Here is a 230,686-nt window from a genome sequence, read left to right as displayed (position 1 = left end):
TCGATAGAAAAGTGCCTTCCAACATGCCTGTTACCTGGGTAAAACCGGTATTGGTCTGCGAAGTGAAGTTTTCGGAGTGGACAGGCGGCGGCAATCTGCGGCAGCCTGTTTTTATTGCCTTGCGGGAAGATAAACCCGCCAAAGAAGTAAAAAGAGAATTACCTAAACATATTGCCATGGCAGGAAAAAAAGCATCTTCCGGCGAAGTAGCCGTCAACGGAACTGCGGTGAAGGCGAAACCGGTAGCGAAGAAAGCGACCGCTGCAAAAACAGCCGCGAAGAAAACCGCTTCGAAAACGGCCGCCAAAACCGGTGCGAAGAAGGCCTCGCCCGGCAAGTCTGCGGCTAAAGCTACGTCGTCCAAAGCCCCCGCGAAGAAAGCGGCAAGCCCGAAGGCGCCGGCGAAAAAGGCGGCCGCCAAAGCCACGGCTAAAAAGGCATCCGCATCCGGGCCGGTAAAAAAGATGGCGGCCCCTCAGAAGGTTGCCGGCGAAAACGACCGGGAGCTGGTGCTCAACCGCCAGAAAGTGATACTTACCAACCAGCAGAAAATATACTGGCCGAAAGAGAAAATCACCAAAGGCCAGTTGATCGATTATTATCTCGAAGTAGCGGATTACCTGCTGCCGCACCTGAAAGACCGGCCGCTGTCGCTGAACCGGTTCCCCAACGGCATCGACGGGATGAGCTTTTACCAGAAAGATCTCGATGTGAAAACCATCCCTTCCTGGCTGAAAACCTTCCCGGTGCATTCACCGTCGTCCAACAAAATGGTCGATTACCTGGTGTGCAATAATGAAGCAACGCTGGCATATATGATCAACCTCGGCTGCATTGAAGTGAATCCCTGGTTGTCGCGTACCACCAAACCCGATTATCCCGACTACATCGTGATAGACCTCGACCCGGGCGAGATCGGCTTCAAACACGTGGTGACTACGGCGAATATGGTGCATACGGTGCTCGAGGATTACGGGATCAGGTCGTTCTGCAAAACCTCCGGTGCCACGGGGCTGCACATCTACATACCCACCGGCGGCCGTCACCCGTACGAAACCTGCCGCCTTTTCGCGGAATACATCGCCGGCCAGGTGCATGCGCAGCTGCCGGGCATCACCAGCGTTACGCGGGCCAAATCGGCGAGGCTGAATAAAATTTACGTCGACTTCCTGCAAAACAGTAAAGGGCAGACCATCGCCTCTGCTTATTCCGTACGCCCGAAACCGGGCGCCACGGTATCGACGCCACTGCATTGGGAAGAAGTGAATGAAAAGCTGAACGTAAAGAATTTTCATATAGGCAACACCGTAAGCCGCCTGAAAGCCGAAGGCGAGCTGTGGGCCGATATCATTAAAGTAAAAAACGATCTCTCATCCGTGGTAAAAAATGCAAAAAATGAATAAATATTTTGTAAAAGGCCTGATGATAGGCACGTTTCTTGGCTTTGTATTAACATCGCCACACCGCCACGAGTGGGCAAAGCGGCTGGAATGCAAGTGGAAGGAAATGCTCAGACGGGCGGCAAAGGGCGAAAAGACATGATTTTTATTTGTTCACTTAAACCGGCAGCATATGCAAGCATCACTTCATTCACCATTCAGGCTGGCTGTAATTTACGGGGTGTTGATTTCTCTGGTCAGCATCGCACTTACCATGGTGTTTTATATGACGCAATGGTCATCTGACCTGTGGACGGGTTATATTTCCAACGGCGTGCTGTTTGTAGGCATTCTGATTTTTGTCAATCACGTGAATAAAGCCATGGGCGGCAAAGCCTCACTGACCAGCCTGTTTACCATGGGACTGCTCGCCGCGGCCATCGCCATCATCATCGTAGCGTCGGCCACGATTATTTTTCACCTGGCTACGGAACCGCCGGCCGGCACCACCGGCAACCTGCCGTCAGACGGCGGCCGGATGAGCGAATACAGTACTTACAAACGGGAAGGTTTCTGGATTTTCCTGCTGGGCAATATATTTGTCACCAATGCCGTGCTGGGCGGGCTCGCCGCCGTGATAGGCGCGGTCACGGTTAAACGAAACCAGAAAACAACGGACGCAAGATAGGCGGTTTCCTCCTACCTTTGCTGTTATGTCCACAGGTCAAATACTCATAATCGACGACGAAGACCAGCTCCGGAAACTCCTGGGCCGCCTGCTCGGCAGGGAAGGATATTCCGTGCTGGAAGCAAAGGATGCCAAGGCAGCCTGGAAGCTGCTGGAGAAAGAAGAAATACAGGTGGTGCTCTCCGATGTGAAACTCCCCGATGCCAACGGTGTTGAGCTTACACAAGCGATCAAGGCCAAATATCCTGAAGTGGAGATCATCGTGCTGACCGCCTACGGGAATATCGCCGACGGCGTACAGGCGATCAAAAACGGGGCCTTCGATTACATTACCAAAGGAGACGATAATAACCGCATTCTCCCGCTCACGAGCAAGGCGATGGACAAAGCCATGCTCCAGTTCCGCATCCGTTCCCTCGAAAACAAGATCAGCGGCGGCCGGGATTTCGATAACATCATCGGGCAGTCGGCCGAGATCAGGGCGGCCATCGAGCTGGCGCAGAAAGTGGCGGGTACGGATGTGACCGTGTTGCTGCTGGGTGAAACGGGCTCGGGGAAAGAAGTGTTCGCACAGGCCATCCACCGCGCCAGTTCCCGGAAGCTGCAACCTTTTGTGGCGGTAAATTGCAGCGCGTTCGGCAAGGAGATACTCGAAAGCGAACTGTTCGGGCACAAAGCAGGCGCCTTCACCGGGGCCATCAAAGATAAAAAAGGTTTCCTCGAAGAAGCGCACAACGGCACTCTCTTCCTCGACGAGATCGGCGAGATGGCCATGGAGCTCCAGGCCAAACTGCTGCGTGTGCTCGAAACACAGGAGTTTTATAAAGTGGGCGATTCGAAACCCATCAAGGTGAACATCCGCATCATTGCCGCCACCAACCGCGTGCTCGATAAAGAAATCGAAAGCGGCCATTTCCGCGCCGACCTCTATTACCGCCTCTCGGCTTTCCAGATCAAACTACCTTCGCTGAACGAACGGCGGAAAGATATCCCCCTCCTTGCCGAATATTTCATCCGGCAGCTGGCGCCCAAAAACGGGCGGAAGGTCAGCGGCATGACGCCCGCCTTCGCAAAAGCTCTCCAGGAGCACAGCTGGCGCGGCAACATCCGCGAGCTGCGCAATGTGATCGAACGGGCCATCATCCTCACCAATACCGCTGAGCTGGATGCCGCTGCCCTGCCGGTGGAGTTTTTATGGAGCGCGCCCGCGGGAGAGCCTTCTTCCATGTCGCTCGCCGAGGTGGAAAAACACCACATTACCCGCGTGCTGCAATACGTGAAAGGCAATAAAACGAAAGCCGCCGAAGTATTGCAGATCGGGTTGACGACCCTCTACAACAAGATCAAGGAATACAATATCCCCGTTTAACACCCTCCCGTTTTTGCATATACCATGCAGAAATTGCATGGTATATGCCGATGCCTGAATATCTGTTCTGCCTGTAAATCAACCGGTTAACTCCTTTGGCACTCCAATCGCCTATACCCGGGCAAAAACACAGATATGTTACCGGATGCTAAAATCCCGCTTTTGATTGCCTGCCAGATCCCTGCTTTAAAGCACGGCATGCCCGAAACCGGCGCTGTCAACAGCACCATCGGCGCTTTTTCCGCACATACCCGCCAGCTTATCAGGCTGGGGAATTTACAGGAGGTGAAAAAATGTTTCGCCATGGCCGGCGTGCTGTACAAAAACGGCAGCAACGTATTGCAATGCGCCATCGAAAGCGTGTTCATTTTTGCCGTGTCTCCTTTCCTGGATACGCAGCAGATCAAGGAACTGCTGCCCGTATCGCTGAGGCGGATCCGTAACCGGCATTTACAGACAATTTCTTAAAACCAATTGATATGATGATCGCACTGCTTTTACTTGCCGGGCTCGTTTGTTTCTGGCTGTTCTTTAAATCCATCGACTTTTTCGAAAAAATCTGACCGTCATGATGAACTTCTTATTCGTACTGGCCATACTGGTTTTCATTTACATGATCTATGTATTGCTGAAACCTGAAAAATTCTGAATCCCTAAGCATTAATCCATGAATACGGAACTAACCGGCGTTATTGCCACCTACCTGCTCACACTGCTCATCGCCATCCCGCTGGGGCTATACATTGCCCGCGTGTTTAAAGGCGAGAAAACGTGGCTCGATTTCCTGGGCCCCGTGGAGCGTTTTATTTACCGCCTCTGCGGCATCAACCCGAAAGAGGAAATGAACTGGAAGCAGCACCTGAAAGCGTTGCTGGCCATCAACATGATCTGGTTCGTGTATGCATTTTTTATGCTCATCTTCCAGGACAAATTGCCGCTGAACCCCGACGGGAACGGCGGGCAGACGCCAGACCTCGCCTTCAACACGGCCATCAGCTTTCTGGTGAACTGTAACCTGCAGCACTACTCCGGCGAATCGGGCCTTACTTATTTTACGCAGCTGTTTGTGATCACGTTCCTGCAGTTCGTGAGTGCCGCTACCGGCATCGCGGCGCTGATCGTGGTGTTCAAAGCACTAAAAGATAAAACCACTACCAAACTGGGCAACTTCTGGGACATCCTGGTAAAAACCAACACCCGTTTGCTGTTGCCCATCTGCGTGGTGATCGCCATCATCCTGTCGTTCAACGGCACGCCGGCCAGTTATGCCGGCAAAGATACCGTGGTGACCATGCAGGGCGACACGGTGGGCGTGTCCCGCGGCCCCGCTGCGGGCATGATCGCCATCAAACACCTCGGCACCAACGGCGGCGGCTGGTTCGGGGCCAATTCCATCCATCCGCTGGAAAACCCGAGCTACCTCACCAACATGACGGAAGCCATCGCGCAGGTGGTCATCCCCATCGCAATGGTATTTGCGCTGGGATTCTTTATCAACCGGCGGAAATTTTCCTACATCATTTTCGGGGTAATGACCGCCGGCATGCTCATGCTGCTGATCCCGTCCATGATATCGGAAATGGGCGGCAACCCGGCCATCGCGAAAATGGGCGTTTCGCAGCTGACGGGCGCCATGGAAGGCAAGGAAGTTCGTTTCGGGCCCGCGGCTACCGGTTACTGGAGCACCATCACTACCATCATTTCAACGGGCTCGGTGAACGGCTTCCACGACAGTAACATGCCGCTGACGGGCATGATGGAACTGGTGGCCATGATGACGAACTGTTTTTATGGCGGTTGCGGCGTGGGTATCCTGAACTACTTCATCTTCATCATCATCGCGGTGTTCATTTCCGGCCTGATGGTGGGGCGTACGCCGGAATTCATGGGCCATAAGGTGGAAGCCCGCGAAATAAAGATCGCGGCGCTGGTGGCCCTGCTGCACCCCTTCCTGATATTGGCCGGCACTGCGCTGTCGTCTTACATGATCGCGCATCATCCCGGTGCGGCCTGGAGCGTACAGCCGGCCAGCTGGCTCAACAACCCCGGCCATCACGGCTTTTCGGAGATGTTGTACGAATACACTTCCGCCGCGGCTAACAACGGTTCCGGCTTTGAAGGGCTGGGCGACAATAATATTTTCTGGAACGTGACTACCGGGTTTGTGCTGATCCTGTCGCGCTACCTGCCCATCATCGGGCCTGTGGCCATTGCCGGCATCCTGGCGCAGAAAAAATACATTCCCGAATCCGCCGGCACCCTCAAAACGGATACCGCCACTTTCGGTGTGATGACCTTTGCCGTGATCATGATCATTGCGGCGCTGGCCTTTTTCCCGGCGCTGGCGCTGGGGCCCATTGCAGAATACTTTTCCCTGTATTAACGGAATCTGCGGGGTGAAACGCCCCGCGCAACAAAACAAAATAAGCGATGAAATCGAACGATAATAAACTTTTTCCCGCAGCCCTGGTCAGGGAGAGCCTCGCACAATCCTTTGTGAAACTCAATCCCCGGCTGCTCATCAAAAACCCCGTGATGTTCACGGTGGAAGTAGGCACCCTGGTGATGCTGGTGGTGACCCTCTTCACCCTGTTCACCGGCGACGCCTCACAGGGCAGTTTCGGTTATAACCTCACCATCTTTATCATCCTGCTGCTCACGGTGCTGTTCGGGAATTTTGCGGAAGCCATCGCTGAAGCGCGGGGCAAAGCGCAGGCCGAGAGCCTGCGTAAAACCCGCGAAGAAACGCCGGCTAAGAAAATACTGGCCGTGGGTGAAATATTTACGGACGAAGTAAAAGTGGTATCCTCCTCGCAGCTCAAAAAGGGCGACCTCTTTCTGTGCGAGCCGGGCGATATCATTGCCGCCGACGGCGAAATCGTGAAAGGCCTCGCCAGCATCGACGAATCCGCCATCACCGGCGAAAGCGCCCCCGTCATCCGTGAAGCGGGTGGCGACAAAAGCAGCGTGGTGGGCGGCACCAAAGTACTGAGCGACCGCATCGTGGTGAAAGTGACCTCGGGCGCCGGCGAGTCTTTTCTCGATAAAATGATTGCGCTGGTGGAAGGCGCATCGCGCCAGAAAACACCCAACGAAATTGCGCTGACCATTCTGCTGGCCAGTTTCACCCTCGTGTTCATCATTGTTTGTGTTACCCTGAAACCGTTTGCCGATTATGCGCAAACGCCCATCACCATCGCCGCGTTCATCTCCCTGTTCGTGTGCCTCATCCCCACCACTATCGGGGGGCTGTTGTCGGCCATCGGTATTGCGGGAATGGACCGGGCCCTGCGCGCCAACGTGATCACCAAATCGGGTAAAGCCGTGGAAACCGCCGGCGACGTGGATGTGCTGCTGCTCGATAAAACGGGTACCATCACCATCGGTAACCGCAAAGCCACGAATTTTTACGCCACTAACGGGCACTCGCAGGAAGAATTCATCCGCTTCAGCGTACTGAGCTCTTTGGCGGACGATACCCCCGAGGGCAAATCCATCGTGGAACTGGCGGGCAAGGAAAGAGTGAAGGGTTTGTCCGTAGCCGGTGCGCACTTCGTAAAGTTCACCGCCGAAACCCGCAGCAGCGGCATCGACCTGCCCGACGGCACGCGTATCCGCAAGGGCGCTTACGACGCCATCCGCGACCTCGCCGCCAAAGCCGGCAACAGTTTCCCGGAAGAAACGCTCGCCACGGTGCAGCAGATTTCTGGCAATGGCGGTACGCCATTGGTGGTGGCCGTAAACAACCGGATCACCGGTGTGATCGAGTTGCAGGACATCATCAAACCCGGCATCCAGGAACGGTTTGAGCGCCTCCGTAAAATGGGCGTCAAAACCGTGATGGTGACCGGCGACAACCCTCTCACCGCGAAATACATCGCCAACAAGGCAGGCGTGGATGATTTTATCGCGGAGGCGAGGCCGGAAGACAAGATGAGCTACATCCGCAAGGAACAGCAAAACGGCCGGCTGGTGGCCATGATGGGCGACGGTACCAACGATGCGCCCGCGCTGGCGCAGGCCGACGTGGGCGTGGCCATGAACAGCGGCACGCAGGCGGCGAAAGAAGCCGGGAACATGGTGGACCTCGATAACGATCCCACCAAACTGATCGAGATCGTGGAAATCGGCAAACAGCTGCTCATGACGCGCGGTACGCTCACCACCTTTTCGATTGCGAACGACGTGGCGAAATACTTCGCCATTGTGCCCGCGCTGTTCGTGGCTTCCATTCCCGCCTTGCAGGGCATCAACATCATGCACCTGCACAGCCCTGAAACGGCCATCCTCAGTGCGGTGATCTTCAACGCTATCATCATCCCGCTGCTGATACCGCTGGCCCTGAAAGGGGTAGCTTACCGGCCCATCGGGGCCAGTGCGCTGCTGCGCCGCAACCTGCTGGTGTACGGCGTGGGCGGGGTCATCATTCCCTTTATCGGCATCAAGCTGATCGATATGCTGGTTTCAATATTCTTTTAATTATCACCAAGGTTCAACGACCTTCGAAAAATATACTACAATGAAACAATATTTTTTCCCGGCCCTTAAACTCACCCTCGTATTGGTACTGCTGACCGCAGGGTTGTACCCGCTGTTGATTGCCGGCGTGGCTAAACTGGCCCCGGGTAAAGGCGATGGCGTGAAAGTGGAGCTTAACGGCAAAGTGGTGGGCTACGCCAATATCGGGCAGCAATTTTCGGACGACCGGTATTTCCAGGGCCGCCCGTCTGCCGTGGATTACAATGCCGCCGGTTCCGGGGGCTCCAATAAAGCGCCTTCCAACGAAGATTACCTGAAAGTGGTGCAGGAACGGATCGACACCTTCCTGGCACATAACCCCGGTGTGCAGAAAGCAGACATCCCCGCCGAACTGGTGACGGCCTCCGGCAGCGGCCTCGACCCGCACCTTTCGCCCGCAGGCGCACTGGTGCAGGTGCGCCGTATCGCGAAGCTGCGCGGCATTCCGGAACAGCGGCTGCAGGAACTGGTGAAGGACAACACCCAAGGCCCCCTGCTGGGCATGTTCGGGCCGGCCACCGTGAACGTATTGGCGCTGAATATCGCGCTGGACGAGCTGAAATAGTCACAGCCCTCCCTATACCATTTAACCTGATCTATCCTGGAAAGCCCTGAAAATTTAGTACCGGCGGCGCCCGGTTCCGGAGTGAAAGCCTCCACGGAACGGGCGCGCGCAGTACCTTTACATAACGCGATTAACTATATGACCGATACAATGAAAAAAACACTTTTGTTTGCCGCCGGCGCTTTGCTGTGCATGAACACCATGGCGCAGGAAGAAACACCGGCGCCGAAATTCAACTTTTCCGGGTACGTGGAAGCCTATTACGGTTTTGATTTCGATGAGCCTGCCAACCACAACCGCCCGGGGTTTATCTACAATCATTCCCGCCACAACGAGCTGAACGTGAACCTGGCTTTCCTCAAAGGCAACTACACCAGCGACCGTGTGCGCGCCAACCTGGCGCTGATGGCGGGCACCTATGCGCAGTACAATATGGCCGCCGAGCAGGAGCTGATCCGGCATATCTATGAAGCCAACGTAGGCGTGCGCATCGGTAAAAATCTGTGGGTGGATGCGGGCATCATGCCCTCGCACATCGGGTTTGAAAGCGCCATTTCGAAAGACTGCTTTACACTTACCCGCAGCCTGATGGCGGAGAACTCACCCTATTACGAGGCCGGCGCAAAAATCACCTGGTCGAACGAAAAGTGGACAGTGGCCGCCATGTATCTTAACGGCTGGCAACGCATCAAACGGCCGGACGCCAACCAGACGCCCGCCTTCGGCACACAGCTGACCTTTAAACCCAGCAGCAAAGTGACGCTGAACTGGAGCACCTTCATCGGCAACGACAAACCGGACTCCGTAAGGCAGATGCGTTATTTCAACGACGTGTACGGCATTTTCAATATCACGGACAAATTCAGCCTCATCGCAGGATTCGACTACGGCCTGGAACAGCAAACAAAAGGCGAAAGCGATATGAACAACTGGTACAGCCCCACGGTGATAGCCCGCTACGCCTTTACCGATAAAATCGCCGTCGCCGGCCGGTACGAATATTTCAACGACGAGAACGGTGTGATCGTTGCCACCGGCACACCCAACGGGTTCAGGACCAGCGGCTGCTCCCTGAACTTCGACGTGGCGCCTGTCAGCAATGTGCTGTTCAGAATAGAAGGCAAACTCTACAACAGCAAAGACGAGATATTTACCAAAAACAAGGAACTGAAGAACGGGAATGCGGCCGTTACCGCATCACTGGCAGTTTCATTTTAAATTTCATACGCAACCACCAGCGGGGCTGTTCCGGTTTTCAGGCCGGGCGGCCCCCTGGCGGTTCAACCGCTTGTACATGGTGCAGGGTTTTTCACATTCTTCCGGCAAAGCCGGCATGGGCGCATTCAAGATTTACATCGGGATGAGCGCCGGCGTGGGCAAGAGCTACCGCATGCTGCAGGAAGCCCACTCGCTGCTGCGCAAGGGCAAACATGTGCTGGTAGGGTACATCGAAACGCATGGCCGTCAGGAAACGGCCGCCCTGATAGACGGCCTGCCCATCGTGCCGCGGCGGCAGGCGTTTTACAAAGGCAAGATGCTGGAAGAGATGGACCTCAACGCCATTTTGCTGCTGGCGCCGGAATGGGTGGTGGTGGACGAACTGGCGCATACCAACATCCCCGGCTCCAAAAATGAGAAACGCTGGCAGGATGTGGTGGAGCTGCTGCAGGCCGGCATCAACGTGATTTCGGCGGTCAACATCCAGCACATGGAAAGCATCAACCAGCAGGTGAAAGCCATCACCGGCATCGAGGTGCAGGAGCGGGTGCCGGACAGTATGCTGCAGCTGGCGGACGAAGTGGTGAACATCGACCTGACGGCCGACGAACTGATCACCCGCCTCAAAGAAGGCAAGATCTACGACGAAAGCAAAGTAGAAACCGCCCTCCAGAATTTTTTCCAGGCGGAAAAGATACTCCAGCTGCGGGAACTGGCGCTGAAAGAAGTGGCCTCGCAAGTGGAGCGGAAAGTGGAAACGGAAATTCCCCGCAGCCAGCAGATGCGCCACGAGCGTTTCCTGGCCTGTATTTCGAGCAATGAGGAAATCTCGCGCAAGGTCATCCGCAAAACGGCGAGGCTGGCGGCGTATTATCATGGCGACTGGTACGTGCTCTACGTGCAAACGCCGCGCGAAAGCGTGGGGCGCATCAACCTGGCCAACCAGCGGCACCTCATCAATAACCTGAAATTGGCTACGGAGCTGGGGGCCGAAGTCATCCGGGTACAGGCGTCCGACATTGCGGAAGCCATCATGCAAACCGCACGCGAAAAAGACATCACCACGGTTTGTATCGGCAAGCCGCATATCAGCCTGTTTGGCATTATTTTGCGCACAAATACTTTTTCGCAGTTGCTGAAAACCTTATCTTCTCATGAAATTGACCTGATCATACTGTCATGACAAGGCTCCGGCTCAAATCAAAGATCACACTCGGGGTATTATTCCTCTTTTGCATGCTCCTGCTGGTAAGCGTGCTGGGCTATTATTACATCAGCCGTGTCAACAGCGAGGCGCGTTCCATTTTGCAGGATAACTACGAATCGCTGGAATACGCGAAGAACATGCTGAAGGCGCTCGATGAGCAGCCTGTCAACACCGGCGTGTTCCTGCAAAACCTGCAATTGCAGGAAAAAAACGTAACGGAGCCGGGTGAAGCCGCTGCTACCGCCAACCTGCGGAAACACGCCACCGATTCGATGCAGCTGCCGCAGCTCCGCGCAGACCTGTATGAGGTGATGGAACTGAACATGACGGCCATCGTACGGAAACACGAACGCACCAAAGCCATCGCCGACAAAGCGGTGTTGTACATCTCGATCATCAGCGGTCTCTGTTTTTTGCTGGGCATCACTTTCGTGTACAACTTCCCCGGTTACGTGGCCAACCCCATCCGCGAGCTCACCGAAGGCATCAAAGCCGTGGCCGGCAGAAACTACGGGCAGCGGTTGTATTTCAAGTCCGGCGACGAGTTCGGGGAACTGGCCACCGCATTCAACACCATGGCGCAAAAACTCGACGAATACGAGCACAGCAACCTCGCCCGCATCATGTTTGAAAAGAAACGGGCGGAAGCAGTGATCGGCAGCCTCAAGGATGCCACCATCGGCATCGATACCAAAGGCATCGTACTGTTCGCCAACGCGGAAGCGCTGCAATTGCTGAATATGGATGAGAGCAACGTGGCGGGCCGCCCAGCGGCGGAGATCGCCCGGCAAAACGACCTCATGCAGTACCTGCTGGGCAGCCAGGAAAACGGCCACGTGAAAATCGTCGTGAACGGAAGGGAGAGTTTTTTCACCCGCGAAACGGCCGACATCCACTACGAGCACGAAAAGATCGGCCATATCATTATCCTCAAAAATATCACTACCTACCGCGAAATAGACCTGGCGAAAACACAGTTCATCGCCACCATTTCCCACGAACTGAAAACGCCGCTGGCCGCCACCGACCTCAGCCTGACGCTGCTCGACGATGAGCGCTCCGGCGCCCTCAGCACCGAACAGAAGGAACTGATCGACAGCATCCGGCAGGACAACCGGCGCATGATACGCATGGTGAGCGAACTGCTCGATTTTTCCCGCGCCGAAAACGGCAACATCCAGCTGCAGATTCAACCCGTAAACCCCGCCGAGATCGTACAGTACGCACTCGATACCGTGCGCAAGGAAGCCGAAGCCCGGCGCATCCATATCCGCACGGACCTGGCGCCCGACGCCCCGAAAGTGGCGGCGGACGCGGAAAAGAGCGCCTGGGTGCTGGTGAACCTGCTCACCAACGCCATCCGGTATTCACCGCCCGATGCAGACGTGGAACTGGCCGTACAGCCTACCGGCACCAACAAACTCGCCTTCAGCGTCAAGGATGCCGGCAAAGGCATCGACCCCGCTTTCCGCAACAAGATATTTGAACGTTTCTTCCAGGTACCCGGCTCCGAAGATGCCAAGGGCAGCGGGCTGGGACTGGCGATCGCGAAGGAATTCATTGAAGCGCAGGGCGGCACCATCGGCGTGAACAGCACACCGGGAAAGGGCAGCCGCTTCTGGTTCGAGCTGCCGCTGCATACGGGTGCGTAAATTTTCTCTTCCCATTCGCCAGGAAAGGTTACGGCTTCCGGTTCGAAGTGCCGATGCATTCGTAGCATATGGGAGTGAACACTACGTGGGAATAGCCCCATCACAGGCGAGCGGTCAATTATTGCGGATTTCTTCCATCTCCCGCCGCAGGGCTACCTGCGCATCATTGTAGATTTTAACGGCCAGATGAATGTTGGGCACAATACTGTCGAGGTTGCTGCGGCTGCGCGCATGTTGCTCGATGTGCTGTATCATCTCGGAGAGGGGATGGATTTTGACGATCATGAGGCTGTTGCGCAGCAGGCTGGCGTGGCGGCTCGTTTCTTCCCATTCGCCGTGCCGCGCGCTGTTCAGCAGGTGTTTGAACATACCTTCCGTGCACTCCACGAAAATACCCAATACATCCAGCAGATAATCTTTATCGTCTTCCACGATGTTGCGGAGATAGACGAGATCGATCCTCGGCCTGCCCGATGGGTCGGGATGGGAGGCGGTGATGAAGCCGGTGAGGGAGGGTTCCCGTTCCCCCAGCACTTCCTGTATTTTACCGAACAGATCGTCCGGCCGGAAAGGTTTGGAGATGTATTCGTTCATCCCGCAGAGCAGGCAGCGCTCGCGGTCGCCGCGGAGCGCGGAGGCCGTCATGGCGATGATGGGGATGCCGGAGCCCATGCTGCGGATCTTACGGGTGGCGCTGAGACCGTCCATTTCCGGCATCTGGATGTCCATCAGCACACAGTCGAAATTGGTTTCGGCGAGTTTGCGCAGGGCCTCGAGGCCGTTTTCGGCGAGGGTGACGGTGGCGCCGGCCTGCTGCAGGGTGCGGATGGCCACTTTCTGGTTGATGAGGTTGTCTTCCGCCAGCAGAATGTTGCGGCCTTCCAGCGGCGGGCGTGCCGGCCCGGTGGCGGGTTGCTCCGGTACATGGAAACTGCGGCTGAAAGGAATGGCGAACCGCACAATGGTGCCGCCGCCGGGGTTATGATGAATATCGATTTTACCGTGCTGCAGGAGAATCAGCTGGCGGGTGAGTGCAAGGCCCAGCCCGGTGCCGCTGTGCTTGCGGTCGTTGCCGCCCTGCAGCTGCGAGAACCCTTCGCCGAGGTCGTGCAGCAGGTCTTCGGGAATACCTACACCGGTGTCCTGCACCTCGAAGTACAGCATGGTGTTTTTTTCGTTGGCGGCGGCCACGCGCACCGACAGGCGCACTTCCCCTGTCTCCGTGAATTTCACGGCATTGTCGAGCAGGTTGTCGAGTATCTGGTTGAGCCGCGTGGGGTCGCCCATTACGTGGTTTTTGACGCCGTCGGCAAGGTCGCAGTGCATCGCCAGCCCTTTGGCTTCGGCGCGCTCGCGATGTTTACCGATTACGCGGAGTATCACATGGCGGGGATCAAAATCCACCTTGGCAAGGTGGAGCTGACCCGTGCGGATGCGCGAGAAATCGAGCAGGTCGTCTACCAGCACCAGCAGGTTGTTGGCGGATTCGCGGATGTCACTGACATATTCTTTCAGCTGCGGGTTGCCTTCCATCTGCTGCATCAGGTTGGTGACGCCAATGATACCGTTCAGCGGGGTGCGCAGCTCGTGGCTCATGTTGGCCATGAACACTTCCTGCGCCCGTTTGGCGTTTTCCGTTTTCCGGCGCGATTCCACCAGTTTGTTTTCCACTTCGATGCGCTGGGTGATGTCCGTTGCGATGCCGCAAAGCCCGTACACCCGCAGCTGGTGATCGCGGAGCGGGAATTTATTGATGAAAAAATAATGCGTTTCGTTGTTGATCTCGATAGTGTCTTCGATTTCCTGGGGTTTTTCGTACATGATCACCGTACGGTCCGTCAGCGCATGGTTGCCGGGATGGAGGATATTGGGAAAGTCTTTATCCGAGCGGCCGATGATCTCTTTCTGGGAGATGCCGAACACCTCCTCGAACCGCCGGTTCACCAGCAGGTATTTGCCGTGCACGTCTTTGATGAAAATAATGGAAGTGGTGTTGTCGAGAATGGATTCGAGCCGGCGGTGCAGGATGTCCATTTCGTTTTTGGTTTCCGTGAGCCTTTCGTCGGCTTCCCTTTTATGATGGATATCCTTCACCACACATTGAAAACCCATGAACATCCCGTTTTTTTCCACGAGGGCCACGTGCTGTTCCACCCATTTCTTTTTCCCGTTTTTCATGCGGATGGGAAATTCCATGGTGGTTTCCGTGGGACCGGAAAACGACTGGTTCTCATAAAACTCCCGCAGCTCCCGCTGTACATACGAGTCTACGAGTATACCGTATTGTTTGCCGATCAGTTCCTGCGCCGTATAGCCGGTAAGCTCGAATGCTTTTTTATTGACGTAGGTGAAGAAGCCGCCACGGTTGGTGGTAAACAGGGTGGCGCTCGCATCGTCGATGAGCTGGCGGTATTTTTCCTCGCTGGTGCGCAATTGCTTTTCGGATGCCTGCACCTTGCGGAGGTTCGATGCGATGCGGTAGAGGCCCGCCAGCAATATGATGGCGGCCACGATGCTGCCGATGATGGAAGGCAGGAAGGGGCTGCGGTTGAACCATTGGGTGCCCAGCAGGTGGCTGAGGGCCGCGTGTTCCCGCTGCAGGTTGCGGTCGATGAGCTGCATCAGCCCGTCTGCCGGCGCGGGTGTTCTTTTCGTCTGGATCATGGCGCCCGCCATCACGGGATTGTCGCGGGCGGCGTCGATGAGGTAGTTGTAGAGCACGATCCGCTTTAACACGGCTGCTTTAAGAGAATCCATCTGCATCTCCGCCGCGGCGTCTCCCCGGGTCATGATCAGGAGGTTCTGCACCGGGGCCCGGAGCTGCGTTTCGAGCTGGTCTTCCCGCACGAGAAATCCCGTATCGCCCGTGATCACGTAACCCCTGACGGCCGATTCGAGTGTTTTGACCATATAAGCCACCTGCTCCAGCTGGCGGATTTTGTCGTTGGCAAGGCGCACGCGCTCATTGATCCGGATAACGTCGGCATCGGCGGTCCAGGCTTGCCAGGCAAACCAGGTGACGGAAACGATGGCAGCAACAAAAACAATGATAATGGGGCTGCTGTTTTTTTTCATGCAGGTTAATTGTTGTCAATCTCGCCATACGTATGGCTTTCGGTTCATTTAGGGGTTGCGTTGCGGCGGAGCTTCCGTATAACGGGATTGATTTTGGAGTGGCATTTTACCTATTATACAAGTTACGGAAAATACCGCAACCCGGATCCCGATAATTACCATGTATTATTTTTGCAATATTTTAACCCTTTGATTTATTTGCATTCCATTAAATTTGCCTGATATTCTTTTTGCCAAGCATTTAAACATATTATGAAAAAATTACTTTTTACACTGGGTTTTATCGCGGTTTCTGCAGGTGTTTATGCACAGGACATGACTGGTGCGGCTATTGGTAAGGCCAAAGAGAAGGCCTCTTTTTCCAGGGATTTCCTGGTGATCGGGTTTTCTTACGACGGCTGGGCTTCCGCGCCGGACAGCGTTAAAACGAAAGGATTATCCCGCGGCTTCAATATCGCCCTGATGTACGATATTCCCATTTCCAAATCCAACTTCAGCGTGGCTGCCGGTTTGGGTATCAGCTCCAGCAATATATTCCTGAACAAACAGGTGATCCCGATGAACAACGCGAACTCCAACGATGTGAAGTTCGTGTCGTCCGATCTGTATAAAAAATACAAGGTATCCACCAACTACCTCGAAATTCCCATCGAGCTGCGTTTCCGCCAGGTGGCAGACAATGCGAACAAAGGCTTCAAAGCCTCTATCGGCGCTAAAGTGGGCATGCTCGTGAATGCGCACACCAAGGGCAAAAACACCCTGGGCGGCGAAAAGAATATCATCAAGGAACAAAACAAACGTTTCTTCAACCCCTGGCGTTTTGCCGGCACCGCCCGCATCGGCTACGGCAACTTCGCCCTGTTCGGTACGGTGAACCTGAACCCGCTGTTCAAAGACAACACGGGCCAGTCAGAGATCAGGCCTTACTCTATCGGTCTTGCCATCAGCGGACTGTAACGGAATACATCATTACAAAAAAGCCGGCTCCCGTAAGGAAGCCGGCTTTTTTTATGCGGGTATGTCTGTTCAGTTCCCTTTAAACGCGGGTTTTCTTTTCTCCAGGAAAGCGTTGATGCCTTCCTGGTTGTCTGCCGTATTCCCTGCGATCTCCTGGCACCAGGCTTCGTAGTCGAGCACGGTATCCAGGTCGTCGGTCATGCCTTTGGTGAGCATTTTTTTCATCAGGGCGATGGCTTTGGTGGGCGCCTGCGCGTAAAATGCGGCTTCGGCGTCTACTGTGGCATCCAGCTCTTCCGCTTTCACTACCTTGTTCAGCAGCCCCATCTGCAGGGCTTCCGCCGCGGTGAGTTTGGTGGCTTTGGTGGCCAGCTCAAAGGCGCGGTGGTAGCCGATGGTGCGGGGCAGGAAATAAGACGAGCCGGAATCGAGCACCAGCGCGATGTTGATGAATATCTCGATCATGGTGGCGTTGTCTGCGGCAATGATCACATCGCAGGCCAGCGCCAGCGAGCAGCCCGCGCCGGCGGCCACGCCGTTGAGTTTGCAGATCACGGGTTTGGGCATGTTGCGGATGGCCCGGATGATGGGGTTGTACCGCTTGTGCAGCGAGTCGCCCAGGTTGCGTTTGCCTTCCTGTGCGGCCTTCAGGTCCTGCCCGCTGCTGAAAGCCTTGCCCGCGCCGGTGATCACCACCGCCCGTACGGCCGCGTTTTTTTCCGCCTGTTTCAGCGCGTCCTGCAGCTCGTAGCTGAGGGCGTCGTTGAAGGCATTGTACACATCGGGCCGGTTGAGCGTGATGGTGGCAATGTTGTTTTTAACGGTGAAAAGAAGCGAGGTGAACATGATACATGATTTATAAGGTTTCTTTCAGCCAGCCGAAGAACTCGCGCTGCCATACGATGGCGTTCTGCGCACCGAGCACCCAGTGGTTCTCTTCGGGGAAATATACCAGTTTGCTTTTGATGCCTTTCAGCTGTGCGGCCTGGAAAGCCTGCAGCCCCTGCTCAATGCCCACACGGAAATCGATGCCGCCCTGCACGATCATGATGGGCGTGTTCCACTTGTTCACGAAGTTGATGGGATTGAATTTTTCGTAGGTGCCGGCTTTGGACTCGTCCCAGTAAGCGCCGATGTCCCAGTTGGCGAACCACAGCTCTTCGGTGGTGCCGTACCAGCTGCGCAGGTCGAAGAGGCCGTCGTGCGCGATGAAGCTCTTGAAGCGGTTTTCATGCACGCCTGCCAGCATGAACACGGAATACCCGCCGTAGCTGGCGCCTACAGCGCCCAGGCGGCTTTTATCGACATAGGCTTCCTTGCTGATATCGTCGATGGCGGCGAGGTAGTCGCGGATGGGCTGGCCGCCCCAGTCGTTACTGATATCGGCGTTCCATTTCACGCCGTGGCCGGGCATGCCGCGCCGGTTGGGCGCCACCACGATGTACCCCTGCGCGGCCATCAGCTGGAAGTTCCAGCGGAAGCTGTAATACTGGCTCAGCGGCGATTGCGGCCCACCCTGGCAGTACAGCAGCGTGGGATATTTTTTGGAAGGGTCGAAGCCGGGAGGATAGATCACCCAGGAAAGCAGGTCTTTCCCGTCGGAGGTTTTGGTCCAGCGTTCTTCCACCTTGCTTTGCTGCAGCCCGTCGTAAATGTTGTTGTTCACGGTGGTGAGCTGCTGCAGCGCACCTGATTTCAGGTCAACGGTGTACAGCTCTGCGGCATGGTTCATATCCGCCCGGGCCACCACCAGCGTATTGCCCTGCTGGCCTACGAACGCGTTGACGTCGAACTGGCCTTTGGTGATCTGGCGGATGGAAGGTTTGTCGAGCGGGATCTCGAACAGTTGCTCGGTGCCTTTCACCACGGCGAGGAAAAAGATCTTTTTGCCGTCGGCGCTGAAGCGGGCGGCGGATACGGTGCCGTCCCAGTCTTTGGTGAGGTTGACGGTCTTTTTGGCGCCGGCCTGGTGCAGGATGATGTCGTTTTTATCCGCTTCAAACCCGTCACGCGCCATGCTCAGCCACAGCAGCTGTTTGCCGGTATTGTCGAAGGCGGGGGCGATATCGTAGCCCATCATACCTTCAGACAGGTTCTCGGTTTTGCCGGTGGCGATGTTATAGCTGTATACGTCGGTGTTGGTGCTGATGGCGTATGCTTTCCCGTGTTTTTTCTTGCACACGTACACGATCTGCGTGCCGTCGGGGCTCCAGATGAAGTCTTCCGCGCCGCCGAAGGGCATCTGCGGACAGTCGAACAGTTCGCCTTTCAGGATGTCCGTCGCCTCGCCCACCTTGCCGGTCTGCGGGTCGTAGGAGGCGTAAAACACATGGTTGTATTTACCGTCTTCCCAGGTATCCCAGTGGCGGTAGTTGAGGTTCGTGTACACCTGCGCGTTTGACTTGGGCAGGTCTTTATGCAGGTCGGCCCCGCTGATCTTTTCCAGTTTCACTTCGTTGGAAAAAAGGATGTGCGTGCCTTTGGGAGAAATACGGATGTTCTGCATGCCGCCTTCCACATTGGTTTTCTGTACGGCATTGCCGCCGTCTTTGTCCATTTCCCAGAGCTGTCCCTTGAAATTATAGGCGATACGGCCATTGGGCAGCACCTGTGCGCCGGATTCCGCGCCCGCGCCCTGGGTGAGCTGTTTGGCGGCCCCGCCTTTCAGGGGAACGGCGTAAAGGTTCCGCTCGCTTTTATTGTCCGCCAGGGTATAGCGGGAAACGCCATAGATGACGGTGCCATCGTTCAGTACGGTTTCGCCGCCCACGCGGCCCAGCTGCCACAGCAGCTCCGGGCTCATTTTCTGTTGTGCCATGCTTTGTTGAATGAATAAAATACCTGCTACCAGGAGTGTTTTACGCATTGGTGTAGATTTTGTTGTGATGAGCCATAAATGTAGGAAAATTTAACCTACCACCGGACCCGGCCCGAATTCATTAACTTTGCACAAATTCTGAAGATACATTGATAGAAAAACAACAAGTAGTAGACCGTGACGAACGGGCAGTGCTGGTAGGGCTCATCCACAAAGAGCAAACAGACGCGCAGGTGCAGGAATACCTCGACGAGCTGGCTTTCCTGGCGGAAACGGCGGGCGCTGAAGCGGTGAAACGCTTCACCCAACGGCTGGCCCATCCTGACAGGGCCACTTTCGTAGGCAAGGGCAAGCTGGAGGAAATCAGGCAGTACGTGGTGGGGAAAGACGTGAGCCTCGTGATATTCGACGATGAACTGAGCGGTTCGCAGATATCCAATATACAGAAGGAACTGAAGGTGAAGGTCATCGACCGGAGCGACCTGATCCTCGACATATTCGCCCGCCGCGCCCGCACGGCGCAGGCCAAGGTGCAGGTAGAGCTGGCGCAATACCAGTACATCCTCCCCCGCCTCCGCGGTATGTGGACGCACCTGGAAAGGCAGAAAGGCGGTATCGGGATGAGAGGCCCCGGTGAAACGGAAATCGAAACGGACCGCCGTATCGTGAAAGACAAGATCGCCCTGCTCCGCAAACGCCTCGGGGAAATCGACAAACAGGCCCTTACCCAGCGGAAAGACCGCGGCGAATACATCCGCGTGGCCCTGGTGGGTTACACCAACGTGGGCAAAAGCACCATTATGAACCTGCTGTCGAAAAGCGAGGTGTTCGCGGAAAATAAACTGTTCGCTACCCTCGATACCACTACCCGCAAAGTGGTGTTCGAACAAACGCCGTTCCTGCTGAGCGATACGGTAGGGTTCATCCGCAAACTGCCCCACCACCTCGTGGAGAGCTTCAAATCCACCCTCGACGAAGTGCGCGAAAGCGACATCCTCATGCACGTGGTGGATATTTCGCACCCGAAGTATGAAGACCAGATCGAAGTGGTAAACCGCACGCTGACCGAACTGAAGGCGATCGACAAACCCACCATCCTCATTTTTAACAAGATGGACCTGTACGAAAAACAGACCTTCGACGAATGGCTGACGGACGATGTGAAGCAGGACATCCTGCAGCAGCTCAAAGAAAGCTGGCAGCACCGCTCCAACGGCAACTGCGTATTCATTTCCGCTACCGAGCGCCGCAACATCGAAGAACTGCGTAAAACCATCCTGGATAAAGTAGCCCAGCTGTACAGGGAACGTTATCCCTACAAATCCGAATATTTCTTTTAAATGGCCAAGGAATACAACTGGTACCGCATCACCGACGAGCCCGTGGCGCACGAGAAAACCATTACCGTGCACGAAGTGAACGGTAAGAAAATCTGTTTCACGCGCCACGAAGGCCAGTTGTATGCCTTTGCCTATAAATGCCCGCATGCCGGCGGCATCATGGCCGACGGGCATATGGACGATAAAGGGAACGTAACCTGCCCCCTCCACCGTTACCGCTTTAACGTCAAGAACGGCTACAACAGCAGCGGCGAGGGTTTTTACCTCAAAACCTACCCGGTGGAACTGCGGGAAGAAGGCGTGTTCGTGGGCCTGGAAAAGAGCTGGCTCGGCTGGTAAAAAAAGAAGCCGGCCAAAGCATTGCTTCAACCGGCCCCGGGTTTCTCAACGGACTGCTTGTATAATGATGTGTTCGGTAACTATGCTTGTTTAAAACGCTCCCCTCCACCGTGTCGCTGTCATTCGCGACGATGTCCTACAATCTTATCTCCACCGTTTCATCCCCATTCGCCACCGTTGCTTTCAGCACGTGGCAGTTGATTTCCGGGTTGGCTTCCCCTTGCGGGTCGAAGCGGGAAATGGGCTGTATGAAGGCCGTGGTGCTTTGTTGCAGGCTCATCTCCCTGCCGTTCACCGTCATCTTTTCCTGGTCGAACCCGTGCAGCACCAGCTGGATGTGCCGGAATTTGGACGCGCGTTTCCCGGAAGGTTTGTCCAGCGTGAGCTGGCCGGGCTCGTAGCGGATGGTGCGTTTGTAGAAGCCGCCTTTCTCGTAATCATACGTTTCCCCGTCGTCTTCATAATACACGAATTCATTCTTCACCGAGCCTTTGTACACATGCAGGAACAGCGTATCCGAAGGTTTTTCGGTAGTGTTCTGGATGAGCGACTGCATCGGGATGATGCTGCTTTCTTTCACATACACGGGAAGCTGGTGGAAGCTGAGGCTGAGCATTTTTTCTTTCCCGCCTTCTTCGCGGCTGTCGTCGTACAGGTTGTACCAGCTGCCTTTCGGGAAATACATCGGCGCATAGTTTTCCCTGCTTTCAAACGGCGCTACCAGTATGGAAGGCCCGAAACAGAACTGGTTCTGGAAGCGGGGATCGTACACCTTCGGGTCGTGCGTGTCGGTCAGCGCCAGCGTGCGCATGATGGGCAGGCCGGATTGCGAGGCTTCGTAGAAATTCGCGTACAGGTATGGCAGCAGGCGGTACCGCAGGTTGATGTAGTTGCGGCAGATTTCGAGCACCTCTTCCCCGAAAGCCCAGGGCTCGGCGGATTTGGTGTTGATGCCGGTGTGGCTGCGGCAGTACGGGATGAAGGCCCCGATCTGCATCCAGCGGGCGTACAGGCTGGGCGTGGGATTGCCGGTGAAACCGCCGATGTCCATACCGGAGAATGGTACCCCGCTCAAACCAAGACTGTTCAGCAGCCGCACCCCCAGCAGCATGTGATCCTCTTCGGCGCGGTTGTCGCCCGTCCAGATGGCGGAGTACCGCTGCAGCCCCGCATAGCCGGCGCGGGTGAGGATGAAGGGGCGTTTGTCGGGTGCGATTTCCCGCGACCCTTCATAACTCGCGCGTATCATCTGCAAGCCGTACACGTTGTGCGCCTGGCTGTGGGTGACGGGGTTGCCCTCGAAATTGAAGAGCACGTTGTTCGGCATGGTCTGCCCCCAGGTGGCGATCTCGTTCATGTCGTTCCAGAGGCCGGATACGCCGGCGCGACTGTAAGCCGCGATTTCTTTTTTCCACCATTCTCTCCCGCGCGCACCCGTAAAATCGGGGAAGTGGCACCAGCCGGGCCACACCTGCCCCGTGTAGGGCTGCCCGTCGCTGTATTTGATGAAGATGTCAGACTGGAGGCCGTTCTCATAAGCATGGTATCCCTTTTCGACCTTTATCCCCGGGTCCACGATCACCGTGGTTTTGAAGCCCATCTTCCCCAGCTTCGCATTCATGCCGGCAGGGTCCGGGAACCGGGTTTTGTTCCAGGTAAATAATTTATAAGCGTCCATGTAATGGATGTCGAGCGTAATGCCGTCTGCCGGGATCTGTTTCTCGCGGAGCGTTTGCGCGATGCGGTACACTTCCGTGTCCGGGTAATAGCTGTACCGGTTCTGCTGGTACCCCAGGCTCCAGAGCGGCGGCAGGTGGATGCGGCCCGTGAGGCCGGTGTAGGAACGGATGATGCCGGCCACGTCGGTGTGGTAGATGAAATAATAATTCATCTCCCCGCCCGCCGCGCTAAAGGAAGAGAACCGGTTGTTGCTCGCGCCGAAATTAAAGTTGCTGCGCCAGGTGTTGTCGAAGAATATCCCGTAGTTCATGCCGTGGTGAACGCCGATGTAAAACGGGATGGTGGCGTAGATCGGGTCTTGCCCGGTGGTGTAGCCGTAGGCGTCGGTGTTCCAGTTCGTGTAGGCGTTGCCTTTACGGTCGAGGTTGCCGGTTTTTTCACCGAGGCCGATGAAACGTTCCCCTTCCTGCATGGTTTTGTAGGTGGTCACTTCCTCCCCGATCCACGAGGTGCCGAGGCCCGGTTCGTCCGTATTGATGACTTTCCCGCCGGGCGTGAGGAAACGCACGGTGAAGGGGTTTTTCGTGATGCGCACGGTGAGCGAATCCGTTTCCATGGTTACCGCGTCGTCGTTTTGCGAGATGCGGGGCTTGAAGGCAACGGGCTCCGCGATCACCGCGTACGAAAAGTCTTTGCCGGGCGGCTGTTTGTCGATCCGCACCCTGATCACCGCGGGGCTGTAAGCCGTAATGTATGCATAACCGAGTTGGGTGGTAAGTTTTACGTCCTGCGCGCCGATGGCCACCGCGGTGACTTTGCCGGGCGTGCGCACGGGTTGCGCTGTGGCGGCGAAACTACACGCCGTCAGCAGGAAGACGATCATTCTGAAAACCATAAGATTGCGCTTTTTTCTGACAAAAGGTATCCATCAGGGAGCATGGATGAGATGCTCCCCGATGGACGACTGCCTGGATAAGCAGGTCTTAATAACCAGGATTCTGTTTGAGATTGGGGTTAACAGCCAGATCGTTTACAGGTATCGGAAACAGCAGGTATGTCGGATCCGTTTTCGTTTTCAGCTGCCAGGGCTGTAAGAATTTACCGAAGCGGATGAGATCCTGCCGGCGGAAACCTTCCCAGTAAAATTCGCGGCCGCGTTCGTCGAGCAGCACATTCAGGTCTACCGTGGCCAGCGGCGTGGCTTTGCGTTTCACGCGCACTTCGTTCACGATGGCCAGTGCGCCCGCTCCGCCGCTGCGCAGCAGGGCTTCCGCTTTCATCAGCAGCACGTCCGCGTAGCGGAAAAACACCCAGTCGTTGCTCGCGTTGTTGGTGTTGGAACCGTTGAGGGTCACCATGTCCGGCGGGTATTTCACCACGCGGATGCCTTTCACTTCCAGGTCGTTGCCGGTTTCCTGCAGTTTGATGTCGCGGGTGAATATGAGCAGGTTGCCTTTACGGTCCTTGAGGGCAACACCGTCTTTGTTGAATTGCTGGCCGAGCAGGAAGCCCACTTTCAGGCCGGTTACATTGGTCACGCCGTTGTAGGAGCCGCCGCGGCGGGTGTCTACCGCTTCAAACTTGTCGTAGAAGTCGGATACGGTGGTGAAGCCGTTCCAGCCGCCCGGCGTTTGCGCATAGTGCAGGGTGGGCGCCCAGTGGCAGTATGCCGCGTTGCCGCCGCGCACGGTGCTGGCGCCGGGACCGTTTTCCTGGGTGAAGATCAGTTCACGGGAAATCGCGTCGTTGTTATAGGCGAAGTTGTCGAAGTAGTTGTCTGCAAGGGCGTACTGTCCGCCGGCGATGAGCTCGTTGGCCAGGGTGATCACCTTCTGCATGTCCGCCGCGTCGAAAGTGGGCGCGTCGCGTTTGATGAATGCGCCTTTGTTCAGGTAACATTTCATCAGCAGCACTTTCGCCGCATCCTTGTTGGCTACGAACGCCGCCACGGCGCCGCGGTCGGGCAGGTTGGGGATGATCTCGGTGAGCTCTTTGATCAGCAGCTCCATGCCTTCGGCCGGGCCGAGCACGGAGGGCGGCAGCAGCAGGTTGTCTTCCGGTTTACGGAAAGGCACCTGTCCCCATCCGTCGAGCACGGAGAAAATGGACATGGCCCGGAGGAAGCGCGCTTCGGCCGCCTGCCGTACGCTGGGATTGAAGTTGAGCACGTTGGTGGAATTGAACTGCAACAGCAGCAGGTTGCGGAAGCTGTTGGCGATCTGGATGTGCTCCGGCGTCCAGTCGTGCGTTTTCATGGCGCGCCATGCGCCGTTGTCGTCCCAGTCGCCGCCGCGGGTGGGGGCTACCGCTTCGTCCGAAGGCATGGTTTGCAGCGACCAGAAGTTCGACTGGTCCTGGTAAGGCAGCTGCAACGCGTCGTACGCCGATTTCAGGAGCGAGGGCACTTTGATCACGGAGTCCGCCTCTTCTTTGGTGATGGTGGACGCCAGTTTTTCGTCGAGTTTGGTGCAGGAAACAAGGCCGTACCCCGCCAGCAGCAAACAAGCTAATTTTTTATATAGAGTCATGATGGTAGTTTTTTAGTGTTTACAGGGAAAGCGTTAAGCCGAGAATGATGTTCCGTGCCGTCGGGTAGGGAGCATACTCGATACCGAAAGACGTTACGCCGTTGATGCTTTTGTCTGTATTCACTTCCGGGTCGAAGCCGCTGTATTTGGTGATCACGAAAAGGTTCTGGCCGGTGAGCGAGAGGTTCACGTTTTTGAAGACCTGGCCGATGTTGCCGAGGCTGTAGTTGAGCGACACGTTGCTCATCTTCATGAAGTTCGCTTTCTCGAGATAGCGGTCCGAGGTGGTAATGGGGTTGGAAGGACTTTCCCCGTTGCCGATGATCGCTTTGGCCAGGTTGCGGGAGCCCAGGTTGGTGATGGGCAGTACGGTGTTGGCCGTGTTGTTGTACACGTAGTGCCCGAAAGCGCCGTTCATGTTGATGGTCAGCCACCATTTTTTGAAGCCCAGTTCCGTGGTGAGGCCCAGCATCTGTTTCGGGTTCGGGTCGCCGGCGTAGTACATGGTATTGCCGCCGTTTTCGTAGATGCCCTGCCCGTCTTTATCGAAGCCCTGGAACCTTCTCACGTAAAACACGTTGAGCGGGTGCCCGTTGGCGAAGCGCTGTACGGAGGCGTCAGACACGCCCTGGCCGCTGATGGCGCCCGTGAGCACGTTGGGCCCGGTGTAGTTCTGCAGTTCGTTTTTGATGAAGGTGGCGTTCACGCCCAGCATCCAGGTGAATTTGCGGCCGCGGATGATCTCCCCTTTCAGCGCCAGTTCCACGCCTTTGTTGATCACTTCGCCAGGCAGGTTGATCCAGTAGGAAGAAGCCGGCGCCGGCAGGATGGTGGGGAAGTTGAACAGCAGGTCGGAGGTTTTTTTATGGAAGTAGTCCACGTTACCCGAGATGCGGTTGTCCAGCATGGAGAAGTCCACCCCCGCGTTCAGCTGGCTGGATTTTTCCCATTTCAGGTCCGGGTTGGCCACGTTGGCGAGGCTCGCGCTGCCGCTGGCCCCGAGCGCATATTGCTCCTGCGCCGCGCCTGCGGGGAATTCCTGGTTGCCCGTGATGCCCCAGCCTACACGAAGGGCCAGTTGCTGGAAGAGGGTGTTGCCTTTCATGAAGGCTTCGTTGTTGATGTTCCACTTCGCCGCGAAAGAGGGGAAGTAGCCGTATTTGTTGTTCGACCCGAATTTGCTCGACCCGTCCGCGCGGAGCGTGGCCGTGAGCAGATACCGGTCGTGCAGGTTCGCCGTTACCCTGCCGAACACGGATTGCAGTTCGGATTTCGGGTTTACGTAAGAGCTCATGAAGGTGTTCGCCTGGCTGGCGTTCTGGAGGATGCTCGTATAAGGCAGCGCGTCCGTGGAGAAGCCCAGCGCGCCGAGGTCCATTCCCTGGAAGTTAAAGTCCTGGTATTCGTACCCCACCACCGCGTTCAGGTTGAAGGCCGAAGTCAGCTGTTTGTTATAGCTCAGGGTGTGGGTGAACAGTTTCGTGGTCAGTTCCGCGTTACCGTAGTAGGCCTGTCCCAGGTCCTGCACCCCTTCCAGGTTGATGAAGGATTTGATCTGCGCCTTGCGGATGCCCGTCTGGCGGTTGATGGAGAACAGGAAGCGGTATTCCAGGTCGTCGGTGATCTTGAAATACGGGGAGATGTTGCCGAGGATGTAGGAGATGCTCGACTTATCGTCCCATGCTTCCGACATGGCCAGCGGGTTCACCGGCGAGTTTTTGGCCAGCAGGTGGAAAGACCCGTCTGCGTTGCGGATGGGCGTGGTCGGGTTCCATTGCAGCGCCTGTGCGATGAGGCTGCCCGTGAAACCCGCGTTGTTGGTGATGGGCGCCAGTTGTTCCACCGTTTGGGCCGCCATCACGTTGAAATCTACCCCCAGGCGTTTGCTTTCCAGGAATTTGAATTGCCCGGAGAGGTTGCCCGTATATTTTTTCATGCCCGATTTGCGCACGATGCCCTGCTGGTCCATAAGGCCGAAGGAGGCGCGGTAGCGGCCGTTTTCGTTGCCGCCGCTGATGGCCAGGCTGTAGTTCTGGGTAATGCCGGTGCGGAGGATCTCTTTCATCCCGTCGCTGTCGCCGCCGTCGTCGCCGCCGGCCGCGTTATATTGTTTCAGCGCCGCGCGGTATTCCGCCGCGTTGAGCACTTTCAGTTGTTTCATGATGCTGCTGGCGCCCACGGAGTACCCGAAGTCGAGTTTGGCGGGGCCCGTCTGGCCTTTCTTGGTGGAGATGATGATCACCCCGTTGGCGCCGCGGGAGCCGTAGATGGCCGTGGCCGAGGCGTCTTTCAGCACCTCCATGGAAGCGATGTCCGCCGCGTTCACGAAGTTCAGCGGGTTGGCGTCCGGCATCTGGCCCAGGTTATTGGCGTTGATGTTCGGCCGGGCCACCCGGCCGTCGAGCGGCACCCCGTCGATCACGTAGAGCGGCTGGTTGCCCGAGCGCACCGAAGAGTTACCGCGGATGCGCACCGTAGCCGCCGCACCCGGCGCGCCGTTATTGTTCACCACCATGAGGCCGGCCACCTTACCCTGGATCAACTGGTCCGGGGCGTTGGTGATGCCCCGGTTGAAGTCTTTCGCTTTCAGGGAAGCTACCGAGCCCGTGAGGTCCTTTTTCCGGGCGATGCCGTAGCCCACCACCACTACGTCCGTCAATGTGGTGTTTTCCGGTACCAGGCTCACCGATACGGTGGAGGTGGAGGCGATGTTGATTTCCTGTTGGGCGTAGCCGATCGATGACACCACAAGCACGGTGGCCCCTGTGGGCACGTTCAGCTTGAATGCGCCGTCCGCATCGGTCACGGTGCCCGAACTGGTGCCTTTGATGGAAATGGTCGCTCCCGGAATGGGACCGCCTTTCTCATCCGTGATTTTCCCCGTCACGGATTTTGTCTGGGCTAAAACTGTTGAAGCGAGCAGGAAAAGCAGCGGGCAGAACAGCAGCGCTTTGATTAGTCGCATTTTGGTCATAACGTAGTGATTTAGGTTTTGGATAAGTACGAGTACCTGTAAGTGGAATTGAATGAAAAATTTAGTTTTTGGTTGAGTATTCCAAAGTAAGCGGGTCTAAACAGGGCGGCCAACTATTATCAGCGAAGTATAGAAATTAAACGGGTTTTAAAGGTTTTTCAGAGAATGAATGCGTTAACAATCAATTCGTTACGAACGAATATAAATTTCCTTAATATAGCTATTTTCAGATCTTTATCTGCATGATTTTGTCTTCAAATTCGTCGTTCGGGACGATCGACTTGTTCCTGATTTTGGTTTTATAGGCGTATATGGTGTTCACGGAATATTCGAGGATGCGGGCTATTTTTTCGTTTTCGCTGATACCGATGCGGAAGAGGGCGTAGATCCGGAGGTCGGTATTCAGGAGCTCGTTGTCTTTCAGTTTGATCTGGTCTTCTTCTTTAAAGAAGGAGTTGAATTCGCTTACGAAGTTCGGGAATATTTTGAGGAAGATGCGGTCGAAGTTGCGGAAGAGCTCTTCCCGTTCCTGTTTGATATTAATATTATTGACGATGAAGCGGATCTCGGCCGATTTGTGGTCGTTCAGCTTCTGGTCTACCTGCGTTTTCAGTTTTTCGATCTTGTCGATGTACGCCGAGGCGATGTGGAAGCAGTACCCGATGTACTCCTCCTTTATCTTGTTGGATTCCAGCAGTTTATCATTGATTTCCTGTTGGCGGTGATGGGCCTGGGTGATGATATTCTGGGCCGTTTTGAGTTTTTTGACCTGTTTGAAGATGATGTAGGACAGCACGATGGAGGCGATCAGCAGGAAGGTGGCGATGGCCGAATAGACAAAAAGCCTGTTTTTCTGGCTTTCCACGGCGTTGAAGCGTTCCCCTTCGATGATGGGGAGGATGGCGCTTACCTGCACTTTCCGCTGGCGGGCCCCGTAAAAGGTGGCGTCCGCCACTGCCCGTTCGATGTACCGGGAGGCGTTTTTGATGTCGCCCGTCTGGAACAGGAGCGAGGCCAGGTTAAACGCCGCCGTTGTTTCCTTCACCGACCCTTTGATGTCCGCCATGGCCGAGGTGGCCAGCAGTTCGATCGCCTTGTCGTATTCCTTTTTGATGACATATATGTTACCCAGGTTCGCGTTGATCATCGCCTGTTCGTGGAACGAGAGGTTTGGGAGGGCGATGGTGCGGTTGAGGTAATGGAGGGCACTGTCGAGGTTGCCCTGTTTGAAGTACTTGTACCCCAGACAGCTCAGCCGCTGGAAGTGGTTTTCCGGGTAGAGGGCCACGGCCGAGTCGGTGAAGCGGGCCGCTTCTCCCAAGTAGATGCGGGAATAGTGCTGGTCGTTCACATAGTCCGCCAGGTCGTAATAATAGCGGCGCATGAGCACAAAAAACTCCGCCCGCATCGAATCCGGCAGCTGCGCCGTGCGGAGGGTGTCCATGATCTGCCCTGTTTCCCGGAACATGCCGGACGACAGGAGGATGAACCCCAGTTTTATGCGGGCGTACAGTTGCCGTTGCGGATCCTGGAGTTTTTCCGCGATTTTCTGCAGTTGTTGCGCGTAGGAAAATGCCGAGTCGTAATTGTAGGCTTTGTATGCTTCGCAGAGGGCGAGGCAGGCGCCGTATTTCTGTTCCGGCTGTGCCGCGTTGTGGTAGGATTCTTTCAGTTGGCGGAGGGCATTCTCTTTACCCGCGTCGAAATCGGCGGTTTTGGAGATGATGATGTCGAGTTCCCGGAGGAGGCTATCCGTGCGGCTATGCGCCCGCACTCCCGTGGAAGCGAGGAATAAAATAAGGCTGAACAGAATCCATTTCATAAATCTCTGGCTGGAGTAAAGATATCAGAAATAGGGCTGTTTAGAAAAAAAGTTGAATTAGATTTTGCAGGAATCAAAATTTTCAAACGACCCTTCTAGTTGTAAAGTGGGGTAATGTCCCACAAAAACTATAATATGCCTATTTTTTGCTATATTGAGTTGTAGATCAAGAGCTTAATGATAATTCCCAAAATAATGGCTATACCCAATAATTTAACCCATGATCATTTTCTTAAAGCAGTAGATCTGATTGATCGACAAGGTGTTCCTCCGGGTGCACAGTCCAAGGTTTATGACGCTGTGTGGCGTGGGAAGCGTTACCCACCGAAGCTACTAGTTTCTTACGCTAACCTCTTCGCAAACGGGATTGAATTGGACCGTGATAGCTTTCCCGGCGGAATGAAGACTCGATGCTTTAAACTGTTGTTAAACAGTGGATTCACTATTATAAAGAAAGAAGAAGCTATGTCCAGTTCAGAAGCTAATTCGATTTCCTCAATTGTATTTGAGTTCCTCGATAGGGTTCACAATGATCCAAAGAATCTCAAAAAAGCCAACTTTGAGGGCAAGATATTCGAGGGGCTTAAAATAGTAGCAGGTTTCGGACAAGGCAATACAGCAAAAATTCCGTGGATAGCGTTGTTGGCGGATGACCAAAAAGTATCAGAAGGAATTTACCCGGTCTATTTATATTTTATTGCGCAACAGCGCCTAGTACTCGCTTATGGAATAAGTGAAACTCGCGAACCTCCACATCCTTGGCCCTTTAAAAGAGAGACCGTACAGGCCTTTTTTAAGAGCAATGAAGGAGTTAGTCCAAAGCGATACGGGAGCTCCTACTATTTCAAGGACTACTCAATTAACAAGTCTAGGAAAAACTATGGACTCGAAAGTAAAATTCTCGAAGATGACATTGAAGAACTAGTGTTAGAATATAAAGAAGTTGTTGGTAAAATGAATAAAAGAACTGTAGAGCCCAATAAGGTTTCAAAGAGACAATCGATATCAGAACCTTTTGAATGTCAACAATTTGTTTCCTCGTTAAACAATACATATTTTAAGACGGAGCCAGGTCTAGTTCGGCGCTTTATTGCGGCTTTAGCAACAAAGCCATTTGTTATCCTAACTGGCTTATCGGGTTCAGGCAAAACCCGAATCGCCATTTCTTTTGCCAAATGGATAAGTAAAGATCATGGTCGGCAAGTCTGCGTCGTGCCAGTTGGTGCAGACTGGACCAATCGTGAGCCGCTCTTGGGGTTTCCCAATATGCAGAAGGAAAAAACATATGTGTCCCCAGAAAATGGTGTACTTGATTTGATTATTTCGGCTTCAGAAGACCCAACTATGCCTTATTTTCTCATTCTTGATGAGATGAACCTAAGCCATGTAGAGCGATATTTTGCAGACTTTCTAAGTTGCATGGAGTCTGGAGAAGAGATCTGTTTACATCCTGGTCCTGGAAGATGGAATGAAGGTAGAATTCCGAGTAAATTGAAGCTTCCTAATAATTTGTTTGTAATAGGAACAGTGAATATTGATGAAACAACTTATATGTTCAGTCCAAAGGTCTTAGATAGGGCTTCCGTTATTGAGTTTAAGGTTTCGACGGAAAGCATGATTGAGTTTTTGCGAAGTGATACCCTTGCAGATGTAAGGTCTCTTGAGGGGCAAGGGAACGCAATGGCACAAGAGTTTGTGAAGCTAGCCACGACGCAGACAGGGAACTTTTCACACAATGAGATAACAAATGAGTTAATCGGATTTTATAAAGCGTTGAAGGCTGTTGGAGCGGAATTTGGATTTAGGACGGCAGCTGAAATAAAGCGATTTATAACAGTTGCAAAGGAGATTGATCAATGGGAGAACGCCGATCTGATAGATTGCATTATTATGCAAAAATTGCTTCCAAGATTGCATGGCTCAAGACGGAAGCTAGAGCAGACAATGGAAATATTGGCAAAATTGTGCTTGAAGGATAGCGAAAAAAAAGTGCTAGACTACTTAAATCAAGAGGTGGCCCAAACTACAGACAGTGATCTTAATATTAGGTATCGGTTGTCATTAGAAAAAATCAAAAGGATGTACAAGAGCCTTGTAGACCAAGGCTTTACAAGTTATGCAGAAGCTTAGAGATATTGAGGTCTTTGTTCCAATTTCTAAAACGGAATCAGTTTGCGTCCAAATAGCAGCGCAGTCAAACGTTGATTGCCTTTGGAAGATCTCGACGGCAGAAGCAATTGAATTTGGAGAGGCTGAGATACAAGTAGTAGAGGGGCTTACCTATCAATATCGAGTTGCTGAAGGTTATGAACTGTTCGCCAGTGCAAAGGTTGTTCGCCCGTTTAAGTTCAATATATCTTTTGGTACAATCAGTCCTGGTAACTATGTTGGAACATTGTCCATAGATGTTCGGCAAGTGGGAAGTAGCGATGTATTGGGCCAATTGCATCTGGAAGTGCGATCTGTTAAAATTGACTATCGCTCAGATTATCGATTCATGCTTGAGGAAATAGCGGAGAAGTGTACAGAGTTGATTATGGCTCACAATGCGCCTATCCTTCAGCGATTTGAACCGAAACAAAATACGTCAAGTAAAGTCGCATATCAACGTTTTTGTTTTGTTAAGGGAATTATCGATTCCGAAGCGTTTAGCAACGCCGTAAATAAAATATTGGTGTTTCCAGCGACGAAATGGGGGGAAGAAGAAGCGGAAGTTGATGCACGAAAGTTAAGGCGTCTGAATAGCCGGCAACTTCGACAAATAGCAAACTCGCCTCGAGGAGCTGTACTTAAGATAAATGCGCTAAAAAAGGCAGAGTCATTAGATACACCAGAGAATCGCTTTATAAAATATGCGCTGGAGCAATTTGCAGACGTTTGCACTGTTTTTTATGACGCTATAGAAGATAATCCAAGACATGTGGCCGAAGTTCGCAGGGTAGAGGAGCGGATTCGGTTGTATTTATCGCATAACGTATTTAAAGATGTAGGAAGGTTACACAGTCTACCGCTACAGAGCCCTGTTCTTCAGCGAAAATCTGGATATAGGGAAATATTAAGGGCGTGGATTTTCTTTGATTTAGCAGCTCAACTTTCTTGGGAAGGAGGAGACGATGTGTATGAGGGAGGCAAAAAGGATGTGGCTGCGTTATATGAATATTGGCTGTTTTTTAAATTAGTCGATGTAATTGGAGAGAACTTCCTGTTAAAGGAGTCAAACCTATTAGGTTTGATCGAGCACACAAAGGATGGAATGGGGCTGAAACTTAAGCAGGGAAGGCTACTTGCGGTAGAAGGGGTATTTGAGGCACCAAGTCGAAAGCTGAATGTTCAATTTTGTTATAATAGAACCTTCTCTAAAGGGAGTACCTATCCCAATAAAGGTAGTTGGACAACAGCATTGAGACCTGATTATACGCTAAGCATTTGGCCCTTTGGTTTGAATAGCGATGAAGCTGAAAGACAAGAGTTAATTGTTCACCTCCACTTTGATGCAAAGTACAGGATTGCTCATTTAAAGCATTTTGACGATGAAGTTGTTGCCGATTCAGAAATGGGAATTGTCAATTCGACAAAATATCGCACGGTAGATCTTTTGAAAATGCATACCTATCGCGACGCAATTCGAAGGACGGCAGGTGCATATGTATTATATCCTGGAGAAGAATCAGATAATCTAAGAGGATTCCACGAAATCTTGCCCGGATTGGGAGCGTTTGCTATTCGTCCTACAAGGTCAAACACTGGTATTTTTACATTTAAACAGTTTTTGAGAGAGGTGGTAAAGCATTTTCTTAACAGAGCCTCTCAACGAGAGCGAATGTCTGCGTATGTTTTTAAAACCTATCAAGCTAGCGATGTTCCCAATATGAATATTGCCCTGCCAGAAGCACTTGGAAAGAACCGGGACCTTCTACTCGATGAAACTACTGTTTTGGTAGGATATTGTAAAAATGAACAGCATCTCGAATGGATACTTTCGGCAAGTTTATATAATACGAGATGGAATGCAGAGATGGAGTCAATTAATTTGAATTCGCGGCTTACCGGGGCGCGATATTTATTACTGCATAATAAAAAGAATTCTTTGCAAAGCCGATTACTCAAGCTGTCAGCCGCGGGCCCCCGGATTCTATCTAGAAAGGATTTGATATCCAGAGGGTATCCTGGTCGCCCGACACAGGCTTATTATTTGGTCTTTGAAATTGATCCTGCGTTAGAGCCTGAGTTTAAAAACTATCAATGGGATGTAACCCAACTAGAGGGATATAGAAAGGGAAGGGACTTTGCACTTCCTTTTGCAACTGACTTATTAGAGTTATTTGTAAGGGCAAAAATAGTGAATGAGGAATAGTTACAATGGTTTTAGCAAAAGCAGAGGTTCCTTGTTAAGCTTCGCATTGCGTATTTTTTTCATGTGAGATAAGGCGCAAAGCAACAACCACGTGTCCCAAGCCCAGGCATCCGTGATGACAATTTTGCGATTTAGGCTCCGCGAAGAATTTTTCAAAAAAAAAGCGACAATATTTTGCAAGATTAAAAAAATCCCTATTTTTGCAATCCCAATTCAAACCGGGAACATTCCTCCTTAGCTCAGTTGGTTAGAGCATCTGACTGTTAATCAGAGGGTCGTTGGTTCAAGTCCAACAGGGGGAGCTTGGTTATCAAACATTTAATAGGTCACGGAAGTGACCTATTTTATTTTTTGCCAACAATTTGCCAGCAGTAATAAAGATAGAAAGAGCGTGCTCAGTAAAGTTAAGATGAAATTACATCTCAGCAAGTTGATATAATTTTTACTATTTCATATTTGCGGACAAAAGGTCGGGGGCAGGCTAGTGCTTTACTTTAATAAGTCAAAATAGTAGTATTATAACAGCCCTAATTTACTACATGCTATAAAGTAAGGAATTTTAAGAAAGTTTTTATCGACATGTGAGTTGCTTTCAAACAACTTCAGTTTCTGAGCTAACAATTTGTGCTTCTGAAGTTTGGAATTTCGGAGTTCATCCAACATTTGAATTCGCCACCAGTTAGCCTCCTTACTACAAAACTTATCTACATATCTTTCTTCTATTCCAAACAAATCCATCCATGTACATACTTGTTCTTGATAGGCTTTATTTGTTATTTTTAATACGATCTCTGACTTCTTTAATTTATTAATATCCTTACAGGTAAATTGGGCATTAATCTCTAATTTGACAGCCTTTATTGCAAATGGATAAAATGCCTTTCTTTTCTTCCCGCTCTTATCTTGTATAGGGCTTTTGGCAAGTTTATACGAACTATTGCATGTCTTGCAAATAGGGGCTAGGTTGTTAGGATTGATAGAATTGAAAGGATATATATCTTTAGGTAGATAATGATCAAACGCATCCCTTTTAGATAGTCTTGAAGTCATTATATCGGCTATCCCACAAAACGGACAAACTTCTGATTCATTATGATCTAAAAAATCATTATAAAAAACTCCAATTTCTCCGCAAGCTTTTTTGAATGCAGAAGTTTTGGGCACTTCTGAATAAAAGTCTTTAAAGAATCTCTTCAACCTCTTTTCGAGTTCCGGACTTATTCTTTTTATTTCTGAGTAAACTAGCGGAGAAATACTCCCTTTACATAACTCTTCAATTGAGTTATTATTAATAAAACCTTTTCTTAGCTTCCTAAAACCGGACCGATCAGAAACAGAAATTTGCCTAAATATTCTGTATATTTCCTGAATCTGTTTTGCCAATATCTTTTTATTTCTTACGCCTTTAACAATTGGTATAAATTCGGGATGCAGTTTATTTAAGGAAAAATTCCCATTAGGTTTACACCAAACATCTAGTACTAAATGCTTGATGTATTCATGAGCCTTTGTAAATGTTCCATTAATCCCTTTATATGTGTATATCATTTCCTCCTTTTGACTTTGGTTGAATTTGTTTTCTTTGATGATGAACGCCTTAATTGATCAACAATCAATAATTTCTCAACGGAATCCCCCAGTTGGTTTGCTTCTTTTATAGCATCTTCTAATGAAATTTTATGAGCCTTAAAATCTTTAAGCACGTGCTTCAATCGAGTACTTGCAATCATAGAAATAGTCTCTTCCTTGTGAAATAGTCTATTTGTTATTAGATTTACAGATGCGCCGAACGTGTTAAATTCTGGCCTGGTTACCTTTACTTTACTATTTTCACGATTTGATCTTTCAAAAACTAGCACGTTGCTTTGCAAACAGTCCGAAACAATAAATGGTGAGTGAGAAGTTATTAGAATGTCAGACATAAAATTTGTTCCTTTTTGCTGTAAACATTCTTTTAAAGTACTTATAAAAAGTGAACGCCATTCTGGATTAAAATGAGTTTCCGGCTCATCCAAAAGAAATAATGAATTGGAGTTTTTAAAAAGCAGACAAACCCCCATTGAGTGCAAAAATTGATGTTCGCCATCAGACAAAGATTTATTGTATATCCTGCTAGTTTTGTCTGTTGTAATTTCTAAGTCTTTAACTCTCATTATTCGTCGATCGGAGGCTAAGACGGGTACTGTTTCGTTTACGTACAGACTCGAACTCTCATACAGTTCCTTTTTTAAATGATAACTTACTTCAAATAGATTTAGAGTCAATAATATCTGAAAGGATTGGAACAGCTTTATCGGATCATTCTCGAAGTTGGATGCAAAAGCCATTTTTGTTGCATCATCAATACAATAATCCAGAAACAACACATCTTCTTTGTTTTCCCAACAAGTCGAGCAATTTTTCAGTACGGTAATTAAATTATCAAGCCTTGAAGTAAGCTTAATTCTATTAGAAGACTCGGCCTCATCCCTTTCTCCATCTTCATTATCCGTATTCAAGAATTCAGATGCCTCTGTATATTCATTTAACCTAATGATGATCCTAAATTGACTAACGCCAACAATACCTAAAGATTTATATATTGGATTCAGAATATTTGTATCCTGCATTAAGTAATTGGTTAAAAAAACCGCTTGACTCAAGCTATTATCAAAATAGATTAACCTACCTTCTGGTTGAGTGTACGGAAGTTTCTTTTGCAAAGCCTGTTCATATTCATCGTAATGAATAAATCTCATTTTGAAAAAGGGCAAACTGAGTATCTCATTCTCCCCGGACGAGTATCCAATAACATAGTTAGGAAAAAAACCTTTAGCCTCTAATCTTGTCAATACCTCATCGCCGTTATGTTCAAAAAGTTTTCTATTCATCCATCTTATAACAGGGGAATTGCCCTTTTCCTTAGTTATCAAAATATGCGCATGAGGCGGTTTCCAACACGATGACTTGATATTCTGAACTGGATTAGGAAGGTCTGCCTTTTCCATCTGAAAAAGATATTCAATTTCAAAAGCGTCAATACTGGCTTTATCACTTGTAAAACCACCTGGATTTTCCTCTTCATCATAAACAAACGAGCTAGGAAGTGTATTCAGGTTCATACACTCAATATGATAAAAAATAGCAGCAATAGCTTCTAGGAGATTAGACTTTCCGCTCCCATTCCTACCAATTAGGCAATAAGGCATGAATTGGTACAGGGCATTTGCATTATAGCCGTTGGAGATAAACTTTATTTCAAAGTTATCGGGTAGACTCCGAAATTGCTCTAGTAGCTTAATTCTTAATAATTTCATTTGGAAACTTGTAAAAGAATACTTCTCTCTTTTTCATCAAATACTTGTTTTAGACTAACCTCCCCTACACCTTTGAGACAATCAAATATCACTCTTTTGAACTTTTCATAATCATGCTCATCGCTCGACGCCGCCTGTAGCAACTCAGCTAGTTCTTGATATTTGAATTTCCTCGTCTTGAAGTTTGATTGTATAATTTTTTTCAGAGAAAGAGCCTGGTTTTTGAATGGTTGATCAACTTTTCGTTTTACACCTATACCTTTCGCCGAGGCAGGACCAGTGTAAGGCTTAACCGCACTGATATCTACCATTTCTAAGTTTAAAGAGCCACTAAAAGAGAGCGTACAGGCTATCTCATATAGTGTTTTTAGATTAGATAAGCTACTAGCAATACGACCTTTGAGATTTTCCGCCAGAACAACTGTTTTATAGAATTCCGCCTGAAGCTCTGTTGGAGGAATCGGGACCATTATTTTTTCAAGATTCTCCCTGTTAAGCTTGACTTGATCAATTCCAGTTAAATATGGTTTAAGATCAATATAGTTAATAAAAAACTCCAAGTATCTTAGATTCACCTCGCCATTTGAGGACAGAACATGGGCATGATTATTTACCCAAAATTTCCCTTTTACATTAAAGGCATTATTTTTCCTTTTTAATAAGAGATTCTTTCCGTCCTCAGCCACTAATAGATATTCGCCATTAAAAATAAAATCATCAATAGTATCTATTACTCCTGTAGCGCCATAATAAGGGTATTTTCCGGGTCTCTTATCTCTTTCTGATTCTTTAATCGGTACCCTTTTGGAGTTTTCGTTTACTGAAACTTCCGAAAAAGGTTTTTTCGGCCATTGCCTGCTATTTGAATTCGGGTTTCCAAACAGTCTGTAGTATTGGGCCTTTAAGAAAGTTTCTAGGAGTTGAAGACAATTGTGCTTCTTTGATAAAAGTAGATCGATACTTGAAAGCAAACTGGAAATTCGTAATTGTTGGTCAACATTTGGAAGTGGAATACTAATTTCACCTAATTGATCCAAAGGAAGACTATGCCTCACCGCTCCTCGAGTCCTGTTTTTAACTTGAGTTAAACCAACTCGGCTCTTCAAAAAACGTAGTAAATAGTCTGGCTGTAATACGCTTTTACAGACAAAAACATTGTATAGTGGGCTTATTACGACCCTTGTCTCTGACCGAAGATAATCAATAGAACCAACGTTTATTCTTGATGGGTTATAGGCAAATTGGTTTTTTTCTACTATCTTATAATTACTTATGTTTTTGCTATATACTTCTTTGTCAAAATAATCTGTAGATTTAATGAAGCCATCAGAATTGGTAACTGAATACACCTCAGACACCAAACCCTTATTGTTTCTTATTGAGACTTCATTTATATACTCATTTAATTTGTGAATTGGAAACTTCGACTTCATTGAAAAATTGATTTTAACTCGTTCAGTCCATCCTGTATTTCTTTCTCTAATTCAGATAATTGTAATAGTATTTTTTGAGGATCTTCGGTTTCCAGTTCTTCAAAAAACTCTTCCCTATACCTTTTAAAACTAAAGTCATATTCATTGGCAACAATTTCTGAAGTAGGAACGATAAAGTGTCTTAGCCTCCTATTTGTACTTTTATCTTTGGACCTGTATTGTGTTATTATTTCATGCAAATCTCCATAATCGCGATCCCCGTTTCCCTTAAACAATTCAGACCGTTTGTCATCTAAAGTTCGGCCATCACTTATCATATCATAGAACCACACATTTTCACTTTCTCCACCCTTGGTGAAAACTAATATTGCGGTTGCTACGCCAGCATAAGGTTTAAATACCCCACTTGGCAAACTTATTATTGCACTAAGCTTACAATTATCTAGCAGTAGTTGACGAATTTTCCTAAATGCAGATCCACTACCAAAAAGCACTCCCTGAGGCACAATAACAGCGGCAGTTCCTCCTGGGCGCAACATCTTATATATTCTCTCAAGGAATAGTAATTCACTTTTAGTGGTATTTATCGAAAAAGTAGGATTCAAATCTCCTTTATCTATGTTTCCTGTAAAAGGAGGGTTTGCTAATACCATGTCGTAACACTCATCTTCGTTGTAATTCTTGCTTAGTGTATCATTGTAATCAATTTTTGGGACGGAAATACCATGCATCATTAAATTCATTAACCCAATCCGAATCATCGTGGGATCAATGTCAAAGCCAAAAAATGTATCTTCTTCCAATTCCTTTCTCGCCTGTTTGCTTACTAGCTTGTCTGCAATAGACCCTCGTAGAAATCCGTTTTCGTCCGGTTGGCAATACTGCGCACTCGTTTGACTGGTGATTATGTATTTATAAGCTCCAATCAAAAAACCTGCGGTTCCACAAGCAGGATCCGCTATCTTACTACCTAGCTTAGGTTGTACTAACTCTATTATCAATTCTATTATGTGAGTCGGTGTCCTAAATTGACCATTCTTACCTGATGTGTTAAGTTCCCGAAGAAGTTCTTCATAAAAGTCGCCTTGTGCATCAATAAATCGTTTTTCCTTTTCAAGTTCAATAAAGATCTCATCAATTTTTTTTACTGCCTCTGCTAAAAGTCGCGGACTGGGAATTAGGAAGGAAGCGCTTTGCATGTGCTTCGTGAAATGCGAATTTTGCCCATTCAGTTGTTTTATAAAAGGAAATACTTTTGTTTGAACGGTATCGAACATTTCATCCGAAGGTAATTTGGTAAAACTACTCCATCGTAAAGAAGTCTTCGGGACTGCTTTCCTTTTTTCGTTTTCACTTGGAATCGTAAATTTCCCATCAAAAATCGACTTATATTTTTCATTTAGAAATTCTGCTGTCTTCTCTCTCTGCTGATCTTTTTCATCTAATTGTTTTAAGAACAATAAATAGGTTATCTGTTCGATGGCATTTAGCGGATTACTTATACCTCCACTCCAAAATTTATCCCAGAGTTCTTTTACTTTATACTTAATTTCATCCGGAAGCATAATGTATATTATATATAATTTAAAAATTTGTTTTTTAACTACGCTTTATTTTTCCTGGCCCTTTTTCCCCTCTCGGCTATTTCAGTTAAGTTCTTTAGGAGGATGTTTTTTTCCGCATCATCAAATTCTCTAGTTGAAATAAAAAAATCCCTTAAATCGCGATTAATAATTAATGCAATTCTGAGGAAAGTCGATAACGGTGGTTGGATCGTATTGGTAGCCCATTTTGAAATGGTGGCAGGTTCATAGCCTAATATTTCCGCTAGCTTTTTATTTGATATTCTTTCTTCTTTCAATACGGCGGCCAGACGATTTATCACTAAAATTTCGGAATGCCTTTCTGGCTTAATTAATTTACTCATTATGTGAACAAATTGTTCTTGTGTCACACAATTTATTAACTTCTAAAATATTGGTTTTAAAGTCAAATAGCTCCTTATAATTATTTTATTGTTATTGTAAAACAATTAATGTACTTTGTAAAACAATATCTAAAAAAACAAATGTTTTAAAACTTTAAATATTCTAAAGCGCATTTGCTTTAATTCTCGCACTGAAAACTGCGACCTTTCATGATCACGGGAATAAGGTAAATCGCTCACGTTTTCTTTGGTATCTTGCTAAAGAAGCGTGGGCGTTCTTATTCGTGATCAGGGGTGTCGCAGCCCTTCAGTGCGGTAAGGACTAACCCACGCTTCTTTTTTGCGTTGGGCAGCGCCGGTCCTTACAGGCTTACATTACTCACTGACAAGCTGCCGACGCCATGAATCACTACATCACCACGAATACGCCGGAAAACCATTCATACTTCCTTCTGTATCAAAAAGGCGAAGAGGTAGCCTTTACTTATATATATGAGCACCTTTACAAACCGATTCTCTATTACGCAAATCGCATAACAGGCGATGAATTTGCCAATCACACCATCGTCCAGGAAGCCTTTCTCCGCGCGTGGCAGTTTCGAGGGCGAATGACTAGTATGTTGCACCTGTTCCGCTTCATCCGGCTGTGTACTCGCTGGGGCTGTTATGACTATTTCCGGCAACCAGCAAACCGGTTCTACAGGCAACTTATTTATCCTGAATACCTTGAGGATCACAAGGCCGCGGCATACGATCCCGATAATGAAGAAGAACTTGCAGGCTTTTCCAATACGGAACAGGAAAGAATTAACCTGGTGAAGGACGCCATCCCCTACCTGCCCGGTAACCGTCAAACCATCATGACGCTTTACTTCCGCTATGGACTCAGCCTAAAGGAAATCGCCAACCGTTTTGCCGCGCCTTACCAACAAATCAGCCAGGAGGTGCAGGAAAGCATCCACGCATTAAAAAAGATGATCCTGCGAATAAAGCTGCCGGAACCGACTTACCATATCGCCTCCGGCAGCTCACCACCCTCGCATTGGAGTAAGTACCTAAATGATCTCCAAATAAAAATCTGCCAGTTAAGAGTAGAGCAACAATACAATTTTGACAGGATTGCCCAGGAATTGAATATTCCCCTTTGGCAAGCCCTGAAAGAATACGTGTCTGCTCAAGAAATCCTCAAACCTGCAAAGCGATGAAGGAAAACAAAGTAGTGCTGACCCGGAAAATCCAACTATTGATACATTCGGAAGATCCCGCGGTGAAGCGCCAAACGCGGGAAACCTTCTGGCGATGGCAACGAATGGTCCACCGGGCAGCCAATTTCATCTACACCCACCAGTTCATCCAGGAACAGGTAAAGGACTTATTCTATTTCACGGACGAGGTGCGGGTAAGGTTGGCGGACATAAAGAAAGATAAGGACGGCATTCTCACGATGTCGCAGCTCGGAACTACCTACCAGTTACTCAGCCGGTATTTCAAAGGACAAATGCCCATGAGCATCCTGGGTTGTCTGAATAAAATACTGGTATTTAGCTTCGGCAAGGAAAGGGACAGGCTTTGGAAGGGGGAGCGGTCACTCAGGAGTTTTCGAAGGGATATTCCCATGCCGATAGCCCCGCAGGACCTCCGCCAAATAAAACTGGAAGACGGCGGTAGGTTTTATACCTGCCAGATATTTGGCCACACCTTCCGCCTGTATTTTGGAAAAAGGGTGGTGACAAGCGGGCGATCTGGGAAGCCGCCCTAAGAAGTGAGTATAAACTATGCACCAGCTCCATCCAGGTGGAAGAGCACAAGTTCTACCTGCTGGCAACGTTCGAGGTATCAAAAGAAGATCATGCCCTTCATCCGGAAGTAGTGGCGGAAGCCACTCTTTCGATGGAAATTCCGATCCGGGTAAAGATCGGGCGGCATAGTTATTCCATCGGCACCAAAGAAGATTTCTTGTACCGGCGGCTGGCAATTCAAAAAGCGGTTCATCGCTGCCAGCAGTCCGCCACGTTCAACCGGTCGAAGAACGGCTTAACCCGGAAACTGCAAAACCTGGAGCATTACCGGGGCGCGGAAAAGCGGTATGTGAACTATAAACTGCACGTTTACAGTCGCCGGTTGATCAATCTATGCCTGAAGCACCGGGTTGCCACCCTGCTGCTTACCGGGCAAGAAGGGAAGGAAGCCGTCGCCAAAAAGGAAGAATTTTTGCTGCGCAACTGGAGTTATTACAGCCTGAAGGACAAAATTGCCTACAAAGCCAACAAAGCGGGTATTGCCCTGGTGGTAGAATAATGCCCGTCGGAATATTATTACGAGGGTGCTTGTACACCCGTAGCGTGAGGCCTCGATGCACTCACGGAGCATCTCAATATAGATGCATACAACGCGTGGGTTCTCTTGTTTAGAGTAGGCAATAACTACTGTTTGGCCCTCTGGCGAAGCTGCTCGGCCTCCGCTTCTTTCCGGTTTGCTTCGTCGAGCATTTCCAGGCGGCGGTGCTTTTCCTCTTCCTTCGAAAGCACGCTATCCCGGAAAAATTCCGGCTGCGCTCTTTGCAAACTATCTGTGAAATGCAGCAGGTGGACCACCTGCTTGTTGTCGATAAGTTGCAGATAGCGGTATTTGATATCATTGTCACGGAAGTCGCCCAACCGGGAAGCGGTGAGATACCACCCGGTGCTTACGAGGCATAACATAAGAAATAAGCCAACCGTCGCCCAGGCAACCCTGGGGAAATGATGATGGTGATTTTGCACCTGCGGCCGGGAAAGGGCAGTGATTGTGTCCCGCAATGTACGGTCAAGGCGCTGGTGCAGATTTGACTGCTCGGGTAGATGGATTAATAATTGATTAATGGGACCGCCGGCTTGGGTGAGGTGATTGAGCGCGCCTTTCAATGCTGATATCTGGCCCAAAGTTTCCTGCAAGGCACTGATTTGTTGGTCGTGCTGTTCTAATTTATTTGTGTGACCTTCGCTGATCTCGGTCAGGGTAGTCAAAAGATTCTCATTCATGGTTTGAATTTTTGGCATTTAAAATACTGTTCTGATCTAGCGCAGTCTTTTACGCTTCTTCTTTTTACGAGCTTCGCGCAACAAGTCGGGGTTAACACCCTGCGGTACATACTCCGGCTTCATAAGATCAGATAGCAGGTTACCGGTTGATTGCAGCATTATATTCTCAAGTTCCTGGGCCAGTTGACCGGCCGGATTGGAAGCATTAGAAACACCATGCCCGGATAACGGTATTGGATTAGTCGCTCCCATAGCCTGGCTTGGATTTTGCCGCTGACCCTGTGAAAGCGTCTTTTCAAGGTTGCCCAATGAGAAGCTCCGGTCGACTTTGCTGCCCTTGAAGACATCCTTCTCCAGGCGAAAACTGATGCCTTGCCGCTCCTGGGTCTGACCTTTAAACTTGTACAGTACCTCAATACCATAAGTTTTGAGGCGGGCTTTCAGCTCTTCCAGATTCCGACATTTCGGGAGGCTTTCCATGATAGCCGTATAGATTTTGTAGCGATTGGCTTCGGACTGGTCGAGTGCTTCCTGGTGAGTGAGGGCAAGGTTTTTCCTTTCGGCTACGATGAGCCCGTGTTTCAGGGTAAGCTGTTGGGCTGCCTTTTTTCCTCTCAACCCGATATGATTGTCTTTGATACTTCGGGCTTCGTTGTTCACCATATTAGCGATGAGATGCACATGCAGGTGGGCTTTGTCGGTGTGCTTGGTAATGGCAAATTGAGTATTGGCGATGCCAATTTCCTGCAGGTACTCTCTTGCAATGGAAACGATCCTGGAGTCTTCTGGCTTTTCATGGGGATGAAAGCTCAGTACCGCGTGGAAACAAGCCTGCTTTTTAGTCGGTCGCTGCGCGGCTTGGCCGATGAAATCTTCCGCCATCAGTTTGTAATCATACCCGCGCACTCCTTCCGTCGCCAGCACTTCTGCACCTTGTTTGTTACACATATACCGGCAGGCATGGTAGAAACTATGTCCGTCGAAAACCTTACTTATCACCTCTCAATAGTTTTAATAGTTGATCCACTTTGTCCCTAAGCCCCTCAACATGAGCGGCAGTTTTTAAAATGCCCGCCTGCTTGAATTCCTTTACCAACTGATTCAAGTTGTTGGCCATTCCTACAAGTTTTCTGATGAAATCCCGCTCTTCCGGGGTAAGCCGGGCTTTGATTACAGTTACTTCTGCTGCCTGGCGGAGATAGGCGGAGAAGTTCAGCCCTGCCTTCTGGGCTTTATGCCGGAGGATAAAATACTGCTCCTTGTCGAAGCGCACCCGGACAATTGTTGCTTTCTTCTTCGCCGCCACCGGACGGCCTCCTGCCTTTTTCTTGGATGTTATCGTTGTCATCACACTTTGATTTAACTGTAAAACAGTTCATTTCTTCTCCCTATGCGACCAACGGGAGCAGAGGGCAAGCGGTTTTTGTCCTACAAAAACACCGCTTGCCTTAAACCGGACGCTTAAAATCGATCCTGCAAGCCACCGCAGTTTTGAGCAGTGGCAAAGCGGGAAAAAGCCGCGTTGCTCCCAATGATTCGACCGCCATCATTTGCTGGATTCCTGGTTGAAAACCTTCGGGCTATCCACGCCATATTTCCGGAGGTTGGCTTTCAAATTCATCCAAAGCTGGATGTTGAAGTCAGCCAATTCCATCAGATCTTCCCGGTCGAGCTTGTGGGGGTTGGTTACTTGACCGGCCTCCTTTCCTCCAGACTGACCTTCTGTGAAAGAATAAATATTAGGCGCGTACCCTTCCCCAATCTCCAGGCTTTTGGAAATGGCAAGGCTGCTGCCGTAAAGTTTCAGGAGCTTTCCGCTGGAGAGGGAGAGCGTTTTGCGTTTCAAATCTGCCATCTGCGTCGTTTTTATTATTAAAAAATGGATTGAATAGGTTTAAGAGATCATCATCTTAAAGAACTTATATGCGCTTACTCTTCTTGCTCTGAGAAATATCCGGTGGAGGGTGGTTGGCAACCCGCAAAACCCTTCCTGCCTGTCGGAGGATAAATTGTTCCTGCTTCAACTTTTGGAAATTTTGGATCAGCCAGTCGTTCAGATCATTATTACCAGCATAGAGGTGGCTCCCGTCCCGGAATTGCGGCCCGAACTTCAATGCCTGACCGGTGCATTGGATACCTGCTGCGTCCCGGTCCAGGTAGAGGGTGACCCCGGCATGTTGATCCATGATGGATCTGCTCTTCTGAAAGTAGGCGAGGGAATTTAGGACCAGGAAATTGCAGGTTGGGAGGGAGCGGTATTGTACCAGGGCGAGAAAGGACAGGAAATTGAAGAAGCCTTCGAACACCGCCAGCTCATGACAATCCTGATCCAGGAAGGAGGATGCCTTAGGGGCACTGCTGCCTTTGAAATGCGCATTGCGAAGCTCAAAGCCACCCAGGTCATTTTTAAACCCGATGGCAAAAAAGCGCCGACCGGACAACTCAAATCGTACCTCCTTGCAATAAGCGGCCGCTATCGAAAAGGGAATTTTGCGCTCGGCCAAATAGCGGGAAAGCTGGGGCGACGCCAGCGGGCCGGCGGACAAAACAACAATCCCTTTCTTATCACCAGCCTGGCTGGTCGGGGACTGAACGGCTGATGGAGCGGAAACCTGCATGGGAAGTTCGGGGCGATGAAAAGAAAGATATGGCTTCAGCCTGTCCAGAAACTCCCGAACATCACATCGGAAATAGGCAATTCCGAAATCAATAATGGTTCCTCCCTGGCCGATTCCATGATCGTACCATACGCCTTTCGCCCTGTCGACCTTAAAAGACGGGGTATGCTCTTCCCGCAATGGCGATCTGTACCAGAATTCCTGCCCACGGACCTTTTCCGGGTAAAATCCCAGGAATGCGAGGTAATCCACCTGGTCCAGCAGCTTGGCTTCCTGGATAGCTATCCTATTCATGACCGGACAGTTTTCCTTGGGATTTGCGTTTCTGCTTGAGGTATTCCAGCACTTCAGAGCGCAGGAAGTATACCCGGCCTCCCTGCTTATGAAAGGGTAAACCCTGTTTCATCCACTCATGGAGGGTTACCAGTGACACCCGGAAGATGCCCGCGATTTCCTTGCGGGTGAGTAAGGGCTCCTGCTGCGGATCAGCAGTCGCTCCCTCTTTTACCGGGAGATTCTCCAGGCATTCCTTCAGTGCCTCCCTGATCCACCGCCGGAAATCGTTCTCATTGGGAATAAATAAAGTGTCCATAAACTTTCTGTGTTATGGACGCAAGATGGGTTAAGCAGGAAGGGAAGTCAATGCCGGATTGGTCATGGATTTTTATCGATTGAAATTCAATAGGTTTGCGCCAGTTCGAAAAGGTCAGTATGGGAAAATTAAGGCTGGTTATTCCTTTATGCATAGAAGAATTCCTCCAAAGCCTGGATCAACTTTTGGACTTTGGGGTCGGTGTTCTTGAGCTTTGCGATACTTGCTTTTGCTTTTTTTTCGATCGTGTTTGATTTCTTATCTGCAAAGTCCCGGAAATGGTGCCGTAGAATCGCCGCCAGGTTAATATTACTGAAGCTGCTGAAGAGCGCCTCCGTCCTATTTTTAGGGTTATGAAGGTTCTGCAATAGATAAAGAAGTTGCACCAGCTTATCCTGGTGGTTTTGATTATTCAGGCCGATACTACCGGTCGGAAGTAGACTAGAGGCACTCTCCAATCGGGAAATCGCATCTTCAAATTTGTGTTCCAGTTTATCTGTCAGGTTATCCAGTCGCTGTTGCGCCTCGTCAACTTTTCCCGCCGCCTTACTATCGATCACCAGTTGGAGATCCCGCGAAATATCCTCCCTGGTCAGTTCCGCTTCTGCGCGGAATAGTCGTTTTTTCTCTGCCACCCAATCGGCGGCTGATTCCAGTTTTATTTTGCGCTCTTTACTTAGGCTTTTCTTTAACCTTTCTGTCAATTGCCTGTCGAGGTATAAAATAAAGGCGTTTTTCTCGGGAAAGGCGTCAAAGTGGAAGTCGAGGTATTTAAAGATATCTTCTCCAGAGTACTCGAAAAGCTTGTTGAATACCTCATTGTTGTACCGAACGGCGAAGGGTTCTTTGGGGAAGTAAAGGTGGTGGTCCCGCTGGTACGGGCCTATCTTATATTGGAAATAAGTTATAAACCCTCCCGGCTCTCCGGTGTAGGCAGACCTGGATCCGAAGTCGGCTAAAATATTACGAAATAGCATGTTCGAGGAAAGCCAATTTCTGAAATTTCCCATGACCCTATAATTTGTTCTACTGAAATTTAAGAAATAACAGTCAAAGGAAATCACAGTTTGGGCCAACTTACTTATGTGCTACGCTTAGTCAGTCCAGTAGCAATATATTCGGCATGGGTGCAAAGTAGTTTCTTTAGCCACTTCAGGCGATACCGTCAGAACTGGTTTGTTTTTCTTCCTATATCCGTACTCATAGTACGAATAAACCACCTAACTTAAACTTATCTAATAAATATCCTTGTGAAAAACCGAGCGTTGGGACTGATTCCTTTCTATAGAGAATTATAGTGCTGAGTTGCAATCGTCGATTAATCTTCAAGTCTTTTCCAGTTGCCGCAATCGACCTTGATACGATTGCAAATAATTACGCTTGGTGGTTTCATCCAGATAGGACGCCCTCGTTAATTCCTGCACCTTATCTGTTTGGGAAAGCATAAGTTGCCTGATTGTATCGAAAGAGGCCAGGGAAATGCCTGCCTGATCGGCTAGTACTGCGAACTGCTGCATAATTTTCCCCTGCGCCAATTTTTTGGGGAGTAAGCCATCATCTAAGGCGAAATCCTTGTCCTTAATGTGAATCCGGCTGTTAAGCAAGTCATACGCCGGACTCAGGCGGTAATCCCCCATTGGAGTTTCTAGGAGAGAAAAATTTTTGAAATGTGCATCACCATTTGAGAAGAAATAGTTGAACATGAGCAGTTTCAATAATTTGGGCGCTTCTACGGGATAAGCCGGGACGTATTTCTCCATGAGCTGAAATAACTCCAAATAGTTACCCAGATATTTATAATGTTCTCCATGTGTTTGAGGCGTGCGCCCGGCTAGAGATGCAAAATCTTCTTGCGCGAGTTTTCTATCATTTTCATCGACATCAAAACGTTTGGTTATGTACGCGGGTGCTCCATTACGGAAGAAGATCAGCGCATTCTCCGCCGTTTCGATATGATATACTTGCCGCGCAATCTGCATGGTAAGGTGTTCATTTGCGGGCATCTGGTCCGGTCGCCGGCCGGCTGCCGGAATTGGTTTCAGGATGTAACTACCTCGTTCGCCCTCGTTAATCAATCGAAGTTTGTTCTTCTCGAGCAGAACGGAGAATTTTTCTTGTACACCCGAGATAGATATGCGTTTTCTGTTTTCATCAAAGAGTTCGTCCATTGCCGCATTAGAGGCGGGTGAATCATAAGGAAGAAGATGACTTACCTTGCGGCCCTTGAAGACCCTGACAAGTGCCGTTCGACTATAGGTCTGATAACCAGGGGCCAGCGTACCGGGACAATATTGGATATCTGGTAAACTCATGTTTAATCGATTTTAGAAACGGTAACCGCGCCGATGGTATCTGTTTGCGCAATCGTCAGCAATAACCCGAAATAGTCAGTTTTGTCCAAGTGGTTAAGTTGGCAAACGACCTGTTTGTTTGACCCTTCCGGCAGCATGTTGTAGAAGAACGGGAATAGGTAATTAGAATGGTATGGGGAGGCGGTCTTCGGTAATGTAAGGCTGATCGCCGGCTTGCTACTATCTTCTACCCACGATGTGTTATACTGGAATGTGAACGTACCATCATCATGTTGCGTTAAGACGCCGGCTTGTTGCCCTTTGAAAAGAATGTTGGCTGCTCTCATGCGTTAATCCCCTTGTTTTTAATGACGACTGTTACTTCAAGACCCAGTGCGTCACCGAGCTTTTGGAGTGTTTGCAAGGTAGGATTGCCCTTGCCACTTTCAAATTGTTTCAAGGTTCTCAATGCTACGCCGGAAAGTTGGGCGAGCGTCTCCTGTGTCACATTTAGAGATTCTCTTCTGGCTTTCACGATGTTGAATATTTCCCTAGAGTGCATTATAATACCTTTTTCATAGTAAATTTAAGCATTCTGGCGTAAAAAATCATTATAAAGTGCAATAAAAAGCACTTTTCGACTAAAATATGTGTGAAGCGTACCCAAATACAATAAAAAGGGCGCCATAATGCCCTTTTTGTGAGTTATTTGCCCGTTAACTGGATAGTATCTATAGGCATTTGTTCACTTTTTGAGACTGTTCACTAAAAATGAACGGCCCCAAAAAGTGAACAACCAGGCCTTTCAGTCGCCCTTGAAATAGTTCATCTTTCCATACCTTCCTTAAAAGCCACCAAACGCTGCGAATACTCCTTCTTCACCGACTTCTCGAAACTATCCAGATAGCTCTCCGTTGTCTTCATGCTGGTATGTCCCAAAGATTCCTGGATAAACTCCGTACTTACGCCCGACCGCTTGAGGATCGTCGAGAACGTATGCCTGGCCACGTAGGTCGTCACTTTTTTCTCGATACCCAGCTTCTTCCGGATCTTCGCCATCCAGTCATTAATCGCCTGGACAAACAATTCGCACAACTCTACTTGCCGCAAAGGCGTAACATTATGCTCCATCCAGGGGAAAATGTAATTCTCCTGGCTCTTGTCTTTATTCCCCCAATAGTCAATAATCCGCTGCATGTCCTCCGAGATAAAGACCGTGATAGGGCGGGGATCAAGTCTTGTAGAGTTTACTGTCTTGGCCCGTTCAAAAACGAGATAATCACCGTCGATATTCTTGTATCTAAGATGCATGATATCAGTAGGATTGATTCCATTCGCCAGATAAGAAAACAACCAAAAGTCCTTCGCCTTCCGTTCGCGCTCATTTTCCGGCTGATAATAATATATCTTACTCACATCCTCCAGCGTCAACGCTTTTTTGATATTCCGGGAAGATGGCGGTTGATAAAGCCTCCGGCCAAAAGGATAACAGTTCTCCCGCTTAATGATTCCCTGGAAAATGGCCTCATTAAAGGTGGCACGCAGGCAACGGGTGTAGATACCGACGGTGGTCTTAGAATACCCATGCTCCAGCATCCAGGCCTCGAAACGCTTCAGATAGCTGACATTAATATCAACGAACCGAACATTACCGCTGAAGCGGGCGAGTATATTGTACGTAGTCTGGTAATGGACAGCCGTCCGGATACGGTGCTCGTTCAAAAGTTTGCTGATATAATATAGGAACACCGCCAAGATCGTGTCGGACTCGGGCTTAGGCAACCGGAAAATAGGGAAGCGGTTATCATACATCACCTGGTTGAAAGGGTGGTTATCGAGTTCAGCTACTTCTTTGATCGCCTTCCGCTGGTGAAAAGAAGGATTGTTTAGGATGAAAGCTTTCTCGAAACCTTCGAACGTGAATGGTTGCAATCCTGCCGCAGCTTCTTCGGCATTACGTTGCAATTGCTTGAGGATTTCTTGCATCTTTTTCAGGCACTCTGATTTTTGCCTAGCCGACAAAGCCTTGAATTCGTCCTCGCTCAAGTCGTAAACCGTTTGATAGCGGCGAGGTTTGCGATTAAAAATTGCCAGCAGCTTCACCGGAAACTTCCCCGTTTTTTTAGCCCGGCGGGTGTCCAGGCTAATCGAAATACTCAATGACATTTGACTAAATTTTACAAGTTCACAATGGCTCTCCTACCTCCAAAATTTGCCAACAATTTGCCAGCAAAAAGCCCTTAAAAGGACTTCAGACAGCTTTTGTTAAGTTAGTCAAAAAACATTAAATGATTGATAATTAAATAGTTAAGTTAATTCAAGTTCGGCCCGATTAGCCCTGATTAGGCCCATTAAAGCGCTGTTAATCAGAGGGTCGTTGGTTCAAGTCCAACAGGGGGAGCAGAAGGTTAGAAGCCTTGAAAAGGATCGCGACGAGCGGTCCTTTTTTGTTTTCGGGTGGCAATTGGGAATTGATAGCCGGAAGATTGGAAAGGAAGAGCTCCTTTAAAGTCGAAAATATTCCAAGCTCATAAAATTGCCATATATGGATAACAATTTTATGAGCTTGGAATATCGTCATTAATTCGTGAGTCACTGCCGATGAAAATCTACCCAAAAATCAATGCCTTCCACGTTTCTCACTTATAGAGATTTGTACAATTGTCGAAAGGGAAAATTTGAATTGTATACCGTTTAGCTGCACTCCCAATATGTTATCCTTCGATTTGGCGAAATGCAAGAAATCCATTAACCCATTCCAATTAGCGCCCTTTTCGTTCGGTTTGTCATCTAGAATCGTGATTTAGGTTCAATGAATAATAGATGCTTCAGCTCAATCCAATGTCTACATTCTCAACAATAAGCAAATGATTGTGGTGGAAGAAGGTTGAAGTCCGTCTTTAGGCATTTAGGATACTTGTATCTTTTTGCGCTCTTAATTTTAATTGCATACCCTAGCTCCTTGTCTGCAAAATACTGATCAAAAAACTGTCTGCTGATTCCAGAAAATTGCTGAGTTGTATTCCATAGATCATCCAATCGACAGTTGATAATTTCGTCGATTTCAAACTCTCCTATAACACGCTGAATTGGAGAAGACGCATATACAATAACTGTTTTTACATTCTGATTAATAACGGAAAAAAAATGGCCACCCATTTACCGGGTGGCCTGCCTGACGATAATTGTTTGGCGAGTGGGAACGTCATTCAACGCTCGGCAAACTCAATGAACCAATGCGCCTTTATAAAATCGGTTAATACATGATAAACGGTCGTTCCGTCACATGGTATATTCAAATCCGCTTTGCTTTTTGCGCTGTTCTTCCAGACCAGCATTATCTGTTCGCCGGGTTCATGAACACCAAACCCGCCGCGCAGCAGGTCATTGAATGCGTTGAAATTACGGCCGGTGGTCCAGGTGAGATCTTTTGTCAGCACATTTTCAACTTCGTCGTAGAACCCGGCCAGATCTGAAAAGTTATTGCCGTCCAGGGTTATTATTCTCTTATTCATACAGCATGACTATTTTTGTATAGTGGCTACAGTTTATTGTTGATTTTTCGGGTATCAAATCGGAATATTTCCGATTCGGGTATACAATATTTACAAATGAGACGCATGGATCTTTTGGGTTAAGTTAAAAAGGGCCGCCAATCACACCTGTGAATACTCCGTCGGCACCAAAAAGGTATTCCGTATAATGGAAATCGTATTGGCATACTGCGGATCCGCCACCATTTTTTTCCACGCCGGATCGGCCACGAAAGCACCCCATCCCTTTTTGCGTTCCTCCATACTGTCGCAGGTGAGCATGTAAGTGAGGCGCGGCTGCCGGTCGCCGGCAATCACTTCGCCGAAGAATACCGGGTTCAATTTGGCCCGTTGAAAAATAGGGTACTCCCCGTCGTTAAACATTTTGATCTTTCTTCTTACGGCATCCTCGCTATACCCTTCATACGTTCTTAATTCGAATATCCGGGACTTGCCGGGCGGCACGGTGATGGCAGGCCAGCCATCGAAGGCGATCATCAGGGAAGAAGCAAAGCGGCTGTAAACGGGCTTGTCTGCCGGGATGCTGTTATAGTCCGCGCTGTTTTTGATGTAATCCGCGTCCGCTTTTACTTTCATGTTTACGGACAGGTAGCTGTCGAGCGAAGCATAGGGCACCAGCAAATACACTTTAGCCGGTTCAGATGGGGCCCATTCCTTGAAAACGCCTACTGTTTTTACGCCGTGTTTATTCAATGCAGGAATGAGCGCCGTTTTGAAATAATTCTCCAGTTGCTTGTGATCGGAACCAAAGCGCATTTCATATTCGCGCCATTCATATACTTCTTTTTGTGCCGGGGACTTTTCGCCCGCTGTGGCGGGGTTGATACTGATGGCCAGGCCTGCGGTAGCCGCAAGTGAAGATTGGAGGAATTTCCTGCGTTGCATATGAATGATAAATTTTGAAAAGTGATGTAATCTGTGGCCTCCCTCCGGTGGGCTTATTGGAAGGAGGACTATGTATCATGAAAATCTGCAAAATGAATTTACTAAACAATACTGGTTTTTTGGTATTGGTGCTGGCCTCATTGCGCATCAATTTTACAACCAGCCTCCCGTATTTAACCGAAGTGGGTTATATTAGATTATCTAAACGCTGCCAGCATGAACCGGAATATTGCACGCTTATATGAAATCGCCAACGCTCCCCGGCGCACGGTGATAGGATTGATGTCCGGTACCTCCGTAGACGGGCTCGATGTGGCGCTCTGCCGGTTCTCCGGCACCGGTACGGATACGAAAGTGGAACTGCTGGCTTTTGAAACGGCCCCGTACGACGAGGACTACCGGAATGAGATCGCCAGCATCTTCTCCCGCAGGGATGCGGACCTTGAAAAAGTCTGCCTGCTCAACGGGTGGATCGCCCACAGGCATGCCGCGATCATCAATGCCTGCCTGAAGAAGTGGAATATTCCGGCTAGTGAGGTGGACCTGATCGCCAGCCATGGGCAGACGATTTTTCATGCTCCCCGGTCGCTGCACGGGCAGGAGAAATTCAGCAATGCCACGTTGCAGCTGGGAGACGGCGATCATATGGCGGTGGCAACGGGTATCATCACCCTGAGCGATTTCAGGCAGAAACACGTGGCGGCGGGCGGAGAAGGCGCGCCGCTGGCGGCGTATGGCGACTTCCTCATTTTTTCCCGGAAAGGAGAGAACCGTATCATGCTGAACATCGGCGGCATCGCCAATTTCACCTACCTGCCGGGTACGCTCAATGCGGATGAGGTATTCAGTACGGACACCGGCTCCGGCAACACGCTGATGGACGCGTATACCCGCCAACATTTCCCGGGTAAATATTTTGATGAAAACGCGGCCATTGCGGCCAAAGGCCAGGTGAACGGCGCGTTGCTTGCAGCATTAAAAGATCATCCCTTTTTTGCACAGCCCTTCCCCAAAACAACCGGCCCGGAGCTTTTCAACCTGGCTTACCTGCAGGCTGCCCGGGTTAAATCCGGCACCACCGCACTCAGCCGTGAAGACGTGATGGCCACCTTGAACCGCTTTTCCGCGGAAACGATCGCCGAAGCGATCAAAACGGTGACGGATGAAGGCCGCGGTTTCCACTTCTACGTCAGCGGGGGCGGTATGCACAATCCGCTGCTGATCAAAAACATCTCGGAACTGCTGCCAGACTGTACATTCAAAAGCACCGCGGAGCTGCACATCAACCCGGACGCCAAAGAAGCGGTGCTGTTCGCGGTGCTGGCCAATGAAGCCGTCTGTGGCGGCGCAACCAGCTTCGGCGAAGGCAGGAACGGCATTCCCAACGTATCGATGGGGAAAATCAGTTTCCCGTCCTGAGTCGGCAGGTGCAGGATTAACGGCCATCCGCCACCACGACGCTCACCGCATCACACAGCAGGTCATCCAGTGTCAACGGCGACTCCGGTCCGCCAGGCAGCGGCTTAAACCTGTATAAGCTTCAAAAAATAGGGCCGCCCATCCACAAGGCGGCCCCTCCACTTAACAATAATCCACCACTCAGTAACCTTTATTCTGTTTCAGATTGGGGTTATCCAGAATTTCCTGCGAGGGTATGGGGAAGAGCAGCTCTTTTTCCGATACCACCGGCCCGTACGAGAATTTATGGCCCACGTACGGTTCGAATTGTTTGGTGCCCACATTGAACGCCTTCCGCAACCGCACCATGTCGAACCAGGTGGTGTTTTCGTAACACAGCTCGAACCAGCGTTCACGCCACACGGCTTCGCGGAACTGCTCCTTGCTGAGGCCGCTCAGTTCGGGCAACTGTGCCCGGTCCCTGATCTGCTTGAGGGCGGCGTAGGCTTTCGCGCTGGGGCCGGTGGCCTCGTTGGCGGCTTCGGCGTAGGTGAGCAGCACGTCCGCATACCGGATGATGCTCCAGTTGAGGTCGCTGTTGGCGGTGGTGAGCTGGGCGGTTTCGTCGAAGTGTTTCCAGAGGTAATACCCGCCGAGCTCTACTTTTTTGTTCCGGTCGGATTCGGAGGTGTAAGACGTATAGAAAAACTGTTTCTCCTTCACCCGTAAATCCGCCGGGTCGAACGCTTTGATGAAATCGATGTTGGCGTAGATGCCGCCGGTTTCATCGGAGTACGCGGAGATGTTCTTGTTGTACGGCAGAATGGATACCTGCCAGCTCGACGCGATGATCTGCGTGCGGAACTGCATCATGAAGATATTCTCGCCCGTGTTTTTCTTCGCGGGATTGTGCAGGTCGGCGTACGTGGTGAACAGGGAGAACTGTTTCGAATCGATCACTTCTTCCGCTTTCTTGGCCGCCAGTTCATAGTACGGAGCGCCTTTCTGCAAAGGGTGCCCGGCCATGGTCAGGTACACCTGCGCCATGAGGGCTTTTACCGCGCCCATGCTGACCTTGCCGGAAACGTCCGCCCATTTGAGGCCGGCGGCTTCGGCTTCCTTCAGGTCCGCGTCGATGGCGGCGTATACTTCTTCCACCGTGGCCTGTACCGGTTTCAGCTCGGGGGAGTTGAGGTCTACGGGTTTCAGGATGAGGGGAATGTTGCCGAACATGCGCACCAGGCTGAAATAATACCAGGCCCGCAGGAAACGCGCCTCCCCGAGCAGTTTTTTACGTTCGGTTTCATCCATATTGATGCCGGGTATTTTCTCGATGGCGAGGTTGGCGTTGGCGATGCCGCGGTAATAGTTCACCCAGTACGAACGGCCGTAACCGTTATCGGGCGTGTTGATGAGATCTTTCACGAAGTAGCTGTTCACGGCCTGCCCGAGATCGGTGGCGGCCAGGCCGGTGGCGAACTCCGTCATCATCCACGCGCCGCCGCCGAAACCGCTGACGGTGGGCTCCCGCATGGAGGCGTAGATGGCGTTCACGCCGCTCCGGGCATGTTCGGCCGTTTTATAATACTGGTCTACGGTGAAGTTGCTGGGATCCTTTTCGTCGAGGAACTTGGAGCAGCCGGTGAGTAACATCGCGCCTGCGGCCCATCCCAGCAGCGTATTTTTTATGTTCGTTTTCATGATTCGTCCTTTTTTAGATTTTCACACAATTGGTTACAGTGCCACGTTCAGCCCCAGCATAAATACCCGCGGCTTGGGGTAATCGTAGAGGGCGTAACCCTGGTCGAAGGGAGAGCCGGAGTTGGACACTTCCGGGTCGTACCCGCTGTATTTGGTGGCCACGAAAAGGTTCTGCACGGAGGCGTACACCCGCAGCCGGCTCAGCTTCATGGCGGAAAGGGCGGAGGCGGGGAATACATACGCGAGCAGCACGTTGCGGCCGCGGATGAAAGAAGCGTCGGTCACCTTGTGGCTGTCGTTGTTGGTGGTGTAACCCGCGGGCACGGGGCGGAGCTGCGCGATGGGCGTGTTCTGGTTGGTTTCCGTCCACGCGTTCAGCACGGTTTTGTAGCTGTTGGCGATGCCCTGCCGGTCTTCCAGCGAGTGGATGCTCCGGTCCATCACGTCGTTGCCGTACATGTATTGCAGGTCTACGGTCAGCGACCAGTTCTTATACGTGAAAGTGTTCAGGAAAGTGCCGAACCCGTCGGGGATGCCTTTGCCGATGATGGTGCGGTCGTTGTCGTTGATCTGTTTGTCGTTGTTCAGGTCGAGGTACTTCACATCACCGGGGCGGGCTTTATACACGGCCGCCTGGTCTTTCTCCTGCGTGCTCCAGGTGCCGAGGTGCACCCTGCCGAAGAATGCGCCCACAGGTTCTCCCACGCGGATAACGGTGGCCCCGGAATAGATGTCGCTGCCGCCGGTGAGCGCCAGCACCCTGTTCTTATTCACGGAAATGTTGAACTGCGTGTTCCAGGAAAAATCGGCGGTTTTGATGTTGGTGGTATTGAGCGAAAATTCTATCCCCTTGTTCTCCATGCTCCCGATGTTGCGGGTGATGCTGGCGTACCCGCTGGTGGTGGGCAATGGCGCGGCCAGCAGCATGTCTACCGTCTTTTTGCGGTACACGTCGAACTCCATCGACACGCGGTTGTCGAACAGGCCGAGCTCGAAACCCGCGTCGAGCTGCAGCGTTTTTTCCCATTTCAGCTCGTCGTTCGCCATGCGGCTGATGCCGGTACCGGGATTGCGCACCCCGTCGAAGATCACATCGTAATTACCCATACCGGCCAGCGCCTGGTAAGCCAGGATCTCGGAGTTGCCGGTAGCGCCGTAGCTGGCGCGCAGTTTCAGGTTGGAAATGAAAGACGCGGGTTTCATGAACTCTTCCTGCGATACGCGCCAGGCAACCGCGGCGGACGGAAAGAACGCGTATTGGTTGTTGCTGCCGAATTTGGAAGAACCGTCCATACGGCCCGTGAAGGTGACCAGGTATTTGTCCATCAACCCGTAGTTGATCCGCGTGAAATACGAGTTCAGCCCGTAGGCGGTACCGCTGGACGAAGGCGTTTGCGGGTTGGCGCCGGCGCCCAGGTTGTAATATTTGAAATAGTCGTCGCTGAAGCCCTGGGAACTGGCCGCATTGCTGAACTGGTCCACATGCTGCCATGAGAGCCCCAGCAGGGCGTTCAGCGAGTGGATGCGGTTGAATTCCCTGTTATAGGTAAGATAGTTCTCGAACTGCCAGGAATTGAAGCGGTTGTTGGTGATCGTCGCCACCCCTTTCTGCGAGCGGGAGATATAGTTCAGGTCGCGCCCGCCGTAATAATCCGTGCGCTGGTTGATGACGTTGGCGCCGACGGTGGTCCGCAGCTCGAGGCCTTTGGCAAGCGTGATGTTGGAATAGAAATTACCCAACAGGGTTTGCGTGCGGAGGTAGTACAGCCGCTCTTCCAGCACCTGCACCGGGTTGCCGCCGCCTTCCATGCCGGGGTAGTCGTCGTTCCCGGCCCATGAGCCGTCTGGGAATTTAACGGGGATGATGGGCAGCGCTTCGAGCACCTGCCGCATCGTTACGATGCCGCCGCCGCCCAGCTGGTCGATCTGCTTTTCGTTCTGGTCGGTATAACCCAGCGTGCCGCCTACTTTCAGCCAGGGTTTGATCTGGCTGTCGAACACGAACCGCGCGGCATACCTTTTCTGCCACGAGCCCCTGATGAGGCCGTTCTCATTACGGTAGTTGAGGAACGCGCCGTAGCTGCCTTTGTCGTTCCCGTTGGTGAACGCCAGCTGGTGGTTCTGTGTGAACGCTTTCTGGGTGGACTCTTCCTGCCAGTCGGTATCGTACAGCGGATTGCCCTGCGCGTCGAACAGCAGCGGGTTGGTCCGTTTGGTTTTCGGGTCGGTGTATTTGCCGTTGGCCCAGCCTACCGGGTCGTATTTCTGCGCGTTCTGGTAGGCCGTTTCTTCCACCTGGAGGAATTCCTTCGAATTGAGCACGCCCAGTTTCTTCGGCAGCGTGCCCACGCCGAAATCCGCATCGTACGTTACCCTGCCGCCGCCGGAGGTGCCGCGTTTGGTGGTCACGAGGATGACGCCGTTCGCGCCGCGGGCGCCGTAGATGGCGGTGGAAGACGCATCTTTCAGCACTTCGATGGAGGCGATATCGTTGGGGTTGAGGTAGTCGATGGGGGAACTGCCGTTCTGGAGGCCGGAAACATTCAGGATCACCCCGTCGATCACATACAGCGGATCGTTCTGGATGTTGATGGAACTGTAACCACGGATGCGGATGTTGGCCCTGCCGCCCGGCCGCCCTGAGTTGGACGATACGTTCACCCCCGTCACGCGCCCGGACAGCTCCTGGTTGAGGGAGGAACTGGGCCGCTCCATGAGCGATTCGCTCCGTACCGTGCCCACCGCACCGGTGAGGTCGGATTTCTTGCGGGTACCGTAGCCCACGATCACCACATCGCTCAGGCTTGAGGCCTTTGTTTTCAGCACGATGCGGTATTCGGTGCGCTCGTCCACCGTTATTTCCGTGGATTCGTAGTTGACGCTGGTGAGCAGCAGCACCGCGCCGCGGGTGGCATTGAGCGTGAACTTGCCTTCCGCGTCGGTAGCGGTGCCGGTTTTGCCCGCTTTAACGGCGATCGTTACGCCGATGGCCGGTGCGCCCTGTTCGTCCACAACGGCGCCTTTAATGGTAACAGACTGTGCCCGCAGCAAACCCGGGAGCACCAGCAGGACGGCATACAGAATGCAACGCAACGCCCTGCGCAGGTTTTTTGATCGCATGGTGAAAAGATTTTTAGCGGCAAGGCCGCCAGAGTTAGGAAATGGCATACCGGTTCGCTCCGGCATGCAGCGTTAAGTGGAAAGCCCGAAAAAGATTTTGTACAAAACTTTTTAACCGGAATGAGACGGATTCATCCCGTGTGGATAAACAATAAATACACGTCTAACGTAAACGACTATATCACTGTGGAGCGACGGACCTCGAATTGATAATGGTAATAACCGGATGACGTGGATTTTCAGGTTTTTTCATAACGATGATTTTACGGTGAACAAGTATCAGCGTGAGTCAACAGCGAACGCGCAAACCGGCGCGCACACACAATCTTACAATACTAAAGGTAAGCACGTAATGCATTCGTTGTTACCTTGTTTTTCGCAATTCATGATATGATATTGTCTCATTTTTTTTCGGTGAAAATATGCAGGATAGTGCAGGACGGTCGTGTGTTCCGGATATCGTAACTTCCGTTTCACGGGTGTATTTTCCGTGTGTTTGCGAACATACGATCCGCAACAAAAAATGATCTTATCTTCCAGCTGAAACGGTGCTTTGAAACGGCGATTCCCGGGCAGAACAGCCGAACGCCCTCTTGCGCCAAAATCGATTTAAATCCGGCGGCTCCGGAAATCTCCAGACTCCCCGCGCCATAGACATTACGGATTTATCCCATAAATCACGTCCGAAACCCCTACAAGTCAGTTTTTTTTTATAATTTTCTGAAAATTGCAACCCAACATGTTAAAAAACTGGAAAAGTTTATTCCTGAAGCCTGATGAAAATGAAGCGAAGCCTGAGCCGGCATCAGAAGCGCCTTCCTTTCCCGTCGGTAACAGTACCCCTGCATTTAATCCCGCATCAGAAGCATTGACCGCCAAAGTGATTACAGACCCCGTAGTGAGCGAAGTATTGGAAGTGTATGAAAGCGGCCTGGATTCGATCAATATGCCAGGGTACGACTTTTACGAATTCTACAAAGCCGTGAGCACCATCGGCGTGGCAGGCGAACAGACCTACCAGATGGCTTTCCAGATGGCCAAAACGCTGGATAAGACCCTCACGCCGCAGAAACTCCTGCTGGATGCGGAATTCTACATCAGCAAGATCAACGAAGTACACAACCAGTACGTGAACCAGGGACAACAGAAACTGAGCGCACTGGAAGAACAGAAAAGCAGCGAAAAAACAAAACTGACCGCGGAAGTAGACAAAGCCAGCATGCGCATCACCCAGCTGCGCGCCGAACTGCAGCAGCTGGAAGCCGATATCAGCCATAAAAAAACACTGCTCTCCAAAATCGACGAAAGCCACTACCCCAAAGAAAAAGCCGTAAGGGAAAAGCTGAACGCCAACGACCTCGCCCGCAAGACCAGCATCGACAGGCTCAATACGATCAAAGAAGGGATCCAGCGGTTTATTAAATAACGCACACATTCAAATTCACACATATGTCGCAGGAATCTAACAAAGTGCTGGAGCTGCCTATTCTCAAGCATTTTGAAAAAAACGAAATCACCTTCAATCCGCAGAACTGGCGCAAAGGGGAAAAAGGGCTGGGCGCCGTGGTGGGCGTCGTGCTCATCGGCACCATCGCCTGGGGCCTCTATGCCTACATTCTGCCGATCGTATTCACCTGGATAGGGAACGTGCTGGGAGCTATCGCCGTGGCGGTGCTGGTGATCGGCTTCTTCATCCTCCTCCCGGTATTCATCAAAGGCATGAAACGCCTCGCACGGGCGCTGCATAAAATGCTGATCAAATACGATCCTTTCGGGGAACTGGAAGATCAGAAACAGAAAATGATCAACAACCGCGCTGAGTTCAAACAGGCCAAAGCGAAGATCAAGGCCATCAAATCCACGATGGAAGCGGAATCCATGAAAGCGGAAAAAGAGTCGAAAGACTACCAGGAAAAAGTGCTCACCCTGCAATCCCGGGCGGAAACGACCAAAAACAAAATGCAGGAGCTGGAAAGGAAACTGGGCGAAGCGGCCGCGAAAGACTCCGATGAATACGTGGAACTGCAGACCAACATCATGAAAACGCTGAGCGAAGCGCAAAGGGTGAGCCACCTGCTCAACCAGAGCACCGGCCTCGTCCGCAAATACGGCAGCCGCGCGCACGTGATCGGCAAGCTCGACCGCAAGCTGAACATGGTAGACACCGCCATGGAAATCAAGATCGCCGATTTTGAAGTGAGCATCGACATGCTGAAAAAGGAATACGCTTTCGCCGAAGCATCCAAACGCGCTACGGAACAGGCCAAATCCGCCATGCTGTTCACCAAGGGATGGGAACTGGAATACGCCCTCGACGTGGTGACCAATACCATCGCCCTCGACCTGGCTACCACCAAGGAAAACCTGCTCGACCTGGACACCCTCACCAGCCAGTACTCCACAGACAGCGACGAGCTGTATGCGAAACTGGATAAACTGGCCGACCAGATCAAAACGGATAACTACGCTGTGCCGGATGCAAAAAAATACAGCAATCCCAACTACAAACTGTCCCCGGAAGATAAAATCGAAAGCAAAGGCTTCGGTGACATTTTCAATTAACAACCTCACTATTTAAGTAACACACAACCCAAGCATAACTATGAAGTGGTCTAAATTAACCTTTTTGTCGAAAGCCCTCATCACCCTGGCAGTAGCCGGCGCTATCGGCGCGGGCGTTTATTTCCTGTCTCCGGGCCTGCGGGTCGACGAGTCGAAGAGCCTCAGCAAACTGGATGTAAGCGATAAAGACGTAAACAACGTTACCACCTCCGCGGAATTACCCCTGCCGGAGGAAACGGCTTCCAGCGACGTAGCGTCCAAACCGCTGGTGCGGATCGCGGCTTACGCCTGGAACGCCCAGTCGGGCATCATCGTGGCCAACGGCGGCGCCAAAACCACCAAAGGCTCACAGATGGAGAGAAACGGCGTGAACCTGGAGATCATCCGCCAGGACTGGCTCTCCGAGCTGCGCAACCTGCAGATGAAATTCATCGAGGAGTTCGACCGCGGCAACGCCAACCCCAAAGAAGGCGTGGCGGGCATCATGATCATGGGCGACGGCGTTCCCTTTTATGTGAGCTCCGTACAGCAGGCGCTGAACGATAAATACGGCGAAGGCAAATACCACGTGCAGGCCATGGGCGCCGTGGGCCTGAGCTATGGCGAAGACAAACTGATCGGGCCCCCGAGCTGGAAAATGAACCCGCCCTCCATGAAAGGCGCGCTCATTTCCGCGGTGATCGGCGACGGCGACTGGGTAACGGCGGTGAACTACGCTGCCGCGAACGGCCTCAAGATCAACCCCGATCCCACCACTTACGACGAAGACGCGGTGAACTTCCTCGCGTCCGCGAACGACGACTATATGGAGTCTGCCAAAGAACTGATCAAATCACAGACGGCAGGCTGGACCGTTCCGCTGAAAGAAGTGAAAAACGGCAAGCTCACCGGTAAAACCATCAACAAAAAAGTAGACGGCTGCGCCACCTGGACGCCCGGCGACAAAACCGTGTTCGACGCCCTCTCCGGTTTCACCGACATCGTGTCTACCAAGGAATTCAACAACCAGATGGCTACCACCGTGCTGTTTGTGAAAGAATGGGCCGACAAGAACAAGGAAACCGTGAGCAACATCTTCAAATCCGCGTTCATCGCCTCCAACCAGATGAAACAGTACGATACCTGGCGCAGAAGAGCTTCCGAGGCCGTGGCCAAGAGCTTCGGCATGGAAACTCCGCAATACTGGTACGATATGTTCAAAGGCCAGAAAGGCGAAAAGAACGGTATCTCCTATAACATGGGCGGTTCCAGGGTGTTCAACTTCGCGGACGCCAACCAGTATTACGGCGTAACCGACGGTGTGAACCGTTACAAGGCGGTGTACGACCAGGTATCCCGTTACCTGAAAGACCTCAACCCCGCCGGCTTCAACCAGAACGTAAAACGCATCGTGCCTTACGAGGAAGCGGTGAACCTGTCGTTCATCAAAGCCATCCAGAATATCGACGCCGGTGCGGCATACGCTACCGACTATTCGAAGAAAGCCACCCAGGTGGTAGCGTCCGGCGAATGGCGCATCAACTTCGACGTGGGCCGCGCGTCTATCCGTCCAGAAGGGAAAGACATCCTCGAGCAGATCTACAACCTGCTGGTGCAGGCGGAAGATTCCAAACTGGAACTCGTAGGCCATACCGATAACACCGGTAACCAGGAAGGCAACTATTCCCTGTCTACCGCCCGTGCCGAAGCCGTGAAAAGCTACCTGATCCAGAAAGGCATCCCTGCCGACCGTTTCCAGAAAGTGGACGGTAAGGGCCAGGACGAGCCGGTGGCCGACAACACCACTCCCGCCGGTAAAGCACAGAACAGGCGCGTGGTGATCGCTATCCTTAAATAACCCGTGGATGAATATTAAGAATTGGTTCCGGCCATTTGAAACGGTTACCCGCAGCCAGGCGATGATGATCACCGGCATTTGGATACTGCTCGTGGCCGTTTTCTGGATAATTTCTTCAAGCGGCACCAAACACCTGTTCCCGACGCCGGGCCAGGTATGGGAGGGTTTTGCCGCGCTGTATAAGGAAGGGCTGGTGGTGCACATCGCCAGCTCCCTGGCGCTTTGTTTCCAGGCCGCCGTGCTGTCCATCATCCTGTCGCTCATCATCGTGTACCTCTCGCCGTTGCCTGCCATCAGGCCGCTGGCGGTGGTACTCAGCAAGGTCAGGTACCTGCCCCTCACCGGCATCACCTTTTACCTGGCGATACTGGTGAGCAACGCGCGCACCATGCAGGTCAGCGTGCTGTTCATTTTCATGAGCCTGTATTTTATCACTTCCATGCTGGCGGTATTGAAAGATATCCCGGAAGAAGAAATAGATCACGCCCGTTCGCTGAAATGCACCCGCTGGGAAGTATTGCTCGAAGTGGTGATCAAAGGCCGGATGGACTACGTGCTGGACGCCCTGCGGCAGAACCTCGCCATCATCTGGATGATGCTTGTGACGGTGGAATCCATCCTGGTAGCCGCCGGTGGTTTGGGCGTGCTGATCAAGAACAGCGACAAGTTCATGAACCACGGGCGCATCGTGGCGCTGCAGCTGGTCATCCTCGCGGTGGGCCTGCTGCTCGACTGGGCCATCAACGCCACCCGTAAAGCATTATTCAGATACTCAACATTCTAAGGAAACACATGCCAGTTGCATACGAACAAAAAGACACCATCCTCCACGTGGAGAACCTCACCGTCGCTTACGGGGAAAAGGTGGTGCTCAAAGACGTGAACCTGATCGAGCGCGACGTGGTGCGGCCGGAAAAAAAGCAGGGCCAGATCATCGCCTTCGTAGGCCGTTCCGGCCGGGGCAAATCCACCCTGTTCAAGGCGCTCACCGGTTTGGCCAAACCCACTTCCGGCAGGGTGCTCATTCCCGATTACTCCCAGCCCCCCACCGACGGCCGCCAGCCGGCAAAGCTGGTGGAGGAAGGGGATGTGGGGTTCGTGAACCAGAAATACACGCTCTTCCGGCATAAAACCGTATACCAGGCATTGCATTTCGCGCTGCGGAAAAGTAACCTCTCCAGCCAGGAAAAAGACGAGAAGATCATGCATTACCTGGCCGACTGGGGACTGGAGAAAAACAAGGACCAGTTTCCCAACGAACTGTCCGGCGGCCAACGCCAGCGTACCGCCATCCTGGAGCAGCTCCTGAGCTCCGGTTATTACATGGTGCTCGACGAACCCTTCTCCGGCCTCGACGTGGGAAACATCGACAACGTGAAGAAGGCTTTCCAGCTGATCAACGAAAGTCATGAGCTGAACACGATCATGTTCAGCACGCATGATATCGAACTGGCGGTGGAACTGGCGGATTCGCTGTACGTGATCGGTTACCCGCCTGCCGAGGTCAACGCGGCCACTCATGCGGGCACCATCATCAAACATTTCGACCTGAAACAAATGGGATTGGCCTGGCACGATGGTTTCGACAACGACCATCTTGCCTGCGTGCACGATATCAAAAAACTGATGCTGCAATCGTAACGACCGTCCCGGCTAAAATTAATAAAGCTGAAATCCGTAAAGGGTCTCAGCTTTTTTTATGCCGGTGCGGTGTCTCAATGGGCGTATTTATTCGCCGTAATCGTCTCCTGGCCGGCTGGTGATGTTTTTGCATGCGGTCCGTTTGTTTTTAAAGCGGTCAATCAGCTGACAGCTGTTGCGGGAATTATTTCACCCGCAACATTTTCGCATTGATCGCCACTACAATGGTGCTGACGCTCATCAGGATGGCGCCCATGGCGGGGCTCAGCATGAATTTCGGGTAGAGGACGCCGGCGGCCAGGGGAATGGCGATCACGTTGTAGCCCACCGCCCAGATGAGGTTCTGCACCATTTTGCGGTAGGTGGCCCTGCCGAAGGAGATCATCCGCACCACGTCTTTCGGGTCGCTGTTCACAAGGATGATATCGGCGGTTTCGGCGGCAACGTCCGTGCCGGAGCCTACGGCGATGCCCACGTCGGCCTGCGCCAGTGCGGGGGCGTCGTTCACGCCATCGCCCGTCATGGCCACGATTTCCCCTTTGTCCTGGAACTCTTTCACCTTGTTCTGTTTTTCGTGCGGCAGTACGTTGGCCAGGTAGCCGTCCATGTTGAGTTTCTTCGCCACGGCCGCGGCTACTTTTTCATTGTCGCCGGTGAGCAGGAAAGATTTGATGTGCATCTCCTTCAGCTGCGCGATGGCTTCCGCCGCGGACTCGCGGATGCTGTCGGCCAGCGTGATGATGCCGGCCGGTTCGCCGTCGATCAGTACGAAGTTCACCGTATCGGTGGATTGGTCGATACCGTCGGGGATTGACGGGGAAGTGAGTTTTTCCTGTTTGAAATAATTCGGGCCGGCCGCCACCACCTGTTTGCCGTTCACGGTGCCTTTCACGCCGATGCCCTGCATGTACTGGAAGTCCGACGACTTCCACAGTTCGAGCTGTTGCTCCTTCAGCCGCCGCATCACGCCATGCGCGATGTGGTGTTCCGAATTCTGCTGGATGGCGGCGGCGTATTGCAGTATTTCCGCTTCGCTGAATTGTCCGTTCAGGGGGATGACCTTCTGCACTTCGTGGCTGCCTTTGGTGAGCGTGCCGGTTTTGTCGAAGATGATGGTGGTGAGCCGGCGCGCATTCTCGAATGCGGTGCGGTTACGGATGAGCAGGCCGTGCGTGGCGGACAGCGTGGTGGATACGGCTACCACCAGGGGAATGGCTACACCCAGTGCGTGCGGGCAGGAGGTGACCATCACCGTTACCATGCGCTCCAGTGCGTAAGAGAGTTCCTGCCCGGCCGTCAGCCAAACAATGAACGTGATCACACCCACACTGATGGAAATGATGGTGAGCCACTTCGCCACTTTATTGGCCAGGTTCTGTGTTTTCGATTTGGCGCCCTGCGCGGATTGCACCATGGTGATCACTTTGTTGAGGTAGCTGTTGCCGCCGGTGCCGGTTACGCGTATGCGCAATGCGCCGTCTCCATTCACCGCGCCGCCGATCACTTTGGCGTCTTTTTCCTTTTTCACCGGAGTGCTTTCACCTGTCAGCATACTCTCGTTCACGTAGGAACTGCCGTCGATGATGAGGCCGTCCGCCGGGATTTTTTCACCGGGTTTGACGAGTACCACCTGGTCCTGTTGCAGATCCTTCAGCGGGATGTCCATCACATGATCGCCATGCTCCACGTGCACCACGGCGGGCAGCAGTTCCACGAGCGACTCCAGCGCCTTCGAAGCCGCCATCTGCGATTTCATTTCGAGCCAGTGACCCAGCAGCATGATGTCGATCAGCGTGGCCAGCTCCCAGAAAAAATCCATGCCCTTCAGCCCGAATACCACGGCCACGCTGTATACGTAGGCGGTGGTGATGGCAACGGCCACCAGCGTCATCATGCCCGGGTTGCCGTGTTTCAGTTCGCGTACCAGGCCCACCAGGAACGGCCAGCCGCCGTATACAAAAATGAAGCTGCTGAGTGCGAGGAGCAGGTATTGATCGCCCGGAAAGTCGATGTGGAGGTTCAGCCACTCCTGTATCATGTGCGACAACAGCAATACCGGTACGGTTACCGCAAGGCAGATCCAGAAACGTTTCAGGAAGTCGCCCGTATGATGGCCCGCGTGTTCATCGTGCCCGCCGTGCTGGTCGTGTTCCTTGTGCGGCTGCTGATGCTGGGCGTGATCCGGCTGCTGGTGCGGCTGCGGCGCCGGTGTATGCTGCTGATGTTCGTGATGATGGTTGTGGTGGTTTTCCATTGCTTCCGGTTTATATGGTTATAACGTTCGTGGCTGTGCTTTGTTTGAGCGGCTATTTGCGCTCATAACGGCAGCAGCCCGGGAGCAGGTTGTAGGCCGATTCGGTCGCTTTCTGTTTTTCCGTGTCGTGGCCGGAAACGGCGATTTTCTTTTGAACTGCTTCAGCGGACGTTTTGGCCGAATCGTACGTGATGGTCATCACCTTCGTATCAACATTCCACAGCGCTTTGGTGACGCCATCGGTGAGGGCGGCCTTTTCGATTCTCTTTTTGCACATGTTGCAATTACCGGAAACGGTGAAAGAGTCGGTTTTTGCGGATTGCGCGAATACGTTCAGGGTAGCGGTGAGGCCGGCGAGTACGGCGATTACTTTTTTCATTGTCGGTGTGTTTTAATGTTCAACAAAAGTAGCGACAGGCCTTGGCGGAGGCATTATATAATTTTGCCTTTCTTTTATATTTAAACCCTCATTTGCTTATATTTGGATAGTTCCCCCCTCAAGTTAACCGACCAATGCCCATATGGGCCGATATCAATGAAAAACCAATCTGCAGAGCAATATGAAACAATTTAGCGACGCTGAAACGGACGCCATGTATGCAAATATGTTTGCACTTTTCAACCAGATCGAGCCCGTCTCGCCCACCCTGGAAAACGATATCCGGCAACAGACCGAGGTCGTGTTTTTCAGGAAAAAATCCATCATCCTGGAACTGGGCAAAATATGCCGGCATTGTTATTTCGGGATGAAGGGGCTGGTGCGCGGATATTATGTGTCGGACGAAGGGGAAGACATTACCTCGTGGTTCATGAAGGAGCGCGATGTGATCATTTCGGTGAAGAGTTTCTTCCGGCAGGTGCCCAGCCGCGAAGTGCTGGAGACGCTGGAAGACACCGTGTGCATATCGCTGGAATATGAGCGGCTGAAGGCGCTGTATAGAAAATATCCTGCCTTCAACAACATCGGCCGTGAGCTGACGGAGGAATATTACATACAGATGGAAACCCGCGCCATCTCACTGCGCATGGACGATGCCAAAGTGCGGTACGACAAGCTGCTGGAGATGCATCCGGATATTGTGAGCCGTGTGCCGTTGCAGTATATCGCTTCGTACCTCGGCATCGATGCGGCTACGCTGAGCCGCGTCCGGTCCGGAAAATATCCGTCGAAGAAGCAGCGGATTTTTTGACAAATGTCAAGAGATAATATTGGGGATACTGCTAGTTTTGTTGGTATCGCACCAATTTCTTAACCTCAACCATTGACATCATGAAAGAAATCAGCAGAAAACTCTATCTCCTGCGTGTGCTGCACAATCTGACCCAGCACTACATGGCGGAGCAGCTGAATGTATCGAGCTCCACGTATGTTTCGATGGAATCCGGCGCCACCAATATGCACTGTAACCGGCTGGATTCCATTCTTTCCATTTTTAACCTGTCGCCCGCCCAGTTCTTCGCTTTTTCCGAAGAAGATATCCTGAATGTGGTCAGGGGGCACAGCGTGGTGGTCCCGAACGCGGAACCAAGCATCTATCCACGTATTATTTCAAAGCTGGAAGCCCTGAATATGCTCCTGTTCCAGTTACTGGAAATGAAGTTCGACCTCCAGAAGTACGGCATCCGGCAGCTGGGCCCGCACCGGAAGTAAGCAGGGAGCAGCGGGCAGGCGCGCCGTAAAATTTTGCGTGGCGGGTCTTGTTTTACGTCGGACAATGCACGATATTGTACCGCACCGCTGTTGCAGCGGTATAGTGAACTAAACGTGCCAACGCCTGGCGGAGAACAATGCTTTATAGTCTGTTGAAAATATCGGTTCGGGTTGCTTTACAGTTTTATTGTAAGCGGATAGTGTTCCATTACAAAGAAAACCATGAGCCCTGCATCCTGGCCTGTACCCATCCCAATTCTTTCCTCGACGCAATGATCATGGGCGCGCTGATGCCGCGCAGCCTGCACTTCCTGGCACGCGGCGACGCGTTTAAGAAGCCATGGGTGGCGCGGATACTGCATGCCATGCATATGATCCCCATTTTCCGGCTCAGCGAGGGGAAAGAGAATCTCGTGAAGAATGAGGAAACATTTCACCATTCCATAGAGATACTCCGTAAAAACGGGTGTATCCTGATTTTCCCGGAAGGCATCTGTGTGAATGAATACAATGTACGTCCGCTGCGGAAGGGGACTTTCAGGATGGCGATCAACGCGTGGAAGAACGAGGGCCTCTCGTCGCTGCACATACAGCCGGTATCGATCATCTACGATTCTTTCGATGCGGTGCCCAAAAGCATTCATGTGTATTTCGGGGAGGTGATGCACGAGTCGCATCACAGCAAAACTTTCAATGACACCCTTCACCAGCGCCTCGAAACAGGCATGCAGGCGGGTTTGCAGGACATGCAGCCGGAAAAGCGGAACCGGTGGCTGCTGGCGATTCCCGCAGCCATCGGTTGGTTCACGCAAAGGTGGTTTTATGTATGCTGGCGGAACTTCGCCAGGAAGAAAACAAAAGGAACGGTGTTTTACGATTCGGTGCTGTTCACCTGTATGTACCTCACTTACCCGCTCCTCCTGCTGGCGGTAACCGGCATCGCCGCGGCGGTGTTCGGGGCCTGGGCGTGGTGGCTGTTGGCAATACTGCCTTTCACTGCCTGGTGTTATAAGGAGTATAAGTCGGTGTAGGGCGGTTGCTCGGAATGTAACCCTGCGGGGATTGTGAACCTAGCCAGTCTTACACCTGGTTTCGCTAATTCAGCAACCAGTGCCGCGTGCATCTTCTTTGTTTTCCAGGGAATATAAACCTGCCAGACTTACACCTGGTTTCGCTAATTCAGCAACCAGTGCCGCGTACATCTTCTTTGTTTTCCAGGGAATATAAACCTGCCAGACTTACACCTGGTTTCGCTAATTCAGCAACCAATGCCGCGTACATCTGCTTTGTTTTCCAGGGAAACTTGCCAGACTTACACCTGGTTTCGCTAATTCAGCAACCAATGCCGCGTACATCTGCTTTGGCTTTGCCAGGGAATGTGAAACCACCGGGACTTACACCAGGGTTCACTATTCCTGCGACAAATAAAGCACGACCTGATTTACAGGCTGATACGGCTGTAAGGCAGCCGCACCATCCGCCTACTTCACCTTACTGAGCGACAGCATCCGGATCATCCAGTCCGGCAGCGGTTTTTCCAGCGAACGTTTCTTCAGGTTCAGGTACAGCCCCCATTTTTTATAGAGCGGCACTTTGTGGGTTTCCACCAGTTCTATCAGCGTTCCGTCCGGGTCTTCCACGTAGCAGAAGCGGCCGGCGGCGCTTTCCATGGCGAAGGAATCCAGGCTGTCGATGGAGAAATGATAGCCCAGTTTGGAGGCGTGCTCTTTGAGCGCGCACATATCGATCACGTCGAAGCAGAGGTGGATGAATCCACAATCGCCCCAATAACGGTTCTGGTAGATTTTTACGGGCTCGCGGGCGAGGCTCTGCACCAGCTCTATTTCCACGGAGCCCAGCAGTTTATGGAATGCGCCGATGCGGCCGGGGTGTTTGCGGAGCAGCACTTTGCGGTATTTCGCGTCGGCCACGTCGTACACCATCTCGTCGATGCCGAGAATATCGCGGTAGAAGCCCACCGCTTTTTCCATGTCGCGTACGCCGATCACGGCGCCGGTTACGCCGCCGCAGGCATTGCTGTTTTTGTGGAACCAGTGGTTGCCGGTTACGATTTCAAAAGTATTTTCATGCGCGTCCGTCACATAAAAGTGCGGCTGGCCGGCGGGGTCTTTGGTGAGCTCGCCCACTTTCACGGCATTGCAGCCTTTGAGATGCTGGTGCGCGGCTTCGATGTTGCGGCATTTGATTTTTGCGGCGTAAATGCCCAGGTCGCCGTATTGCGGTACCTGTGCCGGCGCTACGGGCTGGCGGTCCTGGAACTGCCAGATCTCGAATCCGCCGCCGCCTTGCATATTGAGGGAGAGCACGGCCCGCCTGCGATGTACGGTGCCGCCGGTATAGGGGGTCATCAGCGTAGCTTCGGAGGTATCGTCAAATATCAGCACGTCCATGCCGAAATGCTCCTTGTATCCTAACATGGACTCGCGGACATTTCGCACACCAATACCAATTTGCTGAATTCCGGTAATGTAAGTCATAACAGTTGTTTTAGGCATTTATTGATTGGCTCCCACTTTGCGGGCTATATAATAATACAGAGGCGGCACCAGTTTGTGAAATAACCACAGCAGCCGCTCGCTTCGTGCTACGATCACGCGTTGTTTCCCATTCCGCATCCCCGCCACGATTTTCCTGACGCAGACATCCACGGGAATCCCGTTGGCCTGCCCCTTGTCCATTTTGTTATGCGCTTCGCCGCTGGCGGTCAGCGCATGCAGGGAAATGGGGGTGTTGATGCGGCCGGGGCTCACGATCATCGCTGAAAACCCCGGGATGGTATGCTCCACCTGCAGCGTTTCGAAATACCCCTGCAGGGCATGTTTCGCTGCCGCATAGGAGGTTCGCAGGGGGAAACCCATCAGTCCCGCCATACTGCTCATCACTACCACCATCCCCGTATTCCGTTCCCGGAAATGGGGAAGCAGGCTTTTGGTGAGTGTAACGGGCGCGAAGAAATTGATTTCCATCAGCCGCCGGTCTACCGCCGGCTGGGTGTCTTCCGCCATGGAACGTTGCGTTATCCCGGCATTGTTAATCAAAATATCGATGTGCCCGTATGCTTTCAGTGCGGCGGCGGACAGCTGTTGCAGGTCGTCCTTTTCGAGGTCTGCCGGCAAAAGCACCGATTCCCCGCCGGCTTTCTGCTGTACGGTGGTGAGCGCTTCCCTGTTGCGGGCAGTCAGTATCAGCCGGGCGTTTTCCTTCGCCAGCTGCAAAGCCAGTTCTTCCCCCAAACCGGAGGAAGCTCCCGTAATCCATATCACTTTATTCGTAAAAAATCCCATGCTGTTAGTCTTTTAGTGGCGTGCCACACCCGGTTTCCCGTTCTTTCCGTTGAATGCCGGTTTGCATGTTCCCGAAACGCGCAAAACGGCCGTTTATTTCAGCGGTTTTCCCGTGCCGGATAATTTTCCCGCCGTGGGCCGACGGCGCCTGCCGTATGGCCGGTAGCGGAAACTACCGGTTTTCCGGGATGATGAGTATCACAGCGGGTAATTCCGTCTGAAGGCCCGGTGCAGCCCTCTGCATTGCTGCAAAACAGGTTTCCTGGGTACTTCTTTGTTACAGCGGCGTCATCCGGAGCAAGGCGTACATCTGCCGCACAGGCGCCGGGAGGTAACGTTTCCGTATGTACGAAGCGCCGTCGATCGGTACAGGGAGCCGGGTTGCGTACCCGGAAGTCCTTTTCCATGGCCGGTTTTCGTGGACGTTGATGTTGCCGGATTATTTTTCTGCCGGCGGAGCCTGGCGGAAAGGATAAAATGCGGATTCATGCAACGATGGAATAATATCAATGAACTGCATGCGTACGTGGTGTTCACTGGTGATGAAGATAAGAAAATTAAAATCTTTTCTTACTTTGAATCCGTATTAACTTTTCTCCCCGATAAAAATGATGAAACGATTAACGATTGTCCTGGCAGGATGCCTGCTGGCCGCGGGTCAGGTTTTTGCCCAGGTAAACAGTGAACAGCTCCAAAAATGGCGCGACCGTAAATATGCGATGTTCATTCACTTCGGTGTGTATTCCCAGCTGGGCGGCGTATGGGAAGGGAAACCCGTGAACCGCGGTCTCTCCGAACAGATCAGGGCACACGCAGCCGGCCTGTATAGCGATACGTACGAAAATGTGGCGGCGGGATTTAACCCGGACAAATGGAACCCGGACAGCATCGCGCTGCTGGCAAAAAACGCCGGCATGGGCTCGGTGGTGATCACCTCCAAGCACCACGACGGTTTTGCACTCTATGACTGCGCTTTTACGCAGTTCGACATCATGGACGCCACGCCTTACAAAAGGGATATTCTCAAAGAACTGTCCGAAGCGTGCAAGCGGCACGGCGTGGCGTTCGGGTTGTATTTCTCTTTGATCGACTGGCATTTCCCGCCGGCGATGCCGATTTCGGGACATAACTCCGATTCCATTCCGCCCGCGCATCATGATTACAACAAAAAACAGATCACCGAACTGTTAACAAAATACGGCCCGGTTACGGAACTGTGGTTCGATATGGGCTCCATGACGCTGCAACAGAGTAAGGAAATGCGGGAACTGGTGCACCGCCTGCAGCCCGATTGTATGATCGGCAGCCGCATCGGGAATAACATGGGCGACTTCACCGTAATGGGAGATAACCAGGAGCCGGACTATATCATCGGCGTGCCCTGGCAAAGCCCGGCGTCGTTTTTCCACGAAACCTGGGGCTACCGCTCCTGGCAGCAGCGGGGCGACATGCGGGCCAAGATCAATGAAAAACTCACCAGCCTCATCCGTGTAGCCAGCCGCGGCGGCAACTTTTTGCTTAACATCGGCCCGCGGGGCGACGGTACCGTGGTGGAGTTCGAACGGGACGTGCTGCTGGCCATCGGCCAATGGCTGAAAAAGAACGGCGAGGCGATCTACGGCACATCGCCGGATCCCTTCCACGTGCCTTTCAGCTGGGGCAGCATCACCAGCCGGAAGAACAAACTGTATCTCCATTTGCTGAGGCAGCCGGACCAAAATGAGATCGTTCTGCCCGGCCTCACCGGCAAAATCACGAAAGCCTACCTGCTCGATGACAAAACACCGCTGAAAACAGGCGCTTCCAAAAACGGGGGCATCGTGCAGGTGCCCGCCAACCTGGCACCTTTCAAAGTGGTTGTGCTGGAAATGCCGGGCGGATTCACCGTTCCGCCGGTCAATATCGTAGCGGAAGGAACCATCCTGCAGAACAACAACGCTTTCCGCTATTTCAGCAATTCCACCGTGGATTATAACACCAGCTTCACCAGCACCATCAAAAACGCCTGGACGCTGCAGTCTTCCAAAACCGGCAGCAGCGTGCCGGTGCTGCAATACACCGAAGAAGAAAAAGGCAAAACGATCGACCTCCAGCTGGGGAACGAGCGTAAGACGGTAGCCCTTGACGGCGGAACGGCGGAGCAATTACAGCCGAAGGGGCTGCAGTTCGGTGCGTTCTATATGCAGGGGCCCATGTTCTCTGGTATCGGCGGCAGCAACGGCAGCCTCGCGAACCTAGACGTGACCCAACCCTGGCCCAACGGCAAAGGCCGTGCATGGAAGGAGCAAACCAATTATAAAAACGGGCAGACGTATTGGCTGCCGGCCGGGATGATGACGGGCTACTACATTCTGCAGGAGATCAGCTCGCCGGCAAAACAGCAGGTACTGGTGAAAATCACCGCCGGCGACGCGGTGCGGGTGACGCTGAACGGGAAAGAACGCTACATTCAAAGTAATCCGCTCAAGCAAGACAGCATGGAACACATCCTGCTGCTGGACCTGGAGCAGGGGAAGAACCAGCTGGTGGTGAAGCTGTTTAACAACTTCAAAAAACAGACGCCGCTGAATATTGATTTTAACATTCCGCAGGTGATCTACAGGAAAACCCTGCCGGCGGTACCGCTGAAAAAAGACGGGCTGCTCCCGGTGAGCTGGCAGCGCCATCAGCCCGCTACGCCGCACGACGATATGGGCTTGCCGAACCTGCAATTGCAGTTGCGGTAAAAAGAGAAGGAGTTGACAGTACGTCAACTCCTTTTTTATTTCGGGGTAACAAAGATCTGTTTCAGTCCGTCGATCAGCCCGTTGTTGCCGGTTACACTGATAGTGCTGATTTTTTCAGCGATCTTCTCCACATATTCCATCTCTTTCAGTTTGAACAGCATCGGGTTGTCGTCCATCAGGCGCGCCGTGTTCATCAGGCTGCGGGTGCTGGCCGTTTCTTCGCGGCGCATGATGATGTTGGCCTGTGCTTTCTTTTCCGCCATCAATACCTGGTTCATGATATCTTTCATATCACCCGGCAGGATGATGTCGCGGATACCGAAGCCCAGTACCTCCACGCCCAATGCGGTCGCGTCGACCGCCAGCGCGACGGCGTCTTTCTTATCCAGCAACTCGTCGAAGCTGAAGGCGGCTACGTACTCTCGCAAAGCCAGCTGGATCAGGATGTACAACTGGCGCTCGTAGTCTTTGTTATGCAACAGCGCTTTTCCCACGTCGGTCACCCGGTATTGTGCCCAGGCGTTGATGCGCAGGGCGGCTTTATCGCGGGTCAGGATTTCCTGGCCGTTGATCTCTACCTGGAGCTGGCGCGTATCTACTTTCCCTACGTGGATGGCGGTGCTGTTTTTCCACCAGGCATGCGCTCCGCTGGCCAGTTCGCGGCGGAACTGCCCGTCTACGAACAGCAGCGCTTTTTCGTAGCTTTCCACGATGTAGTTGCGGACATAAGGCGCCACCAGTTTGTGGTGCAGCACGGTTTTATCGATACTTTCCGCGATTTCCGCTTCGCTGATATTGACGTGCACGAACTCGTACCGGATAACGCTTTTCCAGTAGGCATAGCGGCCGGCGGTCAGTACTTTTTTCAGCAGACCGTTTTCGTATTGCAGTGCAATCTCCGTGTCTTTTACCTCGACAACGATCAATGCATCGGCCAGTTTGGCGTCGTGCAGGTATACGTTCAGATCCTGCGGCGGGGTAAACGGCTGCAGGGTGTCATAACGCACCATTTTTTCGGTCAGGTACAGCAGCCAGTGGCGGCCCGGTTCCAGCATACGCTGGTACACTCCGTTCCTGTACACCAGGGCTGCTTCGTGTTTGTGGATGGTTACTCTTTTCATCATGATACATCAGGTTTAAAAAATCAGACCGGTGACACTTTCCAATGCGATGAGCACGGAAGCGGATGGCAGGGATGCAGCGCTCATGCAGTTGTGCAACTCAAAAAACAAGTGCATGATGTGCAGGCCCGTTCAGGTCCGCCTGCGGGGCACTTACCGGATTTTTGCGGCAAGGTTCCCCGGCCTGACAGTGGTCGCCATTTAATTGAGGAAGCAGCGTACTTCCCTCTTAGGAGTTTCAGTCCTTTGAACCGCCTGTTGCTCTACCAAATGAGCTACCGGTGTTACCCGGAGAGGAATCGAACCTCTTACCCACAGATTATTTGTTGGCGGGACAGCCAGTACATCAGCAACAGCATACAGCCGGCAACCGCCGCTGCACTGCGAGGCTATTCGGAAACCCTCGCCTGGTTTGCATAATGCATGTTTGCCCCGTCTTCCCGCGAAGGAAGCTCTTTGATGGGAAACTTCCGTTCCCAACAGCGGATGGACATATCCGCCGAAACGACGGCCGGGTGAGAGTCGAACTCACACTCCCCGCATCCGTAATGCGGAGCTTTGTCCGGTTAAGCTACCGGCCGTTATCGCAGGGTGTCTGGGGGAATCGAACCCTCATCTTCCGGTCCACAACCGGACGTTCTGCCATTAAACCACAGACACCATTTTGTGCTGTTCATACAGGCACACGGCGGTCCGTACGGGAATCGAACCCGTAGCGCCGGATCGACAATCCGGGATGTTACCGTTACACCAACGAACCAAAAAAGAAAACCCGGTTACGCAGCGCAACCGGGTTTTGTATACATACATGAGTGGTTATGTATGCATGCAAAAAGGTTGCACGATCGGACGATCTGTATGGATATATGGATGCTGTTTTTCTGTCATTCCTGAAAATAAAAAGGCCCCGCAGTTGGTGCGGAGCCTCAGTTATATCGAATCAGTTTGTTTGAACCTATTCTGTTGCATAACCTGCGCCGCATACGCCGCAATAGCCTGTAAACCGGCTATCCTGTTTAGTGTTGCGAATATGTAGTGCTATGTTTTGCATGTTGTTTTTTTGTTTGACGATGCAAAGATGAAACTAATTTTCGAATAACAAAAACATCGCAACGCGCGTTGCGGCGCAAATTAAAAACGAACATGCAACTATATAATACAGTACGCGTCTTTAGGACGAAGTGCATTGATCATTTGACGTAAATTTTCTACTTTAGAAATATGACAGCCCCAATTTTGTTCCGGTATTTCGTTATTGCCGGGCTTATCAACACAGCTTTGTTCACCTTTCTATTGCTGACGCATAAACGGAACAGCACGGCCACCCTGCTATTGATGGCGCTGATGCTGCTGGTTTCGTTCCAGGCACTGCTGAACGGTTTCGATACCCGGGCATTTTTTATGGCGAACCCGCACCTCAGTCGTGTGTCGTGGTTGCAGCTCAGTCTTTTCGGTCCGCTCATTTACCTGATGGTGAAAAAACTCACTGTCCCGCCACAGCGCTTGCAATGGAACGATGCCATTCACGCCGCCCCTTTCCTCGCGTATTGCATCATCCTCTGGCCCTGGCTGTCGCAGCCCGCTGCGGAAAAAAGACGGCTGCTCAGTGACTTTGAGGCGCTCAGCCGCCACGACTTCGGATGGCTGAACCAGGTGAGCCTGCTGATGCTGTTCTTTTACCTGCTGTTGTCTCTGCGGCAGTTCCGGCAATACCGGAGCGCGCTGGAGAATACCTTTTCCGAAATCAGTCGGCGGCGGCAGCAATGGTTGCAACAGTTTTTATATGCCATCCTGGCGGTGCTGGTTATTTCCGGGTTGGGGTTTTACGGCAGGAAATGGGATATCCCTTTCATCAGCTGGTTCTATCATTACAACTACGTGATCGTAGTGGGAATGGTGTACTGGCTGGCTTATAAATGCCTCACCCAACCCGATATTTTCATGCCCGGAAGTGACGGGGCCATGGTGCGGTACCGCAAATCCGGCCTCGCCGCTACCGCCGCCCCGTCTATGTACGGCCAGTTGCTGCTCCATATGGAAACGGCAAAACCCTATCTCGATCCCGACCTGACGATCTATACCCTGGCCGAAGCGCTGAACATGCAGCGGCATCATTTGTCGCAGTTGATCAATGAACGGTCGGGCAGCAGTTTTTATGACTTTATCAACGGCTACCGGGTGGAGGCGGTGAAAAGCAGGCTGAAGGATCCGGCTTCGGGCCATCTCACTATCCTGGGCATCGCATTCGAATGCGGGTTCAATTCCAAGGCGACTTTTAATACCACTTTCCGGAAATTCACCGGGCTCACGCCTTCAGCTTACCGGAAAGCGGATGGATAAGAGGCGCTCTTTCGAAAAGGACGGGCGCCGGATTTCTACGAATGATAAAAATGGTCCCGCCTTGCCGGTTCGGAAGCGGTATTCTTCAAAAAATGAAGGTGGTGCTCGAAAGCATGAAAAGGGGTTTCGCCTTACCGGCACGGAAACGCTATTCCGTTGCTGCGAAGAATGAAAATGAGATTCCCCCTTGTTGGCCCGGAAGCGATTTTCTTCAAAAAGCGCAAGCGTTGCCACAGCGAATGACGAATAAACCGGTGAAAAAGAGGTTCAACCTTGTCGGCCCGGTCGACAAGACGTGTTATCCCGGCTAGTTTCGCCTGAAAATCATCAAATATGAAAGGAATTATTTTAGGGGCCGCGTGTTTGCTGGCCGGGTTTGCTGCGAAGGCCCAACGGGTGTTTACCCCGCAGGAATTACAGGCAGACTTTACCGTCATCCGGCAGGCGCTCGAAGAAGCGCACCCCGGGTTGTACCGCTACTGCACACGTGAGCAAATGCGGGAACATTTCGGGAAGGTGGATCAGTCTCTGAACAAGGGCATGACGGAACTGGCCTTTTTTCGCCGGGTGAATCCCCTCCTGGCGGCCGTCCGCGATGGGCATACCAAGTTTCATCGCAATGGGAAGCCGGACGATTATTACGCCTTTTTCGAGGATGGTTATTTTCCCCTTCAGCTGCACTTCAGCAACGGAAAGGCATATGTGCTTCGTTCCCTGTCAACAAAGGGGCTGCCTCCCGGCACCGAAGTGAAAAGTATCAACGGGCGGAAAATGGGAGACATTACGGCGCATCTTTTCAACAACATCCTGGCGGACGGTGACGTGAAAAGCGCGCGATACGAGGCGCTGAACCAGTTTTTCCCCGGCTATTATGCTGCATTTATCGGTCCTGCGAAGGAATTTAAAATCCGGTATAAAGAAGTGGCCGGTAAAAACGGGACCACTACACTGCCGGCTGTGAAAGCCGACGCAGCGAGGGCGAATCAAAAGGACGAACCCCGGTACCGGTTGTCGTTTCCCAAACCGAATACCGCCCTGCTGCGCATCGCCGGTTTTTCTAACGCGACGGAGGGCCCCGCATATGCAGATTTTCTGGCCGCTGTATTCAGGGAGTTGAAGGAGCAACGAATCCCGCACCTTATCATCGACCTGCGGAACAATGAGGGCGGCAGAGACGCTTTCGGTATTGCGCTATACGCTTACCTGGCGAAGGCGCCTTTCAGATACTACAACCGCCTCACAGTCGCGGGCATTGGCCCTTACTCCTTCGCACAGCATGCTTCCTTTCCACGGGAGATGGAATATTTGAAGCAGTTTGTGCAGAAAGTGGGTGATGAATACCTGTTCACCCGCAAAGAAGGGCTGGAAGAACGCGCCCCGCACCCCGACGCTTTTACCGGCAACGTGTACATCCTGCAAAATGGCCGGAGTTACTCCGTGAGCGCGGAGTTTGCGGCCATTGCGAAAGACAACCGGCGCGCCATTTTTGCCGGCGATGAAAGCGGTGGCGCATTCCAGGGCAATACGAGCGGAGCATTCGCCCTGGTGCGCCTGCCCAATACCGGCCTTGAGCTGGCAGTACCACTGCTGGGATACTACATGCAATTGCAGCAGCCGCATCCGGCCAGTAAGGGAATTCCTGCCGACTGGCCCGTGAGCACCGGCGTAATGGATATTATCCGGGGCCGGGATGCGGTACTGGAAGAAACGCTCAAACGCATCCCATGAAACCGCTACGGAAAAAGGACATCACCTGGCTTGTGGCGGGCGTATTATTGCTGGAATGTATGTTATTACTATTGTTACGATACTGCGGGAGTTAATCGACCGGGGGAGTGATGGCAACTCACTCCCCTTAACCACAAAAAGAATCCGCTTGCCCGTAATAAAGCAACGCCTTATGACGTTTTACCGTAACGAGAAGCATGAGAACACTGATTTTACTGTTTGCGGCCGCCCTGATGGGGGCCTGTTCTTCCCGGTCCGACAACAATGCGCCGGGATCCGTGCCTGCGGGCACCTGGCGGGTGACGCACTTTTCCGAGCGCGGCAGCGATGAAACAGGCGACTTTTCCGGGTACGTTTTCACCTTTGCCGCCAATGGCAGCGCAACGGCGGTCAAAGCCACCACCAGCAAGACGGGGAGCTGGTCGATGAGCAGCAATAACACCCGGTTTAACATCGATTTCGGGGCGAAGACGGACGCAAACAAGCCACTGGGTGAGCTTACAGACGATTGGGTGATTATTTCGATCACGAATAACGAGATCAAATTAACCGACGATAATACCAGCAGCGCGGAGTTCCTGACGTTCGGCAAAAACTGACCAAATACAGACAATTCTCTATCAGTAACAACAATACGGATAACGAATTTTCGCTATCTTTGTGGACCTTTTTACCATATCGAAATAAACCAATTGTTAAAGAAAACGAAATTGACGCGGATGATTTTACGTATTAACAAAAAAGCATACATAGTTCCCTTCCTTGTCCTAACATCCCTCTTCAGCCTGAAAGTATCTTCCATCGGCAAAAAGAGTACAGGAGTAATAGCAGCAGCACCGGCGCCCGCAGAGGCCTCGGAAGCAGCCATGTTATATGAACAGCTGTCGCTCGATTCATTGGGACTATCTCCCGAAGCATACCAGTATGCCCTGAAGGGACACGAACATTTACTGAAAGCAGGGAAACTGCGGAATGAGGATATCCTCTCCATCGTGGATTTCAGCCTGCCGTCCACCAAAAAACGGCTGTTTGTCATTGACCTGGCTTCCGGTCAACTGCTCTTCAATTCCCTGGTTTCCCATGGCCGTAACTCCGGCAAGGAAATGGCGACCCGGTTCTCCAATGCGCCGGAAAGCTTCCAGTCAAGCCTCGGTTTTTACGTGACCGGCCAGACCTACAGAGGCGAACATGGTTATTCCCTGCGCCTTGAAGGGGAAGAAAAGGGCATCAACAACAACGCCATGTCGAGAGGCATCGTGATGCACGCAGCGGATTATGTGAATGAGGGCCTGGCCCGCCTGCAGGGATATATCGGCCGCAGCCTCGGTTGCCCCGCTGTGCCGGTAGCACTGCATAAAAAGATTATCCAGAAGATCCAGAACGGTTCCTGCCTGTTTATGTACAGCCCGGACAAACGATATATTTCCAGGTCGAAAATGATCCAGGGAGCGGCTTGAATGCCGGTAATCGTGGAGAACATTGAAAAAGCAGCCCATCGGCTGCTTTTTTGCATTACATGACGTGCTGCGCAGCGGACTGAAGGTGGTTTCCCTGAAGGCAGTAGAACATCAGCGTGGTCGATACCCTTCTGTTAGCGACCTTTCACCCTGCTTGGCTCCAGCCTTTACAAGGCTTATTCCCGGGTCAAGTAGGTTTGAACAACCATGCTTCCCCTGTTTGCATAACGGTTCATCACCAACAGATTGTCTACTTTTACCGGAACAATTCTGCAATTATGAAACGCTGCCTGTTACTGGTCATCCTGCTACCCTTACTCATCGCCGCCAAAAGAGAAACGACGGAGCACATCCGCATCAACCAGCTGGGTTACCTGCCGGGCGGTGTGAAGGCCGCGGTGTGGGGTAATTTGTCCGACGGCATGATCAACTCCTTTGAACTGATCGATTCCGCGAGTAACAAAGTGGTGTTCAAATCTTCCGCCGGTAAACCCTTTGGGGCATACGGGCCGTTCCGGCAGAGTTTCCGGCTCGATTTTTCCAGGTTCACCCAACCGGGCACTTATTTCCTGAAAGCCGGTACCGCGGTATCGCCCATGTTCCGCATAGCGGGAGACGTGTATACCGGCGCCGCCGATTTCTGCCTGCGTTACCTGCGCCAGCAGCGCTGCGGCTTTAATCCCTTCCTGAAAGATTCCTGCCATACGTTCGACGGGTACACGCTTTACGGCCCCATGCCAGACAGCACCCGCATCGACGCGTTCGGCGGCTGGCACGATGCCAGCGACTATCTGCAGTATTCCACCACCTCCGCCAATACGGCCTGGCACCTGCTGGCCGCCTACCGCGATTTCCCGGCGGTGTTTACGGATAAACACAACGCCAGCGGCCTGCCGGGCAGCAACAACACGGCCGACGTGCTGGACGAAGCACGCTGGGGGCTCGACTGGCTCATGCGTATGCATCCGAAAAGCGACTGGCTGTTCAACCAGATCGCGGACGACCGCGACCACCGCGGGATGCGCATTCCCGCCCTCGATTCTTTTTACGGCCGTGGCTTTGAAAGGCCCGTCTACTTCTGTTCCGGCCAGCCGCAGGTGCAGGGCGTGAAGTATAAAAAGATGAACAAAAGCACGGGTGTGGCGTCTACAGCGGGAAAGTTCGCCAGCGCGTTCGCACTGGGCCACTCGCTGTTGAAAAAAGACGATCCCGCTTATGCGGCGGAACTGCTGAAGCGCGCCAACTCCGCTTTTGCGCTGGGCGTGCAGAAGCCCGGCGTGCAGCAAACGGCCTCTGTATTGTCGCCCTACATCTATGCGGAAGATAACTGGACGGACGACATGGAGCTCGCGGCCGCACAGCTCTACGGTGTGCAGCGAAAAAACACCCTGTTGCAGGCGGGAATGGTATATGCGCAAACGGAACCGGTGACGCCCTGGCTGGGTGCGGACACAGCGAGCCACTACCAGTGGTACCCCTTCATCAACATCGGGCACTTCGAACTGGCAAAAGTGGCGGCCGGCAAACAAAAACAACAACTCTCCGGCTACTATAAAACCGGCATCGAAAAGGTATGGGCAAAAGCAAAGCAGAACGCATTTTACCGCGGGGTCCCTTTTATCTGGTGCAGCAATAACCTCACGGCCGCCTTTGCGATACAATGCTACTGGTACCAGCAGCTCAGCGGCGACGATGCGTTCGCCGCGCTGGCGCAGGCGAACGTCGACTGGTTGTTCGGCTGCAACCCCTGGGGCACGAGCATGGTATATGGATTGCCGGAAAGGGGCGATACGCCTGCGGATCCCCACTCTGCATTCACTCATCTCAAAAACTACCCCATCGACGGCGGGCTGGTAGACGGGCCGGTGTACGGCACCATTTACGGCAGCCTTATCGGCATCCGCCTCGCCGAGCCCGACGAATACGCCGCCTTCCAGAGCAGCCTCGTGGTGTACCACGACGATTATGGCGATTACAGCACCAACGAACCGACGATGGACGGCACGGCATCGCTCATTTACCTGCTGGCGTTAAAAGAAAACGAAGGAAGGATCAGAAAATAAAAAAGATGGAAACCCGGTGCAGGCCATTGCGCAACAGGCGCAGGGCCTTGCGCATGTGCTGTTCTACCGTATTCACGGAAATGCCGGAGCGCTCCGCGATTTCTTTGTTGCTCAGTTCGCCGTTGCGGCTCAGCAAAAATACCTGGCGGCATTTTTCAGGCAGTTGTTGTACGGCTTCGGATAATTGCAGCACCAGTTCTTTGTGGGAAAGATACGATTCCACATCGTTGCCGGACGCGGCGGGGCGCGACTCCTGGAATAATTCGTATTTCTGGTGGATGGCCTGGCGGTGCAGGAAATTCAGCACGCGGTTGCGCAGGGCGGTGAAGATATATGCTTTGAAAGAAGTATGAATATCGAGGCGGTCTTTCCTTTCCAGCAACTCCAGGAAAACTTCCTGCACAAATTCGCGGGCCGTTTCTTTGTCGCCGGTTTTTTCGTAAGCCTTTTTCAGCAACATCACGGCATACCGCTGGTACAAGGCGTCAAATGCAGCCTGGTCGCCCTTTTTCCAAAATGAAAGTAGCTCAACGTCTGTATGGTCAATGTAATGTGGAATAGACTCTGGTTCTTTTGCGTAAGTTAAATGTAAGGAAAAATAAGTGCTAAATACAAAGTGAAAGCTGGAAAAATATTTTTTTGAAGCGCGTAACGGTTTCGATTTTATTGTTTGTCCATATATGTAACCGAAGTTTATTTTTTAGCATATGAGCCTGTTCGACGTAAAAGAATTATTGGAAAAGTACAAGGCCGGAACTTGCAGTCCGGAAGAATTACAGGCATTGGAGAACTGGTACGAGTCGTGGAAGCACCCGGCCGCGGAGGAAGTGGAGTGGCAGCCGGAGGAAGAGCTGGCCCAGGAGCTGCTCCAGGATTTCAGGGAGGTGCGCCGCCGCAAGGATGCGCTTTTCAGCGGGGAGTCCCGCCAAACCTGGTGGAGGGCCGCCGCCGTGCTGGCGCCCATTATCGGTATCGGGGCCATTCTCTGGTTCAGCCGGCCTTCGACACCCGCCGCCGGGGACAACGCCCCCGTACTGGCCGTGGCGGCGAAGAAGCCGGACAGCAAACGTTTCATCCTGCTGCCGGATAGCAGTACCGTGGTATTGCGTGAAGGCAGCAGCCTCAAATATCCCGAACAGTTCACCGGGAGCACCCGAGAAGTAACGCTCATCGGCGAAGGGTATTTCGACATCAGGCACCAGCCTGGCAAACCGTTCCTTATCCATTCCGGTAAAGTGGTGACCACCGTGCTGGGCACCGCCTTCAACATCAAAGCATATCCCGATCAGCCTTCCGTTACCGTAACGGTCAAAAAAGGCAAAGTAAAAATAGAAGAGGAAAAGGGCGGCAAACTGCTGGGCATCCTCACACCGGACCAGCAGATCGTGTACAACCCCGAAAAGGTGGAAACATTGCCGGTAAAAGCCGAGGAAACCGTGGCGTGGCTCAGGAAGGGAATGGACTTTAACGCGGTGCCGTTCGAAGATATCGCCCGGCAGATCAATGAACAATACCAGGTCGATATCCGCTTCGCCAACGAAGTCATGAAACAATGCCGCATCAGGGCCACTTTTGAGGGTACGGAAACGCTCGATAAAGTGTTGTTCGTATTATGTACCGTTAGTAATGCCTCCTATACCATTTCAGGAAATGAAGTGGTGATCAGCGGGGAAGGATGTTCAGATAAATAAAAAACACTGGCAGCTATCTTGCCGGGGCCAACAAACAGGACACTTCAGTAACCAAAATCTTTATACCATGATTCTTGTTATGCGTCCGCCCTCCTGAACGGGGAGCTGACTCAGAAAAAACCCCTCCGTACTGTGGTAGGTCGGGAGGGGAAGCGCTTAAAACGTAAACAGCCTCGAAGGGCTATTTCTTCAACATTTTAAACTATTGCAAATTATGCAAAAATCCGTGGTTTTTGCTAATGGGCGGCTATTGCCGGCATTTACAACAGCAGTTTATTCTACGCAAATGCGTTTCATTATGAGATTGAGCCTCTCCACCCTCATTTGCATGTTGGTGAGTATTCAGCTTTTATGGGCTATCCCCGGTAAAGGACAAACGCTGGACGAAAAGAAAGTGACCATGGAGGCCTCCAACGCCACCCTGGAAAAAGCGCTGAGCCAGCTGGAGAAATTGTCCGGTTTCCGCATCGCCTACGCTTCCGAAAAGGTATCCAGGTACGGCCGGGTGTCGCTCGACTTTGCGACCCGCAGTGTAAGTGCTACGCTGAAGGCGCTGTTGAGCCAGACTGACCTGGGATTCCGCCTTACCGACAATACCATCATGATCGTGAGCCGTCACGAGCAGCCCGCGCCGGAAAAGTTGCCGGCCGCCGCTGCGGATTCCACCGTGGTGATCAAAGGTAAAGTGACCGACGAGAGCGGCGCGCCCATGCCGGGCGTTTCCGTCCGGATCCAGAACACTACCAAGGGCGTATTCACCGATGTGGACGGCAACTTCACCATTGTGGGCAACCGCGGCCAGGTGATCGTGTTTTCTTCCATCGGTTCCGCTCCGCAGGAACATGTGATCGCGAAAGCCGGTACTATCAGCATCGTGCTGAAAACCGACAGCCGCAAGCTCGACGACATCGTGGTGGTGGGTTACGGCACCCAGCGGAAAGCCAACCTTACCGGCGCCGTGTCTACCGTCGACATCAAGAAAACCCTCGACGCGCGCCCCATTTCAGATATCGGTCGCGGCCTGCAGGGCACCGTGCCGGGCCTGACCATCACTTCCGCCAGCGGCGACCTGGGCCGTAACCCCAGCATCCGCCTAAGGGGTATGACCGGTTCGCTCAACACCGGCGCGGCCGGCGCACAGCCGCTCATCCTCGTAGACAACGTGGAAATCCCCTCGCTGCAGATGGTGAACCCGCAGGATATCGAGTCCATCTCCGTACTCAAAGATGCGGCCTCCACCTCCATTTACGGTACCCGTGCCGCCTGGGGCGTGATCCTGATCACTACCAAATCCGGACGGAAAGGCGCACCAGCCAGCATCAATTATTCCAATAACTTTTCCTGGAGCAAATACACTTCCATGCCGAAGATCGCAGGCGCGGTGGACGGTGCGGAAGCCATGCTGGCAGCTAAACTGCGCTCTACGCCCTCCGAACCGTTCCATACCACCCTCGGCATGAGCTTCGACCGGGTAGGCATCGAAAAGATGAAGAAATGGCAGGCCGACTACGGTCACCTGAACCTGCCCGATTCGATGGTGATGGGCCGCGACTTCGAGATCCGCGACGGCAAACTGTATTTCTACCGCCCCTGGGATGTGGGCAAACGGTATATGAAAGATGTGACGTTCATGCAGAAGCACGACCTTTCCGTATCCGGCGGCGGTGAAAAAACCAATTATCACCTCAGCCTCGGTTACCTCAACCAGGGCGGGATACTGCGTTTCAAAACGGACAAGTTCGACCGTTACAACGTAAACCTGTCCGTTAATTCCGCCGTTACCGACTGGATAGATGTGCGCGGGAAAATGATGCTCAGCCAGTCCGTTTTCGAAACGCCGCACAGCTTCTCCGGTTCGCAGCTCGGCCCCTGGTATTATCTCTACCGCTGGCCAATCATCTACCCCTACGGTACTTACCAGGGTAAACCGTTCCGCAGCGCGATGACCGAAACGCAGCAGGCGAGCATGGACCAGACGAAATCCACTTTCGCAAGGGTACAGGTGGGCACCACGCTCAAACCATTCAAGGACTTTACCGTTGATGTGGATTACACCTATTCCAACACCAATACGCATCTGCACTCACCGGGTGGCGGTACGGCGGGCATCGATTTCTGGAATGCCCCTACCCAGCTTAATTATATGCAGAACTACCAGGCAGCATCATGGGATGCCGTACGCTATGTATCATCCTGGAACGAATGGAACACAGGCCGTGCCTTCGCTACCTATAATTTCGGATTCGGAGACCATACTTTCAAAGCCATTGCCGGTATGGACGTGGACCTGTACAAAAACTGGAGCCAGACTTCTGAAAGAAGGGGGCTGATCGATCCGGTTTACCCTGAAATTCCCCTGGCCAGCGGCGACCAGTTTGTGAACGGCGACCGCGGGCATTGGGCCACCAATGGCTATTTCGCAAGGGTTAACTACGACTACAAAAACAAATTCCTGCTCGAACTGAACGGACGTTACGACGGCTCGTCGAAATTTCCGCGTAACCAGTTATACGACTTCTTCCCCTCCGTGTCTGCCGGCTATATACTGACAGAAGACACCTACCTGGATTTTGCGAAACCGGTTTTGTCATTCCTGAAATTGAGAGGTTCGTATGGTTCCGTGGGTAACCAGAATGTGGGCCCCAACCGTTTCATCTCCGTGATGAACCCTTTCAATTCCGGCTGGCTGATTGGAACGTCCAATCAGGTAAGCTTCTCGACACCGGAGCACGTGTCTAAATCATTGACCTGGGAAACCGTATCCACTCTCGATTTCGGTGTGGATGCAAGGTTCTTCAACAATAAATTCGGTATCACCTTCGACTGGTATAACCGCAGCACCACCAATATGATCAGCGGCGGCCTTACACTGCCGAGCACCTACGGAGGTACGGTACCGGTCATGAACTTCGGCGCAATGCGCACCAGGGGCTGGGAGTTGGCGCTCGATTTCTCGCACACCTTTGAAAACGGCTTGCGGATAACCGGTATGGCGACTCTTTCTGATTTCAACGAAAAGATCACCAAACTGGCCAACGCCACCCGCACGGTTACCGCGAACTACGAAGGAAAAACCATCGGCGAGATCTGGGGTTATCAAACCGACCGCCTCTTCCAGGAAAGCGACTTCACCAAGAACCCGCAGGGTAAATGGATATTGAAGCCCGGTATCACCCCGCAGAATATACTGGAAGGCAATACCGCCTGGTTCTATTACTCGCCCGGCGATGTGAAATATGTGAACCGCAACGGCGATTCAACGCTGTCACAGGGCGCCAACACGGTGGATGATCCGGGCGACCAGTTCGTGATCGGTAATTCCACTCCCCGCTACCAGTATGGCGTGCGGTTGGGTGCAGACTGGAAAGGAATCGATTTCAGCATCTTCATCCAGGGCGTGGGTAAACGTGAGCTTTGGCCCTCAGGCCCGCTCTTTGTCCCGGGTTTCGGTGGCGACAGCTGGTATGCGCACCACCTGGACTACTGGACGCCAACGAATACCGATGCCTTTTATCCTGCGGCAACTTTCCACGACGGGTCTAACAACAGCCGGAACTTTTACCGCCAGACGCGTTACCTGCTGAATATGGCGTATACCCGCGTGAAAAATATTTCGCTGGGCTACACACTGCCTGCAAACATCGCGAGCCGTGCAAAGTTGAAAACCGCTCGCATATATGTTTCGGCTGAAAACCTGTTCACCTTCGACAAGCTGAAAATCCCGATCGATCCGGAAATTGACTACACGACCGAGCAGACGGATGCATCGGCTTTCGGCCGTACCTATCCTTTCAGGAAAGAAATTTCCGTCGGGCTTCAACTCACTTTCTAATTTTCAAAAAACGGATTTTATGAAATCTTACATATATATACTGGCTGTGTTTGTAGTGCTGTTTTCGGCCTGTAAGAAAGACTTTCTCGAGCGCGGCTTGCTTGATCAGATGGAAGACGAGAAGTATTGGACCAATGAAAAAAACGTGCGCATTTATGCAACCTGGTTTTATCCCTCTTATTTTAATGGTTATGGCCAGGCGTGGGTATGGGGAGACTATTTTTACCAGGGGCAGTCGCTCAACGACGATTTTGCCCCGGTAACGCCACCGCAATTCACCAAAGTGGTTCCTGCCACGGATACATCATGGGGCTTCCGTTTTGTGCGCCGGTCAAACATCATGATCGACCGGGTATCTAAAATGTCGAGCCTGGATGCGGCCACCATGAACCATTGGCTGGGTGTCGGGCGTTTCTTCAGGGCCATGGCTTATTTCAGACTGGTGAAAAAATTCGGAGATGTACCCTGGTACGGACGGGAACTGCAGATGACTGAAGAACAGGAATTGTACAAACCCCGCGATCCCCGTACGCTGGTGATGGATAGTATGATGAAAGACCTGCGGTTTGCTGCGGAAAATGTGCGGGCGGTAGACGGCGAAAAGGGGCTGAATGTGACCAAATGGGTGGTATTGGCCTATATGTCGAGGATTGCACTGTTTGAAGGTACCTGGCAGAAATACCATGCCAACAATCCCACCAAGGCGGCAGAGTACCTTGAAGCGGCCAGATGGGCTGCGGAAGAGGTGATGACGAAAGGAGGCTTTAATTTTTCAAATACCTATCGCGAATCGTTTAATTCACTGGATCTGTCGAAGAACCAGGAAATGATCATGTATCGCCGTTACGCCACAGGATTGGTTACACATGCGTTGATGAGTTATGTGAACGGTGAGGGGCAGACGGGTCCCAATAAAAGCCTGATGGAGTCGTACCTGTGCACCGACGGATTGCCTGTAGGCGTATCTGCAGTGTACGCAGGTGATAAAACCAACGAGCAGGTGCGCACCAACCGCGACCCGCGGCTGCTTGGGACTTTCAACCCTGAGCTGCGTCCGCAGGGCTCCATCGGTCGTTATAACAGGTTGGGTGTGAGTACCAGCGGCTATGCCACCTGGAAGTTCCTGAACGACGAACAGCGCGACAGGCCCGAAGGCGCTTCCAACGTGAATGTCATTCATGCTCCCGTTATCCGTTACGGAGAAGTGCTGGTGACGTACGCGGAAGCCCGCGCAGAACTGGGGCAGCTCACGCAGGCCGACCTTGACAGATCCATCAACGTATTACGCAATCGTCCCAGTGATCTTGCTACAAAGCTGCCGCAGCTGCAAATCCAGGGAGGGTTGCCCGCAGTGAACGGTAAAACGTACGACGATCCCAAACGCGACCCATCCGTTCCCGCAATGATTTGGGAAATCCGTCGCGAACGCCGCGTGGAACTGACCATGGAAGGTTACCGCCTCGATGATCTGCGCCGCTGGAAAAAACTTGATTACCTTGATATGACTCAAAACCCCGATCTGAACAGGGGTGCCTGGATCAACAAGGCCGAATGGGCGAAGCCGGGTGGTGGCTCCTGGCTCGCGGCCGGCATAGTGCTCGAAGGCGGCGGCCAGCAGGGATACATTCTCGGTGCTTCCAGCGCCATCACCCACCGCCCGAAACCGGACCCCAAAGTTTACCTGAGCCCCATACCATTGGATCAGATCAAACTGTACAGCGATAAAAAATCTAAACTCGAACAAAATCCGGGCTGGACGCAGTAACTTTAAAAGAAAATTTTGCGTATGCTGACAGCGTTAACCGGAGCCACGATTTATACAGGACAGGACATTCAACAAGGGAAGGCGTTATTACTGGAGAACGGCATTGTGAAAGGCCTGGCAGACGCCGGCAGCATACCATCAGAAGCCCGCATCATCAACCATACAGGCCACAGCATTGCGCCTGGCCTGCTTGATCTGCAGATATACGGAGGAGGCGATCATCTGTTTTCAGATGATCCCTCCTTCGCTGCTTTAACACACATCGCCGATGCGCTCGAAGCCAACGGTACTACGGGTTTTTTACTGACCCTGGCCACGAACCATCTTTCCGTATTTGAAAAGGCCATCGACACGGTGCGAGATCATCCCCTGGCATCCGTGCTGGGCCTGCATCTCGAAGGGCCTTACATCAACCCGGTGAAGCGCGGCGCGCATATCCCCGAATGCATCAAACGCCCCACCGTACCGGAAGTGAAAGCGCTGCTGGACCGTGCACAGGGTGTGATCAGAATGATGACGCTGGCGCCGGAAATGTGCGACCCTGCCGTCATCGAACTGCTGCTCAGCCACGGCGTGATCATCTCGGCCGGCCACAGCAACGCTACATTTGCGGAAGCGGAAAGAGGCTTCCAGCTGGGCATTCAGACGTCCACCCACCTCTACAACGCCATGAGCCCCCTCCATCACCGCGATACGGGTTTGCCCGGCGCGGTCTACCAATCGCAGCATGCGTATGCCAGTATTATCCCTGACGGGATCCATGTGGACTATAATACGCTTGCCATCAGCAAAAAAGTAATGGGCGAACGGCTGTTCCTCATTACCGATGCCGTGGCGCCCAGCAAAGGCGCTTATGCGCATGTATTCAAAGACGACCGGTATACGTTGGCCGACGGCACACTGTCCGGCTCCGCGATCACCCTGCTGCAAGGTGTCAGGAACTGTGTGGAGCATGTGGGTATTCCGCTGGACGAAGCACTGCGCATGGCATCCACTTATCCTTCCAGACTTATGGGCATGCCGGAACGGGGCGTTATTACCCCCGGGCAGCCTGCCAATCTCACCATCTTCACTGCATCTTTTCAGCCGCGGGGCATTTACCTGAACGGCAAAGAAAAGGCCACCCCGCTTGCTTGAGGTGGCCTGCTGGCTGCGCACGTGGTCACCCTGTCAAGGCACGCGTGAAACCATTTTGGGATTTATAGCAACGATTGAGTCGTGGGCCCGGTTGAGAATATAATGTATGGCGGTTGCGTCATGCCGGAGATGCCATCTCAACCACTTTTCTACAGCGCCGGCGAACGTACCGCTATTCAGTTTTTTTATTTTCCCGCAGATACCATCTCAACTGTATTTCCAATGAAGATTGCAGTGGGAGCGCAGGTACGTCTCCAGTGAAGCCATTGCCCGCTTTTTTACCGTGTAACTGGAGGTTGTACCGCAGGCCTCCCTGTAATTGCGGAACAATCATAAAACCAACGCCTGCCTGTAACAATAATTTACCCGCGCCGGGCAGCCTGCCCGTGGAAAAGAGAGACGTCTGGTAAGGCTGGCGGTGAACCGAATCGGGACGGGTGGCGAGCGTACTGTCTGTTTTACCCGTTATTTTCCATGCATACTGGTAATGTATCCCGGCAGAGAGTTCCCACCGTTTTAACGCGTATACCCCCTGTATACCGCCTTCTCCGAACCAGAGGGCGGTAGCATTGAATTTTGTGCCCACACTATCTACCCAGAACAAGGAAGAAGGACCGCCAACGATCGGCCGCGTGTAAATGGCATGATGCTGATATTGCCGGCTGAAACCCGTGAGATAACCCGCTCCCAGGTATGGGCGCAGGCGGATGTTGTTTTTCAGCGGGAAGGTATATTCCGCTGCTATATTGAAACCATAGGTTTCGTCGAGCGGCGGAATGCCGGCTACCTTTACGCTGAAGCCACCCGGGACGTAACGGGGTGTTTTTTGTGGAGTGGCTCTCAGCGCGATTTCGATGCGGCTGGCGTTGAGTGCAGCGTTCGGTTTGGTGGGGAGATGGCGGATAGAGGGGGCCGGCTCCAATAGCAGATGCTGTTCTTCGACGCCTCGTACACTGCCCGGTTGGGTGGTTGCCGCTGCTGGTGTTGCTTTGGCAGTTGTAATGCTTCGATGGAGTTGCGGGGCAACGCTTTTGCCTGTTCCTGTTTTTTGAGCGGCATTGCTTTTATCCTTCCCGTCAGGATGAGGCTTGTTTTCAGGCCGGCTTCCAGGGGCGCCTACGCCATGAGATGAATATATTGACGGAGCCATGGCTCCCGTCGCGTGTGCCGTTTTATTTGCAGACTGGCGGCTGTTGTTCCGGATGTTTCTGGTTCCGCCTGCAGAGCGGGGCACATCTCCCGCGATGTTGTTCCCATCCCGGCTTCCATTATTTTCATCCCGGGGCTGAGTTCCACCGGTGTTATTACGTCTATCCCCGATACCCGGAGAAGGAACTCCTGTAGTGCTTTTACCCCCATCCCGGAGACTTTCGTTTTCATTCCGGGATTGCGCTTCTCCAGCGTTATCGTTCCTATCACGGGCACTCCCGTCTTCATTCCCTGATTGAACCTCACCGGTTTTACGCTCCCCATCCTTTTTTCCGGATTGTATTCCCTGGCGACTTCCGCTTTCCGGACCATTATCCTCATGTACGGGGCGCATCTCTGCGGTGTTATCACTCCCGTCCGCGTTACCCGGTTGAGCGCTTCCGACGTCCTCCATCTGCACCGCTTCCGTCGTTACATCACTTTTCCCTAATATCAACATAAAACAGACGGCGGCGCCCAGCAGCAATACGCCGGCTCCTCCCAGCCAGCGCATCCACGGGAAGCGCGGCGCCGCCGGTCCGTCGAGCCGGGGGCGCAGCGCTGCCCATCCCGCCTGCTTCTCAGAAAAGGGCGATTGTTCCTCTTCCTGCTTCGCAGCGGCCTCCCGCAGCCATTGTTCGATATTTTTGTTACGCTCCTCCATTATGCCGGAAATTGTAATAAATCTTTCAGCAACCGTTTGCCTTCGGACACATGCCATTTACTTGTGCCCGTGCTGATGCCGAGCATTTCCGCTATTTCTTTATGTGAATAACCCTCAACGATAAATAAATTGACCACCAGCCGGGTGGCGGGCGGCAGCCGTTGCAAAATGGCCACCAAATCCTTTAACGCCAGGGGATCGGCTGTGGTGGCACCCGCCGTGTTTTCCGACAGCTCCTGCCGCTGCCTGCTCAGTTCCGCCTTATGTGCCTGAAAGTAATCCGCTACCGCATGCAATATGATCTTCCGCAGCCAGCCTTCAAAGCTCCCGGTATGCCTGTATTGTGAAATCTTTTTGAATGCCCTCAGGAACCCATTGTTCAGAATGATCAGGGCGGTGTCCCTGTCGGGGAAGTTCCTGCGGATCACCGCCAGCATCTTATCGAAAAACAACATGTACAGCTTTTCCTGGCACAGGCGATCGTCCCTCTGGCAACCTTCCACGAGGGTGGCCAAAAGTGCGGGTTGACCGGCGTTGTCCGCCGGTAGTTGCGTATGGAGGTTCTGCTGGTCCAATGGTGCTATAGGGTACAGACAGCCTTGGGGAAAAGAAAGGTTGGGTAACGGGGAAAATTTATTTCCGGGTAACGAGATAATTATAGTCGTTCAGCAAAGTTTCCAGGAAAGTCACGGCATCCAGGTCCGTTTCGATGTGCAGGATGGTTTTCACCTTTTCCGCGATGCGCTCGGCGGTGCCGGTGTCGCGGGTGCGGTTGACATTGTCGAGCACGGTTTTGATCTTGCTCAGGTCGCGGTCAGACAGCCGGAGGATCTGCGAAAACTGCGGCACATAGTCTTCCCGGTCGATTTCCCGGAAAATGGTGTCCTGTATGGTATGCCGTTGTTTGCTCAGTACGATGATGGTGCCGGCGGCCATATCGCCCAGCCGCTGGTTGTACTCCGAGCGGAACACGATGATCACCGGCAGGATGCCCACAGCCAGCCAGATGAGGGCCACAAAGGCGGATTCGCGGTTGAGGGCGGCGATCATAAAGGCCATCGTGAGCAGGGGCGACTCTACGAGCCGGAACATCCAGCGCAGCAAAATCTGGCTCAGGCTGGGCGTATTGCCGATCAGGCTCACCACTTTGATGCTCATGGCGCGTTTGCCGGGGCTCTGCCCTTTCATCAGCAGTTCGAAAAACAAATAATACAACGACACCGGCAGGAACACGCAGATAAACATCACCTTTTCGCGGCTGCGGTAAGACAGGCCGCTTTCGGAAATGATGTACACCCCCAGCCAGAGTATCGCGATGCGCGCCACGAGATCGATTAAATAAGCCAGCGTACGCCGGCCCAGGTCGGCCCGTTCAAACTCCAGGTCTATGTTAAAAACGGTGGGTATTTTGATAATAGGCATAAACAAATTTAAAATTTATTATATTTCCACTGCGTTTTTTATCTCCGCTACCGAATGAGAGAATCGTCATTTATTAAAAAGAGCCTGCCCCGCTGGAAAAAAATCCAGGAGGAACCCACGGAAGACCCGGATGAGATGGCGGAACGCTTTACCTCCCTGTTAGACGACCTGGCCTACGCCAAAACCTTTTATAGCCACAGTAAAGTCACCCATTTCATCAATGGCCTCGCCGCAGGGATATTCCAGCGTATTTACCGCGATCACCAGGGTGATAAGGGACGGTTCCGGAATTTCTTCCATTACCAGCTGCCCCTCATCATCCGCAAACATCACCGGGTGTTCCTGTTCGCGTTCTGTTACTTCCTGCTGTTTTGCATCATCGGCGCGTTTTCCGCCGCTCACGACGAAACCTTCGTGCGCGGCGTGATGGGCGATGAATACGTCAACATGACCGAGCGCAACATCGAAAACGGCGACCCTTTCGGGGTATATAAAAATGAGAACGAATGGATGATGTGGCTGGAACTGGCGTACAACAATATCCGCGTATCCATGCTCTGTTTCGTGATGGGAATCGCATTTTCCGCGGGCACCCTCTGGGTAATGCTGAAAAACGGTATCATGCTGGGCTCTTTCCAGTATTTCTTTTTCTCGAAAGGGCTGGGCTGGGCATCGGTACTGGTAATCTGGATACACGGCACGCTCGAAATATCATCGATCATCATCGCCGGCGCGGCAGGCATGATCATGGGCAATAGTCTTCTTTTCCCGGGCACGCACTCCCGCATCGATTCGTTGAAGCGCGGCGCCAAAGAGGGATTGAAAATCACCGTGGCGCTGGTGCCGCTTTTCATCGTAGCCGCTTTCCTCGAAAGCTTTGTGACCCGACACACGTCGATGCCCATCGCGTTGAGCATTGCCATCCTGGTTACTTCGGCTGCCTTTATCATATGGTATTTCGTGATTTACCCGGTGCAGGTGGAACGGGCGGGTTACCGCCTCGACCCGGACGGCAAACTTTTAAAACCGCAGGCCGTATGAAGAAGAGATGTTTCGTGATGATGGCGGCATGCCTGCTGTGCGGTACCGGCGCGATGGCGCAGGACTCCATCGGCGCAGATAATTTCCGGTATATGGATACCGCCGGCAGCGCCGCTGCGGCCGTGGCGCCGGAAGAAGAAACGGAAGACGAGGCCGACCTGGAAACCAGGATCAGGAACGGCAAAGTACTGCATACCGAATGGGATAACCAGGTGCCGGGCGAATGGAACGACGGTGCGCAAACGAGGCTGGGCATCCGGCAGGCGTCCCCGGAAACGGTGGCTGCGCTGCGCAAAATGAAAGCATTGCAGTACCGGAAATCGTCCACCCCGCCCACCGACAACTGGGCCACGCGCACGATGGCATGGATGCTGGCGCATACCAAATTGCTCCAGACCATATTACTGTGGCTGCTCGGCATTTTATTACTGGCCATCATTATCCTGTTCATCCGCAAAAACGATATCCCTGTATTCCGCTGGGGCCGCCAAAAGGATGCGGAAGGTGAAACACCGGATGTGTTCACCGGCCCGCAGAATTACGACGCACTGGCACAGGCCGCCATCGCCGCCGGCAACCTGCGCGAAGCCGTGCGTATGCGTTACCTGCAAAGCCTGGAACTGCTGCTGCGCCGCGAGCTGATTGCGCCGGGAAAAGACAAAACCAATATGGACTATCTCCGCGAACTGGCTACCACCAGCTGGCACAAACCTTTCGCCGCCCTCACGCTTCATTATGAATATGTGTGGTATGGAAAGCTGCCGCTCAGCGCGCCGCAGTTCGCGCAGCTGGACGAACAATTTGCCGCGTTTAAAAATTCTTTAAGCAGAAACCAGTGAGAGGAGTCATCATTATCATCATAGCGATAGTTGCAGCCGGCCTGTTGTTTGTTCTGATACTCATAACCAGCGTAGGCAGCGGCGCTGCGGAGGAACAGCGTTTCTCCCGGCAGCATATCAGCTACAGCAGCCGGGACAAAGCGCCGTACGGCAGTTTTGTGGCGCACCGCCTGTTGCAGGATCAGTTCGAGGTCAAACCGCAAACCGTCACCAAATCCTTCGCGGCCACCTACCGCAAAAATGCGGACATGCGGAAGGCCAACAACGCATACATCATCGTGGCGGGCAGACTCTACATCACGCCGGACGATGCCAACGCCATGTACCATTACACCAGCGCCGGCAACCGGCTCTACCTGGTGCTGGAAGAAACGGACTCCCTGCTTGAAAGCACCTTCAATTTTGCAACGAAATACCTGACCGATTCGCTGGCGCAGCCGGAGCAGTTCGCAGATACCAGCACCCAATCGTTCTCCAACAGGCACCTGGCGCCGGATACTTTTTTCCAGGCAAGGGGCATCCCCATGAACAACGCGCTGACGGTCGCCGACACGGCCGTTACCACCATCCTGGGCACCAACGATCGCCACGAACCGAACTTTTTCAGGATCAACGTCGGCAACGGGCAGCTGTATGTGCTGCTCAACCCGATGACGTGGACCAACAACTTCCTGCTGGAAAACAACAACATCAAATCTTTCGAAACCCAGATGGCCTATCTGCCGCAATTCCCGCAGAACCTTTACTGGGATGAGTATTACAAACAGCTGCGCAGCCGCCAGGAAGGGGATTTTTCGGACTGGCAGGTACTCATGAAACATCCCTCGCTCCGTTGGGCGTTGTGGCTGGCGGTGTTGCTGCTGCTCCTCTATGTTTTATTCGAAGGCAAACGCCGCCAGCGGCTGATTCCTCCCAAGCCCGTGCTGCACAACAGCTCGCTCGATTTCGCGGAGACGCTGGGCCGGCTGTATTTCCTGCATCACAACAACAAAAATCTGGCGCAGAAAATGACCCAGCACCTGCTGGAATACATCCGCAACAATTATTACATGAACACGAGCCAGCTGAACGACGAATTTGTGACGCTGCTGTCGCGGAAGTCGGGCCAGCCCCGCGAAGTGGTGGGCAACATGATCAGCCAGGTCCATGCCATCCGGCTGGCGCCTGCGGTAAGTGACGCAGACTTGCAGTATTTTTATAACAGTATCTATCAATTCTACATAAAAACGAACTAATGGAAGTAAATACCTTTGAGCCGCGCACCGATCTTTCTGCCCTCCACGAGGCAGTGGCTGCCATCAAAGCCGAAATAGCAAAAGTGATCGTAGGGCAGCACCAGATGGTGGACCTGCTGATGGCGGGCCTGCTGGCCAACGGGCATATCCTCATCGAAGGGGTGCCCGGCGTAGCCAAAACACTGGCGGCGAAACTGCTGGCGGGTACGCTCGACGCACGGTTCTCGCGGATACAGTTCACGCCAGACCTCATGCCGGCCGATGTGCTGGGCACTTCCATCTTCAACCCGCAAAGCAAGGAATTCGAATACAAAAAGGGCCCCATCTTCGGGAACATCGTCCTGATCGACGAAATCAACCGGGCCCCGGCCAAAACGCAGGCCGCCCTGTTTGAGGTGATGGAAGAGCGGCAGATCACCAACGACGGCATCACCTACCGGCTGGAATCGCCCTTCATGGTGATCGCCACCCAGAACCCGATAGAGCAGGAAGGCACTTACCGCCTGCCGGAAGCACAGCTCGACCGTTTTCTCTTTAAAGTGGAAGTGAAGTACCCGGCACTCCAGGAAGAGATCGCCATCCTGCAGTCGGCCAACCGCCACAGCAACGAGCACGACCTCGCGAAGGTGGTGAACAAAGTGGTGAACAGCGCCGCCATACAGCGTTTACAGGCGCAGGTGCGGCAGGTGCTGATCGAAGAAAAATTGCTGCAGTACATCGCCACGCTGGTGAACGAAACCCGCCACAATGCGAGCATTTACCTGGGTGGGTCGCCCAGGGCGTCCATCGCCGTGATGAATTGCGCCAAAGCGATCGCCGTAATGCAGAACCGTGATTTCGTAACGCCCGACGATATCGTGTTCATCCTTCCCCACGTATTGCGCCATCGTATCATGCTCACCCCCGAGCGCGAGATGGAAGGCATTACGCCGGACGATGTGGTGGCCGAAATCCTCAAAGCAGTAGAAGTTCCGCGTTAACATGACAGCAGTAAAGAAACTATACAAGTCCCTGTTTTTCAATATCCGGCTTTACCTGGCCATGGGTGCGGCGATTCTTTTTTTCATCGCCGGGTTTTTTGCGCCCGTATTCTTTAACATCGCCCTGCTGGTGTTGCTGGCGCTGGGCGTGATGATATTGCTTGATGTGCTGCTGCTGTATTTTACCAAAAATGCGCTGCATGCCCGCCGCCGTATGGCAGAACGTTTTTCCAACGGCGACCCCAACCCGGTAAGCATCCAAGTGCGTAGCCGCTACCGTTTCCGCATAAAAATCGAACTGCTTGACGAAATCCCTTTCCAGTTCCAGCGTCGCGATTTTTCGCTGACAGGGGAACTGAAAAGTATGGGCGAACAGGTGTTTGATTATTTTCTGCGGCCGGTTGAACGGGGCGAATACGGCTTCGGCGACGTGCACGTATTCGTGCAGAGCCCCTTCGGGCTGATCAGACGCTGTTTCACCTTCCCGCAGGAACAACAGGTCAAGGTCTATCCGTCCTTCATCCAGCTGCGCAACTACGAACTGTTTTCCATCCGCCACAAGCTCAACGAAATCGGTGTGCACCGCAAACGTGTGCTGGGCCACAGCATGGAATTCGATCATATCAAGGAATACACCCGCGGCGACGATGTGCGCACCCTCAACTGGAAAGCCACGGCCCGCCGCGGTACCCTGATGGTGAACAGTTTTATGGAAGAAAGAAGCCAGCAGGTGTATTGTGTGATCGATAAAGGCCGCGCCATGAAAATGCCGTTCGACGGCCTCACCCTGCTCGACTACGCCATCAATGCCACGCTCGTGTTCAGTAATGTGGCGTTAGGGAAGGGGGATAAAGCCGGACTGGCCACCTTCACCGGGCATCAGACGGAGTTTTTGCCCGCCAGCAACAAAAAGGCGCAGCTGAATAAAATACTCGAACAGCTCTACGCGCAAACCACGCAATGGATGGAAAGCGATTACGAGCGGCTGGGCGTGAGCCTGCGGGCCTCCCTGTCCCAACGTTCCCTCCTGATCCTCTTCACGAACTTTGAATCGGCCTCGGCGCTGCAGCGGCAGCTGCCCTATTTACGCCAGCTGGCCAAATACCACCTGCTGCTTGTAGTGTTTTTTGAAAATACCGAAATCAAAAAGCTTAATGAAAAACATGCGGGGAGTGTGGAAGAGATTTACATTCAGGTGATCGCGCAGAAATTCGCGCATGAAAAGAAGCAGATCGTGAAAGAACTGGCGCAATACGGCATCCTGTCACTGCTCACCACGCCCGAACATCTCACCGTGGATGTGGTGAACAAGTACCTGGAGCTGAAAGCGCGGATGCTGGCGTAATTGAAGTTTCCTGAGAATTCCCCCCGAAGGCACCTAATGATCTCTGCCTGCGCGATGATTACCGCATGCAGATGCAGCAGTGGTTCCCCTTGAAAACATTCTCCCACCTGGAGCATCCATTACCCGGATGACTCCATTACATCGGTTCTTCCTTCTCGAAATCCTTCGGCCCTTTCTGGCCCAGTTTGGTGAATTTCCGGATGTTATAAGTGATGTTCAGGCTGAGATAGCGCACGTTCCTGCGGGCATTCGAAAACTGCTCATAGGTATTGGTGAGCTCGTACGAATTGCGCACTGAGGAACCGAAGAGGTTTTCCACCGTAAAGGCCACATTCAGTTTCCGCTGGAAAAGGTTCACCTGGCTGCGCAATCCGCTGTTGAAGCGTGCTTCCTGCTTGCCCTGCGCATAGTACCGGGGACCGTTATAGCGCGCGTTGACAGACACGGAGAACACGCGGATGCGGTAGGCGGCCCACACGGTGAGATGCGACGTCCAGCCTTCCACGTGTGCAAACTTTTCGCTCACCGCGTCTTTCCCTTCTTCACCGCCATCGGTGGTGGTGTTGTAATACCGTACGCCGCCGCTCACGTTCATGTTGAACGCGCCTTTGTTGTTCTGCAGCGCCTTGAAGAAATGGGAGTTGAGAGTGAGGTACGCATTCCGGTCGCGGCGCGATGCCAGGTTGGTGAACGTGCTGGTGGTGATCACCGTGGTATCGTTGATATAGTCCACCTTGGTGTACCGTGAAATAATGTCGTCCGCATCCTGCGCTTCCAGGCCCGCTTTGATCTGGTGACTCTTGTACTGGATCATGTACTCCATCCGGTAGTCTTTCGTGAAAGAGGGGCGGAGGTTAGGATTACCCATCCGGATGTTGAAACTGTCTGCCGTATTCACATAGGGGTTCAGCTGGTCAGGCGTAGGCCGGTCCATGTTCCGGTTGAAGTTGAGCGTCAGCTGCTGCTGTTTATAGTCGTACTGGAAGTTGATACCGGGTGAAAAATTGGTGTATTTGAATGGCACCCGGTTTCTCAGCGAATCGAGCAGGGCCAGCTGGTTGAAGAACTGGATGCCCGGGTTGAAGCGCAGGTTTGCCATGTGGTTTTTGGCCGGACTGTAATTGATGCCCATGGAACTGCGCACTTCGTACGTTTCGTTATTGAACTGGTTGCCCGCGTAAATTTCCTCCGATTTATTGCCTGCGTAACTCAGGCGGCCGGTGAAGTTGTAACCCAGCTTGCGGCTGCGCTTGCCCACTGCGGCGTTGAGGGCGTAGGTCTGGTCGAAATTCGAATAGTCGGTAGACAGGCGGGGGGCAAACAGCAGGTCCACATCATTCACGTTTTTACGCCGCGCCAGGTTGACGCTGGAGCCGCTGGCGAGGTCAGCGCTGCTGCTCACGTCGTAGTACTTGCCGTTGTCGAGCGGCTTGCGGAAATGGAAAGTGGCGCGCATGCTGTAGTTCCCGTTCCTGCGTTTGGTCCGCTGGAGCGAGGTGTCTTCCGTCATCAGGTAAAAATAATCGTTGTTCCCGTAACCCGCACCGTTGCTTTTGGTGAAGTTGAAACCCGCTTCCAGCTTATGTTCCGGTTTCTCGTACTCTTTGTAATAGAACCAGTCGGTAACGGCGCGGTAGCCGTTGCGGCGGTTTTTGCTCTCCTGGTCTTTCAGCATGGTGGGTTTGCGGTTCTTGTCGCTGTTCACGCTGTTGTTATAGCCATTGGAGCCGTCGCCCGTCCAGCCGAGGGTTACCGAGCCGCGCAGTTTCTCCTTGTCGGTTATTTTCAGTTCGTACCGTCCGTTGAGGTTGTGGTTGAAGTTATAGGAGGTGCGGAAGTTCTTCTGTTCGAGGTAGGTGGTATCTTTCCCCACTTGTTTGGGGAAGTTCTTCCTGCTGAGATAGCTACTGTCGGAGTTGTACTGGCCGTTGTTGAAATACGTCACCTGGAAAGGCGCGAGGTTGAGGTTGTACCGCATTTTGGCGTTGAGGTTGCGGCGGCTGTCCACCCCGGCCGTAAAGGCTGCGGAATAGCCGCGGAACTGGATTTTCCGGGTGATGATGTTGATATAACGGATATTAGTGCGGCCCTCCACCAGCGCCTGTTCCCTTTCCACCGCGTCTGGCGGGGCTTTCAGCACTTCAATCCTTTCGATCATGAACGAGGGCAGGTTGTTCAGGTAGCTGTTGGCGTCCATGCCGGTGGTGGCAATGGGTTTATCGTCCACATAAAACTTCACCTGGTCTTTTCCCTCCATGGTGATATTGTTGTTCGCGTCGATGGTCACGCCCGGCACATATTCGAGCAGTTCCATGCCCGTTCCGCCCGGCAGGAAGTTTTCGTCGGGGGTGAAGATGATGCTGTCTTTATTCATGGTGAACATCTTCTTCTGGCTCACGATGTTCACTTCCTTGAGGGTGCGGGCGCCGGATTCCATGAGGATGGTGCCGAGGTCCCAGAGTGGCCTTTCCGCGTTGGGTTTTACTTTGAGAAAAGCCGGGGCATAGCCCATGGTGCCCACCCGCAGCAAGTAACTGCCGTACAGTACGGGTTTGAGCACAAAGGCTCCCCGTTCATCCGCAGCTACGCCGGTAATGATGGTGGAATCGTCTTCGTTCAGCAAAGCGATGGTAGCAAAAGGGATAGGTTCTTTATTCGAGGCCTGCAGTACTTTCCCGCTGACCGTTCCTGTTTCCGTATCCTTGTTGGAAGGGGTTTGCTGTGCCGTGGCTTTGTTTGCAGACAAAATACATCCCAGCAGGCATACACACATTGCTGCGGTAATGCTGCCGTTTAGCTTAATACTCATCTAAAATACTTCTAGGTTGATGGCCGTAAATTACTACCCTGCTTTCTCCCGAATGTATTATTTACACATATGCATGATAAACAGGATAAATGGTAGGGATGCGCTACGGATTTGCTGACGGGCGGGCATGAGCACGCTGCCGTGTCCACAAACGCCTGCGAACGGCCGGGCAATAACAGTAAGACGGTAAAATCCGCGAAAACCTGCGGGACCATAAAAAAAGCCCCGGAGCCGGGGCCTTTTCGTTTTTATGGCAGGTGCGCCTTCAGGGCGCCAGATAACCACCGTCTACCGGGTAATAGGCTCCGGTTACAAAAGAGGCTTTGTCAGAACTGAGCCAGATCACCAGTTCCGCCACTTCTTCGGCCTTCCCGAGGCGGCCGATGGGATGTTTGGCCACCAGGCCGGCTTTCATTTGCGGGTTGGCGTCCTTGAGGAGAGGCGTGTCGATAAAGCCCGGCCCCACTGCATTGACGCGGATGCCCTGTGCGGAGTACTCGATGCCGGCATTTTGCGTAAGCCCGATCACACCGTGTTTAGCGGCCACGTAGCCTGCGGAGTAGGCAAACCCCACCTGGCCGAGAATGGAGGCCATGTTCACAATGGCGCCGCCACCATTTTTGAGCATAGCCGGTATCTGGTATTTCATGCAGTAAAAAACGCTGCTGAGGTTAATGGCGATCACTTTGTCAAAACCTTCCACGCTCATATCGGCGATGGGATGCTGCTCGCCGCCGATGCCGGCATTGTTGCATGCCGCATCCAGCCGCCCGTAGGCTTTCAGGGTGGCGCTCACCAGCTGTTCGCATTCCGCAGCTTTACTCACATCGCATTGGACGAACTGCGCGTCGCCGCCCTTTTTGCGGATGGCTTCCACGGTCGACTGGCCGCCTTTTTCGTTCACGTCGGAGACGATCACTTTGGCGCCATGCGCTGCGTACAGTATTGCAGTAGCCTCGCCGATGCCCGAGCCTGCGCCGGTGACCAGCGCTACCTTCCCTGCCAGTAATGGTTCCATCATATATGATTTAAATTTGAATAATCGATGCCGTCTGTAAAGGGTGTATTATTAACAATCTGACCGCTAAAGAGTTGTGCCGGTTAACACATTCGTGTTATTGATTGCCCTGACACATAATAAAATCTGCATATTTCTGTTTATAGAAACGGCATCCTGCATCCTGATGAACCTAACATACAGGCATATATTATTTTTTATTCCTGCATGGCTGGGGCTTTGCAGCGCCGGCGCGCAAAACCTCGTGGCAAATGCCAGTTTCGAGGATGTGAACATCTGCACGGAATACAAAGCTCCCTGTACTCCTTCGGCCTGGGAAAGCGTGGCGCCGGAAGCGTTGAAGCTGGACTATATGTACCATCATTACAAAGAAGGGGCCGGCAACAACCTCCTCCGGCTGATACATGTTTCGCAGAACCCACTTCGGAATTACGCGCAAACCAGGTTATTGTGCCCCCTTGAAAAAGGCCGGCGGTACAGGGTGACGCTGCTGGGATGGCAGGACGGAGACGTGCCGCCTGAGCTGGACCTCTGCTTCGATACCACCTGGCTGTTCCGCGAATCGGCGGTAATACTGGCGGATGTGGTGCCCACCCTGCGGCTGGGACCGGGGAACCTGGTCAAAACGGCCGGTAAGAAGAAGGTGTTCACGCTGCAACAAGAATTTGTCGCAGCGGGTCATTACGGGTACGTCGCCTTCGGTACCATGCGGAATGCAACGGCTGCGCCGCAGGTCATATATAACTACATCGACAGCATCGCCATTGAGCCCGTAAATGGCGACGGCCGGCTTTGTGCGGCGGCGGCGCGTACGAAAGACAGCCTGTATAACCAGCACAACCGCCATAGCATTCCCCGGCGGGCGTTTGTGGAGCAGGAATCCCAGCGCCGCCGGCTCGAAGCGCGGTATCTCCGCTGCATTACCCTGGAAGTGAAAGATCACCGCATATTCACCGCAGCCGGCAGGGCGGAACACCCTGCCACCGCGGTCAGGCTCGATTCCATCATAAAGGCCTACAATCCCGGCACGGGCATGAAAGTGCGCATTACCGGGCACGCCTTCCGCGAGGGGACGTTTAATTACAACAAAGTAGTGGCCGAAACGAATGCCAGAAAAATCATGGAAACGCTGATTTACATGAAGGGTTTCAGTTTCGAGGACTTTACGGTGGACAGTAAAGGCAATAACCAGCCGCGCTACGATACCACTACCGCCGAAGGCCGGGAGCAAAACAATTTCGTGGAACTGGAATTCTGCATGCCGCTGCCGGAGGAAGAAACCGTTTCAGCTCCGCCGCCATCGCGGCCGGATACACTGGTAGTGCCGGACGTGCTGTTCCGCTTCAACAGCAGCGAGCTGAACACCGCGCTGCTGAAGGAACTGGATGCCCTGGTACAACAGATCCCGAAGGATGGCGTGCAGCTGCAGCTGGTGGGGCATACAGACGACCGTGGGGAAGCGGAATATAATGCAGAACTGTCGAAGCGGCGTGCGCTGGCAGTAGCCGACTACCTGAAACTGAAAGGAAAAGGCGGCAGTATCCGCCACGTTTCCGGGGAGGGCGAAAACAGGCCGGTGGCGTCCAATAACACCAGCGCAGGCCGCCAGCGTAACCGGCGGGTGGAAATCATTATCTATAAAGGCGCCGAATAAGAATTTGCTGGCAAGCAACAAAAAGAAGGCCGGTCAACGTGATGTTGATCGGCCTTTCTTCATTCCGTAAGTAAATTATTTCGTGACGTAGGAGCGCAGCATCCACGCCATTTTTTCGTGCTGGCGCAGCAGCCCGGTCACAAAATCACTGCTGCCGAGGTCTTTATGCTTGTCCGCGAATTCCGTAATCATTTCACGCAGGCTACGGATAATGGTTTCGTGATCGTCGAGGAGGTATTTAACCTGCTGCGTCTGCTTGTCGGTGTACTCCTGCTCCACCAGGTTGGTCAGTTTCAGGAAGTCGCCCAGCCTGCCGGTGCTGAAGTGGCCGATCATGCGGATGCGCTCCGCTACTTCGTCGATGATTTCCGCCAGTTCTCCGTATTGCTTCTCGTAAAAAAGATGCATCTCCGAAAAATTGTCCCCAACCACATTCCAGTGGAAATTGCGTGTTTTGGTATACAGCACATGTTCATCTGCCAGCAATACCTGCAGTCTGTTAGCCACGGCCTGTAAATGTTTGTCGGGTACGCCAATGTTAACTTTCATGATTATAAATGTTTTTGGTCAAAAATTACAGTTCTATCAGGGCATATACCTTATCGTTCAGGTACCGGCCACCGGGGTGCCTGGCGGAATAATCGAGGTTTATCCAGTATTCGCCCTTCATTTCATGATAATATAACTCCTTAACGGGTGGATTGTTGAATAAAAGGACAATCGCCTGTTTGAGGGTTTCAAAGTCCTCCTGGTTACCGCAGTACAGCTCGGGGTACGCATGCCCCCTGATCAGCACGATGCGGGTTCTGGCGCCGATGGCCTGCAGGCACGATGCCATAAGGATGGAATGATCGTCGCAGTCGCCGCCCAGCCCGTTTTTAATGGTCTCCATGGGCGTGGCGAAATATTCGTCGCGCTGGCTGTCGTTGACATATTTGAAATTCTGCCGGATGTGTTTGAACAGGGAGAGGTACCGCACGATCTTGCCGTATTTCGGCCAGTATTCGTCGAAGTGCTCCAGTGAATGGGCTACGGCGAAATTGCGGACGGTAGAGTCGTTGTAAGTGGCTTTTTCCCGGATACCCCGTACCGTTTTGTCGACATAACTTTCCACCTTCCGGGGGTAAAGACTGAGAATGTCGACCTGCTTGCTGTCACGCGTACCCCAGTTGCCCTGTACCACGCCCTGGTAATCGTTGAGCACGTTTGTAAAAGAATAACGGCCGGTGAGGGAATTAAAGACCAGTACGCCCACCATCAGCACAAAAGCCGGGATGATGAGCGGTTTAAAAATCCAGAGCAGGATGCGGGTGAACAAAAATGCGATCAGGATCGACAGAAACAGGTCAATATGCCATTGCCCGAGCTGCACAATTGGCATGAACCGGTTGATGTACGGCGCCAGGGGCAGTATCGTCAACAAGCTCAGCAAATTCAGCAAAAACTGCTGAAGTGTAGTGTATTTACTCTGATCAATGGCCATGCGGTAATGTAGTACCGCAAAATTATGCCAATTATCCGCTAACGATTCGTTAAAGATGCCTTACAGTTGCATCAGATTGGGCAGCGCCTGTGTGAAAGTGGTGCTGCCGCGGATGATCTCCACTTTGTGCATCGCTTCTTTTTGTTGTTTGTCCATTTGCAGGTGATGGTAGATCCGGTTCAGTACGCCGAAGTTGAGCAGGGAAAAGATCTTGAAGTCGAGTTTCTGCGCCGTTTCCATGGCGGATTCGGCCGCCCTGATGGCTTTGTTGCACTCGTTCTCCCGGAACCAGATTTCGGCGGAGATGATTTTCTGCAGCGTTTCGAGGTGGCGGCCGTTAAAGAAATCGGAGGAATAGTGTTTCAGCACTTTGTCTACGTGCAGGTTGATTCTTTTGGCGGCGGCCACATCGTTCAGCGCGAGGTGGGCCTGCGCTTTCCAGCAGAGCATCATGAGGCGGAACGGATCGGTGCGGTTAAACAGGAAAGAGGGGTGCTCGTTAAAGAGCCGTTGTGAAAAGTCGATAAGGTGCTGATGGTCGCCCAGCAGCAAAAAGATGAAGCTGATGGCGCGGAACACGGCTTCGTCGGCAACGGAGATGTTTTTTTGCTGCGGAAAACTCCAGCAAAGGGCGAAGTGATATATTTTTTCCTTCGCGGCTTCGTTGATGATGCCGAATTTCAGGTATTCGTATATGAAATAAAAGGCTTCGTACGGCGTCACGCGCATGTCGCGGATGGCGTCATCGGCCTGGCAGATCTTGCGGATGTTGGACAACTCTATCTCGCATTGTTCCGCGTCCAGTTGCATCAGGGCCATGATATACAGGTTGGAGCGGATCTTCAGCCGGTCTTCGGTCGACTCCGCCAGGCTCAGCAGGGCATGCAGCAGTTTCCTTTTTTTGAAATGCACAAAATCGTCGCTGATGAAGCTGCTGATGGGATTTTTCCGGAAATAGCCCGCAGGGAACACTTTTGAAAACTGGGGGTTTCCTTCCTGCTGGTAATGCAATACAAGGTATTCGAGCAGATGGGCTTTTTCAAGGGCCGACAGCGGCAGGGTGAACACGCCCTGGATGCCGGTTTCCTGCTGGTGGGTGATGGCATACCGCAGCAGCCATTTAAAAACGTACATGCGGAACGGCGACTGCGGAAAATCGTTCAGCACATTGTCCAGCAGTGCGTTGCTGACCTGCCCGCCGTGCGTCTGGACGTAGTGCATGGCGGTAAAATATTCCAGCAGGAAGTTGTGCGCGAACCGCACTTTCACATTGAACATGATTTCCTGGCTGAGGTTTTCTTCCACGAGGATGTTGTCCGCCAGGAGTTCACGGTAGGCGGGGAACAATTCCGGGTGCTGTTTGAGCAGTGCGCTTTTGTCTGCATACAACCCGGTGCGGCCCAGGTCGAGCAATTGTAGCAGGCGTTCTATGATGCTTACTTTGAAGGCGTTGTTGGGGGAGCTGAACAAACGGTTCTGGATAAACCGGGAAATGATTTCGAAAAGGCTGAGGTTTTCATCCACGAACGTCTGGCCCGGCGTGTTGTTGAGCTGGCTGAACAGTTGCAGGTAGTAGGGGTGCCGCAGCTTCTGAAGGAAGCTGTCGGTAAAGAGCCGTACGGTTTCCGGTTCGAAATCGAAATTGTACAACACGCTTTTGACTTCCTGCTCCGTGAGCATGGGGATGTTGATGTTGGTTTCTTCGTCCATTTCGGCCCCCAGGAACCAGAACCGCCTGAAGGCGGGCGATTGCTGCGATTGCTGGAACACCTCGCTCCAGGTGCTCGAGCGGATGGACAGGATCACTTTTATCCAGGGGTGCAGGTCGTTCGAGTACACAAAATCTTCCAGCTTGTTATAGAGCAGCTTCAGTTTGTCGGCGCCCATCGCCAGTTCGTCGAACCCGTCGATGATCAGGATGAGGCGGCCGCTTTTTTCGTCGGGGTGCGCGGTGAAGTATTCCCGGAAGTTATCGCCGTTGCCGATGTTGAGCTGGTTGTCGAGCCAGGAGGAGAGGGAAAACCCTTTTAACAGGAGGCTGCCGGCGGCATGGGCGTTGATGAACCAGCAGATGTCCTGCGGACAGAGCGCATTTTTCCCGAACCAGTAATGTTCCGCGGCGTGCACCAGTGCCAGAGATTTACCCCAGCCTGCGGGTGCAATAAAAACGGTGGCGGCGTAATTGCTTTCCAGGAACCGTTCGATATGCGAAAGGCAATACTGGCGTGGGGCGGTATGTTCGAAGGGGATGCCGCTGCGGTTTTTGAGGGTGAGGGTGGTGTACTGCGACACGGCGTTGGCTTTCTTTTTAATCTCGCTCCAGCGGGAGAGGTCCGCCTGTTGACGGGGACGGAAGGCTTTTTTGTAGTAGTGCGCCTGGAAGTCTTCCCAATCTTTATACCGGCAATACTGCGCCAGTGTATTCAGGGTATAGCGGGAAAAGCTGTGCTGGGTAACGGCAAAACCGAAGACGCGCTTCAGGGTAGTTTCACTAACAAGTTTGCCTGTGTGATTGAGAATAGCCTGGGCCAGCAGTTTACATTGATTTGGTTGAATGTTGTCAACACCGAATTGTCTGAGCACTTCTGACTGTAAGGTGTTGATAAAGTCGTAGGACAGGTCGATCATAAGGGTACTATTAACAATTAATGGAGCATTTGCGATATAGGACTGGAAATAAATGAATAGATACGTAGTAAAATGAATGCGCGGATTTGTGATTTTAGGAATGAATAAACTGAACAGGATGCATCGGGATGAATGCCCATATTTATGGTTTTGGTTATAAGGAAGTTACATGAATAAAGTGATTTAAAAAAACTTTTAAGAATTTATTTATCAGAATCTATAAGTAGGATGCCTAACCGAATAAAAATGAGTGAACGCGAGGGGGAATAAAGCATGGATTTGACAGGAAAGTGACAATGCGGGCGGGTTGAGGTGTTCATACAGCAGGGATAAAAATTTGTTCTGTTAGCCAGTAAATGAACAGGGGATTTTTTGAATGAACAGAGTGGCAAGTGGTGAATGGAATGAATAAGAATGACCTTTCATTTACACCCACAAGCCTTTTAATTTCGTCCCGGGAATGCATCTCTATTCGAATACAACCAAAGAAAGTATCCTATCAAAAGCTATGGGGATCATGTAAGCAGCACGACTCTTTTTGACAGACATTCTTTCTGCATTTTTAATAACCCTGTGAAAAAACAATAGGACAACGATAAACCGGAACCATATCCTGTTCATGTGCAGGTATGATCCCTATCAGAGAACACCACTATAAAAAACCTTCATTCTTACCCAAACCATTGTATATGAGTTTTAATGTTACTCCCGGGAACTTATTGCGCCTCATTTGTATCCTGGTCGCCGGATTGCTCCTGCTCCGGCCGGCAGATACGTGTGCAGCTATGTCGCCGCAATACTGGTGGTACCCCGATCACCATGAAAACAAAACCGCTCCGCAGTATCCCTATGGCTACTCGCCGCTGACGGCACCGCTATCCGATTACTCCGTGCAGGCATTTGCCCCAGGGGCCATCGCCGCGCGCGGCGTTTCGGCCCAGCCGGTGAACGCGCTGTTGTGTATCGGTTGTACGTTAACGAATCCCACGTTTTCGTACGATACGGATCCGAACACGGCCACCGTTGTGAGCAAAGGGATCGGCATCGCGGCGGACTACGGTCAGCGCATCAACTTTGCCGGTACCTACGAAGCCGGCGACAGTGTGCTGATCGATTTCGAGATACCGAGCGCTACCCTTAGCCTCGATCTGTTGCAGGCGGTGAACGTAACGTTCCGGAATAACGGCACAGCCGTATCCACCGTCAGCCTGGGCAGCATCGTCAACCTCCGTTTACTGGGCGCCGGCGTTGGCGCTTCTGGTAAAAGAAGGGCGGCCATCGTGGTGCCCGGACAAATGAATAGCGTAGATATTACACAGGGCGGTCTGATCACTGCCCTGGGCGCATTACATATATACGATGTGCGTATGGTAGTGCCGGTGGTGGTAACGCCTTCACCTGCGGTTACGCCCTACGGCTCCACCGCTACAATGAATGCCAGCATCCGCGCCACGAGCCCGGTGTTTAACTGGTATACCTCACCAACCGGAGGTACCCCTGTATTTACCGGTTCAGCCTATACCACGCCGCCGCTCACCCGCAGCACCACTTATTATGTGGATGCAACGGCAGACGGCGTTACCAGCTTTGAAAGACAGGCGGTGAACGTTAACCTCGCAGGTGGCCCCGGTCCGTTATGGACGTACGGCGATCGCCAGGAGGGCCCCATTGTGGAAGGCCTGCTTTGTGTGGCCTGCGGCATCACCGACGCAGCCAACGCATCCGACGGCAACCCTGCCACCTCTTCGCTCATCAGCATGGGCGTTGGTGCGGCCGGCAGCGTTTCACAACTGATTCACTTCCCCGGTACATACCAGGCCGGCGACAGTATCGCATTCGATATTGAGCTGCCTAACCAGCTGATCAGCGCCACGGCGCTGGGCGGCATTACCGTACAGACATATAGCGGCAATACGCCGAACGGCGATGCCATCACCCTTGCCAACGACGTTGTACGTTTAGAGGCACTGGGTTTGGGCGTAGGCAGCAGCGGCAAATTCCGTGTAACCATTCCCGCCACCACGGGCTTTGATGGCGTGAGCATTGGCACCGGCGGCGTATTGGCCGGCTTAGGCGGCCTCCGGGTATATGAGGCTGCAGCCTTTATGCCGGTGACCGTTACACCGCCCGCTCCGGTAATTACCAATGGCAGCACCGCTACCATGACGGCTTCCGTAAGAGCGCCCGGCGCCGCCTACCAGTGGTTCGATGCGCCGACCGGCGGCACCCCGCTCGGCACCAGCGCGTCATTCACCACACCGCCGCTCAGCAGAAGCGACGTATATTATGTTCAGGCATCCACGCCCGACGGCAAAACCAGCTTTGTCAGGACCGCGGTACCGGTTACGGTAAGCGGCGGTCCCGGCCCGCTGTGGACGTATGGCGACCAGCAGCAAAGCCCCCTCATTTCAGGCATCTGCGTGGGCTGTTCCGTGAATAATCCCAACAATGCGATCGATGAGGATACCACAACCGCCTCCACCCTGTCGATGACAGTGGGCGCGCTCGGCTCAGTGGGGCAGCTCATAAAATTCCCCGGCACTTACCAGGCCGGCGACAGCATCGCATTCACACTGGGCGTTCCGGCAACGCTGATCAATGCAGCCCTGCTGTCAGGCATTAGCGTGCAGACCTACAACGGCGCCACGCCAAACCCCGATCAGCGTACACTCGATAACGCATTGGTAGACCTGCAGCTGCTGGGATTGGATCCCACCGGCACAGTCGGAAAATTCCGTGTGGTCGTTCCCGTTAACAGCACGTTCGATGGTGTGCGGGTAGACCTCAACGGCACCGTTTCCGCACTCAGCAGTCTTAATATTTATGAAGCTGCGGCTTTCATTCCTGTTACCGTTACACCAAGCAATCCCACTGTTCCGTTCGGCAGCGACACCACGCTTACCGCGTCTATTCGTCTGCCAAACGCCACCTTCAACTGGTACACCACGCCTACCGGCGGTACGCCCATCGCAACCGGGGCCACTTTCAACACCCCGGTACTGGTACAGGGTACCACTTTCTATGTGGAGGCCGCCACACCTGACGGGTTGACGAGCTACATCCGTACCGCGGTTCCTGTTGCCGTTTCGGTAGGGCCCAATAGTCCCAACCTGGATTGCGGCGCGGGCACCACACAAACCAATGCAATCACAGGCGTGTGCGCATTGTGCGCGGTGAATAACCCTGCGCTGGCGGTGGATCAAAATCCGCAAACAGCTTCGAATCTGCATCTACCGGTGGCGTTGCTGGGTGGTACTGTTTGGCAGCGCATCGCGTTTGCCAACGAAAGCGCACCGGGCGACAGTCTGCGTGTGGTGGTAGGCTCTACCACCGGCCTGCTGAATCTCAGCCTGCTCGGCAACGTAACCCTGCGCCCGCGCAACAACGGTGTGGAAAACACCGCCGACGTTCGTGCGCTGAACAACGGCCTGCTGAACCTGCAGCTGCTCGACGGTGGAGCACGCGCTTCCATTACGTATGCTCCGGCGGCCGTATTTGATGAGGTGGAAATCAACATCACGGGTCTCGCCACCGCACTGACCCAGGTAGACGTGTACTACGCGCAGCAAATCACCGCCATGGCGGCTGTTGTGGCAGATACGGTAAATGTCTGCACCGGTCAAACGGCTACGCTGACGGCAACCGCACCTGCATCGGCTACCTTCAACTGGTATGATGCGCCCACGGGCGGCAACCTGCTGTTCACCGGGCCTTCCTATACTACCGGCGCCATTACGGCGGATGCGGTATACTATGTGGAGGCAGTGTCTGCCGGCACACAGTGTAAGAGCGAAGTGCGCAAACCCGTATTCGTAAAAGTGGGCCTCGCCGCCGTTTCAGTGACAGCTTCATCTGTTACCATCAGCAAGGGACAAACCGCTACCTTCAACGTGAATACGCCGGATCCGGCACTGACTTATAAATGGTACAGCGTGCCCACAGGCGGCACACCGCTGTTTACCGGCCCGTCCTTCACTACGCCACCACTGGACGCCACCACCACTTATTATGTGGAAGCATCTACCAGTACCGGCTGCGCCAGTGCGCAACGTGTGCAGGTAATCGCCAACGTGCTGATAGATAACCCGGATGTGCCGTGCGACTACGCCAATACCCAGGAAAGCGCCACCAACGGCTTGCTTTGCATCGGTTGTTATGTAGAGAACCAGGCGTCTGCCGTGGATGCGAGCACCACAACCTTCTCCACCGTGCACGTGATCGCCGGCCTGCTCGGAGGATATGTACAGCAAACGCTCATCTTCCCGTCTGCCAGCGATGCCGGCGACAGTGTGAAGCTGGCGCTGTCGTTCCCGGCCTCACTCGCTGATGTGGGCCTGTTGGGCAGCATACAGATCGCTACTTACAATGGCGCAACCTTTAATAACGACCGTGTTGCGCTGAACAACGCCCTGTTGAACCTGCAGTTACTGCCGGGCAACCAGCAGGCGGTAGTTACGTTTGCTCCCGCCGCTGTGTTCGACAGGGTGGAAGTACGGATGAACTCCGGTGTAGCGACCGCGCTGAGTGCGGTGAACATTCACTATGCGCAGCGTTTCGTGCCCGTGCCTGATCTGCAGCCGGATACCGTTACCACCTGCGTGGGTGGCACCGCTACGTTCAATGTTGCACCACGAGCCAATACCACCTTCCGCTGGTACAGCACGCCCTCCGGCGGTACACCGCTGGCCACCGGCGCCACCTTCCAGAGCGGAACAATTACAGCCGACACGGCATTCTATGTAGAAGCCGCCAAAACTTCCATTAATTGTGCAAACCCGGTAAGGACAAAAGCAGTCGTGCAAATTGGCGCCGCCCCTGCTGCACCCACTGTGGATAATAGTACGGTAACCACCTGTGGCGGCACCTCCGCCGTATTGAAGGCAACCGGTCCTGCCGGCGCCACCTTCCGCTGGTACGACCAACAAACCGGCGGCACCGTTCTCTTTACGGGTGATACCTTCACTACGCCGGTGCTCAACAGTTCGGTTGTATACTACGCAGAAGCAGTATCTTCCGGCGGTTGCGCCAGCGCTACCCGTACGGCCGTGCAGGTAAACATCACCGCAAGGCCTGGTACGCCGGTAATTACGCCGACCGACGCAACCATCTGCTCCGGTTCAACGGCGACCTTAACCGCCAGCTCCACCACGCCGGGCGTTGTATTCAACTGGTATTCCAGTGCAGCATTGGATAACCTGGTATTCACCGGGCCAATCTTCACCACGCCTGCATTGACCACCAATACAACCTACTACGTGGCCGCCGCCGCTGGTCAATGCACCAGCGCAACGCCGGCCACCGTACTGGTAACGGTGAACACCACACCGGTACAACCCACCGTAACAACGGTTCCCGTAAGCGGCATCGTTGAATACGGTCAAACGGCAACGCTTACTGCATCCTCCACCACGCCGGGCGCCATTTACAAATGGTACCTCGACGCAACAGGCGGTACGCCGGTATTCACCGGAGCGGTTTACACGACACAGGAACTGGCAGCCACCACTAAATTCTATGTGGAAGCGGCAAGCCCGTCCGGTTGCGCCAGTGGCCGTACCGAAGTAACCATCACCGTGAACCGGAACGTAGTGCCCAATTGCGACTTCGCGACGAGCCAGACCAACCAGGTTGGCGGCGTCTGCCTGCTTTGCGGTGTTACGAACCCGACGAGAGCGGTAGATGCGGACACCACGAACGCTTCCACCCTGTCGATGCCGGTTGGATTGCTCGGTACCTTCGTTTATCAACGCCTTGAATTCGGCAGCCTTGCTGCAGCGGGCGATACGGTGAAGGTCCGTTTCTCCACCCCCACAGGTCTACTCGATCTGACGGTGCTGTCTGCCATCCAGATCACATCTTATAACAACGGCGTTTCCAACAACGACTCCAAAGTGTTGAATGCAGCCGGCCTCAAGCTGGAGCTGCTCGGCTCGCCGAACGAAGCGGTGGCGCTGTTTGCACCGGGTGGTGCTTACGATGCTGTGGAAATCCGGTTGTTGGGTGGTGTGGCCTCTGTGCTGTTGAACGTGGATGTACGGTATGCCAACCGCATTCTCGCTTCGCCGACCGTTACGGCAGACAATGCCGTGATCTGCGCCGGCGGCTCTGCAACACTGACTGCAACAGGCTCCGCCAGTGGCACCATCAGGTGGTATACGACTCCTGCAGGCGGCACTGCCGTACACACCGGCAACGTGTTTACGGTAAGCGGCCTCACAGCTAATACTACTTACTATGCGGAAATTATGAGGACCTCCACCAATTGCGTGAACCCCGTTCGTACGCCGGTTACGCTGCAGGTGCGCCAGGTGCCCGATGCTCCGCAGATACTCAAAGGCGATACCGCAATTTGTGCGGGCAGTAACGCCATTCTCATCGCACGCCCGGTTGACCCGGCCCACTCCATCCGCTGGTTTACAACAGCTACGGGCGGTGCTCCGGTTTCGCTGGACAGCGTGTTCGTAACAGGCACATTGTCTGCCAACACCACTTACTACGCAGAAGCATTCAACGGCACCTGCGGTAATGTGACCCGTGTACCGGTAACCATCACGGTAGGCGCGGCGCCTGCTGATCCGGTACCGGCGTCCAATAACGTGACCGTATGTACCGGTACGCCGGCTACACTGAATGCCACTTCTTCTACTGCCGGTGCGATCATTCGCTGGTACACCGTACAGTCTGGTGGTACGCCTGTATTCACCGGCACGCAGTTCGTCACCCCGCCGGTAACCGCTACTACGTTGTATTACGTGGAAGCTGTGGGCAGCGGCGGCGGATGTGCTAATGCAGGTGGCCGCGTTCAGGTGACCGTGAACGCAGATGCTACACCGGCAGTGCCTGTTGTAGCGGACAATGCGAAAACATCCTGCGCTAACCAGTCCGTAACATTTACGATACAGAGCCCCGTTCCGGGCATTACCTACAATTGGTATAATACGGCTACCGGCGGTACGCTCCTGTTCACCGGTTCCAGCTACGCTACCGGTCCGCTCACTGCAAACGCAATGTTCTATGTGGAAGCGGTAGGTTCCGGTAATTGCACCAGCACTACCAGAGGCACGGCCAGCGTAACCGTTGTAGGTTCGCTCAACCCGCCGACAGTGGAATCCACCAGCGTGACGGTATGCCGTGGCGCTCAGGCTACGCTGCGCGTGACCAACCCGGTTGCAGGAGTTTCCTACCACTGGTACGATGCACCTGGCGGCAACAGGCTGTTTACGGGTACCACGTTTGTAACAGGCGTACAGATTGCTGCAGGCAGCTTCTATGTGGAAGCAGTGAGCAGCACCGGTTGCACCAGCACCGGTCTCACCCGTGTAGATGTTCAGGTAACCGATGCTCCGCAGGTACCGGTTGTGGCAGGCGCCACCACCATCTGCGAAGGCACGGCCGCCAGCCTGTCTATCCAGAACCCGGTACCAGGCGTGGTGTACAGCTGGTACGATGCAGCCAGCGGCGGTAATAAACTGGCGGAAGGCACCACCTTCTCTCCGACCGGCCTCACTACCACCACTATCTTCCATGTTGAAGCAGTGAGCGGCAGTTGCGCGAGCGCGAGCAGATCGAGCGTAACCATCACCGTGAACCCGGCGCCTCCTGCCGTAACGGTGGATGCTACCAGCAAGTCTGTCTGCATCGGCAATACCGCCACCCTGAATGTGGTGAATCCTGTAGCGGGTGTGACTTACCGCTGGTACGACGTACCCACGGGCGGAACCGCCCTGTCTACGTCTACCGTCTTCATCACACCGGCACTGACGACCAATAAAGACTATTATGTAAGCGCAACGAACAGCAACAACTGTTCAAGCCTCACCCGCACGAAAGTGAGCGTAACAGTAGGCAACGGTCCTGCTGTACCGGTTGCTCCGGCTGAAGTGACCGTATGTAAAGGCCTGCGGCCGACCGTCAGGGTGACCAACCCGCGCAGCGACCTGCAATACCGCTGGTATGATGCGCCGATCAACGGCACGCTCCTCTTCATCGGCGAGGCTTACTCCACCGCCAACCCGCTTACCGTGAAAGATACCGTGTATGTGGAAGCCACCTTACCGGGCGGCACCTGCGCCAGCAATGGCCGTGCACAGGTAATCCTGATCGCTGCGGACGCACCGGCAACACCGGTGCTGGCCAACAGCGGCGCAGTAACGATCTGCTCCGGCACCACCGCCACCTTCAGCGTGCAGAACCCGCTGACGAACGTAACCTACCGCTGGTACGATGCCGCAGGCAACCTGCTGCAGGATAACGCTACCGGTACTTATACCACGGGCGTGCTCACGGCGAACATGGAAGTGTTCGTGGAAGCTGTGATCGGCGGCGGTTGCGCCAGCGCAGGCAGGGCAAGGGCAGTGGCGACAGTAGGCGTTGTTCCGGCAGCACCTGGCATTAGCGCCAGTGCCAATACGGTTTGTCCTGACAGTACCGCCACCCTCACCGCCGCATCAACACAGGCAGGCGTTGAATTCAAATGGTACACAACCGCAACAGGCGGTACAGCCATCTTCACCGGACCGGTGTTCAAAACACCGGGCCTGAAAGCGGCCACCACGTACTATGCGGAAGCAACGATGACCGGCGGATGCGTCAGCGCAACCCGCACTGCGGTAACGATCGGGGTATATGCACAGCTGCCGGCACCGAGTGTGACCGTGGCTTCAAGAACGGCTACCTCCATCACCTTCCAGTGGAACGCGATTGCAGGTGTGCTGGGTTACAGGGTATCTACCGACGGCGGTGCTACCTTCACGCAGCCCAGCTCCGGCCTCACGGGCACTACGCACACCGTAACGGGCCTGCAGCCGAATCAGACGATCTCGCTGATGGTAATGTCTGTAGGCGCTACCGAATGCGCCAACAGCGCCTGGTTCCAGGGCGGCGGCGGAACAGATAACCCTGCCGGTAACACCATATTCGTACCGAATGCCTTTACGCCGAATAACGACGGTGTGAACGATATCCTCCTCGTGTATGGCACCACTATCAATACCATGGAAATCAGGATTTACAACCAGTGGGGACAACTGGTATTCGAGTCCAGAGACAAGAGCCGTGGATGGGATGGTACCATGAGCGGTCAGCGGCAGCCGGTAGGTGTTTACAACTACGTACTGCGGGCAACGCTCCAGGATGGCACCACCGTTCAGAAACGCGGTACCATTACCATCGTGAGATAAGCTCCTGAAGATACAGGCAAGCAACAACAAAATACAGCCGGAATGAAGCGCAGGCTTCATTCCGGCAAAACCCAAAACCAAAAAAGAATCCCATGAAAAATAAAATCATCATAGCCTTGTTAGCAGTCAGCGCATTTATCGGCGGCACTGCCACGGCACAGGTTGACCCGCATTTTTCACAGTACTATGCTTACCCGCTCTGGCTGAATCCCGCTATGGCCGGTGTGATCGACGGCGACTACCGCCTCACCGGCAATTACCGGAACCAGTGGGCCAACTTCGGGGCCCCCTATTCCACCGCCGGCGTTTCGTTCGACGCACCGACGGATAAAAACATCGGCCTGGGGATCACCGCACTCAACATGTCGGCCGGCGAAGCGGGGTTCAATTATTTCAACGCCATGGCCACCGTATCGTACAGTGGTGTGAAAATGGGCAAGAACGGCACCACCAGGCTGGTTGCCGGTGTGCAGGCGGGTGTGATCAACCGCCGCGTAGACCAGTCGAAATTCCAGCTCGGTTCCCAATACAATCCTGTGATGGGATTCGATCCGAATATTCCTTCCGGAGAATCGCTGAAGGCCACTTCTTCCACGGTGTTTGACGCCAATGCAGGGCTGCTCCTGTTCGACGGTAATCCCAACCACCGCTTTAATCCCTTTATCGGCGTGGCCGGTGCGCACCTCACCCAACCCGAAGATCCCTTCGTGGCAGACGATACCGAATCCCGCAAGCTGCCGGTACGTTACCTCGTGCATGGCGGCTCACGCATCCGCCTTACAGACATCTTCGGCATCACGCCGCACGGCCTGTATATGCGCCAGGGCAATGCGGAAGAAATTGTGGCGGGCGTGTATGGTCAGCTGAAGGTGAATGAAGAATGCGATGTGTTGCTGGGCGCCAACTACAGGATCAACGATGCCGTTTCCCCTTTCGCGGGGGTGCACTATAAAAACTTTACGCTGGGCCTGAGCTACGATGCGAACACTTCCAATCTCCGCCGCCTCGCCAGCGGGAGTAACGCCTTCGAAATTTCGTTGTCGTTCATCGGCCGCAAACGCAGGATCATGCAGCCGGAATATTTTATCTGCCCGAGATTATAAAAGTTCCCAGTAACATCAAACGAACCTTATGAAAAAACTTACTCTCATATTGTTGTTCATTGCCGGTTGCTCCCTGAACAGCCTGCGTGCACAAATGATATACGACTACAAGCGCACGGCGGATATGTATTTTGAGCAGAAGGACTATTATTCCGCCGCCCAGTACTACAGCAAAGCGCTGGGTACCTTCACGGTGAAGCCTGGCGAATACCGGCCGTATCAGCTCGATAAAGACGGCAAAAGCAAACAGAAAAAACTGAAGGATTATGAAACGGTGGTATACCGCCTCGCGGAATCGTACCGGATGTATTACGACTACGCCAACGCGGAAAAGTGGTATGCCGAAACCGTAAACTTTGATCCCGTTCAGTTCCCGCTCGCCCGGTTCTGGTACGCCTCCTGCATCCGCGCCAACGCGAAAACGGCGGCTGATTATGAAAGGGCGCTGGCGCAGTTCCAGCAATTCAAACAAGGTTATAAAGGCACCGACGAATATTCCAACCGTACGGCGCTGGAAATACAGAACTGTGAATTCGCCATCAACGAAATGGAGTTCCCTCCGCGGTATGAAGTGGTGAAGGTAACCGGCAACATCAACCAGGGCGGCGCCAACTACGCGCCCGTGCCGGTAAGCAACAATACTTTTTATTTTACTTCTTCGCGCCCGGACTCATCGCTGATCGAAAAAAAGACCAATCCTTTCATCAACACGCTGTATGTGGCCAGGGGCGGACAGAACAGTTTCGACAGCAACGAAAAGCTGGCCATCCCCATGGAGAAAGGGATGGAGCAGGGCGCGGCGGCCATTACGCCGGACGGTAATACGATGTACCTGACCCGCTGGACGAAAAAAGACGGCAACAAACAGTCGTCGCTGTACCGCAGCACCCGCAGCGGCAACAGCTGGTCGGAGCCCCAGCAGCTGGACGCGTCCGTCAATGCGCCCGGGTACAATTCCAAAGAGCCTTATGTGACGTCAGACGGCAAGTATCTGTTGTTTGTGTCCGACAGGCCCGGCGGGAAGGGAAAATTCGACATCTGGTACAGCACCATCAACGCCGGCGGTACCCTGAGCGCGCCGAATAACATGGGCAATACCATCAATACCACCGAAGAAGAAAGTGCACCGTTCTATGATCCGGTGAAACAGATCCTGATATACAGCACCAACGGCCGCGTAGGTTTCGGCGGGCTGGATTTTTTCAGCAGCAAAGGCAACTTCGGCGGCTGGAGCGTTCCTGAAAACATGGGTTACCCGCTGAACTCCGCGAAAGACGATCAGTATTATGCTGCGTTGTCGTCCGCCAATGCGCTGCAGAAAGGTTTCATCAGTTCGGATCGCGAATCGATCTGCTGCCTGGAAATTTTTGCCGTGAAACGCAAAGCGCGGCTGGCTGGCGGATTGGTGCTCGATTGCGAAACCAACCAGCCGCTCAGCGGAGCTAAAATCACGCTGCTCGACAGCACACAGCGCAACGTGATCGAAACGCAGACCACCAGCGGCACGGGCCGTTATTCGTTCGAAGTGGAGATGAACAGGAAGTATAAAGTAGTGGTGGAAAAAGACAACTACTTCTCCAAAAACTTCAACTTCAGCTCCGAACAGCTCAGCATGGTCGATTCTATGATGAACCCTACCGTTTGCCTGAAACGTTTCGAGATCAATAAACCCATTGTCATCAACGATATTTTCTACGATTACAACAAAGCTACCCTGCGCCCCGAGTCTAAGCTGGTGCTGGATTCGCTGTATTATCTGTTGCTCGATAACCCCAAAATGGAAATTGAACTGGGCGCGCATACGGACAGTAAAGGTACCGATGCGTACAACCTTAAATTGTCCAACGCACGCGCCAAATCCTGCGTGGACTACCTGGTAGGCAAAGGTATTCCCACCGCCCGCGTGATCAGCAAAGGTTATGGTGAAAGCAGGCCCATTGCCCCCAATACCCTGCCTAACGGAAAAGATAACCCGGATGGCCGGCAGTTAAACCGACGAACGGAATTCAAGGTCCTGAAGAATTGATTCAGTTAACGCAGTAAAGATGTTCTTACCGGGAATTCTTTCCCATCATGAACCATATCCTATTCATATACAATGATGGCCGGAAATTTTCCGGCCATTTCTTTTGCACGCAAAAAAGGCTGCTCTGCATGGCAGAACAGCCTCCTCCATCTATCAACTAAAAAACTGTACGCTTAGGAAATTACTGTGCGTTTTTGCCGATGTTGCCGATCGCTACGATGCTGTCTTTCGGTGTGGCAGGCACCTTCAGGTCTACGAAAGAAACACGTGCGAAGCCGTCATATTTCAGCAGGCTGTCGTAAGTGAATTTTTTCTTCGTGGTCTCATTGATCTTGATGCTGTCGATTCTGTCGATTTTTGCTTCCAGCGCTGCGCCGGTAGTCTGGCTTTTGATTTTGCCCAGGGAAATCGCTGTGTCGAAAGGAGCGGTGGCGCCTTTGTTGCCTTTGTAGATGGCGAAGGTGTACACCGTATCTTTTGTGGATTTGTCCAGTTTTACGATCAGGCGGAAGGTGCTGTCTGACGTTTCCTGTACAATTACTTTACCAGAGGCCGTTGTACCGGTAGCACTGCTATTGAGGGTGTATTCTTTGGAGCGGTAAACCTTTGTAGGATTGTCGTCTTTAGAGCACGATGCAATGGTGATTCCGGACACGGCAATGGCGATCAGGCCCAGATTCCGGGCTTGTTTGTTAAGCATAAGCATGATTTCCGTTTTAGAAGCTTAGTTTAATAATTAGGTTAAGTGATGTACTTTTTGGTTGTTGTACAGATGTTAAACGGGTGTGGTTTTAAAATGTTACAAAGAAAATGTCTGTTTTTTTGAAAATGCTCCTTGTTGACCCGTGGAAACGCGTTGCCATGGCGGGATTCGGGAAGAAATATTTTTTTTATTTATCGTGTATTTTGCTGAAAGCGGGACGGTTGCGAACGCAGAGGACGTCTTTTTATTGTGCAGATGTTGCGGGACGAACCGGCTTCGTCCTTTTTCTCTTATGATATACGCTTTTCATAAAATTTCGCATGGCCGGCCCGGCAATTCCGTTATTTTTGTGTTCCTCAATTTTACGCATATGAAATTTTAAGCCCGTTGGTACTGCGCATGCCGGCCAACTTTCATCGCGAACGACGTTCACGGAACGCTCCCGTATTATTTATTACATTATTCATTTTTTAACTCGTAGGGCATGCGAAGCATTACGCGGGCAGTTTCCCGCACGCAGCAATTTTTCCAGTTATTCAAAGAAGCCATCAAAGGCAACGAAAAAGTTTATACCGCGGGCAGCATCAACCGCGCACTGATATTACTGGCCATTCCGATGATGCTGGAAATGACGATGGAATCGTTATTTGCATTGGTCGACGCCTTTTTCGTGGGCGGCCTCGGCAACGCGGCCATTGCCACGGTGGGCCTGACGGAATCCGTGCTCAGCATCATTTACGCCATCGCCCTCGGTATCAGCATGGCAGCTACCGCCATTGTTGCCAGGCGTACCGGGGAAAAAGATTCTGAAGGAGCGGCCCGCGCGGCCGTGCAGGCCGTTTACCTGGCCATGGGTTTTTCCGCACTGGTGAGTGTGGCCGGCCTCCTTTACTCCCGCGAAATACTGCAGCTGATGGGGGCGGACGCGGCAATGGTCAGCACCGGGCATGGGTACACGAAAATAGCGCTGGCTTCCAATTTCGTGATCGTGTTCCTGTTCCTGATCAACGGGATATTCCGCGGGGCGGGTGAGGCCAGTATAGCGATGCGTAGCCTCTGGCTGGCCAACATCCTGAACATATTCCTGTGCCCCCTGCTGATTTACGGGCTGGGGCCTGTTCCCGCGCTGGGGCTCGAAGGGGCGGCCATTGCCACTACCATTGGGCGCGGTGCCGGTGTTGCCTACCAGGTGTATCATCTTTGCAGCGGAAAAAAGCTGATCGCCATCGCATGGCGGCACCTGAAACCCAGATGGGAGGTGATTCTGAAAATGGTCAGCCTTGCCTCCGGCGGCACCCTGCAGTTCCTGATCGGTTCCGCCAGCTGGCTGTTCCTCATCCGCATCATTTCCCAGTTCGGGGAAGACGCGCTGGCTGGTTATACCTTCGCCATCCGGGTGATCGTTTTCGCCATTCTGCCGGCCTGGGGTCTCGCCAACGCTGCCGCCACCCTCGTAGGCCAGAACCTCGGCGCGGGCGAGCCGGAACGGGCGGAAAAGAGCGTCTGGAAGGCCGCCTATATGAATATGATCTTCCTCGGCATCGTATCGGTAATATTCATCATCCTGGCACCCCAGATCATGCGGGTCTTTACCCGCGACGCTGCCGTGCTGGAGATCGGTATCAAAGGCCTTCGCCTCATGAGCATCGGCTACGTGTTTTATGCCTTCGGCATGGTGATGTCACAATCGTTCAACGGCGCCGGCGACACCCGCACGCCCACGCTCATCAACCTGTTCGGCTTCTGGGCCCTGCAGATTCCCCTGGCCTGGATGCTCTCGGTAATGTTCAAATGGGGCCCCAACGGGGTATTTACGGCCATTGTGATCGCCGAATCGGTGATTGCCGTAACGGCCATTGTTATATTTAAACGGGGAAACTGGAAGAAAATAAAGGTTTAGGAGCGAATTCGTTACATTTGCTCCGTTTTTAAAACCTTTAAATCACTTCCTTACATGTCTCTTACCGTAGTTGGTACCATGGCGTTCGACGATATTGAAACGCCCTTTGGTAAATCGGATAAAATCGTGGGTGGCTCCGCTTCATATATCGCATGGGCAGCGTCCAACTTTGTACAGCCTGTTAACCAGGTATCTGTTATCGGCGGTGATTTTCCCCAGGCGGAACTGGATGCCCTGGTAAAGAGAGGCGTGTCGCTGGACGGCGTGCAGGTGAAAAAAGACGAAAAATCCTTTTATTGGGCGGGCAGATATCATCTCGATATGAACTCCCGCGATACATTGGCGACGGAACTGAATGTGCTGGCGGATTTTCAGCCGGTCATCCCTCCCAGCTACCAGGGCAGCGAGTTTCTCATTCTTGGTAACCTCACGCCCCAGGTGCAGATGAGCGTGATTAACCAGATGACCACCCGTCCCAAGCTCATCGTGATGGATACGATGAACTTCTGGATGGATGTAGCGCTGGAAGACCTGCTCAAAACCCTCAAAATGGTGGATGTGCTGATGGTCAACGATAGCGAGGCCCGCCAGCTGACGGGAGAATATTCCATCGTGAAGGCGGCGAAGAAGATCCTGACCATGGGCCCGCGTTACCTGATCATCAAAAAAGGTGAGCACGGCGCGCTGCTGTTTAACGAAAACCACGTGTTTTTCGCACCCGCCCTGCCGCTGGAAGAAGTATTTGACCCCACCGGCGCCGGCGACACCTTTGCAGGCGGCTTCATGGGCCACCTGGCGAAAACAAAGGACATTTCTTTCGAAAATATGAAAACTGCGATCATCGTCGGTTCTGCAATGGCTTCTTTCTGCGTGGAAAAATTCGGCGCAGCCCGCCTGCGTGAAATCACGAAAGAAGATATCAGCGCCCGGCTGGAGCAGTTTGTGCAGCTGGTGAATTTTGACATCGACCTGGTATAACAGGCCTGCATAAATTTAAAAAGCGGTTGCCATCTGGAAAGATGCAACCGCTTTCTTTTTATATGAAATCCCTTATTTGAACACTTCGTTCAGCACCTTCGCCAGCCGTACGCCGCCTTTCAGCAACTGATCGTTGAGCGTATCGGCAAACAGGAAGTTGTAGCGATAGCTGAGTTTGTCGCCCGGTTTGATCTGGTCGTAGATAGTGTCGGATACCAGGTGCGATTCCCACATCCAGTCCGCAAAACTGCCGGTCTGCACTTGTTTGAGCTGCCCCGGCGCGAGGAGGCGCTGCAGAATGCCGGCATATTCGGTGTAGCTGTATTGCTGAAAATCGATGAGGTGCTCGTCCCATACCCGGTGCAGGTTGGTGGGCCGGTCGAACCAGGTGACCTGGATCTTGTTACCGCCCATGTCCTCGTCGCGCCCTACGTGCAGGGGCATATGCATGTCGCCGATCATATGCACGAGGAAGCTGAGAGCGAACCGTTTGCGGTCTTTGGACGTGGCCGGGCTTTTCAGTTCCTTGATCATGGCCAGCGTCATGGTATGGATGTTTTCGCCGGTGGAGGCGGCCATGATGCTGTCGAACACGCCGCGGCTGCAGTGGCCGGGAAAATCGAGGTAATGCCAGGGCGATGTATGCTTATACCGGCCTGTGGTGTCCGATTTGATGAAGTCGGGCCAGTTGGCGATCATGGCCAGCGTTTCGTTGCCGATGATGGCGCTGATGCCCGCGCGGGCCTTCTGGCTCAGGTGAAAGCCCGCTATTTCGGCTACAACGCGGTGCCCGATAGGGCCCCAGGCTTTGGCGGTGGTGGTTCCCGTCAGCAGCAGGCCAGCCAGCGCCACTGCCCAAAAATGTTTTCTCATGAAGTGCTATTTGTAATATTTTAACGTCCGAATTTCGGTCATTCCCCGCTAAATACCGAAATTCGTTTCCCAATCAGGAAATCCAGATAATATATGCCTTTTAAGTTGCATGCACCATATCAGCCGGCGGGCGACCAGCCGCAGGCCATCCGCCTGTTGACGGAAGGTTTGCAGGATGGCGAGCGCGGACAAACCCTGCTGGGTGTGACCGGCTCGGGGAAAACTTTTACCGTGGCCAATGTTATACAGAATGTACAGAAGCCCACGCTCGTACTGACGCATAACAAGACCCTCGTAGCCCAGTTGTACGGCGAGTTCAAACAGTTTTTCCCGGAAAACGCCGTGGAATACTTCGTGAGTTATTACGACTATTACCAGCCGGAAGCCTATATGCCGGTGAGCGATACCTATATCGAAAAAGACCTGGCGATCAACGAAGAGCTGGATAAACTGCGGCTCAGGGCGACCAGCAACCTGCTGTCCGGCCGTCGCGACATCATCGTGGTGGCCAGTGTGTCGTGCATCTACGGTATGGGTAACCCCACCGATTTTGAAAACGGCATCATCCGTATCCACAAAGGGCTGACCATCGGCCGCAACACCCTGCTGCACGGCCTCGTCAACGCCCTTTACACCCGCACCACCGGCGATTTCAACCGCGGTAATTTCCGGGTGCAGGGCGATACCGTAGATATTAACCTGCCGTACGTCGACTATGGCTACCGTATTACATTTTTCGGAGACGAAATCGAAGAGATAGAAAGTTTTGACGTCACCAACGGCAAACGCATTGCTACACTCGATACGGCGGCCGTATTCCCCGCCAATCTTTACCTCGCCCCGAAAGATCTGATGGTGCAGATCCTGCACGAAATCCAGGATGAACTGACGGCCCAGGTGGAATATTTCAAAAGCCAGGGGAAGCTGATCGAAGCGCAGCGGTTGTCCGAGCGGGTGAACTACGATGTGGAGATGATCCGCGAACTGGGTTATTGCAGCGGCATCGAAAACTATTCCCGGTTCCTCGACCGCAGGAGCCCCGGAACACGGCCGTTCTGCCTGCTCGACTATTTCCCGAAAGACTTTTTGCTGGTGATCGACGAAAGCCACGTAACCATTCCCCAGGTGAGCGGCATGTACGGCGGCGACCGTTCCCGGAAACTGACCCTGGTGGATTTCGGCTTCCGCCTGCCATCAGCATTGGATAACCGGCCGCTGAACTTCCACGAGTTCGAAAACCTGCTGAACCAGACCATTTACGTAAGCGCCACCCCGGGTGAATATGAACTGAAACAGACGGAAGGTGTGGTGGTGGAACAGATCGTTCGTCCCACCGGCCTGCTGGATCCCCCCATTGAGGTGCGGCCCAGCAAAAACCAGGTGGATGACCTGCTGGATGAAATAGATAAACGTGTGCTGAAAGGCGACAGGGTGCTTGTAACCACGCTTACCAAGCGGATGGCAGAAGAAATGGACAAATACCTGCACCGTATTAATATTAAGAGCCGTTACATTCACTCCGAGGTGGATACGCTGGAACGCGTGGAGATTCTCCGTGACCTGCGCCTTGGCAATATCGACGTGCTGGTAGGGGTGAACCTGCTGAGGGAGGGTCTCGACCTGCCCGAAGTATCGTTGGTGGCCATCCTTGATGCCGATAAAGAAGGTTTCCTGCGCGACGAGCGCTCGCTGACGCAGACTGCCGGGCGCGCTGCGAGGAACGTGGACGGGCTGGTGATATTTTACGCCGATAAGATAACCGACAGCATGCAGCGTACGATCGACGAAACTTCGCGCCGCCGGGAGAAACAGCGGAAATACAACGAGGAGCACGGCATTACGCCTAAAACCGTGCTCAAGTCGAAAGAACAGATCATGGGACAGACGGCGGTGCTGGAGATCAGGCACTTCGACGACAGTTCGCCTTACGCTGTGCATGACGAGATGGCCGTAGTGGCTGACGAAGGGGTGGTATTCAACCAGAATACCATTTCTAGCATTCCACAGATGGAAAAATCCATCCAGCGGGTGCGGAAGGAAATGGAGAAGGCCGCGAAAGACCTCGATTTTATGGAAGCCGCCCGATTAAGGGACCAGATGTTTGCCATGCAGCAGGAACTGGAGAACATGAAGCGGAAATAGTTGCTAAAACAACAAACATTACATAGAATTTATTGTAATATAATTGAAGGGATAATGGTGTTTTTTACTAAACAACATTATCCCTTTTAATATTTAAATCCTTATCAGTCAAAAGATTCAAGCGATTTTTGAAATTTTACAGTGATAACTGCCCCAGTGAAAATTAGAATTTCGTAATCGGGCGGCAATATTTTTGTAACTCATTTATTATCATTATTTTAAAGTGCAAAAACAACCAATATTAGCACTATTGCACCACGCAAAAACAGTAATTATATTATAATTAATATGTATTTGATTGTTTTCTGAGCCTTCTTCAAGCCCATTTTTTCAAATATTTCCAATTTTTGCCCCTTCTATTTGACGTTTTAAATTGCATGCCTACTTTTATTTCGAAATTTAAAATGATACGCTATGAAGAAAGTTTCAATTCAGGACTATCTGCCTTTTGTTTTTTTGACTGCACTCGCAGTAATTGGCATATTTCTTCCCACTATGCCCACATTTGCTGATGCCGGCAAATATAATGTAGCAGATATCGCCTGGATATTGGTAGCTACCTCTTTGGTGTTTTTAATGACACCCGGTCTTTCATTCTTCTACGGAGGCATGGTAAACCGCAAGAATGTGATTTCTACCATGATGCAAAGCTTTATCGCAACCGGCCTCATCAGTGTGATCTGGGTGGTGGTTGGTTTCAGCCTTGCATTCGGCACCTCTCAGAACGGCCTGATCGGCGACCCTACCACCTTCTTTTTCTTTAAGGGGGTTGCGTCCGGTGAGCCCTGGAGCCTGGGAGCCACCATTCCCCTGCTGCTGTTTGCGCTCTTCCAGCTGAAATTTGCCGTAATCACCCCGGCCCTCGTGGTGGGTGCGGTGGCTGAGCGTATCCGCTTCACTTCTTATGTATTATTCATGGTACTGTTCAGCCTCCTGGTGTATGCGCCCATCGCACACTGGACCTGGCATCCGGAAGGCATCCTCTTTAAACTGGGTGTGCTCGACTTTGCCGGTGGTACCGTTGTGCATATTTCCGCCGGTTGCGCTGCACTGGCCGGCGCCCTGGTGTTGAAACGCCGTAAAGCGCACATCGCCAAACAGGAACTGCAGCCTGCCAACATTCCTTTCGTACTGATCGGTACCGGTCTGCTCTGGTTCGGCTGGTTCGGTTTCAACGCAGGTTCTTCCCTGGGTGCTAATGCCCTGGCTGTAACCGCCTTTGCCGCCACCAATACCGCCACCGCCGCCGCCGGTCTCTCCTGGATATTCTTCGATGTTATCCGCGGTAGAAAACCTTCTGTGCTCGGTTTCTGTATCGGCGCCGTAGTTGGCCTGGTAGCCATCACGCCTGCAGCCGGTTACGTTGGTGTTCCGCAGAGCCTGTTCATCGGTTTTGTTGCAGCCATCATCTCCAATATCGTGGTGCACTACAAAAACAAATCTTCCATTGATGATACGCTGGACGTATTCCCCTGCCACGGTGTAGGCGGTATGACCGGCATGCTCCTCACCGGTGTGTTTGCTTCTGCTGCTGTAAATCCCGCCCTCACTGAAAGCGGCTGGGCTTACGGTAACTTCAACCTCTTCAAAAACCAGGTGCTTGGCCTGTTGCTGGTAGTGAGCTATAGCTTTATCGTATCATGGGCTATATTCAAACTCATCAACTTCATCCACCCGCTGCGCGTAACCGAACAGGAAGAAGAACTCGGCCTGGACGTTACACAGCACAACGAAACGTACCATCCCACTAACCTCAGTGTGAATGGCCACGGTGCGCTTGCCGACGAAGAAGTAGGCGTACAGCAGTCCTAGTCCCTTTTCATCTTATCAACCAGTCAATATCTAGTTAGTTCTATTGTTTGATCCGGATTTACATTGTTTACCACCACGGCGCTCTACCGCTGTGGTGGTAAGCGGTCCGGGCGGCTTATGCCCCCACTCAGCACCTCAACAACCAGCGGCCCTTATTGCTTTATTAACCAAGTTCAAACCAAACCTCCCGTATAATGAAAAAAAGTTTATTCGCGCTTCTGGCTGTATGCTCTGCTATGTCTGTCTCCGCACAGGATTCTACACGGCTGCTTCCTGTAGGATTTAAGTTATCAGGTTCTGCCGATGTGTATTATAAGTATAACCTCAATGAAAACGCCACCGACGGAAAAACCAGTTTCACCAACACGCACAACTCCTTTGAACTGAACATGATTTCCCTCAAACTGGAAAGTTCATTCAAAAACGTGGGGCTGGTTGCGGATCTGGGCTTCGGAAAAAGGGCGGAGGATTTTTCTTATAACGACGATCGCACCCGTTTTGCCATCAAACAATTATATATTTCCTATGCGCCTGCCAGCTGGCTGAAATTCACCATGGGCAGCTACAGCACGCACGTAGGGTACGAACTGGTGGACGCTTACGCTAACAGGAACTACAGCATGTCTTACATGTTTTCCTACGGCCCCTTTTTCCACACCGGTGTGAAAGCCGATATGACTTTCGGTTCGCATAACTTCATGGTGGGGGTTTTTAACCCGACGGATTTCAAATCTGCCGCCGGATGGGGAGGCATCAAGTATGTAGGCGCGCAATATGGATTTGCCCCGGCTGAAGTGCCATTCAAATTTTACCTGAACTACATCGGCGGTATCGATACCCTCAAAACCCGTAACGATCAACTGGACGCGGTGATCACCTACCAGGTAAGCCCCAAGTTCAGCCTCGGTTACAACGGCACCGTGAGCATGTACAAAAACAAACCGGATGATACGAAAGGTAACTGGTTCGGCTCTGCCCTGTACCTGAGTTACGACCCGGTGGAAAGTTTCGGCCTGACCCTGCGTGGCGAGTATCTGTCAGACAAAGACGGCAAGAAATTCTATTCCCTGGCCGAATATCCAGAAGGCGGCAACGTATTTGCCCTCACGCTTTCCGGGCAGTACAAGATCGGCGGGTTTACCCTGATTCCCGAGGTAAGAATGGACATGGCGTCTGAAGATGCATTCATGAAAAAAGCGGAAACGCCCAAAAGCAATTCCGCCAATGTACTGCTGGCCGCCATTTACAAATTCTAAATCTAAACCCTGGCTCATATAAGAAGGTTTAACCAGACCATTATGCTGAAGGGCCGGTTAGTTTAGCCGGCCCTTATTCAACAGCTCCGGTTTGTCGCGGGAAAAAATCTCCCGGCAAACCGGAGTTTTTGTATCTTTTTGCCCCAAAAGGGGCAATTTTTATGCTACAACGTTCCACTTTGAAATTCCTGAAAGACCTCCGGCTGCATAATGACAAGGCCTGGTTTGATGAAAATAAAGCCCAGTATCATCAGGCGAAGGAGGATTTCGAGAGCCTGGTACAGCAGATCATAGACGGCCTGGTCAAAATGGACCCGGCCATGGCGGGCCTGCAGGTGAAAGACTGTGTATTCCGCATTTATAAGGACGTCCGGTTCTCCAAAGACAAAACGCCCTATAAGACCAATATGGGCGCGTCCTTTTCCAAAGGCGGCAAAAAAAGCCCGTACGCAGGTTATTATTTCCATCTCGAGCCGGGCGGCAACAGCTTCGCCGGCGGCGGCATCTGGATGCCCGAGGCGCCAGTGCTGAAAAAAATAAGACAGGAAATCGATTATAACTTTCCCACATTCGAAAGCATCGTGGGACAAAAGGAATTTATACGCGTGTTCGGAAAAGTGAACGGCGACACGTTGAAAACGGTGCCGCAGGGGTATCATGAAGACAATCCCGCCATCGCGTATATCAAATTAAAAAGCCTGGTGGTGACCCACAACGTAACGGACGAAGCCGCCATACAACCTACACTCGTGCGCGAGATCCTGCGCACATTCGCCGTGATGCAGCCGTTCGTTAATTTTCTGAACAGCGCGCAGCACGATTAAATCAAAAAAACACCCTTCTTGTACTAGTTACCGGAGATGTACCCGCAATGTGCAGGGTTCTGCCGGCAACTAGTATTTCAACACGGCTGTTGCCGCGGGAAATCAGGGAAACAGTAAATCAGTTTTTGTGTATCAAAAATTCAAACGGGCGGGATTTACGGTTTTTCAACAGGTTTTCTTTGTCAGTGCGAGTTTGTGCGAAACGTTGATTGTATACGTTAGCCACTTCAATGATCGGTATGATTCCATCAAGGGTGTCTTTCTGATCAACGATGTTCATAATCCGGGAGACTTGTGAGGAAAAATTCGTGCTCCACTCTTCGGTAAACTTGTGCATTAACAGAAGTTCACGGTTAGTGTTGGTTTTCATAGGATAAAGGGTGTTTAGTTTGATAGTTTAGTTGTCATGCAAAAAACAGATAAAGAATTTATTAGCATAGGATTGTAATTCAAAGTTGAAGTTTATCCCCCACATATCAATACTACTTCCGTGTAGTTTTTATCCCTAGTTATTAACAGTTTCTGACGCTATGAAAAAATAAACACCCGCAGGCACCTGGTAGTTGCTCTTCAATACAGATTGTTCGTATATCCCGCAACGTATTTTTTGACGGGGAAGTGAATTTACATCTCTTTTTTACAAATTCCAAATGTTCAACTGTATAATTGATTGAGAATAAAGGAAGCATACCGGGCATTAACAAAAAAGCGCAGATGTCGATTTGATAATCGGTTGAAAGTAGCTACAGGTAAGTGGTTGAGCTGCAATGGAATATTGAAAAACAGAAAAAGGCCGGAGATGTTTTTAATACACTCCGGCCTTCGAAAAATAATTTATTGTAACCAGTTTATAACCAGTTCTTTCCCTGCAGGTATTCCGCAATTTGTACAGCGTTCGTTGCTGCGCCCTTGCGTAAATTGTCTGCAACGATCCAGAGATTTAAGGTGTTAGCCTGCGATTCATCCCTGCGGATACGGCCTACAAAAACCTCGTCTTTATCATGCGCATCTTTCGGCATGGGGTAGCTCGCGTTAGCCGGATCGTCCACTACGATCACACCGGGTGTAGCCGCCAGGATCTGACGCACTTCAGCGAGATCGAAATCTTTATCGAACTCGATATTCACACTTTCGCTATGACCGCCCATTACGGGAATTCGTACGGTCGTGGCAGTTACTTTGATGCGTTCGTCGCCCATGATTTTTACCGTTTCCTTCACCATCTTCATCTCTTCTTTGGTATACCCATTGTCGAGGAACACGTCGATCTGCGGAATCACGTTCAGGTCGATCTGGTGTGCGTACGCTTTTTCACCTTCGATGCCCTGGCGCTCGTTCATTAATTGTGTAACTGCTTTTACGCCGGTACCGGTTACAGACTGGTAGGTAGATACCACTACGCGCTGAATGCCGTATTTTTTATGGAGCGGGTCGAGTACCAGCACCATCTGAATGGTTGAACAGTTCGGGTTGGCGATGATTTTATCTTCCGGTGTCAGGGCGGACGCGTTCACTTCGGGCACTACCAGTTTTTTGGTAGGGTCCATGCGCCATGCGGAAGAGTTGTCGATTACCGTGATGCCTGCAGCAGCGAATTTGGGCGCCCACTCAAGGGAGGTGCTGCCGCCTGCGGAAAAAATAGCCACATTCGGTTTCATGCCGATAGCCGTATCTGCAGTCACAACCTTGTACGGCTTACCCTTATACATCACTTCCTTGCCAACAGATTTCTCGGAAGCTACGGGTATCAGTTCCGTTACAGGGAAATTCCTTTCCGCCAATACTTGCAACATTTTGGAGCCTACCAGTCCGGTTGCTCCTACTACGGCTACTTTCATTTTGAATGTTTGTTTAAGAGGCCCCAAAATTAATACAGAAAACCAAGATTTTTTTTATATTCGGAGAGATTGTTAACTCATTAAATTCTTCTTTCATGCATTCCATTGTTTGGGGCCTGCTCCTGGCCGCCCTGCCCTTGTCCGCTGCCGGTCAGCGGCCATCGCCGCACCGTTTCCGGGTGCTCATCCACGAAATTTTCGCCGATCCTTCGCCTTCCGCCGGTCTTCCGGAATTTGAGTTCATCGAATTGCGCAATGTGAGCGGCGTCCCGATAAACCTGAAGGGCTGGCTGCTGAAAGACAGCAGTCAGACCATGAAACTGCCGGAATACTGGCTGCAGGCAGACAGCCTGGTGGTGATTTCCGCCCGTCCCGTGTTTTCCCCGGGCATTGCCGGCAGCGGCTTTCCATCGCTGGGGAACGATGGCGAAACCATTGCCCTGTATGACCCGGGCGGAGCGCTGGTGCATGCCGTCGCTTATCATAAAAGCTGGTACGGCGCAGCCCTCAAAAGTGCCGGGGGCTGGAGCCTGGAAATGAAGGACCCGCGCTGGCCCTGCACCGGCGCCGAAAACTGGACGGCCTCCACGGCGCCAGCGGGCGGCACGCCGGGAACGGCGAATTCGGTGGCGGGCAACATCGAACCGCCGCCGCTGCCGGACATTCTTCGTATATCCGTGCCGGATAGCGCGCAGGTGGTGCTGCACTTCTCCGCCGGCACCGACAGCGCTTCGGCCGCATCCCCTTCAGCTTACAGCCTGCCCGGCATCGCATCCGTTACCGTGCCGCCGCCGCTCTTCAACACCACCGTATTGTACCTTTCGCAGCCGCTGGAAAAAGGGCGCCTGTATAGCCTGCAGGCCACGGGCCTCCGCGATTGCGCCGGCAGGGATGCCGGTCCCGGATTGCCGGTTGCGTTCGCGTTGCCGCTGCGGGCCGATAGCGGTGACATCGTGCTGAATGAAGTGCTGTTCGACCCGCCGCCGGATACCCCCGACTTCCTGGAAATCCACAACCCGGGCAATACGGCCCGGGAGCTGTATCCGTTGCACCTGGCCACCCGCGGGGCCGACGGGCAGCTGAAACAGGCCGTTCCGCTCACAGCTGGCCCGCGGATGCTCCTGCCCGGCGGATACCTGGCTTTTACGGAAGACGCCGCCGCGCTATGCCGGGCCTACGCCTGCAAAGGCGAGGTGCTGCAGCTACCGGCCCTGCCGCCGATGCCGGACGATGAAGGCCGCCTGGTGCTGCTGTACCCGGACGGGACCGTGGTGGATGCATTCGACTACCGCCGCTCTTTCCATTTGAACACCCTGTCTTCCGCCAGGGGCGTGTCGCTTGAACGGCTCAACCCCTACGGGCCGTCGCAGCACGCGCAGAACTGGCACTCGGCCGCGGCCACGGCGGGTTATGCTACACCGGGGTATGCCAATTCCCAGTTACAGGACGGCGGAACGGCTGCGGGGGTGTTTGCCGTGCAGCCCGCGCGCTTCAGTCCGGATAACGACGGGCACGAAGATGTGGCCGCCATCAGCTGGCAACTGCCGGGGCCCGGTTTTACGGGGTCGATTACGGTTTTTGACGCATTGGGGAGGGAAGTGAGGCTTCTGGCCGGTAATTTGCTGCTTGGAAGCAGCGGCAAAGTGTTCTGGGATGGCCTGAATGCCCTGAAAATGCCTGCGCCGGCCGGAATCTATATTATATTTATCCGGATTTTTAACGGAGCCGGGGTCGTAAAGACGTGGAAATCCGCGCTGGTATTGATCCGGACCTGATTTTCCCGGGGCGGGTGGCAGGGGTGAAAATTTGTCAGGCCCATATCTATTGCTATTTTTTTATATTTGCCGTTCTTAAAAATGAATTCATGCAGTACAGAGAAATTGTTGCAGTAACCGGTTTAGGCGGTTTATTCCAATTGCTGGCCAGCAAACAGGATGGCGCTATTGTAAGATCGCTGGAAGACAAAAGCACCCGCTTCGTGTCTTCACGGGTACATAATTTTACCCCATTGGAAAGCATTGAGGTTTTTACAACTGGCGATAATGTAAACCTGTCGGCGGTATTCAAAGCAATGCAGGAAAAAGAAGCCCAGTTCCCCCTCGCGGATGGAAAGGCAGACAATAACGCCATCAAGGCTTACTTCAAAAACGTGTTCCCCGAGTTCGACGAGGACCGTGTGTATGTAAGCGACATGAAAAAGATGGTGAAATGGTATGCCATCCTCAAAACCAACGATCTGTTGACTTTCGAGGAAGAAACCGAAGAAGTGGAAGCGGAAGATGCCGAAACGCCTGCACCGGCTGAAGAAGCAAAACCTAAAGCGAAAGCCAAGGCCAAGAAAGAAGAAGCTGCCGCTGAAGAAGCGCCTGCAGCCGAAAAAGCCGCTCCGAAAAAGAAAGCCGCCGCAAAAAAGGCCGCTGCCGACACCGAGGGCGCTGAAGGAGAGGAGAAAAAGCCTAAAACTACCCGTAAAAAGAAAACCGAAGAATAACAACACTGGTTTTTTCCAGCTTTTGAAATTCCAAATCCCGCCCGGATTTGGAATTTTTTTTAAAGGGGCTTATCTTTTTACAATGAATGAATCAATTGAACAGATCATGCAAAGTGCTCATATAACCGCGCCGCCGAGGCGCTTCCTGCCCAAAGATTTCAGCGTAACTTCCTGGGAAACCTTACTGCCGTACTTCGAGGCCCTGCAGAACCGCGAGATCGGCAGCGCCGCCGACATGGAAACCTGGCTGACGGACCTCAGCGAACTGGAAGCGGTGATCAGCGAAGATGCCTGCTGGCGCCAGATCCGCATGACGCGCGACACGGCGAACAAGGAATACGAAGAGGCCTTCACCTATTTCTGCATGGAAATACAGCCCCGGCTGCAACCCTATGCGGATGCGCTCAACCGCAAGCTGCTGGCCTCGCCGTTCAGACAACAGCTCGATCAGCAGTTGTATTTCACCTACCTGAGGAATGTGGAAAAAGCGGTGAAACTCTTCAACGAGCAGAACATTCCCATCCAGGCGGAGCTCAGCGTGCTGGCGCAGCAGTATGGCGTAATCTCCGGTAAAATGACGGTGGAAGTGAACGGCCAGGAATTCACCCTGCAACAGGCCGCCAAGTTCCTCGAGAGTCCGGACAGGCGCCTGCGGGAGGAAGTGTTCACCAAAACGGCCGCACGCCGCCTGCAGGACAAAGAAACGCTCAACCAGCTGTACACCACGCTGGTGACGAAACGAGATCAGATCGCCCAAAATGCCGGCTTCGCCAACTACCGCGATTACAAATTCGAGGAGCTGGGCCGTTTTGAATACACGAAAGAAGATTGTTTCCAGTTCCATACCGCTATCAAGGAACACATGCTGCCGCTGGTGCGCCAGGCTTTGGAAAGGCAGCGCGCCAAACTGCAGCTCGATGTGCTCAGGCCCTGGGACACGGAAGCGGAGCCGGAAGGCACCAAACCGCTGGAGCCCTTTAAAACCGGCGATGAAATGATCAGCAAATCCATCGCCTGCTTTACCCGACTGCGCCCGTTTTTCGGAGAATGTTTGCAGGTGATGAAGGAGATGGGCCGCCTCGACCTCGACAGCCGTAAAAACAAAGCTCCCGGCGGATATAACTGTCCCCTCGCGGAAACCGGCGTGCCTTTCATTTTTATGAACGCGGCCGGCCAGATGAAAGACCTGACCACCATGGTGCACGAGGGCGGGCATGCCATCCATTCCTTCCTCAGTCACCACCTGCAGCTCAGCGCCTTTAAGGAATACCCGATGGAAATAGCCGAAGTGGCCAGCATGAGCATGGAATTATTCAGCATGGATCACTGGGACATTTTCTTCAGCAATAAGGAAGACCTGCGCCGCGCCAAACTGCAGCAGCTCGAACGCACCATCACCATCTTCCCATGGATAGCCACCATCGACAAATTTCAACATTGGGTGTACGAACATCCGCAGCATACCGAAGCGGAGCGTACGGCGGCCTGGCTGGCTATCATGGACGAGTTTACGCCGGGGAATGTGGACTGGAGCGGTCACGAAGCCTACCGGGCCAGCAACTGGCAGCGCCAGCTGCACCTGTTCGAAGTACCTTTTTATTACATCGAGTACGGCATCGCACAGCTCGGCGCCATCGCCATGTGGAAGCAATACAAGGAGAATCCCTCCCAGGCGCTCGACAATTACATGAAGGCGCTGAGCCTCGGTTACACCAAAACCCTGCGTGAGCTTTACACGGCAGCGGGTATCCGGTTCGACTTTTCTCCCGCGTACGTCAAAGAACTGGCAGGCTTTGTGCAGGAGGAAATAGACAAGGTGATTGCCGAAGCATAAACATGAAACGCCTCATTATACTGTTGTTTCCGGCCCTCGCGGCCGCCGTTGCCCTGCAGGCGCAGGTACCTACCAATCCTGCGCTTGCACGGTCGATGGACAGTATTTTCAAAAGGGACCAGTTATACCGGCAACTCCTTTACGCCATCGATACCAACCAGGTGCTGAAAGACTCCATCGCCCGCGCCGCGCGCATTCCCGCGCAGCGCGACAGGGTAGTCGAATATCTTGTGAATGAGATGGCCATCATCGACTCCGCCAATCTCCGTTTCATCGATTCCATCATCAAAAAGCAGGGCTATCCAGGCAAAACCGTGCTGGGTGCGCAAAAAGCATTTATCCCCTGGCTCATCATTCACCACGCCGATCCGGATGTGCTGGCGGCGTATATGCCTGTTTTTAAGGAAGCCGTGGATAAGGGAGAAATGCTGTTCGCCAATTATGCCTATTCGCTCGACCGGATGCTGGTGGGGCAGGGAAAAGAACAGCGTTATGGTTCGCAGGTAGCGGAAGGGGTGATGAAAAAAACTGGAAAGAAAATGAAATTCATCTGGCCGCTGGAAGAACCGGCCAGGGTGAACGAACGGCGCAAAACAGCCGGCATCGACGGGACCATCGAAGAATATGCCCGCCTCCATGGTTTTGAATACCAGGTAGTGAAACTGGGCGATTTCCGGATGGAGGAAGAATGATTATTTACACTCCTTGCACACGCCGCTTACGACTACTTCCACATTCCGCATATCATACCCCTTCGGCAGGGAAATAACGGGGATGTCCGTTTCTTCGAGGCAACGGGTGCTGCCGCATTCTTCGCAGCGGAAGTGCACATGATGATCGTGGTGATCGTGCTCGCCGCATTCTGATTTGCAGATGGCATACCGCACAGAAGTGTCTGTGGTAGGGATTTTATGTACAATGCCCTTATCGAGGAATGTTTGCAGGGTGCGGTAAATGGTGACCCTGTCGAACGATTTCCCGCTCAACTTTTCAAAATCAGCATGTTCAAGTGCGCCGTTACTTTTCAGAAAGAGCTCCAGGATTTTAACACGCGTATCCGTAATACTGAGTTTACTGGAGCGCAACAACTGCACAATGAGTTCTTTTTGTTTTGCAAGCATGTTCGTCAAAATTTATTCATGCATGAGCCGGTCAATGTCTTTGATCAGCTTTTCAATGTCTTTGTCTTTGGTGCCTTCATACAAGCCGCGGATCTGTCCGTCGCCGTCCACCAGCGCAAACCACTGGGTGTGTATGAAGTCGTCTTCGCCGGTAAAAGTACCATCGTCCACGAGGTAACTTTCACGGGCCAGTTTATACAGGTGGCGTTTGTCGCCGGTGAGGAAATGCCAGTTTTTCGAATCCGCACCGTGTTTCTCCGCGTACGCCTTCAGCACGGGGATGGAGTCATAATCGGGATCGGACGTATGGGAAAGAATCATGAAGTTGGGCGTCTGGCCGTATTTCTGATAGATTTTTTCCATGTTTTTGTTCATCACCGGGCAGATGTTCGTGCAGGTGGTGAAAAAGTACTCCGCCACATAGATTTTCCCTTTCACGTTATCCTGCGTCACGGTTTTTCCGTCCTGGTTCGTGAGGTTAAAACCCTGCACCTTGTGACCGGGTGTGCCCAGTACCGGCAGCTTCTCTTTCCCGAAAAACTCGCCCGTTCCTTCCTTGATCATCAGTCCGGAGTAACCCATAAAACCGATGCTCAGGACCACAAAAAACACAATATAAAAGATCGCTTTTTTAGACATAACCACGCTGCTTGAATCCAATATGCAAAGGTAGTACAGTTTGTTTATTTACCCACAAATACGGCATCGTCCAAATTATAGTATAATTCGTATATGTTTTTCTCATTGAGCCTTAGCCTTCCCTGGAAACTTACGTAGTCGTCCGTTTCAAAGGAGGGTTTGCCGGATTTGAATTTGAGGGCCATTACGGTTTCCGGGCCCGCCCCGCCGCAGAAGAAGCAGGAGCTGTTGGGATTGGATGAAAGCACATACATGCCGCCCTTGGCGTCTACAGGCACCATGTAGCCGCTGATGCGGATGGTTTTGCCGTTGAGCGCCTTGATACTGCGTGAAAAGGAAGGGTAGAGCATGGGCATTTGCATCTTTTCGTCCCACTTGCGGTCGAAGATCACATCGGAGAGTTGTTTCCAGGTTACTTTCTTAACCGTCGTGTCTTGGTAGGTGACGGTGGAAACGGGCAGGTTCTCCGTATACCCGGCTTGTTTGCGCAGGCTGAGGATCTGGCTGAGGTAGCCCGTAGCGGCGTTGCCGTGTTTGCACCATTGTGAAATATTGGAGCACGAAACGAAGGTAAAAGCCATTACGCCGATCAGTATTTTTTCTATTCTAAGCATTTGCCAGTGTTTTAGAGATATTCAGCCGGAACGCCCGGATGGCGGGGAAGAGCGCTGCCAGCAGGCAGGCCGCGAGTATGGCCGCGGCGGTCAGCAGGTCGGCCTGCGTGATCTTCCATGCCCCTGAAAAATTCAGGTGGTATTTTGTAAAAACTTCCTGTTGCAGCAACCAGCCGCCGAGCCTGCTGAGCAAAAATCCGCCGGCGATACCGGCGATGCCCAGGATGGCCGCTTCCGCCAACACCAGCGCCAGGAGGCGGCCGCGGCCGCAGCCCATGCTGCGCAGCAATGCCAGTTCGTAACGGCGCTCGTGCGTGCCCTGCACCAGCATCACAAATATACTGCAGGCCGCCAGCGCGGCCAAAAGCCAGCCGAGAATACGGAGGACGACGGTGCCGGAGCCCAGCAGCGACTGCAGGCGGTTGATTTCAATGGCAGGCACCGCGGCCTGCATATTGGTGTTTTCGTTGATCATGCGCGGCAGCTGCAATTGCGCCAGCGGGTTTTTGAACTTCATCAGCACGGCAGTGATCTGGGTGTCGGGAGAAATTACAGAAATGCCGGCGCCTCCAGGGTGGCCCTCTTCAGAACCGTTGTTGCCGGATGTACTTTCTGCCGCGCGATTTTCACTGTCGTGACCATGCTCCGGTTTTTCACGGTTATCCGGACCGGAATTGTCTCCAGACGAAACTTCACCGGGTTTATCGCTGTCCTGATCATGTGAATGAATTTCGGGGGAAACAGTATCATCTGTATGATCATGTGAATGGGAAGCGCCGGCCTCATCATGTTCGCGCCCATGATCCGCCTCGTCCCGCACCCGCACTTTCGTTTCATGAATCGCCCACACGCTTTCCAGCGGCGTCAGGATCAGCTGGTCGATGGAAAGCCCGGTAGCCGGGAGAATGCCTTTCACTACATACTGATGTTCTTCATGCACATGTCCCTTTTCCCCTAGCCCGTGCGTGCCGGCAAAACTGGCGCCCAGCGCAAGCCCCGTACGTTTTGCCACACCGGCGCCGATCACCACTTCCATCGGTTTGCTGAAAAGCGTGCCGGCTGCAGGTTTCAGCTGGTATTTATCGAGGTATGCCGGTGTAGTGCCGATGATCCGGAACCCCTGGTAGGAATCCCCGAGCGATACGGGAATGGCGTATTCCACCAGCGGATGCTGCATGAACCGTTGTGCATCACGGAGAGCGATGTTGCCGGTGGGGGCGTCAAGATTGTAAACGCTGGAAAGAATGAGCTGCAGCGGGCTGCCTTTGGCGCCGAGCACCATGTCCACTCCGGCGATTTGTTTTTCCAGTTGTTCGCGCGCCTGGCGGTTGAGGGCGATGAGCAGCAACAGCACCGCGGTGCTGCAGGTAAGCAGCAGCCAGCAAAGGCCGGCGTACAAAGGTTTATGTAACAGGTTTTTGAAAGCGATGCGCAGGATCATGACAAGGTTATCTGGTTGGCAAATATTTCTTTCAGGCGGCTGTCGTGCGTAACGATCAGCAGCGCGGCGTTTTGCTCCCTTGCCTGTTCGGCCAGCAGTTGGGCCACGGCGGCGCAGTTGTGATCGTCGAGGCTGGCGGTGGGCTCGTCTGCCAGCAAAAGCCCCGGTTGCTGCATCAGTGCGCGGGCGATGGAGGCTCTTTGCTGCTCACCCTGGCTGAGGCGTGCGGGTTTTTTATACAATAAAGCGGAGATGCCCAGTTTTTCCGCAACGGCCTGCAAACGGCCCGCCTGTGCACGATGGTGGCCCAGCGCAACAGGCAGCACCAGGTTTTCGCGCAGGGAGAGCGAGGCGATGAAATGCGACTGCTGATAAATGATGCCGATATGTCGGCCGCGGAACGCGTCCATGGCGGCAGGTGAGAATTCCTCGATAAAACTGTCCGCCACGTTGATACGCCCCCGGGTTGGCCGCAGCAAACCTGCCAGCAGGTGCAATAAAGTTGTTTTACCCGTGCCTGACTGACCGGCGATGAGCAGTACCTCGCCGCTTTTGCAGGTGATATCCGGAAACTCCAGCTGGCGGCCGCCAGGATGGGCGTAAGCAAGGTTTTTGGTGTAGATCATTCCATTCACGTATTAAATAGCAACATAGTTGCATTCCAATTGTTCAGCGGCGTGAAGATACCCAACCGGCCTGAGATTATTTCTTAAATTTAAATAAAAACGCAACAAAGTTGCAAATAAGTCCTTAGATTTGTTGTCCAATTCAAAAGATCGTCACTTATGAACCTCTTCTCAAAATGGAATCTGGATGCACTTGGTATAGGCGCTTCACTCGCCTGCGCGGTGCATTGCGTGTTATTGCCGCTGGTAGTTACCGCTTTGCCGCTGCTGGGATTCGAGCTGTTTGAAAATGAAAACCTGGAGTACGGGTTGCTGGCATTTTCATTTGTAGTGGGTTACACCGCACTTTTCAGGGGATACAGAAAGCACCATCGCCACCTGAAGCCGCTGCTGCTCTTTTCGGCAGGCTTTGCGGGCCTGCTGGCAGGGCATTTCCTGGCGCCGGAATCCCTGGAGCCGTTTGTGATCATTGCCGGTGCGGGCCTCATTGTATGGGCGCATCTACGGAATATCAAAGAATGCAAAAACTGTAAAGTGTGCCGGCACGAAGATGAGGTTTGTGAAAACAATGCCTGAATGGTTTAAGACATAAACCTGCTATATGCAATGCTTCCCTGCCTGCTGTTAAATACAGCGGCGCAGGGAAGCAAAAGTCTCCTTACATCTTTTATCACCCTGTAAACGGGGTTCAGCGCACCGGACAGAACGGAGCACCGATAACCGGATTATCTAATACAAGGTGTAAAATTACCCTGTAAACCGGGTGCAGTACACCGGACCGAACGGACTACCGGTAACCGGATTTTCTAACACAAGGTATAAAACCACCCCGTAAACCGGGTTTAGCACACCGGACCAAACGGACCACCGATAGCCGGATTTTCTAACACAAAGTGTAAAACTACCCTGTAAACCGGGTTTAGCACACCGGACCAAACGGGGCATCGATAACCGGATTTTCTAACAAAAGGTGTAAAACTACCCTGTAAACCGGGTTCAGCACACCGGACCGAACGGGGCAATCAATAACAGGATTTTCTGACACATGATGTAAACACATAGCAGCACTCAGCGATAGTATCATCATCTTAGGGTTATCCTTGGGTATTTCTTGGGTTATCTCGGGTAAATGGTATTAAAAAGCCTAAGATAATCCTAAGATAACCCAATGTTAACCGGCAGAAGATAAAAACACGGCAGGTGGTTGCTCTGCCAATCGCACCGGAAAGGCGATCATATGCCCCGGCCGTACGAATGCTGCAAACGCGGCGATGACCGCGTACCTGATCAGGAAAATGAATCATATCACGCTTTTTTACCGGCGCCGCAAAGGCGCATGGAGAAGTATTGCCTAACATAAACGGTCCGACTCATGAACAACACTTTCCAACTGACACCTGCCATGCTGCAGCCCCTGCGGAAGAAATTACCGGTTACGGTACTCAGCGGCTTTCTCGGCGCGGGTAAAACCACCCTGCTCAACCACATCCTGCACAACAAGGAGCAACTCCGTGTGGCCGTTATCGTAAACGACATGAGCGAAGTGAACATCGACGCACAACTGGTGCGTAACGCAAACGTGCTCCACCACACCGAAGAAAAACTGGTGGAAATGAGCAACGGCTGCATCTGCTGTACGCTGCGGGAAGACCTTTTACAGGAAGTACAGCGCCTCGCCGCGGAAAACCGCTTCGACTACCTGCTCATCGAATCCAGCGGCATCTCGGAACCGCTGCCGGTGGCGCAAACCTTTACTTACCGCGATGAACAGCTGGGCATCGACCTGGGCGCTTTCAGTCGCCTCGATACGCTGGTGACCGTGGTGGATGCTTTCAATTTTTCCCGCGACTATGCGGACCGCGGCATGATCGCGGACGATGGCCGCGCCATCGTGAACCTGCTGACGGACCAGATAGAATTCGCCAATGTGATCGTGCTGAATAAATGCGATCTGGTGCCGGCCGCACAGGTGGCCACGCTCAAGGCGTTGCTCCGCAAATTGAACGCCGCCGCGCACATCGTGGAGGCTACACAGGCGAAAGTGCCGCTCCGCGAAATACTGAACACGGGGCTGTTTGATTTTGAAACGACGTCGCAAAGTGCCGGCTGGATAGCCGAGCTGGAAAAGGAACACGTGCCCGAAACGGAGGAGTACGGCATCAGTTCCTTTGTATACCGTAGCCAGGCGCCCTTTCATCCTGCCCGTTTCTGGCGGCTGATACAGGAGCAGTGGCCGGAAGGGATCATCCGCAGCAAAGGCCTGTGCTGGATCGCCTCGCGGCCGGATGTCGCTATTAACTGGAGCCAGGCCGGGGCCTCGCTGATGGCCGACAAAGCCGGTCAATGGTGGTGCTCCATCCCGGAAGCGGAATGGCAACTCGGCGCCGCTTCCGAAAAAATGGTGCGGGACCGCTGGCACCCCGTTTTTGCGGACCGTTACAACGAAATCGTGATCATCGGCCAGCAATTGCAGCCGCGGGAGATCACGCGGATCCTGGATAGTTGTTTATGCAATGAAGCGGAAATAGCGCGGTGGCGGAAAGGGGAGGCGTTCGCGGATCCGTTTCCGGCGCTGTAATGTGCGCCGGCCCAGTAATACGGGAAGGAGCAATCCCCGTGTTGCGGCGGAGCGTTGAGACTCCTTGCTCCGGTAGCGTTACGTGAGCGGTTGTGCCCGGTTGTGTGGTGCAAATGGCCTCGCAGCCCGGGTTGGCGTGTTTCCCGTACCGGTGGGCGATGGTGTTGCAGGCGACATGAACGGGGATGCTATGCAGAAGTGGTGCGTTTTGCGATCAGCCGTCCGGTAGCACGATTGACGGGTGCAGATTGCGATACTTTGAGCATGCCATTCCTTTTGCTGTCACGAAATGCGGGCTTAATGGTAAAGTAACCTCCCCGCTATTGCAGGGGCGGCGCGGCCGATATAAATTTGTCCGGATAATGAACGGGCAATGGCCCTCCGGTGCATGGAAAGGGACAGGATATTTAGGCTAGTCTAAAAATAAATTTAGATAAGTATCATTTTCCGTTTTAAATTTGCCTTAGAAAATTTCAACATGTCCGCTAGAATCATTTGCCTCTTTTTATGCCTGGCTGCTTCGGCAACCGCCGTTGCACAGGGCCGCCTCAAAGGGAAAGTCACCTCGGGCGACCAGCCGGTGCCATTTGCCAGTATCGGGTTTAAAGACCTCAAAACCGGTACCGTCACCAACGAAGCGGGTGAGTTCGACATCAGTCCCGTTACACCGGGCCGGCACATCCTCCAGGTAAGCGCCGTTGGATATGTCACCTATTCACAGCCCATCCAGATCAAAGCCTCCGGCACCACCACCGTAACGGCTATACGCCTGGAAGCCACTTCTTCCAGCCTGAACGAAGTAGTGGTGAGCGGTACGCTGCGCCCCGTCACGAAGATGGAAAGTCCCGTGCCGGTGGAAGTCTATTCTCCCGTATTCTTCAAAAAGAACCCCACTCCCAGCATATTCGACGCCCTGCAGAACGTGAACGGCGTGCGCCCGCAGCTGAACTGCAACGTGTGTAACACGGGCGATATCCATATCAACGGCCTCGAAGGGCCTTACACCATGGTCATGATCGATGGTATGCCCATCGTCAGCGCCCTGTCTACCGTATACGGTTTATCGGGCATCCCGAACAGCCTCGTGGAGCGCGTGGAAATCGTGAAAGGGCCGGCTTCCACGCTGTATGGCTCCGAAGCGGTGGCGGGCCTCATCAACATCATCACCAAATCCCCCGCCAGCGCGCCGGCCTTTACCGCAGACGTGATGGCCACCAGCTGGCAGGAGTACAACGTGGATATGGGCATGCGCTTCAGGGCCGGTGCAAAGGCGGAATCGCTGCTGGGCCTGAACTACTTTAATTACCAGCACCCCTACGATAAAAACGGCGACGGGTTCACCGACGTTACCTTGCAGCACCGCATCTCCGTATTCAATAAATGGAATTTCAAACGGCGGGAAGAGAGGGTAGCCACCATCGCGGCGAGGTATTTTTATGAAGACCGCTGGGGCGGTCAGACCCAATGGGACAAACAATGGCGGGGCACCGACAGTGTGTACGGCGAGAGCATTTTCACCAGCCGCGCCGAAGTGATCGGGCAATACCAGCTCCCCCTGAAGGAACGGGTAATGCTGCAGGCCTCGTTCAACTATCACAATCAGAATTCATATTACGGCGTAACGCCTTTCATGGCCAAACAAACCATCTCGTTCGTGCAGCTCACCTGGGACAAGGTGGTGGGGAAACATAACCTCCTGGCCGGCCTTCCTTTCCGGTACACGTTTTATGACGATAACACGGTGGCCACGAATGAAAAAGGCGTCAACGAACCGGAGCGCACCCTGCTGCCGGGGGTGTTTGTGCAGGACGAGATCAAGTTTTCTTCCAAACATTCCCTGCTGGCGGGGCTCCGTTATGATTACAACTCCATTCACGGCAACATCTTCACCCCGCGGCTCGCCTATAAATGGTCGCCGAACTACCGCAACGTGCTGCGCCTCAACGCCGGTACCGGTTACAGGGTGGTGTCGATCTTCACCGAAGATCATGCCGCGCTCAGCGGCGCGCGCGAGGTGGTGATCCAGAACAAACTGAAGCCGGAGCGCAGCTGGAACGTGAACCTGAACTACACGAAAAAGATACCGGTCAACAATGCGTTCCTCAATTTGGATGCGACGGCCTTCTATACGTATTTTTCCAACAAGATCATCCCGGACTACAGCAAACCCGACACCATTGCCTACGATAACCTTTCGGGCCATGCCATTTCCAAGGGGTTCAGCTTTAATGCCGACCTGATGTTCGCTTTCCCGCTGAAAGTGCTGGCGGGGGTGACCGTGATGGACGTATATGAAAAGGATGGGAGCACCAAAACACGCCCCATGCTCACGGAACGCTTCTCCGGCACCTGGGCTGTTTCTTACAGCTTCCCCAAGGCCGGTCTGAGCATCGACTATACCGGTAATATATATGGTCCCATGTTGCTGCCCGTACAGCCGGTGGACCCGCGGCCTTCCCGTTCGCCTGTATGGAGCATCCAGAACGTGCAGCTCACCAAAAAATTCGGGACGGGCTGGGAAATATATGGTGGTGTGAAAAACCTGCTGAATTTCCTGCCGCCGAAAAATTCGATCTCGCACGCGCACGACCCCTTCGACAAGAATGTAGGGTATAATGCAGATGGGTCGGTAGACCCCTATAAGATGACGTTTGATCCCGCGTATGTATTTGCGCCCAACCAGGGCATCCGGGGATTTTTGGGAGTGCGGTTTACAAAACAGTAATTAAAGGCCCAGGCCTACTTTGATACCGAGGTGCAGGCTGGGGAGCACATTCACCACCTCACCGTGGTCGGCGTTGATGTTGGCGCCGCTGGCGGAGTGTTTCACGAAGTTGTACACTTTGCTGCGCACACCGATGCCCAGGTAAGGATCCAGTATCCACTTCCCTTTCGTTATTTGCCTGCCGAGCAGGAACTGAATGCCATAGATGCTTTTGTCGCCGCTGTTTTTATAGATGGTGTTGTTGAGGGTCACCTCCTCTTTGGGGTAGAATACTTTTTTATAGAACAGTACGGGCTCGAAGTAGGTGCCGCGGGCGTTAAAGGCGGATGCCTGCCTGATGAGGTACCACTTCATGCCCACCCTGAAGCCCAGGCCCCTGCCTTCCACGAACTGTTCGGTGGAAATGCCCGGTTTTTCGCGGCCCAGGTCTATCCGTTTAAAAAACACATAATCGGGATAGTCGGTGTAGATGCCGGTGATGCCCAGTTCCAGGCTCAGTTTTCGGGAAATATCCTGCTCGAGGTAAATGTCCAGTTCATTCAGAATGGTGGAGGGGTTTACTTTGAGATAGGTGCCTTTCTTGAATGCTGCCTGGCGGGGTTGAGCGTCCTGGGCAACGGCAGACAGGCTATAAATTGAAAACAGGAGGAAAAAGGGCAATAGTCTTTTCATACAACTGTAGGTTCTCTTCATTATTTCAATAATCGTTCCACAATTAGGGGGAACCAGCGGTGTTCCAGCACCTGTACTTTGCGTGCCAGGGTCTCCGGCGTATCGTCTGCCGTTACCGGGCAGCGCTCCTGTAAGATCACCCCGCCGTCGTCGTATTTTTCATTGACATAGTGGATGGTGATACCGCTTTCCGTTTCACCGGCGGCCAGTACCGCCTCGTGCACAAAATGGCCGTACATGCCTTTGCCCCCGAATTTGGGCAGCAGGGCGGGATGTATATTAATGATCCGGTTGGGGAACGCCTGCACGAGGTTGGCGGGCACCTTCCATAAAAAACCGGCCAGCACCACCAGGTCCGTGTCGAGGTCCTGCAGCAGTTTCACATAAGTGTCGCCCCGGAAGAACTGCTCCTTGTCGATGAGTACGGCAGGGATCTGCTCGCGTTCCGCAATCTTGAATATACCGGCTTCGGCCTTGTTCGACAGGATGACGGTGACCCGGGCCAGGCCGGTATTTCTGAAATGATCGATGATTTTCTGGGCGTTGCTCCCCGTGCCGGAGGCAAAAATCGCTATATTTTTCAAGCCGGTCTGTTTAATAAGCTGCAAAAATAGGCAGATAAGACTTTATGGTTCAGGTATTTTTTTCCTAAATTTAGGAAATGAGCCTCCCTTGTTGCCGGTATATGATAATGATCATACCATGTGAATGACCCTGATCAGGCAGACTCAACTATTATTTTTCTATCTTGTTAAGGATTGTTGACGGCAGGCGGGCTCTTTTCCAATCAACTGGCTTTCTTTCCACGTGCAAAAATAGTATCACTTACAGGCCGCATTTTCATCACAGGCGGAAATATGATTTTTATCAGGAATTTATAACGGGGTGTTGGGAGCAGATCAGGACAGTACCCTTAAAAACAGCTATGGCATTGAGTTTCCGCAGATGAACGTCTCGCGGATAATATATAAAAAGCGCTTTCAAAACAAGGATAACTTTTTTTTAATTGTTGGTAAATTGTCAACATTCTGTCTTATTTTTGCTGGCACTTTTAAGAAACCTTAGGTCAAATCTAAACTAAATAGGCTGTGTATCGTCGTGTTTCCATTCGTTTGCGTAAGCAATTTGTGAGTGTTCTTATCCTATGCGCGGGACTGGTTGGTTCTTTTTCCGCAGCTCGGGCAGCAGATCCTGGTGCAGGTAAGACGCTATTTCAGCAGAAATGTGCCTCCTGTCACAACGTCCACAAACAATTGACAGGGCCGGCCCTGGCAGGTGTTGAGGACAGGTGGCCGGACAAAAAACTGCTTCATCAGTGGATCCGCAACTCCGCGTCGGTTCTTGCGACTGGTGATAAGTATGCGAACGATCTGTTCAATCAGTACAACAAGCTCTCCATGACGCCGTTCCCGGAGCTGAAAGACGAGGATATCGACAATATCCTGGCCTATGTAGCTTCCGTTCCTCCTCCGGGCGCCGCCAAACCGGGTGCAGCTGCAGCTGATGGCGCTGAAGCCAAGGAAGATTCCGGCGGCAACAGCCTGCTCTTCGGTGTGATCACCCTGATTCTTGCGATTGTTGCGGTGATACTGATGCAGATCAACAGCAACCTGAACAAACTCGCCGCGGAAAAAGAAGGCCACGAACGCCTGGAGCCCGTTCCTTTCTACAAAAACAAAGCTTACATCGCCCTCGGCATTGTAATCCTGTTCGTAGTAGGCGGTTACTTCACCATCCAGGGTGCGATCGGCCTGGGACGCCAGCAGGACTATATGCCTGAGCAACCCATCTTCTACTCCCATAAAGTGCATGCCGGCATCAACCAGATCAACTGTCTGTACTGCCACTCCTCTGCAGAAAAGAGCAAGCACGCCATGATTCCTTCCGAAAACGTATGTATGAACTGTCACAAGGCCATCACCGAATATTCCGGCCCGGACCTGTTCACCGCTGAAGGCAAAAAGGTAAATGGTACTGCAGAAATCCAGAAATTATTCGATCACGTAGGCTGGGACCCGAAAGCCGGCCGTTATACCAAACCCGGTCAGCCCATCGAGTGGACCAAAATCCACAGCCTGCCCGACCACGTTTATTTCAACCACTCCCAGCACGTAGCAGCCGGTAAAGTACAATGCCAGACCTGCCACGGCGATATCCAGCAGATGGACGAAGTGAAACAGTTTGCCGACCTCTCTATGGGATGGTGCGTAAACTGCCACCGTACTACCAAAGTACAGTTCACTGAAAACAACTACTACAGCATCTTCGAAAAATTGCACAACGATATCAAAAACAAGAAGATCGACAGTGTGACCGTAGAAATGCTGGGTGGTACCGAGTGTCAAAAGTGTCACTATTAATATATAAGGAAGCAACGGGCGTCCGCAAAAACGACCGTAACTCAACATTTTTTAAATCGTAACTCGATATAATCACATGGAGCAAAAAAAGTATTGGAAAGGCTTGGAGGAGTTGCACAATACCGCTGCGCATCAGGAAGCTGTGAAGAATGAATTCAGGGAAGATCTGCCGTTCGAAGAGAGTGAAAGCTTTTTAGGTGCCACTACCCCCCGCCGGGATTTCTTGAAATACCTCGGGTTCACCACTGCGGCCGCAACCATTGCCGCCAGCTGCGACATCCCGGTTAAGAAGGCCATCCCTTACGTTAATAAACCCCAGGATATTACGCCTGGTGTACCCAACTATTATGCTTCCGCCTATACCGTTGACGGTGAGTACGTGCCCCTGGTGGTGAAAACCCGCGAAGGCCGCCCCATCAAAGTGGAAGGCAACGAAATGTCTGCAGTGACCGGTGGTTCCACTACCGCCCGCGTGCAGGCTTCCGTGCTGGCCCTCTACGATGTGGCCCGCCTCCGTTACCCGGGTATCAACAACGGGCCGGATAAAGAAGAGCTGAAAGACAGGGTAAAAGAAATCGCACAATGGTCCGACCTCGACAAACAGGTGACTGCCGCTCTCTCCGGCAAATCCGTTGCGCTGGTGACTTCGACCATTCTCAGCCCTACTACCAAAAAACTGATCGGCGAGTTCCTGGCCAAATATCCCGGCTCCCGTCACGTAACATACGATGCGGTGTCTTACTCCGGCATGCTGCTCGCCAATGAGCAGTCTTACGGCAAAAGGGCCCTGCCTTCCTTCCATTTTGAAAATGCACAGGTAGTCGTAAGCCTGGGCGCCGATTTCCTCGGTACCTGGCTGAACCCTTCCGAATATTCCCGCCAGTACGGCAAAAACCGCAAGATCGATGCTAAAAAGCCGGAAATGAGCAAACATTTCCAGTTCGAAAGCATGATGAGCCTGACCGGTGCCAACGCTGACGAAAGGTATACGCACCGCCCCTCCGAAACCGGCGCAGTAGCACTCAGCCTGCTGGCGGCCCTGGGTGGCGGCGTAACCGCTCCCAACCTCACCGACGCCCGTTTGAAAGAAGGTATCGCCAAAGCCGCCAAAGCCATCCAGGCCAACCCTGGCAAAGTACTGGTGGTATCCGGCTCCAACGACGTGAACGTGCAGATCATCGTAAACGCCATCAACAACCTGGCAGGCGCTAACGGGACTACCATCGACTGGGCCGTTACCAGCAACTACCGCCAGGGTATCGACGGCGATATGGAACAGCTGGTGAAAGACATGAACGCCGGTGCCGTAGGCGCACTGCTCGTACATGGCGTAAACCCCGCTTACGATTACTACGATGCGAAGAAATTCGTGGACGGTATCAAAAAAGTAGGCGTGACCGTATCTTTCAACGACCGCTACGACGAAACGACACAGCTCTGTAAATACATCGTTCCCGATCATCACTTCCTCGAAAGCTGGGGAGACGCGGAAGGCCGTACCGGTCACTTCGCCTTCATCCAGCCTACGATCGCACCGCTGTTCAAAACCCGCGCTTTCCAGGCTTCCCTGCTCAACTGGAGCGGCAATACCGTTGCCTGGGAAGATTACCTGAAAAACGAATGGATCGCGAAACTCGGTTCTCAGGAAGCATGGGACAAAACACTGCAGGACGGTGTGATTGAGCCCGCCGCCGGCGCCGCACTGGCCGGTGCTGCCTTCACCGCCGACGTTGCTACCGCCGCTGCCAAAATCAGCGCGCCTAAAAACGCCGGCCTCGAAGTAGTACTGTACGAAAAAGTGGCCATCGGTAACGGTAAGGAAGCCAACAACCCCTGGTTGCAGGAAATGCCCGACCCGATCACCCGCGCCACCTGGGACAACTACGCCTGCGTTTCCAACACGCTCGCCAAAACTTTCAAAACCGAACTGGGCGACGATTATGAAATCAACGCCGAGAAACGTGTATTGAAAATCACTGCCAAAGGTTACTCCGTGGAACTGCCGCTGCTCATCGTGCCCGGTATCCACCCCGATGTAATCGCCATCGCAGTGGGTTACGGCCGCGGCAAAAAACAGTTCATCGGTAAAGCTGCCGGTGAAGTAGGCGCCAACGCTTATCCTTACGCATCTTTCAACGGTCAGACTTTCAGCTACTACGCTACCGAAGCCAAAGCTGAAGCGACCGGCAAAAAATACCCGGTAGGTCTTACGCAGACGCACAACAGCTACGAAGGCCGCCCGATCATCAAAGAAACCACCCTCGCCGAGTTTATCAAAAACCCGAAAGAGGTGAACCACGACCGTGAGCACCTGGCTCATTACGGTAAAGATTTCCGTAACGACGCCACGCTGTATACCGGCGGCACCAAATTCGAATATCCCGGCATCAAATGGGGCATGTCCATCGACCTGAACTCCTGCTTCGGTTGCGGCGCCTGTGTGGTGGCCTGTACCGCGGAAAACAACGTTGGTGTGGTAGGGAAGGAACAGGTAGTGCTCGCACACGAAATGCACTGGCTGCGTATCGACCGCTACTTCGCCGGTGACGAGAACAACCCAGAGGTGGTATTCCAGCCGATGCTGTGCCAGCACTGCGACAACGCTCCGTGTGAGAACGTTTGTCCCGTTGCCGCCACCAACCACAGCTCTGAAGGTATCAACCAGATGGCTTACAACCGTTGCATCGGTACCCGTTATTGCGCAAACAACTGTCCTTATAAAGTACGCCGCTTCAACTGGAGAGACTGGAACGGTGCAGACAGCTTCGAAGGCAACCTGCTCGACACGGCAGACATGAACGACGCCATTACCCGGATGGTGCTGAACCCCGATGTGGTGGTGCGCAGCCGTGGTACCATGGAAAAATGTTCTTTCTGCGTACAGCGCTTGCAGGATGCGAAACTGGCTGCCAAGAAATCCGGCCAGCCGATGAAAGACGGTGCTGCACGTACCGCCTGCCAGCAGGCTTGTGCTACCGATGCGATCGTGTTCGGTAACATCAACGATAAAGACAGCCGTATCGCCAAGGTTCGTAACGAAGAGCAAACTGACCGCCTGTACTATGTACTGGAAGAAACGCACGTGCTGCCTTCCATCAACTACCTCGCAAAAATCCGTAACAAGGATGCCGCGCCGGTAGCTGCAGGAGCGCACAAGGAAGAAAAAGCTCATCACTAAGAAAGCCGCATCCGCAAGGGATAAAGCAAAGATTGAATTAGAAAAGAATCAGTTTTAAGTTTTGAAACAACGTAGTTCCGGAGCAATCCGGGACGGACAAAGCTCAAAATACTATGCATTTGAAGTACGAATCCACACTGAGAGAACCTTTAGTAGATGGGGTTAAGGATTATCACCAGGTAACTGAGGATATTATCAGTCCTATTGAGGCCAAGCCCGGTAAGCTGTGGTACATTGGTTTATTTATTTCCATAGCCCTGCTGCTGTTCGGCGTGTTCTCCGTAACCTGGGAAGTATACTGGGGTACCGGTGTGTGGAACCTGAACAAAACAATCGGCTGGGGTTGGGACATCACCAACTTCGTATGGTGGGTAGGTATCGGTCACGCCGGTACGCTGATCTCCGCCATCCTCCTGCTGTTCCGCCAGGGCTGGCGTACAGGGGTGAACCGCGCTGCGGAAGCCATGACCATCTTTGCCGTAATGTGCGCGGGCCAGTTCCCGATCTGGCACATGGGCCGTGTCTGGATGGCCTTCTTTGTACTGCCTTATCCCAACACCCGCGGGCCGCTTTGGGTAAACTTCAACTCACCGCTGCTCTGGGACGTGTTTGCGATCTCTACGTACTTCACCGTTTCCCTGCTGTTCTGGTACTCGGGCCTGCTGCCCGACTTCGCTACCGTGCGCGACAGGGCCAAAACCAAACTGCGTAAATACTTATATGGTGTGGCTTCTTTCGGCTGGACCGGTTCCACCAAACACTGGCAGCGCCACGAAGCACTGTCGCTGGTACTCGCCGGTCTGTCGACGCCCCTCGTACTGTCCGTACACACCATCGTATCTTTCGACTTCGCCACTTCAGTGATCCCCGGATGGCACACCACCATCTTCCCGCCTTACTTCGTTGCGGGTGCGATCTTCTCCGGCTTTGCGATGGTACAGACCTTGCTGATCATCACCCGTAAAATCCTGGGCCTCGAAGAATACATTACCCTCGGCCACGTAGAGGCCATGAACAAGGTGATCGTACTGACCGGTTCCATCGTGGGTGTGGCTTACCTCACAGAATTATTCATGGCCTGGTACTCGGGCGTGCAATACGAATTCGATACATTCTACAAGTTCCGCGCCGCGGGTCCCCTGGGCTGGAGCTACTGGATCATGATGACCTGTAACGTAATTTCCCCGCAGGTGTTCTGGTTCCGTAAAATGAGAAGGAACATCATGGTGACTTTCATTATGTCCATCATTGTGAACATCGGTATGTGGTTCGAACGTTTTGTGATCATCTGTACTTCACTCTACCGCGACTACCTGCCGTCGAGCTGGAGCTACTACCGTCCGTCCTGGCCCGAAGTTGGCTTCTACCTCGGTACGTTCGGCCTGTTCTTCACCTGTTACTTCCTGTTTGCCAAATACTTCCCGGTAATCGCAGTGGCGGAGATCAAATCCATCCTGAAAACTTCCGGCGAGAACTATAAAGAGAAAATGGTGAAGTACGAAGAAGAGGATGCGGAGAAATTTGCACACGATCAGGCACATCACTAAGAATTGAATTTGATTAACGGATTATTGAATATCTATCCATATGGCTGTTAAAAAATTTGTTGTAGGCTGTTTTGATGACGAGGCGGTATTGTTCCCGGCGGTAAAGAAAGTACGCGCGGCCGGTTACAAAATACACGATGTGTATACGCCTTTCCCCGTGCACGGGCTCGATCATGCCCTGGGCCTGAGAGAAACCAGCCTGCACACCGCCGGGTTCATTTACGGTATTACCGGTACCACTACCGCTTTATCTTTCATGAGCTGGGTATTTACAACAGACTGGCCGATGAACATCGGTGGCAAGCCGCACTTTCCGCTGCCGGCTTTCATCCCCATCACTTTCGAGCTGACCGTACTGTTTGCGGCGGTGGGCATGGTGATGACGTTTATGTATCTCTGCCAGATGGCTCCTTTTGTGAAGAAACATATCTTCCACCCCCGCCAGACCGACGACCTGTTTGTAATGGCCATCGAGGTAACGGAGAAAACACGGCCCGAGGAAGTGAAAGCTTTCCTGGACAGTGTGGGCGCGAAAGAAATCAACGAACAGACTGCCGAAGCAGGCTGGTGGTTGGGCCGCTTCGACCGGGAAGACAAACTGTTCACCAAACAGATCGAACCGCTGAAAGCGTAAACAGAACAGAAAGATCAGTCAGACATTACAATACAGATGATACCAGGCACGCTTTAAAAGCGTTTGAGTGTAAAGAAGCAGCCGGGTAACATCCGAAAACAGATCGACGAAGTAGATCCCTGAGACACTTAAAAAAGTCGAACAACAACGAGATAAATAACAACGGATGAAAAGGACTTCCAACATACTGATTGTAGCTGCCTTAGCCGGTGGGGCTTTGCTCTCCGCCTGCGGTAACAAGGGAGCGCATAATAGAAAGCCGGGCAAGATTTATGCACCTGATATGTACGAATCCCGTGCATATGAGTTTTACAGCGGCCGTTTGGCCGGCTTGAAACCGGTGGAAGGTACGGTAAAGAGGGGAGCGATGCTGCCTTATCACCTGAAAGCAGAAGATACAGCGCAGGCAAACGCAGTGAGAAATCCGCTGGTGTTGGACGAAGCCGGTATCAAGGAAGGCAAGCGCCTCTATGATATTTACTGCGGCGTATGCCACGGCCAGAAACTCGACGGGAACGGTCCGCTCTACAAAGGCGGCGACGGCCCGTACCCCGCAGCCCCTGCTTCTTTCATCGCAGGTAAAGTGCTGGGTTACAGCGAAGGCCGCATTTTTCACGTGATCACCCACGGGTACAACGTGATGGGCAGCTACGCCAGCCAGCTCGACATCGAGCAGCGCTGGAAAGTGGTAGCTTACATCAAAAACATCCAGGGCGGTGGTAAAGCACCCGAGCCGGCTGCAGCACCTGCCGCCGACTCTGCAGCAACCGCACCTGCCGCAGCGCCTGCAGTAGCAGCGGCCCAATAATTTGTTTTAAACGCATTTCAACTTAGTATTTTAATATACAACGGTAATGAAGGACCAATTTGTAGTACCAGCAAGATTAAAAACGACCAGCTTCGTGCTTTTGGGCATTGGCTTGCTGACTTTATTGATCGGATTATTTGCATTCCATGGCGAGCATGGCTCCACCCGTTTCTGGGCAGGTTTACTGCAAAACAGCACTTTCTTCCTGATGGTGGTGTTGGCCAGTACCTTCTTCATTGCGGCAACCACCCTGGCCCACGGCGGCTGGCAGATCGGCTTTCGCCGCGTGCCGGAAGCGATTTCCATGGCTGTTCCGGTGCTGGGCGCCATCGTACTGGTGGTACTCGCGTTCCTGATCTTCGGGAACAAAGGGCACATCTACCACTGGATTCACCCCGAAGGCGACCGGATCCTGGAATTCAAATCCCCGTTCCTCAACCCCACCTTTATTTCGATTGCTTCTGTCATTACAATAGGTGCATGGACGCTGCTGACGCTGAAGCTGCGCAGGATGTCGCTCCAGCAGGACACCATGAAGTTCGACCACGAAGGCCGTAAAAAGCTGATCTGGAACGGCACCGTTTGGTGCGCCGGTTTCATCGTGGTATACGCCCTCACCATGGGCTCCACCACTCCCTGGATCTGGCTCATGAGCATCGACGCGCACTGGTTCTCCACCATGTACAGCTGGTACACCTTCGCCAGCACCTGGGTATCCGGCCTGTCGCTGATCGCACTGTTCGTGATCTATCTGAAAGGTAACGGTTACCTGCCCTGGGTAAACGAAGAGCACCTGCACGACCTGGGCAAGTTCATGTTCGCCTTCAGCATTTTCTGGACGTACCTCTGGTTCTCCCAGTACATGCTGATCTGGTACGCCAACATGCCCGAGGAAACTGTTTACTTCCAGCCGCGCGTTTGGGGTCCGTTCAGGCCGATCTTCTTCCTGAACCTGATCATCAACTTCATCGCACCGCTGCTGATTTTCATGAAACGCTCCACCAAGCGTAACTATACACTGGTAGCCGTAATGGCCGGCGTGATTATCTTCGGTCACTGGCTCGATTTCTTCCAGATGGTGATGCCCGCAACCGTGAAGGAACTGAATTTCCCCTGGTTCGAGCTCGGTATCGGCCTCGGTTTTGTGGGCCTGATCATCTGGATTACGGCTCATCAACTGGCAAAAGCGCCGCTGACGCCGAAGAATCATCCTTACCTGAAAGAAAGCATTATTCACCACACCTGATCCGTGGGGTAACGAAAGGAGAATAAACGTTTAGCATTAGATAACTTAATTATTATTCATAGCAATGTCAGGATTTTTAGCAGTTTTAGTAGTTGTTCTCATATTCGTCGTGATCTTCCAGATCGCGAAAGCCAGCGAATATGTGTCCATTCTGAAAGGTGAAAAGAAATCGCGTGAGCAGTCCAACCGCATCAACGGTTTCCTGATGATCGTATTCCTGGTGTTGGGGCTGGTTGCCGTTTGGTGGTGCCACGACCTCCTGGATGACAAGATGCTCGGAGAGTCTGCTTCCGTTCAGGGTGAAGGCATCGATCAGCTCATTAAAGTAACATTTATCATCACCATGGCCGTGTTTGTGGTAACACAGATACTGCTGTTCTGGTTCTCGTTCAAATACCAGGAAAAAGAAGGCCAGAAAGCCTTTTATTTCCCGCACAACAACAAACTGGAGGTGATCTGGACCGTTATCCCGGCTATCGTGCTCACCATCCTGGTGGCATTCGGTATCCGCCACTGGCTGCGTATCACTTCCGAAGCACCGAAAGATGCGATGGTAGTAGAGGTGATCGGCAAACAGTTTAACTGGATGATGCGCTACCCCGGTAAAGACGGGCAGCTCGGCCGCCGTAATTTCCACCTGATCAACGAAAGCAATAACCCGTTGGGCCAGGACTGGAAAGACAACCTGAACCAGGACGACTTCATCTCTTCCGAACTGCACGTGGTAGTGGGCAAGAACGTGAAACTGATCATCGGTTCCCGCGACGTGGTGCACGACGTTGGTCTGCCGCACTTCCGCCTGAAAATGGACGCTGTACCAGGCATCCCGACCACCCTGTGGTTCACGCCCAAGTACACCACCGCTGAAATGAGAAAACGTACCGGCAATCCGGACTTTGTATATGAACTGGCCTGCGATCAGATGTGCGGCAAGGGGCACTACTCCATGAAAGCCAACATCATCGTGGAAACACAGGCGGAATATGATGCATGGCTTGCCAGCCAGCCCACGCAGTACTCTCAGGCACACCCTGCACCTGCTGCACCGGAAGCTAAACCTGCATCAGACAGCACGAAGGCAGTAGCCGCGGTAACTGCCCATTAATCAGAAGCCAGCGATTTTTGAAGAGAAAAAATTAAAGACATAGCCGGCAGGCCTGCCCCGTTTACCGGCTGATCATAAACAGAACTTATTATGAGTAACGAAGCAACATTGCACAGTCAAGATTTAGCGCATCACGGCCACGTGGAGCACGGGCATGGTAATGGCCATGATGGTCACGACCATCATCATGAGGAGACCTTCATCTCGAAGTATGTTTTCAGCATGGACCATAAAATGATTGCCAAGCAGTTCCTGATCACAGGGATCATCTGGGCGATCATCGGTGCCTTCTTCTCTGTACTGTTCCGTTTGCAACTGGGTTATCCGGACGCTACCTTCCCCTGGTTGGAAAGCATCCTGGGCCATTGGGCAGAAAACGGCCGGATCACTGCCGAAGCATACTATGCCCTGGTTACCATGCACGGTACCATTCTCGTATTCTTTGTATTGACGGCCGGTTTGAGCGGTACTTTCTCCAACCTGCTGATTCCCCTGCAGATTGGCGCCCGCGACATGGCTTCTCCGTTTATGAACATGCTGAGCTACTGGTTCTTCTTCCTGGCCAGCGTGATCATGATGAGCTCCCTGTTTGTGCAGACCGGGCCTGCTTCCGGCGGTTGGACTTCCTATCCTCCGCTGAGCGCGCTGGGCGATGCTTCTATCGGTTCCAAAATCGGTATGGACCTCTGGCTGATGAGTATGGCAATCTTCGTAGTGTCGTCTCTGCTGGGTTCACTGAACTATATCTCCACCATCCTGAACATGCGTACAAAAGGTATGAGCATGACGAAGATGCCGCTCACCATCTGGGCCTTCTTCTTCACCGCCGTACTGGGCGTACTGTCGTTCCCCGTTCTGCTGAGCGGTTTCGTACTGCTGCTGTTCGACCGTCATGGCGGTACCAGCTTCTACCTGAGCGAAATTTTCATCCAGGGTAAAGTACTGCCGAACGAAGGCGGTTCTGCCATCCTCTACCAGCACTTGTTCTGGTTCCTGGGGCACCCTGAAGTATATATCATTATCCTCCCCGCGATGGGTATGGTATCCGAGATTCTGGCGGTAAGTTCCCGCAAGCCCATCTTCGGTTACCTGGCAATGGTGGGTTCCATTTTCGCGATCACCATCCTGGCCTTCCTCGTATGGGCGCACCACATGTTCGTGACCGGTCTGAATCCCTTCCTGGGCGCATTCTTCGTACTGCTCACCCTGCTGATCGCGGTGCCGTCCGCCATCAAGGTGTTCAACTGGATCACCACCATCTGGCGCGGTAACATCCGGTTCACCCCGGCCTCCCTGTTCTCTATCGGTTTCGTGAGCACCTTCATCTCTGGTGGTCTGACCGGTATCTGGCTGGGTAACTCTGCGATCGACATTCACCTGCACGATACTTATTTCGTAATTGCGCACTTCCACATCGTAATGGGCGTATCTGCATTCTTCGGTATGTTCGCCGGTATTTACCACTGGTTCCCGAAAATGTACGGCCGTTACATGAACCAGACCCTGGGCTTCATCCACTTCTGGATCACCCTGGTAGGCGCATACCTCATCTTCTGGCCGATGCACTACGAAGGGATGGCCGGCATGCCCCGCCGTTACTTCGACTACTCTACCTGGGCATCTTTCAACCAGTTCGAGGGCCTGAACATGTTCATCAGCTTCGTGGTAATTATTGTGTTCGCTACGCAATTACTGTTCGTGTTCAACTTCTTCTACAGCATATTCAAAGGCCGCAAGCTCACCACGCCTAACCCGTGGCAGGCAACCACCCTTGAATGGACGACCCCCATCAACCCCGGTCACGGTAACTGGCCTGGTGAGATTCCGGAAGTTCACCGCTGGGCTTACGATTACAGCAAAGACGGTAAGGATTTCATCCCGCAGACCGTGCCTGTATCGCCCGACGAGTCCAAGCACTAATGTTGTAGCATTGTTGTAACTGCTTTACAATCAATTTCAGGCAGTTACAACACAAAACAGGAATGAGGAGAGAGAAGGAATATTGTGTTGACGGATTTAGTGTGAAATCATATGTTGCAAGAAAATTCCATAAAGTTGTCTTTATCATACGCCATCGCAAGCAGGGTGAGGGATTACTTCATGATGATGAAGTTCACGCTCACGTTCATGGTCGTGTTCTCTTGTGTGGTGGCCTACCTGCTGGTGCCTGGCGTGGAATTTAACTTGATCAAAGTTCTTTTATTATTTGCAGGTGGTATCCTGGTGTCCGGTTCGGCCAATATCATTAACCAGATCCTGGAGAAGGAAACAGACAAACTGATGGCGCGCACGGCCCCCCGGCCTTTGCCCGCAGGGCGTTTATCGGTTTCCGAGGCCAGTGTGGTGGCGATTGTGACCGGCGCCGCAGGTATCGCTATTCTGGGTTTCGGTTTCAACTGGCTGGCCGCCGGCGTAAGTCTCCTTTCCCTGGTGCTGTACGGTTTTGTGTACACGCCCTGGAAAAAATGGAACTCGCTTGCCGTACTGGTAGGCGCATTTCCCGGAGCTTTGCCGCCGCTGATCGGCTGGGTGGCGGGTGCCAACGCTTTCACCGAAGGCGGATGGGCGCTGTTCGCTATCCAGTTCCTCTGGCAGTTCCCCCACTTCTGGGCGATTGCCTGGGTGGCGCATACAGATTATACCCGTGCCGGGTTCAAGCTGATGCCGTCGGACAAGGGGCCGGGCAAGATGATCGCCCTGCAGAGCGCGATGTACACGCTGCTGTTGATTCCGGCCGGCGTAGCGCCTTACCTGCTGGGGGTTACAGGATACATTTCCGCCATCGTGGCCATCGCCATCGGCGGGTTTTACCTGTACCGCGCTGTCACCCTGTACCGTAAATGCGATGTGCCTTCGGCCCGCAAGCTGATGTTCGGTTCGTACATTTACCTGGCGGTGATATTGTTGGCATTGCTGTTTGACAAAGTAAAATAGTGAGGAGATGATTACAATGAACGCACAAAAAAATAAGATACACCCCCATAAGTACTCCATGTGGATCGCCATGGCGAGCATCACCATGATGTTCATCGGGTTCACGAGCGCTTATGTGGTAAAACGTGCGCAGGCCAATTGGCTGAGCTTTGAGTTGCCTGCTATTTTCTGGGTGTCGACCGCACTGATATTGCTGAGCAGCCTCACGATTTACCTGGCGCAGCGCCAGTTCAAAGCCCGGAACATGAGCAGCTACAAACAGCTGATCACCATTACGGCTTTACTCGGCCTCGGTTTTGCGGTATGCCAGATCATCGGTTTTTCGGATATGAAGAATCACGGCCTGGCGCTCGACAGCACTGTGTCCGCTTCCTTTATTTACGTGATCGTGGGCGCGCACATTTTACACGTGCTGGGCGGCGTGGTGGTATTGATGGTGCTGTTTTTCCGTGCCTACCGTACCCGCATCAGAACCTATAGCGCAGTGCCGATCGAAGTGGCCTCCACTTACTGGCATTTTGTAGATGGGCTTTGGATTTACCTGCTGATATTTTTCAGCCTGGCAAGATAATTTTAGAAGATACTGTTTAGAACCAATAAAATTCATAATTCGTACAAATGGATAACGCAGTAACAGCGAAGAAAAAATGGTGGAACGGAGGGTATTCTCCCTTCAGCGTGAGCTATGGCAAGTTGATGATGTGGTATTTCCTGATCTCTGATGCCTTCACGTTCGGCGCATTGCTGATCGCTTACGGTACGCAGCGTTTCATGGCAGAAGCCTGGCCCGACCCGAACGTAGTGTTCCACTCATTCCCGTTCATGGGGCACGCAAACCTCCCGCTGGTGTTTGTGAGCCTGATGACCTTTATCCTGATCATGAGTTCCGTTACCATGGTACTGGCGGTGCATGCCGGCAAGTACATGGACAAACAGGCCGTTGCCAAATGGCTGATACTGACCATCATCGGTGGCGCCATGTTCCTCGGCTGTCAGGCATGGGAATGGACGCACCTGCACGAAGTAGGCGCCTGGTGGGGCCGCAACCCGTTCCCGAATTCGGACGGTACTGCAGCCATCTCCACTAACTTCACCGACTTCTTCTTCACCATCACCGGCTTCCACGGCCTGCACGTAACTTCCGGCGTGATCCTCAACATCATTGTGCTGATCAACGTACTGAAAGGCACCTACGAGCACCGCGGCCACTACGAAATGGTGGAGAAAGTAGGCCTGTACTGGCACTTTGTAGACCTGGTTTGGGTATTCGTATTCACCTGTTTCTACCTGCTGTAAGCAAACGGAACTGAACTTATTATCATACAAGAAATTGAATTTTTTAGATCATGGCGCATACACATTCAGCACACGATAAAGACGCACAGGTAAAAGTTATCTGGAAAACGTTCTGGATTTTGTTAGGGATCACCATCGTGGAAGTTGGTATGGCATTCCTGCACCTCTACACAGGCTTCCCGAGCAAATTATGGCTGAACTCGCTGTTCATCCTGCTCACCCTGTTCAAGGCATTTTACATTGTGGCGGAGTTCATGCACCTGAAGCATGAAATCAAAAACCTGATCATGACGATCCTCATGCCGCTGATGCTGTTCATCTGGTTCATCATCGCCTTCCTGGCCGACGGTGACTCGCAGAAAAACATGCGGAGGAATCTCTCCCCCGGCACGAAAGCGCCCAGGGAAGCCGCAGCGCCCGCGCCCGCTCATCATTAACACATCGTTCAACGATAATCGCAGAATGTAAAAGTGATTCCATCAACCAGATAGTGATCGCTTTTACATTTTTGCATTTATATCACTTTTAAACCTGACGGCCATTAAACGGAAAGCATTATTAGGAGTAGCATTGGCCATACTGGTGCCCCTCGCGGGTTATCTCATTGTGGATCATTATGGCAGGAATGTAGTACACGTACCGCCCTATCTCATCGCGGAAAGGGTGGACACGATCGTAAAAGACGGTAAAACAACCTACGATACGGTGTATCACCAGGTGAAGGACTTCGAGCTCACCAACCAGCTGGGCCAGCAGGTGCGCCTCAGCGACGCGAAGAACAAAATCCTCGTGGTGGATTTTTTCTTCACCAGTTGCCCGACCATCTGCCCCACCCTCACCAAACACCTCAAACGGGTGCAGGACGCATACGCGAAAAACGACAGCCTCATCCAGATCATCTCCATCACGGTAGACCCGACCCGTGATACCGTGGAAACTCTGAAACGGTACGCCGACCGTAATAACATCGACCCGAAAAACTGGTGGATGCTCACCGGCGACAAAAAAGAGATTTACGACCTGGCCCGGCATGAGTTTTTTGTGAACGCCGTGGAAGGGGATGGCGGCCCGGACGATTTTATACACACGGAGAAATTCGTGGTGATCGACAAAGACCGTTATATCCGCGGCTATTACAACGGCCTGGACACGAACGACATCAGCCGCATGGTGAACGACATCGCCGTGCTGCATATTGCTAAAGACAAGAAGAAACCCGGCCTGCTGAAGCGCATGTTTTCTTCTTCCAAATAAACCGACCGAGATGAGTAACCTGAAGAACAAGAACCTGAACCTGCCTATTGCCATCGTTTCCATCCTGATCCCGGTGGTAGTGGCCGTGCTGTTTGTACTGCCGAAACCGGACATCGCCATCAACTTCGACGTGCGCGTGATGCCGTTTTTCCATGCCGTGCTGAACTCTGCCACGGCCGTGCTGTTGCTGGCGAGCCTCTATTTCATCAAAAACGGGCACACCAAAGCGCATAAATGGACGAACATCACGGCCGTTATCCTGTCGGTGTGTTTCCTGTTGTCTTATGTAACGTATCATTTCCTCACCGAAAGCACCAAATTCGGCGACATCAATCACGACCAGGTGGTGGATGCCTCCGAGATCGCCGTGCTGGGCGGTATCCGGTACCTGTATTATTTCCTGCTGCTGACGCACATCGTGCTGGCTGTGGTAATTGTGCCGCTGGTGCTGTTCACGCTGCTGCGCGCTTTCCAGAACGACAATGAGCGCCACCGGAAGATTGCGCGCATCACCTGGCCGTTGTGGTTTTATGTGGCCATTACCGGCGTGATCGTCTATATCATGATATCGCCATATTACGGCTAGGAGCTGATGCAGATCAGTTCATTACAGTATGGAATCGCTTAACTTTGTCCAAAACCCGGTATTGTGAAAAAGCTGTTTTTTATACTCACCGTCCTTGCGCTGCTGCTGCCCTGCAGTGAATTGCTGGCGCAATGCTCCCTCTGCACCAAAACAGCCCAGCAGTTGGGTGAAGGGCCCGCCAAAGGCCTCAACAACGGCATCCTGATGCTGGCGTTCACGCCGCTCGCACTGATGGCGTTCCTCGGCTACCGCTGGTGGAGAAGCCAGAAAGCGCAGTAAGTTTTCCTGAAAAAAATTGATGCATCCATCATTGTATGGATGCATTTGCATGAATGGCATGTATTGACGGATAGCTGTGCCTGACGTTACTGGAATATATTGATGATATCCCTCTCATGGGGGAGATGAAAAGTCTGTTCAGCGACGCTATGAAGAGTTGGTATCTGTAAGCCCTCAGGTCAGATGATGAACGGAATTCGTGTTGTAATCACGGGTAGTAATGCGTGCCGTTAAATGTATGGAACGCGCTCTTCAGGCCACCGGGCTCTCTCCATCGGTATCTGTGATTCATCCGGGCGGGTGATCAGGAAAGTTCGAGTTGAAATCACGGGTAGTAACGTGTGCCGTTAAACGCACTGTGGGCACTGCTTCAGGCCCCGTTTCTCTACACCGGTACGGTGAATTCGGGGCAGTCCACCCGCAGATCGCCCGCGTTCAGAAACGCGTTGACGAGATTACAGTAATGCAGCTTGCCTTTCTGTTCATAGAAGCGGCAGTTGAGGCACATGCGCTGCGGCGTGATGACGAGGTTGCGGTTCAGGTCCTGGATGAGATACAGCAACTGTTCCAGCAGGCCGGCCTGTTTGTCGGGCGCCAGGTTGTTAACCGAGTCCTGGATGGGATTGGCGAAATCTTCAATTTTCCGCGCGATGTTTTTTCCTTCGCGCGTCAGCAGCAAAGTATGGCTGCGGTTGTCGTTCACATCTTCTTTCCGTTTCAGGAAACCTTTCGACTCCACGGATTTTATCGCATCGCTGATCGTCGCTTTCGTCATATTGAAGTGCGAAGCGAGGTTGGTAACGGTTTTGAACTTATCGGGATAGTGCAGCAGGTAAGTGAGTATCTGCACCTGGATGGGGCTGATGCCATGCTGTTTGGCTTCCTGCCAGAGCAACACGCGAAACGCTTCCGACAGCCGTTCCAGTGCCGCAACCACCTTGCTGGCGGTATTGGTTGCCTGGTGTTCAGGATTAAAGGTGGATTCCTTTGCCATGTTTAGTTATATGAAAATATGCAGCATGATGCCCAAAAGGGCCTAAAAATACAAAATTTCGGCAGTGTGCGAATAGCACTTTCATGTTGTTTGAAAAACCGTCCATAAAACGATGGAAATCAAACAAAATTGTGTTTGGTTGATTTACAGCTTAAATAGATATTTATAACAACGATAATCAATACAAAGTTTGAAATTCCTGCAGTTCTTCACCCACCGGAAAGGCTTGCCGCCGGTGGACTTCAGCCCTTCGCCACAATACCTTCACCTGCCGCTGCAACGGCGCGGGCGGATGTTGTGGTGTTGTTTGCTCTGGTCGGTGCTCACGGCATCTTTCGGTGCGGTGGTGACAATGTTGGCCCGCGCCCTGGAAACGGTGCTGCTGCGGCCTTTCCCGCTGCCGCACGAGCTCGGCGTATGGGCCGCGATCATTCCGCCGGTGGGCGCTGTTGCAGTGATATTGCTGCTACGCAGGTGGCCGCGTGCGCGCATTTTGGCAGACCTGCTGCTACTGGCCGCAGCGATGCCTGTTGGCGTGGAAAGCCCCGCCATGCGCCTGGGTGCAACTGGTTTGCTGCGGCCTCACTTCAGTGAAGCGGAAAAGGAATGGCTGCTGATCTGCGGCGTGGCCGCGGGTTTCACCGGTGCGCTCGGCACGCCGGTTGCCGCGGTTGTATGTACGCTTAGTTTCATTTCCGCTCGCCGGCCACTGCCGGTCATACTTGCGGCTACCATAGGGAAAGCGGTGCATTACGGAATCACCGGGCAACCGTTGGTATGGCCGTTCGGGGAGTTGCACACGGCGTTACCCGCATTGCCTGTTTTTATACTACTCGGCATGCTGACGGGCCTCACCGCGGCCCTCGCAATACACGCGGTATGGGCGCTCCGGCTGTTGACCGCACGCATGCGATCGTATTGGTGGCCGGTTGCAGGCGCCGCAGTAGTGGGACTGATCGCATGGTACAGGCCGGATGCATATGGCCAGGGATATGAACGCGCGGCGCTGATACTGTCGGTGCACAACATCACCCTCAGCCTGCTGATCTCGATGAGCATGTACAAACTCATCGCGTTTGCCGCCGCCAAAGGAACGGGCATGCAGGGGAGCGTCATTTCCCCGCTGCTGTTGACAGGCGCGGCTTTCGGCCTGCTCACGGCGCTGCTGCTGCAATTGTGTTTTCCATCGGTTCCCATTCATCCTCCGGTTGCCGCGCTCGTGGGAGCCGCAGCGATGCTGGCGGGAACGACGCGCTGCTGGTTACTCGCCATCGTGTTGCCGCTGGAGATCAGCGGAAGGCTGGATGCCGTGCTGCCGGTAGTGCTGGCGGGTCTGGCGGGATACGCGGTGTCTGCGCCGGTGCTTACGAAGCATACTCCTGCACAATGCGGTAAAGATTAAAGTGAGGATCATCCAGCATTTGCCGCACCTGCTCGAACAGGGCTTTTTTATCCACCTGCTGCATGCGCCGGTGCTGTATCAACTGATAGGCTTTTTCGGCCAAAAGAAGGGCTTTCCTGGAACGGTTGCCATGTACCTGCGACCGGTGTGCGTCGAGGGCTGTAATGAGCTCGGGAATGCCCGTTCCGGTAGTTGCAATGGTTTTGATCACAGGCGTTTCCCAGTCGCCGGTGCGTTTGGTATGTGCGAGCAGCCGCAGGTTTTTTACAAAGGCATCTGCATTGGGGCGGTCGGCCTTGTTCACCGCGAAAATATTCGCGATCTCCATCAGGCCGGCTTTCATCGTTTGTATTTCGTCGCCGGCTTCCGGCACCACCACTACGACCGTTGTGTCTGCCACGCCGGCGATTTCCACTTCGCTTTGTCCCACGCCTACGGTTTCGATGAACAGGTAATCGAATCCCGCCGCTTTCACCAGGTCGCTTACCTCCAGTATTTTCGGGCTGAGCCCGCCCAGTGCGCCGCGGCTCGCCATGGAGCGGATGAACACGCGCGGGTCGGAGAAGTGGCTGCTCATGCGGATGCGGTCGCCCAGCAAAGCGCCGAAATTAAAAGGGCTGGAAGGATCGACGGCGATGATGGCCACCTTCTTTCCCTGTGCCGTCAACGCACTGATCAGCGCATTCACCAGCGTGCTTTTTCCCGCGCCCGGAGGCCCGGTGATACCCACCACCCGCGTGTGCCCGTTGGAGGGCAGCGCCTCCAGCAGGCCGGTGTAACCCGGCGCTTCATTTTCCACCAGCGATATGCTGCGGGCCAGCGCGCGGGTGTCGCCTGCGAGTAAACGGGTGAGCAATTGCGGATACATAAAACAAATGTATCGATGATTTTCCACATCTTTGCAGCTTATACTCGATACATGAAAGTGTCCGGATTTACATTCGTACGGAATGCCGTAAAATATGATTACCCGGTGGTGGAAGCCATCCGTTCCATCCTGCCGCTCTGCGACGAAGTGGTGGTGAGCGTGGGCGATTCGGACGATGGCACCCTCCGGCTGATTGAATCGATCGGCTCTCCGAAATTGCGGATCGTACATTCGGTATGGGACGATTCTCTCAAGGCCGGCGGCCGCATCCTGGCCGTGGAAACGGATAAGGCGCTCGATCAGGTGAGCCCGGACAGTACATGGGCGTTTTATATCCAGGCAGACGAGGTGGTGCATGAAGACGATTATCCCGCCATCCGCGCCGCGATGGAACAGTATAAAGACGATCTCCGCGTGCAGGGACTGCTTTTCAACTACCGCCACTTTTACGGCAGCTACGATTACCTGGGCGACTCACGCACCTGGTACAACAAAGAGATCCGCATCATCCGCAACGACCGCCGCATCCGCTCCTACCGCGACGCACAGGGCTTCCGTCTCAATAATGAGAAACTGCTTGTGAAACCCGTGAAAGCCTGGATGTATCATTACGGCTGGGTGAAGAACCCCGCTGAACAGGCGAAGAAAAACAAGAATTCCGCCTCGCTGTATTACGGTCACGACAAGGAAATGATGAGCCGCGTTTTATCGGCGGAAGAATTCGATTACTCCGCCATCGACTCCCTGAAGAAATTCACCGGCACGCATCCCGCGTTGATGCAGGACCGCATCGCCCGGAAAAACTGGCAGTTCGAGTACGACATCAGCCGCAAGAATTTTTCCAGTTTCAAACGCCGCCTGTTGTACTGGATAGAACAGCAAACGGGCGTCCGGCTGTTCGATTACAAAAACTACCGGGTGATCCGTTGATCAGCTGCCGGAAGAGGAAAAGAGGCGTTGCCAGAAGCTTTTTTTCGAATACCGCGCTTTGATGGCGCTATAACCGTGCCCCAGCAACCGGCTTTTATAGTCTTCGAAAAGCGGCTTCAATTCGGGCCGCGATGCAAAAGAATACAGGTTGGGATGATACACGGAAATCTCCCCTGCCGCTTCGGCTTTGAACCCGCTGAAATGAAAAAATATCAAAGGCACCCGGGTACCTTCTGATGTGATTACATCATACAGGTCTCCGTTTTTCACCAGCTTTCTTTCGTCAAGGTTCCAGTACGCCATATTGAACCCGGGGTGTTTACTGATCAGTAACAGGTTGTTGAACAGCAGGGGAGTTGTGGCGAGCCACAGCTGATCGACAAACAGCCCTTTGGATGGTTTGTTGTAACACCCGTCCAACAACACTCTCATCCACCACGATAAAAATGCCCCGGTGCCGGTACTTTTTTCAACGGCAAAAAAGCCGCCGTTGAAAACGCCGCCTCTCAGCATATTCCTTTCAATGGACCGCCTTGCTTTTACTGCTATATCATCGCCCTCCCAGATTGCAGTACCGTTGACATGACCGGTGAGGATGAGTTTTTTCTCCGCGAGACTTTCCCAGACCGGCAACAAAGGATGCGTGACCAGTATGTCGGCGTCGAAATAAATCACCTGTTCATATCCTCTTTCGTGAAGCAGGTAATCCGCCAGGTAAGGTTTTAATGCACAGCTGAGCTCAAACGCTGTGTAGCGGGCTTTCATTTCGCCGTAATGCGCCAGTTGCATGGCATCCACCACGATGGTTTCGGCGGTGCCGAACGATGAAAGCGACTGTGCCGCGAAGGCATCCGCGTTGAATAAAAAGATAATGCCGGCAGCCTCCGGGCTCTGCTCCGATACGGACGAAATAAGCGTTTGCGCTTCTGCAATATGGCTCGGTGTGCAGATGGTATAAACGGCTTTCATGTTATTTTTTTTCAACAAGCAGAATGTTGTTCTGGTAAAGGTCTTTTCGCTCCGGCAGCATTGCATTCAGCAGGTAGCCGGTGAGATTGGGCATCAAGATGAACAGGAATTTGATAATGAAGCGGGACACGCCGGTTTTCATTATCCAGCTGGAACGGGGAAACAGGTGCTGCGAAAAATACACGACCATCATCTGGAAAATGGTGGTGATGAACGTACCGGATTTATCGGTAACAAGGATGTTAAAACCATGCTTTTCCAACAGGTGCTCCAGCGCGAACCGGGTGTATCTGGCGTAATCATTCGGCACTTCATGTTCGTTCCACACAAAGGGGCATGTGATGAGCATTTTACCTTTCGGCTTCAATACCCTGTGCAGCTCGGGCAAAATCTCTTCCAGGTTGAACAGGTGTTCAAATACCTCGCTGGTAAAAACCGAGTCGAAATATGCATCGGGGAACGGAATTTTCTTCCCGTCGTAAAACACGTCGATGGCTTCGTTTTCGTGGGTGTGCCCTTCCCCGTTATAGTCCACACCGATGTATTTTTCCACCGTGAACAAGGCCTGATACGGTTTTGACCCGCACCCGAAGTCCATCAGCGTACCGCCTAACCGCCCCGCATATTGACTGATGGCCCTGTAGAGCCCCTTGCGGACAAAATAAAAAGGATGGAACAGGTTTGGATTGAACCCGCTTGTTACACGGTTGTTCATGCAGTGTGCTTTAATGTTAGAAATGGTTTAGCGGGCGGCCAGTTGCCGGTATATCGAAAGATAGGCATCTGCCGTATGGTCCCAGTTAAACAGTCGCGCCCTGTCGGTAATGGCCGGTGCGCGGTGGTTTTTCAAATAATCCTGCATGCCGGTTTCAAAAACCTGGCGCATACGCTCGGGTTCAAAACTATCGAAATAATATGCGGCATCGCCGCCGATCTCGGGCAGGCTGGTTGTCGTAGAGAGAAAAACAGGCTTGCCGAAGTGCATCGCTTCCACGGCAGGCAACCCAAAGCCTTCCGCCAGTGAGGGGAACATGAAAGCATAACAGTTTTTCAGGTACCAGTATTTTTGACTGGCCGGTATGCCGCCCAGTATTTTCACGCGCCCCGTCACTCCATGTTTCGCCGCTTCATGCAGAATCTTCGATTTGTATTCCTCGTTGACCTGGCCGGCGATCACGAGCTCCAGGTCGTTGTTTTTCAGCAGGCAGGGCAGCACATGGAAATTTTTCTTCGGCAGTACTACGCCCAGCGCAAACAGGAAAGGCCGGCCGGGGCGATAAACGGGATCGTCAAAACCGCTGAACTCTTCCACGCGGCTGCCATTGTAAATCACATCCAGCGGCTTGCCGCCGGTATCGGTGTATTGCAGCACTTCCTTTTTTACGAACTCGGAAATGGTAACGATATGATCCGCTTTATGAATGTTCCGCTGCAGCAGTGAGAGGTATTTTTTGCGGCTGGCCTTGCTTTTGGATTCGTGTAGAAAATTAAGGTCATGCACGGTCAGCAGTTTTCTGGTACGGCTATTGAGCGTGCGATAAAGAGACGTCTGGTAAGTGCTGTGCCATACATCGAACTGCTGGCGGTGCGGCAGGTAAAACTTGTGAAGGGAACGCTGCCAGAGATAAGATTCATCCGGCCCGAAATGTTTGCCCAGTTTACGCGGCAGATAAAAGCATAACTGATCGTTCACTGCCTTTTTTAACAGCGCGCTTCCAAGTTCATGACAGTATGTATAAAGGCCCGTGTTAATGTATTTCATTCTTTCACAGTCGATCAGTATGTGTGCCATTCGTTGGATGTTGTAGGTACCAGTAGCTAATAAAATCGTTGACCAAAGATAGATTTTATTATTTTTATAATATGTATGTTCAGGCCCGTAAAGCTAGAAAATAAATCACTCAAATGCTGTTGCCTGTATAGAAACGGGTATCCGGTTTTTGTTTTAATATTTAATTTCGTATTGCCATGACCAATTTTATTCCCATATTTCCGCTTGGGATTGTTGTTTACCCGGGTGAACAGCTGAACCTGCATATTTTTGAGCAACGTTATAAACAATTGGTCACCGAATGCATCCGCGATCACAAACCTTTCGGCATACCGGCCGTGATCAATAAAAAAGTGAACGAGTTCGGAACGCTCGTGGAGATCGAATCGGTGGAAAAACAATACGACAACGGCGAGCTGGATATCCGTACGCGCGGGGTGAAGGTATTCCGCATACTGGAGATCATCCGGGAAGTGCCGGACAAACTCTACGCCGGCGCCATCGTCAACTATCCCGAAAACCACCTGCGCAGCAGCCACAACCTCCGTAAACAGGTGCTGGCGGCCGTGCGGGAGCTGCACCATATACTGCAGGTCAGCAAATCGTTCCCCCGCGCCGACGAGCAGCTGCATGCTTACGACATCGCCCATCACGCCGGCCTTTCCCTCGAAGAGGAATATGAGCTTCTCCATCTCTTCCAGGAACTGCAGCGGCTCGAATACCTCAAACGCCACCTCAACAAGGTGATTCCCATGATGACGGAGATGGAAAGACTCAAGGACCGGGTGAAGCTCAACGGGCACTTCCGGAATTTATCCGTGGATAATTTTTAACTTGGCGCCATGATTGGGCCGATTTTTTGCCTCGACCTGGGTAATTCCCGCCTGAAGTGCGGGGTTATGCAGAACGGGGAACTGCAGCAGGAGCTGTTTTTTTCAGAAGAGGATGTATTGGAGCAGGTGCGCACCGCATTGGGGCAGTTCCGGCCCTCCGCGGCTATCCTATCCTCCGTGATCGATCATCCGTCTGCCCTGGAAAGCCTGCTGGCGGAGCATACTTCCTTTACCAGACTGCATCACAGCATCCCTCTTCCCATCGGCATCGCGTACGAAAAGCCCGAAACGCTGGGGGTAGACCGCATTGCCCTGGCGGCGGGCGCGTGGAAGGAGTTTCCCGGCCGGCACAGCCTGATCATCGGCACGGGCTCGGCCATTACCTACAATTTCGTGCACAAATCAGGGCAGTTCATGGGCGGAGGGATCAGTCCCGGCATCGACATGCGCTTCAAAGCCCTGCATGCGTTCACCGACAAACTGCCGCTGGTGGAGCCTTCCACCCAGTATTCCTTCATCGGTTACAATACGCGCCAGAGCATATTGAGCGGCGTGCAGGAAGGCGCGCTGGCGGAGGTGGAAGGCATGATTGCCGCGTATTCCAGGCGGTACAGGAACTTTAACGTGCTTTTAACAGGGGGGAATTTGGTTTTTTTTGCTTCCCGCCTTAAAAGTAAGATATTTGCAAGCCCATATTTAATGTATAAAGGTTTAAATTCAATTGTAGAACTCAATGTATTGGACAAAAGCTAGCTTCTTTTGCCTGTTAGGCGTTTTAGTGCTTTCGGCAAAAAATGCTGCAGCCCAGGATAACACTCCGTACTCTCGCTTTGGATTAGGCGAGCTTTCGCGCTCCGAAAATGCCGTTAATCTGGGTATGGGAGGGGTTGCGCAGGCTTATTCAGATGCCCAGTCCATCAACTTCCTCAACCCGGCGAGTTATTCCAACCTGCAGCTTGTTACATTCGATGTGGGACTCAACGGTGGCGTACGCCGCCTGGCAGGTAACAACATCAGCTCCCGCGCCGGTTTCGGTACGCTGAGCTATCTTCAGCTGGGCATGCCCCTGGGCAAAAAGTGGGGCCTGAACATCGGTCTCCGGCCCATGACCCGCGTGTCTTACAACATCGCGGACGCTGAAGAAAAAACCTTTTTCGATACACTGAAAGTGCCCGTCGTGCATCAGTACGAAGGCAACGGAGGCACTTACCAGGCCTATGTAGGCACCGGTATCGGCTTCGGCGGGTTCAGCATCGGCGCCAACATCGGGTATATTTTCGGGAACGTGCAGCACACCGCCAAAGAGCTGTACCCTGTTACCTCCAACATCTTCCCCAGCAGGCACAGCCGCCGCATCAGCTATAACAGCTTCTTCTATTCCCTCGGCATACAACAAACGGTAGACCTGAGCAAAGACCTCGAACTGAGCTTCGGCCTCAGCGGCAACCTGGAGCAGCAGCTCACGGCCCGCCGCGAAAGAATGCGCGAAACCCTCTTCTACGACGCGTCTTCCGACGAATACGATACGCAGGATACCGTGCTGTACGAGAAGGGCGCCAACGGCAAGATCATCTACCCGCAGACCATCGGCGGAGGTATCATGCTCACCAAAATCGACAAGTTCAGCTTCGGCGCAGACTTCACCACTTCCAAATACGCCAATTTCCGCAGCTTCGGCGACCCGGACTCTACACAGGACAGCTGGAGAGTAAGCGTAGGCGGCCAGTTTGTGCCCAACGCCACTTCCTTCACCGGCTACTGGAACAAGGTTACATACCGCCTGGGCGGCTTCTTCGGCAAGGACTACGTGAAAGTGGGCGGGAAAGACATGAACATCATGGGCTTCTCCGTAGGCGCAGGTTTCCCCGTAAGGCGGATCATGCCGGCCATGAACCAGTTCACCATGATCAATGCGGCCTTCGAAGTAGGGCAGCGCGGCGATATCAACCTCGTGAAAGAAACTTATTACCGGCTCACGCTCGGCTTCACACTCAGCGACCGCTGGTTTATCAAGAGCAAATACGACTAACCGCTTGAAACAACTCCTGTCATACCTGGCGATTGTACTGGTTTGCTGCAGCTGCGAAAACGACATCAATGCCGTACGTAAGTTCGATGCTAACAAACTGGGTGTTGAACAGGGGTTTGATGTGGAAACCATCATGAGCCAGACCGCCAACGTGAAAGGCATCCTTACTTCGCCTTACATGGAGCGGCATACCAACACGCCTTCGTATACGGAATTCCCCCGCGGCCTTAAAGTGGTGTTTTACGACTCCCTGAAGATATCCAGCGTGCTCACGGCCCGCTACGGCAAGTACATGGACCGCGAGAACGATGTATACCTCCGCGACAGCGTGGTGTTCATCAGCCTGAAAGACCCTGCCGAAATCAAACGTCTCGATTGTAAAGACCTCCGCTGGGACGCGAAGCGTGCCCTGTTCACCACCGACAAATACTGCCGCTTCTCCACACCGTACGATACCCTCTACGGCGTCGGGTTCGATGCCAACCAGGATTTTTCCTGGTCCGAGTTCCATAACGTGCACGGATCATTCAAATCGCCGGACAGCAGCTTCGTCCAATAATCCGCATAACTTATTATAACGCAACAAGCCGGTCAGATGACCGGCTTGTGCGCTTTAACCTATTTTTTAACCTAAAATTTCCTGCCTAAGTGGCCCAACAACCATGCCAAAGTATTATTTTTCAAGGCTTCCAATTCGGGGAATGAATAATTATTTTTGGAACATCAACTCACAAAAAACATCATGGAATACAGAAGACTCGGCAAATCAGGCCTGCAACTGAGCGTGTTATCGTTCGGGAGCTGGATTACGTTTCACAAACAGATAGACGACTCCCTGTCCGACCGGCTGATGGGGCTGGCATACGACAACGGCATCAATTTTTTCGACAACGCGGAAATCTATGCGCTCGGTGAATCCGAAAAGATGATGGGGCGGATATTGAAGAAGAAGAACTGGGACAGGACCTCCTATGTACTGTCGAGCAAAGCATATTTCGGCTGGCGGGGCGATCACAACAAACCCAACCAGACCGGCCTGAGCCGCAAACACCTGATAGAGGCCTGCAACGAAGCCCTCGAGCGCATGGGCGTCGATTACCTCGACCTGTACTTCTGCCACCGCCCCGATAAAAACGTGCCGATGGAGGAAGTGGTGTGGACCATGAATATTCTCATCCAGCAGGGCAAGATCCTCTACTGGGGTACTTCCGAGTGGAGCCCGGCCGAGATCATGGAAGCCCATATGGTTGCAAGGCAATACAACCTGATCGGGCCCGTAACGGAGCAGCCGGAATACAACATGTTCAGAAGAGAAAAGATGGAGCACGAATACCTCGATGTGTTCAGGACCGTGGGCCTGGGCACCACCATTTTCAGCCCGCTGGCATCCGGCCTGCTGACCGGCAAATACAACAAAGGCATTCCCGAGGGTTCCCGCCTGGGCCTGGAAGGGTTCGAGTGGCTGAAAAACAGGAACCTGCTCGACGACAACGTGGCCCGCGTCGTGAAACTGGAAGCGGTGGCCGAAAAGCTGAACACCAGCCTCGCCACACTGTCGGTTGCCTGGTGCATCCGCAACCCCCATGTTACTTCCGCCATTCTTGGCGCTACCAAAGAATCGCAACTCACTGAAAATCTGAAGGCGCTGGCCGTATATCCGTTGCTGACAGATGCCGTGATGGAGGAAATAGACGGTATTATGCAGACTAAACCCAAGGCACGTACGCACTAGGGCGAAGCGCATTGGTTAAATTACTGTTAACAGGAGATGATTCGTAACGTTTACGAAGTAAAACCGGTCTTTTACGGAAACGCCTCTACGGATATCAGGTACCTGCCTATCTTTGTATTGGTTTTTCATAGGATATGGTTAAAAATATTGGAGGGCGGTATTCTTACCGCCCTGTTTTTTTGCCCTCCCGCTTCCTCTTTTTCCCCCAAACGCCTTAATTTCCCTCTATTAAATATTTATAGCATGGAAACCATTACATGGAATGATTTTGAGAAGGTACACATTCATGCCGGCACCATTATGGCTGCCAAAGTGTTTGAAAAAGCGCGGAACCCTGCCTACCAGCTGGAGGTCGATTTCGGGCCGGAAATCGGCATCAAACGCTCGTCCGCCCAGATCACAAAGCTGTATCAGCCGGAAGAGCTGATAGGGAAACAGGTAGTGGCGGTCATCAACTTCCCGGTCAAACAAATCGCCAATTTTTTCTCGGAATGCCTGGTGCTGGGCGTTGTGGGCGATGAGAAGGAAATTGTGCTGCTGCAGCCGGAAAGAGCCGTCAAAAATGGCCACAGGATTGCGTAGTGATAAAAAACATAATTTAAATATATTTTCTATGTGACTGCAAAATAGGTGATTTCGATGCTTCACGAGGAATTTTATGGCGTTCACGGAAATCGACTTGCGCGGCAGAAGAAGCACCTTATCTTTGGTATAGGTTTTTCATAGGATATGGTTAAAATTATTACAAAGGCGGTATTCTTACCGCCTTTTTTCATTTCCTGACCCACCCATAACCCCGCCTCGCCGCCGTATTAGCACGTATATCAGCAATTATCATATTTCCTTTTGTTATATATTTCCCGGGGACCGGTTTCCTGCCGGAGAAGAATACGCCCGGAGCCGGATTGGCAAGGCCGTGACGTGCTTTTTCGATTCATGAGCGCCCGTTTGCGGGTGTATTCCGCCAGTCGGGAGGTATTGCCGTCACTTCCCCTTGTGCGCCTGAAAAAGATCAGGTGCATGGGTGGACGGATAACAAAGCCTGCAGTTGTTCGCGTTAACAGCATCCGGGATACGTTCACGGCGATCACCCGGCCGGAGGTGCCGGAAGGAGCCGGTAAAAGATGGTCTTAAAATTATCTTGAAGGTGTTTTTCGCTCGTTAACGGGTTGTTTGCGTCATCGTTTAAAGTGCTTTTCGCTACGTTAACCAGAAAAAATATAGCGTTCACAAATTCGGAGATTAGGGTTACTTCTAAATTATTGAAATTTGTACTAGGTTTTTCAATAAAGATATGGTTAAAATTTTTCGGGGCTGTATTCTTGCAGCCCTGTTTTTTTGCCCCTAAGTCATTAAAAAAGGTCATTCCATCGCGGAATGACCTTTTGTTTTGGTGGAAATTCCCACCGTTATGGCTTTTAGTGTCTTTTTTAAAGGAATGCTCCCCTGTTTCCGGAAAAAGAGGGAAACCGACGTATTCAAACCCGCCACCAGACAAACAATCAGAAAAACGGCCTGTGCCAGGCGGGCATTTGCACGGTGTTCAACGAACCTTCAACGAAGGACGAACGAACCTTCAACGAAGGATCAACTTTTCGGTGATCCTTCGTTGATCCCCCAGGGAAGGTTCGTTCATCCTTCGTTCGCGGCCTAGTTGGAGCCTTTGAAAGCGGCCGGAAGGGGTTTGCCCAAGAGGTTGGCGTATATGAACCGGTAGGTTTCGTTCCGGAGATGGGCGCCTTTGGCCCCGCCCCATCCATGGCGTTCGCCGGGATAGAGCATCAGCTCGAAATGTTTGCCCAGGTCCTCGAACTTGTTGACCAGCTGGATGGAGTTCTGCAGGTGCACGTTGTCGTCCATGGTGCCGTGAACGATGCGGAGCAGTCCCTTGTATTTGGCGGCATGGGTGAGCACGGAGGTGACTTTATATCCTTCGGGGTTGTCTTTCGGCGTGTCCATGAATCTTTCGGTATAATGGCTGTCGTACAGCGCCCAGTCGGTTACGGCGAAGTTGGCCATCCCGTAGGAGAACACATCGGCTCCGTAGGTCAGCGCCATGCAGGTCATATACCCGCCGAAGCTGCCGCCGGTCATGCCCACTTTGGCCGCGTCCACGCCGGGGAGGCTGGTGAGCCAGCGGGTGGCGTCCATATAATCCTCGATCTCGTATTTGCCCAGCTGGCGGTGGATGTAATTCATCCCTACCTTGCCGAGGTGCCCCGCGGCGCGATTGTCGATCGCCACCTGGATGAGCCCTTCCTTGGCGTACCATTGGGAGATGAGCGTGGAGGGTTTCCATACATCGTACACGGTGCCGGCATCGGGCCCGCCGTAAATGCTGATCAGCACGGGGTATTTTTTCCCGGGCTCCATGTTCAGCGGCCACATGATGGTGATGGGCAGCTCCAGTCCGTCGCGGGTTTTATATGTTTTCAGCTCCGTGGGGGCCATTTTATAGGTATCGAACGCGGCGCCGCGGGCATTGCCCAGTTCGCGCACCACCTTGCCTTTTTCGTTCACCAGCGCCATGCGCGGCGGGGTGGTGAGGTTGCTGTAGGTGGTGATGAAATGATCGCCGCCGGGTGCCAGGCGCACGTCGTGGGAGAACTCGCCGAAAGTGAGGCGCTGCGGCTGGCCGCCGTTTACGCCGATTTTATAAAGGTCGTACCGGGTGCTGGCTTCCTTGCGGGCGGTGAAATACACCGTCTGCTTCTGCTGGTTCAGCTCGAGTACGGCCTTTACACGCCAGTTGCCTGTGGTCAGCTGCTTTTTCAGGCTGCCGTCCATATTATGCAGGTACAGGTGGTCCCAGCCGGATTTATCGCTTTTAATGATGAACCCTTTATTATTATCGAGGAAATAGATATCGGTGAACCAGTCAATCCAGGTTTTCTGCGTTTCGTTGTAAATGGGCTTCTTGGCGCCTGTCTGCGCATCGATGGCGTAGATGACCAGGTTGTTCTGCTCACGGGGCATCCACTGGGCCCATAAAGCGCTGCCGTCGGGCGTCCAGAAGGGCTGACCGAAATACTGGTCGTCTTTGGAATTGAAATCCGCCCAGGTGATGTTGCCGCCGGTAACGGGCACAATGGCCAGTTTCACTTCGGGGTTGGTATCGCCGGCTTTGGGGTAGCGGGTGTTTTCGAGGAAACCATGCTGGCCCACTTCGCTGTAAATGGGAAATACGGGCACTTTGGAATCGTCGAAACGCATAAAGGCCAGTTTCCTGCTATCCGGGCTCCACCAGAATGCGCGGTACTTGGAAGGCCGGCCGAGGATTTCTTCATAATACACCCAGGATGCCCAGCCGTTATAGATTACGTCGGAACCGTCGGTGGTATACCGGATTTCCTTTTTGGTGGCCACTTCCACGGCATAGAGGTCGTTGTTCCGGGTGAAAGCCACGTACTTTTCGTCGGGCGACAGGGTGGCGTTCTTTTCGATGGCGCTGTCGCTGGTGAGGCGGATCTCCGCGCCGCCATTGGGCTCCTGTACATAAACGTCGTTCCCGCGGACGCTCACCGTTCTGCCGGTAGCCGGCGGCGGGGTATAGTCGGCCGTCTGCCCGGTTTTTACATCCACCGTCAATGCCTTACCGGCGCGGGTTTCAATAAAATGGTCCTTGTCCGCCCAACCTCGTACCGCCGGGAGGGGCTCGGTGATGTTGACCGGACGGGTGAATATCTGGTCGAAAGTGAGTTCCTTTTTTTCCTGTGAAATGGCTGGGATGGCTACCAGTAACGCAATTCCGGTAAGCCAGGCTGGCATCGGTTTATACATGCTTCTCATAATTTTTATTCAGGTTGATTGCAGATTCGAGGTGACGAAAATAAAGATCAAATATGAATTATGGCAATGAAATATACCGGCGGTACCGGTTACAGGCGGAAAATAGCCTGTTATGCGGCGAAAGCCGCAGGGCAGGAAGTGGTGCAACGGCGGGAATAAAAAACCGGCTACTTTAGCAGTGGTTTTCATAGGATATGGTCGAAAATCAAACAGGGCAGTAACTCAGTTACTGCCTTGTTTGTGCATAGGCCGGATGTTGGCGACGATGATCGCCCCGGCCATCAGTCCCAGGTCTTTCAGTATGCTCACCGGGGCCATAAAATTGCCCTTGATCAGTTGCGGCACATGTATCGAAAAAATGAACACCAACAGCATGATGGCCAGCAGGTACCCCGCCAGCCGGGCCTGTATGTTGAAAATAATGGCGGCTGCGGCCAGCAGCATCGCCACGCCCGTTAAATATATCCAGACGGCGCCGCCGGGAACGGGCACGATGGCCACCATTTCCTTCGCATTCACAAGATGATTGACGCCAAAGGCGGCCCACATGAGGGCGTACAGCACCACGGCTGCCTGTGTAGGGATGTTGAATCGCATGGGCAGTTTCTGTTTATAACAGCGGGAACGGGGAAGGAGTTCAAATAAAAAAAGGCTGCCCCGGGTAACGGAACAGCCTGTATGCGGAATAAAACGCTTCGTTTATGCTTCGCCGCCGGTTTTTTCGGGGCGCATCTGCGGGAAAAACAGCACGTCCTGAATGGAGGGCTGGTTCGTCATCAGCATGGTAAGGCGGTCGATGCCGATCCCGATACCGGAAGTAGGCGGCATGCCATATTCCAGGGCACGGAGAAAATCGTAGTCGATGTACATCGCCTCATCGTCCCCACGCTCCATCAACTGTACCTGCTCTTCAAAACGCGCGCGCTGGTCGATGGGATCGTTCAGCTCGGAGTAGGCGTTGGCGATTTCCTTGCCGTTTACGATCAGTTCAAAACGCTCCACCAGCCCTTCTTTGCTGCGGTGTTTTTTGGTGAGGGGGCTCATTTCAACGGGGTAGTCGATGATGAAAGTGGGCTGCACATAATGGTGCTCGCATTTTTCACCGAAAATCTCGTCGATCAGTTTGCCTTTGCCGGAGCTGGCTTCCACGGGGATGTGCAGCTGTTTGCACACGTCGCGGAGCTGGGCTTCGTCCATACCGGTGATGTCGATGCCGGTGTGCTCTTTAATGGCGTCGTACATCGATACGCGGCGGTAGGGGGCTTTGAAGCTGATGACCTGCTCGCCGGCCTGTACGTCCGTGCTACCGTTTACGTTGACGGCCACTTTTTCCAGCAGGGTTTCGGTGGTGCGCATCATCCAGTCGTAATCCTTATACGCGGCGTACATCTCCATCACCGTAAACTCGGGGTTGTGGGTGCGGTCCATGCCTTCGTTCCGGAAGTCTTTCGCGAACTCATATACACCTTCAAACCCGCCTACGATCAGCCTTTTCAGGTACAGTTCGTTGGCGATGCGCAGGTACAACGGTATGTCCAGCGCATTGTGATGGGTGATGAAAGGGCGGGCCGTCGCGCCACCGGGAATAGCCTGCAGGATGGGAGTTTCCACTTCGAGATAACCCATGCCGTTATAAAAATCACGCATCGTCTGCATCAGACGGGTACGTTTGATGAACACTTCTTTTACGTCGGGGTTGATCACGAGGTCTGCATACCGCTGGCGGTATTTGAATTCGGGATCGGTCACGGCGTCGAAGGTTTCACCTTCTTTTTCCTTCACCACGGGCAGCGGGCGCAGCGCCTTGGCAAGCACGGTCAGTTCCCGCACGTGTACGGAAGTTTCACCGGTTTTGGTGGTGAACACATATCCCTTCACCCCGATGAAGTCACCGATGTCGGTGAGTTTCTTCCAGACGGTGTCGTACAGGCTTTTGTCTTCGCCCGGACAAATATCGTCGCGTTTGATGTACAGCTGGATGCGGCCCTTGCTGTCCTGCAGTACGGCGAAGTTCGCCTTGCCCATGTCGCGGGTCTGCATGATGCGGCCTGCCAGGCATACGTCCTGGTACTGGTCTTTCGTCGCTTCGGAATAACCGGCTTTGATGTCCGTAGAGTATGCGTTTACGGGATATTCCGGCGCCGGGTACGGGTCGATGCCCAGGTTTTGCAGTTCCTGCAATTTTTCCCGGCGGATAATTTCCTGTTCGGAGAGTTGTTGTTGGGTGTTTACGCTCATTTTTGTTGCTGATCTACGGCGTGCGGAATCAGCCCCGCCCGCCTTCAAAGGAGTGCAAAAATAACGGATTTGTGGAGATTTGTCTACACGAGTACGGCGAGCCTTCTATATATCTATCTTTTATAATTTATTTATGACTTTACATCAGCGATTGGTGTGGTTATTGTGTAACTTTATAGAAAATCTCCCCGGCATGAAAACCATCATTGTTCCAACTGATTTTTCCGAAACCGCCTATAACGCGGCCCGCTATGCGTTGGGCCTGGCGCAGCAAACCGGCGCCACGCGCATTTTATTATATCATGCCTACGAGCTGATCGTGCCGATCCCCGACCTGCCTACCGCCGTGCCGATGGTCAATATGGAAGACCTGAAAGCCTCCAGTATCGAAGGTTTGCAGCATATGAAGGCGGAACTGGCGCCTGTAGTGCCGGCCGGCATCACGGTGGATTTCAGGGCGGACAATCATTTGCTGGCGGCTAATATCGACCAGGTGTGCCGGGATGAGCATGCGGATATTATCGTGATGGGCATCACCGGCGGCAGCCAGCTGGAAGAGATCCTGGTGGGCTCCAATACGGTGGACGTGGTGAAAAACTCCAGCTACCCCGTGATCGTGGTGCCTACGGAGGCTGCCTTCCGCCCCATCAGGAAAGTGGTGTTCGCCTGCGACCTGCGCAAGGTGGCCAAAACTACCCGCAAAGACGTGCTCTACCGCCTGCTCGACGAATTCAAACCCGAACTGCTGGTGCTCAACGTGCAGAAAGAAGGAAAAGAGCACCTGCATCCCGAAGAGAACCAGGAGCTTGATAACATGCTGCATAACTATAACCCGCAATACCATTTCATCGACCATCCCAACGTGGTGGAAGGCATCACCGGTTTTGCGGACCAGCAGAGCGCCGACCTGCTGCTCATCATCCCGAAAAAACACGGGCTGTTCGACAGCATCTTCAAGCGCAGCCATACTTCGCGCATCGCGTTCAACACGCATGTGCCGTTATTGTCCATCCATGAATAAATCCCTTTCATCCTACATCTTGAATAACAGACTATGCTAAAGAGAACAATCGTATTACTGGCAGGCGCACTCGTCCTGCACACTGCATCCCAGGCGCAGATCCTGAAAAAGGCCGCGGGCATTTTAAACGGCGGCAGCTCCACCACCGGATCGGTGACCGAAAACGAAGCGGGGCTGGGGATTAAGGAGGCGCTGGAAAAAGGCGTAAGCGCAGGTATTTCGCTGCTCAATAAACAGAACGGGTTTTTCGGGAACGAACTGTATAAAGTACTGCTGCCACCCGATGCGTTAAAAGCCGAGCGGGCATTGCGCAGCATCGGCCTGGGCGGCGAAGTGGACAAAGCCATCCTGCAGATCAACCGCGCGGCGGAGCAGGCCGTGGGTTTCGCCAAACCCATATTCGTGAACGCCATCAAACAGATGACCATCACCGACGCGCTGAACCTGCTGCGGGGCGGCCAGCGTTCCGCTACGGATTATTTCCAGAACAAAACCACCGAGTCGCTGAAAACCGCCTTCTCGCCGGTGATCGACAGCGCGCTGAACAAAACCAGCGCCACGAAATACTACGGCAGCCTCGTGACCAAATACAACAGCCTGCCCACCACGTTTAATAAAATCAATCCGGACCTGAAAGGGTATGTAACGGAAAAGGCCGTGCAGGCGCTGTTCGACCAGATCGCGAAAGAAGAACTGGCCATCCGCCAGAACCCTGCGGCGCGTACCAGCGAATTGCTGAAGAAAGTGTTCGGCAGCAAAAGCTGATCATATATTTTTTAAAAGGAAAGAGGTTGCCGCAAATTATTGCGGCAACCTCTTTTTATGTTCAATGCGGTCTGTTGTATGTCGGTCGGGATGTTCTGTTCGCAATTGCGTTTGCGGTACATGGCTCATCTGTCCGTCATCTGTTTTCCGTGAGTAGCATCTGCCATGTATCCGCTACTTTCCCTGCCTGGGTGGTTTGTTGGCGCATGGATGCGGCCCCTTTTCCATGATTATCAATTTTCCGCCAGCAGCAGCTGCCCTGCATCCGCCGCTTTCCCCTGCCCGGGCAATTTTGATACGGCTCCTTTTCCATGATTATCAATTCCCGGCCAGTAGTACCTGCCATGCATCCGCGACTTTCCCCTGCTCCAGCAGTTTGCGGGCGTATTGATGCAGTTCCTTTTCCATTTCTTCCGGGCTCACACTGTAATACTGGATGATGTTCTTGAGATGGTCGTCGCTGAAAGCCGCATCGATGGCGGGAATTTCATGCACATTCCCCAGCTGCCCCAGGTTGTTGCCGGTGAGGATATGACTGTTTCGGATGCTTTGAGGCAGCGCGTCTACCCCGATGCCCAGCTGCAGGTTGGGTTTGGCCACTTCAAACACCGCATCGCCGGAAGCACGGCAGTAATAATCCGCGCCCATGCGGGCCACAAGATCGATCTTATGCGGGTCGATCTTACCCTGGCTGTTCAGCACGTTTTCGTTGATATGAATGACCACCGGCTCGCAGATTACGAGGTTGCCCGCACCGCCCTGGTCGCCGGTTTCGATCACCTGCTTCACGATGCACTCGAATTGCACGGGGCTTTCCTTCACCCGGAAAGGTTTTATCTTTTCCGAAGCAAGAGGCGTGAAGCCTGCTTTCTCGAATTCGTTGATCCCTTTGGGATACTCGCAACTCGACAGGGAAGCCTGCTGCACCATGGCGTAATTCACCACGTTGATCACCACCTCGCCGGTATCGCGGATATTTTCAAGCGTGTGTTTCACCGTGTTGTCGCGTACGCGGCGGGCCGGCGAAAATATCATCGTGATGGGATTGGAGCCGAATACGTTGAAAAAACTGAAAGGCGACAGGTTGGGCCGCCCATCGGCATCCACCGTGCTCGCAAAACAGATGGGACGCGGCGCTACGGCGCCCAGCAGGTAAGCATGCAGCTCGGCCGTTTTGATTTCACCGGGCACTATTCTCATACGTTCTTTTTCTGGGCAAGGATGGAGAAATCGGATTCTTCCGCCACGATCGTGTTTTTCAAACGCCCCAGGCCGTCTATTTCCATTTCCACCACATCGCCGGGCTGCAGCCATTGTTCTTTGTAATCAGGGTCGTTGAGCTTGCCGGTACCGTTCAGTTCCAGGAAGCAGCCCGTGCCTACGGTGCCGCTGCCGATCACATCGCCGGGCAGCAGGTCTGCGCCGTATGCGCAGCGTTCCACGATTTCGGCGAAGGTCCAGTCCATATCGCCCATATTGCCTTCGCTCACCTGTACGCCGTTTACCCAGCAGCGCATTTTGAGATTGTATTGATTGCCGGTATGGCCGTCTTTGGTGGGGATGCGGTAAGGTTCCAGTTCGTCGGGCGTCACCAGCATGGGGCCGATGACCGTGGAAAAATCTTTCCCTTTGGCGGGGCCGAGGTTGAGTTTCATTTCCTCCATCTGCAGCACCCTGGCGCTCATGTCGTTCATGATCATGTAGCCGCCGATGTAACCGTCCGCTTCCGCGGCGGGAATGTTGCGCCCGCGCTTGCAGATCACGATGGCTGCTTCCAGTTCGAAATCGAGGTTGCGGAAATGGTCGGGCATACAGAGAATATCGCCGGGGCCCTGGATGGCGTTGTGGTTGGTGAAATAAAATATCGGGTACTGGTCGAATTCAGGGATCATGTCCACCTTCCGGTTGCGGCGCGCGGTGGCCACATGCTGGCGGAATGCATAACCGTCGCGGCAGGAGGTGGGGAACGGAACGGGGGCCAGCAGCTGCGCGCTTTCGTACGGCACGCCCCAGGTATTCATTTTCGGCATTTTGCCTGCCTTCAGCTGTGCATCGATGTGGATGGCCAGGTCGATCACTTCTTCCCACATCTGCAGGAACATGTGCATGGTGGTGGGCAGCTCTGGATGCAGCTCCTGCATGTTGTACAGCTGGCCGTCCACCAGTATGGCCAGTTGGTCTACATCTTCGCGGATATAGGTAACAAGTTTCATGAAAATGTTTTTGATCTTTTAATTGCCGGATGGAACAAACGAATCGATTGCCCCACAGTTTAGTTTTGGTGTTTTGTGCCCAAATATAGCCCTTTTGGGGAACGAAGGGATTTTTATAGCTTTAAGGCATGTCTCGTACCACGTTCACGCTGTTGTTGCTGCTGCTGGCCGCCGCAGCCCGGGCGCAGCCCCGCACGGATGCGTTCATGAAAGACCTGTTGAACAAACACGCCTCGCCGCAGCTGCGGCACATCCTCGCACACCCCGATTCTTTCCAGGTGCAGCTCATCTACACGCAGATCAACCGCGACGCGCAGAACCGGCCGGCGTTCAGGCATTATTATTATCATGTCGACAAAGCGGTTTATTTCAACCCCGCTTCCATGGTCAAAATGCCGCTGGCTTTCCTGGCGCTGGAGAAACTGAACAGCCTGGGAATCGATAAATACACACCGATGTTGACAGACAGCGCTTTCAGCGGGCAAACGCGTGTACGGCGCGATACCTCGGCGGAGAACGGGCTGCCGTCAATAGCCCAGTACATCAAAAAGATATTCCTCGTCAGCGACAACGACGCCTATAACCGCCTTTACGAGTTCATCGGCCCGCAAACCATCCGCGAAAAACTGTTGGCGAAAGGATACCCTGATGTGCGGATAGTGCGCCGTTTTGTGCCGATGACCGAAGAGGAGAACCGGCACACCAACCCCGTTTATTTCGTGCTGGGGGCCGATACGGTTTACCGCCAGCCCGCCGCCGTCAATACGCTGGTATACGATTTCAGCAAGCCCCTGTTCGTGGGCCGGCAGCACTACGACCGGAACGATGCCCTGATCAATAAACCGATGGATTTTACGCGGCATAACAATGCCCCGCTGCAGGACCTGCAACGGATGCTGCAGTCGGTGCTGTTTCCCGCTTCCGTACCCGCCGCGCAGCGCTTCAACCTCAGCCCCGACGACTACCGCTTCCTGTACCGGTACATGGCCGCGCTCCCTTTTGAAAGCGACCACCCGAAGTACGACACCAGCGAGTTTTTCGACAGCTACACGAAATTTTTCCGCTTCAAAGCCGGCCGGGGCAAAATTCCCCCGCACATCCGCGTGTTCAATAAAACAGGCTGGAGCTACGGATTCCTGACAGACGTGGCTTACTTCGCCGACATCAAAAACAAGGTGGAGTTTATGCTCAGCGCCAATATTTATGTGAACCGGGACGGGGTGCTGAACGATAATAAATATGAGTACGAGGAGGAAGGATATCCCTTTTTTAAGGAAGTGGGCGATATTTTTTACGGATACGAGCTGCAACGCCAACGCCCCCACGCGCCCGACCTCGGTATTTTTGAAGAGGCCACGGCCGGCCTGGGGCAACCGCCGGTGGCTATCACCCGGGGCGACACCACCCGCCGGCGGCTGGCCATCGTGTTTACCGGCCACGAGTTTGCCGACGGCGGCGAGCATATTGCCGCCGTGCTGAAAAAATGCAAGGTGCCCGCCTCGTTTTTCCTGACCGGCACATTTTACGAAACCCCCGCCTTCGCCCCCCTTATCCGGCGCCTCAAAAACGACGGGCATTACCTGGCGGGCCATTCCGGCCGGCACCTGTTGTACTGCGACTGGGTGAAACGGGACAGCCTGCTGGTGACCCGGCGGGAATTCGAAGAAGATCTCGCCCTGAATTACCGGGCCATGGCGCGGCATGGCATAGCCGCCCCGCATTATTTTCTGCCGCCGTATGAATGGTACAACGATTCCATCGTAAAATGGACCGCCGCCCTGGGGCTGCAGCTGGTGAATTTCAGCCCCGGCACCCGGAGCACGGCTGATTATACCTACCCCGAAATGGGGAAAAGTTACCGGGGCAGCGACAGTATCATGAAATCCGTCACAGACTTTGAAAACCAGCGCCCTGCGGGGTTAAACGGCTTTATGCTGCTGGTACATATAGGCACGGACCCGAGAAGAATAGATAAATTTTATTTACAATTGGAGAAATTGATACGATATTTGCAGGGTAAACAATATGAATTGGTTACAGTACCCCGGTTGTTGTCCCTTCATCTGTGATTTTATGCAGGCAGCAATGGCAATAACCTAACAAATAGTTCCCTACTCCTGTTACATAATGATGAATTATTAAGGTTTAATCAAAAATTTGGGAGTCATGAAATTCGACAAGATCAAGAATAAAGGACAGGCGCGATTGTTTGAGAGCCGTTATCTGGAAATGCTGACCAAAACCCATCCCCTTGTAATCTGGGGTATGTATCTCCCCATCATCGGGTATATGCTGTATTACAGCAATGCCACCCTCGGTTACAGCGTCGGGAAAATTACGCTGGTTTTCCTGGGTGCCATTTTCTTCTGGTCATTTTTTGAGTATGTGATGCACCGTTTCCTGTTCCACCTGGTAACGGAAAATAAACGGCTGACGCGGTTCGTGTACGTGCTGCACGGCAATCACCACGAATATCCCCGCGACCGGCAGCGGCTCTTCATGCCGCCTGTGCCCAGCCTCATCATTTCATCCATCATATTCGCGGTGATGTACCTCGTTATGGGCGGGCTCACGTTTATGTTCTGGCCGGGGTTCATCCTGGGTTACCTCATTTACGGCAGCATGCATTACGCCATCCACGCCTGGAACCCGCCGTTCAAATTCATGAAGCCGGTATGGCGCAACCACCACCTGCACCATTATAAAGACGATGAGAAGGGCTTCGGCGTAAGCTCCTCGTTCTGGGACCGGGTGTTCGGCACCTTCTTCGACCTGGATAAGGAAAAAGAAGACAAAACGAAAGTAAAAGAACTGATGTTCGATAAATAAAAAAGAGGGTGTTGCGAAACACCCTCTTTTTTTATGCCGTTCTGGTTCATTCACGTTACCGTGCCGGAGACATTCAGCCTGCTCACCATTTCTCCTCATCGTCCGGGAGGTTTTCCGGTGGCTGTTTATATTTCTCGCGGCTTTTGATTTTTTCGGTCTGCCGGCTGATGATCAGCCGGGCGATGGATATAAAAACATCCGGGTAGTTTTGCGCGGCAAGAATCTCTTTCACTTTCCGTTCCGATACATCCACCTGGTACAGCAGCAGCACGAACTGCTGAAAGTCCCGCTCCACCAGTATCTCCAGTTTCTCCGCCAGTATCTTTTCAAGGTCGGCCATGCTCACGGCGGCGGGTACACGGATGCCGGCGTTTTCCTGCAGCCAGGCCCCGGTTTGCTGTAGATAACGGTCTTCCATTATTTCACCTGCTTGATCTTGTAAGAAGCGTTGGTTACGATCTTTACCGGCACTTTCAGGTCTTTTTTCAGTTGCTTTTTGCGGTTGGCGAGGTAAATATATTCCCCTTTCATTTCTGTGTTCTGTACACAAATGCTGGGCATGCCGCTTTCGCGGTTGATCAGGTAGTTGGTGGTTTGGGTGCCTTCTATGGCGGCGGTGGCCTGGATGCCTTCTTCCACGGTGAAGGTTTCCACCTTGTCTGTTTTGATATTGCCCTGGCCGTCGATCTTGGCGGTCTGGCTGTCCCAGTGCTTCAGGTTCCAGTAGAGGTCTATCCTGCCTTTCAGACCGGTGCGCAGTGGCACGCTTTCTTCCCACTGGGTGCCGTTTTTGATGCCGTGAACGGGATATACCACCAGGAGCTGTTCCAGCCAGGAGCGGAAAGCGTCGGTGCCGAACTGGTCTTTCAGCAGCTTTTTATAAGCCGCCTGTTCGTCCGATTTCAGGCTGGAAAAGGCTGCGGAGGCTTTATCCATCAGCGCGTCGAGGCCGGTAACGTTCTTGATCATGCCGGTGGACTGTATCTCCACGGTAAAAGGCTGGTCCAGTATCAGCTTCAGGGCGCCCTGGAGGGGCTCCTGGGCGTTGGCCACTTTCGCATCCACGAAAATGTTCTGGTTTTTGGCGTTGAAGTTGAATTTGATGTCTGAATAGGCCCAGTGCAGCACAAAAGAGCCGGCGCCGGTTTCGGCCACCTTCACATTCATTTTGGTGTTGTAGTCGCGGGTGGTGCGCTGGATCACATCATTTACCGTAATATAGGTTTCGCTGCGGCTCTGTTGTTGCAACTCAAACGCATCACCGGTTTTAAACTTGTAATTCAGCTCCACATAATCCTGCGCGGAGAGCGATAAAACGTAGCAGCACATGGCCAGCAGTACGGTAAGTTTCTTCATTATCCTGATAAATTGATCTACACATATTTTTCAATCACCCCCAATCCGAACAACGCAAAATCGTATTTCACGGGATCTTCAGGGTCCAGCTCGCGGAGCCTGTCTGTCAGCTCCACGGCGGTTTTCCAGCTGGCGTCTGCTTTTTCGATCAGGCCCAGCCTGGCGGCCACCCTGCTCACATGCACATCCATCGGGCATATCAGCTGGGCGGGCGAAATGTACTCCCATAATCCAAAATCCACGCCATTTTCGTCTTTCCGCACCATCCAGCGCAGATACATATTGAGCCGCTTGCAGGCGGAGTTGCGCGCCGGCGTGGAAATGTGTTTAGTGGTGCGCTCCGGGTGCTCCATCGCAAAAAACATATGCCGGAAGCCGATGAGCGCCTTTTCCACGTTAGCGTCTGCGGGTGTGATGTGCCCGCTGAATGCAAACTGCAGCGACGTCAGGTTCTGGTAATAGTGCTGCAGGAACTCCACGAAATACAACAGGTCCAGGCCGCTGAAGGTCCTGTGCTTGAAGCCCATCAGCCGCATACGGTCCCTGGGCTGGTGATGCCGGATAAAATCATACGGCGAGTCGTCAAAGAGCTCCATCAGCTCCGTACACTTGTTGATAATAGTGGTACGGTTGCCCCAGGCCAGTATGGCGGCAAAAAAGCCGGCGATCTCAATGTCCTGCAGCTGGCGGTAGCGGTGCGGGATGCAGATGGGATCCCCTTCTACAAACGCCGGCTGATTGTAATAAGCTGCCTTGGCATCTAAATATTCTCTCAGTTGTTGGGACTTCATGGCTTCTTCGGTATATGGAAACCTCCCGGTACTTCCGGGAGGCGTAGGTGTATGCGTTAAAAGTAAGTAGTTTATGCCAACTTTAAAAATCCCTGTTTATCAACCAATTGCCTCTTTCAGGTCGTTGATCAGATCTTCGGCGTCTTCGATGCCGACGCTGAGGCGTATCAGCGAATCCACCAGCCCGTTTTTCATCCGTTCCTCGCGGGGGATGGAAGCATGGGTCATGCTGGCCGGATGGCCGATCAGCGATTCCACACCGCCCAGCGATTCGGCCAGGGAAAAGAGTTTGGTGCCGCTCAGCACTTTCAGCGCGGCATCCATGCTATCGTCTTTGAGGGTGAAAGAAATCATCCCCCCGAAGCCGCGCATCTGTTTTTTAGCCACGGCATGGTTGGGATGGTCTTCGAAACCGCACCAGAAAACCTTCCCCACTTTCGGGTGCTGCCGCAGGAAATGGGCCACCGCTTCGCCGTTTTCGCAGTGCCGCTGCATGCGCACATGGAGGGTTTTTAGGCCCCGGAGCACCAGGAAGCAGTCCTGAGGGCCCGGCACCGCCCCGCAGCTGTTCTGTATAAAGGCGAGCTGCTGCGCCAGCGCATCGTTTTTCACGATCACCGCGCCATGCACCACGTCGCTGTGGCCGCCGAGGTATTTGGTGGCGGAATGCACCACGATATCGGCTCCCAGGTCGAGCGGGTTCTGCAGGTAGGGGGAAGCGAACGTATTATCCACCGCCAGCAGGATGTTCCGCTCCCGGGCCACGGCAGCACAGGCGGCGATATCGATGATGTTCAGCAGGGGATTGGTGGGCGTTTCCACCCATATCATTTTCGTACGGTCATTTACGTGCCGGCGCAGGTTATTGGCGTCCTGGAGATCGGCGAAATGGAATTTGATGCCGTAGCGGGCAAATACTTTGGTAAAAATGCGGTAAGTGCCGCCGTAAAGGTCGCTGGAGGCGATCACTTCGTCGCCCGGCTCCAGAAGCTTGATGACGGCGTCGGTCGCAGCGAGGCCGCTGCCGAAGCAAATACCATGTGTGCCGTTCTCGATGGCAGCCAGCGCGTTCTGCAGGGCGTCGCGCGTGGGGTTCTGCGTACGGGCGTATTCGTAGCCCTTATGGTCGCCCGGCGCTTTCTGCACGTAGGTGGACGTCTGGAAGATGGGTGTCATAATCGCCCCTGTTGAAGGGTCCGGTTCCACGCCGGCATGTATCAGTTTGGTGCCTAACTTCATGGTTTGCTATATTTTATGGGAATACCAAAGGTACGGAATTTGAATCTTGGGCCAGAGGGGCCTGCTTTTACGCCCGTATGCCATAACGGGATAACACATACGTAGTAGTACGCATCGCCCGCAGACCAAATACTACGGGCCTTTGCGGGGAATTTGATAACGTAAAATTATCACACCTTCCATATCCGCTCACTTACGAGGAAATTTGATGCGTTCACCAGAAACGGGTTTTCCCGTAACGGTTGTTGGCTTAATTTTACCGTAGGTTTTTCATAGGATATGGTTAAAATTTCTGAAGGCGGTATTCTTACCGCCTTTTTTCATGCACATTATCATACATTATTATAAAACAAAAAGGCAGCGGGTACCCGCTGCCTTTTTATGTTGCTGATAACAAGTGGGTTATTTCTTTTTCTTGCCGGTGTTGGCGGTTGCCGGGGTTTCAGCCCAGCGGATGGGCAGGCTTACCTGTGTTTTGTCCCAGCCCATCAGGAGGTTGGCGCCGTATCCCGCTTTTTCGAACACCATGCTGAACGCTTCCAGTTCTTCGTCCGAGGGAGTCACCGGCACGTCTGTACGCAGCAGATCGAGGGCCTGGTCGTATTTGTAAGATCCCCAGATGTCGGTTTGTTTATTGAGGATGACGGTCCATTTTGTTTCGTTGGGAATGGCATAGAGGGTATACCTTCCTTTGGGTACCAGCTTGCCCCCGATGGTCACCGGCCGGAAAAACTCGATTTCGGTGGCTTCATTCGCGCCGAGCCGCCATACTTTTCCATATTCCACCAGGTTGCCGAAAATCGGGCGCCCTTTTTTCTGCGGGCGGCTGAATACGGTACGGGCCACAAGGGTGCCGGGCTCTCCCTTTACCTTGCACACGTAAGGGTACATTACGGGGAAGTAGGCCATGTCCATGGGACTGGGGTCTACGGGCGGCATTTTCTTATCCTGTGCAGCTACCACCTGCGTGGCGGATATCAGGCACACGGCAACTAATAGCTTTTTAACTGTATTCATAACCTGTAGTACTTTTGAATGGGTGTTCATGTTAAAATCTGCCCCAAACCTACGCGTTTTTGCAAAATCCTCAAAACGCGCGGGGCGGGTGTAGACAGACGCGCGCGGAACATCCTGCCCCTATTTCATTCTTTCCAAAAACGCAGGGTAAACGTATTGTTTGGTTTCCCCGGGGATGTTCGTTAACAATTGCGGCGGTTCTGTCCCTCTTTTATAAATAGCGCTTCGGCCCCCGTTACTCCTGGTTTTTCATAAATGCCAGGGCGTCGGGGAAAAACTCGCGGTAACAGTCGCCCAGCGTCAGGTAGTGGTGTTCGAATACGCCGAAAGGGACGTCGGCCGGGTGTTCGAAATACTTCGCCCGCCGCACGATGCCCGAGAAGCTGCGGAAAATCCCGTCCCTTTCATGATAGCGGTACAGCCAGTTCTCGGTGCGCATGTATTTAAATACCTGCTGGAAGAACGGGGGCAGCAGGTGATGGTTATCCTCCAGCACGCCATACACGGAGGCTACGAACTCCTGCAGGGCCGGCAGGGTAAAATGGGTGGCGTCGTTGGCGAGGTAATGGTCGTACACCACATCCATGAATACGCCGCCGTACGGGCCGCAGCTGGGCTGGAAGATGGCTTTGGCGCGGCGGGTGGCGGGATGTTTGTCCGTAAACTCATCCAGCGCCCGGTGCATGCGGATGCCCTGCTGTATCGTATCCGGGTAGGTAAATACCTGTTTCCCCTTCACAAAATCTGCGATCATCTGCCCTACCGTGATATGCGGGTCGTTAAAAGAAAGATATGCATGCGCGAGGTAATTCATCGGTTGCTGAGCGGTATTGATAATAAATGAACGGTAAAAACCCGATAAACAAAGGGCGCCACCTTGTCGAAGATAACGATAAATAACGAGGGTGTCCGCTATCGGGAAGGGGTGTCCGCTTTTGAAACCAACGTTTTTGCGCCTACCGGTTGTCACCAGCATTCCAGTTTAACAAAGTCTTAACCTTCGCGCGTGCAACATTTGCTCTTTTCGCTCAACTGCTTTGCTGGTAAGGGTTTGAGGGGTGTTCACTAGATGCGTTTAGGTAGGTGTGGCAACACGCATAACATTGAATTAATCTTGGTAAACCAATCATAACTATTCGCTTGCCATGCGCTGCAACCGTTGGTACTTTTACATCGTCAATCAGACAAAAACAATTTAAATAACCTGGATAAAATTTTTCCGCCATGAAAAAACTTATCGCCATTCTGACCATCGCTGCAGTATTCAGCAGCAGTGCATTGTTTGCACGCGACGCAACCGTCAACAACAAAAAAGTGATGGATGCCTTTAACAAAGAATTCGTAGGAGCTTCTGATGTTTCCTGGTACAGCACCGCAGACAAGTATGTAGCCAAATTCACCATCAAGGCGTCGAAAGTGACCGCGCATTTCGACCGGGACGGCAACCTGCTGGCTACCTCCCGCTACATTACCGACACGGAATTGCCCCTGAACGTTATTACCCGGCTGATGAAGAAGTTCCCTGACCAGAAAATCCAGAACGTAGTGGAATATGAAGCCGAAGGCGCCACTACCTATGTGATCACACTGGAAAGCGACTCGCACTGGACCGTTCTGAAAGCCGCCTCCACCGGTGGCCTCACAACGCTTAAAAAATTAAGAAAAGCATAACGGCACGCCGTTCGCCGACCTGGTTTTAGTTTTAGTTATAGATCAGTATAAACCGTTCCGGTTGTTCCGGAACGGTTTTCTTTTTGCCCCCTATTTAATGCGCCATTATCTTACCTTTGCCGTTTGAAACATTTATAGTTATGAATAAAGGACCGATTTCTCAGTTTATCCAGCACCATTACCGCCACTTCAACGCTGCGGCACTGGTGGATGCAGCCAAAGGCTATGAAACGCATTTGCTGGAAGGTGGTAAAATGATGGTAACCCTCGCCGGAGCAATGAGTACGGCCGAGCTGGGTATCTCTTTCGCAGAAATGATCCGCGCCGGTAAAGTGGATATTATTTCCTGCACAGGCGCTAACCTGGAAGAAGATATCATGAACCTGGTGGCGCATACCCACTATAAACGCGTGCCCCATTACCGGGACCTGAGCCCGAAAGACGAATGGGAGCTGCTGGAAGGCGGCTATAACCGCGTAACCGATACCTGCATACCGGAAGAAGAGGCTTTCCGCCGTATCCAGAAACATATCTACAAAATCTGGAAAGATGCCGAAGCCGCCGGTGAACGCTATTTTCCCCACGAATATATGTACAAGCTGCTGCTGAGCGGGGTAATGAAAGAACATTACGAGATCGACCCCAAAAACAGCTGGATGCTGGCCGCAGCCGAAAAAAACATCCCCATCGTGGTGCCGGGCTGGGAAGACAGCACCATGGGCAACATCTTTGCCTCCTATTGCATCAAGGGTGAGCTGAAAGCTTCTACCATGAAGAGCGGTATCGAATATATGGTGGAACTGAGCGACTGGTACCGCAAGAATTCAGGCGGTAAAGGCGTGGGCTTCTTCCAGATCGGCGGCGGCATTGCCGGCGATTTCCCGATCTGCGTGGTGCCGATGATGTACCAGGACCTTGAATGGACTGACGTGCCGTTCTGGGGCTATTTCTGCCAGATCTCCGACTCAACCACCTCTTACGGCTCTTACTCCGGCGCCGTGCCCAACGAAAAAATCACCTGGGGCAAGCTGGATATCCATACACCGAAGTTCGTGATCGAATCAGACGCCACCATCGTAGCGCCGCTGATTTTCGCTTACCTGCTGGGCTGGTAAGCATATCGCCGCATCATAGCATTATTACATATAGACTCCCGAAAGGACCGCGCAAGCGGTCCTTTTTTACGCCCGGCATGCCTGCTGAACCCACTATTTTCTGCGGCTTGATAAATTAAAACCCCCTGCTTCCCGCTACCTGCTTCCGTCTAAATCCCTATCCCCGCGGTTTTAACAATTCTTTTTCCAATTACATATATAATTATTAAATATTTCTTTATGTTTGCATTACAATTGAGTTATGCATTACACTTTTGGTAGTTCTTTATAAATGCGGATAAAAATCTTTTTGCTGTTTCAAAAAAGGGCGTACATTTGACCCGCAAAGTCAAAAAGTCAAAAGGTTCTTTGCAATTCCGAGATGGCGGAACAGGATCAAAAAAGGGAAGTGATACTGGAAGCTGCGTTGAAGCGTTTCAAGCGCTTTGGCCTGGCGAAGACCACCATGGAAGAAATAGCGCGGGACCTGGAGATTTCGAAAGGCTCTTTGTATTATTATTTTCCCGACAAAGATAGGATATATGTGGCAGTGATTGAAAGGATTGTGTCACAGTGCTTTGCAGAAGTAAGCGCAACACTGGAAAGCGCAGTATCGGTGAAAGAGGTGATGGAGAAATATTTGTCGGTGAAAGAACAGATTTTACTGGACTATCATTTTCTGTTCGGCATCCACGAGTGGGTGAGCGACAAACCCAGCAGCCTGATGAGGCAGGTGGGGGATCTGGTACACCAGTCGGAGATTCGCTTTTTGTCTGCCTGGCTTCGCAAGGGGAAAGACCTTGGAGAAGTAGCAGCGGGGCATGACCCGGAAAAAACGGCCGATTTGTTGGTGCACGTGTTGTTTGGTTTGTGGGTGATCTGGTGCAAATGGCAGGCCGCAGGTTTTGAACTTCAGGATTCAGATAATATTAAAGAATTCATGAACCGGGAAAGGGCGGTATTAACCATCTTTTTCCAGGGATTGAGGTAACCCGTATCATCAGCCAGCTTCTTCTTCCCCCAATCGTTTAACGAATGTATGTAGAGCATTGTTAGCAGAATCACTTATTGATATATTAAATTAAAATTGTACGACAGATGAAAAAAATGATCGTTATGGCCGTTTTGGGCCTGATGGGCACCCAGTTTGCGAAAGCACAGGTGAAGAAAGGTAATTTCCTGCTCGGCGGCAACGTGAATGTTTCGACCAGCACCACCAAACCCGATGGTTCCGACAACAAAATCACCAACACCACTTTCGGTATCAGCCCTAAAGCTGGCTACGCACTGAGCGACAAATGGATGATCGGTGTGTTCGTTGGTACTGATTTCGGTACTGAGAAAGAAAAAGTAGGCACTGTGGAAACAAAAACACAACACACTGAATTCATGCCTGGTGTGTTTGTACGTAACTACCACCAGCTGGGCGAATCCAAATTTGCTTTCTTCGGCGAAGCAAACGTAGGTTATGGTTTCAGAACTAACAAAACCAACGGTACCGAAACTGCTAAAATCAATACCATTTCAGCCAACGTGCTGCCCGGTATCAGCTACTTCGTGACCAAATGTTTTGTACTGGAAGGTTCTTTCGGGGGCCTGAACTACTCTAACATCAGCACCGAGCCGCAACCCACCGGAACTAAGGTTAAAACCAACTCCTTCGACCTGACTTTCACTAAAGAAATCAACGTAGGCGTTAGCTTCCTGTTCTAATCGAACGCGGAATGAAATAATCAAAAAAGTGCGCCGGCCATCGGCGCACTTTTTTTTACAACTATATTTGCACCCGGATTGGGGCATAAATGACGGGCATTATCGCTACAGGAAGGAGCAGGCATGTTTTATACATGTCTAACTGATTGAAAAAGAGGGCATCATAACGGCCTTCCATTTTGGCAGAGTTTTAGCTATTATCTAATTGACCGAATAAAACAACCTAATGATGAAATTGAACCGGGTACACTTGTTACTCATGCTGGCTTCCGGCATTTTGCTGGGCAGTTGTACCGTTTATCATGATGCTTCCGGCAAACGTATTCCGCCGGGGCAGGCAAAAAAGATATACGGGACCAAGTCTGCCAAGCCTTTTGCTCCGGGTCAGCGGAAGAAACATTAAAAGTGATTGGATATGAAAAATGTGAAAAAGTTATGTGGCGTAGCGATAGCTGTTTTGTTCCTGGCTATTGGTTGTGCGGCGCCGAAGTTGCCGCCAAGGCCACCTGCTCCGCCCACACCGCCTGGCGCACCGCCGAGGCCGCCTAGTCCTCCGAAGCCGCCGAATGGGCCGACGGACGCGGAACCGCAGCAGATCACAGATCTTACCATAGCATACCCGCATCGATAACACAGGCACATTGAACGAAAGCAAAAGGGCTGTTACACCATCGCGTAACAGCCCTTTTTTTATTCGTATCGTGGGATAGTTTACCTGTTCATGGTAATGAGGAACTCCTCGTTGTTGCGGGTGCCTCTCATATGTTGCAGCATGAAGTTCATGGTTTCTTCCGTATTCATGTCCGCCAGGTGATTGCGGAGGATGTAGATACGTTGCAGCATGTCTTTTTCCAGCAGCAGATCGTCGCGGCGGGTAGAAGACGCCGTTACGTCGATAGCCGGGAAGATGCGGCGGTTGGCCAGTCTGCGGTCGAGCGCCAGTTCCATGTTGCCGGTACCTTTGAACTCTTCAAAGATCACCTCGTCCATTTTGGAGCCGGTATCGATCAGGGCGGTCGCCAGGATGGTGAGGGAACCGCCGTTTTCGATTTTACGGGCGGCGCCGAAAAACTGCTTGGGCTTCTGCATGGCGTTGGCTTCCACACCACCGCTCAATACCTTGCCGGATGCGGGCGCCACGGTGTTGTGGGCGCGGGCGAGACGGGTAATGGAGTCGAGCAGGATTACCACATCGTGGCCGCATTCCACCAGGCGCTTTGCTTTCTGCAGCGCAATGGCAGATACTTTTACGTGTTTTTCCGCAGGTTCGTCGAACGTGGAAGCAATGACTTCCGCTTTCACGCTGCGTTCCATATCGGTCACCTCTTCAGGGCGTTCGTCGATCAGCACCACCATCAGGTAAATTTCCGGATGGTTGGTGGCGATGGCGTTGGCTACTTCCTTCAGCAGCATCGTTTTACCCACTTTCGGCTGCGCTACGATGAGGCCGCGCTGTCCTTTACCGATGGGTGTGAACATGTCCATAATACGGGTAGAGTAGTTATTGGACGTGGTGGTAAGGGTCAGCTTTTCGAAGGGGAACAGCGGCGTGAGGTAGTCGAAAGGCACGCGGTCGCGCACTTCTTCGGGGCTCTTGCCGTTGATGGTCTCCACTTTCAGCAGGGCAAAGTATTTCTCGCCTTCTTTCGGCGGGCGTACGCTGCCGCGTACGGTATCGCCGGTTTTGAGGCCGAACAGTTTGATCTGCGAAGGAGACACATAAATATCGTCGGGAGAACTCAGGTAGTTATAGTCGGAAGAACGGAGGAAACCATAGCCGTCGGGCATCATTTCCAGTACGCCTTCGCTGACGATCACACCATCGAACTCGATATTGAATACAGGTTCTTTTTTGCTCGGGTACTTATTGGCCGGAGCTGCGGCTTTAGGCTGCAGTACAGGCTCCTGCACGGTTACAAAATCATCTTCCAGGTCTTCTTCTTCCGGCAGCACGATTTCTTCTTCTTCCTCTTCGTCTGAAAGAGCTGGCAGCACCAGGTCGTCGTCGTCGTCGAATGTGAGGGAAGGAATATCGAGATCAATGTCGAGCTTGCGTTTTTTGGGAGCTTCTGTCTCTTCTTCTTGTTTGGAGGATGTTTTGGTGGCGGCTTTTTTGCCTTTTTTTGCGGAAGGTTTTTCTTCGGAGGGAGTGGGTTCTGAGGGGGGCGGCGGTGTTTCTTCTTTTTTCGAGACCGGTTTCCGCTTCCTTGATTTCTTTTCGTCTCCGTTACCTTGCTGGTCTTCTGATGCTATCACGGCTTGTTTATCTAGTATTTTATAAATTAATGCTTGCTTGTCGAGTTTCTTTGGGTTTGAAATGTCCAGTTTTTCTGCAATGTCAAGCAGCTCGGGAACGAGCATGTCGTTCAATTGTAAGATGTCGTACATCATCTGCGTTTGTCAAATTTTAGAAGTGTCGTAAGGAGGGTACCACTGCATACCAACATACACCAATTAACAAATAATTGTTTTGAGTCAATAATAAAGCTTTGATCATTAAATTGATAGGGATCGCTTGAGTTAAGGACTGCTGATGAAGATGGCAAAATGGAACTTAATCAGACAGATTGTGGGTACAAGATTAAAACAAGTTTTCATAATATCCAAAAAAATGTTGATCCCTGTACATCATCTGCCAGCAGGGGTATCGACCGTTTTACCCGTCCATGAACCCCATCGATTACCCCCTTTTACATGCAAATTACCGGCCAGTTTTAGCGCGTTTTGTCTATTTTTGCAGTCAATTTCAAAAAAAATATCATTGATATGAGCCAAAGAGTAAAGATCAAGCAGATTTTGCTTAGCGACAGTACAAACTATGAAGTAACGGTAAAAGGATGGATCCGCACCTTCCGAAATAACCAGTTTATAGCTTTGAATGACGGCTCTACCAATAATAACCTGCAGGTGGTGGTGAATGAGGCGGACCTCGACCCTGCGCTGTTCAAACGCATCACCCGCGGCGCTTCCATTGCCGTTACCGGCGAAATCATTCCCTCCCTGGGCAAGGGCCAGAAGGTGGAACTGAAAACAAAACAACTGGAAATACTGGGCGACTGTGATGCGGAAGCATATCCCATCCAGCCGCAAAAACAAAGCCTGGAGTTCCTCCGCGAAATCGCGCACCTGCGCTTCCGCACCAACACCTTTGGGGCTATCTTCCGCCTGCGCCATGCGCTGGCATTTGCCGTGCATAAATTCTTCAACGAAAAAGGATTCGTGTATCTGCACACGCCCGTTATTACGGCATCCGACGCGGAAGGCGCCGGCGAAATGTTCCGTGTCACCACGCTCGACCTGAAGAACCCGCCCCGCACGGAAAACGGCGACATCGATTTTAAAGAAGACTTTTTCGGCCGTTCCACCAACCTCACCGTGTCCGGCCAGCTCGAAGGCGAGCTCGGCGCGATGGCTTTCGGCGACATCTACACCTTCGGCCCCACTTTCCGGGCGGAAAACTCCAACACCGCCCGTCACCTCGCGGAGTTCTGGATGATCGAGCCGGAGATGGCTTTTTATGACCTGAAAGACAATATGGACCTGGCCGAGGAATTCATCAAATACGTTATCCGGTATGCGCTCGATAACAACCGCGAAGACCTCGACTTCCTGGCGCAACGCCTCGTGGAAGAAGAAAAAAACAAACCCCAGGCCGAACGCAGCGAAATGGGGCTGATCGAAAAGCTGGAGTTTGTGCTCAACAACGAATTCGTGCGCATCACTTACACCGAAGCGATCGACATTCTGAAGAACAGCAAACCCAACAAGAACAAGAAGTTCCAGTACCTGGTGGAAGAATGGGGCACCGATCTGCAAAGTGAGCACGAGCGTTACCTCGTGGAGAAACACTTCAAAAAACCGGTGATCCTGACCGACTACCCGGCCGCCATCAAATCGTTCTACATGAAACAGAACGACGACGGTAAAACGGTGCGCGCGATGGACATCCTGTTCCCCGGTATCGGCGAAATCGTAGGCGGTTCGCAAAGGGAAGAGAACTACGACAAACTGGTGCGCCGCATGAACGAGCTGCACATCCCCGTGGAAGAGCTCTATTGGTACCTCGACACGCGTCGCTTCGGTACCGTGCCGCACGCAGGTTTCGGGCTCGGCTTCGAGCGCCTCGTACTGTTCGTAACCGGTATGGGCAATATCCGCGACGTGATTCCTTTCCCCCGCACACCGAAGAACGCAGAGTTTTAGTTTATAACTGTATTCACTATACGAAGGCTGTTCCTGTAAAAGGAGCAGCCTTCTTCTATTGGCCCCAGCCGTCCCGGGCCCCTCCATAACGTTGGCCCCAAACGCTCAAATACCGTGTTGTGCCGGGCACAGTCAATCTTTCTTCCTCCCTTATGGAATTTCTTTTTTTATGAATCTCCTAACAGAGCAAACAATGCAAAGTGTGTGTTATCCCACGGCAGCGGGTGTTTGTGCCCGCTGCCCGTTTTTTACCTTAAAACCTGATCTATGGCAGAAATGAATTCCTCCCACGAAACCGGCCGCCAGCGCGGCGGCAGGCGCAGCAAAAAACTGTCTACCCGCGTGGACATGACACCCATGGTAGACCTTGGTTTTTTGCTCATCACCTTTTTTATGCTTACCACTGTGCTCACCAAACCGGCGCCATGGCCCTGATCATGCCGGCCGACGGACCTCCCACGCCTGTGGGCGACAGCAAGGCGCTCACCCTGCTCATTCACGGCAACAACAGCGTATCGTGGTACGACGGACAGGGGCAGGATCCGCAGCACCCGCCCGTATTGTATGCGAGCAGCTTTTCCCTGAACGACGGCATCGGCAATGTGATACGCGCCAAACAGCAGAAGGTGGCGCAGTCCGCCGGTGATGCGGATGCGCTGGTAGTGATGATCAAGGCGGCCGACAGTGCGCCTTACCGCAGCGTGGTGGATGCGCTCGACGAAATGAAGATCAACCGGGTGGCCCGCTATGCGCTGGTGGACATTACGGCCGAAGAAATGGCGCTGCTGGAAGAACAGGAAGGAATATCGAGATGAGTTATCCGCGAAGAAATGAGCCGGGCCTGCCATGCCCGCGCGTATAACACCCGGAGACCGGAATTGTTGGAAGAACGGACCGGAATACTCAGGCGATTTTCCCTTACCTTTAGTATTCCAAAACAAAACATATGGCTACCGTTAATTCCATTCCTTCCGTTGACCTGGCGGAATTCACTTCCGGCGACTCCGCACGTAAATCGGTATTTGTGCAGAAACTCGGAAAAGCTTACGAAGAAGTAGGTTTTGTGGCCGTAAAAAACCACGGCATACCGGACAATGTAATTGCCGACCTGTACAAATATGTGCAGGAGTTCTTTCAGTTGCCTTCCGAAACCAAAAGATCGTATGAAATCCCTGCCCTGGCCGGCCAGCGCGGTTATACCTCTTTCGGTAAGGAACACGCCAAGGGCTTTGATGCCCCCGATCTGAAAGAGTTTTTCCAGTTCGGGCAAACCGTGGAAGATAACGACCCCGTGAAATCCGAATACCCGGATAATGTGCAGGTGAAAGAAGTGCCTGCTTTCACGCCCACCCTGTTCGAAGCCTACCGCGGTTTCGAAAAATCAGGCCGGGCGCTGCTGCAGGCCATCGCATTGTACCTCGGCCTCGACGAACATTATTTCGACGACAAGATCCATAACGGCAATTCCATTCTGCGGGCCATTCATTACCCGCCCATTACGCAGGAGCCGAAAAGCGCCATCCGCGCCGAACAGCACGAAGACATCAACCTGATCACCCTGCTGGTAGGCGCTTCTGCAGACGGTTTGCAGGTGCTCGACAAACAGGATAACTGGGTGCCGGTAACATCGCTGCCCGACCAGATTGTGGTGAACGTGGGCGATATGCTGCAGCGGCTGACCAACAACAAATTAAAATCCACTACCCACCGCGTGGTAAACCCGCCACGGGAAATGTGGAACACTTCCCGGTTCAGCATCCCCTTTTTCCTGCATCCCAAATCGGACATGGACCTCACCTGCCTGCCGTCGACCATAGACGCGGCACACCCCGCCGCCTACCCGCCCATCACTGCCGGCGAGTACCTCGACGAGCGCCTGCGGGAGATCGGCCTGAAAAAATAATCACAAAAAAGCCGGGTTAACGCCCGGTTTTTTTATAAGCGTGAAGTGCTGCTTTCTTTGCCCGTATCGAGCAGGCTGATGGCTTCGTTGGAAGAAACCTCCTGGCCATTGAAGATCCTGGAGAAGTAGGCCACCATGGCCGGGTTGAGCCTGAATTCGTTGTTGGGGAAATTCATGAAATAACTATGCTGCCAGCCCACCATGCTGTGGAAGTTCACATACACGGCATTCCCCGCCCGGGCGCGGGGTTTCACTTTTTCGCCCAGTTGCCTTTTCATCATCAGCAGGTGCGCGCCTTTCAGTTGAAGGTCGGTACGGTTATAATGAACATATACCTGCCGGGCGAACCCGATGCGCTCCACCCATTCCGCGTGCCGCTTCACCGGCACGCAGGCGGCGTTGATCACCAGGTTGTCGATAAAGGGCTGGCCGTTGAGGGTTCCAATGTCGAGTTGCCGTACCATTTCTTCGAGAATAATATTACCCATACTGTGGTAAAATGTGGTGAGCCTTGCACCGTCTATCCACGGGGCGCGCGCTTCCCGGGCCTGCTGCAGCTCTCTCATCAGGGCGAAGTATTGCCGTGCAGACATCTTTGCGTTATGACGGGCGAATTTGAAATTCCTGGAGGGTTTGTAGCTATTATTGATGCTGGCGTAATCGAACATGATCACGTTCACATTGTATTGTGTGGCCATCAGTTTGGCGCGGGCCACATTGGCCGGGAAAACCTTGCCCATCCCTTCCGCATACACTACGATGTCTTTCCCGCGGGGCATGTGCTCCATGGCATCTGCCAGCGAGGCGGCCTGGAATACCTGCCATTTGCCGCCGGCTTTGGCCAGGAAAAAATATTTGAGGGAAGCGGTGTCGAGGTACTCGTCCGCAAAACGAAGACTGTCCGGGTGAATGTACCGGTTGCTCACGAAAACGAGGCAGGTATCGCTTGTAACCTGCGGCAGAAGGGTTTGGGGTTGTAGGTGGAATTGCTCCCAATGCTCATTGCTATTGTATGCGGCCGACTGTGCCCGGGCTGTTACGATACTGGCAACGAGAAGGGTTGCCAACAAAAATCGCTTCATATAGATTCGATTGAGCTGTTTTTCTTTAACGCCTAAACGAAGGCATTTGTTTCGTGCTTTCACCTGTTTTCAGTACAAGTTCCATGCCCTCCTGCAAGCCCTTGAAAAACAATGGGTAGGGTGGAATTTGAAAAATTCAGTATTTTACTGGAAATTGGGCAGCTTTATCCAAAACCTATAGTGTTTTTACGTCACATTTCTTTTTTGAAGGCAGTTTTGTTGCATAGCCTCACCGCATTCGGCGGCCCGCAAGGGCATCTGGCGATGATGATGAAAACCTTTGTGCAGCAGCGAAAAGACGTAACGGAACAGGAACTGATGGAATACAACGCCTTCTGCCAGTTGCTGCCGGGGGCCTCTTCGTCCCAGACGCTCACCCTGATCGGGTACAAACGCGGCGGGGTGATGCTGGCCGTGGCGACCCTCCTGATCTGGATAACCCCGGCTTGCCTGCTCATGGGCTCTCTCAGTTTTTTATTGCAGTATTTCGATAAGCGCGCCCTGCAGGTAGACATTTTCAAGTACGTGCAGCCGATGGCCGTGGGTTTCCTGGCTTATGGAGGCATCAAGGCTTACCAGATCAGCATCCGCAGCATGGCCACGTTCATCATCATGCTGGTGGCGATGCTGGCCAGTTATTTCCTGAAATCACCATGGACCTTTCCCGCCCTCATCATCCTCGGGGGCATTATTTCCAACTTCAGCAACAAACGTATTCCCGATATCGCGGAGAAACCCAAAAAGATACAGTGGGGCAACCTCTGGTTGTTTGCGCTCATCTTTATCCTCGCCGGTTTTTTCTCCGAAATGGCGCGCGCCAATAACTGGATCACACGGCGTCCCTTCAACCTCTTCGAAAACTTTTACCGTTTCGGCAGCCTCGTGTTCGGCGGCGGGGATATTCTTATCGCGATGATGCTGGAGCAGTATGTGTTCCGGGCCAAGTCTACCTTCATGACGTCGGAAGAATTGCTGACAGGCGCCGGTATCATGCGCGCCATGCCGGGCCCTACCTTTTCGGTGTCCGCCTATGTGGGGGGGATGGTGATGCGCAACCTCGGTACGGGCGCGCAGTTTCTGGGCTGCATCCTGGCGCCGGTGGCCATCTTCCTGCCAAGCCTGCTGCTGGTATTATTCTTTTTCCCGATCTGGAACAACCTTAAAAAACATGTGATGATCTACCGGGCGCTGGAGGGGATCAACGCCGTGGTGGTGGGCATTATGTGGGCCGCTACTTTTTTCCTCTTCCTTTCCATCAGCCTGACCTGGTATAACCTCCTCATCATGGCCGGCACGCTCGCCATTTTGTGTTTTACCCGACTGCCGTCTCCCGTGATCGTTATTGCCTGCATCCTGGCGGGCTGGCTGCTGAAGGGGGCCTAATGCTGCTTCCAGAGGCTGTGCAGTTCCCGCATCCTGCGCTCGGTGATATCGAGGCTCAGGTCGTTGGGCAGGTATAATTTGTACGCCTGCTGGTCTATCCGCTGTATTTGCGCTATCTGCACCATGTGGGTGTTGTTGATCTGGTAGAAACGCATCTGGGCGAACAGTTCCGTATAATACCGGAAGTTGCGCGTGGAAGGCAACACGCGGCCATCTGCGAGGTAAAACACCGTTTTGTCGGCCTGCCCTTCGAGATAAAGAATATCGGCCACTGCCACGATCTCTTCGCTGCCGCCGGTGCCGGGCAATACCAGCTGGCGTACTTCCCCGGCTGGTTTGCCGAAGTTGCGGAGGAGCACCTCGTACCGGTCGTGCTGCCGTTCCTGGCCGATGCGCTGCACTACCGTGCCTACGGCCTGCAGCAGGCTTTCTTTGTCGATCGGTTTAAGGATGAGCTCCACTTCGCTCAGGCGGATGGTATGCAGGAAACGTTTTTCGAAAGCCGTTACGAAAATGGCCTCGAAGGAAGCGTCGTAAGCGCCGGCGAGCACATCGAAACCGGTGCCATCGGGCATTTCAAGATCGAGGAACACCAACTGTGGCTGGTGCATGCGGATTTGTTCTATCCCCTCGCGGCAATTGGCGGCCATGCCCACTGCTTCAATTTCAGGGCAGTACTTGCCCAGCATCAGGGAAATGATGTCCCTGCTGTTCCTTTCGTCGTCTATAATTACTGCGCGGATCATAAGCGTTTAAAAATTGTTGCAGGCCACTATAACTGGGGTATGAGTATTTTGATAATGGTTCCGCTATCACTGGCCTGTTTTCCTGATTTATCGATGATTTCTATCTGGATATCCGTGTTATACATTTTGTTAAGCAATTCCGCCCTGTTGAGGCTGATCTCCATGCCGGACGACTGGTGGTGCGAGGGCAGGGTACGCAGGGCTTTGGAGCGTTCGATGCCGATGCCGTTGTCTTCAATCACACATTCGAGCATATCGGGGGCCGTCATCCTGAAAATGATCGTCAGCAAACCGCAGGCCCTGTCATCATTATTCATGCCGTGTTTTACGGCATTCTCCACGTAAGGCTGCAGCAGCATGGCGGGCACTTCGAGCTCTGCGGTGGCGATGACCGGGTCTACCGTGATCTCATAGCTCATCTTGTGCTCAAACCGCATTTTCTCTAATCCAAGATAGGTATTTAAATAAGTAATTTCGTCGGCCAGCGAAATAAAATTCCGCCGTGAAAAGTCGAGGGTTTTGCGGATGAGATAAGAAAAATCCGAGAGGTATTTCTGCGCATGCTCGAAATCGCGCTGCATCACGAACAGCTGGATGGAATTGAGGCAGTTGAAAATAAAGTGCGGGTTGATCTGCGCCCGTATCGCCTTGAGCTCTATTTCCGCCAGTTTTTTACTGTATTCGATGTCGAGCTGCAGTTTGCGCTGTTCTTCCAGCTCCATTTTCTTGCGCAGGATTTCCGTGGTCTGTTCCTTCACCAGCTCCTCCAGCTGCACGTTGAGCTTGCGCTGGAGGTCCTTGTTCTTGTTGAGCTGTTTGATGAGCATCTCCTGCGTTTTCGTTTTTTCCTGGTGCACGAGTTTGTTGCGGTAACTCAGCCCGGCGGCAAAAAACAGCACATGCAGCAAAACGCCCAGCACGAGGATGTTATAGGGCGCCACCAGTTCCGGCAGCGGCGTAAAGGACACGGGTTCGGTGTTGGTGATGAAGGCGTATATAGACAGTACGTACAGGCAGATGGAGCCGAAGAGGAAAAACCGGATAAGCGGATGGTGGCGCGAACGGCGGGCCATGGCGATGAAAGAAATGCCCAGCGGCACCAGGGTGATGTAATACATCCAGGTGTATATCAGGGCGGGCACCTGGTAGTTGCCCAGCGCGATGAGCGTGATGCTGACCACGATCAGCGCGGCGGTGGCCATGGCGCCGTAACGGTAGATCTTTTCCATCAGCGGGTAGCGCTCCCGGAGGCTGAGGAATACGTTGCCGAACAGCATGTACATGAGGTAAAAACAGAACATCATGGCCGGCGTGTCCCAGTAATATTTGAACATCGGGCAGAAGTGGAAAAACGACAGCTGGTAAGGTTTCGTTTCGAGCCGCAGCGTGAAATAGACGATCAGCCCCAGCAGGTATGCCGCGAAATACAACGAAGAACGGTCCGGCAGCTGGATGTAATTGATGATGGTGATGCTGAGCAGTACGAGCAGCATGCCGATCAGCACCTGTATCACCAACACTTCTCTTTTATAGCCGTCCGTCTGCTGCTGGCGGAATTCGGCGTAGCCCACCTCGTCGAACAGCACGGGCATGAAATTGTTTTCGCGGTAAAAGTTGTTCACTATATGCAGGTAAAAAGTGCCTGCCTGCCCGGGCCCGAGCTGAACGGGAAAAGCGGAGCGGTCCCAGCGCTGCACGCCCCGCCGGTCGATCATCAGGCCGGTTGCTACGGGCTGATGGGGTGCGGGCGGGAACCAGGTGAGCTGTTCATGCCAGCCAGTAAAAAAATAGAGCGTGCGGGTTTTGTCGCCGGTGTTACGGATGTTGAGCCGCAGCCACAGGTCGTTAACGGAAGTCAGCGCTTTTTTACGGGAATGAAAAACGGAGGTGTCGTATTGGAATGCCTCGGCGGGAATGCCCGCGGGTGTTTCGATGTCGGGGGAACCGCGGAATACCTGCACGTGCGCGCGCAGGTCGGGCCCGCATACCGGCGCATTGAAGTCGATGGCCAGGGTATCCTGTGCAACTGCATTGACGGAATGGTGCAGGGCGCAACAAAACAACAGGCATGTAAAAACGAGACGGTTCACAAGGCTCCGGTTGTTAAGAAGGTTCATACAATTTGTCGATCGCCTGGGCCAGGGCATGATCTTTTGCTGTTACCACATTGCCTGCGCTATGGGTGGAAAGATGGATGTCGACCTGATTGTAGGTATTGGTCCAGGTGGGATGATGATCCATTTTTTCCGCTACCAGCGCCACTTTTGTCATGAAAGCAAAAGCTTCCTTAAAATCGCTAAATCGGAAAGCCCGGTAAAGTTGATGATCTTTTTCCTGCCACATATACAATTAATTTGAGGGGAACATAACGAAAGCGGTGCTCCGGGGTTACGTCCACAAGTTAAACGATGGCTTAAAATATTAAGTTGATCTTATTCCGGATATCTTTCATGTCCAGTAAGGATACCAGCTGTACCAACTCTGCTTTTCTGCATTGCTCGATCAGATTCTTAACGTCCGCGTCCTGGTAGTAATTGCCTTTGATGAGCCAGATATAGTCTACGTGTTTCAGCTCCGGCAGCAGGAATTCTGCCTTGCAATGATTGTTGTACAGGTAATGCGCGGCGGATTTTGTCAGCTCCTGGTATTCGAACACCGTAAAATAAAAAGCGCGGCGGTTTTTGGTGAGATTGATTTCGAGCGAATTGTTGACCCTGAAATCGTACCCCAGTTGTTTGTTGATCTGCCAGCAGAGCTGGTAATCCTTTGCCTGCGAGATGATTCCGGCCAACCAGGTGTCTTCGAAAAAATCTTCCACCAGTTGTTCCTGATCCAGCTTGAGTTTTAATACGGACATATCAGAAAGAAAAATGCTTGCGTAAAGGTATTTAAACTATGCGGCATCTATTTTTCTTTTTTGGATTTGGGGTCCGCAGCGCGTTTGTTGGTGCTTTTGGCCGTTTGGGCGGCGGAGCGTTTTTTTGCCGATGCTTTTTTCGGAGCGGGTTTTGTTGAAGTGGCCTTCGCGGCCGGCTTTGCGGCTTTTTTTGCGGCCGGGCCTTTTGCTGCCGCCGGTTTTGTTTTTTTACCTGTGCGCGCCGTTTGCGCGGCAGTGTTGCTCTTTATAGCCGGGGTCTTCTCCTTTCTTTCCGGCAGGGATGCGGCTTTCGGTTTCCCGGCCGGGTCCCAGAAAATCGTATCCCAGTTTTCTATTTTATCGTTTTTGACTTTGACGCCTTCCTGTTCCAGGAGCTCCTGCATAAGGGTGGGGGTGGCGAAAAAATTCCTGCCGGAAAGCTCGCCTTTGCTGTTGACCACCCTGTGGGCGGGCACCGGCGGTTTGGCGCGGCCGGCGGCATTCATGGCCCAGCCCACCATCCGCGCGGTAAGGCGTATGCCCGATGCTTCGGCGATGGCGCCGTAACTGGTCGCGCGTCCTTTGGGGATTTTACGTACGATGGCATACACCGTGTGCATGAAGTTAGGCGCCCCGCTGCTGGCGGGCGGCGAGGAGGCGGCTTTTTTTATCTTCGGGTACTTTTTCATAATCAAAAGGACAGTGCAGGCAACCGTTCCCGCAGCAATAACCCCGCTCCCGGTGATATTTCTCCGTGAGCACTACATATCCCTGCTCGTTGTAATAAAAATCAATGTTCTCCTCCAGCGGCTTCTTCATCTTCCAGTTCCAGTTTGAATGCCCGCCAGTCGATCGGCTCGGCCGGCAATGTAAATTTAAGGAAGCGGATGGTTCTGCCGTCGGCCAGGTGCATGCCTTCGTAATACGTTTGTATACGGAGCAGCTCCGGCACGGGGTCGAGGGCGTATACGTCCGGGATATCTTCCAGTACGGGGCAGCCCACAGCCGCTACCACCTGTTGGGTGAAATGGTACAGTTCGGCGGAATCCGTTTTCAGGTTAATGGTGCCGCCGGGTTTGAGCACCTGCTGGTACAGCGCGAGGAACCTCGGGTGGGTGAGGCGCTTGCGGGCTTTCGACTGCCGGAGGAAGGGGTCCGGGAAGGTGATCCAGATATCGGTCACTTCCTGTGGGGCAAAATAATCCGTCAGTTGTTCGATCTGCGTGCGCAGGAAGGCCACGTTGGCGAGCTTTTCGTTGAGCGCCGTTTTGGCGCCGCGCCAGATGCGGTTTCCTTTGAGGTCTACCCCCAGGAAGTTGCCGGCCGGGTAGCGGCGGGCCAGGCCGAGGGTGTAATCCCCCTTCCCGCAGGCCAGCTCCAGGGTCAGCGGGTTGTTGTTGTCAAAGTGCTTCGCCCAGGCGCCCTGCATGTTCTGCGGGTAAATCAGCACATTCGGAAAGGTCTCGATCTCTGCGAACCGTTGTAATTTCTTTTGTCCCATGAGGGGGCAAAATTATAAAATTGTTGCGGGCCGGCAGTCAAAAAAGCGTTTTGGGGAGGGGAAAACCGCGTTTGCCTCAGGTTGACGGCAGATCCGGGCTCAACTTCTATCAGGACAGCCTGGCTTCCCATCCGGGCCCCAATTTATCAGCGGAAAGATGCCGCATCCTCCTGTCATCCTTCTGCGATCCACCTGTGGTTGTCCTGTGATCCTCCTGTGATTCTCCTGTGCTGTTCGCGACCCTGGCCGATTTGAAGGTGTTTGACAGGAGGATCACAGGAGGATGAGCGAAGGATCGCAGGAGGATGGCGGGTTTCAGCCGGTTGAATTTATCGGGATTCATGTAAGTGAATGGAAAACAATGTTTTAGAGGAATGAGGTCGCAACGGCTTGGGCAATGAAATTTGTTGCGTCTGGTCTGGAGGGCTGAAAATCAATATTTTATGAGTAATGTGCTTGTTGACCTCCAAAATCAGAACCCGGTGGTTGCGGTATATAGTTGAAAATCTGTCGTTATCCTGGGCAGGCCTTAATGGGGTGACCCATCCTAAAATCTGGCGGTAGCCCCGAAGGGTTTTAGGAGCTGCATGTCTACGAAAGGGGCTCAAACAAAAAAGGCTGACCATTTAAAGCGGTCAGCCTTTTGAAAGCTGTAGGAGTAGGATTCGAACCTACACGAGGCAGTTAGCCATAGCACAAAGAAGATTAGTGGTCAACCCATTACGCTACGTTTATCCCGTTGTCCTCACCCCCGAGACGAGAGGGCATGTCTGCCAATTCCATCACCCCACAAAGTTGGAGCGGTCCTGTCGGAAACTGCTTCTTTCAAGCGTTTGCCGGCTTACAGGGACGGCTTGTTTGTCAACGATTATGATGCAAATCTAAAGAGAGGGGGTATTTTTTGCAAATATTTTAAGAAGAATTTTGGAAATTTCGATATTTTTTAAATATTTGCATGTAAGTTTAAAACATTCAAAAACAATTTGTCAAAATGAGCCACAATTTGAATATTGACAAACTGGACCTCCAGATCATCAGCGAGATGATGTCTAACGCAGAAATCTCATACGCAGACCTGGGGAAGAAACTCTTCGTTTCAGGGGGTACTATCCACGTACGTATGAAAAAGCTACAGGAGCTTGGTATTGTTAAAGGTACAAGATTACACGTAGATTTAAAAATGATTGGCTACGATGTGATCGCTTTTATCGGGATTTTCCTCGAAAAAAGCTCCATGTACGATGCGGTAGCCAAGGAACTGCGCAAAATGCCTGAGATTGTCCGGCTGAATTACACTACCGGTGGCTGGAGCATGTTTGCCGAGATTATCTGTAAAGACATTTCATCCCTGCGCCGCGTACTGCACGACGAGCTTCAGAAAATCAAAGGGATTGAACGCACCGAAACATTTATTTCCCTGGAAGAAAGCTTCACCCGCACGATCAACGTAGTGGAATAAGCCGGCTTCCTGCGGTTTGACGACGCAAAAAAAGCAAAAAGGATGGCGGCAGCCGTCACCCTTTTTGCTGTTTAACCCGTATCAGGTAAAGCCCAGTCTTCTGCCCATTGCCGTGCTCAGCGCCGGCAGTTTTCTCCGTTCAATTAAAAAGCTGGTGAGCCTCGCTACGCCGGCGAATATATAATGTTTGTCGAGCGCGCCTTTCAGGTAATCGCGCCCGGTGCTCCCGCCTGTGCCGATGCGTGAACCGATCATCCGGTGCACCATGCTCATGTGCCGGTAGCGCCAGGTGCTCAGTTGCTCGTCTATTTCAAGCAAACCGTTCAGCAGCTGGAAAGGCAGCTGCAACAGGGGGTAACCTCTGTACAGCATGATGAACAGCGCCGCCCTGCATGCTTTGGGCGATAGCCCGCCGCTGGCCGCCGCTTCATCCGAAAACACGGCGTCGAACTGCGCCAGGTTGTTTTGCTCGGCTTCGGCGAGACTTTGCCGGTAGATCTGCCGGTAATCGTTCCAGAACACATGGCCTCCCACCGGGGGCTCCGCGCCCGATACCGGCTGGTAATCTTCCCAGTTCGCGGCCTCCTCAAAAAACGGCATCCGTTCCAGCCAGTCGTTCACTAGCATCAACATCGACTTCTCCTGTTCGGCGCGGCGGATGATGTCGATTTTATCCTGCGTGAGCTGCGAAATATAATATTCCTGCCCGAACCGCTGGCCGTATTGCAGGCCCAGCCTTGCTTCCAGTACTTTGAACTGCCAGCTCTGGAAACCCGACGCGGGCCGCAGCATATCGCGGAAGTCGAGAAAATCCATCGGCGTCATCGTTTCCATCACGTCGATCTGCTGCACGAGCAGTTTCTGGATCGTCACCATCCTGGAGAGGCGGTGCACGATGGTTTGCAGTTCCGGCGAATTGTCGTTCACCGGTTTTTTGAGAATGTCCGCCACCGATTCGGTTTCGTACAGCAGCTGTTTGAACCAGAGCTCGTAAGCCTGGTGTATCACGATGAAAAGCATCTCATCATGCGCGGGCTGCTGATGTTTGTCGCTTTCGGGATGCTGGGCGTTGAGTATTTTATCTAATTGCAGGTATTCACCGTATTGCACGTTGGTATTCATCTGAAAGTGTTTAAACTGGGGAAATAAAAGGTTGTTCCGGGTAAGCGGAAGCTCCTCAGGTGGGGCTTTTGATGATATTTTTCCAGATGTTCATGCGCGGCAAAAATAGGAATAAGCAGGCAGCTTACAAGCTGGGTGTTTTACCGCCGTCTACCGGCAGGTTGATGCCGGTGATGTACCCGGCGGCGGGCGATGCGAGGAAAGCCACGGCTGCGCCGAATTCGGAAGGGTCGCCGAAGCGCTGCATGGGAATTTCCTGGCGCCACTCTTCCGCGATCGTTTCTTCAGGCACCCCGCGGGCCTCGCCGGTGGCTTTGAAGAGGCTCTTCAGCCGGTCGGTGGTCATCGCCCCGGGCAGCACGTTGTTGACGGTGATACCGAAAGGCGCCAGTTCGTTGGCCATGGTTTTAGCCCAGTTGGCCACAGCGGCGCGGATGGTGTTGGACACGCCGAGGTTTTTGATGGGTACTTTCACGGAGGTGGAAATGATCTGGATGATGCGGCCGTAACCCGTGGCTTTCATACCGGGCACTACAGCCTGCGTCAGTAGCTGGTTGCACACCACGTGCATCTCGAAGGCTTTCAGGAAAGCCCCGCCTTCCGCTGCCAGGATGGGCCCGGACGAGGGGCCGCCGGAATTGTTGACGAGGATGTGCACGAACTGGTCGTCCACGATCGCCTGGATGGTGGCTTTCACTTTGGCGGGCTCCGAAAAGTCGGCCACATAATAGTTGTGCTGCTGCCCCTGGCTGGTATCCAGCGAGGCTACGGCGGTTTCGAGCAGTTTTTCGTTGCGGGCCAGCAGAATGCAGGAAGCTCCCAGCAAAGCCAGTTCCCTGGCGGAGGCAAGGCCCAGGCCCTGCGATGCGCCGCATACCACGGCGGTTTTTCCTGTCAGTGAAAGTTTCATCGGTTCGTTCGTTTATGCCGGGGTGCGGCCAGAAATCCGCCATGCCCCGTTTCCTGCCGTAAATGTAACGAATCGGCGCCTGAACGGAAGCCGGCGTCATTTATAAATATTTTTCATTAGGTTTGCAGAAGTTGACTTCACCTGAAGCCGTTCCGCACCAAGGCACCTAGCGTTACTTCGCGTATGAATGGCTGGTAATCAAGCACAATACTTTTAAATTACTACAATGGAATATAATACCGCACGTAACCATTTGATCATGCGTGAGTATGGAAGGAATATCCAGCGGATGATCGAATATATTCTGACGATCAAGGACCGGGAGCACCGGCAGCAGCAGGTAATGGCCGTTATCGAACTGATGGGCACCCTGCAGCCGCACCTGCGCAACGTGGAAGATTTCCGGCATAAACTGTGGGACCACCTTTTTCTGGTGTCCGACTTCAAGCTGGACGTGGATTCCCCGTATCCCATCCCCACCCGCGAAACGCTGCGCACCAAACCCGACCGTTTACCGTATCCTAAAAAATACCCGCGCTTCCGCCACTTCGGTAAAAACCTGGAGATGGTGATCGACAAGGCGCTGAAGGAAAAGGACCCCGACATGAAAGAAGGGTTTACACAGGTGATCGGCAATTACATGAAACTCGCCTACGGCAACTGGCATAAAGAAAGCGTGCACGACGACGCCATCAAATCCGAACTGAACATCATCACCGAAGGCCAGCTGCAATATGCACCCGGTTCCGGCGGCGGCGCGTCCCCGGCATCTTTCAGCCTGCAGGGCGGCGAACAGCAGTTCCGCAGCGGTAACACCGGCGGCAGCGGCGGTGGCGGCGGCAAACGCAAAACGTACCAGCAGAACAAGTTCAAAAGGAACGATAACAACAACAACGCAGGAAAAAATAAACACAAATACAAAAACAGGAACAAGTGAGCAGCGTGTTCGAAGTAAGAGGCGGAAACCGTCTGAAAGGAGATATTATACCGCAGGGAGCAAAGAACGAAGCATTACAGATCATCAGCGCAGTATTGCTGACCCCCGGAAAAGTGACCATCAACAACATCCCGGACATTCTGGATGTAAACCTGCTCATCGAGCTGATGGGCGACATCGGTGTGAAAGTAAACCGCATCAGTCGCGCCAGCTGTGAGTTTCAGTCAGACGATATCGATATCGCCTACCTGGAAAGCCCCGAATTTAAAAAGAAATCAGGCCGCCTGCGCGGTTCCGTGATGATGGCCGGCCCGCTGCTGGCCCGTTTCGGCAAAGCGTACATTCCCAAACCCGGGGGCGACAAAATCGGCCGCCGCCGCCTCGACACGCATGTGATCGGCTTCGAGAAACTGGGCGCCAATTTCGTATACGATACCGACGATAACTATTTCCGCCTCGAATCCAACGGCGGGCTCAAAGGCACTTACATGCTGCTCGACGAGCCTTCCGTAACCGGCACCGCCAACATCGTGATGGCCGCCGTACTGGCCCAGGGCACTACCACTATTTATAACGCAGCCTGCGAACCGTACCTGCAGCAGCTTTGCAAAATGCTCACCAGCATGGGCGCAAAAATCAGCGGCATCGGTTCCAACCTGCTCGTGATCGAAGGCGTAAGCAGCCTCGGCGGCTGTACGCACGCCATGCTGCCCGACATGATCGAGATCGGCTCATTTATCGGCCTGGCCGCCATGACGCAGAGCGAGATCACCATCAAAAACGCCGGCATCCAGCACCTCGGCATCATCCCCGAAAAATTCCGCCAGCTGGGCATCCGCATGGAATTCAGGGGCGATGATATTTTTATTCCCGAGCAGGACAGCTACGAAATTCAAACCTTCATCGACGGTTCCATTTTAACGATATCGGACCATCCCTGGCCCGGCTTTACGCCTGACCTGCTGAGCATCGTGCTGGTAGTGGCCACACAGGCCAAAGGAAGCGTGCTCGTGCACCAGAAAATGTTCGAGAGCCGTCTCTTTTTTGTGGACAAGCTCATCGACATGGGCGCGCAGATCATTCTCTGCGACCCGCACCGCGCCGCCGTTATCGGCCTCGGCAGGCAGCACAAGCTCAGGGGCATCACCATGAGCAGCCCGGACATCCGTGCCGGCGTTTCACTGCTGATCGCCGCGCTGAGCGCAGAAGGCAAAAGCATCATCCATAACATCGACCAGATTGACCGCGGCTATCAGTACATTGATGAGCGCCTGCGCAACCTGGGAGCAGATATCAAGCGCGTGTAACTGAATATGGCAGCACACAAAATCATCATCGTCACCGCACCGTCCGGAGCCGGCAAAACAACTATTGTAAAAAAACTGCTCCGCGAGATGCCGGAACTGGCCTTTTCCATTTCAGCCGCTACCCGCAGCCCGCGGGTGGGGGAAACGGACGGAAAAGACTATTATTTCCTGAGCCCTGAAGAATTTCAGCGGCGCATCGAAAACAACGAATTCGCCGAATACGAAATGGTATACGCCGGAAAATACTACGGCACCCTCAAAAGTGAACTGGAACGCATCTGGCAGAACAACCAATACCCCATGGTGGATATCGATGTGAAAGGGGCTCTTTCCATCCGGGAAAAGTACCATGGCGCCGCGCTCACCATCTTCATTCAGCCCCCCTCACTAGACGCGCTGCGGGTACGGCTGAGCGAAAGGGGCACCGAAACCCAGGCCTCCCTCGAGGAAAGGCTCGGAAAAGCCCGCTACGAGCTGTCGTTTGCCCGGGAATTCGACCATATTGTGGTGAATGAGGAGCTGGACAAAGCGTACGGCGAGGTAAAGGCCCTGGTAGAGAACTTTTTGGCCCGCTGACTGTTATTTTGGATGGGGTTGCCAGCTTCCCCTAATTTCATATCTTTGTTTGGATGGATATTTATACGATTGTTTTACTGGTTATAGTGATCCTTGTTGCAGGCTTCTTTGCCGGCATGGAAACTGCTTTTGCCAATGTGAACAGGTTGAGTATAGAGCTGAAAAAGAAGCAGGGCCGGGCAACCGGTAAAATCCTGTCCGGTTTTAACGAACAGCCTGCCCGTTTCCTGGCCACGAGCCTCATCGGGCTCACCATCGCCATTGTTATTTACAGCATGCTGGTGGCCGGCTGGCTCGATTCGTTCTGGGCCCTGTTCTGGAACGAGAACGAAATGGGCAAATACGTGGTGGTATCGCTTTTCATCGAGATCATCGCCGCCACGCTGATCATTCTCTTTTTCGGGTTCTTCATCCCCCGCAGCATATTCCGCTCAAGGCCCGAAGCGCTGCTGGGCTTTTTCGCACTGCCCATTTCCGTATTGTCCAAACCACTGTACGTACTGGGCAACATGCTGGAGTCCATTTCCGAGTGGGTGCTGAAATACCTGTTCAACGTGCGCATCATCGAGAACAAAAGTTCTTTCGCACGGGTGGACGTGGAGCACTTCATCCGCCAGAGCCAGCAGCACCTGGGCGATTCACAGGAGCTCAATACCGAGCTGTTCGAAAACGCCCTGAGCCTGGTGCACGTGAAAATCCGCGGCTGCCTTATTCCCCGCAAGGAAATCGAAGCCCTCGATATCAGCAGTACCATCGAACAGGCGCGGCAGAAGTTCATCAGCACCAAACTTTCCAAGATCATCATTTACGAAGGCAACATCGATAATATTTTAGGATATGTGCACCAGCTGGACATGTTCAAGAACCCTGCGGAGATCCGCTCGGTAATCCATCCCATCCTGGCCGTGCCCGAAACGATGAGCGCCATCGACCTGCTGAGCAAATTCAACAAGGAGCGCCGGAGCATCGCCTGGGTCGTGGACGAGTTCGGCGGAACCGCCGGCATCGTGACCATCGAAGACGTGCTGGAAGAGATCTTCGGCGATATCAAAGACGAGCATGACGTGGAAGAGTTCGTGGAAAAACAGATCGCCGAAAAGGAATACATCTTCTCCGGCAGGCTGGAGCTCGACTATCTCAACGAACAATACGGCTTCGATTTTCCGGAAGACGAAAGCGAAACGCTCTCCGGTTACATCATCTCCCACTACGAAACCATCCCGCGGCTGAAGGAGCGGATCATCATCGATGATTATGAGTTTGACATTCTGAATGTTACAGACACGAGAATCGAGATGGTGAAGATGAAAATCCTGAATTAGGAGGTTTCGGCGCGAAAATTGCTGTGAAATAAGTGCCGGAAATATTTTTCGGGCCGAATCATAAAAGCGGAGATAGGACGTTTATAGACTGGAATTTAGATTATACTCTGGTATACAATAATTTAAAAATAATTTCGGTTAAGAATTATGGAAAAACGTAATATTGCCTTGCTAAATCGTTTTTCACCAGAGTAGTAGTAAATTAACACGAATTGAATTAACAGTGTAGCTGTAACGTAACACAATAATTTGATTTTTGTTAAAAGGTTGTAAAAAACTTTGTTGTAACATTGATAATACGATATTTCTTTCTATTTTTGTTTTAGAAATTTAAAAGCGCTGTAACGGTTGTAACTTAAATCTGATAGCTTGCCATTAAAAGAGTAAGTTATTACTTGAACAGTAGCGAAATAAGACATTCTCGAATTCAACTTTTTTGGGGTTAACAAACAATGGATGAAAGGCCGGCTCTTGATTCTTCTCGGGCTGGCTCTTTTTTTTGCCCTAATCCTTAAATCCTCCCGAAATCCTTCCACTTCCTCTTCTTTTTGTTTTACCTTACACCCGTTTTTTACATTTTCCATTCACTGGGCACATGTTATATTTGTGCTCCTGATTCATATATCGCATGTTAAAGAAGTTATTCTCGAGTAATGAGGACAAGGCAGAGATGTCGTTTTTTGACCACCTGGAAGAATTACGCTGGCACCTCGTAAGATCGGCTTTTGCAATTGTTGCCATCAGTATTCTCGGGTTTGTGTTCACCAACTGGATTCTGACCAACGTGATCTTCGGGCCCACCCGCCCGGATTTCCCCACCTACCGCTGGTTATGCCAGTTCAGTCATTTCGTTGGCCTGGGCGATAAACTCTGCATCGTGCCGCCCGATATTAAATTCCAGAACTATAAAATGGCCGGGCAGATCATGTTGCAGTTCAAAATGGCGTTCATTCTCGGCATTATAGGAGCGTTCCCGTACATCATCTATGAATTCTGGCGCTTTGTAAAGCCCGCGCTGAAAGAAAATGAAGCGAAAGGCTCAAAGGGCGTTATTTTCTGGGTGAGCCTGCAGTTCCTGCTGGGCATCGCTTTCAGCTATTTCCTCATCGCCCCGTTCATGATCAACTTCCTGGCCAGCTACACCGTGTCTGACGTGATCAAGAACGAATTTTTCATCGACGATTATTTCGGGCTGATGAGCCAGATCATCCTCGGGATGGGCGTGCTCTTCGAAATGCCGATTCTCGTGTATTTCCTCACCAAACTGGGCCTGCTCACCCCCATGTTCATGCGCAACTACCGCCGGCATGCCATTGTGGTGATACTCATACTGGCGGCGGTTATTACCCCGCCAGACGTGTTAGATCAATTGCTGGTTTTCGTACCTTTATACCTGCTGTACGAGATCAGTATCTTCATTTCTGCGAAAGTGTACCGCGAGAAAGAAAAAGAAGAAGCAGAAGAATGGTCCTGATAGGTACCGCATCATTTAACCAATACAAAACTGTAGGGTATGGAACAAACGACTTTTAATCTTGCATTGCCGGTAGCGATCGGTTCGGATCATGCGGGGTTTGACTACAAAGAAGAGGTGATCTCTTACCTGGAAGGAAAGGGTGTGCAGGTGAAAGACTTCGGCACACATTCCGTTGATTCGGTAGATTACCCCGACTTTGCCCATCCCGTGGCCGACGCCGTGGAATCCGGCGACTTTGCCTACGGCATCCTCATCTGCGGCAGCGCCAACGGCGTAGCCATCACGGCCAACAAACACCAGGGCATCCGCGCCGCCATCTGCTGGGGCGACGAGCTCGCCCGCCTGGCCCGCAGCCACAATAACGCCAACGTGATCTGCATTCCCGCGCGGTTTGTAGATACCGGCACGGCCAAGGAAATGGTCGATATTTTCGGCGAAACGCCGTTTGAAGGCGGCCGTCATATGAACAGGGTCAGCAAAATCGCCTGCAGCTAATACCGTACGCAGGTTCCGATATTCAAAAAGGCAGCTTCACGCTGCCTTTTTTGTTGTTTCCGCGGTACGCTGCACGAGGGCACGCTTAATTCTTTAAATTTACCGGCATAAATGTTTTACATGAAAAAACTAACCCTTATGGCCTGCCTGCTGGCCACCGGCACAGCCGCCTGTGCCCAGATGGCGGACACACGCAAGGCGCCCGTGGCCGCCACGCCCTATGCCAAAAGCATTACGGCAGCCGGGCTGAAAAAACACCTCTACATCATTGCCGCCGACGATATGCAGGGCCGCGAAACCGGCACCGCGGGCCAGTACAAGGCCGCGAAGTATATCACCGAACAGTTCAAACGCGTGGGCCTGCAGCCCGGCGCGGGCAACGGGGAATGGGAACAGCCGTTCGTACTGTATATGGACACGCTGACCAATGCGACCATCACCGTATCCGGCAAAACGTTCGAGTTCGGAAAAGATTTTTACAACAGCCTCCGCGATAATAAAAACCAGGAGCTCGCCCAAACCGGGGTGGTATTTGCCGGCTACGGCACCGTGACCGACACGGCAGACAGTTACAAAGGCATCGACGCCAACGACAAGATCGTGCTGCTGGCCGAAGCCCGCCTGGGTGCCGGCGAACAGAAAGACAGGCTGCGCGCCGCCGCCAACAAAGGCGCCAGGGCAGTGTTCATGGTTAATTCCAATTTACCCGGCATCAGTCGCGCCGGCAGCCGCCTGCGCAGAACGGGCCTGTATTTCGGTGATATGATGAGTACCATGGAATTTATTCCCAACGTATACTTCATTTCCCCTGAACTGGCGTCTGCCATTCTCGGCAAACCATACAGCAGCATCGCCGAAGGGCTGAAAGCCGGCGGCCCCGTGCCCGCTGCGGCTGGGAAAATCGACGGCTTGGCATACCAGAAAGGGCAGTCGGAGATCAAATCCAGCAACGTACTGGGCATATTGCCCGGTACCGATAAAAAAGACGAGTATGTATTTGTGACCGCACACTACGACCACATCGGCGTGATCAACGGGGAAGTGCACAACGGCGCCGACGACGACGGTTCCGGTACTGTGGCCGTAATTGCCATGGCAGAGGCCTTTATGAAGGCCAAAAAGGCCGGCAAAGGCCCGCGCCGCAGCATCGTGTTCATGACGGTAAGCGGGGAAGAAAAAGGCCTCCTCGGCTCGAAATACTACACCGATCATCCCATCTACCCGCTCGCCAACACCGTTTCCGACCTGAACATCGACATGATCGGGCGAATAGACCCCGAGCATGAGAAAGACAGCAATTACGTGTATATCATCGGCGATAACAAACTCAGTTCCGACCTCCGGCCCATCAGCGAAGCCGCCAACCGCCTCGTGGGGCTCGACCTCGACTACAAGTACAACGACCCGAACGATCCCAACCGCTTTTATTACCGCTCCGATCACTATATGTTCGCGCAGCACCGCATTCCCATTATTTTTTATTTCAACGGGGTGCATGCCGACTATCACGGCGCCAACGATACACCGGACAAGATCAGCTATCCCATGCTGGCCAAACGCGCCCAGCTGGTGTTTTACACGGCCTGGGAAGTGGCCAACCGGCCGGACCGCCTGAAGGTGGACAGAAATGAAAAATAACTCATAAAAAAAGCCGCATCAGTACTGGTGCGGCTTTTTTTATGAGTTATCCACTTATTTCGCTATCCCACCCTCAAGTTGTACTTTTACAGCCTGCAAATTTTTCAAGTGATGAAGGCAAACTATTTAGACGATCTGAACGACCGGCAACGCGAAGCTGTAACCTCCCTCAAAGGGCCCCTGATGATCATTGCGGGCGCGGGTTCAGGCAAAACTAAAGTACTGACTACCAGAATCGCCCACCTGATGCGGAATGGGGTGGACGCTTTTAATATACTGGCGCTGACGTTTACCAACAAGGCGGCCAAAGAGATGAAGGAACGTGTGGAGAAAATCCTTGGCGGCAACGAAGCCCGCAACCTCTACATCGGCACCTTCCACTCCGTTTTCGCCCGCCTGCTGCGCGCCGACGCGCCCAAGCTCGGCTACCCCGGCGATTTCACCATCTACGACGCAGACGATGCCAAAAGCGTGGTGAAAACCATCATCAACGAACTGAACCTCGACGATAAACATTACAAGCCCAACCTGGTGTACAACCGCATTTCCGCGGCCAAAAACAGCCTGATGGGCCCCGATGAATACCAGCACGATTATTACATCCAGCAGGAAGACCAGCGGGCCAGCCGCCCCCTGACCGGCAAGATCTACGACATGTACGCCAAACGCTGCTTTAAAAACGGCGCGATGGACTTCGACGATCTGCTGTTCAAGATGTACGTGCTGCTGAAAGGTTTCCCGGAAGTGCTGGCCAAATACCAGCACAAGTTCCAGTACATCATGATCGATGAGTACCAGGATACCAACCCCGCGCAGTACGAGATCGTGAAACTGCTCGGCGCCGTGCACGAAAACATCTGCGTGGTGGGCGACGATGCGCAGAGCATCTACTCCTTCCGCGGCGCTACCATCCAGAACATCCTCCAGTTCGAAAAAGACTATGACGATGTGAAAGTGGTGAAACTCGAACAGAACTACCGCAGTACCAAGTCGATCCTGAACGTGGCCAACGAAGTGATCGCCAAAAACAAGGGGCAGATCGAAAAGAACCTGTGGACGGACAATGTGGAGGGCGATAAGATCAAACTCATCCGCACCAATACCGACAACGAAGAAGGCAAGTTCGTGGCGGACACGATCGCGGAGCAGAAACTCCGCAATCACTACAGCAACCGCGATTTCTGCATCCTGTACCGTACCAACGCCCAGAGCCGCGCCTTCGAGGAAAGCCTGCGCCGCATGGCCATTCCCTACCGCATCTTCGGCGGCCTGTCGTTCTACCAGCGCAAGGAAATCAAGGACTTCATCGCCTACCTCCGCGTGATCATGAACTCGCGCGACGAAGAGGCCATCAAACGTATCATCAACTACCCCGTGCGCGGCATCGGTAAAACGACCATCGAAAAGGTGTCGATTTACGCCAACGACCAGAACATCACTTTCTGGCAGGTGCTGGAAAACGCCAAGGAATTTGGTTTTAAAGGCGGCACCCTCGACGCTCTCGAGAACTTTGTGACGATGATTCAGAGTTTCCGCGTGATGCTCGACAAACACAACGCTTACGAAGTAGCGGTTCAGGTGGGCAAATCCACCAATATCGTGAAGGAGCTGTTCAACGATAAAACCACCGAAGGCCTCGCCCGGTACGAGAACGTACAGGAATTATTGAACTCCATCAAGGAATTTACCGAAACTCCCACGGAAGACGGTGAGCTGCTCGATAATAAAAACCTCGGCGTTTACCTCCAGCAGATCACCCTGCTGACGGACGCGGACAATACCAACGACGAGAACAGCGATGTGGTGAAACTGATGACCATCCACGCTGCCAAGGGGCTGGAATTCCCCGTGGTGTTCACGGTGGGCCTGGAAGAAAGCCTGTTCCCCAGCGGGATGTCCATCAACTCCCGCGAAGAGCTGGAAGAAGAGCGGCGCCTGTTTTATGTGGCCGTTACCCGTGCAAAAGCCCGCCTGTTCCTCACATACGCCAACAGCCGTTACCGTTTCGGGCAGCTGCAGCAGAACGAGCCCAGCCGCTTCCTGGAAGAAATGCCGGAGCGGTATATCGACCGCAGCTACGCCGGCGGCATCCGTAACAGCGGTGGTTTCAACAGCGGCGGTGGTGCTTCGTGGGGCAACATGTTCGATAAAAAGAAAGCGGCACCTTCACCCGCGGCCAACCCTACGGCCAGAACGGCGCCCAAACCCACTGCAGGCCCGGTGAGCAGCCACGTTCCCTCCGCCGGTTTCGCGGCTGACGACCCGGCCACCATGGAGCCCGGTATGGACGTGGAGCACCAGAAATTCGGGTTCGGCAAGATCCTCAACCTCGAGGGCGCTCCCAACAACCGCATCGCCACGGTGATGTTCCCGCAGGGAGGGGGCGAAAAGAAAATCATGCTCAACTACGCCAAGCTCATGATTGTGAGAAAGTAAAATTTCCCGCCGTGAAAGCCGATCTGCTCAAACTCCGCCACTACTGCGCCTACCAGGAACGGTGCCACAGCGAGGTGCGGGAGAAATGTTATGAACTCGGGCTCCGGGGCCACGACATTGAAGAAGCCATCGCCCACCTGGTAGAAGAAAACTTCCTCAATGAGGAACGTTTCGCCAGGGCCTACGCCGGCAGCAAGTTCCGGATGCAGCAATGGGGACGGAAAAAGATCACCATGATGCTGAAACAGAAGCAGGTGAGTCCCTACTGCATCAAAAAAGGCCTATCGGAAATAGATGCCGAAGACTACTGGAGCACCCTGCTGGCACTCGCCGGAAAAAAATACGGCCTGTTAAAAGCGGAACAGTACCTGAAAAGGCAATACAAAACCATGCAATTCCTCCTGCAAAGGGGCTATGAACAGGAGCTGGCGCGGGAAGCCATTGAACAAATCGCAAAAAAGGAAGAATAAACGGAGAATAATTCAAAACTTTCTAAGCGGCTGTGCCGTAATTTTGAGGTCGTTTTGTAGTAATCCAACTTTTTATGTCTGATTTAACGGTCACGCTGATACAAGCTAATCTGCACTGGGAAAACATTCCGGCCAACCTGGCCATGTTCGACGCAAAAATCGATGCCATCAAGGAAAAAACGGAAGTGATCATCCTGCCTGAAATGTTCAGCACAGGATTCAGCATGCAGCCCGAAAAGCTCGCTGAAACCATGGATGGGAGCGCCGTACAGTGGATGAAGAAAAAAGCGAAGGAAAAGAATGTGATCATCACCGGCAGCCTGATCATCGAAGAAGACGGCGCTTATTACAACCGCCTCATCTGGATGTTGCCCAACGGCCAGTTCGGTATCTACAATAAACGCCACCGGTTCGGATTTGCGGGGGAAGACAATCATTACGCCGCCGGCGACAAACGACTGATCGCCCAGGTGAAAGGCTGGAAGATCTGCCTCAATATCTGTTACGATCTCCGTTTCCCCGTGTGGGCCCGCAATACCATCCAGGACAATGGCGCGCCCGCCTACGATGTGCTCGTGAACGTGGCCAACTGGCCCGAGCGCCGCAGCACACCCTGGAGAGCCCTGCTGCAGGCCCGCGCCATCGAAAACCAGTGTTACGTGATCGGCGTGAACCGCGTGGGCAACGATGGTAATGAGATTTACCACAGCGGCGATTCCAGCCTCATCGATCCCGTGGGCGAAATCATCTACCACAAGTCGCACGACGAGGATGTGTTCACCTACACCCTTTCCAGGGCCCACCTCGACGAACTGCGCACCAAATTCCCCTTCATGAAGGATGCGGATAAGTTCATGATCCTTTAATTATCTTCGCGGACATGATCCGCTTTTTGACCAAAAACCAGTATAAATACGGCGTCATCGCCCTATGGGCCCTACTGGCCGTTTTACAGGCCTCGTTCACCGAACTGATGGACGATGAGGCGTATTACTGGGTATACTCCCGCCACCTCGACTGGGGGTACTTCGACCATCCGCCGATGATCGCCATACTCATCAAACTCGGTTACGCCCTCTTTCCTAACGAACTGGGTGTGCGGCTGGGCATGGTGGTGCTCAACGTGCTGACGCTGCTGCTCGTAGACCGGCTGATACCCCGGAAAAACAACGTCGTTTTTTATCTCATCCTCGCCGGCATGGGCGCTATGCAGGTAGGCGGCATCCTGGCCGTACCCGACATACCACTGATATTTTTCGCCA

The 230,686-nt window shown here is 52.6% G+C and carries 190 protein-coding genes and 4 tRNA genes (2 of these 194 cut by a window edge); 110 read left to right on the top strand and 84 right to left on the bottom strand.

The window, feature by feature from the left end; all coding sequences use genetic code 11:
• From ligD to EGT74_RS07985, 11 genes are all read left to right on the top strand, one after another.
• Window positions 1-1,403 carry the final stretch of a non-homologous end-joining DNA ligase gene (gene ligD / locus EGT74_RS08035; protein WP_123845990.1) on the top strand. The gene continues 1,576 nt to the left of window position 1, outside the view, so only the last 1,403 of its 2,979 coding nucleotides appear in the window; its start codon lies beyond the left edge, outside the window; it ends in the stop codon at window positions 1,401-1,403.
• 169 nt (window positions 1,404-1,572) lie between these two features.
• Window positions 1,573-2,067, top strand: a complete 495-nt coding sequence (locus EGT74_RS08030; protein WP_123845989.1) for a hypothetical protein — start codon at window positions 1,573-1,575, stop codon at window positions 2,065-2,067.
• A 25-nt stretch (window positions 2,068-2,092) separates the two neighbouring features.
• Entirely contained in the window at window positions 2,093-3,436 is a 1,344-nt protein-coding gene (locus EGT74_RS08025; RefSeq protein ID WP_123845988.1) for a sigma-54-dependent transcriptional regulator, read from the top strand.
• A 135-nt stretch (window positions 3,437-3,571) separates the two neighbouring features.
• A complete protein-coding gene (locus EGT74_RS08020) occupies window positions 3,572-3,904 on the top strand; it encodes a DUF7674 family protein (protein WP_123845987.1) in 333 nt (110 codons plus the stop codon).
• A gap of 100 nt (window positions 3,905-4,004) precedes the next feature.
• Window positions 4,005-4,085, top strand: coding sequence for a potassium-transporting ATPase subunit F (locus EGT74_RS27345; protein WP_123846852.1), 81 nt, complete (start codon window positions 4,005-4,007; stop codon window positions 4,083-4,085).
• A gap of 18 nt (window positions 4,086-4,103) precedes the next feature.
• Complete coding sequence (gene kdpA / locus EGT74_RS08010) at window positions 4,104-5,819, top strand: potassium-transporting ATPase subunit KdpA (RefSeq protein WP_123845986.1); 1,716 nt, start codon at window positions 4,104-4,106, stop codon at window positions 5,817-5,819.
• Between the two features lie 47 nt (window positions 5,820-5,866).
• Window positions 5,867-7,915 (top strand): potassium-transporting ATPase subunit KdpB, encoded by a 2,049-nt coding sequence (kdpB, locus tag EGT74_RS08005; protein WP_123845985.1) that lies wholly within the window; start codon window positions 5,867-5,869, stop codon window positions 7,913-7,915.
• A 40-nt stretch (window positions 7,916-7,955) separates the two neighbouring features.
• Window positions 7,956-8,519: a K(+)-transporting ATPase subunit C gene (locus EGT74_RS08000; RefSeq protein WP_123845984.1), complete on the top strand. Its 564-nt coding sequence runs from the start codon at window positions 7,956-7,958 to the stop codon at window positions 8,517-8,519.
• A 150-nt stretch (window positions 8,520-8,669) separates the two neighbouring features.
• Complete coding sequence (locus EGT74_RS07995; protein ID WP_123845983.1) at window positions 8,670-9,737, top strand: porin; 1,068 nt, start codon at window positions 8,670-8,672, stop codon at window positions 9,735-9,737.
• Window positions 9,738-9,813: 76 nt separating this feature from the next.
• The gene (locus EGT74_RS07990) at window positions 9,814-10,920 is read left to right on the top strand and encodes a sensor protein KdpD (RefSeq protein WP_123845982.1); all 1,107 of its coding nucleotides are present in this window, start codon (window positions 9,814-9,816) and stop codon (window positions 10,918-10,920) included.
• Window positions 10,917-12,596: a sensor histidine kinase gene (locus EGT74_RS07985; protein ID WP_123845981.1), complete on the top strand. Its 1,680-nt coding sequence runs from the start codon at window positions 10,917-10,919 to the stop codon at window positions 12,594-12,596. The genes EGT74_RS07990 and EGT74_RS07985 overlap by 4 nt, the downstream gene beginning before the upstream one ends.
• Window positions 12,597-12,710: 114 nt before the next feature.
• On the opposite strand, the gene EGT74_RS07980 is transcribed toward EGT74_RS07985, so the two are convergent.
• Window positions 12,711-15,671: a PAS domain S-box protein gene (locus EGT74_RS07980; RefSeq protein ID WP_123845980.1), complete on the bottom strand. Its 2,961-nt coding sequence runs from the start codon at window positions 15,669-15,671 to the stop codon at window positions 12,711-12,713.
• Window positions 15,672-15,923: 252 nt separating this feature from the next.
• Here EGT74_RS07980 and EGT74_RS07975 point away from each other — a divergent pair, with 252 nt between their 5' ends.
• Entirely contained in the window at window positions 15,924-16,628 is a 705-nt protein-coding gene (locus tag EGT74_RS07975; RefSeq protein ID WP_123845979.1) for an outer membrane beta-barrel protein, read from the top strand.
• 69 nt (window positions 16,629-16,697) lie between these two features.
• Here the strand turns inward: EGT74_RS07975 and EGT74_RS07970 are convergent, their stop codons facing one another.
• Complete coding sequence (locus tag EGT74_RS07970) at window positions 16,698-17,474, bottom strand: enoyl-CoA hydratase-related protein (RefSeq protein ID WP_123845978.1); 777 nt, start codon at window positions 17,472-17,474, stop codon at window positions 16,698-16,700.
• 10 nt (window positions 17,475-17,484) lie between these two features.
• The gene (locus EGT74_RS07965; RefSeq protein WP_123845977.1) at window positions 17,485-19,494 is read right to left on the bottom strand and encodes a S9 family peptidase; all 2,010 of its coding nucleotides are present in this window, start codon (window positions 19,492-19,494) and stop codon (window positions 17,485-17,487) included.
• A 101-nt stretch (window positions 19,495-19,595) separates the two neighbouring features.
• Here EGT74_RS07965 and hflX point away from each other — a divergent pair, with 101 nt between their 5' ends.
• Together hflX and EGT74_RS07955 are read left to right on the top strand one after the other, a co-directional pair.
• Window positions 19,596-20,786: a GTPase HflX gene (gene hflX / locus EGT74_RS07960; RefSeq protein WP_123845976.1), complete on the top strand. Its 1,191-nt coding sequence runs from the start codon at window positions 19,596-19,598 to the stop codon at window positions 20,784-20,786.
• Window positions 20,787-21,125 (top strand): Rieske (2Fe-2S) protein, encoded by a 339-nt coding sequence (locus EGT74_RS07955; RefSeq protein WP_123845975.1) that lies wholly within the window; start codon window positions 20,787-20,789, stop codon window positions 21,123-21,125.
• A gap of 136 nt (window positions 21,126-21,261) precedes the next feature.
• Here EGT74_RS07955 and EGT74_RS07950 read toward each other — a convergent pair whose 3' ends face one another.
• The 4 genes from EGT74_RS07950 to EGT74_RS07935 form a co-directional block, all read right to left on the bottom strand.
• Window positions 21,262-23,700, bottom strand: a complete 2,439-nt coding sequence (locus EGT74_RS07950) for a glycoside hydrolase family 31 protein (protein WP_246008148.1) — start codon at window positions 23,698-23,700, stop codon at window positions 21,262-21,264.
• A gap of 88 nt (window positions 23,701-23,788) precedes the next feature.
• Entirely contained in the window at window positions 23,789-25,333 is a 1,545-nt protein-coding gene (locus EGT74_RS07945; protein ID WP_123845974.1) for a RagB/SusD family nutrient uptake outer membrane protein, read from the bottom strand.
• A 19-nt stretch (window positions 25,334-25,352) separates the two neighbouring features.
• A complete protein-coding gene (locus EGT74_RS07940) occupies window positions 25,353-28,307 on the bottom strand; it encodes a SusC/RagA family TonB-linked outer membrane protein (protein WP_123845973.1) in 2,955 nt (984 codons plus the stop codon).
• 226 nt (window positions 28,308-28,533) lie between these two features.
• Entirely contained in the window at window positions 28,534-30,129 is a 1,596-nt protein-coding gene (locus tag EGT74_RS07935; RefSeq protein WP_123845972.1) for a DUF6377 domain-containing protein, read from the bottom strand.
• A gap of 195 nt (window positions 30,130-30,324) precedes the next feature.
• Here EGT74_RS07935 and EGT74_RS07930 point away from each other — a divergent pair, with 195 nt between their 5' ends.
• The 3 genes from EGT74_RS07930 (at window position 30,325) to EGT74_RS07920 (ending at window position 34,785) form a co-directional block, all read left to right on the top strand.
• Window positions 30,325-32,259: an McrB family protein gene (locus EGT74_RS07930; RefSeq protein WP_158618054.1), complete on the top strand. Its 1,935-nt coding sequence runs from the start codon at window positions 30,325-30,327 to the stop codon at window positions 32,257-32,259.
• Complete coding sequence (locus EGT74_RS07925; protein ID WP_123845970.1) at window positions 32,246-34,483, top strand: DUF2357 domain-containing protein; 2,238 nt, start codon at window positions 32,246-32,248, stop codon at window positions 34,481-34,483. Before EGT74_RS07930 ends, EGT74_RS07925 begins: the two co-directional genes overlap by 14 nt.
• A gap of 228 nt (window positions 34,484-34,711) precedes the next feature.
• Window positions 34,712-34,785: transfer RNA gene (locus EGT74_RS07920), tRNA-Asn, on the top strand.
• 214 nt (window positions 34,786-34,999) lie between these two features.
• On the opposite strand, the gene EGT74_RS07915 is transcribed toward EGT74_RS07920, so the two are convergent.
• Genes EGT74_RS07915 through EGT74_RS07895 form a run of 5 tightly spaced genes read right to left on the bottom strand, consistent with a single transcriptional unit; the run spans window position 35,000 to window position 41,139 of the window.
• Window positions 35,000-36,031 carry a hypothetical protein gene (locus tag EGT74_RS07915; protein ID WP_123845969.1) on the bottom strand — a complete coding sequence of 344 codons (1,032 nt, stop codon included), beginning with the start codon at window positions 36,029-36,031 and terminating at the stop codon, window positions 35,000-35,002.
• Window positions 36,028-37,779: a restriction system-associated AAA family ATPase gene (locus tag EGT74_RS07910; RefSeq protein ID WP_123845968.1), complete on the bottom strand. Its 1,752-nt coding sequence runs from the start codon at window positions 37,777-37,779 to the stop codon at window positions 36,028-36,030. Before EGT74_RS07910 ends, EGT74_RS07915 begins: the two co-directional genes overlap by 4 nt.
• A complete protein-coding gene (locus EGT74_RS07905) occupies window positions 37,776-39,212 on the bottom strand; it encodes a restriction endonuclease subunit S (RefSeq protein ID WP_123845967.1) in 1,437 nt (478 codons plus the stop codon). Before EGT74_RS07905 ends, EGT74_RS07910 begins: the two co-directional genes overlap by 4 nt.
• Window positions 39,209-40,777: a type I restriction-modification system subunit M gene (locus EGT74_RS07900; protein WP_123845966.1), complete on the bottom strand. Its 1,569-nt coding sequence runs from the start codon at window positions 40,775-40,777 to the stop codon at window positions 39,209-39,211. Before EGT74_RS07900 ends, EGT74_RS07905 begins: the two co-directional genes overlap by 4 nt.
• 38 nt (window positions 40,778-40,815) lie before the next feature.
• On the bottom strand, window positions 40,816-41,139 hold the full coding sequence (locus EGT74_RS07895; RefSeq protein WP_123845965.1) for a helix-turn-helix domain-containing protein: 324 nt from the start codon (window positions 41,137-41,139) through the stop codon (window positions 40,816-40,818).
• A 401-nt stretch (window positions 41,140-41,540) separates the two neighbouring features.
• On the opposite strand from EGT74_RS07895, the gene EGT74_RS07890 reads away from it, so the two are divergent.
• Genes EGT74_RS07890 through EGT74_RS07880 form a run of 3 tightly spaced genes read left to right on the top strand, consistent with a single transcriptional unit; the run spans window position 41,541 to window position 43,437 of the window.
• A complete protein-coding gene (locus tag EGT74_RS07890; protein ID WP_123845964.1) occupies window positions 41,541-42,344 on the top strand; it encodes an RNA polymerase sigma factor in 804 nt (267 codons plus the stop codon).
• On the top strand, window positions 42,341-42,898 hold the full coding sequence (locus tag EGT74_RS07885; RefSeq protein ID WP_123845963.1) for a hypothetical protein: 558 nt from the start codon (window positions 42,341-42,343) through the stop codon (window positions 42,896-42,898). The genes EGT74_RS07890 and EGT74_RS07885 overlap by 4 nt, the downstream gene beginning before the upstream one ends.
• 35 nt (window positions 42,899-42,933) lie before the next feature.
• A complete protein-coding gene (locus EGT74_RS07880) occupies window positions 42,934-43,437 on the top strand; it encodes a hypothetical protein (protein ID WP_123845962.1) in 504 nt (167 codons plus the stop codon).
• Between the two features lie 125 nt (window positions 43,438-43,562).
• Here EGT74_RS07880 and EGT74_RS07875 read toward each other — a convergent pair whose 3' ends face one another.
• The 13 genes from EGT74_RS07875 to EGT74_RS07815 all read right to left on the bottom strand — a co-directional run bounded on the left by EGT74_RS07875 (window position 43,563) and on the right by EGT74_RS07815 (window position 54,099).
• Window positions 43,563-44,159 (bottom strand): hypothetical protein, encoded by a 597-nt coding sequence (locus tag EGT74_RS07875; protein WP_123845961.1) that lies wholly within the window; start codon window positions 44,157-44,159, stop codon window positions 43,563-43,565.
• Between the two features lie 36 nt (window positions 44,160-44,195).
• The gene (locus EGT74_RS07870; protein WP_123845960.1) at window positions 44,196-45,107 is read right to left on the bottom strand and encodes a relaxase/mobilization nuclease domain-containing protein; all 912 of its coding nucleotides are present in this window, start codon (window positions 45,105-45,107) and stop codon (window positions 44,196-44,198) included.
• 40 nt (window positions 45,108-45,147) lie between these two features.
• The gene (locus EGT74_RS07865; RefSeq protein WP_123845959.1) at window positions 45,148-45,507 is read right to left on the bottom strand and encodes a plasmid mobilization protein; all 360 of its coding nucleotides are present in this window, start codon (window positions 45,505-45,507) and stop codon (window positions 45,148-45,150) included.
• Window positions 45,508-45,705: 198 nt separating this feature from the next.
• Window positions 45,706-46,014, bottom strand: a complete 309-nt coding sequence (locus EGT74_RS07860) for a hypothetical protein (protein WP_119077583.1) — start codon at window positions 46,012-46,014, stop codon at window positions 45,706-45,708.
• Window positions 46,015-46,078: 64 nt separating this feature from the next.
• Window positions 46,079-47,071, bottom strand: a complete 993-nt coding sequence (locus EGT74_RS07855; protein WP_123845958.1) for a CHC2 zinc finger domain-containing protein — start codon at window positions 47,069-47,071, stop codon at window positions 46,079-46,081.
• Window positions 47,064-47,369, bottom strand: coding sequence for a helix-turn-helix domain-containing protein (locus EGT74_RS07850; protein WP_123845957.1), 306 nt, complete (start codon window positions 47,367-47,369; stop codon window positions 47,064-47,066). The genes EGT74_RS07855 and EGT74_RS07850 overlap by 8 nt, the downstream gene beginning before the upstream one ends.
• 146 nt (window positions 47,370-47,515) lie before the next feature.
• Complete coding sequence (locus EGT74_RS07845; protein ID WP_123845956.1) at window positions 47,516-48,379, bottom strand: hypothetical protein; 864 nt, start codon at window positions 48,377-48,379, stop codon at window positions 47,516-47,518.
• 315 nt (window positions 48,380-48,694) lie between these two features.
• A complete protein-coding gene (locus EGT74_RS07840; protein WP_123845955.1) occupies window positions 48,695-49,681 on the bottom strand; it encodes a type II toxin-antitoxin system HipA family toxin in 987 nt (328 codons plus the stop codon).
• Window positions 49,682-49,683: 2 nt separating this feature from the next.
• Window positions 49,684-50,007, bottom strand: a complete 324-nt coding sequence (locus tag EGT74_RS07835) for a HipA N-terminal domain-containing protein (RefSeq protein WP_123845954.1) — start codon at window positions 50,005-50,007, stop codon at window positions 49,684-49,686.
• Window positions 50,004-50,195 (bottom strand): helix-turn-helix domain-containing protein, encoded by a 192-nt coding sequence (locus EGT74_RS07830; protein WP_220392825.1) that lies wholly within the window; start codon window positions 50,193-50,195, stop codon window positions 50,004-50,006. The genes EGT74_RS07835 and EGT74_RS07830 overlap by 4 nt, the downstream gene beginning before the upstream one ends.
• 290 nt (window positions 50,196-50,485) lie before the next feature.
• Window positions 50,486-51,826: a tyrosine-type recombinase/integrase gene (locus tag EGT74_RS07825; protein ID WP_123845952.1), complete on the bottom strand. Its 1,341-nt coding sequence runs from the start codon at window positions 51,824-51,826 to the stop codon at window positions 50,486-50,488.
• A 1,043-nt stretch (window positions 51,827-52,869) separates the two neighbouring features.
• Window positions 52,870-53,175, bottom strand: a complete 306-nt coding sequence (locus tag EGT74_RS07820) for a barstar family protein (RefSeq protein WP_123845951.1) — start codon at window positions 53,173-53,175, stop codon at window positions 52,870-52,872.
• A 141-nt stretch (window positions 53,176-53,316) separates the two neighbouring features.
• The gene (locus EGT74_RS07815; protein ID WP_123845950.1) at window positions 53,317-54,099 is read right to left on the bottom strand and encodes an NIPSNAP family protein; all 783 of its coding nucleotides are present in this window, start codon (window positions 54,097-54,099) and stop codon (window positions 53,317-53,319) included.
• Window positions 54,100-54,315: 216 nt separating this feature from the next.
• Here EGT74_RS07815 and EGT74_RS07810 point away from each other — a divergent pair, with 216 nt between their 5' ends.
• Window positions 54,316-55,518, top strand: coding sequence for an anhydro-N-acetylmuramic acid kinase (locus tag EGT74_RS07810; RefSeq protein ID WP_123845949.1), 1,203 nt, complete (start codon window positions 54,316-54,318; stop codon window positions 55,516-55,518).
• A gap of 180 nt (window positions 55,519-55,698) precedes the next feature.
• On the opposite strand, the gene EGT74_RS07805 is transcribed toward EGT74_RS07810, so the two are convergent.
• Window positions 55,699-57,198: a RagB/SusD family nutrient uptake outer membrane protein gene (locus tag EGT74_RS07805; RefSeq protein WP_123845948.1), complete on the bottom strand. Its 1,500-nt coding sequence runs from the start codon at window positions 57,196-57,198 to the stop codon at window positions 55,699-55,701.
• 33 nt (window positions 57,199-57,231) lie between these two features.
• Window positions 57,232-60,318, bottom strand: coding sequence for a SusC/RagA family TonB-linked outer membrane protein (locus tag EGT74_RS07800; protein ID WP_123845947.1), 3,087 nt, complete (start codon window positions 60,316-60,318; stop codon window positions 57,232-57,234).
• 739 nt (window positions 60,319-61,057) lie between these two features.
• Between EGT74_RS07800 and EGT74_RS07795 the strand changes: the two genes are divergently transcribed.
• From EGT74_RS07795 to EGT74_RS07775, 5 genes are read left to right on the top strand one after another with little or no spacing between them, the layout of a single operon-like run.
• Window positions 61,058-61,744, top strand: coding sequence for a hypothetical protein (locus tag EGT74_RS07795; RefSeq protein ID WP_123845946.1), 687 nt, complete (start codon window positions 61,058-61,060; stop codon window positions 61,742-61,744).
• Window positions 61,745-61,767: 23 nt separating this feature from the next.
• Window positions 61,768-62,880 (top strand): hypothetical protein, encoded by a 1,113-nt coding sequence (locus EGT74_RS07790; RefSeq protein WP_123845945.1) that lies wholly within the window; start codon window positions 61,768-61,770, stop codon window positions 62,878-62,880.
• A gap of 40 nt (window positions 62,881-62,920) precedes the next feature.
• Window positions 62,921-64,717 carry an OmpA family protein gene (locus EGT74_RS07785; RefSeq protein WP_123845944.1) on the top strand — a complete coding sequence of 599 codons (1,797 nt, stop codon included), beginning with the start codon at window positions 62,921-62,923 and terminating at the stop codon, window positions 64,715-64,717.
• 7 nt (window positions 64,718-64,724) lie between these two features.
• Window positions 64,725-65,501, top strand: coding sequence for an ABC transporter permease (locus tag EGT74_RS07780; RefSeq protein ID WP_123845943.1), 777 nt, complete (start codon window positions 64,725-64,727; stop codon window positions 65,499-65,501).
• A gap of 8 nt (window positions 65,502-65,509) precedes the next feature.
• Window positions 65,510-66,358: an ATP-binding cassette domain-containing protein gene (locus tag EGT74_RS07775; protein WP_123845942.1), complete on the top strand. Its 849-nt coding sequence runs from the start codon at window positions 65,510-65,512 to the stop codon at window positions 66,356-66,358.
• A gap of 184 nt (window positions 66,359-66,542) precedes the next feature.
• Here EGT74_RS07775 and EGT74_RS07770 read toward each other — a convergent pair whose 3' ends face one another.
• Both EGT74_RS07770 and EGT74_RS07765 read right to left on the bottom strand, forming a co-directional pair.
• Window positions 66,543-68,612: a copper-translocating P-type ATPase gene (locus EGT74_RS07770; protein ID WP_123845941.1), complete on the bottom strand. Its 2,070-nt coding sequence runs from the start codon at window positions 68,610-68,612 to the stop codon at window positions 66,543-66,545.
• A gap of 52 nt (window positions 68,613-68,664) precedes the next feature.
• Entirely contained in the window at window positions 68,665-68,991 is a 327-nt protein-coding gene (locus tag EGT74_RS07765; protein WP_220392824.1) for a heavy-metal-associated domain-containing protein, read from the bottom strand.
• A gap of 181 nt (window positions 68,992-69,172) precedes the next feature.
• On the opposite strand from EGT74_RS07765, the gene EGT74_RS07760 reads away from it, so the two are divergent.
• The 3 genes from EGT74_RS07760 (at window position 69,173) to EGT74_RS07750 (ending at window position 71,294) form a co-directional block, all read left to right on the top strand.
• Window positions 69,173-69,802 carry a Crp/Fnr family transcriptional regulator gene (locus EGT74_RS07760; RefSeq protein ID WP_123845940.1) on the top strand — a complete coding sequence of 210 codons (630 nt, stop codon included), beginning with the start codon at window positions 69,173-69,175 and terminating at the stop codon, window positions 69,800-69,802.
• A gap of 80 nt (window positions 69,803-69,882) precedes the next feature.
• Window positions 69,883-70,263 (top strand): helix-turn-helix domain-containing protein, encoded by a 381-nt coding sequence (locus EGT74_RS07755; protein ID WP_123845939.1) that lies wholly within the window; start codon window positions 69,883-69,885, stop codon window positions 70,261-70,263.
• A 200-nt stretch (window positions 70,264-70,463) separates the two neighbouring features.
• The gene (locus EGT74_RS07750) at window positions 70,464-71,294 is read left to right on the top strand and encodes a 1-acyl-sn-glycerol-3-phosphate acyltransferase (protein ID WP_158618053.1); all 831 of its coding nucleotides are present in this window, start codon (window positions 70,464-70,466) and stop codon (window positions 71,292-71,294) included.
• Between the two features lie 450 nt (window positions 71,295-71,744).
• Here the strand turns inward: EGT74_RS07750 and EGT74_RS07745 are convergent, their stop codons facing one another.
• Window positions 71,745-72,761 carry a VOC family protein gene (locus tag EGT74_RS07745; protein ID WP_123845937.1) on the bottom strand — a complete coding sequence of 339 codons (1,017 nt, stop codon included), beginning with the start codon at window positions 72,759-72,761 and terminating at the stop codon, window positions 71,745-71,747.
• A gap of 18 nt (window positions 72,762-72,779) precedes the next feature.
• A complete protein-coding gene (locus EGT74_RS07740; RefSeq protein ID WP_123845936.1) occupies window positions 72,780-73,568 on the bottom strand; it encodes an SDR family oxidoreductase in 789 nt (262 codons plus the stop codon).
• A 608-nt stretch (window positions 73,569-74,176) separates the two neighbouring features.
• Between EGT74_RS07740 and EGT74_RS07735 the strand changes: the two genes are divergently transcribed.
• A complete protein-coding gene (locus tag EGT74_RS07735) occupies window positions 74,177-76,294 on the top strand; it encodes an alpha-L-fucosidase (RefSeq protein WP_123845935.1) in 2,118 nt (705 codons plus the stop codon).
• A 35-nt stretch (window positions 76,295-76,329) separates the two neighbouring features.
• Here EGT74_RS07735 and EGT74_RS07730 read toward each other — a convergent pair whose 3' ends face one another.
• From EGT74_RS07730 to EGT74_RS07715, 4 genes are all read right to left on the bottom strand, one after another.
• Window positions 76,330-77,418: a slipin family protein gene (locus tag EGT74_RS07730; protein WP_246008147.1), complete on the bottom strand. Its 1,089-nt coding sequence runs from the start codon at window positions 77,416-77,418 to the stop codon at window positions 76,330-76,332.
• 504 nt (window positions 77,419-77,922) lie between these two features.
• Window positions 77,923-77,996 (bottom strand) — tRNA-Arg (locus EGT74_RS07725).
• An 8-nt stretch (window positions 77,997-78,004) separates the two neighbouring features.
• Window positions 78,005-78,076: transfer RNA gene (locus tag EGT74_RS07720), tRNA-His, on the bottom strand.
• A 28-nt stretch (window positions 78,077-78,104) separates the two neighbouring features.
• A tRNA-Asp gene (locus EGT74_RS07715) sits at window positions 78,105-78,175 on the bottom strand.
• A 461-nt stretch (window positions 78,176-78,636) separates the two neighbouring features.
• On the opposite strand from EGT74_RS07715, the gene EGT74_RS07710 reads away from it, so the two are divergent.
• The 5 genes from EGT74_RS07710 to EGT74_RS07690 all read left to right on the top strand — a co-directional run bounded on the left by EGT74_RS07710 (window position 78,637) and on the right by EGT74_RS07690 (window position 85,003).
• Window positions 78,637-79,755 carry a helix-turn-helix domain-containing protein gene (locus EGT74_RS07710; protein ID WP_123845934.1) on the top strand — a complete coding sequence of 373 codons (1,119 nt, stop codon included), beginning with the start codon at window positions 78,637-78,639 and terminating at the stop codon, window positions 79,753-79,755.
• A 333-nt stretch (window positions 79,756-80,088) separates the two neighbouring features.
• Window positions 80,089-81,483 carry a S41 family peptidase gene (locus EGT74_RS07705; RefSeq protein ID WP_123845933.1) on the top strand — a complete coding sequence of 465 codons (1,395 nt, stop codon included), beginning with the start codon at window positions 80,089-80,091 and terminating at the stop codon, window positions 81,481-81,483.
• 197 nt (window positions 81,484-81,680) lie between these two features.
• Window positions 81,681-82,082 carry a lipocalin family protein gene (locus tag EGT74_RS07700; protein ID WP_123845932.1) on the top strand — a complete coding sequence of 134 codons (402 nt, stop codon included), beginning with the start codon at window positions 81,681-81,683 and terminating at the stop codon, window positions 82,080-82,082.
• A gap of 120 nt (window positions 82,083-82,202) precedes the next feature.
• Window positions 82,203-82,940: a murein L,D-transpeptidase catalytic domain family protein gene (locus tag EGT74_RS07695; RefSeq protein WP_123845931.1), complete on the top strand. Its 738-nt coding sequence runs from the start codon at window positions 82,203-82,205 to the stop codon at window positions 82,938-82,940.
• A gap of 278 nt (window positions 82,941-83,218) precedes the next feature.
• On the top strand, window positions 83,219-85,003 hold the full coding sequence (locus EGT74_RS07690; protein ID WP_123845930.1) for a glycoside hydrolase family 9 protein: 1,785 nt from the start codon (window positions 83,219-83,221) through the stop codon (window positions 85,001-85,003).
• Here the strand turns inward: EGT74_RS07690 and EGT74_RS07685 are convergent.
• Window positions 84,993-85,550 (bottom strand): RNA polymerase sigma-70 factor, encoded by a 558-nt coding sequence (locus EGT74_RS07685; RefSeq protein WP_262697112.1) that lies wholly within the window; start codon window positions 85,548-85,550, stop codon window positions 84,993-84,995. The genes EGT74_RS07690 and EGT74_RS07685 overlap by 11 nt on opposite strands.
• A gap of 160 nt (window positions 85,551-85,710) precedes the next feature.
• Here EGT74_RS07685 and EGT74_RS07680 point away from each other — a divergent pair, with 160 nt between their 5' ends.
• The 4 genes from EGT74_RS07680 to nagA all read left to right on the top strand — a co-directional run bounded on the left by EGT74_RS07680 (window position 85,711) and on the right by nagA (window position 93,428).
• A complete protein-coding gene (locus EGT74_RS07680) occupies window positions 85,711-86,694 on the top strand; it encodes a FecR family protein (RefSeq protein WP_123845928.1) in 984 nt (327 codons plus the stop codon).
• A 298-nt stretch (window positions 86,695-86,992) separates the two neighbouring features.
• Window positions 86,993-90,526: a TonB-dependent receptor gene (locus EGT74_RS07675; RefSeq protein ID WP_220392823.1), complete on the top strand. Its 3,534-nt coding sequence runs from the start codon at window positions 86,993-86,995 to the stop codon at window positions 90,524-90,526.
• 19 nt (window positions 90,527-90,545) lie between these two features.
• Complete coding sequence (locus tag EGT74_RS07670; protein ID WP_123845927.1) at window positions 90,546-92,291, top strand: RagB/SusD family nutrient uptake outer membrane protein; 1,746 nt, start codon at window positions 90,546-90,548, stop codon at window positions 92,289-92,291.
• 21 nt (window positions 92,292-92,312) lie between these two features.
• A complete protein-coding gene (nagA, locus tag EGT74_RS07665) occupies window positions 92,313-93,428 on the top strand; it encodes an N-acetylglucosamine-6-phosphate deacetylase (protein WP_123845926.1) in 1,116 nt (371 codons plus the stop codon).
• A gap of 172 nt (window positions 93,429-93,600) precedes the next feature.
• Here nagA and EGT74_RS07660 read toward each other — a convergent pair whose 3' ends face one another.
• From EGT74_RS07660 to EGT74_RS07650, 3 genes are read right to left on the bottom strand one after another with little or no spacing between them, the layout of a single operon-like run.
• Window positions 93,601-95,280 carry a hypothetical protein gene (locus EGT74_RS07660; RefSeq protein ID WP_123845925.1) on the bottom strand — a complete coding sequence of 560 codons (1,680 nt, stop codon included), beginning with the start codon at window positions 95,278-95,280 and terminating at the stop codon, window positions 93,601-93,603.
• Entirely contained in the window at window positions 95,280-95,855 is a 576-nt protein-coding gene (locus EGT74_RS07655; protein ID WP_123845924.1) for an RNA polymerase sigma factor, read from the bottom strand. Before EGT74_RS07655 ends, EGT74_RS07660 begins: the two co-directional genes overlap by 1 nt.
• A gap of 58 nt (window positions 95,856-95,913) precedes the next feature.
• Entirely contained in the window at window positions 95,914-96,702 is a 789-nt protein-coding gene (locus EGT74_RS07650; protein WP_123845923.1) for an RDD family protein, read from the bottom strand.
• Between the two features lie 54 nt (window positions 96,703-96,756).
• On the opposite strand from EGT74_RS07650, the gene EGT74_RS07645 reads away from it, so the two are divergent.
• The 5 genes from EGT74_RS07645 to EGT74_RS07625 are packed head-to-tail and all read left to right on the top strand — an operon-like array spanning window position 96,757 to window position 102,142.
• Window positions 96,757-97,743, top strand: a complete 987-nt coding sequence (locus tag EGT74_RS07645) for a stage II sporulation protein M (RefSeq protein ID WP_123845922.1) — start codon at window positions 96,757-96,759, stop codon at window positions 97,741-97,743.
• Complete coding sequence (locus EGT74_RS07640; RefSeq protein WP_158618052.1) at window positions 97,740-98,582, top strand: DUF4129 domain-containing protein; 843 nt, start codon at window positions 97,740-97,742, stop codon at window positions 98,580-98,582. The genes EGT74_RS07645 and EGT74_RS07640 overlap by 4 nt, the downstream gene beginning before the upstream one ends.
• Window positions 98,579-99,817, top strand: coding sequence for a DUF4350 domain-containing protein (locus EGT74_RS07635; protein WP_123845920.1), 1,239 nt, complete (start codon window positions 98,579-98,581; stop codon window positions 99,815-99,817). Before EGT74_RS07640 ends, EGT74_RS07635 begins: the two co-directional genes overlap by 4 nt.
• Entirely contained in the window at window positions 99,817-100,797 is a 981-nt protein-coding gene (locus EGT74_RS07630; protein ID WP_123845919.1) for an AAA family ATPase, read from the top strand. The genes EGT74_RS07635 and EGT74_RS07630 overlap by 1 nt, the downstream gene beginning before the upstream one ends.
• A 1-nt stretch (window position 100,798) precedes the next feature.
• Entirely contained in the window at window positions 100,799-102,142 is a 1,344-nt protein-coding gene (locus tag EGT74_RS07625; protein ID WP_123845918.1) for a DUF58 domain-containing protein, read from the top strand.
• A 136-nt stretch (window positions 102,143-102,278) separates the two neighbouring features.
• On the opposite strand, the gene EGT74_RS07620 is transcribed toward EGT74_RS07625, so the two are convergent.
• Both EGT74_RS07620 and EGT74_RS07615 read right to left on the bottom strand, forming a co-directional pair.
• Window positions 102,279-104,951, bottom strand: a complete 2,673-nt coding sequence (locus EGT74_RS07620; RefSeq protein ID WP_123845917.1) for an outer membrane beta-barrel protein — start codon at window positions 104,949-104,951, stop codon at window positions 102,279-102,281.
• 265 nt (window positions 104,952-105,216) lie between these two features.
• Complete coding sequence (locus EGT74_RS07615; protein WP_246008145.1) at window positions 105,217-105,972, bottom strand: SDR family oxidoreductase; 756 nt, start codon at window positions 105,970-105,972, stop codon at window positions 105,217-105,219.
• A 163-nt stretch (window positions 105,973-106,135) separates the two neighbouring features.
• Here EGT74_RS07615 and EGT74_RS07610 point away from each other — a divergent pair, with 163 nt between their 5' ends.
• Window positions 106,136-107,623, top strand: a complete 1,488-nt coding sequence (locus EGT74_RS07610) for an OmpA family protein (protein ID WP_123845916.1) — start codon at window positions 106,136-106,138, stop codon at window positions 107,621-107,623.
• Window positions 107,624-107,698: 75 nt separating this feature from the next.
• Here the strand turns inward: EGT74_RS07610 and EGT74_RS07605 are convergent, their stop codons facing one another.
• The 3 genes from EGT74_RS07605 to EGT74_RS07595 all read right to left on the bottom strand — a co-directional run bounded on the left by EGT74_RS07605 (window position 107,699) and on the right by EGT74_RS07595 (window position 111,734).
• The gene (locus EGT74_RS07605) at window positions 107,699-108,172 is read right to left on the bottom strand and encodes a Dps family protein (protein ID WP_123845915.1); all 474 of its coding nucleotides are present in this window, start codon (window positions 108,170-108,172) and stop codon (window positions 107,699-107,701) included.
• A gap of 25 nt (window positions 108,173-108,197) precedes the next feature.
• Entirely contained in the window at window positions 108,198-109,046 is an 849-nt protein-coding gene (locus EGT74_RS07600; protein ID WP_246008144.1) for a transglutaminase-like domain-containing protein, read from the bottom strand.
• A gap of 120 nt (window positions 109,047-109,166) precedes the next feature.
• Window positions 109,167-111,734, bottom strand: a complete 2,568-nt coding sequence (locus tag EGT74_RS07595; RefSeq protein WP_123845913.1) for an NACHT domain-containing protein — start codon at window positions 111,732-111,734, stop codon at window positions 109,167-109,169.
• 785 nt (window positions 111,735-112,519) lie between these two features.
• On the opposite strand from EGT74_RS07595, the gene EGT74_RS07590 reads away from it, so the two are divergent.
• The 3 genes from EGT74_RS07590 (at window position 112,520) to EGT74_RS07580 (ending at window position 124,042) form a co-directional block, all read left to right on the top strand.
• Entirely contained in the window at window positions 112,520-120,913 is an 8,394-nt protein-coding gene (locus EGT74_RS07590) for a gliding motility-associated C-terminal domain-containing protein (protein WP_158618051.1), read from the top strand.
• Window positions 120,914-121,005: 92 nt separating this feature from the next.
• On the top strand, window positions 121,006-122,016 hold the full coding sequence (locus EGT74_RS07585) for a PorP/SprF family type IX secretion system membrane protein (protein WP_123845911.1): 1,011 nt from the start codon (window positions 121,006-121,008) through the stop codon (window positions 122,014-122,016).
• Window positions 122,017-122,044: 28 nt separating this feature from the next.
• Complete coding sequence (locus tag EGT74_RS07580; RefSeq protein ID WP_123845910.1) at window positions 122,045-124,042, top strand: OmpA family protein; 1,998 nt, start codon at window positions 122,045-122,047, stop codon at window positions 124,040-124,042.
• A gap of 181 nt (window positions 124,043-124,223) precedes the next feature.
• Here the strand turns inward: EGT74_RS07580 and EGT74_RS07575 are convergent, their stop codons facing one another.
• A complete protein-coding gene (locus EGT74_RS07575) occupies window positions 124,224-124,742 on the bottom strand; it encodes a hypothetical protein (RefSeq protein ID WP_123845909.1) in 519 nt (172 codons plus the stop codon).
• Between the two features lie 487 nt (window positions 124,743-125,229).
• Between EGT74_RS07575 and EGT74_RS07570 the strand changes: the two genes are divergently transcribed.
• Window positions 125,230-126,645, top strand: coding sequence for an MATE family efflux transporter (locus tag EGT74_RS07570; protein WP_123845908.1), 1,416 nt, complete (start codon window positions 125,230-125,232; stop codon window positions 126,643-126,645).
• Window positions 126,646-126,699: 54 nt separating this feature from the next.
• The gene (locus tag EGT74_RS07565) at window positions 126,700-127,623 is read left to right on the top strand and encodes a PfkB family carbohydrate kinase (RefSeq protein ID WP_123845907.1); all 924 of its coding nucleotides are present in this window, start codon (window positions 126,700-126,702) and stop codon (window positions 127,621-127,623) included.
• 72 nt (window positions 127,624-127,695) lie between these two features.
• Here the strand turns inward: EGT74_RS07565 and EGT74_RS07560 are convergent, their stop codons facing one another.
• On the bottom strand, window positions 127,696-128,496 hold the full coding sequence (locus tag EGT74_RS07560) for a S1/P1 nuclease (protein ID WP_123845906.1): 801 nt from the start codon (window positions 128,494-128,496) through the stop codon (window positions 127,696-127,698).
• Window positions 128,497-128,589: 93 nt separating this feature from the next.
• On the opposite strand from EGT74_RS07560, the gene uvrB reads away from it, so the two are divergent.
• The 4 genes from uvrB to EGT74_RS07540 all read left to right on the top strand — a co-directional run bounded on the left by uvrB (window position 128,590) and on the right by EGT74_RS07540 (window position 134,530).
• Complete coding sequence (gene uvrB / locus EGT74_RS07555) at window positions 128,590-130,638, top strand: excinuclease ABC subunit UvrB (protein ID WP_123845905.1); 2,049 nt, start codon at window positions 128,590-128,592, stop codon at window positions 130,636-130,638.
• Between the two features lie 495 nt (window positions 130,639-131,133).
• Window positions 131,134-132,450, top strand: coding sequence for an ammonium transporter (locus tag EGT74_RS07550; protein ID WP_246008143.1), 1,317 nt, complete (start codon window positions 131,134-131,136; stop codon window positions 132,448-132,450).
• Window positions 132,451-132,644: 194 nt separating this feature from the next.
• Window positions 132,645-133,706 (top strand): porin, encoded by a 1,062-nt coding sequence (locus EGT74_RS07545; protein WP_123845903.1) that lies wholly within the window; start codon window positions 132,645-132,647, stop codon window positions 133,704-133,706.
• Window positions 133,707-133,867: 161 nt separating this feature from the next.
• Window positions 133,868-134,530: a DUF2461 domain-containing protein gene (locus EGT74_RS07540; protein ID WP_123845902.1), complete on the top strand. Its 663-nt coding sequence runs from the start codon at window positions 133,868-133,870 to the stop codon at window positions 134,528-134,530.
• 118 nt (window positions 134,531-134,648) lie between these two features.
• Here the strand turns inward: EGT74_RS07540 and EGT74_RS07535 are convergent, their stop codons facing one another.
• Together EGT74_RS07535 and EGT74_RS07530 are read right to left on the bottom strand one after the other, a co-directional pair.
• Window positions 134,649-134,900, bottom strand: coding sequence for a hypothetical protein (locus EGT74_RS07535; RefSeq protein WP_123845901.1), 252 nt, complete (start codon window positions 134,898-134,900; stop codon window positions 134,649-134,651).
• A 478-nt stretch (window positions 134,901-135,378) separates the two neighbouring features.
• Window positions 135,379-136,368: an aspartate-semialdehyde dehydrogenase gene (locus EGT74_RS07530; RefSeq protein WP_123845900.1), complete on the bottom strand. Its 990-nt coding sequence runs from the start codon at window positions 136,366-136,368 to the stop codon at window positions 135,379-135,381.
• 95 nt (window positions 136,369-136,463) lie between these two features.
• Between EGT74_RS07530 and EGT74_RS07525 the strand changes: the two genes are divergently transcribed.
• The 4 genes from EGT74_RS07525 (at window position 136,464) to EGT74_RS07510 (ending at window position 141,385) form a co-directional block, all read left to right on the top strand.
• Window positions 136,464-138,143: a lamin tail domain-containing protein gene (locus EGT74_RS07525; protein ID WP_123845899.1), complete on the top strand. Its 1,680-nt coding sequence runs from the start codon at window positions 136,464-136,466 to the stop codon at window positions 138,141-138,143.
• A gap of 89 nt (window positions 138,144-138,232) precedes the next feature.
• Window positions 138,233-138,859 (top strand): DUF5606 family protein, encoded by a 627-nt coding sequence (locus tag EGT74_RS07520; RefSeq protein WP_123845898.1) that lies wholly within the window; start codon window positions 138,233-138,235, stop codon window positions 138,857-138,859.
• Between the two features lie 106 nt (window positions 138,860-138,965).
• A complete protein-coding gene (locus EGT74_RS07515) occupies window positions 138,966-140,693 on the top strand; it encodes a M3 family oligoendopeptidase (protein ID WP_123846847.1) in 1,728 nt (575 codons plus the stop codon).
• Between the two features lie 2 nt (window positions 140,694-140,695).
• Window positions 140,696-141,385, top strand: coding sequence for a DUF6624 domain-containing protein (locus EGT74_RS07510; protein WP_123845897.1), 690 nt, complete (start codon window positions 140,696-140,698; stop codon window positions 141,383-141,385).
• On the opposite strand, the gene EGT74_RS07505 is transcribed toward EGT74_RS07510, so the two are convergent.
• From EGT74_RS07505 to EGT74_RS07485, 5 genes are read right to left on the bottom strand one after another with little or no spacing between them, the layout of a single operon-like run.
• Window positions 141,386-141,814 (bottom strand): Fur family transcriptional regulator, encoded by a 429-nt coding sequence (locus tag EGT74_RS07505; protein ID WP_123845896.1) that lies wholly within the window; start codon window positions 141,812-141,814, stop codon window positions 141,386-141,388.
• Between the two features lie 12 nt (window positions 141,815-141,826).
• Complete coding sequence (locus EGT74_RS07500) at window positions 141,827-142,453, bottom strand: SCO family protein (protein WP_123845895.1); 627 nt, start codon at window positions 142,451-142,453, stop codon at window positions 141,827-141,829.
• Window positions 142,454-142,497: 44 nt separating this feature from the next.
• A complete protein-coding gene (locus EGT74_RS07495; RefSeq protein ID WP_123845894.1) occupies window positions 142,498-143,067 on the bottom strand; it encodes a DUF3299 domain-containing protein in 570 nt (189 codons plus the stop codon).
• A complete protein-coding gene (locus EGT74_RS07490) occupies window positions 143,060-144,508 on the bottom strand; it encodes an ABC transporter permease (RefSeq protein ID WP_123845893.1) in 1,449 nt (482 codons plus the stop codon). The genes EGT74_RS07495 and EGT74_RS07490 overlap by 8 nt, the downstream gene beginning before the upstream one ends.
• Window positions 144,505-145,134, bottom strand: a complete 630-nt coding sequence (locus EGT74_RS07485) for an ABC transporter ATP-binding protein (protein ID WP_123845892.1) — start codon at window positions 145,132-145,134, stop codon at window positions 144,505-144,507. Before EGT74_RS07485 ends, EGT74_RS07490 begins: the two co-directional genes overlap by 4 nt.
• Window positions 145,135-145,293: 159 nt before the next feature.
• On the opposite strand from EGT74_RS07485, the gene EGT74_RS07480 reads away from it, so the two are divergent.
• From EGT74_RS07480 to EGT74_RS07470, 3 genes are all read left to right on the top strand, one after another.
• Window positions 145,294-145,710 carry a MerC domain-containing protein gene (locus tag EGT74_RS07480; protein ID WP_123845891.1) on the top strand — a complete coding sequence of 139 codons (417 nt, stop codon included), beginning with the start codon at window positions 145,294-145,296 and terminating at the stop codon, window positions 145,708-145,710.
• A 796-nt stretch (window positions 145,711-146,506) separates the two neighbouring features.
• A complete protein-coding gene (locus EGT74_RS07475; RefSeq protein ID WP_246008142.1) occupies window positions 146,507-147,712 on the top strand; it encodes a GTP-binding protein in 1,206 nt (401 codons plus the stop codon).
• A gap of 478 nt (window positions 147,713-148,190) precedes the next feature.
• A complete protein-coding gene (locus tag EGT74_RS07470; protein WP_123845890.1) occupies window positions 148,191-150,437 on the top strand; it encodes a TonB-dependent receptor in 2,247 nt (748 codons plus the stop codon).
• Here EGT74_RS07470 and EGT74_RS07465 read toward each other — a convergent pair whose 3' ends face one another.
• Entirely contained in the window at window positions 150,438-151,109 is a 672-nt protein-coding gene (locus EGT74_RS07465; RefSeq protein ID WP_123845889.1) for a hypothetical protein, read from the bottom strand.
• Between the two features lie 20 nt (window positions 151,110-151,129).
• Window positions 151,130-151,693, bottom strand: coding sequence for a phosphoribosylglycinamide formyltransferase (gene purN, locus EGT74_RS07460; RefSeq protein WP_123845888.1), 564 nt, complete (start codon window positions 151,691-151,693; stop codon window positions 151,130-151,132).
• 543 nt (window positions 151,694-152,236) lie between these two features.
• Here purN and EGT74_RS07455 point away from each other — a divergent pair.
• From EGT74_RS07455 to EGT74_RS07385, 15 genes are all read left to right on the top strand, one after another.
• Window positions 152,237-153,469, top strand: coding sequence for a c-type cytochrome (locus tag EGT74_RS07455; protein WP_246008141.1), 1,233 nt, complete (start codon window positions 152,237-152,239; stop codon window positions 153,467-153,469).
• A 76-nt stretch (window positions 153,470-153,545) separates the two neighbouring features.
• Window positions 153,546-156,647, top strand: a complete 3,102-nt coding sequence (locus tag EGT74_RS07450) for a TAT-variant-translocated molybdopterin oxidoreductase (RefSeq protein ID WP_123845887.1) — start codon at window positions 153,546-153,548, stop codon at window positions 156,645-156,647.
• 113 nt (window positions 156,648-156,760) lie between these two features.
• Window positions 156,761-158,194, top strand: a complete 1,434-nt coding sequence (nrfD, locus tag EGT74_RS07445; RefSeq protein ID WP_123845886.1) for an NrfD/PsrC family molybdoenzyme membrane anchor subunit — start codon at window positions 156,761-156,763, stop codon at window positions 158,192-158,194.
• 40 nt (window positions 158,195-158,234) lie between these two features.
• The gene (locus EGT74_RS07440) at window positions 158,235-158,828 is read left to right on the top strand and encodes a DUF3341 domain-containing protein (protein ID WP_123845885.1); all 594 of its coding nucleotides are present in this window, start codon (window positions 158,235-158,237) and stop codon (window positions 158,826-158,828) included.
• A 166-nt stretch (window positions 158,829-158,994) separates the two neighbouring features.
• Window positions 158,995-159,636 (top strand): c-type cytochrome, encoded by a 642-nt coding sequence (locus tag EGT74_RS07435; RefSeq protein ID WP_123845884.1) that lies wholly within the window; start codon window positions 158,995-158,997, stop codon window positions 159,634-159,636.
• A gap of 46 nt (window positions 159,637-159,682) precedes the next feature.
• Window positions 159,683-160,882 carry a quinol:cytochrome C oxidoreductase gene (locus EGT74_RS07430; protein ID WP_123845883.1) on the top strand — a complete coding sequence of 400 codons (1,200 nt, stop codon included), beginning with the start codon at window positions 159,683-159,685 and terminating at the stop codon, window positions 160,880-160,882.
• A 64-nt stretch (window positions 160,883-160,946) separates the two neighbouring features.
• Entirely contained in the window at window positions 160,947-161,987 is a 1,041-nt protein-coding gene (locus EGT74_RS07425) for a cytochrome c oxidase subunit II (protein WP_123845882.1), read from the top strand.
• Between the two features lie 90 nt (window positions 161,988-162,077).
• Entirely contained in the window at window positions 162,078-163,907 is a 1,830-nt protein-coding gene (locus EGT74_RS07420; protein ID WP_123845881.1) for a cytochrome c oxidase subunit I, read from the top strand.
• A gap of 135 nt (window positions 163,908-164,042) precedes the next feature.
• Window positions 164,043-164,921 carry a heme o synthase gene (gene cyoE, locus EGT74_RS07415; RefSeq protein WP_246008139.1) on the top strand — a complete coding sequence of 293 codons (879 nt, stop codon included), beginning with the start codon at window positions 164,043-164,045 and terminating at the stop codon, window positions 164,919-164,921.
• Between the two features lie 7 nt (window positions 164,922-164,928).
• A complete protein-coding gene (locus EGT74_RS07410) occupies window positions 164,929-165,492 on the top strand; it encodes a cytochrome c oxidase subunit 3 (RefSeq protein ID WP_123845879.1) in 564 nt (187 codons plus the stop codon).
• Window positions 165,493-165,539: 47 nt separating this feature from the next.
• Window positions 165,540-166,217, top strand: a complete 678-nt coding sequence (locus EGT74_RS07405; protein WP_123845878.1) for a cytochrome c oxidase subunit 3 — start codon at window positions 165,540-165,542, stop codon at window positions 166,215-166,217.
• Window positions 166,218-166,267: 50 nt separating this feature from the next.
• On the top strand, window positions 166,268-166,654 hold the full coding sequence (locus EGT74_RS07400; RefSeq protein ID WP_123845877.1) for a cytochrome C oxidase subunit IV family protein: 387 nt from the start codon (window positions 166,268-166,270) through the stop codon (window positions 166,652-166,654).
• A 133-nt stretch (window positions 166,655-166,787) separates the two neighbouring features.
• Window positions 166,788-167,471, top strand: a complete 684-nt coding sequence (locus tag EGT74_RS07395) for an SCO family protein (protein WP_158618050.1) — start codon at window positions 166,788-166,790, stop codon at window positions 167,469-167,471.
• Between the two features lie 10 nt (window positions 167,472-167,481).
• Window positions 167,482-168,057 carry a DUF420 domain-containing protein gene (locus tag EGT74_RS07390; RefSeq protein ID WP_123845875.1) on the top strand — a complete coding sequence of 192 codons (576 nt, stop codon included), beginning with the start codon at window positions 167,482-167,484 and terminating at the stop codon, window positions 168,055-168,057.
• Between the two features lie 63 nt (window positions 168,058-168,120).
• Window positions 168,121-168,336, top strand: coding sequence for a hypothetical protein (locus EGT74_RS07385; RefSeq protein ID WP_246008138.1), 216 nt, complete (start codon window positions 168,121-168,123; stop codon window positions 168,334-168,336).
• A 385-nt stretch (window positions 168,337-168,721) separates the two neighbouring features.
• Here the strand turns inward: EGT74_RS07385 and EGT74_RS07380 are convergent, their stop codons facing one another.
• Window positions 168,722-169,330, bottom strand: a complete 609-nt coding sequence (locus EGT74_RS07380) for a MarR family winged helix-turn-helix transcriptional regulator (RefSeq protein WP_123845874.1) — start codon at window positions 169,328-169,330, stop codon at window positions 168,722-168,724.
• A 190-nt stretch (window positions 169,331-169,520) separates the two neighbouring features.
• Between EGT74_RS07380 and EGT74_RS07375 the strand changes: the two genes are divergently transcribed.
• The gene (locus tag EGT74_RS07375; protein WP_123845873.1) at window positions 169,521-170,732 is read left to right on the top strand and encodes a chloride channel protein; all 1,212 of its coding nucleotides are present in this window, start codon (window positions 169,521-169,523) and stop codon (window positions 170,730-170,732) included.
• On the opposite strand, the gene meaB is transcribed toward EGT74_RS07375, so the two are convergent.
• Window positions 170,695-171,600: a methylmalonyl Co-A mutase-associated GTPase MeaB gene (meaB, locus tag EGT74_RS07370; protein ID WP_123845872.1), complete on the bottom strand. Its 906-nt coding sequence runs from the start codon at window positions 171,598-171,600 to the stop codon at window positions 170,695-170,697. The genes EGT74_RS07375 and meaB overlap by 38 nt on opposite strands.
• A 51-nt stretch (window positions 171,601-171,651) precedes the next feature.
• On the opposite strand from meaB, the gene EGT74_RS07365 reads away from it, so the two are divergent.
• Window positions 171,652-172,530 carry a glycosyltransferase family protein gene (locus EGT74_RS07365; RefSeq protein WP_123845871.1) on the top strand — a complete coding sequence of 293 codons (879 nt, stop codon included), beginning with the start codon at window positions 171,652-171,654 and terminating at the stop codon, window positions 172,528-172,530.
• On the opposite strand, the gene EGT74_RS07360 is transcribed toward EGT74_RS07365, so the two are convergent.
• The 3 genes from EGT74_RS07360 to EGT74_RS07350 are packed head-to-tail and all read right to left on the bottom strand — an operon-like array spanning window position 172,531 to window position 175,291.
• Complete coding sequence (locus EGT74_RS07360) at window positions 172,531-173,499, bottom strand: glycosyltransferase family protein (protein ID WP_123845870.1); 969 nt, start codon at window positions 173,497-173,499, stop codon at window positions 172,531-172,533.
• 1 nt (window position 173,500) lies between these two features.
• Entirely contained in the window at window positions 173,501-174,214 is a 714-nt protein-coding gene (locus tag EGT74_RS07355) for a class I SAM-dependent methyltransferase (protein WP_123845869.1), read from the bottom strand.
• A 27-nt stretch (window positions 174,215-174,241) separates the two neighbouring features.
• Window positions 174,242-175,291, bottom strand: a complete 1,050-nt coding sequence (locus EGT74_RS07350) for a glycosyltransferase family 4 protein (RefSeq protein ID WP_123845868.1) — start codon at window positions 175,289-175,291, stop codon at window positions 174,242-174,244.
• A 176-nt stretch (window positions 175,292-175,467) separates the two neighbouring features.
• Here EGT74_RS07350 and EGT74_RS07345 point away from each other — a divergent pair, with 176 nt between their 5' ends.
• The 6 genes from EGT74_RS07345 to EGT74_RS07320 all read left to right on the top strand — a co-directional run bounded on the left by EGT74_RS07345 (window position 175,468) and on the right by EGT74_RS07320 (window position 180,446).
• Window positions 175,468-176,103, top strand: coding sequence for an LON peptidase substrate-binding domain-containing protein (locus tag EGT74_RS07345; RefSeq protein WP_123845867.1), 636 nt, complete (start codon window positions 175,468-175,470; stop codon window positions 176,101-176,103).
• A gap of 9 nt (window positions 176,104-176,112) precedes the next feature.
• A complete protein-coding gene (locus tag EGT74_RS07340; RefSeq protein ID WP_123845866.1) occupies window positions 176,113-176,856 on the top strand; it encodes a type III pantothenate kinase in 744 nt (247 codons plus the stop codon).
• 124 nt (window positions 176,857-176,980) lie between these two features.
• Window positions 176,981-178,132, top strand: coding sequence for a hypothetical protein (locus EGT74_RS07335; RefSeq protein ID WP_123845865.1), 1,152 nt, complete (start codon window positions 176,981-176,983; stop codon window positions 178,130-178,132).
• Between the two features lie 4 nt (window positions 178,133-178,136).
• The gene (lptC, locus tag EGT74_RS07330) at window positions 178,137-178,691 is read left to right on the top strand and encodes an LPS export ABC transporter periplasmic protein LptC (protein ID WP_123845864.1); all 555 of its coding nucleotides are present in this window, start codon (window positions 178,137-178,139) and stop codon (window positions 178,689-178,691) included.
• A 183-nt stretch (window positions 178,692-178,874) separates the two neighbouring features.
• Window positions 178,875-179,864: a potassium channel beta subunit family protein gene (locus EGT74_RS07325; protein WP_123845863.1), complete on the top strand. Its 990-nt coding sequence runs from the start codon at window positions 178,875-178,877 to the stop codon at window positions 179,862-179,864.
• 243 nt (window positions 179,865-180,107) lie between these two features.
• The gene (locus EGT74_RS07320) at window positions 180,108-180,446 is read left to right on the top strand and encodes a tRNA-binding protein (RefSeq protein ID WP_123845862.1); all 339 of its coding nucleotides are present in this window, start codon (window positions 180,108-180,110) and stop codon (window positions 180,444-180,446) included.
• A gap of 1,068 nt (window positions 180,447-181,514) precedes the next feature.
• Here the strand turns inward: EGT74_RS07320 and EGT74_RS07315 are convergent.
• From EGT74_RS07315 to lysS, 3 genes are all read right to left on the bottom strand, one after another.
• On the bottom strand, window positions 181,515-183,644 hold the full coding sequence (locus EGT74_RS07315; protein ID WP_220392822.1) for a S9 family peptidase: 2,130 nt from the start codon (window positions 183,642-183,644) through the stop codon (window positions 181,515-181,517).
• Between the two features lie 231 nt (window positions 183,645-183,875).
• The gene (locus EGT74_RS07310; RefSeq protein WP_123845861.1) at window positions 183,876-184,250 is read right to left on the bottom strand and encodes a DoxX family protein; all 375 of its coding nucleotides are present in this window, start codon (window positions 184,248-184,250) and stop codon (window positions 183,876-183,878) included.
• Between the two features lie 102 nt (window positions 184,251-184,352).
• On the bottom strand, window positions 184,353-185,891 hold the full coding sequence (lysS, locus tag EGT74_RS07305; protein ID WP_123845860.1) for a lysine--tRNA ligase: 1,539 nt from the start codon (window positions 185,889-185,891) through the stop codon (window positions 184,353-184,355).
• 193 nt (window positions 185,892-186,084) lie between these two features.
• Here lysS and EGT74_RS07300 point away from each other — a divergent pair, with 193 nt between their 5' ends.
• Window positions 186,085-186,912 carry a universal stress protein gene (locus EGT74_RS07300; RefSeq protein ID WP_158618049.1) on the top strand — a complete coding sequence of 276 codons (828 nt, stop codon included), beginning with the start codon at window positions 186,085-186,087 and terminating at the stop codon, window positions 186,910-186,912.
• Between the two features lie 33 nt (window positions 186,913-186,945).
• Window positions 186,946-187,677 carry a DUF4197 domain-containing protein gene (locus EGT74_RS07295; RefSeq protein ID WP_123845858.1) on the top strand — a complete coding sequence of 244 codons (732 nt, stop codon included), beginning with the start codon at window positions 186,946-186,948 and terminating at the stop codon, window positions 187,675-187,677.
• A gap of 318 nt (window positions 187,678-187,995) precedes the next feature.
• Here EGT74_RS07295 and EGT74_RS07290 read toward each other — a convergent pair whose 3' ends face one another.
• The 3 genes from EGT74_RS07290 to EGT74_RS27340 form a co-directional block, all read right to left on the bottom strand.
• Window positions 187,996-188,877 carry a flavin reductase family protein gene (locus tag EGT74_RS07290; RefSeq protein WP_123845857.1) on the bottom strand — a complete coding sequence of 294 codons (882 nt, stop codon included), beginning with the start codon at window positions 188,875-188,877 and terminating at the stop codon, window positions 187,996-187,998.
• Entirely contained in the window at window positions 188,874-189,890 is a 1,017-nt protein-coding gene (locus EGT74_RS07285; protein ID WP_123845856.1) for a fumarylacetoacetate hydrolase family protein, read from the bottom strand. The genes EGT74_RS07290 and EGT74_RS07285 overlap by 4 nt, the downstream gene beginning before the upstream one ends.
• Window positions 189,891-190,011: 121 nt before the next feature.
• Entirely contained in the window at window positions 190,012-190,143 is a 132-nt protein-coding gene (locus EGT74_RS27340; RefSeq protein ID WP_394338026.1) for a hypothetical protein, read from the bottom strand.
• On the opposite strand from EGT74_RS27340, the gene EGT74_RS07280 reads away from it, so the two are divergent.
• Both EGT74_RS07280 and EGT74_RS07275 read left to right on the top strand, forming a co-directional pair.
• Window positions 190,097-191,959, top strand: coding sequence for a serine hydrolase (locus EGT74_RS07280; protein WP_394338025.1), 1,863 nt, complete (start codon window positions 190,097-190,099; stop codon window positions 191,957-191,959). The genes EGT74_RS27340 and EGT74_RS07280 overlap by 47 nt on opposite strands.
• A 97-nt stretch (window positions 191,960-192,056) precedes the next feature.
• Window positions 192,057-192,719, top strand: a complete 663-nt coding sequence (locus EGT74_RS07275) for a sterol desaturase family protein (protein WP_123845854.1) — start codon at window positions 192,057-192,059, stop codon at window positions 192,717-192,719.
• Window positions 192,720-192,801: 82 nt separating this feature from the next.
• On the opposite strand, the gene EGT74_RS07270 is transcribed toward EGT74_RS07275, so the two are convergent.
• From EGT74_RS07270 to EGT74_RS07245, 6 genes are all read right to left on the bottom strand, one after another.
• Window positions 192,802-193,137 carry a hypothetical protein gene (locus tag EGT74_RS07270; RefSeq protein ID WP_123845853.1) on the bottom strand — a complete coding sequence of 112 codons (336 nt, stop codon included), beginning with the start codon at window positions 193,135-193,137 and terminating at the stop codon, window positions 192,802-192,804.
• Window positions 193,137-194,075 (bottom strand): DUF6263 family protein, encoded by a 939-nt coding sequence (locus EGT74_RS07265; protein WP_123845852.1) that lies wholly within the window; start codon window positions 194,073-194,075, stop codon window positions 193,137-193,139. Before EGT74_RS07265 ends, EGT74_RS07270 begins: the two co-directional genes overlap by 1 nt.
• A gap of 17 nt (window positions 194,076-194,092) precedes the next feature.
• Window positions 194,093-194,866, bottom strand: a complete 774-nt coding sequence (locus EGT74_RS07260; RefSeq protein WP_123845851.1) for a TIGR02757 family protein — start codon at window positions 194,864-194,866, stop codon at window positions 194,093-194,095.
• 99 nt (window positions 194,867-194,965) lie between these two features.
• Entirely contained in the window at window positions 194,966-196,105 is a 1,140-nt protein-coding gene (locus EGT74_RS07255; RefSeq protein ID WP_123845850.1) for a cystathionine gamma-synthase, read from the bottom strand.
• Window positions 196,106-196,507: 402 nt separating this feature from the next.
• Window positions 196,508-197,122, bottom strand: coding sequence for a DUF2911 domain-containing protein (locus EGT74_RS07250; RefSeq protein ID WP_123845849.1), 615 nt, complete (start codon window positions 197,120-197,122; stop codon window positions 196,508-196,510).
• Window positions 197,123-197,357: 235 nt separating this feature from the next.
• Complete coding sequence (locus EGT74_RS07245) at window positions 197,358-197,936, bottom strand: acyl carrier protein phosphodiesterase (RefSeq protein WP_123845848.1); 579 nt, start codon at window positions 197,934-197,936, stop codon at window positions 197,358-197,360.
• A gap of 410 nt (window positions 197,937-198,346) precedes the next feature.
• On the opposite strand from EGT74_RS07245, the gene EGT74_RS07240 reads away from it, so the two are divergent.
• From EGT74_RS07240 to EGT74_RS26870, 5 genes are all read left to right on the top strand, one after another.
• Window positions 198,347-198,793 carry a PepSY-like domain-containing protein gene (locus EGT74_RS07240; RefSeq protein ID WP_123845847.1) on the top strand — a complete coding sequence of 149 codons (447 nt, stop codon included), beginning with the start codon at window positions 198,347-198,349 and terminating at the stop codon, window positions 198,791-198,793.
• A 140-nt stretch (window positions 198,794-198,933) separates the two neighbouring features.
• A complete protein-coding gene (locus EGT74_RS07235) occupies window positions 198,934-199,908 on the top strand; it encodes a deoxyhypusine synthase family protein (protein WP_123845846.1) in 975 nt (324 codons plus the stop codon).
• Between the two features lie 388 nt (window positions 199,909-200,296).
• Window positions 200,297-200,878, top strand: a complete 582-nt coding sequence (locus EGT74_RS07230; RefSeq protein ID WP_158618048.1) for a TetR/AcrR family transcriptional regulator — start codon at window positions 200,297-200,299, stop codon at window positions 200,876-200,878.
• A gap of 107 nt (window positions 200,879-200,985) precedes the next feature.
• The gene (locus tag EGT74_RS07225; RefSeq protein ID WP_123845844.1) at window positions 200,986-201,600 is read left to right on the top strand and encodes an outer membrane beta-barrel protein; all 615 of its coding nucleotides are present in this window, start codon (window positions 200,986-200,988) and stop codon (window positions 201,598-201,600) included.
• 226 nt (window positions 201,601-201,826) lie between these two features.
• A complete protein-coding gene (locus EGT74_RS26870) occupies window positions 201,827-202,003 on the top strand; it encodes a hypothetical protein (protein WP_158618047.1) in 177 nt (58 codons plus the stop codon).
• Here the strand turns inward: EGT74_RS26870 and EGT74_RS26865 are convergent.
• Together EGT74_RS26865 and rho are read right to left on the bottom strand one after the other, a co-directional pair.
• The gene (locus EGT74_RS26865; protein ID WP_158618046.1) at window positions 202,000-202,212 is read right to left on the bottom strand and encodes a hypothetical protein; all 213 of its coding nucleotides are present in this window, start codon (window positions 202,210-202,212) and stop codon (window positions 202,000-202,002) included. The two genes, EGT74_RS26870 and EGT74_RS26865, sit on opposite strands and share 4 nt — an antisense overlap.
• A 99-nt stretch (window positions 202,213-202,311) precedes the next feature.
• A complete protein-coding gene (gene rho, locus EGT74_RS07215) occupies window positions 202,312-203,988 on the bottom strand; it encodes a transcription termination factor Rho (protein ID WP_123846842.1) in 1,677 nt (558 codons plus the stop codon).
• 378 nt (window positions 203,989-204,366) lie between these two features.
• On the opposite strand from rho, the gene asnS reads away from it, so the two are divergent.
• The 4 genes from asnS to EGT74_RS07195 all read left to right on the top strand — a co-directional run bounded on the left by asnS (window position 204,367) and on the right by EGT74_RS07195 (window position 207,706).
• Window positions 204,367-205,803, top strand: coding sequence for an asparagine--tRNA ligase (gene asnS / locus EGT74_RS07210; protein ID WP_123845843.1), 1,437 nt, complete (start codon window positions 204,367-204,369; stop codon window positions 205,801-205,803).
• Between the two features lie 267 nt (window positions 205,804-206,070).
• Window positions 206,071-206,238 (top strand): ExbD/TolR family protein, encoded by a 168-nt coding sequence (locus EGT74_RS07205; protein WP_123845842.1) that lies wholly within the window; start codon window positions 206,071-206,073, stop codon window positions 206,236-206,238.
• Complete coding sequence (locus tag EGT74_RS07200) at window positions 206,229-206,618, top strand: ExbD/TolR family protein (protein ID WP_123845841.1); 390 nt, start codon at window positions 206,229-206,231, stop codon at window positions 206,616-206,618. Before EGT74_RS07205 ends, EGT74_RS07200 begins: the two co-directional genes overlap by 10 nt.
• A gap of 131 nt (window positions 206,619-206,749) precedes the next feature.
• Window positions 206,750-207,706, top strand: a complete 957-nt coding sequence (locus EGT74_RS07195) for an isopenicillin N synthase family dioxygenase (RefSeq protein WP_123845840.1) — start codon at window positions 206,750-206,752, stop codon at window positions 207,704-207,706.
• Between the two features lie 32 nt (window positions 207,707-207,738).
• Here EGT74_RS07195 and EGT74_RS07190 read toward each other — a convergent pair whose 3' ends face one another.
• Window positions 207,739-208,788: an alpha/beta hydrolase gene (locus tag EGT74_RS07190; RefSeq protein WP_123845839.1), complete on the bottom strand. Its 1,050-nt coding sequence runs from the start codon at window positions 208,786-208,788 to the stop codon at window positions 207,739-207,741.
• A gap of 204 nt (window positions 208,789-208,992) precedes the next feature.
• Here EGT74_RS07190 and chrA point away from each other — a divergent pair, with 204 nt between their 5' ends.
• On the top strand, window positions 208,993-210,171 hold the full coding sequence (gene chrA / locus EGT74_RS07185; protein WP_246008137.1) for a chromate efflux transporter: 1,179 nt from the start codon (window positions 208,993-208,995) through the stop codon (window positions 210,169-210,171).
• Here the strand turns inward: chrA and EGT74_RS07180 are convergent.
• From EGT74_RS07180 to trmB, 7 genes are all read right to left on the bottom strand, one after another.
• A complete protein-coding gene (locus tag EGT74_RS07180) occupies window positions 210,168-210,917 on the bottom strand; it encodes a LytR/AlgR family response regulator transcription factor (protein ID WP_123845837.1) in 750 nt (249 codons plus the stop codon). The genes chrA and EGT74_RS07180 overlap by 4 nt on opposite strands.
• Window positions 210,918-210,943: 26 nt before the next feature.
• Window positions 210,944-213,034: a histidine kinase gene (locus EGT74_RS07175; RefSeq protein ID WP_158618045.1), complete on the bottom strand. Its 2,091-nt coding sequence runs from the start codon at window positions 213,032-213,034 to the stop codon at window positions 210,944-210,946.
• Complete coding sequence (locus EGT74_RS07170) at window positions 213,021-213,260, bottom strand: 4a-hydroxytetrahydrobiopterin dehydratase (RefSeq protein ID WP_123845835.1); 240 nt, start codon at window positions 213,258-213,260, stop codon at window positions 213,021-213,023. The genes EGT74_RS07175 and EGT74_RS07170 overlap by 14 nt, the downstream gene beginning before the upstream one ends.
• Window positions 213,261-213,330: 70 nt before the next feature.
• Window positions 213,331-213,774, bottom strand: coding sequence for an IPExxxVDY family protein (locus EGT74_RS07165; protein ID WP_123845834.1), 444 nt, complete (start codon window positions 213,772-213,774; stop codon window positions 213,331-213,333).
• 47 nt (window positions 213,775-213,821) lie between these two features.
• Window positions 213,822-214,463, bottom strand: coding sequence for an MGMT family protein (locus tag EGT74_RS07160; RefSeq protein WP_123845833.1), 642 nt, complete (start codon window positions 214,461-214,463; stop codon window positions 213,822-213,824).
• Window positions 214,399-214,593 (bottom strand): DUF5522 domain-containing protein, encoded by a 195-nt coding sequence (locus EGT74_RS07155; protein WP_123845832.1) that lies wholly within the window; start codon window positions 214,591-214,593, stop codon window positions 214,399-214,401. Before EGT74_RS07155 ends, EGT74_RS07160 begins: the two co-directional genes overlap by 65 nt.
• A complete protein-coding gene (gene trmB / locus EGT74_RS07150; protein WP_123845831.1) occupies window positions 214,565-215,275 on the bottom strand; it encodes a tRNA (guanosine(46)-N7)-methyltransferase TrmB in 711 nt (236 codons plus the stop codon). The genes EGT74_RS07155 and trmB overlap by 29 nt, the downstream gene beginning before the upstream one ends.
• A gap of 991 nt (window positions 215,276-216,266) precedes the next feature.
• Here trmB and EGT74_RS07145 point away from each other — a divergent pair.
• Complete coding sequence (locus EGT74_RS07145; RefSeq protein ID WP_119077464.1) at window positions 216,267-216,734, top strand: Lrp/AsnC ligand binding domain-containing protein; 468 nt, start codon at window positions 216,267-216,269, stop codon at window positions 216,732-216,734.
• Between the two features lie 81 nt (window positions 216,735-216,815).
• Here the strand turns inward: EGT74_RS07145 and EGT74_RS07140 are convergent, their stop codons facing one another.
• On the bottom strand, window positions 216,816-217,856 hold the full coding sequence (locus EGT74_RS07140) for a tryptophan 2,3-dioxygenase family protein (protein ID WP_123845830.1): 1,041 nt from the start codon (window positions 217,854-217,856) through the stop codon (window positions 216,816-216,818).
• Between the two features lie 124 nt (window positions 217,857-217,980).
• Entirely contained in the window at window positions 217,981-218,766 is a 786-nt protein-coding gene (locus EGT74_RS07135; protein WP_123845829.1) for an SDR family oxidoreductase, read from the bottom strand.
• A 259-nt stretch (window positions 218,767-219,025) separates the two neighbouring features.
• Between EGT74_RS07135 and EGT74_RS07130 the strand changes: the two genes are divergently transcribed.
• From EGT74_RS07130 to EGT74_RS07080, 11 genes are all read left to right on the top strand, one after another.
• On the top strand, window positions 219,026-219,703 hold the full coding sequence (locus EGT74_RS07130) for a DUF4290 domain-containing protein (RefSeq protein WP_246008136.1): 678 nt from the start codon (window positions 219,026-219,028) through the stop codon (window positions 219,701-219,703).
• Window positions 219,700-221,010 (top strand): UDP-N-acetylglucosamine 1-carboxyvinyltransferase, encoded by a 1,311-nt coding sequence (gene murA / locus EGT74_RS07125; protein WP_123845827.1) that lies wholly within the window; start codon window positions 219,700-219,702, stop codon window positions 221,008-221,010. The genes EGT74_RS07130 and murA overlap by 4 nt, the downstream gene beginning before the upstream one ends.
• 6 nt (window positions 221,011-221,016) lie before the next feature.
• Window positions 221,017-221,586, top strand: a complete 570-nt coding sequence (gene gmk / locus EGT74_RS07120) for a guanylate kinase (protein ID WP_123845826.1) — start codon at window positions 221,017-221,019, stop codon at window positions 221,584-221,586.
• A 116-nt stretch (window positions 221,587-221,702) separates the two neighbouring features.
• The gene (locus EGT74_RS07115; protein ID WP_246008135.1) at window positions 221,703-222,908 is read left to right on the top strand and encodes a hemolysin family protein; all 1,206 of its coding nucleotides are present in this window, start codon (window positions 221,703-221,705) and stop codon (window positions 222,906-222,908) included.
• A 628-nt stretch (window positions 222,909-223,536) separates the two neighbouring features.
• Window positions 223,537-224,382: a twin-arginine translocase subunit TatC gene (gene tatC, locus EGT74_RS07110; protein ID WP_123845824.1), complete on the top strand. Its 846-nt coding sequence runs from the start codon at window positions 223,537-223,539 to the stop codon at window positions 224,380-224,382.
• A 39-nt stretch (window positions 224,383-224,421) separates the two neighbouring features.
• Entirely contained in the window at window positions 224,422-224,880 is a 459-nt protein-coding gene (gene rpiB / locus EGT74_RS07105) for a ribose 5-phosphate isomerase B (RefSeq protein WP_123845823.1), read from the top strand.
• 120 nt (window positions 224,881-225,000) lie between these two features.
• Window positions 225,001-226,518: a M28 family peptidase gene (locus EGT74_RS07100; protein ID WP_123845822.1), complete on the top strand. Its 1,518-nt coding sequence runs from the start codon at window positions 225,001-225,003 to the stop codon at window positions 226,516-226,518.
• A 111-nt stretch (window positions 226,519-226,629) separates the two neighbouring features.
• Window positions 226,630-228,954, top strand: a complete 2,325-nt coding sequence (locus tag EGT74_RS07095) for an ATP-dependent helicase (RefSeq protein WP_123845821.1) — start codon at window positions 226,630-226,632, stop codon at window positions 228,952-228,954.
• Between the two features lie 11 nt (window positions 228,955-228,965).
• Window positions 228,966-229,424 carry a regulatory protein RecX gene (locus EGT74_RS07090; RefSeq protein ID WP_123845820.1) on the top strand — a complete coding sequence of 153 codons (459 nt, stop codon included), beginning with the start codon at window positions 228,966-228,968 and terminating at the stop codon, window positions 229,422-229,424.
• A gap of 74 nt (window positions 229,425-229,498) precedes the next feature.
• Window positions 229,499-230,290: an amidohydrolase gene (locus EGT74_RS07085; RefSeq protein WP_123845819.1), complete on the top strand. Its 792-nt coding sequence runs from the start codon at window positions 229,499-229,501 to the stop codon at window positions 230,288-230,290.
• Window positions 230,291-230,304: 14 nt separating this feature from the next.
• Window positions 230,305-230,686, top strand: partial view of an ArnT family glycosyltransferase gene (locus EGT74_RS07080; RefSeq protein ID WP_123845818.1) — the start only. The gene runs 1,292 nt beyond the window's last position; only the first 382 of its 1,674 coding nucleotides appear in the window; the start codon lies at window positions 230,305-230,307; its stop codon lies beyond the right edge, outside the window.

The sequence above is a fragment of the Chitinophaga lutea genome (assembly GCF_003813775.1).
Lineage (GTDB): Bacteria > Bacteroidota > Bacteroidia > Chitinophagales > Chitinophagaceae > Chitinophaga > Chitinophaga lutea.
This window is presented reverse-complemented; position numbering and strand designations above follow the sequence as displayed.

Bases quoted from the DNA above. Each gene is read 5' to 3' on its own strand.
- tatC (WP_123845824.1), top strand. From the start codon at position 223,537: ATGTTAAAGAAGTTATTCTCGAGTAATGAGGACAAGGCAGAGATGTCG.
- EGT74_RS07200 (WP_123845841.1), top strand. From the start codon at position 206,229: ATGGCCCTGATCATGCCGGCCGACGGACCTCCCACGCCTGTGGGCGAC.
- EGT74_RS07950 (WP_246008148.1), bottom strand. From the start codon at position 23,700: ATGGTTTTCAGAATGATCGTCTTCCTGCTGACGGCGTGTAGTTTCGCC.
- EGT74_RS07865 (WP_123845959.1), bottom strand. From the start codon at position 45,507: ATGACAACGATAACATCCAAGAAAAAGGCAGGAGGCCGTCCGGTGGCG.
- EGT74_RS07345 (WP_123845867.1), top strand. From the start codon at position 175,468: ATGACCAATTTTATTCCCATATTTCCGCTTGGGATTGTTGTTTACCCG.
- EGT74_RS26870 (WP_158618047.1), top strand. From the start codon at position 201,827: ATGATGAAATTGAACCGGGTACACTTGTTACTCATGCTGGCTTCCGGC.
- EGT74_RS07840 (WP_123845955.1), bottom strand. From the start codon at position 49,681: ATGAGTTTACCAGATATCCAATATTGTCCCGGTACGCTGGCCCCTGGT.
- rpiB (WP_123845823.1), top strand. From the start codon at position 224,422: ATGGAACAAACGACTTTTAATCTTGCATTGCCGGTAGCGATCGGTTCG.
- EGT74_RS07350 (WP_123845868.1), bottom strand. From the start codon at position 175,291: ATGGCACACATACTGATCGACTGTGAAAGAATGAAATACATTAACACG.
- EGT74_RS07935 (WP_123845972.1), bottom strand. From the start codon at position 30,129: ATGAAATGGATTCTGTTCAGCCTTATTTTATTCCTCGCTTCCACGGGA.
- EGT74_RS07640 (WP_158618052.1), top strand. From the start codon at position 97,740: ATGAAGAAGAGATGTTTCGTGATGATGGCGGCATGCCTGCTGTGCGGT.
- EGT74_RS07585 (WP_123845911.1), top strand. From the start codon at position 121,006: ATGAAAAATAAAATCATCATAGCCTTGTTAGCAGTCAGCGCATTTATC.
- EGT74_RS07270 (WP_123845853.1), bottom strand. From the start codon at position 193,137: ATGGAAGACCGTTATCTACAGCAAACCGGGGCCTGGCTGCAGGAAAAC.
- EGT74_RS07580 (WP_123845910.1), top strand. From the start codon at position 122,045: ATGAAAAAACTTACTCTCATATTGTTGTTCATTGCCGGTTGCTCCCTG.
- EGT74_RS07205 (WP_123845842.1), top strand. From the start codon at position 206,071: ATGGCAGAAATGAATTCCTCCCACGAAACCGGCCGCCAGCGCGGCGGC.
- EGT74_RS07195 (WP_123845840.1), top strand. From the start codon at position 206,750: ATGGCTACCGTTAATTCCATTCCTTCCGTTGACCTGGCGGAATTCACT.
- EGT74_RS07890 (WP_123845964.1), top strand. From the start codon at position 41,541: ATGAATCACTACATCACCACGAATACGCCGGAAAACCATTCATACTTC.
- EGT74_RS07320 (WP_123845862.1), top strand. From the start codon at position 180,108: ATGGAAACCATTACATGGAATGATTTTGAGAAGGTACACATTCATGCC.
- EGT74_RS07895 (WP_123845965.1), bottom strand. From the start codon at position 41,139: ATGAGTAAATTAATTAAGCCAGAAAGGCATTCCGAAATTTTAGTGATA.
- EGT74_RS07755 (WP_123845939.1), top strand. From the start codon at position 69,883: ATGAAAGAAATCAGCAGAAAACTCTATCTCCTGCGTGTGCTGCACAAT.
- EGT74_RS07595 (WP_123845913.1), bottom strand. From the start codon at position 111,734: ATGATCGACCTGTCCTACGACTTTATCAACACCTTACAGTCAGAAGTG.
- EGT74_RS07705 (WP_123845933.1), top strand. From the start codon at position 80,089: ATGAAAGGAATTATTTTAGGGGCCGCGTGTTTGCTGGCCGGGTTTGCT.
- EGT74_RS07610 (WP_123845916.1), top strand. From the start codon at position 106,136: ATGAACCTAACATACAGGCATATATTATTTTTTATTCCTGCATGGCTG.
- EGT74_RS07295 (WP_123845858.1), top strand. From the start codon at position 186,946: ATGCTAAAGAGAACAATCGTATTACTGGCAGGCGCACTCGTCCTGCAC.
- EGT74_RS07380 (WP_123845874.1), bottom strand. From the start codon at position 169,330: ATGGCAAAGGAATCCACCTTTAATCCTGAACACCAGGCAACCAATACC.
- EGT74_RS07360 (WP_123845870.1), bottom strand. From the start codon at position 173,499: ATGAAAGCCGTTTATACCATCTGCACACCGAGCCATATTGCAGAAGCG.
- EGT74_RS07495 (WP_123845894.1), bottom strand. From the start codon at position 143,067: ATGCTTAGAATAGAAAAAATACTGATCGGCGTAATGGCTTTTACCTTC.
- EGT74_RS07700 (WP_123845932.1), top strand. From the start codon at position 81,681: ATGAGAACACTGATTTTACTGTTTGCGGCCGCCCTGATGGGGGCCTGT.
- EGT74_RS07485 (WP_123845892.1), bottom strand. From the start codon at position 145,134: ATGATCTACACCAAAAACCTTGCTTACGCCCATCCTGGCGGCCGCCAG.
- EGT74_RS07140 (WP_123845830.1), bottom strand. From the start codon at position 217,856: ATGAATACCAACGTGCAATACGGTGAATACCTGCAATTAGATAAAATA.
- EGT74_RS07290 (WP_123845857.1), bottom strand. From the start codon at position 188,877: ATGAGAATAGTGCCCGGTGAAATCAAAACGGCCGAGCTGCATGCTTAC.
- EGT74_RS07805 (WP_123845948.1), bottom strand. From the start codon at position 57,198: ATGAAAACGAACATAAAAAATACGCTGCTGGGATGGGCCGCAGGCGCG.
- EGT74_RS07820 (WP_123845951.1), bottom strand. From the start codon at position 53,175: ATGAATAAGAGAATAATAACCCTGGACGGCAATAACTTTTCAGATCTG.
- EGT74_RS07795 (WP_123845946.1), top strand. From the start codon at position 61,058: ATGTTAAAAAACTGGAAAAGTTTATTCCTGAAGCCTGATGAAAATGAA.
- EGT74_RS07955 (WP_123845975.1), top strand. From the start codon at position 20,787: ATGGCCAAGGAATACAACTGGTACCGCATCACCGACGAGCCCGTGGCG.
- EGT74_RS07910 (WP_123845968.1), bottom strand. From the start codon at position 37,779: ATGAAATTATTAAGAATTAAGCTACTAGAGCAATTTCGGAGTCTACCC.
- EGT74_RS07155 (WP_123845832.1), bottom strand. From the start codon at position 214,593: ATGAAGAAGCCGCTGGAGGAGAACATTGATTTTTATTACAACGAGCAG.
- EGT74_RS07095 (WP_123845821.1), top strand. From the start codon at position 226,630: ATGAAGGCAAACTATTTAGACGATCTGAACGACCGGCAACGCGAAGCT.
- EGT74_RS07625 (WP_123845918.1), top strand. From the start codon at position 100,799: ATGACAGCAGTAAAGAAACTATACAAGTCCCTGTTTTTCAATATCCGG.
- EGT74_RS07175 (WP_158618045.1), bottom strand. From the start codon at position 213,034: ATGAACCTTCTTAACAACCGGAGCCTTGTGAACCGTCTCGTTTTTACA.
- EGT74_RS07530 (WP_123845900.1), bottom strand. From the start codon at position 136,368: ATGAAAGTAGCCGTAGTAGGAGCAACCGGACTGGTAGGCTCCAAAATG.
- EGT74_RS07545 (WP_123845903.1), top strand. From the start codon at position 132,645: ATGAAAAAAAGTTTATTCGCGCTTCTGGCTGTATGCTCTGCTATGTCT.
- trmB (WP_123845831.1), bottom strand. From the start codon at position 215,275: ATGGGACAAAAGAAATTACAACGGTTCGCAGAGATCGAGACCTTTCCG.
- gmk (WP_123845826.1), top strand. From the start codon at position 221,017: ATGGCAGCACACAAAATCATCATCGTCACCGCACCGTCCGGAGCCGGC.
- EGT74_RS07810 (WP_123845949.1), top strand. From the start codon at position 54,316: ATGAACCGGAATATTGCACGCTTATATGAAATCGCCAACGCTCCCCGG.
- EGT74_RS07180 (WP_123845837.1), bottom strand. From the start codon at position 210,917: ATGATCCGCGCAGTAATTATAGACGACGAAAGGAACAGCAGGGACATC.
- EGT74_RS07315 (WP_220392822.1), bottom strand. From the start codon at position 183,644: ATGTATAAACCGATGCCAGCCTGGCTTACCGGAATTGCGTTACTGGTA.
- EGT74_RS07570 (WP_123845908.1), top strand. From the start codon at position 125,230: ATGCGAAGCATTACGCGGGCAGTTTCCCGCACGCAGCAATTTTTCCAG.
- EGT74_RS07280 (WP_394338025.1), top strand. From the start codon at position 190,097: ATGAAAGACCTGTTGAACAAACACGCCTCGCCGCAGCTGCGGCACATC.
- EGT74_RS07980 (WP_123845980.1), bottom strand. From the start codon at position 15,671: ATGAAAAAAAACAGCAGCCCCATTATCATTGTTTTTGTTGCTGCCATC.
- EGT74_RS07845 (WP_123845956.1), bottom strand. From the start codon at position 48,379: ATGGGAAATTTCAGAAATTGGCTTTCCTCGAACATGCTATTTCGTAAT.
- EGT74_RS07835 (WP_123845954.1), bottom strand. From the start codon at position 50,007: ATGAGAGCAGCCAACATTCTTTTCAAAGGGCAACAAGCCGGCGTCTTA.
- EGT74_RS07425 (WP_123845882.1), top strand. From the start codon at position 160,947: ATGTCAGGATTTTTAGCAGTTTTAGTAGTTGTTCTCATATTCGTCGTG.
- EGT74_RS07575 (WP_123845909.1), bottom strand. From the start codon at position 124,742: ATGCTTAACAAACAAGCCCGGAATCTGGGCCTGATCGCCATTGCCGTG.
- EGT74_RS07855 (WP_123845958.1), bottom strand. From the start codon at position 47,071: ATGAATAGGATAGCTATCCAGGAAGCCAAGCTGCTGGACCAGGTGGAT.
- EGT74_RS07870 (WP_123845960.1), bottom strand. From the start codon at position 45,107: ATGTGTAACAAACAAGGTGCAGAAGTGCTGGCGACGGAAGGAGTGCGC.
- EGT74_RS07620 (WP_123845917.1), bottom strand. From the start codon at position 104,951: ATGAGTATTAAGCTAAACGGCAGCATTACCGCAGCAATGTGTGTATGC.
- EGT74_RS07815 (WP_123845950.1), bottom strand. From the start codon at position 54,099: ATGCAACGCAGGAAATTCCTCCAATCTTCACTTGCGGCTACCGCAGGC.
- EGT74_RS07990 (WP_123845982.1), top strand. From the start codon at position 9,814: ATGGTGCAGGGTTTTTCACATTCTTCCGGCAAAGCCGGCATGGGCGCA.
- EGT74_RS07930 (WP_158618054.1), top strand. From the start codon at position 30,325: ATGGCTATACCCAATAATTTAACCCATGATCATTTTCTTAAAGCAGTA.
- EGT74_RS07885 (WP_123845963.1), top strand. From the start codon at position 42,341: ATGAAGGAAAACAAAGTAGTGCTGACCCGGAAAATCCAACTATTGATA.
- EGT74_RS07165 (WP_123845834.1), bottom strand. From the start codon at position 213,774: ATGTCCGTATTAAAACTCAAGCTGGATCAGGAACAACTGGTGGAAGAT.
- nagA (WP_123845926.1), top strand. From the start codon at position 92,313: ATGCTGACAGCGTTAACCGGAGCCACGATTTATACAGGACAGGACATT.
- EGT74_RS07310 (WP_123845861.1), bottom strand. From the start codon at position 184,250: ATGCGATTCAACATCCCTACACAGGCAGCCGTGGTGCTGTACGCCCTC.
- EGT74_RS07145 (WP_119077464.1), top strand. From the start codon at position 216,267: ATGAGCCACAATTTGAATATTGACAAACTGGACCTCCAGATCATCAGC.
- EGT74_RS07565 (WP_123845907.1), top strand. From the start codon at position 126,700: ATGTCTCTTACCGTAGTTGGTACCATGGCGTTCGACGATATTGAAACG.
- EGT74_RS08020 (WP_123845987.1), top strand. From the start codon at position 3,572: ATGTTACCGGATGCTAAAATCCCGCTTTTGATTGCCTGCCAGATCCCT.
- EGT74_RS07510 (WP_123845897.1), top strand. From the start codon at position 140,696: ATGAAACGCCTCATTATACTGTTGTTTCCGGCCCTCGCGGCCGCCGTT.
- EGT74_RS07630 (WP_123845919.1), top strand. From the start codon at position 99,817: ATGGAAGTAAATACCTTTGAGCCGCGCACCGATCTTTCTGCCCTCCAC.
- EGT74_RS07260 (WP_123845851.1), bottom strand. From the start codon at position 194,866: ATGAAGTCCCAACAACTGAGAGAATATTTAGATGCCAAGGCAGCTTAT.
- EGT74_RS07785 (WP_123845944.1), top strand. From the start codon at position 62,921: ATGAAGTGGTCTAAATTAACCTTTTTGTCGAAAGCCCTCATCACCCTG.
- EGT74_RS07645 (WP_123845922.1), top strand. From the start codon at position 96,757: ATGAGAGAATCGTCATTTATTAAAAAGAGCCTGCCCCGCTGGAAAAAA.
- EGT74_RS07475 (WP_246008142.1), top strand. From the start codon at position 146,507: ATGAACAACACTTTCCAACTGACACCTGCCATGCTGCAGCCCCTGCGG.
- EGT74_RS07505 (WP_123845896.1), bottom strand. From the start codon at position 141,814: ATGCTTGCAAAACAAAAAGAACTCATTGTGCAGTTGTTGCGCTCCAGT.
- EGT74_RS07940 (WP_123845973.1), bottom strand. From the start codon at position 28,307: ATGACCAAAATGCGACTAATCAAAGCGCTGCTGTTCTGCCCGCTGCTT.
- EGT74_RS07615 (WP_246008145.1), bottom strand. From the start codon at position 105,972: ATGATGGAACCATTACTGGCAGGGAAGGTAGCGCTGGTCACCGGCGCA.
- EGT74_RS07825 (WP_123845952.1), bottom strand. From the start codon at position 51,826: ATGTCATTGAGTATTTCGATTAGCCTGGACACCCGCCGGGCTAAAAAA.
- EGT74_RS07490 (WP_123845893.1), bottom strand. From the start codon at position 144,508: ATGATCCTGCGCATCGCTTTCAAAAACCTGTTACATAAACCTTTGTAC.
- EGT74_RS07170 (WP_123845835.1), bottom strand. From the start codon at position 213,260: ATGTGGCAGGAAAAAGATCATCAACTTTACCGGGCTTTCCGATTTAGC.
- EGT74_RS07265 (WP_123845852.1), bottom strand. From the start codon at position 194,075: ATGAAGAAACTTACCGTACTGCTGGCCATGTGCTGCTACGTTTTATCG.
- EGT74_RS07520 (WP_123845898.1), top strand. From the start codon at position 138,233: ATGCAGTACAGAGAAATTGTTGCAGTAACCGGTTTAGGCGGTTTATTC.
- EGT74_RS07325 (WP_123845863.1), top strand. From the start codon at position 178,875: ATGGAATACAGAAGACTCGGCAAATCAGGCCTGCAACTGAGCGTGTTA.
- uvrB (WP_123845905.1), top strand. From the start codon at position 128,590: ATGCCTTTTAAGTTGCATGCACCATATCAGCCGGCGGGCGACCAGCCG.
- EGT74_RS07340 (WP_123845866.1), top strand. From the start codon at position 176,113: ATGATTGGGCCGATTTTTTGCCTCGACCTGGGTAATTCCCGCCTGAAG.
- rho (WP_123846842.1), bottom strand. From the start codon at position 203,988: ATGTACGACATCTTACAATTGAACGACATGCTCGTTCCCGAGCTGCTT.
- EGT74_RS07995 (WP_123845983.1), top strand. From the start codon at position 8,670: ATGAAAAAAACACTTTTGTTTGCCGCCGGCGCTTTGCTGTGCATGAAC.
- EGT74_RS07760 (WP_123845940.1), top strand. From the start codon at position 69,173: ATGAAACAATTTAGCGACGCTGAAACGGACGCCATGTATGCAAATATG.
- EGT74_RS07135 (WP_123845829.1), bottom strand. From the start codon at position 218,766: ATGAAACTTTCACTGACAGGAAAAACCGCCGTGGTATGCGGCGCATCG.
- EGT74_RS07650 (WP_123845923.1), bottom strand. From the start codon at position 96,702: ATGCCTATTATCAAAATACCCACCGTTTTTAACATAGACCTGGAGTTT.
- kdpB (WP_123845985.1), top strand. From the start codon at position 5,867: ATGAAATCGAACGATAATAAACTTTTTCCCGCAGCCCTGGTCAGGGAG.
- meaB (WP_123845872.1), bottom strand. From the start codon at position 171,600: ATGTATCCGCAATTGCTCACCCGTTTACTCGCAGGCGACACCCGCGCG.
- EGT74_RS07235 (WP_123845846.1), top strand. From the start codon at position 198,934: ATGAATAAAGGACCGATTTCTCAGTTTATCCAGCACCATTACCGCCAC.
- EGT74_RS07790 (WP_123845945.1), top strand. From the start codon at position 61,768: ATGTCGCAGGAATCTAACAAAGTGCTGGAGCTGCCTATTCTCAAGCAT.
- EGT74_RS07525 (WP_123845899.1), top strand. From the start codon at position 136,464: ATGCATTCCATTGTTTGGGGCCTGCTCCTGGCCGCCCTGCCCTTGTCC.
- EGT74_RS07605 (WP_123845915.1), bottom strand. From the start codon at position 108,172: ATGAAAGTTAACATTGGCGTACCCGACAAACATTTACAGGCCGTGGCT.
- EGT74_RS07875 (WP_123845961.1), bottom strand. From the start codon at position 44,159: ATGAATGAGAATCTTTTGACTACCCTGACCGAGATCAGCGAAGGTCAC.
- EGT74_RS07740 (WP_123845936.1), bottom strand. From the start codon at position 73,568: ATGGGATTTTTTACGAATAAAGTGATATGGATTACGGGAGCTTCCTCC.
- EGT74_RS07745 (WP_123845937.1), bottom strand. From the start codon at position 72,761: ATGACTTACATTACCGGAATTCAGCAAATTGGTATTGGTGTGCGAAAT.
- EGT74_RS07925 (WP_123845970.1), top strand. From the start codon at position 32,246: ATGCAGAAGCTTAGAGATATTGAGGTCTTTGTTCCAATTTCTAAAACG.
- EGT74_RS07400 (WP_123845877.1), top strand. From the start codon at position 166,268: ATGGCGCATACACATTCAGCACACGATAAAGACGCACAGGTAAAAGTT.
- EGT74_RS07710 (WP_123845934.1), top strand. From the start codon at position 78,637: ATGACAGCCCCAATTTTGTTCCGGTATTTCGTTATTGCCGGGCTTATC.
- EGT74_RS07240 (WP_123845847.1), top strand. From the start codon at position 198,347: ATGAAAAAACTTATCGCCATTCTGACCATCGCTGCAGTATTCAGCAGC.
- EGT74_RS07470 (WP_123845890.1), top strand. From the start codon at position 148,191: ATGTCCGCTAGAATCATTTGCCTCTTTTTATGCCTGGCTGCTTCGGCA.
- EGT74_RS07430 (WP_123845883.1), top strand. From the start codon at position 159,683: ATGAAGGACCAATTTGTAGTACCAGCAAGATTAAAAACGACCAGCTTC.
- EGT74_RS07190 (WP_123845839.1), bottom strand. From the start codon at position 208,788: ATGAAGCGATTTTTGTTGGCAACCCTTCTCGTTGCCAGTATCGTAACA.
- lysS (WP_123845860.1), bottom strand. From the start codon at position 185,891: ATGAGCGTAAACACCCAACAACAACTCTCCGAACAGGAAATTATCCGC.
- EGT74_RS07130 (WP_246008136.1), top strand. From the start codon at position 219,026: ATGCGTGAGTATGGAAGGAATATCCAGCGGATGATCGAATATATTCTG.
- EGT74_RS07085 (WP_123845819.1), top strand. From the start codon at position 229,499: ATGTCTGATTTAACGGTCACGCTGATACAAGCTAATCTGCACTGGGAA.
- EGT74_RS07275 (WP_123845854.1), top strand. From the start codon at position 192,057: ATGAAATTCGACAAGATCAAGAATAAAGGACAGGCGCGATTGTTTGAG.
- EGT74_RS07690 (WP_123845930.1), top strand. From the start codon at position 83,219: ATGAAACGCTGCCTGTTACTGGTCATCCTGCTACCCTTACTCATCGCC.
- EGT74_RS07410 (WP_123845879.1), top strand. From the start codon at position 164,929: ATGATTACAATGAACGCACAAAAAAATAAGATACACCCCCATAAGTAC.
- EGT74_RS07670 (WP_123845927.1), top strand. From the start codon at position 90,546: ATGAAATCTTACATATATATACTGGCTGTGTTTGTAGTGCTGTTTTCG.
- EGT74_RS07535 (WP_123845901.1), bottom strand. From the start codon at position 134,900: ATGAAAACCAACACTAACCGTGAACTTCTGTTAATGCACAAGTTTACC.
- EGT74_RS07770 (WP_123845941.1), bottom strand. From the start codon at position 68,612: ATGGAAAACCACCACAACCATCATCACGAACATCAGCAGCATACACCG.
- EGT74_RS07435 (WP_123845884.1), top strand. From the start codon at position 158,995: ATGAAAAGGACTTCCAACATACTGATTGTAGCTGCCTTAGCCGGTGGG.
- EGT74_RS07335 (WP_123845865.1), top strand. From the start codon at position 176,981: ATGGGAGGGGTTGCGCAGGCTTATTCAGATGCCCAGTCCATCAACTTC.
- EGT74_RS07915 (WP_123845969.1), bottom strand. From the start codon at position 36,031: ATGATATACACATATAAAGGGATTAATGGAACATTTACAAAGGCTCAT.
- EGT74_RS07765 (WP_220392824.1), bottom strand. From the start codon at position 68,991: ATGAAAAAAGTAATCGCCGTACTCGCCGGCCTCACCGCTACCCTGAAC.
- nrfD (WP_123845886.1), top strand. From the start codon at position 156,761: ATGCATTTGAAGTACGAATCCACACTGAGAGAACCTTTAGTAGATGGG.
- EGT74_RS07900 (WP_123845966.1), bottom strand. From the start codon at position 40,777: ATGCTTCCGGATGAAATTAAGTATAAAGTAAAAGAACTCTGGGATAAA.
- EGT74_RS07680 (WP_123845928.1), top strand. From the start codon at position 85,711: ATGAGCCTGTTCGACGTAAAAGAATTATTGGAAAAGTACAAGGCCGGA.
- EGT74_RS07970 (WP_123845978.1), bottom strand. From the start codon at position 17,474: ATGTTCACCTCGCTTCTTTTCACCGTTAAAAACAACATTGCCACCATC.
- EGT74_RS27340 (WP_394338026.1), bottom strand. From the start codon at position 190,143: ATGTGCCGCAGCTGCGGCGAGGCGTGTTTGTTCAACAGGTCTTTCATG.
- EGT74_RS07285 (WP_123845856.1), bottom strand. From the start codon at position 189,890: ATGAAACTTGTTACCTATATCCGCGAAGATGTAGACCAACTGGCCATA.
- EGT74_RS07100 (WP_123845822.1), top strand. From the start codon at position 225,001: ATGAAAAAACTAACCCTTATGGCCTGCCTGCTGGCCACCGGCACAGCC.
- EGT74_RS07225 (WP_123845844.1), top strand. From the start codon at position 200,986: ATGAAAAAAATGATCGTTATGGCCGTTTTGGGCCTGATGGGCACCCAG.
- EGT74_RS07985 (WP_123845981.1), top strand. From the start codon at position 10,917: ATGACAAGGCTCCGGCTCAAATCAAAGATCACACTCGGGGTATTATTC.
- EGT74_RS07905 (WP_123845967.1), bottom strand. From the start codon at position 39,212: ATGAAGTCGAAGTTTCCAATTCACAAATTAAATGAGTATATAAATGAA.
- EGT74_RS07515 (WP_123846847.1), top strand. From the start codon at position 138,966: ATGCAAAGTGCTCATATAACCGCGCCGCCGAGGCGCTTCCTGCCCAAA.
- kdpA (WP_123845986.1), top strand. From the start codon at position 4,104: ATGAATACGGAACTAACCGGCGTTATTGCCACCTACCTGCTCACACTG.
- EGT74_RS07695 (WP_123845931.1), top strand. From the start codon at position 82,203: ATGATTTTACGTATTAACAAAAAAGCATACATAGTTCCCTTCCTTGTC.
- EGT74_RS07450 (WP_123845887.1), top strand. From the start codon at position 153,546: ATGGAGCAAAAAAAGTATTGGAAAGGCTTGGAGGAGTTGCACAATACC.
- EGT74_RS07300 (WP_158618049.1), top strand. From the start codon at position 186,085: ATGAAAACCATCATTGTTCCAACTGATTTTTCCGAAACCGCCTATAAC.
- EGT74_RS07245 (WP_123845848.1), bottom strand. From the start codon at position 197,936: ATGAATTACCTCGCGCATGCATATCTTTCTTTTAACGACCCGCATATC.
- EGT74_RS07115 (WP_246008135.1), top strand. From the start codon at position 221,703: ATGGAAACTGCTTTTGCCAATGTGAACAGGTTGAGTATAGAGCTGAAA.
- EGT74_RS07945 (WP_123845974.1), bottom strand. From the start codon at position 25,333: ATGACTCTATATAAAAAATTAGCTTGTTTGCTGCTGGCGGGGTACGGC.
- EGT74_RS07975 (WP_123845979.1), top strand. From the start codon at position 15,924: ATGAAAAAATTACTTTTTACACTGGGTTTTATCGCGGTTTCTGCAGGT.
- EGT74_RS08030 (WP_123845989.1), top strand. From the start codon at position 1,573: ATGCAAGCATCACTTCATTCACCATTCAGGCTGGCTGTAATTTACGGG.
- EGT74_RS07660 (WP_123845925.1), bottom strand. From the start codon at position 95,280: ATGGAGGAGCGTAACAAAAATATCGAACAATGGCTGCGGGAGGCCGCT.
- EGT74_RS07775 (WP_123845942.1), top strand. From the start codon at position 65,510: ATGCCAGTTGCATACGAACAAAAAGACACCATCCTCCACGTGGAGAAC.
- EGT74_RS07355 (WP_123845869.1), bottom strand. From the start codon at position 174,214: ATGAACAACCGTGTAACAAGCGGGTTCAATCCAAACCTGTTCCATCCT.
- EGT74_RS07440 (WP_123845885.1), top strand. From the start codon at position 158,235: ATGGCTGTTAAAAAATTTGTTGTAGGCTGTTTTGATGACGAGGCGGTA.
- EGT74_RS07860 (WP_119077583.1), bottom strand. From the start codon at position 46,014: ATGGCAGATTTGAAACGCAAAACGCTCTCCCTCTCCAGCGGAAAGCTC.
- EGT74_RS07420 (WP_123845881.1), top strand. From the start codon at position 162,078: ATGAGTAACGAAGCAACATTGCACAGTCAAGATTTAGCGCATCACGGC.
- EGT74_RS07560 (WP_123845906.1), bottom strand. From the start codon at position 128,496: ATGAGAAAACATTTTTGGGCAGTGGCGCTGGCTGGCCTGCTGCTGACG.
- EGT74_RS07365 (WP_123845871.1), top strand. From the start codon at position 171,652: ATGAAAGTGTCCGGATTTACATTCGTACGGAATGCCGTAAAATATGAT.
- EGT74_RS07390 (WP_123845875.1), top strand. From the start codon at position 167,482: ATGAGTAACCTGAAGAACAAGAACCTGAACCTGCCTATTGCCATCGTT.
- EGT74_RS07500 (WP_123845895.1), bottom strand. From the start codon at position 142,453: ATGTCTAAAAAAGCGATCTTTTATATTGTGTTTTTTGTGGTCCTGAGC.
- EGT74_RS07250 (WP_123845849.1), bottom strand. From the start codon at position 197,122: ATGAATACAGTTAAAAAGCTATTAGTTGCCGTGTGCCTGATATCCGCC.
- EGT74_RS07540 (WP_123845902.1), top strand. From the start codon at position 133,868: ATGCTACAACGTTCCACTTTGAAATTCCTGAAAGACCTCCGGCTGCAT.
- EGT74_RS08025 (WP_123845988.1), top strand. From the start codon at position 2,093: ATGTCCACAGGTCAAATACTCATAATCGACGACGAAGACCAGCTCCGG.
- EGT74_RS07735 (WP_123845935.1), top strand. From the start codon at position 74,177: ATGATGAAACGATTAACGATTGTCCTGGCAGGATGCCTGCTGGCCGCG.
- EGT74_RS07480 (WP_123845891.1), top strand. From the start codon at position 145,294: ATGAACCTCTTCTCAAAATGGAATCTGGATGCACTTGGTATAGGCGCT.
- EGT74_RS07550 (WP_246008143.1), top strand. From the start codon at position 131,134: ATGCCCACATTTGCTGATGCCGGCAAATATAATGTAGCAGATATCGCC.
- EGT74_RS07730 (WP_246008147.1), bottom strand. From the start codon at position 77,418: ATGATGAAAAGAGTAACCATCCACAAACACGAAGCAGCCCTGGTGTAC.
- EGT74_RS07405 (WP_123845878.1), top strand. From the start codon at position 165,540: ATGGATAACGCAGTAACAGCGAAGAAAAAATGGTGGAACGGAGGGTAT.
- EGT74_RS07590 (WP_158618051.1), top strand. From the start codon at position 112,520: ATGTCGCCGCAATACTGGTGGTACCCCGATCACCATGAAAACAAAACC.
- asnS (WP_123845843.1), top strand. From the start codon at position 204,367: ATGAGCCAAAGAGTAAAGATCAAGCAGATTTTGCTTAGCGACAGTACA.
- EGT74_RS07965 (WP_123845977.1), bottom strand. From the start codon at position 19,494: ATGCGTAAAACACTCCTGGTAGCAGGTATTTTATTCATTCAACAAAGC.
- EGT74_RS07675 (WP_220392823.1), top strand. From the start codon at position 86,993: ATGAGATTGAGCCTCTCCACCCTCATTTGCATGTTGGTGAGTATTCAG.
- EGT74_RS07850 (WP_123845957.1), bottom strand. From the start codon at position 47,369: ATGGACACTTTATTTATTCCCAATGAGAACGATTTCCGGCGGTGGATC.
- EGT74_RS08000 (WP_123845984.1), top strand. From the start codon at position 7,956: ATGAAACAATATTTTTTCCCGGCCCTTAAACTCACCCTCGTATTGGTA.
- EGT74_RS07465 (WP_123845889.1), bottom strand. From the start codon at position 151,109: ATGAAAAGACTATTGCCCTTTTTCCTCCTGTTTTCAATTTATAGCCTG.
- EGT74_RS07800 (WP_123845947.1), bottom strand. From the start codon at position 60,318: ATGCGATCAAAAAACCTGCGCAGGGCGTTGCGTTGCATTCTGTATGCC.
- EGT74_RS07780 (WP_123845943.1), top strand. From the start codon at position 64,725: ATGAATATTAAGAATTGGTTCCGGCCATTTGAAACGGTTACCCGCAGC.
- EGT74_RS26865 (WP_158618046.1), bottom strand. From the start codon at position 202,212: ATGGTAAGATCTGTGATCTGCTGCGGTTCCGCGTCCGTCGGCCCATTC.
- EGT74_RS07160 (WP_123845833.1), bottom strand. From the start codon at position 214,463: ATGAAAAAGTACCCGAAGATAAAAAAAGCCGCCTCCTCGCCGCCCGCC.
- EGT74_RS27345 (WP_123846852.1), top strand. From the start codon at position 4,005: ATGATGAACTTCTTATTCGTACTGGCCATACTGGTTTTCATTTACATG.
- EGT74_RS07255 (WP_123845850.1), bottom strand. From the start codon at position 196,105: ATGAAGTTAGGCACCAAACTGATACATGCCGGCGTGGAACCGGACCCT.